General features: G+C 69.2%; 205 protein-coding genes and 2 pseudogenes (2 of these 207 cut by a window edge). 47 read left to right on the top strand and 160 right to left on the bottom strand.

Going from position 1 to position 230,686, the window contains the following annotated elements:
* From CEP50_RS02110 to CEP50_RS02095, 4 genes are all read right to left on the bottom strand, one after another.
* A protein-coding gene (locus tag CEP50_RS02110) for a polyprenol monophosphomannose synthase (RefSeq protein WP_106112187.1) crosses the window boundary here: on the bottom strand, positions 1 to 677 show its 5' portion. 115 nt of this gene lie to the left of the window's left edge; 677 of the gene's 792 nt are visible here — the first part of the coding sequence; the start codon lies at positions 675 to 677; the stop codon falls past the left edge of the window.
* A gap of 72 nt (positions 678 to 749) precedes the next feature.
* Positions 750 to 2,393, bottom strand: a complete 1,644-nt coding sequence (lnt, locus tag CEP50_RS02105) for an apolipoprotein N-acyltransferase (protein ID WP_258174679.1) — start codon at positions 2,391 to 2,393, stop codon at positions 750 to 752.
* A 128-nt stretch (positions 2,394 to 2,521) separates the two neighbouring features.
* Positions 2,522 to 4,135 carry an amidohydrolase gene (locus tag CEP50_RS02100; RefSeq protein WP_106112186.1) on the bottom strand — a complete coding sequence of 538 codons (1,614 nt, stop codon included), beginning with the start codon at positions 4,133 to 4,135 and terminating at the stop codon, positions 2,522 to 2,524.
* A 181-nt stretch (positions 4,136 to 4,316) separates the two neighbouring features.
* Positions 4,317 to 4,922 (bottom strand): FxsA family protein, encoded by a 606-nt coding sequence (locus tag CEP50_RS02095; protein WP_106112185.1) that lies wholly within the window; start codon positions 4,920 to 4,922, stop codon positions 4,317 to 4,319.
* Positions 4,923 to 5,092: 170 nt separating this feature from the next.
* On the opposite strand from CEP50_RS02095, the gene CEP50_RS02090 reads away from it, so the two are divergent.
* Complete coding sequence (locus CEP50_RS02090; protein WP_106112288.1) at positions 5,093 to 6,172, top strand: GDSL-type esterase/lipase family protein; 1,080 nt, start codon at positions 5,093 to 5,095, stop codon at positions 6,170 to 6,172.
* Positions 6,173 to 6,175: 3 nt separating this feature from the next.
* Here the strand turns inward: CEP50_RS02090 and CEP50_RS02085 are convergent, their stop codons facing one another.
* From CEP50_RS02085 to CEP50_RS02045, 9 genes are all read right to left on the bottom strand, one after another.
* Positions 6,176 to 6,886, bottom strand: a complete 711-nt coding sequence (locus CEP50_RS02085; protein ID WP_181188161.1) for a class I SAM-dependent DNA methyltransferase — start codon at positions 6,884 to 6,886, stop codon at positions 6,176 to 6,178.
* A gap of 140 nt (positions 6,887 to 7,026) precedes the next feature.
* Positions 7,027 to 7,500 carry an Lrp/AsnC family transcriptional regulator gene (locus tag CEP50_RS02080; protein ID WP_258174675.1) on the bottom strand — a complete coding sequence of 158 codons (474 nt, stop codon included), beginning with the start codon at positions 7,498 to 7,500 and terminating at the stop codon, positions 7,027 to 7,029.
* Positions 7,497 to 8,651: a M24 family metallopeptidase gene (locus CEP50_RS02075; RefSeq protein ID WP_106112183.1), complete on the bottom strand. Its 1,155-nt coding sequence runs from the start codon at positions 8,649 to 8,651 to the stop codon at positions 7,497 to 7,499. The genes CEP50_RS02080 and CEP50_RS02075 overlap by 4 nt, the downstream gene beginning before the upstream one ends.
* Positions 8,652 to 8,963: 312 nt before the next feature.
* On the bottom strand, positions 8,964 to 10,535 hold the full coding sequence (locus CEP50_RS02070) for a glycoside hydrolase family 32 protein (RefSeq protein WP_258174673.1): 1,572 nt from the start codon (positions 10,533 to 10,535) through the stop codon (positions 8,964 to 8,966).
* Between the two features lie 7 nt (positions 10,536 to 10,542).
* Positions 10,543 to 10,836, bottom strand: a complete 294-nt coding sequence (locus CEP50_RS02065) for an HPr family phosphocarrier protein (protein WP_106112181.1) — start codon at positions 10,834 to 10,836, stop codon at positions 10,543 to 10,545.
* Between the two features lie 35 nt (positions 10,837 to 10,871).
* Positions 10,872 to 12,344 (bottom strand): PTS fructose transporter subunit IIC, encoded by a 1,473-nt coding sequence (locus CEP50_RS02060; RefSeq protein ID WP_106112180.1) that lies wholly within the window; start codon positions 12,342 to 12,344, stop codon positions 10,872 to 10,874.
* Positions 12,341 to 12,793, bottom strand: coding sequence for a PTS sugar transporter subunit IIA (locus tag CEP50_RS02055; RefSeq protein ID WP_106112179.1), 453 nt, complete (start codon positions 12,791 to 12,793; stop codon positions 12,341 to 12,343). Before CEP50_RS02055 ends, CEP50_RS02060 begins: the two co-directional genes overlap by 4 nt.
* A gap of 4 nt (positions 12,794 to 12,797) precedes the next feature.
* A complete protein-coding gene (pfkB, locus tag CEP50_RS02050) occupies positions 12,798 to 13,733 on the bottom strand; it encodes a 1-phosphofructokinase (RefSeq protein ID WP_106112178.1) in 936 nt (311 codons plus the stop codon).
* Positions 13,730 to 14,491, bottom strand: a complete 762-nt coding sequence (locus CEP50_RS02045) for a DeoR/GlpR family DNA-binding transcription regulator (protein WP_106112177.1) — start codon at positions 14,489 to 14,491, stop codon at positions 13,730 to 13,732. Before CEP50_RS02045 ends, pfkB begins: the two co-directional genes overlap by 4 nt.
* 190 nt (positions 14,492 to 14,681) lie before the next feature.
* On the opposite strand from CEP50_RS02045, the gene CEP50_RS02040 reads away from it, so the two are divergent.
* The gene (locus CEP50_RS02040) at positions 14,682 to 15,599 is read left to right on the top strand and encodes a 5'-3' exonuclease (RefSeq protein WP_106112287.1); all 918 of its coding nucleotides are present in this window, start codon (positions 14,682 to 14,684) and stop codon (positions 15,597 to 15,599) included.
* A gap of 22 nt (positions 15,600 to 15,621) precedes the next feature.
* Here the strand turns inward: CEP50_RS02040 and CEP50_RS02035 are convergent, their stop codons facing one another.
* The 14 genes from CEP50_RS02035 to dop form a co-directional block, all read right to left on the bottom strand.
* Positions 15,622 to 16,839, bottom strand: coding sequence for a GNAT family N-acetyltransferase (locus tag CEP50_RS02035; protein ID WP_106112176.1), 1,218 nt, complete (start codon positions 16,837 to 16,839; stop codon positions 15,622 to 15,624).
* Positions 16,840 to 16,896: 57 nt separating this feature from the next.
* Entirely contained in the window at positions 16,897 to 17,181 is a 285-nt protein-coding gene (locus CEP50_RS19995; RefSeq protein ID WP_219905259.1) for a DUF4333 domain-containing protein, read from the bottom strand.
* Between the two features lie 409 nt (positions 17,182 to 17,590).
* Positions 17,591 to 20,389, bottom strand: coding sequence for a DEAD/DEAH box helicase (locus CEP50_RS02025; RefSeq protein ID WP_106112174.1), 2,799 nt, complete (start codon positions 20,387 to 20,389; stop codon positions 17,591 to 17,593).
* A 104-nt stretch (positions 20,390 to 20,493) separates the two neighbouring features.
* Positions 20,494 to 21,354, bottom strand: a complete 861-nt coding sequence (gene tatC / locus CEP50_RS02020) for a twin-arginine translocase subunit TatC (protein WP_106112173.1) — start codon at positions 21,352 to 21,354, stop codon at positions 20,494 to 20,496.
* Between the two features lie 99 nt (positions 21,355 to 21,453).
* Positions 21,454 to 21,759 (bottom strand): Sec-independent protein translocase subunit TatA, encoded by a 306-nt coding sequence (gene tatA / locus CEP50_RS02015; protein ID WP_106112172.1) that lies wholly within the window; start codon positions 21,757 to 21,759, stop codon positions 21,454 to 21,456.
* 40 nt (positions 21,760 to 21,799) lie between these two features.
* Complete coding sequence (locus tag CEP50_RS02010; protein WP_106112171.1) at positions 21,800 to 22,036, bottom strand: bacteriophage holin; 237 nt, start codon at positions 22,034 to 22,036, stop codon at positions 21,800 to 21,802.
* Positions 22,037 to 22,048: 12 nt separating this feature from the next.
* Positions 22,049 to 23,026, bottom strand: coding sequence for a helix-turn-helix transcriptional regulator (locus CEP50_RS02005; RefSeq protein WP_106112170.1), 978 nt, complete (start codon positions 23,024 to 23,026; stop codon positions 22,049 to 22,051).
* Entirely contained in the window at positions 23,013 to 24,014 is a 1,002-nt protein-coding gene (locus tag CEP50_RS02000) for a helix-turn-helix transcriptional regulator (RefSeq protein WP_106112286.1), read from the bottom strand. Before CEP50_RS02000 ends, CEP50_RS02005 begins: the two co-directional genes overlap by 14 nt.
* Positions 24,015 to 24,096: 82 nt before the next feature.
* On the bottom strand, positions 24,097 to 25,572 hold the full coding sequence (locus tag CEP50_RS01995) for an amidase (protein ID WP_106112169.1): 1,476 nt from the start codon (positions 25,570 to 25,572) through the stop codon (positions 24,097 to 24,099).
* Positions 25,573 to 25,636: 64 nt separating this feature from the next.
* Positions 25,637 to 26,995, bottom strand: a complete 1,359-nt coding sequence (gene pafA / locus CEP50_RS01990) for a Pup--protein ligase (RefSeq protein WP_106112285.1) — start codon at positions 26,993 to 26,995, stop codon at positions 25,637 to 25,639.
* Positions 26,996 to 27,173: 178 nt separating this feature from the next.
* Complete coding sequence (gene prcA / locus CEP50_RS01985) at positions 27,174 to 27,959, bottom strand: proteasome subunit alpha (protein ID WP_106112168.1); 786 nt, start codon at positions 27,957 to 27,959, stop codon at positions 27,174 to 27,176.
* A 128-nt stretch (positions 27,960 to 28,087) separates the two neighbouring features.
* Complete coding sequence (prcB, locus tag CEP50_RS01980; protein WP_106112167.1) at positions 28,088 to 28,936, bottom strand: proteasome subunit beta; 849 nt, start codon at positions 28,934 to 28,936, stop codon at positions 28,088 to 28,090.
* Positions 28,937 to 29,055: 119 nt separating this feature from the next.
* Positions 29,056 to 29,253 carry a ubiquitin-like protein Pup gene (locus CEP50_RS01975; protein WP_019853802.1) on the bottom strand — a complete coding sequence of 66 codons (198 nt, stop codon included), beginning with the start codon at positions 29,251 to 29,253 and terminating at the stop codon, positions 29,056 to 29,058.
* A 196-nt stretch (positions 29,254 to 29,449) separates the two neighbouring features.
* Positions 29,450 to 30,946, bottom strand: a complete 1,497-nt coding sequence (gene dop / locus CEP50_RS01970; protein WP_106112166.1) for a depupylase/deamidase Dop — start codon at positions 30,944 to 30,946, stop codon at positions 29,450 to 29,452.
* Positions 30,947 to 31,042: 96 nt separating this feature from the next.
* On the opposite strand from dop, the gene CEP50_RS01965 reads away from it, so the two are divergent.
* Positions 31,043 to 31,558, top strand: a complete 516-nt coding sequence (locus CEP50_RS01965; protein ID WP_106112165.1) for an NUDIX hydrolase — start codon at positions 31,043 to 31,045, stop codon at positions 31,556 to 31,558.
* Positions 31,559 to 31,653: 95 nt separating this feature from the next.
* On the opposite strand, the gene CEP50_RS01960 is transcribed toward CEP50_RS01965, so the two are convergent.
* Both CEP50_RS01960 and arc read right to left on the bottom strand, forming a co-directional pair.
* Entirely contained in the window at positions 31,654 to 32,607 is a 954-nt protein-coding gene (locus tag CEP50_RS01960) for an aldo/keto reductase (RefSeq protein ID WP_106112164.1), read from the bottom strand.
* A 116-nt stretch (positions 32,608 to 32,723) separates the two neighbouring features.
* Positions 32,724 to 34,517, bottom strand: a complete 1,794-nt coding sequence (gene arc / locus CEP50_RS01955) for a proteasome ATPase (protein ID WP_106112163.1) — start codon at positions 34,515 to 34,517, stop codon at positions 32,724 to 32,726.
* A 591-nt stretch (positions 34,518 to 35,108) separates the two neighbouring features.
* On the opposite strand from arc, the gene CEP50_RS01950 reads away from it, so the two are divergent.
* Positions 35,109 to 35,753, top strand: a complete 645-nt coding sequence (locus tag CEP50_RS01950) for a hypothetical protein (protein ID WP_146134717.1) — start codon at positions 35,109 to 35,111, stop codon at positions 35,751 to 35,753.
* A gap of 43 nt (positions 35,754 to 35,796) precedes the next feature.
* Positions 35,797 to 36,573 carry an Rv0361 family membrane protein gene (locus tag CEP50_RS20725; protein WP_106112161.1) on the top strand — a complete coding sequence of 259 codons (777 nt, stop codon included), beginning with the start codon at positions 35,797 to 35,799 and terminating at the stop codon, positions 36,571 to 36,573.
* Between the two features lie 141 nt (positions 36,574 to 36,714).
* Here the strand turns inward: CEP50_RS20725 and CEP50_RS01940 are convergent, their stop codons facing one another.
* Positions 36,715 to 37,545 (bottom strand): tRNA (adenine-N1)-methyltransferase, encoded by an 831-nt coding sequence (locus CEP50_RS01940; RefSeq protein ID WP_106112160.1) that lies wholly within the window; start codon positions 37,543 to 37,545, stop codon positions 36,715 to 36,717.
* A gap of 89 nt (positions 37,546 to 37,634) precedes the next feature.
* On the bottom strand, positions 37,635 to 38,765 hold the full coding sequence (locus tag CEP50_RS01935) for a site-2 protease family protein (protein ID WP_106112159.1): 1,131 nt from the start codon (positions 38,763 to 38,765) through the stop codon (positions 37,635 to 37,637).
* 158 nt (positions 38,766 to 38,923) lie between these two features.
* Between CEP50_RS01935 and CEP50_RS01930 the strand changes: the two genes are divergently transcribed.
* Both CEP50_RS01930 and CEP50_RS01925 read left to right on the top strand, forming a co-directional pair.
* Positions 38,924 to 39,844, top strand: coding sequence for a RecB family exonuclease (locus CEP50_RS01930; protein ID WP_181188159.1), 921 nt, complete (start codon positions 38,924 to 38,926; stop codon positions 39,842 to 39,844).
* Positions 39,845 to 39,890: 46 nt separating this feature from the next.
* Positions 39,891 to 40,682, top strand: a complete 792-nt coding sequence (locus CEP50_RS01925; protein WP_106112283.1) for a thioesterase family protein — start codon at positions 39,891 to 39,893, stop codon at positions 40,680 to 40,682.
* Positions 40,683 to 40,743: 61 nt separating this feature from the next.
* Here the strand turns inward: CEP50_RS01925 and CEP50_RS01920 are convergent, their stop codons facing one another.
* From CEP50_RS01920 to CEP50_RS01910, 3 genes are all read right to left on the bottom strand, one after another.
* Complete coding sequence (locus CEP50_RS01920) at positions 40,744 to 41,589, bottom strand: VOC family protein (RefSeq protein ID WP_106112158.1); 846 nt, start codon at positions 41,587 to 41,589, stop codon at positions 40,744 to 40,746.
* 198 nt (positions 41,590 to 41,787) lie between these two features.
* Positions 41,788 to 42,051, bottom strand: coding sequence for a phosphoribosyl-ATP diphosphatase (locus CEP50_RS01915; protein WP_106112157.1), 264 nt, complete (start codon positions 42,049 to 42,051; stop codon positions 41,788 to 41,790).
* A gap of 73 nt (positions 42,052 to 42,124) precedes the next feature.
* Positions 42,125 to 42,841, bottom strand: coding sequence for an HAD family hydrolase (locus CEP50_RS01910; protein WP_106112156.1), 717 nt, complete (start codon positions 42,839 to 42,841; stop codon positions 42,125 to 42,127).
* Positions 42,842 to 43,074: 233 nt separating this feature from the next.
* Here CEP50_RS01910 and CEP50_RS01905 point away from each other — a divergent pair, with 233 nt between their 5' ends.
* On the top strand, positions 43,075 to 43,965 hold the full coding sequence (locus CEP50_RS01905; protein WP_106112155.1) for a PAC2 family protein: 891 nt from the start codon (positions 43,075 to 43,077) through the stop codon (positions 43,963 to 43,965).
* Positions 43,966 to 44,073: 108 nt separating this feature from the next.
* Here the strand turns inward: CEP50_RS01905 and CEP50_RS01900 are convergent, their stop codons facing one another.
* The 9 genes from CEP50_RS01900 to CEP50_RS01860 all read right to left on the bottom strand — a co-directional run bounded on the left by CEP50_RS01900 (position 44,074) and on the right by CEP50_RS01860 (position 52,434).
* Positions 44,074 to 45,309 carry a styrene monooxygenase/indole monooxygenase family protein gene (locus CEP50_RS01900; RefSeq protein WP_106112282.1) on the bottom strand — a complete coding sequence of 412 codons (1,236 nt, stop codon included), beginning with the start codon at positions 45,307 to 45,309 and terminating at the stop codon, positions 44,074 to 44,076.
* A gap of 46 nt (positions 45,310 to 45,355) precedes the next feature.
* On the bottom strand, positions 45,356 to 45,952 hold the full coding sequence (locus CEP50_RS01895) for a GTP-binding protein (RefSeq protein ID WP_374957078.1): 597 nt from the start codon (positions 45,950 to 45,952) through the stop codon (positions 45,356 to 45,358).
* Positions 45,927 to 46,298, bottom strand: a complete 372-nt coding sequence (locus CEP50_RS01890; RefSeq protein WP_019853783.1) for a DUF742 domain-containing protein — start codon at positions 46,296 to 46,298, stop codon at positions 45,927 to 45,929. Before CEP50_RS01890 ends, CEP50_RS01895 begins: the two co-directional genes overlap by 26 nt.
* Positions 46,299 to 46,315: 17 nt before the next feature.
* Positions 46,316 to 46,759 carry a roadblock/LC7 domain-containing protein gene (locus CEP50_RS01885; protein WP_106112153.1) on the bottom strand — a complete coding sequence of 148 codons (444 nt, stop codon included), beginning with the start codon at positions 46,757 to 46,759 and terminating at the stop codon, positions 46,316 to 46,318.
* Positions 46,756 to 48,027, bottom strand: coding sequence for a sensor histidine kinase (locus CEP50_RS01880; RefSeq protein WP_106112152.1), 1,272 nt, complete (start codon positions 48,025 to 48,027; stop codon positions 46,756 to 46,758). Before CEP50_RS01880 ends, CEP50_RS01885 begins: the two co-directional genes overlap by 4 nt.
* Positions 48,028 to 48,629: 602 nt before the next feature.
* Positions 48,630 to 49,868, bottom strand: a complete 1,239-nt coding sequence (gene mshC, locus CEP50_RS01875) for a cysteine--1-D-myo-inosityl 2-amino-2-deoxy-alpha-D-glucopyranoside ligase (RefSeq protein ID WP_106112151.1) — start codon at positions 49,866 to 49,868, stop codon at positions 48,630 to 48,632.
* A gap of 107 nt (positions 49,869 to 49,975) precedes the next feature.
* Entirely contained in the window at positions 49,976 to 50,956 is a 981-nt protein-coding gene (locus CEP50_RS01870) for an MBL fold metallo-hydrolase (RefSeq protein WP_258174669.1), read from the bottom strand.
* A 110-nt stretch (positions 50,957 to 51,066) separates the two neighbouring features.
* On the bottom strand, positions 51,067 to 51,861 hold the full coding sequence (locus tag CEP50_RS01865; protein ID WP_106112150.1) for an SCO1664 family protein: 795 nt from the start codon (positions 51,859 to 51,861) through the stop codon (positions 51,067 to 51,069).
* Positions 51,862 to 51,867: 6 nt separating this feature from the next.
* Positions 51,868 to 52,434, bottom strand: coding sequence for a DUF3090 domain-containing protein (locus tag CEP50_RS01860; protein WP_019853777.1), 567 nt, complete (start codon positions 52,432 to 52,434; stop codon positions 51,868 to 51,870).
* Positions 52,435 to 52,689: 255 nt separating this feature from the next.
* Between CEP50_RS01860 and CEP50_RS01855 the strand changes: the two genes are divergently transcribed.
* Positions 52,690 to 53,628: a S66 peptidase family protein gene (locus CEP50_RS01855; protein WP_106112149.1), complete on the top strand. Its 939-nt coding sequence runs from the start codon at positions 52,690 to 52,692 to the stop codon at positions 53,626 to 53,628.
* A gap of 77 nt (positions 53,629 to 53,705) precedes the next feature.
* Positions 53,706 to 54,338, top strand: coding sequence for a uridine kinase (locus CEP50_RS01850; protein ID WP_106112148.1), 633 nt, complete (start codon positions 53,706 to 53,708; stop codon positions 54,336 to 54,338).
* 32 nt (positions 54,339 to 54,370) lie between these two features.
* On the opposite strand, the gene nikE is transcribed toward CEP50_RS01850, so the two are convergent.
* The 4 genes from nikE to CEP50_RS01830 are packed head-to-tail and all read right to left on the bottom strand — an operon-like array spanning position 54,371 to position 59,766.
* Positions 54,371 to 55,981 (bottom strand): nickel ABC transporter ATP-binding protein NikE, encoded by a 1,611-nt coding sequence (nikE, locus tag CEP50_RS01845; RefSeq protein WP_106112147.1) that lies wholly within the window; start codon positions 55,979 to 55,981, stop codon positions 54,371 to 54,373.
* A complete protein-coding gene (locus CEP50_RS01840; protein WP_181188158.1) occupies positions 55,978 to 56,880 on the bottom strand; it encodes an ABC transporter permease in 903 nt (300 codons plus the stop codon). The genes nikE and CEP50_RS01840 overlap by 4 nt, the downstream gene beginning before the upstream one ends.
* A complete protein-coding gene (locus CEP50_RS01835) occupies positions 56,880 to 57,908 on the bottom strand; it encodes an ABC transporter permease (RefSeq protein ID WP_106112146.1) in 1,029 nt (342 codons plus the stop codon). The genes CEP50_RS01840 and CEP50_RS01835 overlap by 1 nt, the downstream gene beginning before the upstream one ends.
* A gap of 4 nt (positions 57,909 to 57,912) precedes the next feature.
* Positions 57,913 to 59,766, bottom strand: a complete 1,854-nt coding sequence (locus tag CEP50_RS01830) for an ABC transporter substrate-binding protein (RefSeq protein WP_181188157.1) — start codon at positions 59,764 to 59,766, stop codon at positions 57,913 to 57,915.
* Between the two features lie 152 nt (positions 59,767 to 59,918).
* On the opposite strand from CEP50_RS01830, the gene CEP50_RS01825 reads away from it, so the two are divergent.
* A complete protein-coding gene (locus CEP50_RS01825; protein WP_181188156.1) occupies positions 59,919 to 60,746 on the top strand; it encodes a M55 family metallopeptidase in 828 nt (275 codons plus the stop codon).
* A gap of 49 nt (positions 60,747 to 60,795) precedes the next feature.
* Here CEP50_RS01825 and CEP50_RS01820 read toward each other — a convergent pair whose 3' ends face one another.
* Positions 60,796 to 61,512: an Imm1 family immunity protein gene (locus tag CEP50_RS01820; RefSeq protein WP_106112143.1), complete on the bottom strand. Its 717-nt coding sequence runs from the start codon at positions 61,510 to 61,512 to the stop codon at positions 60,796 to 60,798.
* Between the two features lie 310 nt (positions 61,513 to 61,822).
* Here CEP50_RS01820 and CEP50_RS01815 point away from each other — a divergent pair, with 310 nt between their 5' ends.
* Positions 61,823 to 62,566: a sugar isomerase domain-containing protein gene (locus tag CEP50_RS01815; protein WP_106112142.1), complete on the top strand. Its 744-nt coding sequence runs from the start codon at positions 61,823 to 61,825 to the stop codon at positions 62,564 to 62,566.
* 141 nt (positions 62,567 to 62,707) lie between these two features.
* On the opposite strand, the gene CEP50_RS01810 is transcribed toward CEP50_RS01815, so the two are convergent.
* The 5 genes from CEP50_RS01810 to CEP50_RS01790 form a co-directional block, all read right to left on the bottom strand.
* Positions 62,708 to 63,520, bottom strand: a complete 813-nt coding sequence (locus tag CEP50_RS01810; RefSeq protein WP_106112141.1) for an enoyl-CoA hydratase/isomerase family protein — start codon at positions 63,518 to 63,520, stop codon at positions 62,708 to 62,710.
* A gap of 263 nt (positions 63,521 to 63,783) precedes the next feature.
* A complete protein-coding gene (locus CEP50_RS20720) occupies positions 63,784 to 63,993 on the bottom strand; it encodes a helix-turn-helix domain-containing protein (RefSeq protein ID WP_017975887.1) in 210 nt (69 codons plus the stop codon).
* Positions 63,994 to 64,387: 394 nt separating this feature from the next.
* A complete protein-coding gene (locus CEP50_RS01800) occupies positions 64,388 to 66,016 on the bottom strand; it encodes an ABC-F family ATP-binding cassette domain-containing protein (protein WP_106112279.1) in 1,629 nt (542 codons plus the stop codon).
* 345 nt (positions 66,017 to 66,361) lie between these two features.
* Entirely contained in the window at positions 66,362 to 67,039 is a 678-nt protein-coding gene (locus CEP50_RS01795; RefSeq protein ID WP_106112140.1) for an acVLRF1 family peptidyl-tRNA hydrolase, read from the bottom strand.
* Positions 67,040 to 67,046: 7 nt separating this feature from the next.
* A complete protein-coding gene (locus CEP50_RS01790) occupies positions 67,047 to 68,645 on the bottom strand; it encodes a deoxyguanosinetriphosphate triphosphohydrolase family protein (protein ID WP_106112139.1) in 1,599 nt (532 codons plus the stop codon).
* Positions 68,646 to 68,710: 65 nt separating this feature from the next.
* On the opposite strand from CEP50_RS01790, the gene CEP50_RS01785 reads away from it, so the two are divergent.
* The gene (locus tag CEP50_RS01785; protein WP_106112138.1) at positions 68,711 to 69,979 is read left to right on the top strand and encodes a lycopene cyclase family protein; all 1,269 of its coding nucleotides are present in this window, start codon (positions 68,711 to 68,713) and stop codon (positions 69,977 to 69,979) included.
* Positions 69,980 to 70,121: 142 nt separating this feature from the next.
* Positions 70,122 to 71,906, top strand: coding sequence for a GGDEF domain-containing protein (locus tag CEP50_RS01780; protein ID WP_106112137.1), 1,785 nt, complete (start codon positions 70,122 to 70,124; stop codon positions 71,904 to 71,906).
* A 118-nt stretch (positions 71,907 to 72,024) separates the two neighbouring features.
* Here the strand turns inward: CEP50_RS01780 and CEP50_RS01775 are convergent, their stop codons facing one another.
* From CEP50_RS01775 to CEP50_RS01745, 7 genes are all read right to left on the bottom strand, one after another.
* A complete protein-coding gene (locus tag CEP50_RS01775; protein WP_211213043.1) occupies positions 72,025 to 72,378 on the bottom strand; it encodes a metal-sulfur cluster assembly factor in 354 nt (117 codons plus the stop codon).
* A 68-nt stretch (positions 72,379 to 72,446) separates the two neighbouring features.
* Positions 72,447 to 72,908 carry a Fe-S cluster assembly sulfur transfer protein SufU gene (sufU, locus tag CEP50_RS01770; protein ID WP_019853760.1) on the bottom strand — a complete coding sequence of 154 codons (462 nt, stop codon included), beginning with the start codon at positions 72,906 to 72,908 and terminating at the stop codon, positions 72,447 to 72,449.
* Between the two features lie 10 nt (positions 72,909 to 72,918).
* A complete protein-coding gene (locus CEP50_RS01765; RefSeq protein ID WP_106112135.1) occupies positions 72,919 to 74,259 on the bottom strand; it encodes a cysteine desulfurase in 1,341 nt (446 codons plus the stop codon).
* The gene (sufC, locus tag CEP50_RS01760) at positions 74,256 to 75,029 is read right to left on the bottom strand and encodes a Fe-S cluster assembly ATPase SufC (RefSeq protein WP_106112134.1); all 774 of its coding nucleotides are present in this window, start codon (positions 75,027 to 75,029) and stop codon (positions 74,256 to 74,258) included. Before sufC ends, CEP50_RS01765 begins: the two co-directional genes overlap by 4 nt.
* Positions 75,030 to 75,137: 108 nt before the next feature.
* Positions 75,138 to 76,331: a Fe-S cluster assembly protein SufD gene (sufD, locus tag CEP50_RS01755; protein ID WP_106112133.1), complete on the bottom strand. Its 1,194-nt coding sequence runs from the start codon at positions 76,329 to 76,331 to the stop codon at positions 75,138 to 75,140.
* Positions 76,331 to 77,791 (bottom strand): Fe-S cluster assembly protein SufB, encoded by a 1,461-nt coding sequence (sufB, locus tag CEP50_RS01750; RefSeq protein ID WP_019853756.1) that lies wholly within the window; start codon positions 77,789 to 77,791, stop codon positions 76,331 to 76,333. The genes sufD and sufB overlap by 1 nt, the downstream gene beginning before the upstream one ends.
* Positions 77,792 to 77,860: 69 nt before the next feature.
* Positions 77,861 to 78,628, bottom strand: a complete 768-nt coding sequence (locus tag CEP50_RS01745) for a helix-turn-helix transcriptional regulator (protein ID WP_106112132.1) — start codon at positions 78,626 to 78,628, stop codon at positions 77,861 to 77,863.
* 185 nt (positions 78,629 to 78,813) lie between these two features.
* On the opposite strand from CEP50_RS01745, the gene mptB reads away from it, so the two are divergent.
* The 5 genes from mptB (at position 78,814) to CEP50_RS01720 (ending at position 84,204) form a co-directional block, all read left to right on the top strand.
* Entirely contained in the window at positions 78,814 to 80,427 is a 1,614-nt protein-coding gene (gene mptB / locus CEP50_RS01740; RefSeq protein WP_258174665.1) for a polyprenol phosphomannose-dependent alpha 1,6 mannosyltransferase MptB, read from the top strand.
* A gap of 11 nt (positions 80,428 to 80,438) precedes the next feature.
* Entirely contained in the window at positions 80,439 to 81,377 is a 939-nt protein-coding gene (locus CEP50_RS01735; protein ID WP_219905257.1) for an ABC transporter ATP-binding protein, read from the top strand.
* A 116-nt stretch (positions 81,378 to 81,493) separates the two neighbouring features.
* On the top strand, positions 81,494 to 82,207 hold the full coding sequence (locus CEP50_RS01730) for an ABC transporter permease (protein WP_219905281.1): 714 nt from the start codon (positions 81,494 to 81,496) through the stop codon (positions 82,205 to 82,207).
* A gap of 42 nt (positions 82,208 to 82,249) precedes the next feature.
* On the top strand, positions 82,250 to 83,104 hold the full coding sequence (locus tag CEP50_RS01725) for an SCO6745 family protein (protein ID WP_106112276.1): 855 nt from the start codon (positions 82,250 to 82,252) through the stop codon (positions 83,102 to 83,104).
* 131 nt (positions 83,105 to 83,235) lie between these two features.
* Positions 83,236 to 84,204, top strand: coding sequence for a COX15/CtaA family protein (locus CEP50_RS01720; RefSeq protein ID WP_181188155.1), 969 nt, complete (start codon positions 83,236 to 83,238; stop codon positions 84,202 to 84,204).
* Positions 84,205 to 84,223: 19 nt separating this feature from the next.
* Here CEP50_RS01720 and CEP50_RS01715 read toward each other — a convergent pair whose 3' ends face one another.
* The 5 genes and pseudogenes from CEP50_RS01715 to CEP50_RS01700 all read right to left on the bottom strand — a co-directional run bounded on the left by CEP50_RS01715 (position 84,224) and on the right by CEP50_RS01700 (position 89,308).
* Entirely contained in the window at positions 84,224 to 84,712 is a 489-nt protein-coding gene (locus CEP50_RS01715) for a GbsR/MarR family transcriptional regulator (protein ID WP_019853749.1), read from the bottom strand.
* Between the two features lie 123 nt (positions 84,713 to 84,835).
* Positions 84,836 to 85,477, bottom strand: coding sequence for a hypothetical protein (locus CEP50_RS20970; RefSeq protein WP_445596574.1), 642 nt, complete (start codon positions 85,475 to 85,477; stop codon positions 84,836 to 84,838).
* Positions 85,478 to 86,071, bottom strand: a pseudogene (locus CEP50_RS20965) (iron-containing alcohol dehydrogenase); the annotation flags it as partial.
* Between the two features lie 1,982 nt (positions 86,072 to 88,053).
* Positions 88,054 to 88,986 (bottom strand): ATP-grasp domain-containing protein, encoded by a 933-nt coding sequence (locus CEP50_RS01705; protein WP_106112129.1) that lies wholly within the window; start codon positions 88,984 to 88,986, stop codon positions 88,054 to 88,056.
* 4 nt (positions 88,987 to 88,990) lie between these two features.
* The gene (locus tag CEP50_RS01700) at positions 88,991 to 89,308 is read right to left on the bottom strand and encodes a hypothetical protein (RefSeq protein ID WP_106112128.1); all 318 of its coding nucleotides are present in this window, start codon (positions 89,306 to 89,308) and stop codon (positions 88,991 to 88,993) included.
* Positions 89,309 to 89,482: 174 nt separating this feature from the next.
* Here CEP50_RS01700 and CEP50_RS01695 point away from each other — a divergent pair, with 174 nt between their 5' ends.
* Positions 89,483 to 90,451, top strand: coding sequence for a quinone oxidoreductase family protein (locus tag CEP50_RS01695; RefSeq protein ID WP_106112127.1), 969 nt, complete (start codon positions 89,483 to 89,485; stop codon positions 90,449 to 90,451).
* Between the two features lie 7 nt (positions 90,452 to 90,458).
* Here CEP50_RS01695 and CEP50_RS01690 read toward each other — a convergent pair whose 3' ends face one another.
* A complete protein-coding gene (locus tag CEP50_RS01690) occupies positions 90,459 to 90,827 on the bottom strand; it encodes a group I truncated hemoglobin (RefSeq protein ID WP_106112126.1) in 369 nt (122 codons plus the stop codon).
* Positions 90,828 to 91,243: 416 nt separating this feature from the next.
* Here CEP50_RS01690 and CEP50_RS01685 point away from each other — a divergent pair, with 416 nt between their 5' ends.
* Positions 91,244 to 91,939, top strand: coding sequence for a DedA family protein (locus tag CEP50_RS01685; RefSeq protein ID WP_106112125.1), 696 nt, complete (start codon positions 91,244 to 91,246; stop codon positions 91,937 to 91,939).
* A 55-nt stretch (positions 91,940 to 91,994) separates the two neighbouring features.
* Here CEP50_RS01685 and CEP50_RS01680 read toward each other — a convergent pair whose 3' ends face one another.
* Positions 91,995 to 92,984 carry a DUF2157 domain-containing protein gene (locus CEP50_RS01680; RefSeq protein WP_181188153.1) on the bottom strand — a complete coding sequence of 330 codons (990 nt, stop codon included), beginning with the start codon at positions 92,982 to 92,984 and terminating at the stop codon, positions 91,995 to 91,997.
* 371 nt (positions 92,985 to 93,355) lie between these two features.
* Between CEP50_RS01680 and tkt the strand changes: the two genes are divergently transcribed.
* The 6 genes from tkt to pgl all read left to right on the top strand — a co-directional run bounded on the left by tkt (position 93,356) and on the right by pgl (position 101,621).
* Positions 93,356 to 95,425 carry a transketolase gene (gene tkt / locus CEP50_RS01675; RefSeq protein ID WP_106112123.1) on the top strand — a complete coding sequence of 690 codons (2,070 nt, stop codon included), beginning with the start codon at positions 93,356 to 93,358 and terminating at the stop codon, positions 95,423 to 95,425.
* Between the two features lie 47 nt (positions 95,426 to 95,472).
* Entirely contained in the window at positions 95,473 to 96,579 is a 1,107-nt protein-coding gene (gene tal / locus CEP50_RS01670) for a transaldolase (protein WP_106112122.1), read from the top strand.
* Between the two features lie 147 nt (positions 96,580 to 96,726).
* Positions 96,727 to 98,352, top strand: coding sequence for a glucose-6-phosphate isomerase (locus tag CEP50_RS01665; protein WP_106112121.1), 1,626 nt, complete (start codon positions 96,727 to 96,729; stop codon positions 98,350 to 98,352).
* Positions 98,353 to 98,380: 28 nt separating this feature from the next.
* Complete coding sequence (gene zwf / locus CEP50_RS01660) at positions 98,381 to 99,910, top strand: glucose-6-phosphate dehydrogenase (RefSeq protein WP_106112120.1); 1,530 nt, start codon at positions 98,381 to 98,383, stop codon at positions 99,908 to 99,910.
* Entirely contained in the window at positions 99,907 to 100,878 is a 972-nt protein-coding gene (gene opcA / locus CEP50_RS01655; protein WP_106112119.1) for a glucose-6-phosphate dehydrogenase assembly protein OpcA, read from the top strand. Before zwf ends, opcA begins: the two co-directional genes overlap by 4 nt.
* Positions 100,875 to 101,621, top strand: coding sequence for a 6-phosphogluconolactonase (gene pgl, locus CEP50_RS01650; protein WP_106112118.1), 747 nt, complete (start codon positions 100,875 to 100,877; stop codon positions 101,619 to 101,621). Before opcA ends, pgl begins: the two co-directional genes overlap by 4 nt.
* 70 nt (positions 101,622 to 101,691) lie before the next feature.
* On the opposite strand, the gene rraA is transcribed toward pgl, so the two are convergent.
* From rraA to CEP50_RS01635, 3 genes are read right to left on the bottom strand one after another with little or no spacing between them, the layout of a single operon-like run.
* Positions 101,692 to 102,171 (bottom strand): ribonuclease E activity regulator RraA, encoded by a 480-nt coding sequence (gene rraA / locus CEP50_RS01645; RefSeq protein WP_106112117.1) that lies wholly within the window; start codon positions 102,169 to 102,171, stop codon positions 101,692 to 101,694.
* Positions 102,168 to 102,863: a 4'-phosphopantetheinyl transferase family protein gene (locus tag CEP50_RS01640; protein ID WP_106112116.1), complete on the bottom strand. Its 696-nt coding sequence runs from the start codon at positions 102,861 to 102,863 to the stop codon at positions 102,168 to 102,170. Before CEP50_RS01640 ends, rraA begins: the two co-directional genes overlap by 4 nt.
* Positions 102,860 to 103,729, bottom strand: a complete 870-nt coding sequence (locus CEP50_RS01635; RefSeq protein ID WP_106112115.1) for a metallophosphoesterase family protein — start codon at positions 103,727 to 103,729, stop codon at positions 102,860 to 102,862. The genes CEP50_RS01640 and CEP50_RS01635 overlap by 4 nt, the downstream gene beginning before the upstream one ends.
* Before the next feature lie 169 nt (positions 103,730 to 103,898).
* Between CEP50_RS01635 and CEP50_RS01630 the strand changes: the two genes are divergently transcribed.
* Positions 103,899 to 104,252: a hypothetical protein gene (locus tag CEP50_RS01630; protein WP_106112114.1), complete on the top strand. Its 354-nt coding sequence runs from the start codon at positions 103,899 to 103,901 to the stop codon at positions 104,250 to 104,252.
* A gap of 36 nt (positions 104,253 to 104,288) precedes the next feature.
* On the opposite strand, the gene CEP50_RS01625 is transcribed toward CEP50_RS01630, so the two are convergent.
* The 7 genes from CEP50_RS01625 to CEP50_RS01595 form a co-directional block, all read right to left on the bottom strand.
* Entirely contained in the window at positions 104,289 to 105,179 is an 891-nt protein-coding gene (locus tag CEP50_RS01625) for an ESX secretion-associated protein EspG (protein WP_258174661.1), read from the bottom strand.
* Positions 105,176 to 106,705 carry a PPE domain-containing protein gene (locus CEP50_RS20715; RefSeq protein ID WP_106112113.1) on the bottom strand — a complete coding sequence of 510 codons (1,530 nt, stop codon included), beginning with the start codon at positions 106,703 to 106,705 and terminating at the stop codon, positions 105,176 to 105,178. Before CEP50_RS20715 ends, CEP50_RS01625 begins: the two co-directional genes overlap by 4 nt.
* Before the next feature lie 9 nt (positions 106,706 to 106,714).
* The gene (locus tag CEP50_RS01615; protein ID WP_258174723.1) at positions 106,715 to 107,206 is read right to left on the bottom strand and encodes a DUF3558 domain-containing protein; all 492 of its coding nucleotides are present in this window, start codon (positions 107,204 to 107,206) and stop codon (positions 106,715 to 106,717) included.
* A 54-nt stretch (positions 107,207 to 107,260) separates the two neighbouring features.
* Positions 107,261 to 107,752, bottom strand: a complete 492-nt coding sequence (locus CEP50_RS01610; protein ID WP_258174721.1) for a DUF3558 domain-containing protein — start codon at positions 107,750 to 107,752, stop codon at positions 107,261 to 107,263.
* A gap of 47 nt (positions 107,753 to 107,799) precedes the next feature.
* Positions 107,800 to 108,222, bottom strand: a complete 423-nt coding sequence (locus CEP50_RS01605; RefSeq protein WP_146134716.1) for a hypothetical protein — start codon at positions 108,220 to 108,222, stop codon at positions 107,800 to 107,802.
* Between the two features lie 104 nt (positions 108,223 to 108,326).
* Positions 108,327 to 108,491, bottom strand: a complete 165-nt coding sequence (locus CEP50_RS01600) for a DUF397 domain-containing protein (RefSeq protein WP_258174719.1) — start codon at positions 108,489 to 108,491, stop codon at positions 108,327 to 108,329.
* Positions 108,492 to 108,518: 27 nt separating this feature from the next.
* The gene (locus CEP50_RS01595) at positions 108,519 to 109,376 is read right to left on the bottom strand and encodes a helix-turn-helix domain-containing protein (RefSeq protein ID WP_146134715.1); all 858 of its coding nucleotides are present in this window, start codon (positions 109,374 to 109,376) and stop codon (positions 108,519 to 108,521) included.
* A gap of 137 nt (positions 109,377 to 109,513) precedes the next feature.
* Between CEP50_RS01595 and CEP50_RS01590 the strand changes: the two genes are divergently transcribed.
* On the top strand, positions 109,514 to 109,816 hold the full coding sequence (locus CEP50_RS01590) for a hypothetical protein (RefSeq protein ID WP_106112108.1): 303 nt from the start codon (positions 109,514 to 109,516) through the stop codon (positions 109,814 to 109,816).
* Positions 109,817 to 109,892: 76 nt separating this feature from the next.
* On the opposite strand, the gene CEP50_RS20710 is transcribed toward CEP50_RS01590, so the two are convergent.
* From CEP50_RS20710 to CEP50_RS01560, 6 genes are all read right to left on the bottom strand, one after another.
* Positions 109,893 to 110,789: an NADP-dependent oxidoreductase gene (locus CEP50_RS20710; protein ID WP_106112107.1), complete on the bottom strand. Its 897-nt coding sequence runs from the start codon at positions 110,787 to 110,789 to the stop codon at positions 109,893 to 109,895.
* Positions 110,790 to 110,903: 114 nt separating this feature from the next.
* Complete coding sequence (gene hypB / locus CEP50_RS01580; protein WP_219905256.1) at positions 110,904 to 111,557, bottom strand: hydrogenase nickel incorporation protein HypB; 654 nt, start codon at positions 111,555 to 111,557, stop codon at positions 110,904 to 110,906.
* Positions 111,558 to 111,765: 208 nt separating this feature from the next.
* The gene (locus CEP50_RS01575) at positions 111,766 to 114,042 is read right to left on the bottom strand and encodes a GmrSD restriction endonuclease domain-containing protein (protein WP_106112105.1); all 2,277 of its coding nucleotides are present in this window, start codon (positions 114,040 to 114,042) and stop codon (positions 111,766 to 111,768) included.
* 66 nt (positions 114,043 to 114,108) lie between these two features.
* Positions 114,109 to 116,202, bottom strand: coding sequence for a UvrD-helicase domain-containing protein (locus CEP50_RS01570; protein WP_106112272.1), 2,094 nt, complete (start codon positions 116,200 to 116,202; stop codon positions 114,109 to 114,111).
* 130 nt (positions 116,203 to 116,332) lie between these two features.
* Positions 116,333 to 117,970: a serine/threonine-protein kinase gene (locus CEP50_RS01565; protein WP_106112271.1), complete on the bottom strand. Its 1,638-nt coding sequence runs from the start codon at positions 117,968 to 117,970 to the stop codon at positions 116,333 to 116,335.
* Between the two features lie 338 nt (positions 117,971 to 118,308).
* Entirely contained in the window at positions 118,309 to 120,546 is a 2,238-nt protein-coding gene (locus CEP50_RS01560; RefSeq protein ID WP_181188152.1) for a DEAD/DEAH box helicase, read from the bottom strand.
* Between the two features lie 299 nt (positions 120,547 to 120,845).
* Here CEP50_RS01560 and CEP50_RS01555 point away from each other — a divergent pair, with 299 nt between their 5' ends.
* Both CEP50_RS01555 and CEP50_RS01550 read left to right on the top strand, forming a co-directional pair.
* On the top strand, positions 120,846 to 124,886 hold the full coding sequence (locus tag CEP50_RS01555; protein WP_106112103.1) for an AAA domain-containing protein: 4,041 nt from the start codon (positions 120,846 to 120,848) through the stop codon (positions 124,884 to 124,886).
* Complete coding sequence (locus CEP50_RS01550) at positions 124,883 to 125,737, top strand: hypothetical protein (RefSeq protein WP_106112102.1); 855 nt, start codon at positions 124,883 to 124,885, stop codon at positions 125,735 to 125,737. Before CEP50_RS01555 ends, CEP50_RS01550 begins: the two co-directional genes overlap by 4 nt.
* Before the next feature lie 103 nt (positions 125,738 to 125,840).
* On the opposite strand, the gene drmC is transcribed toward CEP50_RS01550, so the two are convergent.
* From drmC to CEP50_RS01510, 8 genes are all read right to left on the bottom strand, one after another.
* Complete coding sequence (gene drmC, locus CEP50_RS01545) at positions 125,841 to 126,626, bottom strand: DISARM system phospholipase D-like protein DrmC (protein ID WP_106112101.1); 786 nt, start codon at positions 126,624 to 126,626, stop codon at positions 125,841 to 125,843.
* Positions 126,623 to 128,530, bottom strand: coding sequence for a DUF1998 domain-containing protein (gene drmB / locus CEP50_RS01540; RefSeq protein ID WP_106112100.1), 1,908 nt, complete (start codon positions 128,528 to 128,530; stop codon positions 126,623 to 126,625). Before drmB ends, drmC begins: the two co-directional genes overlap by 4 nt.
* Positions 128,531 to 128,664: 134 nt before the next feature.
* The gene (gene drmA, locus CEP50_RS01535; RefSeq protein ID WP_106112099.1) at positions 128,665 to 132,567 is read right to left on the bottom strand and encodes a DISARM system helicase DrmA; all 3,903 of its coding nucleotides are present in this window, start codon (positions 132,565 to 132,567) and stop codon (positions 128,665 to 128,667) included.
* Positions 132,568 to 132,912: 345 nt separating this feature from the next.
* Entirely contained in the window at positions 132,913 to 133,776 is an 864-nt protein-coding gene (locus tag CEP50_RS01530) for a hypothetical protein (protein ID WP_106112098.1), read from the bottom strand.
* Between the two features lie 54 nt (positions 133,777 to 133,830).
* Complete coding sequence (locus tag CEP50_RS01525; protein ID WP_106112097.1) at positions 133,831 to 134,964, bottom strand: WXG100 family type VII secretion target; 1,134 nt, start codon at positions 134,962 to 134,964, stop codon at positions 133,831 to 133,833.
* Between the two features lie 10 nt (positions 134,965 to 134,974).
* Positions 134,975 to 135,250, bottom strand: coding sequence for a hypothetical protein (locus CEP50_RS01520; RefSeq protein WP_106112096.1), 276 nt, complete (start codon positions 135,248 to 135,250; stop codon positions 134,975 to 134,977).
* Positions 135,251 to 135,260: 10 nt separating this feature from the next.
* Positions 135,261 to 135,665, bottom strand: coding sequence for an SAV_915 family protein (locus CEP50_RS20215; protein ID WP_219905255.1), 405 nt, complete (start codon positions 135,663 to 135,665; stop codon positions 135,261 to 135,263).
* Positions 135,666 to 135,992: 327 nt separating this feature from the next.
* A complete protein-coding gene (locus tag CEP50_RS01510) occupies positions 135,993 to 136,361 on the bottom strand; it encodes a hypothetical protein (RefSeq protein ID WP_258174658.1) in 369 nt (122 codons plus the stop codon).
* Positions 136,362 to 136,518: 157 nt separating this feature from the next.
* Here CEP50_RS01510 and CEP50_RS01505 point away from each other — a divergent pair, with 157 nt between their 5' ends.
* The gene (locus tag CEP50_RS01505; protein WP_258174656.1) at positions 136,519 to 137,370 is read left to right on the top strand and encodes a helix-turn-helix domain-containing protein; all 852 of its coding nucleotides are present in this window, start codon (positions 136,519 to 136,521) and stop codon (positions 137,368 to 137,370) included.
* Positions 137,367 to 137,558 carry a DUF397 domain-containing protein gene (locus CEP50_RS01500; RefSeq protein ID WP_106112094.1) on the top strand — a complete coding sequence of 64 codons (192 nt, stop codon included), beginning with the start codon at positions 137,367 to 137,369 and terminating at the stop codon, positions 137,556 to 137,558. Before CEP50_RS01505 ends, CEP50_RS01500 begins: the two co-directional genes overlap by 4 nt.
* Before the next feature lie 105 nt (positions 137,559 to 137,663).
* Here CEP50_RS01500 and CEP50_RS01495 read toward each other — a convergent pair whose 3' ends face one another.
* From CEP50_RS01495 to CEP50_RS01475, 5 genes are all read right to left on the bottom strand, one after another.
* The gene (locus tag CEP50_RS01495; protein ID WP_258174654.1) at positions 137,664 to 138,209 is read right to left on the bottom strand and encodes a DUF3558 family protein; all 546 of its coding nucleotides are present in this window, start codon (positions 138,207 to 138,209) and stop codon (positions 137,664 to 137,666) included.
* Positions 138,206 to 138,406, bottom strand: a complete 201-nt coding sequence (locus CEP50_RS01490) for a hypothetical protein (protein ID WP_106112267.1) — start codon at positions 138,404 to 138,406, stop codon at positions 138,206 to 138,208. Before CEP50_RS01490 ends, CEP50_RS01495 begins: the two co-directional genes overlap by 4 nt.
* A gap of 154 nt (positions 138,407 to 138,560) precedes the next feature.
* Positions 138,561 to 142,646 (bottom strand): Eco57I restriction-modification methylase domain-containing protein, encoded by a 4,086-nt coding sequence (locus CEP50_RS01485; RefSeq protein ID WP_106112093.1) that lies wholly within the window; start codon positions 142,644 to 142,646, stop codon positions 138,561 to 138,563.
* A complete protein-coding gene (gene drmD / locus CEP50_RS01480) occupies positions 142,643 to 145,768 on the bottom strand; it encodes a DISARM system SNF2-like helicase DrmD (RefSeq protein ID WP_106112092.1) in 3,126 nt (1,041 codons plus the stop codon). The genes CEP50_RS01485 and drmD overlap by 4 nt, the downstream gene beginning before the upstream one ends.
* Before the next feature lie 112 nt (positions 145,769 to 145,880).
* Entirely contained in the window at positions 145,881 to 148,040 is a 2,160-nt protein-coding gene (locus tag CEP50_RS01475; RefSeq protein WP_106112091.1) for an N-6 DNA methylase, read from the bottom strand.
* Between the two features lie 157 nt (positions 148,041 to 148,197).
* Between CEP50_RS01475 and CEP50_RS01470 the strand changes: the two genes are divergently transcribed.
* Both CEP50_RS01470 and CEP50_RS01465 read left to right on the top strand, forming a co-directional pair.
* Positions 148,198 to 149,424, top strand: a complete 1,227-nt coding sequence (locus CEP50_RS01470) for a DNA sulfur modification protein DndB (RefSeq protein WP_106112090.1) — start codon at positions 148,198 to 148,200, stop codon at positions 149,422 to 149,424.
* Between the two features lie 95 nt (positions 149,425 to 149,519).
* Positions 149,520 to 150,260, top strand: a complete 741-nt coding sequence (locus CEP50_RS01465) for a DUF4190 domain-containing protein (protein ID WP_106112089.1) — start codon at positions 149,520 to 149,522, stop codon at positions 150,258 to 150,260.
* Positions 150,261 to 150,571: 311 nt separating this feature from the next.
* Here CEP50_RS01465 and CEP50_RS01455 read toward each other — a convergent pair whose 3' ends face one another.
* The 16 genes from CEP50_RS01455 to rpe form a co-directional block, all read right to left on the bottom strand.
* On the bottom strand, positions 150,572 to 150,928 hold the full coding sequence (locus CEP50_RS01455) for an RNA polymerase-binding protein RbpA (RefSeq protein ID WP_106112087.1): 357 nt from the start codon (positions 150,926 to 150,928) through the stop codon (positions 150,572 to 150,574).
* A 101-nt stretch (positions 150,929 to 151,029) separates the two neighbouring features.
* Positions 151,030 to 151,266, bottom strand: coding sequence for a preprotein translocase subunit SecG (gene secG / locus CEP50_RS01450; protein WP_019853714.1), 237 nt, complete (start codon positions 151,264 to 151,266; stop codon positions 151,030 to 151,032).
* A gap of 166 nt (positions 151,267 to 151,432) precedes the next feature.
* Complete coding sequence (gene tpiA, locus CEP50_RS01445) at positions 151,433 to 152,218, bottom strand: triose-phosphate isomerase (protein ID WP_106112086.1); 786 nt, start codon at positions 152,216 to 152,218, stop codon at positions 151,433 to 151,435.
* A 2-nt stretch (positions 152,219 to 152,220) separates the two neighbouring features.
* The gene (locus CEP50_RS01440) at positions 152,221 to 153,423 is read right to left on the bottom strand and encodes a phosphoglycerate kinase (protein ID WP_106112085.1); all 1,203 of its coding nucleotides are present in this window, start codon (positions 153,421 to 153,423) and stop codon (positions 152,221 to 152,223) included.
* 162 nt (positions 153,424 to 153,585) lie between these two features.
* Positions 153,586 to 154,596 (bottom strand): type I glyceraldehyde-3-phosphate dehydrogenase, encoded by a 1,011-nt coding sequence (gene gap / locus CEP50_RS01435; RefSeq protein WP_106112084.1) that lies wholly within the window; start codon positions 154,594 to 154,596, stop codon positions 153,586 to 153,588.
* 354 nt (positions 154,597 to 154,950) lie between these two features.
* Positions 154,951 to 155,967 (bottom strand): DNA-binding protein WhiA, encoded by a 1,017-nt coding sequence (whiA, locus tag CEP50_RS01430; RefSeq protein WP_019853710.1) that lies wholly within the window; start codon positions 155,965 to 155,967, stop codon positions 154,951 to 154,953.
* Positions 155,958 to 156,965, bottom strand: coding sequence for a gluconeogenesis factor YvcK family protein (locus CEP50_RS01425; protein ID WP_106112083.1), 1,008 nt, complete (start codon positions 156,963 to 156,965; stop codon positions 155,958 to 155,960). Before CEP50_RS01425 ends, whiA begins: the two co-directional genes overlap by 10 nt.
* A complete protein-coding gene (rapZ, locus tag CEP50_RS01420; RefSeq protein ID WP_106112082.1) occupies positions 156,962 to 157,840 on the bottom strand; it encodes an RNase adapter RapZ in 879 nt (292 codons plus the stop codon). The genes CEP50_RS01425 and rapZ overlap by 4 nt, the downstream gene beginning before the upstream one ends.
* Positions 157,841 to 157,843: 3 nt before the next feature.
* Positions 157,844 to 159,994 carry an excinuclease ABC subunit UvrC gene (uvrC, locus tag CEP50_RS01415; RefSeq protein WP_106112081.1) on the bottom strand — a complete coding sequence of 717 codons (2,151 nt, stop codon included), beginning with the start codon at positions 159,992 to 159,994 and terminating at the stop codon, positions 157,844 to 157,846.
* Positions 159,995 to 160,077: 83 nt separating this feature from the next.
* Positions 160,078 to 161,103, bottom strand: coding sequence for a dihydroorotate dehydrogenase (locus CEP50_RS01410; RefSeq protein ID WP_106112266.1), 1,026 nt, complete (start codon positions 161,101 to 161,103; stop codon positions 160,078 to 160,080).
* 118 nt (positions 161,104 to 161,221) lie between these two features.
* Positions 161,222 to 161,680 carry a PH domain-containing protein gene (locus CEP50_RS01405; RefSeq protein WP_106112080.1) on the bottom strand — a complete coding sequence of 153 codons (459 nt, stop codon included), beginning with the start codon at positions 161,678 to 161,680 and terminating at the stop codon, positions 161,222 to 161,224.
* Positions 161,677 to 162,177 carry a 6,7-dimethyl-8-ribityllumazine synthase gene (ribH, locus tag CEP50_RS01400; protein WP_106112079.1) on the bottom strand — a complete coding sequence of 167 codons (501 nt, stop codon included), beginning with the start codon at positions 162,175 to 162,177 and terminating at the stop codon, positions 161,677 to 161,679. The genes CEP50_RS01405 and ribH overlap by 4 nt, the downstream gene beginning before the upstream one ends.
* Positions 162,174 to 163,442, bottom strand: a complete 1,269-nt coding sequence (locus CEP50_RS01395) for a bifunctional 3,4-dihydroxy-2-butanone-4-phosphate synthase/GTP cyclohydrolase II (protein ID WP_051099202.1) — start codon at positions 163,440 to 163,442, stop codon at positions 162,174 to 162,176. Before CEP50_RS01395 ends, ribH begins: the two co-directional genes overlap by 4 nt.
* Positions 163,443 to 163,492: 50 nt before the next feature.
* Positions 163,493 to 164,134, bottom strand: coding sequence for a riboflavin synthase (locus CEP50_RS01390; RefSeq protein ID WP_106112078.1), 642 nt, complete (start codon positions 164,132 to 164,134; stop codon positions 163,493 to 163,495).
* A gap of 76 nt (positions 164,135 to 164,210) precedes the next feature.
* Complete coding sequence (ribD, locus tag CEP50_RS01385) at positions 164,211 to 165,251, bottom strand: bifunctional diaminohydroxyphosphoribosylaminopyrimidine deaminase/5-amino-6-(5-phosphoribosylamino)uracil reductase RibD (RefSeq protein WP_106112077.1); 1,041 nt, start codon at positions 165,249 to 165,251, stop codon at positions 164,211 to 164,213.
* Positions 165,248 to 165,925: a ribulose-phosphate 3-epimerase gene (gene rpe / locus CEP50_RS01380; RefSeq protein WP_106112076.1), complete on the bottom strand. Its 678-nt coding sequence runs from the start codon at positions 165,923 to 165,925 to the stop codon at positions 165,248 to 165,250. Before rpe ends, ribD begins: the two co-directional genes overlap by 4 nt.
* Positions 165,926 to 166,087: 162 nt before the next feature.
* Between rpe and CEP50_RS01375 the strand changes: the two genes are divergently transcribed.
* Complete coding sequence (locus CEP50_RS01375) at positions 166,088 to 166,603, top strand: nitroreductase family deazaflavin-dependent oxidoreductase (RefSeq protein ID WP_181188151.1); 516 nt, start codon at positions 166,088 to 166,090, stop codon at positions 166,601 to 166,603.
* Between the two features lie 47 nt (positions 166,604 to 166,650).
* On the opposite strand, the gene CEP50_RS01370 is transcribed toward CEP50_RS01375, so the two are convergent.
* The 7 genes from CEP50_RS01370 to CEP50_RS01340 all read right to left on the bottom strand — a co-directional run bounded on the left by CEP50_RS01370 (position 166,651) and on the right by CEP50_RS01340 (position 173,934).
* Positions 166,651 to 167,973: an amino acid permease gene (locus CEP50_RS01370; protein ID WP_374957079.1), complete on the bottom strand. Its 1,323-nt coding sequence runs from the start codon at positions 167,971 to 167,973 to the stop codon at positions 166,651 to 166,653.
* 234 nt (positions 167,974 to 168,207) lie between these two features.
* Positions 168,208 to 168,669 (bottom strand): nucleoside deaminase, encoded by a 462-nt coding sequence (locus CEP50_RS01365; RefSeq protein WP_106112073.1) that lies wholly within the window; start codon positions 168,667 to 168,669, stop codon positions 168,208 to 168,210.
* A 74-nt stretch (positions 168,670 to 168,743) separates the two neighbouring features.
* Complete coding sequence (locus CEP50_RS01360) at positions 168,744 to 169,157, bottom strand: OsmC family protein (protein ID WP_258174648.1); 414 nt, start codon at positions 169,155 to 169,157, stop codon at positions 168,744 to 168,746.
* A 90-nt stretch (positions 169,158 to 169,247) separates the two neighbouring features.
* Complete coding sequence (locus tag CEP50_RS01355) at positions 169,248 to 170,666, bottom strand: RsmB/NOP family class I SAM-dependent RNA methyltransferase (RefSeq protein ID WP_106112071.1); 1,419 nt, start codon at positions 170,664 to 170,666, stop codon at positions 169,248 to 169,250.
* A complete protein-coding gene (gene fmt, locus CEP50_RS01350) occupies positions 170,663 to 171,601 on the bottom strand; it encodes a methionyl-tRNA formyltransferase (RefSeq protein ID WP_106112070.1) in 939 nt (312 codons plus the stop codon). The genes CEP50_RS01355 and fmt overlap by 4 nt, the downstream gene beginning before the upstream one ends.
* A gap of 12 nt (positions 171,602 to 171,613) precedes the next feature.
* Positions 171,614 to 172,150, bottom strand: coding sequence for a peptide deformylase (gene def / locus CEP50_RS01345; RefSeq protein ID WP_106112069.1), 537 nt, complete (start codon positions 172,148 to 172,150; stop codon positions 171,614 to 171,616).
* A 143-nt stretch (positions 172,151 to 172,293) separates the two neighbouring features.
* A complete protein-coding gene (locus CEP50_RS01340; protein ID WP_258174646.1) occupies positions 172,294 to 173,934 on the bottom strand; it encodes a putative glycoside hydrolase in 1,641 nt (546 codons plus the stop codon).
* Positions 173,935 to 174,092: 158 nt separating this feature from the next.
* Between CEP50_RS01340 and CEP50_RS01330 the strand changes: the two genes are divergently transcribed.
* Positions 174,093 to 175,175: a polysaccharide deacetylase family protein gene (locus CEP50_RS01330; RefSeq protein WP_258174644.1), complete on the top strand. Its 1,083-nt coding sequence runs from the start codon at positions 174,093 to 174,095 to the stop codon at positions 175,173 to 175,175.
* Positions 175,176 to 175,181: 6 nt separating this feature from the next.
* On the opposite strand, the gene CEP50_RS01325 is transcribed toward CEP50_RS01330, so the two are convergent.
* The gene (locus CEP50_RS01325) at positions 175,182 to 177,203 is read right to left on the bottom strand and encodes a primosomal protein N' (protein ID WP_258174642.1); all 2,022 of its coding nucleotides are present in this window, start codon (positions 177,201 to 177,203) and stop codon (positions 175,182 to 175,184) included.
* A 151-nt stretch (positions 177,204 to 177,354) separates the two neighbouring features.
* On the opposite strand from CEP50_RS01325, the gene CEP50_RS01320 reads away from it, so the two are divergent.
* Both CEP50_RS01320 and CEP50_RS01315 read left to right on the top strand, forming a co-directional pair.
* Complete coding sequence (locus CEP50_RS01320; RefSeq protein WP_106112064.1) at positions 177,355 to 177,816, top strand: tRNA (cytidine(34)-2'-O)-methyltransferase; 462 nt, start codon at positions 177,355 to 177,357, stop codon at positions 177,814 to 177,816.
* Positions 177,817 to 177,909: 93 nt separating this feature from the next.
* The gene (locus CEP50_RS01315; RefSeq protein ID WP_106112063.1) at positions 177,910 to 179,181 is read left to right on the top strand and encodes a serine hydrolase domain-containing protein; all 1,272 of its coding nucleotides are present in this window, start codon (positions 177,910 to 177,912) and stop codon (positions 179,179 to 179,181) included.
* Between the two features lie 67 nt (positions 179,182 to 179,248).
* On the opposite strand, the gene metK is transcribed toward CEP50_RS01315, so the two are convergent.
* The 12 genes from metK to pyrR form a co-directional block, all read right to left on the bottom strand.
* Positions 179,249 to 180,451 (bottom strand): methionine adenosyltransferase, encoded by a 1,203-nt coding sequence (gene metK, locus CEP50_RS01310; protein ID WP_106112062.1) that lies wholly within the window; start codon positions 180,449 to 180,451, stop codon positions 179,249 to 179,251.
* Positions 180,452 to 180,556: 105 nt separating this feature from the next.
* Positions 180,557 to 181,807, bottom strand: a complete 1,251-nt coding sequence (gene coaBC, locus CEP50_RS01305) for a bifunctional phosphopantothenoylcysteine decarboxylase/phosphopantothenate--cysteine ligase CoaBC (protein WP_106112061.1) — start codon at positions 181,805 to 181,807, stop codon at positions 180,557 to 180,559.
* Positions 181,804 to 182,118 carry a DNA-directed RNA polymerase subunit omega gene (gene rpoZ / locus CEP50_RS01300; RefSeq protein WP_019853685.1) on the bottom strand — a complete coding sequence of 105 codons (315 nt, stop codon included), beginning with the start codon at positions 182,116 to 182,118 and terminating at the stop codon, positions 181,804 to 181,806. Before rpoZ ends, coaBC begins: the two co-directional genes overlap by 4 nt.
* 180 nt (positions 182,119 to 182,298) lie before the next feature.
* Positions 182,299 to 182,904 (bottom strand): guanylate kinase, encoded by a 606-nt coding sequence (gene gmk, locus CEP50_RS01295; RefSeq protein WP_106112060.1) that lies wholly within the window; start codon positions 182,902 to 182,904, stop codon positions 182,299 to 182,301.
* A complete protein-coding gene (gene mihF, locus CEP50_RS01290) occupies positions 182,901 to 183,218 on the bottom strand; it encodes an integration host factor, actinobacterial type (RefSeq protein WP_026448910.1) in 318 nt (105 codons plus the stop codon). Before mihF ends, gmk begins: the two co-directional genes overlap by 4 nt.
* A 517-nt stretch (positions 183,219 to 183,735) precedes the next feature.
* The gene (gene pyrF, locus CEP50_RS01285) at positions 183,736 to 184,581 is read right to left on the bottom strand and encodes an orotidine-5'-phosphate decarboxylase (RefSeq protein WP_106112059.1); all 846 of its coding nucleotides are present in this window, start codon (positions 184,579 to 184,581) and stop codon (positions 183,736 to 183,738) included.
* Complete coding sequence (gene carB / locus CEP50_RS01280) at positions 184,578 to 187,940, bottom strand: carbamoyl-phosphate synthase large subunit (RefSeq protein ID WP_106112058.1); 3,363 nt, start codon at positions 187,938 to 187,940, stop codon at positions 184,578 to 184,580. The genes pyrF and carB overlap by 4 nt, the downstream gene beginning before the upstream one ends.
* Positions 187,940 to 189,061, bottom strand: coding sequence for a glutamine-hydrolyzing carbamoyl-phosphate synthase small subunit (gene carA / locus CEP50_RS01275; RefSeq protein WP_106112057.1), 1,122 nt, complete (start codon positions 189,059 to 189,061; stop codon positions 187,940 to 187,942). Before carA ends, carB begins: the two co-directional genes overlap by 1 nt.
* On the bottom strand, positions 189,058 to 189,621 hold the full coding sequence (locus CEP50_RS01270; RefSeq protein ID WP_106112056.1) for a PH-like domain-containing protein: 564 nt from the start codon (positions 189,619 to 189,621) through the stop codon (positions 189,058 to 189,060). The genes carA and CEP50_RS01270 overlap by 4 nt, the downstream gene beginning before the upstream one ends.
* Positions 189,618 to 190,961 (bottom strand): dihydroorotase, encoded by a 1,344-nt coding sequence (locus tag CEP50_RS01265; RefSeq protein WP_106112055.1) that lies wholly within the window; start codon positions 190,959 to 190,961, stop codon positions 189,618 to 189,620. The genes CEP50_RS01270 and CEP50_RS01265 overlap by 4 nt, the downstream gene beginning before the upstream one ends.
* A complete protein-coding gene (locus CEP50_RS01260) occupies positions 190,958 to 191,890 on the bottom strand; it encodes an aspartate carbamoyltransferase catalytic subunit (RefSeq protein WP_106112054.1) in 933 nt (310 codons plus the stop codon). The genes CEP50_RS01265 and CEP50_RS01260 overlap by 4 nt, the downstream gene beginning before the upstream one ends.
* The gene (pyrR, locus tag CEP50_RS01255) at positions 191,890 to 192,567 is read right to left on the bottom strand and encodes a bifunctional pyr operon transcriptional regulator/uracil phosphoribosyltransferase PyrR (protein ID WP_106112053.1); all 678 of its coding nucleotides are present in this window, start codon (positions 192,565 to 192,567) and stop codon (positions 191,890 to 191,892) included. Before pyrR ends, CEP50_RS01260 begins: the two co-directional genes overlap by 1 nt.
* Before the next feature lie 262 nt (positions 192,568 to 192,829).
* On the opposite strand from pyrR, the gene bldD reads away from it, so the two are divergent.
* The gene (gene bldD, locus CEP50_RS01250) at positions 192,830 to 193,318 is read left to right on the top strand and encodes a transcriptional regulator BldD (protein ID WP_017975994.1); all 489 of its coding nucleotides are present in this window, start codon (positions 192,830 to 192,832) and stop codon (positions 193,316 to 193,318) included.
* 375 nt (positions 193,319 to 193,693) lie between these two features.
* Here the strand turns inward: bldD and nusB are convergent.
* From nusB to CEP50_RS01225, 6 genes and pseudogenes are all read right to left on the bottom strand, one after another.
* Positions 193,694 to 194,131, bottom strand: a pseudogene (gene nusB / locus CEP50_RS01245) (transcription antitermination factor NusB); the annotation flags it as partial.
* A 75-nt stretch (positions 194,132 to 194,206) separates the two neighbouring features.
* Positions 194,207 to 194,767, bottom strand: coding sequence for an elongation factor P (gene efp, locus CEP50_RS01240; protein WP_106112051.1), 561 nt, complete (start codon positions 194,765 to 194,767; stop codon positions 194,207 to 194,209).
* 94 nt (positions 194,768 to 194,861) lie between these two features.
* Positions 194,862 to 195,971, bottom strand: a complete 1,110-nt coding sequence (locus CEP50_RS01235) for an aminopeptidase P family protein (RefSeq protein ID WP_106112050.1) — start codon at positions 195,969 to 195,971, stop codon at positions 194,862 to 194,864.
* A 565-nt stretch (positions 195,972 to 196,536) separates the two neighbouring features.
* On the bottom strand, positions 196,537 to 197,667 hold the full coding sequence (locus CEP50_RS01230) for a glycosyltransferase family 2 protein (protein ID WP_106112049.1): 1,131 nt from the start codon (positions 197,665 to 197,667) through the stop codon (positions 196,537 to 196,539).
* 50 nt (positions 197,668 to 197,717) lie between these two features.
* Complete coding sequence (locus CEP50_RS19740; RefSeq protein WP_146134714.1) at positions 197,718 to 198,209, bottom strand: hypothetical protein; 492 nt, start codon at positions 198,207 to 198,209, stop codon at positions 197,718 to 197,720.
* Between the two features lie 662 nt (positions 198,210 to 198,871).
* Positions 198,872 to 199,885, bottom strand: a complete 1,014-nt coding sequence (locus tag CEP50_RS01225; RefSeq protein ID WP_258174635.1) for an NAD(P)-dependent alcohol dehydrogenase — start codon at positions 199,883 to 199,885, stop codon at positions 198,872 to 198,874.
* A gap of 326 nt (positions 199,886 to 200,211) precedes the next feature.
* Here CEP50_RS01225 and CEP50_RS01220 point away from each other — a divergent pair, with 326 nt between their 5' ends.
* The gene (locus CEP50_RS01220) at positions 200,212 to 201,702 is read left to right on the top strand and encodes a phytoene desaturase family protein (RefSeq protein WP_106112047.1); all 1,491 of its coding nucleotides are present in this window, start codon (positions 200,212 to 200,214) and stop codon (positions 201,700 to 201,702) included.
* A gap of 24 nt (positions 201,703 to 201,726) precedes the next feature.
* Here CEP50_RS01220 and aroQ read toward each other — a convergent pair whose 3' ends face one another.
* The 7 genes from aroQ to CEP50_RS01185 all read right to left on the bottom strand — a co-directional run bounded on the left by aroQ (position 201,727) and on the right by CEP50_RS01185 (position 206,664).
* Positions 201,727 to 202,170, bottom strand: coding sequence for a type II 3-dehydroquinate dehydratase (gene aroQ / locus CEP50_RS01215; RefSeq protein ID WP_106112046.1), 444 nt, complete (start codon positions 202,168 to 202,170; stop codon positions 201,727 to 201,729).
* Entirely contained in the window at positions 202,167 to 203,276 is a 1,110-nt protein-coding gene (gene aroB / locus CEP50_RS01210; RefSeq protein ID WP_106112045.1) for a 3-dehydroquinate synthase, read from the bottom strand. The genes aroQ and aroB overlap by 4 nt, the downstream gene beginning before the upstream one ends.
* Positions 203,277 to 203,351: 75 nt before the next feature.
* On the bottom strand, positions 203,352 to 203,882 hold the full coding sequence (locus CEP50_RS01205; protein ID WP_106112044.1) for a shikimate kinase: 531 nt from the start codon (positions 203,880 to 203,882) through the stop codon (positions 203,352 to 203,354).
* A complete protein-coding gene (gene aroC, locus CEP50_RS01200) occupies positions 203,879 to 205,087 on the bottom strand; it encodes a chorismate synthase (protein ID WP_106112043.1) in 1,209 nt (402 codons plus the stop codon). The genes CEP50_RS01205 and aroC overlap by 4 nt, the downstream gene beginning before the upstream one ends.
* A 52-nt stretch (positions 205,088 to 205,139) precedes the next feature.
* Positions 205,140 to 205,787, bottom strand: coding sequence for a prepilin peptidase (locus CEP50_RS01195; protein ID WP_106112042.1), 648 nt, complete (start codon positions 205,785 to 205,787; stop codon positions 205,140 to 205,142).
* Positions 205,788 to 205,972: 185 nt separating this feature from the next.
* Positions 205,973 to 206,431 carry a PTS sugar transporter subunit IIA gene (locus CEP50_RS01190; RefSeq protein ID WP_106112041.1) on the bottom strand — a complete coding sequence of 153 codons (459 nt, stop codon included), beginning with the start codon at positions 206,429 to 206,431 and terminating at the stop codon, positions 205,973 to 205,975.
* A complete protein-coding gene (locus CEP50_RS01185) occupies positions 206,428 to 206,664 on the bottom strand; it encodes a glucose PTS transporter subunit EIIB (RefSeq protein ID WP_106112040.1) in 237 nt (78 codons plus the stop codon). Before CEP50_RS01185 ends, CEP50_RS01190 begins: the two co-directional genes overlap by 4 nt.
* A 308-nt stretch (positions 206,665 to 206,972) precedes the next feature.
* On the opposite strand from CEP50_RS01185, the gene CEP50_RS01180 reads away from it, so the two are divergent.
* Both CEP50_RS01180 and CEP50_RS01175 read left to right on the top strand, forming a co-directional pair.
* Positions 206,973 to 208,241: a PTS transporter subunit EIIC gene (locus CEP50_RS01180; protein WP_106112039.1), complete on the top strand. Its 1,269-nt coding sequence runs from the start codon at positions 206,973 to 206,975 to the stop codon at positions 208,239 to 208,241.
* A gap of 47 nt (positions 208,242 to 208,288) precedes the next feature.
* Positions 208,289 to 208,555, top strand: a complete 267-nt coding sequence (locus CEP50_RS01175; RefSeq protein WP_106112038.1) for an HPr family phosphocarrier protein — start codon at positions 208,289 to 208,291, stop codon at positions 208,553 to 208,555.
* A 91-nt stretch (positions 208,556 to 208,646) separates the two neighbouring features.
* Here the strand turns inward: CEP50_RS01175 and CEP50_RS01170 are convergent, their stop codons facing one another.
* The 6 genes from CEP50_RS01170 to CEP50_RS01145 form a co-directional block, all read right to left on the bottom strand.
* Entirely contained in the window at positions 208,647 to 209,513 is an 867-nt protein-coding gene (locus tag CEP50_RS01170; protein WP_106112037.1) for a shikimate dehydrogenase, read from the bottom strand.
* Between the two features lie 210 nt (positions 209,514 to 209,723).
* Positions 209,724 to 210,950 carry an endolytic transglycosylase MltG gene (locus CEP50_RS01165; RefSeq protein ID WP_106112036.1) on the bottom strand — a complete coding sequence of 409 codons (1,227 nt, stop codon included), beginning with the start codon at positions 210,948 to 210,950 and terminating at the stop codon, positions 209,724 to 209,726.
* Positions 210,951 to 211,144: 194 nt separating this feature from the next.
* Positions 211,145 to 211,636 (bottom strand): Holliday junction resolvase RuvX, encoded by a 492-nt coding sequence (gene ruvX, locus CEP50_RS01160; RefSeq protein WP_106112035.1) that lies wholly within the window; start codon positions 211,634 to 211,636, stop codon positions 211,145 to 211,147.
* Positions 211,633 to 214,311, bottom strand: a complete 2,679-nt coding sequence (gene alaS / locus CEP50_RS01155) for an alanine--tRNA ligase (RefSeq protein WP_106112034.1) — start codon at positions 214,309 to 214,311, stop codon at positions 211,633 to 211,635. Before alaS ends, ruvX begins: the two co-directional genes overlap by 4 nt.
* Positions 214,312 to 214,398: 87 nt before the next feature.
* The gene (locus CEP50_RS01150) at positions 214,399 to 214,749 is read right to left on the bottom strand and encodes a hypothetical protein (protein WP_106112033.1); all 351 of its coding nucleotides are present in this window, start codon (positions 214,747 to 214,749) and stop codon (positions 214,399 to 214,401) included.
* Positions 214,746 to 215,150: a DUF948 domain-containing protein gene (locus CEP50_RS01145; RefSeq protein WP_019853656.1), complete on the bottom strand. Its 405-nt coding sequence runs from the start codon at positions 215,148 to 215,150 to the stop codon at positions 214,746 to 214,748. Before CEP50_RS01145 ends, CEP50_RS01150 begins: the two co-directional genes overlap by 4 nt.
* Positions 215,151 to 215,409: 259 nt before the next feature.
* Here CEP50_RS01145 and CEP50_RS01140 point away from each other — a divergent pair, with 259 nt between their 5' ends.
* Entirely contained in the window at positions 215,410 to 216,648 is a 1,239-nt protein-coding gene (locus CEP50_RS01140) for a hypothetical protein (protein ID WP_106112032.1), read from the top strand.
* 70 nt (positions 216,649 to 216,718) lie between these two features.
* Here CEP50_RS01140 and CEP50_RS01135 read toward each other — a convergent pair whose 3' ends face one another.
* The 4 genes from CEP50_RS01135 to CEP50_RS01120 form a co-directional block, all read right to left on the bottom strand.
* Positions 216,719 to 217,684 (bottom strand): 2-hydroxyacid dehydrogenase, encoded by a 966-nt coding sequence (locus CEP50_RS01135; RefSeq protein WP_106112031.1) that lies wholly within the window; start codon positions 217,682 to 217,684, stop codon positions 216,719 to 216,721.
* Positions 217,685 to 219,091 (bottom strand): replication-associated recombination protein A, encoded by a 1,407-nt coding sequence (locus tag CEP50_RS01130; protein ID WP_106112030.1) that lies wholly within the window; start codon positions 219,089 to 219,091, stop codon positions 217,685 to 217,687. It lies immediately after the preceding gene.
* A gap of 81 nt (positions 219,092 to 219,172) precedes the next feature.
* Positions 219,173 to 220,687: a SulP family inorganic anion transporter gene (locus CEP50_RS01125; RefSeq protein WP_106112029.1), complete on the bottom strand. Its 1,515-nt coding sequence runs from the start codon at positions 220,685 to 220,687 to the stop codon at positions 219,173 to 219,175.
* A 381-nt stretch (positions 220,688 to 221,068) separates the two neighbouring features.
* The gene (locus tag CEP50_RS01120) at positions 221,069 to 221,440 is read right to left on the bottom strand and encodes a hypothetical protein (protein WP_146134713.1); all 372 of its coding nucleotides are present in this window, start codon (positions 221,438 to 221,440) and stop codon (positions 221,069 to 221,071) included.
* A gap of 10 nt (positions 221,441 to 221,450) precedes the next feature.
* Here CEP50_RS01120 and CEP50_RS19735 point away from each other — a divergent pair, with 10 nt between their 5' ends.
* A complete protein-coding gene (locus CEP50_RS19735) occupies positions 221,451 to 221,654 on the top strand; it encodes a hypothetical protein (protein WP_146134712.1) in 204 nt (67 codons plus the stop codon).
* A 90-nt stretch (positions 221,655 to 221,744) separates the two neighbouring features.
* On the opposite strand, the gene CEP50_RS01115 is transcribed toward CEP50_RS19735, so the two are convergent.
* Together CEP50_RS01115 and aspS are read right to left on the bottom strand one after the other, a co-directional pair.
* The gene (locus CEP50_RS01115; protein WP_106112027.1) at positions 221,745 to 222,950 is read right to left on the bottom strand and encodes a phosphotransferase family protein; all 1,206 of its coding nucleotides are present in this window, start codon (positions 222,948 to 222,950) and stop codon (positions 221,745 to 221,747) included.
* A 253-nt stretch (positions 222,951 to 223,203) separates the two neighbouring features.
* Complete coding sequence (gene aspS / locus CEP50_RS01110) at positions 223,204 to 225,030, bottom strand: aspartate--tRNA ligase (protein WP_106112026.1); 1,827 nt, start codon at positions 225,028 to 225,030, stop codon at positions 223,204 to 223,206.
* Positions 225,031 to 225,543: 513 nt separating this feature from the next.
* Between aspS and CEP50_RS01105 the strand changes: the two genes are divergently transcribed.
* Entirely contained in the window at positions 225,544 to 226,428 is an 885-nt protein-coding gene (locus tag CEP50_RS01105) for a hypothetical protein (RefSeq protein WP_258174629.1), read from the top strand.
* A 50-nt stretch (positions 226,429 to 226,478) separates the two neighbouring features.
* Here CEP50_RS01105 and CEP50_RS01100 read toward each other — a convergent pair whose 3' ends face one another.
* Positions 226,479 to 227,234, bottom strand: coding sequence for an AfsR/SARP family transcriptional regulator (locus tag CEP50_RS01100; RefSeq protein WP_258174628.1), 756 nt, complete (start codon positions 227,232 to 227,234; stop codon positions 226,479 to 226,481).
* Positions 227,235 to 227,734: 500 nt separating this feature from the next.
* Between CEP50_RS01100 and CEP50_RS01095 the strand changes: the two genes are divergently transcribed.
* Positions 227,735 to 229,126, top strand: coding sequence for a YibE/F family protein (locus CEP50_RS01095; RefSeq protein WP_258174627.1), 1,392 nt, complete (start codon positions 227,735 to 227,737; stop codon positions 229,124 to 229,126).
* Positions 229,127 to 229,487: 361 nt separating this feature from the next.
* Here CEP50_RS01095 and CEP50_RS01090 read toward each other — a convergent pair whose 3' ends face one another.
* Both CEP50_RS01090 and CEP50_RS01085 read right to left on the bottom strand, forming a co-directional pair.
* Complete coding sequence (locus tag CEP50_RS01090) at positions 229,488 to 230,123, bottom strand: hypothetical protein (RefSeq protein WP_106112023.1); 636 nt, start codon at positions 230,121 to 230,123, stop codon at positions 229,488 to 229,490.
* A 93-nt stretch (positions 230,124 to 230,216) separates the two neighbouring features.
* On the bottom strand, positions 230,217 to 230,686 hold the 3' portion of the coding sequence (locus tag CEP50_RS01085; protein WP_106112022.1) for an MBL fold metallo-hydrolase. The gene runs 214 nt beyond the window's last position; only the last 470 of its 684 coding nucleotides appear in the window; the start codon falls outside the window, past its right edge — the gene reads right to left on this strand; its stop codon occupies positions 230,217 to 230,219.

The following is a 230,686-nucleotide window of genomic DNA, read 5'->3' as shown; positions in this document are numbered from 1 at the left end:
TTGGACTGGCCGTTCTCCCGTTCCACGAACGTGATCGGAACCTCCACCACGGACCTGCCCGTGTCCAGCACACGCACGGCCAAGTCCACCTGGAAGCAGTACCCCTGGGAGGCCACCGTGTGCAGGTCCACCTCACGCAGCACCTCGCTGCGGTAGGCCCGGAAACCCCCGGTGAGGTCGTTGACGGCCACCCCCAGGGCCCACTTGGAGTAGACGTTGCCGCCACGGGACAGCAGCGAGCGGTACCACGGCCAGTTCACCACCCTGCCGCCGGGAACATAACGCGAGCCGAGAACAGCCCCCACGTCGCCGCGGAACAACGTCTCCAGCAGGGCGGGAAGCTGCTCAGGGGAGTGCGAACCGTCCGCGTCCATCTCCACGATCGCCTGATAGCCCCTGCGCAGGGCCCAGTCGAACCCGGCCACGTAGGCGGCCCCCAGACCGGCCTTGCCGGTGCGGTGCAGCACGTGGACCCGCGCGTCCTCGGCGAGCCGGTCGGCGAGCTCCCCCGTGCCGTCCGGGCTGTTGTCGTCGACGACCAACACGTGCGCCCGGGGAAGGGCGTCGTTGAGACGGCGCACTATCGGCCGCAGGTTGTCGCGCTCGTTGAACGTGGGGATCACCACCAGCGTGTGGGGATGGTCCCCGGAAACCTCCGAGCTCCGTGGCTCACTCATTCCTGTCTCCTCGCCTGCTCACCGCCGTCCGACACCTCCGCGCCCGAGGTGGTCTCCCACCACACGCGGCCGTCAGCACACCACGTCATCCCCGCGTCCGGGACGGCGAGTCCGCCACGCGCTCCAGGCCACCGCGAACAGTCCGAGCGCGACCACACCCCAGGTGACGTACGCGCCGAACCGGGTGGCCGGGGTGGTCGAGGAGCGCAGCGGAACCTCGTCGACGAGCGTCTCCGCGGTGAACAGGTCCGTCCGGTGGGCCACGCTCCCGTCCGGGCGGACGACGGCGCTGACCCCGCTGGTGGCCGCGACCAGCATCGAACGCCCGTGTTCCACGGCCCGCAACCGGGCCATCGCCAGTTGTTGGTAGCTCATCTCCGAAGGGCCGTACCAGGCGTTGTTGGTGGGCAGGGCGAACAGCTCGGCACCGGCTCCGGCCGCCTCGCGGAACACGTCGTCGTAGGCCACGTCGTAGCAGATCCCCACTCCGAGCCGTACCGGCCCGCTCGGAAGGACACCCGGCTCGTCGGCGGGGACCATGTCCCGGTCGAAACGGCGCACGAACGGGCTCACCGCCCCGGCCACCGAACGCAGCGGGATCTTCTCCGCGAAGGGGACGAGGTGCTGTTTGACGTACTCCTCGCCCGCCCCCTCGGCACGCCAGGTGATGACACGGTTGCTGAGCTCCCCACCCGGGCCGCGGGCGAGTCCACCGACGACCACGGGCGCACCGAGTCGTTCGGACACGCGGCGCAACGCGGGGTCCTGTCGCTCGGGTCCCCACGAACCGACCTGTTCCGGCAACACCACGACATCGGGGCGGGGCACCCGACCCGCCTCCACGTCCGCGGCGAGTTCCCGGGCGGCCCGGACGTGGTTGACGTACAGCTGCCGGTCACGGTGCAGCAGGTCCAGCCCCACGTCGGGGGCGTTGCCCTGCACGACGGCCACACGCGCGGTTCCCGTCTCGGCCCCCGTGTCCAGGGTGGGGGCCAGTGCCGCGCCGAGTACCACCGGCACCAGCGCGAGCAGTGCCGGAACCAGCAGCCGCGCGGAGCGCCACGCCGTCCGGGCTTCGGGGGAGCGTCCCCCGCGCCGTGGTCGCGGCAGCAGCGCCACGAGCCCGGCCAGTCCCGTCCCGCTCAGCGCCACGCCGAAACCGACCAGGCTCGCCCCACCGAGGGAGGCCAGCGGCAGCAGCGACCCCTCGGCCTGGGTGAAGGCCAACCTTCCCCAGGGGAATCCGCCGAAGGGAAACGCGGAACACAGCAACTCGGCCGTCAGGAACACCGCGGCCTGCCACAACGGAGCCACGGGCAGCCGGCTCACCCACGCCATGCCGACCCCGGCCAGCCCGAAGAACAGGGCCTCGACCAACCCCACTCCCAGCCAGGGCCACGGACCGAACTGCTCGCCCAGGAAGTCCAACAGCCAGCCCAGCAGCGGCAGCATGTAGGCCAGTCCGAAAACCACTCCGTACCCGAAGGCCGCGCGGAGTCCCCGCCGGTGGAGCACACCGGTGAACACGGCCAGCGCCAGCGGTGCCAGCCACCACAGCTGGCGGGGTGGGGTGCACCAGTAGAGCGCTCCGCCGGCCAGCACGGCGGCGGCGACACGCAGCAGCGCCCGGAGGATGCGGTGCCCGCCGGACGGGTCGGAAACGAGACCACCACCGCTCCGGCGGCGGTTCTCCGAGTTCACCTTGGGGGTAACCAACGATCAACCTTCGCAACGGAGGAACGGTCGGCCACCGTAGACGATGACGCACGCCGCGAATCTACTCCGCCCCCTCGCGAGGGACGTGCCCGGAAAACCTCCCGGCGGGTGCGAGAACGCCCGGCCGCTCAGTCCTCGTCCCCCTGGTCCCGACGGTGGATCGTCTCCCCGCGCAGCACGGTACGCAGACAGCGTGGTAACCGGGCCTCCGGTGAGACGTCCGGCAGGGCGGGCACTCCGGACCGGGGGTCGGTGGACCACCGACGTACCCGGGAGTCCTGACCGGCCGGGACGAGTTCGTCCACGCTCCACACCGCGTACGTGGCCGGGGCCCCCGGGACCAGGGTGCCGGTCAGCCCGTCGACCACCCCGGCGGCGCGCCAGCCGCCCCGGGTGTGCGCGTTGAACGCGGCCCGCGGGGAGATGCCGAACCCTTCTGTGCGGTGGTGCACCGCCGCCCGGATCGCCTCCCACGGGCCCACCCTGGTCACGGGAGCGTCCGAGCCGAAGGCGAGCACCACCCCCTGGGAGGCGAGTTCGGAGAAGGGGTTCAACCGGGCGCCGCGTTCCGGGCCGAGCCGGCTGGCGTACATGCGGGAGGTTCCGCCCCAGGCGGCGTCGAAACACGGCTGTACCGAGGCGGTCACTCCGTACCCGGCCAGTTCGGCGGCGAGTTCCCCGTCGATCATTTCGAGGTGTTCCAGTCGGTGACCGCCACCGGCCAGGGCGGGGGTTCCGAGTACCTCCGCAGCTCGACGGAACCCCTCTCCCACCTCGGCCACACCGGCGTCGCCGATCACGTGGAAACCGGCCTGGACTCCGTTCCTGGTGCAGTCGACGAGATGTTCGGCGATGGCGTCGGCGTCCAGGTAGAGCACCCCGGAGGTTCCCGGCGCGTCGGCGTAGGGCTCCCGCAGCGCGGCTGTCCGCGACCCCAGGGCCCCGTCCACGAACAGGTCCCCACCGAGGCCACGAACCCCCAGTTCCCGGGCGGTGTCCAGGGCCCCGAGCTCACCCCAGTAGCCGACCACCTCGGGAACCCCTCCCTGCGCGGAGAGGCCGAGCAGGTCGGCCAGATCGTCCGCGCCGGAGATGTCGGGGCCGGCGCACTCGTGCACGCTGGCTATCCCCTGTGCCGCCGCGTGCCGGAGGAAGGCCGCCTGGGCCTCCCGGCGCTGGGCCGGGCTCAGCGACTCGCGGGCGGCGCTGCGCGCGTGGTGGTGGGCGACCCGGGTCAACGGCCCCTCCTCGTCCCACCCCTCGGCCCCGCAGGCGAGGGGGGCGCGTTCCACCAGGGCGGTGGAGACCAGCGCCGAGTGCACGTCGACCCGGGACAGGTACACCGGCGCTCCCCGCGCGGCTTCGTCGATCTCGGCGCGTGTCGGCGGGCGCTGTTCGGGCCACCAGCTCTCGTCCCAGCCGTGTCCCCAGACCAGTCGTCCCGGGTTCTCCGCGACGTAGTCCCGCAGCGCGTGCAGGAACTCCGTCAGGGAGGCACACCCGGTGAGGTCGAGTCCGTTGAGCAGCAACCCGCTCGAGGTCGCGTGTACGTGGGAGTCGACGAACGCGGGAGCGACGAACGCGCCACGCAGATCGACGATCTCGGCTTCCGGATGCAACGCGCGACCGACCGGGTCTGTTCCGACCCAGGCGATCGTGCCGTCCTTGACGGCCATCGCGGTGGCATCCGGGTTACCCGGCGAATAGATGTGCCCGCCGAGCAAGAGCATGGTGTCGGACATGTATCGGACCCTGACCCCTGTCATTCACCATCGCGTGTGCAAACTGCGCAAACCGTCCGACCGTCGTCCGGCACGTCGTCACCACGCGCCGGGAACTTCCGACGCGGCCCGCCGTCGTCGGTCGCGATCGTCGTGAGTAGCTTAACCCGCCCCTGTCGGAGGCCTGACACAGCCGACCCGCTCAGCGGCGGCCCCGCTCTCCGTTGCCCTCGGAATACGGCGGTTCCTCCGTCTGACCGGGCAGCTCGGGGCCCGACGAGTCGGAGTGGTGTTCGTCATCCTCGGTGACCGACACCACCTCACCGTCGATCACGTCCTCACGTCCCCGCCGGTCACGTGTCTGCGCGGACTCCGCGTGGACGAACACGCCGGGATCGAAGCCGGCGGCTCCGAAAGCGCTCATCCGTTCCCGCATGTGCTGTTCCATGCGCTGCTGCCTGCGTTGCGCACCGCGTCGCAGCGGCCCACGCAGCAGGGCCCTCGTGGGCGGGAACAGCAGCAGCAGACCGAGCAGGTCACTGACCAGACCGGGCAGCAGGATCAGCAACGCCGCCACCCCGACGAACATCCCGTCGGAGATCTCCCGTTCCGGGGGACGACGCAGTCGAGCGGCCTCACTGAACTCGCGCAGGGTTCTGCGTCCCTCCCTGCGCAGCAGCCACGACCCGAACAGCGCGCCCGCGAGCAGCAGACCGAGGGTGGGCAGGGCCCCGATGGCCTGGCCCACGAGGACGAGCACGCCGACCTCGACGGCGACACCGACGAGCAGCAGAACGAATAGGGGCACGTCGCGCTGGCACCTCCGCTTACGGGCTGTTTCCCGGACAACGCTCGGGAGCACGAAAATACTCCCGCACGGGCGAATCGTGGGAGTACGGACACCGGAACCGCCCGTACCGATCTTCCCGCCGAACACCGTGCCGTTCTCCCCCGGCGGCACCATAGACTTCCCGGATGATGTGGACACGCCCGGCGAAACTCACGGCCCTGCTGCTGGCTGTCAGTGTGTTCGCACTGGTTCTGCTGGTCAGCGACCGACCCGTGCCCACACCCCCTCCTCGGCCCGACCCGCAGTTGCCCCGGGCCGTGGTCACCATGGGGGACAGCACTCTCTCCGGCGAAGGAGCGGGGGACTACCTCCCGGGGACGAACGGGCGCAACGGCAACTGGTGCCACCGCTCACCCGAGGCCGTGGTCCACCAGCTGAGGCTTCCCGAGGACGTGACCAGGATCAATCTGGCCTGCTCGGGCGCGGGGGCCGGCCAGGTGGGGCTGACCCCGCCGGGAGATCCGGTGGACGGGTCCCAGGCCGCCCGGCTGGCCGAGCTGACCGAGCGCTACCGGATCACCGACGTGGTGGTGGCCGTGGGGGCCAACGACGACCCTGACTTCGTCGGCGTGCTCGACGCCTGCGTCCGCGCCTGGGTGGAACGCGCGGAGGGCGGCTGCTCGCGGCGGCTGCGCGAGCGGTGGCCGGAGCGGGTCGAGAACATGCGCCCCAAGGTCTCGGAGGCGTTGTCCGACGTCCGGTCCGTGATGCACCGGGCCGGTTACGACAGGCGGGACTACTCCCTGGTGGTGCAGTCCTACGCCTCCCCCGTCGCCCCCGGCATCCGCCCCGACCTGCAGAACCTGTCCGGATGTCCGTTGCGCACCGAGGACGTCCGTTGGGTCCACCGCACCGCTGTACCCCAGCTCTCCGCCGCCCTGCGGAAGGTGGCCCGTGCCCAGGGGGCACGGTTTCTGGACCTCTCGCGGGCCGGCAACGGGCACGAGGCGTGCACGGCCGACTCCGCCGCCACCGCCGAGACCGAGTGGTTCCGCAGACTGTCGGTGGACTGGAACTCCCTGGAGCATGAGGAGCGCGCTCCCCACGCGATGCAGGAGTCGTTCCATCCGAACGCGCGGGGCTACGCACGCATCGCCGACTGCCTGAGCGAGTTCCTCACGGGGTCCCGGCGAAGCGCGGCCTGCGTCCCGGACGGGCAGGGCGGGCTGCGGCTGGCGGGTTCCGCCCGCGTCTCCGGACAGGGGTGAGCGCTACGGACGGGCCACCGCGAAGGCCTTGACGAACAGGAAGACCGGTTTGGTGCTCAACTCGGCGTAGGCGTCCGGGGACAACCGGGACAGCTCGGGCAGCGGTCGCGGCTCGTCCACGGTGTCCACGACGAACCCGGCCCGGTGGAGCTGTTCGAACACAGCGGAGAGGGGTCTGCGGTAGAAGGAGACCTCGACGTCCTGTCCGCCCACCGGCCAGGTCTCCGAGACCAGCTCGGTGCTCAGGTAGTCCGGCCTGCCCTGGCCCTGCCAGTCCGCGGCCGGGTGGTGCACGGAGAAGACCAGTTCCCCGCCCGGGACCAGGCAGCGGCCGAGCTCGGTGAGCAGACCGTGCCAGTCCGGCAGGTAGTGCAGCACCAACGAGGCCACCACCAGGTCCACACCGGCGGTGGGCACCATGTCCAACGGTTCGGACAACTCGGCCACCTCGAACCTGGCACGGTCCCCCAGACGGGCCCGGGCGAGTTCGACCATGCGCGGCTCGCGGTCCACCCCCGTCACCGTCGCTCCCCGGGCCACCAGCTGTTCGGAGAGCACGCCCGCCGCGCACCCGAGGTCGAGCACCCTCCTGCCGCTCACGTCCCCGGCCAGCGCCAGGATCGCCGGACGGTCGTAGTAGGCGTTCGCCGGGCTGTGCTCGGAGTGCCGCGCGTAGGCCTCCGCGAACTGCTCGTAGAGCGTGTTGTGCGCCACTCGACCACGGTAGACGAACACCTGCCGGTCCTCATCGCGAACGGCACCCGCCCGGTCGACTCCGGTCGCCGGAGTCGACCGGGCGGGTGTTCGCGGTCAACCGGCCGCGTCCGAACTCGGTCGAAGACGCTCCGGGGCTCCTAGAGCTCGGGAGCCCGGTTCTCGAACGGCGTGGACAGCACCACCGTGGTCCGGGTGGAGACCTTCGCCGCCTCCCGGATCTTGCGCAGCAGCTCCTCCAGCGCCACCGGGGAGGCCACACGCACCTGCAGGATGTAGGACTCGTCCCCGGCCACCGAGTAGCAGGACTCGATCTCCGGAAGGTGTTCCAGCCGCTGCGGGTAGTCGTCCGGCGCCGCCGGGTCGGTCGGGGTCAGTGAGATGAACGCCGTCAGCGGCAGCCCGATCTGCTCCCCGTCGACCCTGGCCGTGTATCCGCGCAGCGCGCCCCGCTGTTCCAGCCTGCGGACGCGCTGGTGCACGGCGGAGACGCTGAGTCCCACTTTCTCGCCCAGCTCGGTGAAGCTGCAACGGCCGTCCCGCAGCAGCTCCCGCAGTATCGCCCGGTCGGTGGCTTCCAGCTCGGGGCCCTGCGGGGCGTTTCGCTCCGTCACGTCGGTAGCACCACCAACTCGTGCGGCTGGTTGTTCAGGCTCTCCACACCCTGTTCGGTCACCACGACGATATCCTCGATCCGCGCTCCCCAGTGCCCCTGCTGGTAGATGCCCGGTTCGATGCTGAACGCCATTCCCGGTTCGAGCACGATGTCGTTACCACCCATGATGTAGGGCTCCTCGTGCACGTCCAACCCGATGCCGTGACCGGTGCGGTGGACGAAGTACTCCCCGAACCCGGCTTCGGTGATCGGCTGCCTGGCGGCCGCGTCCACCTGGGCGGCCGTGGCCCCCGGCCGGACGGTCTCGACCGCGGCACGCTGGGCGGAACGCAGCACCTCGTAGGTCTCGCGCACGTCGGAGTCCCTGGGCTCGCCGAGGGAGTAGGTCCGGGTGCAGTCCGAGTTGTAGCCGCCGGGCAGGGGGCCACCGATGTCCACGACCACCACATCACCCTCACGGATGACCCGGTCGGACAGCGCGTGGTGGGGACTGGCCCCGTTGGGGCCGGAACCGACGATCACGAACTCGGCCGCCGAGTGCCCCTCCTGCACGATCGCTTCGCTGATGTCGGCACCCACCTCGGCCTCGGTGCGGCCGACCCGCAGGAACTCGCCCATGCGGGCGTGCACCCGGTCGATGGCCGCGCCCGCCTCACGCAGCGCCCGGATCTCGGCGGCGTCCTTGCGCATCCGCAGCTCCCGCAGCACGGATCCGGCCAGCACCTGCTCGGCCTCGGGCAGGGCCGCGCGCAGCGGCAGGGTGTGCAGCGCGGGCATCGCGTCGGCCACGCCGACCCGCGTGGGTTCCGCACCGTCACGGCGCAGCAGATCGGCGACCATACCGTGGGGGTCCTGCCCGTCCACCCAGGTCGCGATCTCCACGCCCAACTGCTGGGCGGGCACCTCCGCGTAGCCCAGCTCCTCGAGCTTGGGAACCACCAACACGGGGGAGGCCTCACTTCCGGCGGCCGGAAGTACCAGGCAGCTGAGCCGTTCGAAGGACTCGCCGTCGACCCCGACGAGGTATCCGAGGTCGGAGCCGGGAGAGATCAGCAGCGCGTCGATGTTCGCGCCGGCAGCGGTCTCGGCGGCGCGCTGTAGCCGCGCCGAGAGAACGGTTGGGTCCTGCTTCGTTGCACCGGTGGACATGGCTCAACCCTAAAGAGTCCGCGCGGAACTGCCTGGCGGGGTGGTCGGGTTGCCGCACGTGCGGGGTACCCGCCCCTTCGCCCGGGGTCGGAGCCGTCCACGGCGGTGCGGGGCCGCGGCGCCCACGGGAGGAGAAAGGCGCTCGGCGGCCCCGGCCCACTCATCGTCCCGGTCGGCGGGCCTCGGTACCCACAACGCGGAGATGACGGGTCACCCAACTTCGTCCGGCCACACGGTTTTCACCCGTGGAAACCATGTCGGCGAAGGCGGGCCTTCCCCTCACGGTCCGGCCCGGCCGAGGCCTCCGGTGGCTCAGGGCCTCAGTTCACGCACCTCCAGTTCGGCCAGCACCCTGCCTCCGGAGCAGAAGCCACGGCCCCCGTCGTCCTCCTCGGAGGGAAAGACCAGGTCGGTCAGCACCACCGAACCGTCGTCGCCGAACACCTCGACCCCGCAGTGGTCCAGCAGGATCCGCAGCCGCACCCTCGCCCCGGACACGGACAGCGAGGTCTCGTGCCGCGCGGGGAAGTCCTCGGAGATCCCGACCTCCCCGGAGTCGGTGCGGTCCACGAAGAGGGTCTGCGCGCGGGCGTCGTAGCCGACACGGGTGCGGTGCCGTGGCCCGAGGAAGACGTCGAACCCGAACTCCGGCAGACCGTCGAGGACCTCGAAATCCGCGCTGATGTCCAGTGCCTTGCCCCGGAAGCGGGGGACCTTCGCCTCCCCGGCGAGCACACCTCTCCAGCGGCGTCGTCGGCCGTGGGCGAGCTCCACCTCCCGCGCGGGGCGCTGCACCAGCCGCGGCCCGGACTCGGTTCCGGTGAGCCCCACCTCCCGGGGAACGGTCATCGTGCCGCGCCACGGACGGGTGGGGGTGTTCGGCGCGTAGTTCCAGTTGCTCATCCAGCCGAGCCACAGTCTGCGCCCGGGTGTTCCGTACCAGGACTGGCAGGCGTAGAAGTCCGCGCCGTGGTCCGCCCACAGCACCCGGTCCGGGGTGTTGTCGTTGACGAAGACCCTCCCGTCGAAGTCTCCCACGAAGTACTGGGTCGCCGAACCACCGGCGGGGCCGCCCGGGTTGATGCTGACCACCAGTACCCACCGGCGCCGTCGCTCGTCGCTGTCCACGGGCAGTTCGAACAGGTCCGGGCACTCCCACACACCGCCGTGCGCCCCCTGGTCGGCGCCGAACTCGCCGACCCGTGTCCAGGTCAGCAGGTCGGTGGAGGAGTAGAACAACACGCGGTCGCCTGCGGCGAGCAGCAGCACCCACGTGCCCGTGGGCTCGTGACGGATCACCTTGGGATCGCGGAAGTCGGCGAAGCCCGGGTTGTCGACCACCGGGTTGCCCGGGTACTTCGTCCAGGTCCGACCGTTGTCCGCGCTGTAGGCCAGACTCTGGGTCTGTGTGGCCCCCGCGCTCGTGTAGTAGGCCACGATCCCGGAGCCGCCGTCGAACAGGCCGCTGGTGTCGTGTTCGTCCACCACGGCGCTGCCCGAGAAGATCTCTCCGAGCTCGTCGGGGCGCAGGGCCACCGGCAGGTGCCGCCAGTGGACCAGGTCGGTGCTGACGGCGTGTCCCCAGCTCATGTTGGCGTGGTCGATGCCGTGGGGGTTGTGCTGGAAGAAGAGGTGATACTCACCCCGGTAGTGGACCAGGCCGTTCGGGTCGTTCATCCAGTTGCTCTCGGGTGTGAACCGGACCAGGGGGCGCCAGTGCCCGGTGCTCTCGGGACGCCGCCGTGCGGCGGCGTCCGTGGGAACCAGCCCGGTTCCGAGCAACGCCGCAGTCCCGGCGAGGAAGCTCCGCCGCGCGGCGGGACGGTTCCACACGCCTCCGGTGTTCGCGTGTTCCACGGGTACCTCCAGGGTTGGTTTCGGCACGACGGGCTCATCCTGCGGGTTCGGCGTCCAGGTCCCGTCCCAGCAGCTCCACCAGTTCGTCCAGCACGGACTCGCCGGTCCCGACGTCGGGGGTGTGCAGTTCGACCTCGTCGCCGTGCTCGGCTCCCAGCCCCATCAGCCCGAGAACGCTGGCCGCCTCCACCGGTTCCCCGGCGACCCCGTCGGTGACCTTGCTGATCCGCACCGGCACGGAGTGGGCGGCCACCGCCTTGGCGAACAGGGCCGCCGGGCGGGCGTGCAGCCCGACACGGGAGGCGATGGTGACCCGACGTTGTGGCATGGTTGCGCTCCTTCCGTGGTCGTCGCGGTCCGCTCTCACGCGGCCGCCGTGGTGGACTCGGCGTTCTCGCCCCCGGCGAGGGCCCGCTCCCTCCCGGGGGCGAGGGACTTGGCCGCCGTCACCGTTACCGCGGCCACCAGCACTCCGAGTGCGACCGCCAAGGCGTACAGTCCCGGCCCGCCCACCAGCGGGAACACGAACAGCCCGCCGTGCGGGGCGCGCAGCGTCACTCCGAACAACATGGACAGTGCTCCCGTCCCCGCCGATCCGAGGACCATGCTCGGGATGACCCGCAGCGGGTCGGCGGCGGCGAAGGGGATCGCCCCCTCGGTGATGAAGGAGGCGCCGAGCAGCCAGGCCGGGCGGGCGCTGTCCCGTTCGGCGGCGGTGAACAGTCCCGCGCGCACCGTCGCCGCCGTGGCCAGCGCCAGGGGCGGCACCATTCCCGCCCCCATGACCGCGGCCATGATCTGTAGCGCCGTGTCGCTTCCGGTGGTCAGACCACCCACCGCGAAGGTGTAGGCCACCTTGTTGACCGGACCACCCAGGTCGGAGGCGATCATGCCGCCGAGCAACGCGCCGAGCAGCACCGCGTTGGCCCCACCGAGGCCGTTGAGCCAGTCGGTCAGCGCGGTCATGAGCGCCGAGAGCGGGGCGCCCAGCACCACGAACATCAGTACGCCGACGACCAGGGTTCCCACCAGAGGCAGCACCACCACGGGCATGATCCCCGCCATGGCCCGCGGAACCGGCACCCGACGCAGTCCCCCCACCACGGCTCCCGCGAGCAGCCCGGCCACCAGACCACCGAGGAAACCGGCCCCCACGGAGACGGCCGCCGCACCACCGACGAAACCGGGGGCCAGGGCGGGCCGGTCGGCCATCGCGTAGGCGACGAAACCCGCCAGAACGGGAACGAGGAAGTCGAAGGCGGTGGTGCCGATCTGGTTCGCCAGGGCGGCCCAACTGGTCAAGGTGGCCGGATCGAAGTGCTCGGTGACGTCGGGAGCCTCGGTGATCCGGTAGCCGCCGAGCGCGAAGCTCAACGCGATCAGCAGCCCCCCTGCGGCGACGAACGGGATCATGTAGCTCACGCCCGTCATCAACCACTGACGCAGCCGGGTGGCCGCTCCGGTGTGTCCGGCGTCCGGTTCCGCCGTCCCCTCGTGCCGTGCCTGTTGCGCGGTGCCGACCGTCGTGTCGGCCTCGGCCGCTTCGGCGGCGCGCCGCAGCAGCTCGGCCGCGTTCTCCACGGCCTGTTTGACCGTGCCCTCCACGAGTGGTTTGCCCACGAACCGTTCCCGGCCGTTCACTCCCACGTCGGCGGCCAGGACCACCACGTCGGCCTCGTGGACCTCCCGCGTCGACAGTGGTTCGGAGCCGGCGGAACCCTGGGTCTCCACCGAGATCTCGTCCCCCCGTTCGACGGCGGCCTGTTCCAGCGCCTCGGCGGCCATGTAGGTGTGCGCGATTCCCGTGGGGCAGGCTGTGACCGCGACGACTCTCATGGTCTGACCTCCTGGTGCACGTACTCGGCGACCTCGGACGGGTCGGTGGCCTCCAGCAGGGTCCGGGTGAACTCCGCGCGCACGAGCCTGCGGGCCAGCGCGGCCAGCACCGACATGTGCTCGGAGTCCCCTCCCTCGGGGGCAGCGATGAGAAAGACCAGTCGGGCCGGGCCGTCCTCGGCTCCGAAGTCCACCCCCTCCGGGCACCGCCCGAAGGCCAGGGTGGGTGCGGTCACGGCGGCGGAGCGGCAGTGCGGGATCCCGATGCCGCCGCGCATCCCCGTGGCCATCTGCTTCTCCCGCTCGGCGACGTCGGCCACGAACCGCTCCAGGTCCGTGACACGTCCGGCGGCGACCAGTCGTTCGGCCAGGTCGCGTACCGCCGCGTGACGGTCGGGGACACGTAGGTCGAGGTCGACGAGATCGGCGGTGATGAGCTCGTTGTTCACGGTGTCACTCCAGCGAGACGGCGAATTCGTCCACTTCGGTCACTCGGACCGTTTCGGGCCGCAGATCCCTCGGTGTGGGCATACGGGTTCCGGGCAGTTCCACTCCGGCTGTGCCGTAGGCCACGGCGTGCCGCAGTGCCTCCGGTCCCCGCGCACCGGCGAGCAGGAACCCGGCCAACGTGGCGTCCCCGGCGCCGACGGTGCTGCGTACCCGGCGTGCCGGGCTGGTGGCGTGCCAACATCCGCGGGAGTCCACCAGCACCGCCCCGGACTCCCCGAGGGTCACCAGCACGGTGGCCGCTCCCAGCTCGCGCACCTCGCGCGCGGCGGCCACCGTCTGCTCCGGACCGGACAACTCCCGTCCGACCAGCCCGGACAGTTCCGACAGGTTCGGAGCCAGCAGGTCCGGCCTCTGCCGGCAGGCCTCCCGCAAGGGGGTTCCGGAGGTGTCCACCGCCACCCTGGCTCCGGCGTTGCGCGCGGTGCGCACCAGCGGCGCGTAGGTCTCCTCCGGGCACCCGGCCGGCAGGCTGCCGCAGGCAACCACCCACTCCGCCCGGCCGGCCAGCTCCTCCAGACGCTCGCGCAGCTCCTCCAGCTCGACGGCGCTGAGTGCGCTTCCGGGTTCGTTGACCTTGGTGGTGGTGCCGTCCGGCTCCAGCAGGGTCAGGTTGGTGCGGGTGGCCGCCTCCACGGGCACCGCCACCACGGACACGGCCTCCGGTGTCAACAGCTCGGCGAGCCGCTCCCCCTCGGATCCCCCCACGGGGAGCAGCGCCACCGCCTCGTGGTCGGCGGCGGCGAGCGCACGGGCCACGTTGACCCCCTTGCCTCCCGGTTCGAGCAGGGCGCGCTCCGCGCGGTGCACCGCGCCGCGTTCCAACCGGTCGAGGGGGACGCTGCGGTCCAGACTCGGATTCGGTGTGACCGTGACGATCATGTCGACACCACGTCCGTGCCCGCCGCGCGGAGTTCCTCGACGGCCTCGGAGTCCAGTCCGCTGTCGGTGATCAGCACGTCCAGTTCGGAGATCGCGGCGAACCCGCTGAAGCAGTCGTGGCCGTACTTGGTGTGGTCGGCCAACAGCACGCGTTTCCTGCTGGCGCCGACCATGGCCGCCTTGATCGCCCCTTCGGCGCTGTCGGGGGTGGTGCAGCCCCGTTCGGCCGAGAATCCGTTGGTCCCCAGGAAACCGAGATCCACGGTCAGTCGGGCCAGCACGTCTCCGGCCCAGGACTCGACCGTGGCCAGGGTGGTTCCCCGCACCCTGCCCCCGAGCAGGTGCAGATCGCAGTTTCGGCGGTGGGCCAGTTGGTGGGCCACCGGCAGCGAGTTCGTCACCACCGTGTACTCGCCCTCGGCGGGCAGCATGCCGGCCAGCCTGGCGGTGGTGGTGCCCGCGTCCAGCAGCAGGGTCCCCCGTTCCGGAACCAGGTCCGAGGCGGCCCGGGCGATGCGGTCCTTCTCGGCCGCGCACGTGGCATCCCGCTGGGCCACCCCCGGTTCGAAGTCCAACCGTTCCAGCGGGATGGCTCCCCCGTAGACCCGGCGTACGAGTCCCTGACGTTCGAGCGCTCCGAGATCGCGCCGGATGGTCTCCGGTGCGACGTCGAGTTCCTCGGAGGCCGCGGCGACGTCGATTCGCCCGTCCCGGCGCACCCGGTGCATCAGCAGTTGTCGACGTTCCGCCCCATACATGCCCGTTTTCCTCCGATTGAAGTTTGTTGTTGCCTGATTCTGCCCGCTAATGTGGTGTTGTCAAGGCCACATTCGAAACCGAACCGATACGGCGGGCACGCGCACCGTCCCGCCACCGCTTCTCCTGTGTCGGGGTCCCCTCGGCGGGAGCCACGGACCCGGACATGCCACGCTGAACACCGTGCGCCTGATGCTCGTCGACGCCGCCGGACTGTGGTTCCGCTCGTACTACGCGCTGCCCGAGTCGCTCACCGCCCCGGACGGGACCCCCGTGAACGCCGTCCGCGGGTTCTGCGACATGCTCGCCAGACTGCTCACCGAACGGTCCCCGGGCAGAGTCGTCGTCTGCCTGGACAACGACTGGCGACCGGAGTTCCGGGTGCGGGCGCTGCCCTCGTACAAGACCCACCGGGTCGCCGAGCAGGACCCGGAGGCCGAGGACGTCCCGGACACGCTCTCCCCGCAGATCCCGGTGATCCTCGACCTGCTGGGGGCACTGGGGGTGGACACGGCGGAGGCAGCCGGCTACGAGGCCGACGACGTCATGGCCACCCTCTCCAGCACGGAACGGAACGACCCCGTCGAGGTGATCACCGGGGATCGGGACCTCTTCCAACTCGTCCGGCAGGAGCCCACACCGGTGCGGGTGGTCTACATCGGAGGAGGGTTGAACCGGGTCCAGGACTACGGACCGCAGGAACTGGCCGAACGCTACGGACTTCCCGACCAGGCCCCAGGAACGGCCTATGCGGACATGGCCGTCCTGCGCGGCGACCCCTCGGACGGGCTGCCCGGTGTCCCCGGCATCGGGGAGAAGACGGCGGCGAAACTCGTCTCGCGCTTCGGATCCCTGGACTCCCTGTTGGAAGCCGCGCGGAACGGGGACGAGGGGCTGACCACACGCACCAGGAGACTGCTGCTGGAGGCGGAGGAGTACCTGGCCGCCGCACCCACCGTGGTGCGCACCGTCACCGACGCACCGGTGGTGCACACCCTGTCCTCCGACGGCCGCGGGGAGATCCCCGTCGACACCTCCGCCGTGGCCGAACTGCGACGAAGCTGGGGGCTGGGCAGCCCGGTGGACCGGCTCGTGGCCGCCCTGGGGTGACCGGCACGGCCCCGCCCTCCACTCAGAAGTGCGTGCCGCACCAAGAACGACGGCGCGTCGCGAACAACCTGTCCGCCCGGGACACCGCGTCCGGGTCGGACACCTCGATCAGGTTCGCCTCGGCCAACGTGGAGGCACGGACCTCCCCGAACAGCAACGGGGCCAACCGGGAGACGTCCATCTCCAACTGCGGGGGCAGTTGGCTGCGTTCGGCCCCGTCCGGGGTGATCCGGTAGCAGCCGGTGTTCTCCGGAAGCATCCGGTCGCGGACCCCGAGGACCACCGGTTCGGCCGGATCGTAGCGACACCGCCGCAGCAGCTCGGCCACGTCGACCGGACGCACCCACAGCTCGTCGTAGACGTCACGGATCCGGCACTGACGGCTGTCGGCCAGCCACCACTCCAGCGGCTCGTCCGGCGGACGCTCGACGGCCACCACCTCGTCGGCCAGGTCCACCCCGAGCAGGAACCACCACAGCGCCGCGGTGGCCGCGGCGTCGGCGCCGTGCAGGTCCAACACCCGCAGAGTGGTGCGCCCGTCCCCGAACCGGTAGTCGTTCGCGCCGGGAACCCACACCGCGAAACCATCATCGGTCCCGTGCTCGTCGCTGTGCACCGCGACCCGGACCCGATGGCCGTGGGTGTGCTCACGGTTCAGGTGCAGCGTCCACCAGCCCTCCGGACGGGAGATCATCCCGGCTCCGGGGGAGTCGACGGTGCGGTAGATCGCGGGAAGCAGCTTGCCGGCCTCCTCCGGGCCGAGGAGTCTGACCCGCCCGCCGCCGGGAGCGTCCTCGCGGGGCCTGGCGCGCGCCGTCTCCAGGGCGACCGTCCTGGAGGTGGTGGCCACCCCGTAGCCGAAACGACCGTAGATTCCCGTCTCCGAGGCGTGCAGCATCGCGGCCGTCTCTCCCCGGTCCCGCACCCGCGTCAACTGGGCACGCATCAGCGCGGTCAGCACACCGCGCCGCGTCCTGTCCGCCCTGACCCCCACGGCGGTCACGGCGGCGGCGGGCAACTCCGCTCCCCCGGGCACCGTCAGGGAGCTGGCCAACGACATGGCGGTACCGGCCAGTTCCCCGTCGAGGTAGTCGCCCCACACCCTGCCCGGTTCGTAGCGGGAGGAGATGACCCTCCAGGCCTCCTCCGTGGCCACGGGTGCGTGCACCGCTTCGCGGAAGAGATCGTTCGAAGCGCGGAACTCGGATTCGGGAAGACAGCGGACGTCGTGCTCGGTCACCCCACCAGCATGCCCGTTCCCCACGGATGTTCTCGAACCGTTTTCGTCACTCGGGGCTCAGTCCGGGCGCTGCACGGCGTAGGTGCCGCGTTCGTCGCGCACGACCACCCGCACGTACTGGTTCTCGTCGCCGACCATCACTCGACAGGTGAAGCTGTGCCCGGGGCGAACCGGCTGACTCGGGGGGCAGGACACCGAGTCGACGCCCTCCACCCCGTAGGAGTCACGCAGGACCTGGCGCACACCGGTGCCCACCGAGTCCGCGTCGAACACGTCGCGGTAGAACCAACCGGGACTGACGAACCCCAGGAACAGCACCGCCAGCACTCCCACCAGTGTCACCGCCAGGCCGAGCCCCCACGGCCACAGTCTCCGCCCCCTGCCTCCGGCAGCTCCTGCGGCAGGAGGGTGTGCGGAGGTCGAATACGGTGCGCCGTCGCCCGGGGGCGGGCCGGTCGGGGCCGGGGCGGGCACCCACGTGTTCCGCGTCGGCCGGACTCCCGCACCGCTGCGGTACGGGTCCGTCTCCCACGATCCTCCCGAGTCGCCCGGCGGAAAGGCCTGTCGTCCCCCGTTCGGGGACGGACCCTGCGGGACGCTCATCCACCCCTCCGGTACACACCCCGTGTTGGCTCGCTCGACATCGCCATGATCCAACCACAGTCCGAGCACACTCCGACAGGCGGGCATCACCCGAAGGTTTTTCACGCTTCATGTCGTCCCACCCCGGCGGTGAAGGCCCTGCCGGAAGTCAGACAGATCCGGCCGCGACCACGCCCCGGCGGATCCCCTGGATCGCCCGATGGGCGGCGGCACCGACCGGGTCCTCGTGGCCGACCACGTCCCGGATCTGGTCGAGCAGATCCACCACCTGACGGGACCACCGCACGAAGTCCCCCGCCGAGAGCTCGTGCCCCGCCGAGGCGGAAGCGGTCAGCACCTTCTCCAGCGAGTCCCCCCTGGCCCAGCGGTAGACCGGCCAGGCGAAGCCCGGATCGGGCTCACGGGTGCGTTCCAGTTTGTGCCTGCGCTCGTCGTCCTCCAACTCGGCCCACAACTCCCAGGTGGCCGACAGGGCGTCGGCCACCGGTCCCGGCGGAACCTCCGGGGCCATGGGAGCGTCCCCCCTGGACTCGTACACCAGCGAGGACACCACGGCGGCCAGCTGGGCCGGTTCCAGCGCACGCCACTTGCCCACCCGCAGGCACTCGGCGACCAGCAGGTCGGACTCGCCGTAGAGCCGGGACAGTCTTCGGCCGAACTCCGTGACCGGATCGTCCGGGTTGTGGGGGTCGAGATAGTGCCGCTCACCGAGCAGGGCGGTGATCCTGTCGAAGGAACGCACCAGGGAGTTGGTGGTGGCCGCGACCTTGTTCCGGAGCTGTTCGGTCTCCCGGCGCAACCGCTCGTGACGTTCCGCCCACCTGGCGTGGGTCTCCCGCTCGGCACAGCCGTGGCAGGGATGCGAACGCATGGCCCGCCGCAGACTCGCCAGCTCCTCGTCCTCCCCGGCGGGACCTCCCTTGTTCCCCCGCCGCTTCCCACCGCGCCGCACACCGCTCTCCCGGAGCGTGTTCGCGAGGTGGCGCCGGGACTTCGGGGAACGGACGTCGACGTACTTGGGAAGCTTGATCCGCTCCTGCGGCTCCACGGGGCTGGTGAAGTCGGCCACGGAGACCCGACCCGCCCACCGGTCCTCGGTGACCACCAGCGGACGCGGCTCCGTCATCGAGTCCACCCCGGGGTCGATCACCACGGCCAGTCCCGAACGCCTCCCCGCGGGGATCACGATCACGTCCCCCTTGCGGAGCTTCTCCAGGGAGCGCGCCGCCTCCGCCCGGCGGGCTGCCTTGTTCTGCCGCGCCAGCTCCTTCTCCCGTTCGGAGATACGGCGCCGCAGATCGAAGTACTCGGCGAAGTCCCCCTCGTCACACCGCATCGCCTCGGCGTAGCCGTCGAGCGCCTCGACGTTGCGCTCCACACGTCTCGACTGGCCCACCACGGAACGGTCCGCCTGGAACTGGGCGAAGGACTGTTCCAGCAGCTCCCTGGCTGCCTCCACACCGACGCGGCCGACCAGGTTCACCGCCATGTTGTAGCCGGGACGGAACGAGGAACGCAGCGGGTAGGTACGGGTGGAGGCCAGACCGGCGACCTGCTTGGGGTCCATGCCGGGCTGCCAGACCACCACGGCGTGCCCCTCGACGTCGATGCCCCGCCGCCCGGCCCTGCCGGTCAGCTGGGTGTACTCGCCGGGAGTCAGATCGACGTGCGACTCCCCGTTGAACTTGACCAGGCGTTCCAGCACCACCGTGCGCGCGGGCATGTTGATCCCGAGCGCGAGGGTCTCGGTGGCGAACACCGCCTTGACCAGCCCCCGGACGAACAGCTCCTCGACGGTCTCCTTGAAGGCGGGCAGCAGCCCCGCGTGGTGCGCGGCCACACCCCGTTCCAGCGCCTCCCGCCACTCCCAGAAGCCGAGCACGTCCAGATCGCTCTCCGGCAGCGTGCTTGTGTACTCCTCGATCACCTCGCGGATCTCGGTCGTCTCCTCCTCGGTGGTCAGGCGCAGCCCCGCCCGGACGCACTGGGAGACGGCCGCGTCGCACCCCGCGCGGCTGAAGATGAACACGATGGCGGGCAGCAGCTCCGCCTCCTCCAGATGACCGAGCACATCCACCCGGGAGGGCTGCATGAACCTGTTGCCGCCGCGCTGGACCTTGCGCTTGCCGTTCGGGCCGCGCCGCACCCGTCCCGGGGGCTCCCCGGCGCGCCCGAGCTCCCTGGTGTGACGCAGCAGGCCCGGATTGATCCTGAGTTCGCGGTTCTGGTCCTCGCCGCCGAACAGGTCGAACATGCGGCTGCCCACCAGCATGTGCTGCCAGAGCGGCACCGGGCGGTGCTCGTCCACCACCACGGTGGTGTCCCCCCGCACCTCGACCAACCACTCACCGAACTCCTCGGCGTTGCTCACCGTCGCCGACAGGCTCGCCACCTGCACGTGCTGGGGAAGGTGCAGAATCACCTCCTCCCAGACGGCGCCGCGGAAACGGTCCGCCAGGTAGTGCACCTCGTCCATCACCACGTAGCCGAGGGCGTCGAGGGTGCTCGAGCCCGCGTAGAGCATATTCCGCAGTACCTCGGTGGTCATCACGACCACCTGGGCGTTGCCGTTGACGGAGGTGTCACCGGTCAGCAGACCGACGTTGCCGGAACCGTAACGCGCGCAGAAGTCGGTGTACTTCTGGTTGGAAAGCGCCTTGATCGGTGTGGTGTAGAAACACTTGCGTCCGCCGGCCAGGGCCAGGTTCACGGCGAACTCACCGACCACGGTCTTGCCCGCGCCGGTGGGGGCGCAGACCAGCACACCGTGCCCGTCCTCCAGCGCCTGGCAGGCCGTCCGCTGGAAGGGATCCAGCTCGAAGGACATGTCCTTCGTGAACGCGGTCAGACGCGGGTGCGCCCTGCGGGCGCGGTGCTCGGCGTGGGCCTCCGCCGGGGTCGTCGCGGCGGAGCCCGTCTCCGTGGTTTCCGTACGGCTGTCAGCCACCCCTCCAGACTTTCATACCTCACCCGGAGATGTGCCAACCGCGGTGATGTTCACCGCACGGTCAGCGGGGCGCGCCCCGGAGCGCGCCCCGCCACCGTCGGGAGTCAGGTGGCCTCGTCATCTCCGCCGGCGGAACCACCCGTGGTGTGCAACGCCGAGGGCCGGGTATCCACCTCGGAGGGCTGGTCGGGGTCCTCGGTCTGCTCGGCGGCACGCCTGCGTTCCTTGGAGCGGTCCTGGGCACGGCATATCAGCAGGGCGATGCCGTACAGCACGCACAGCGAGAGCCCCAGCACCAGCATGGAGATCGGATCCTGGGGAGTGACCACGGCCGCGAAGATGAACAGGGCGAACACGCTCCCCCGCCACCAGCTGCGGAGCTTGGCGTAGCTGACCACGTCCGCCCTGTTGAGCATCACCATGACCAGGGGAAGCTCGAAGCTGATACCGAAGAACAACAGCATCAGCAGCACGAAGTTGATGTACTCGCCCCCGGTGAGGGCCGTGAAGAACTGGTCACCTCCGAAGCCGGCCATGAAGGTCAGCCCCTTCGGCACCACGAAGTAGGCCAGCACGGCCCCGACCGCGAACAGCACGCTGCCGATGCCGACGAACACCCGGGCGAAGACGCGTTCGCCCTTGTGCAGCCCCGGCGCGATGAACGCCCAGAACTGGTACAGCCACACCGGGCTCAGCAGCACGGCACCCAGCGAGAAACCCACCTTGAGCTGGAGCAGGAAAACCTCGAACGGGCGGGTCTGCATGAGTTGGCACTCACCGTTCGGCTCCAGACGCATGGTGTCCGGCAACGCGCAGTAGGGGCCGGTCATGAGGTCACCGAGGCTCGGCAGGCCGAACAGCCGGTGGGAGAACCACCAGAAGCCGAATATGCCGCCGATCACCACGGCCAGCAGCGCCACCCCGAGCCGATAGCGCAGCTCGTACAGGTGCTCCACGAGACTCATGGTCCCGTCGGGATTGTGTCTGCGGCTGAACGTGCTCCGATCACGACCGAAACGACCACGGCGGCGACGCGAACTGCCTTCCACCGTCCAGCCCCCGGCTCAGTTGGCGGAGTCGTTGCGGTACGTGCTCTCGGCCGGACGTTCCCCGTTGACCTGGTCCGCCCGCTGAGCGGTGAAACCGCTGCCGTGCTGCTCACCGCTGGTGAGCTGCTGCGGCGGCTCCTGCTCGCTCCTGCCGGACTGCGAGGCGGCCTCCTCGTCCTGCTTCATCCCGCGGGTCTCGGCCTTGAAGACCCGGGCGGACTGGCCCAGCGACCTGGCCAGCTGCGGCAGCTTGGTGGCTCCGAACAGGAGCACCAGCACACCGACGATCAGAACAAGTTCCCACCCACCGGGAAAACCCATGTTCGCACACCTCTCTGAAGAGCCTGCTACCGCGGAAATACTACGCCGTGCGTGCCCGTTCTCGACAGGTCCGACGGGGCCACCGTCGCCGCAGCGCCACTCCGACGCCGGCGGCTCTGGCACGCAACAACCCCGCCCTGTCCGCGACCTCGGCGGCGGCTCGGGAGCGCTCCGCACGCAGCGCGCGCACCGAACGCAGCGTCGTCAGCAACGACACTCCCAACAGCACCAGGGCCAGGATCACCAGTCCGACCATCAGCACATACGGCACGTCCATACCGTAACTCCCTCAGGTTGACGGCAGGTGACGAGCGAGTTCCAGAGCCTCCTCCGCCCGGCTGCGCACTTCCCCGGCCAGATCCTCGGGGGACACGATCCGCCCCCGGCCCCCCAGACCGAGCACGAGACGAACGACCCACGCCCGGTCGGAGTAACGCAGCACCACTCTGGTGCGGCCGTTGGGCAGCTCGGTCAGTTCGTCAACGGGATAGTACTCGGCGACCCAACGGGCCCGGGGACCCAGTTCGAGCTCCACGCGCGGCTGCTCCGGTGACGGGCGGAACGGACCCCCGGAGAGGTCGGTGGTGCGGGCCTCGGCCGGTGGGCACGCGTGTTCCTCCAGCGGTTCGGCCTCGTCAACCCGGTCCATACGGAACAACCGCATCCCCTCGGCCCGACGACACCACGCCTCCAGATACCGCCGTCCCTCCAGCAGCACCAACCTCAGGGGGTCCACGGTGCGTTCGGTGATCGCGTCCCGCGAGGCGGTGTAGTAGCGGATGCGCAACGCGGCGCGCTGGCGCACCGCCCGTTCCACCGTCTCCTCCACCTCGGCCGGTACCCGGTCGGGCCTCTCGTCGAGGTCGACCACCATTCCGGCGGGGTGTGCCCGCCCCGCGGCGTTCTCGATCTTGGTGAGCGCCCGGCGCACCGCGTCGGTGTCGACGATCCCGGGGGTCTCCGACAGAGCCCGCAACGCCACCTGCAGGGAGGTCGCCTCCTGGCCGGTGAGCCGCAGGGGCTTGCGCATGCCCGCGTCGTAGACGACGGTCACGGTGTCCCCGCTGAACGAGAGGTCGATCAGATCGCCCGGCCCGTATCCGGGCAGTCCGCACATCCAGAGCAGTTCCAGGTCACGGCGCACCTGCTGTTCGGTGACCCCGAAATCGGCCGCGACCTCCGCGACCGCCACCCCCGGCCTGCTCACCAGGTAGGGAACCAGCGCCAACAGGCGCGGCAACCGCTCGGCCGTGCTACTGCCCGTCATGTTCCCCTCCGAAGGCCGCCAGCGTCGCCAGGTGTGCCTCGTGCACGGCCTTGCTCAGCGTTTCCGGTTCCAGCACCACGAGGTCGGGTCCGTACCCGGCCAGCCACCCCGCCGCCGTCTCCGGATGCTCCAGTTCCAGCACGACCTCCTGACCGGGTTTTCCGGCCAGCTCCCGGTCACCGAGCACCTCGGCGTGCCGCCGCACCCCCTGGGCGCGCCCTCGAGCCAGCCACAGGCGAACGGAGGTCGGTTCCACGGCGTTCGGCTCGGCACCGGTCACCAGCTCCAACAGCTCGACCCCGGCGGGAGGCCGCACGAAGGCAGCCTCGTCACCGGGCTCGACGGTGTTCACGGAGCCGAGGATTCGGGACAGCCGGAAACAGCGCGCCGCCCGCCTGTCCCGGTCGTGGCCGACCACGTACCACCGACCGTGCCAGGCGACCACCCCCCACGGATCCACCGTCCGGACGAACGACGCCGTCTCCCCCGGTTTGCGGTAGTCGAACCGCACCGTGCGTTCCGCTCGCACCGCGGCCAACAACGAGGGGAAGGCGGGTTCTGCCGCACGGACCCTGGGCTCGACCGGAGCGGGCGCACCGTCGTCGACCCGAACCCCAGCGGCGCGTAGTTTGCGCAGCGCACCCCGTGCCGCCGCTCCCAGCTCGGGGGACTCCCACAGTCGGGAGGCCACCGCGACGGCCGCCGCCTCGTCGGAGGCCAGTTCGATGTCGGCCAGCTCGTAGTCCCGGCGCGCTATCCGGTAGCCCTCCACCCCGTCGAACACGGAGTTCCGCCCGGTCTCCAGCGGGATCCCCAGGTCGCGCAACTCCGCCTTGTCCCGTTCGAACTTGCGGTAGAAAGCCTCCTCGCTGCCCGTGTCCGCATACCCCGGAACGATGTTGCGGATACGCTCGGCCGTCAGGTACTGACGGGTCGACAACAGGCACAACACCAGGTTGACCAGGCGTTCGGCGCGCGGGATGCCCACTGTGCCCAGTCTAGTGGGAGCGGACGGGGCGAACACCCGGGGGCCGACTTCCTCCGTCTCCTCGCCCGGAAACCGGCGGGACTCACAACGGCGGTTCGTGATGGGCCCACGGACGGGCCCGTTCCAACTGGGCGGCCAGGCGGAACAACATCCCCTCCCCGGCCAGCGGCCCGACGAACTGCACTCCCAGCGGAAGCCCCTGCCGGTTCCAGTACAGCGGAACGGACATCGCCGGTCTCCCGGTGATGTTGGCCAGCTGGGTGTAGGGCACGTGCCGCAGGTTCTCCCGTGCCACCCGGTCCACCGCCCCCGTGGAGCGCAGCAGACCACGCGCTCCCGTCCGCAGCGCCAGCTCACCCGCGAACCGCAGCGGGGCGGGGGTGTCCAACTGCCCGATCCGCACCGGAGGCCCCGCGAGAGCGGGAGTGAGCAGCAGGTCGTGGTGTCGGTGGAACTCGGCCAGCCTGCGGGTGTAGCCGTGCCACCTGTCCAGCAGCGCGCTGTACTCGGCGGCCCCGACGGCACGTCCCGCCGCCGCCAACAGCCTGCTGTCCTGTTCGAAGTCCCGGTCGGTGGCGCCGGTGAGCCGCTTGGTCTCGTCCACGGAGGCCGCCAGCTTGACCGACCAGGCACGCAGGAAGTCCACGGCCAGGGCCTCCAGGTCGACCGGGGACTCGACCGGCTCGACACGGTGGCCCAACGACTCCAACAGCCTCGCCGCGTCGCTCAGCGCCGCCGTGGCGTCGGGATGTGGCCGCCCCAGGGCGGACTGTCCGGTGAACCCGACGCGCAGCATCCCCGGCTCCCGGGTGCTCTCCACGGCGAAGGAACGCTCGGGAACGGCGGGCGCATAGGGGCTCGTCCCGTGACCGCCCACCACGCTGTCCAGCGCGACCGCGCTGTCACGCACCGTGCGGGAGACCACTCCGTCCACGGCGGCGCCGTGGAAGTTCTCCGCGCGCATCGGCCCCGCCGGAACCAGTCCCCTGCCGGGCTTGAGCCCGAACACCCCGCAGCACGCGGCGGGAATCCGGATCGAGCCTCCCCCGTCGCTGGCCGCGGCCAGGGGGACCACCCCCGCCGCCACCGCCGCGGCGGCGCCACCGGAGGAACCGCCCGGAGTGCGCTCCGGATCCCAGGGGTTGCGGCTCGGGCCGCAGGTCTCGGGTTCGGTGACCGGCTTGGCCCCGAACTCGGGGGTGTTGGTCCTGCCGAACACCACCAGACCGGCTTCCAACCAGCGGCGCACCACCTCGGCGGTCTCCGCCGCCGGGACCAGCGCCAAGGCGCGGTTGCCGCCGCCGGAGGGGTGTCCCGCCAGCTCCTGCTGAAGATCCTTCAGCAGGAAGGGCACGCCGGCCAGCGCCCCGGAGCCGGGTTCGGCCGCCGTACGGCGCGCCCACTCCTCGGTCCGGCGCACCACGGCGTTGATACGGCCGTTGACCTGGGCGCTGCGGGCGAGAGCGGCCTCCAGTGGTTCGGAGGCCGCGAGCTCACCCCGCCGGACCAGTTCGGCCAGTCCCACACCGTCCTGGGCACGGTACTCCGCGTACTCCACGCCGTCCTCCCGCTCGCACCGTCCGCGCCGGCGACACGTCCGGAGGAGCCGGACACGGCGCGGGTCACAACGAGTTGATCAGACGTTCCACCCGTTCGTCCACAGCCCGGAAGGGATCCTTGCACAGTACGGTGCGCTGAGCCTGGTCGTTGAGCTTGAGATGCACCCAGTCCACCGTGAAGTCCCTGCCCGCCGTCTGTGCCGCGGAGATGAAGTCACCCCGCAGCTTGGCCCTGGTGCTCTGCGGAGGTGTGTCCTTGGCCGCCTCGATGTCGGCGTCGTTGGTGGCGCGGTCCACCAGGTCCTTGCGTTGCAGCATCTCGAACAGGCCACGGCTGCGCCGCAGGTCGTGGTAGGCGAGGTCGAGCTGGGCGATCCGCGGGCTGGACAGCTCCAGGCCGTGCTTGCTGCGGTAGCGCTCCAACAGCCGGTGTTTGATCGCCCAGTCCACCTCGCGGTCGATCAGCGAGTAGTCCTGGTACTCCACCGCGTCCAACGCACGCCCCCACAGGTCCACGATCCGGTCGGTCATGGGGTCGGAGCCGCGTTTGGCCACGTAGTCCACCGCGCGGCCGTAGTACTCCCGCTGGATGTCCAGTGCCGAGGCCTCCCGCCCCCCGGCCAGTCGCACGGGTCTGCGCCCGGTGAGGTCGTGGCTGATCTCCCGGATCGCCCGGATCGGGTTGTCCAGGCTGAAGTCGTGGAACTGCACGCCCTGCTCGACCATCTCGAGCACCAGGTTCACCGTGCCCACCTTCAGCAGGGTGGTGACCTCGGACATGTTCGAGTCCCCGACGATGACGTGCAGTCTGCGGTAGCGTTCGGCGTCGGCGTGCGGCTCGTCCCTGGTGTTGATGATCGGGCGGGAACGCGTCGTGGCGCTGGAGACCCCCTCCCAGATGTGTTCGGCACGCTGCGACAGGCAGTAGACCGCCCCGCGCGGGGTCTGCAGCACCTTGCCCGCCCCGCAGATCAGCTGACGGGTCACCAGGAAGGGAAGCAGCACGTCGGCGATACGCGAGAACTCACCCGAACGGCCGACGAGATAGTTCTCGTGGCAACCGTAGGAGTTGCCCGCCGAGTCGGTGTTGTTCTTGAACAGGAAGATGTCACCACCGATGCCTTCCTCGGCGAGTCTGCGCTCGGCATCGGTCAACAGATCCTCCAGTATCCGCTCACCGGCCTTGTCGTGGGTGACGAGCTGCACCAGGTCGTCGCACTCCGCCGTCGCGTACTCGGGGTGCGACCCCACGTCGAGATAGAGCCTGGCACCGTTGCGCAGGAAGACGTTCGACGAACGCCCCCACGACACGACCTTGCGGAACAGGTATCTGGCCACCTCGTCCGGGGAGAGCCTGCGCTGTCCGTGGAAGGTACAGGTCACCCCGAACTCGGTCTCGATACCGAAGATCCTCCGTTGCATGCCTCCACGGTAGGCGTCTTCGGCGAACTCGGCGGTCCGCCGTTCGGGGACGGAAGTCACGAATTTCCCGAAAACCCCTCACGCAGGGTGTTCGCGAACGACTCGACGACCGGGTCCCGTCCCCGACACGACCTCCCGCCGGCACCCCGCCTCCGCCGACGAGGCCACCGGGGGCGAGTCAGCCCGCTGTGCTGCCGTTCTCCGTCTCCGAGGAGTTCCCGTCGCCTTCGGATCCGGCCGACTCGTCGGAGGCGGAGGCGGAACTGTCCGCGTTGCCACCCGGCAACAGCTCCCGCAGGGCGGCCCCCGTGATGCGACGGAACGTACGGTGCGGCCTGGACCGTTCCAGCACCGCCACCTCGAGCTGGGAGACTCCCAGTTCCCGGGAACTCTCCCCTCCGGCGACCAGCGCGCTCACGGCCTCACGCACGGCCGGCCCCAGCTCCATCCTGTCGGTGAAGGACTCCTTCAACGCGGAGGTCACGGTCTCGGCCTGCCCACCCATGGCCACGTACTGCGGCTCGTCCACGATGGAACCGTCATAGGTCAGCCGGTAGAGCTGGTCCCCCTCCGGGGTCGAGCCCACCTCGGCCACGCAGATCTCCACCTCGAAGGGTTTGACCTGTTCGGTGAAGATCGCTCCGAGCGTCTGCGCGTAGGTGTTCGCCAGGGCGCGTCCGGTGACGTCTCGGCGGTCGTAGGAGTAGCCCCGCACGTCGGCCATCCGGATACCCGCCATGCGCAGGTTCTCGAACTCGCTGTAGCGGCCCACTGCCGCGAAACCGATCCGGTCGTATATCTCGGAGATCTTGTGCAGGGTGGTGGAGGGGTTCTCGGCGACGAACAGCACCCCGCCCGCGTACTTGAGCACCACCACGCTGCGGCCCCGAGCTATCCCCTTGCGGGCGAGCTCGGAACGTTCGCGCATCAGCTGCTCTGGCGAGGTGTAGAAGGGCATCGACACGGCTGTGCACTCCTGGCTCGAATCGTGCTGTGCCGACGGTCCGGCACATGGCGCTTGGTCCGCACACGCTGCGGTGGGGAACGTGTGACACCCCCGGCGGGGCCACACGCGTCCGGAGTCCGAGCGACTCAGCCCCCGGGATTCTGCTGACGTCCGGCCACGACCTCCTCGGCGACGGCCGCCGTCCGGTCCTCGGACATGCGCACGGCTCCCTCCGCACCGGTGATCGTCACCACGGTGGGATAGATCCGACGAGCCACGTCGGGGCCTCCCGTGGCGCTGTCGTCGTCGGCCGCGTCGTAGAGCGCCTCCAGCGCGTTCCGCACGGCGGAGTCGAGATCGGCCTCAGGATCGTGCCGCTTCTTCAGCGCGGACTTGGCGAACAGCGACCCCGACCCCACCGCGTGGTAGCCGGCGCTCTCGTCGTAGCGCCCGCCGGTGATGTCGTAGGTGACGATCCGCCCGGCCCTCTCCGGGTCCTCGGCCGAGGTGTCGTAACCGGCGAACAACGGCATGACGGCCAGCCCGGACATCGCCCCCTGCAGATTGCCCCGCAGCATGGTCGCGAGCTTGTTCGCCTTGCCGTCCAGGGACAGCGGAACGCCCTCGATCTTCTCGTAGTGCTCCAGCTCGATCGCGTACAGCCGCACCATTTCGAGGGCGATCCCCGCGGTCCCCGCGATTCCCACCGCGGAGTAGCCGTCGGTCACGTAGAGCTTGTCCATGTCCCGTTGCGCGATGATGTTGCCCATGGTGGAACGACGGTCTCCGGCGAGGAGCACACCGCCGCGGAAGGTGAGCGCGACGATGGTCGTGCCGTGGGGCGCCTCCACCGAAACATCGGTGTTCTCGTTGATCTGCGGCAGCAACTCCGGGGAGGCCGCTCGCAGGAACTCCGTGAACGACGAGGATCCGGGGGTGAAGTACTCGGGGGGCAGGGCCTGACCCGGATGGTTCCGAGCCGAGCTGGATTCCATGGGCGACATCGTCTCCTGCTCGAAATAGCTGGCGTCACATGTTCCGGTTCGCACACGTCACAGGCGGTGCGTACACGTGTCGGTCGGCCCGTCGGGCCGACCGACACGTGTCTGGGGATCTATTGTCCACCCTTCTGCACGTAGGCGCGGACGAAGTCCTCGGCGTTCTCCTCCAGAACGTCGTCGATCTCGTCCAGGATGGTGTCCACGTCCTCGTCGAGTTTCTCGCGGCGTTCCTGTCCGGCGGCTCCGGCGCCGGTTTCCTCGTTCTCCTCGTTGTCCCCGCCGCCGTGCCGCTCAACCTTTTCCTGGGACATCTCGCCTCCCGGTGGTCTTGTCGAGGATGTCCGTCGGCCCGGCGTCCGCCGGGCCGTACCGGTGCGGCCCGGAAGCCACCGCCTCCGACCCGCACACCGGGAACATCCTGGTGTGAACACTACCTAGTCAACCGGCCACACGCCCAGGTCCGAAAGGTGACTTTTCGATCTCCCCCGCTCGGGGAAGCCCGGCTCACTACCGTCCGGTGAGCGAGTCCACCAGTTCCTCGGCGCTGGCGGCGGACTCCAGTAACTCGCCCACGTGGGCCTTGGTTCCCCGCAGCGGTTCTAGGGTGGGGATGCGTACCAGGGAGTCCCGGCCCAGGTCGAAGATCACCGAGTCCCAGGAGGCCGCGGCCACCTCGTCGGGGTAGTGCTCCAGGCACCTCCCCCGGAAGTAGGCCCGGGTGTCCTCCGGCGGATCCGTCACGGCCCGCCGCACCTCCTCCTCGGTGAGCAGACGCCGCATCGAACCACGGTTGACCAGCCGGTTGTACAGCCCCTTGTCCATACGCACGTCGGCGTACTGCAGGTCGATCATGTGCAGCCGGGGGGAGCTCCACCCGAGGTTGTCCCTGGCCCGGTAGCTCTCCAGCAGCTGGAGCTTGGCGGGCCAGTCGAGCCGGTCGGCGCAGTTCATCGGGTCCTGCCCCAACAGGTCGAGCGTCTCCCCCCACATCTCCACCACCTCACGGGCCGACTGCCCACCCCGGGAGTCGACGTGGGCGGCGGCGCGTTCGTGGTAGGCGCGCTGCAGGTCCAGGCCGGTGAACCGCCTGCCGTCGGCCAGTTCGACCTTCTGACTGAGCTGCGGGTCGTAGCTGATCAGGTGGACGGCCTTGACCGGGTCGGCGAGCCTGAGATCGTCGAAACGGTGCCCGGCCTCGATCATGTCGAGGACCAGGGCGGTGGTCCCCATCTTCAGGTAGGTGGCGGTCTCGGCCAGGTTGGCGTCACCCAGGATCACGTGCAGCCTGCGGTACCTGTCCGCGTCGGCGTGCGGCTCGTCCCTGGTGTTGATGATGCCGCGTTTGAGGGTGGTCTCCAGCCCCACCTCGACCTCGATGTAGTCGGCGCGCTGGGAGAGCTGGAAACCCGGTTTCTCCCCCACCTGACCGAGGCCCACCCGCCCGGAGCCGCAGACGATCTGCCTGGAGACGAAGAACGGGGTCAGCCCGGTGATCACGGCCGTGAACGGGGTGTCCCGGGAGCACAGGTAGTTCTCGTGGGTGCCGTAGCTGGCCCCCTTGCCGTCGATGTTGTTCTTGTAGAGCTGGATCGGTGAGGTTCCCGGCACGCTGGCCGCGCGTCGCGCCGCCTCCTCCATCACCCGTTCACCGGCCTTGTCCCACAGCACAGCGTCCCGGGGGTTGGTCACCTCCGGTGAGGAGTACTCCGGGTGGGCATGGTCGACGTAGAGGCGGGCCCCGTTGGTCAGGATGACGTTGGCCGCACCCAGATCGTCTCCTTCCGAGCCGTTGCTCTGTGCCGTGGACGCCCCCATGTCGAAGCCACGGGCGTCCCGCAGCGGTGACTCGACCTCGTAGTCCCAGCGTGCGCGTCGCGCACGTGGGACGTCGGCCGCCGCGGCGTAGGCCAGCACGATGTGCGTGGAGCTCAACACCGGGTTCGCCGTGGCATCCCCCGGCACGGTGATCCCGTACTCCACCTCGGTTCCCATGATCCGGCGCATAGTACTCAGCCTACGGGTTCCACACGACGAACGAATCCCTAACGCGAGGCCGTGGCCGGAACAAGCCCCCCACCGGAGCACTGTCATCCTCGAGGGGTGACCGACGGTGACGAATCGGTGGCGATCTACGACCGGGAAGGCGCAGTGACTGGTTCGGCCCCTCGGGGCAGAATGCGCTCCGAGGGGCTGTGGCACGCGGCCTCCTCGGTGCTGGTCCGCTCCCCCGACCTGCGCTCGGTCTACGTGCACCGCAGAACGTGGGACAAGGACGTCTATCCGGGCGCGTACGACTGCTGGGCCGGTGGTGTCGTCGCGGCCGGCGAGTCCCCGGACCACGCCGCGACCCGGGAGCTGGCCGAGGAGCTCGGGGTCCACGCCACGCCCCGGTTCCTGTTCCGCACCCGCCACGAGCGGGGGACGGTGCGCTTTCACGCGTTCGTGTACGAAACCTGCTGGGACGGGCCGGTGGTGCACCAGCCCACGGAGATCGCCGAGGGCTGGTGGATGCAGCTGTCCGAGTTACGGGAGCGCCTGCGGGATCCGCACTGGCCGTTCGTGCCGGACGGCAGGCAGTTCGTCGAGGAGTGGTTGGCCTTCCACGGCCTGGGGTGAGCGCGACCGGCCCGCGTCCACCGCCTGGGACCGCGGGGAGGGCATCCGGCCAGGGCATCCGTTCCCGGCTCGGCAACCCCTTCCACCGGGACCGTCTAGTGCCAGGGCAGCGCCGAACGCTCCCCCCAGTAGGTCGCCGGGTCGCCGGCCGCGGCCGCCAGCTCGTCCAAGTCACGTTCCTCCAGCCTCAACGAGCACGCGAGCAGGTTGCTGCGGAGCTGCCCCACACTGGCCGCCCCGAGCAGCACCGTGTCCGCCCACGGCTGGGCCAGCACGTGCGCCAACGCCACCGCGTCGGCCCCCACACCGTGCCGTCCCGCCACGGAGGCGACCGGAGCAGGAGGCCGCACCGCCAGTCTGCCGTTGGCCAGCGTCTCCTTGACCAGCACCCTCCACCCGCCTTCGTGAGCGTGACGCAGCGCCTTGCCCGCGGAGGGTTCCAGGGAGTTCCAGGTGGACTGCACCGCTCCGAACAGCTGCTCACCACCGACCCGCAGGTCCCATGCCGCCTCGATCGCGTCGGCCTGCGCCGCACCGGTGGTGGAGATTCCCAGCAGCATCCCGCTGTCGCGGACCCTGGCCAGCTCCCGCTGCAACTCGGTGTCCCCGAACAGGGGACTGTCCCTGGTCAGGGAATGAACCTGGTAGAGGCCCAGGTGCTCACCGAGCACCTCCCTGGTGGCCGGCCACTGCTGGCGGAACCGTTCCAGCGAGTGCTCCTTGACCTCGTGAACCTCGGTCTCGATCCGCCACTCGGCGACGTAGGCGTAGCCCCACTTGCTGGAGACCACCACGTCGGCGTGACCCCGCTCCCGCAACCACTCGGACAGGAAGAGCTCGGCGCTGCCGTAGGAACGCGCGGTGTCCACGTGGCGGATCCCCGCAGCGTAGGCGGCGTCCAGCACCTGCCTGGTGCGCTCGCGCATGGCCTGCACCGTGCGCGGGCCCGGCAGCACCTCGGCCCGCCCCACGTTGATGTAGGCGGGCCGTCCCAGGGCGGCCAACCCGACACCGAGACGTTCCGTGGGAGCGTTCGCCACACCCGTCATGGGGCGTAACGTACCCCTCCGGGACCCACCACGACAGCGCGAGACGCACGCGGGGCGCCGCCCGACGGACGGCGCCCCGCGGTGTCCCACCGGGAACGAGCCCGGCGGGGACGGTGTCACAGGTACTGACCGGTGTTGGTGGCGGTGTCTATGGCCCGCCCCGACTCCTGGTTCTTACCGCTGACCAGGGTGCGGATGTAGACGATCCGCTCGCCCTTCTTCCCGGAGATCCGTGCCCAGTCGTCCGGGTTGGTCGTGTTGGGCAGGTCCTCGTTCTCGGCGAACTCGTCGACGATGGCGTCCTGCAGGTTCTGGATCCGCAGGCCCGGCTGGCCGGTTTCTATCGCCGACTTGATCGCGGCCTTCTTCGCCCGGTCCACGATGTTCTGGATCATCGCGCCGGAGTTGAAGTCCTTGAAGTAGAGGACCTCCTTGTCCCCGTTGGCGTAGGTGACCTCCAGGAAACGGTTCTCGTCGGTCTCGGCGTACATCCGCTCCACGGTGGTCTGGATCATCGCGTCGACACAGGTGGGCTGGTCACCGCCGAACTCCCGCAGGTCGTCCTCGTGGATGGGGAGATCGCTGGTCAGGTACTTGGCGAAGATGTCCTTGGCCGACTCCGCGTCGGGCCGCTCGATCTTGATCTTCACGTCCAGTCGCCCCGGACGCAGGATCGCGGGATCGATCATGTCCTCGCGGTTGGAGGCGCCGATCACGATGACGTTCTCCAGCCCCTCGACACCGTCGATCTCACTGAGCAGCTGGGGAACGATCGTCGTCTCCACATCCGAGGAGACACCGCTGCCCCTGGTACGGAAGATCGAGTCCATCTCGTCGAAGAACACGATCACCGGTGTGCCCTCCGAGGCCTTCTCCCGGGCACGCTGGAAGATCAGCCGGATGTGGCGCTCGGTCTCGCCCACGAACTTGTTCAGCAGTTCGGGGCCCTTGACGTTGAGGAAGTACGACTTCGCCTGGCCGTCGGCGTCCCCCCGCTGTTCGGCGACCTTCTTCGCCAGCGAGTTGGCCACGGCCTTGGCGATGAGGGTCTTCCCGCACCCGGGCGGGCCGTACAGCAGGACACCCTTCGGGGGAGCCAGCTTGTACTGGAGGTACAGCTCCGAGTGCAGGAACGGCAGCTCGACGGCGTCCCTGATCTCCTCGATCTGGTTGCCGAGCCCGCCGATGTCCTCGTAGCGGACGTCGGGCACCTCCTCGAGGGTGAGGTCCTCGACGTCGGCTTTCGGCACCGTGTCGTAGGCGTAACCGACCTTGCTGTCCACCAGCACCGAGTCCCCGGACTTGAGCCCGGCCTCCACCAGGGGCGGAATCACCCACACCACGCGTTCCTCGTCGGTGTGGCCGGTGACCAGCGCGCGCCGCGGCTGGTCGGTCTCGGCGCTGGGAAGCAGTTCGCGGAACGTACACACTTCGCCGGTACGTTCGAAGGTCCCGGCCTCGACCACGGTCAGGGCCTCGTTGAGCCGGACCGACTGGCCGAGTTGCAACTCCTCCACGTTCACGTTCGGCGATACGGCAACGCGCATCTTCCTGCCCGAGGTGAACACGTCGACCGTTCCGTCCTCGTACCCGCAGAGGAAAACCCCGTATCCGCTCGGGGGTTGGGCGAGTCGGTCGACCTCTTCCCGCAGGGCGGTCAGCTGGCTGCGCGCTTCTTTGAGGGTCTCGGTGAGTTTTGCGTTCCGTTCGGTGAGCTGGCTCACTCTCTCGGATGCCTCGGCCAGCCGCTGCTCCAACAACCGAACCTGCTGGGGAGACTCGTTGAGCCTGCTGCGCAGCGAGGCTATCTCGTCCTGCAGGGCGCGGATCTGTTCGTTCTGGTCCGCGCTGCCGCGGGCACCCTGCCCAACGGCCTCCTCGGGCCGGTTGTCGGGACGGTCGTGCTGCATATCGGCACCCTCCTCCCGTGCTCGTACCACCACGGTACCGGCGATCAACGACAACGCGAGGTCATCGCATCCCGCCAGGCGCCCCAGAGTGCCACAGAAAACGGCCGTGCCACATGAACCACACCACGTCGGTAACCTCCGAGTCACGAGACTTCGCCGTAGCGACGATCACGGTGCGTTTCGTCCCGTTAGTCCGTTCGGGAGAACGGAGTGGAACCCAGGACGGTCGTACCGCTCCCGCACACACCTGCTGTCGCCACATCCCGGGTTTGTGGAGAGGCGGCGGACATCTGTGTGGTATCCGATTCGTAATACGACTCCTTCGGCTCTCCTCCCTACTGAGTCCGCCCATCGGGAAGAAGTTCCCCGATTTCTCCCACATTATGGGAACACGCCGAGGTTCGACGAACCAGGGAACCCACTGCGTCCCGACCGACCGGACACGAAAGACGTCCTCCGAGACGAAGGCCGTGACACAGCGTCCGGATTTCGGAGGGAATCCCCCGACTCCCCCTGTCCACCGAAAGTACTTCTGATCTACTTGAGCGGCCGATCGTGTCGACCAGTACGTCCTCGTTCGGGGAGGATCCGATGTCCCACCCGCCACCGTCACCCGTCCCCTGGGACCCCTTCCGGCAGACCGGATCCGCGACGTCCCCGGGCCCCCGCGGCCCCGCCGGTGGGGTGGGAACTCCCAGCCCCTGGGGACGGTTCCCGGGGGAGAACCCGACACCCCGACCGCAGGAGTCCCCTCCCGAAGACCGGGACACCTGCTGGCAGAACCCGGCACTCGGCCCGCACAGGCGCTTCGACCACGAACACCTTCCCCCCGAGCTGGACCCACCGCCACGCAGACCACGACGGAGGGGCCTGTACGCGGCTTCGGCCACGCTGCTGGCCGCGGCACTGCTGGGGGGTTACTTCCTGGTGCCCACCGGGCCGGTGGACCCCGGAAACACCGCCGCACGGCTGGTGGACAAAATCAACTCCGGACGTTTCGCCGCGCTGGACGAGGAGCTGTGCGCGGCGAACGCGGCACGACTACGGCGGCAGATCGAACAGCTCAGCGCTGGTCGGTTCCAACTGAGCCTGGGGGAAGTCACCGCCCACGACGCCACCGCCACGGTGGAGTTGACCGGAACCTACTTCCTGGGGGGGACGTCCCAGCGGGTCGATCAGACCCTGGGACTTCGCCTGGAGAACGGTGAATGGAAACTCTGCGATCTGGCCCGTTGACGAACCAACGAGACGCGGCACGACCGTCGAGAGAAGGAAAAGGATGACATACCCGCAACAACCGGGGCAGCACGACCCCTGGGGACAGCAGAACCCGTACGCCCCCTCGGGAGGCCAGTTCCCCGCCGGTGCCGAACAACAGTGGGGACAGCAGTACGGCTCGAACCCCTACGCACAGCCCGGTGGGCAGTACCCGGTCAGTGGGCAGCAACCGGCCTGGGGCGGTCAACCCGGCGGCCAGTACCCGCCCTCCGGGCCCCACCAAGCCTGGCCCCAGCAGGGTTGGGGTCAGCCGGGATACCAGCAGTACCCGGGCCAGCAGTTCCCCTACGGTCAGCCCACCGGCCCGACCGGAGGTGGGAGATCCAAGCTCCCCTGGATCCTCGGCGGTATCGGCGGCGGCGTCGTTCTCATCGGCGCCGTCGTCCTCCTGATCATCGCGTTCACCGGCGGAGGGAGGAGTCCGCAGGAGCTCGCCGAGCGTTACACGGAACTGGCCCAGCAGCAGTTCGCCGCCCCCGAGCAGCCCCTCAGCGACGAGTTCAGCAGCCTCGTCTGCAGCGAGAAGCAGTCCGAGTTCGTCAAATCCCTGGAGGACATGCGGGAGGAGACGGAGAACATGACCAGCCAGCAGCTCGAACAGCTGAAGAAGGTGAGGGTGGAACTCGTCGACGTCACCCACCAGGACGACACCGGTGAGTTCACGATGAAACTCTCCCTCGACGGGCAGAACCAGGACCCCTTCAGGAACACGATCCGCATGAAGAAGGAGAGCGGGGAGTGGAAGGCGTGCGGCAACGCGGGCGACAGCATGGGGTGACCGGGGATACCGGCTCGTCCCGCTGCGGAGGTGCTGCGCCCGCGGGGGCACCGGAACGCGGAACCCGGTGACCGAAACCCCGGCCGGCCTCCGGCGGGTCGAGCGAGTACCCCGGTTCGACCCGCCGGAGAATTCACCCCGTCACCCCTTGCTCGGCCTGCGGTGCACGCGCAAGGGAGTCACACCATCGGCCAGCCTGCGGGCGACCAGCAGGAACGCCGTGTGCGCCACCATCCTGTGCTCCGGCCGCACCGCCATGCCCACCGCGTGCCACGGGCGAATCAGGGTCTCCCAGGACTGTGGTTCGGTCCAGCCCTGCTGTTCCCGCAGGGCCTCGGTGACCGTGGACAGCTGGGTCGTCGTCGCCACGTAGACGACCAGCACCCCGCCGGGAACGAGCGCCCGGTGCACGGCCTCCAGCGCCTCCCAAGGGGAGACCATGTCCAGCACCACACGGTCCACCTCGCCGCCGGAGTACTCGGTGACGTCCCCGACGTGCAGGGTCCAGTTGGCGGGGTGTTCGCCGAAGAACCGCACCACGTTGCGTTCCGCGTGGTCGGCGTGGTCGGAACGCACCTCCCAGGACTCCACCGTCCCGTGCTCACCGACGGCACGCAGCAGCGAGCAGGTCAGCGCTCCCGAACCGGCACCGGCCTCCAGTACCCGCGCCCCGGGACGGACGTCCCCCCACATCAGGATCTGGGCGGCGTCCTTGGGGTAGATGACCTGCGCGCCCCGCGGCATGGACAGCACGTAGTCGGACAACAACGGTCGCACGGCCAGATAGGACATCCCGCCGCTCGAGGAGACCACGGACCCTTCGGGCTGGCCGATCAGCGCGTCGTGGGAGAGCACACCGTACTGGGTGTGATACTCGCCTCCCGACTGGAGCACGATTGTCTTGCGTCGTCCCTTCGGATCGGTCAGTTGAACCCGATCCCCCGGCCCGAACGGCCCGTTGACGCTGCTCACCTGTGTCGAACCTCCCACGTGTACGCACGGTCCCCGATGCGGAGACGGCAGGCCATCCTGCCAGACACCGTGCCGAGCCCCGGCACGACTCAGGCGGTGCCGTGCCGGCGCGCCGCCGCCCGGAGTTCGGAGCGCCGCAGAACCCCACAGGGTTTGCCGTCACCATCCACCACCAGGAACTGCTTGGCCGCCGCCCCGTGCACCCGCTGCAACACGAGTTCCGGGGACTCGCTGTCCAGCAGCACCGTCTCCGGCCTGACCTCCTCGGCTGCCCGTTCGGCCGGCTCGGCGGGCGAGGACTCGGCCAGCCTGACCGCCTTGTCCCCGTCCAACAGTCCGACCGCGACCCCGTCGGCCCGCACCAGCACCACACCGCGCCCGGCGGCGGCCAGCAGGGCGTCCCCCACGGGGCTTTCCGCGGGCAACTGCAGCACCGGCCGCAGCAGGTCACGCAGTTCCGCCCCGACGGGCCAGTGCTCACGCCGCCCCGAGGTGTACTCCGAGACCGCTCCGGCGATCACGAACCAGGCCATCAGCACGCACACGGCCAGACGCAGCCACCGCCCCTGCGCCTCGGTGAGGATCCCGGCGAGCGCCCAGCCGAGCAGCCCCACGGACACCACGACGGCCCCGATCACGGCCGCAACGGTGCCGTGATGGCGGTCCTCGGTCAGTCTCCAGACCAACGCCCGCAACATGCGTCCCCCGTCGAGCGGCAACCCGGGAAGCAGGTTGAACACCCCGACGGCGAGATTGGCCACGCAGGTCTGGGCCACCAACAGCCACACGGCCCCGTGCGGCTGCAGGGCGAACCACCCGACTCCGGTGCACGCGGCCAGCGCCAGGGAGACCGCGGGCCCGGCCGCCGCGATCAGCCCCTCCCGGAAGGGGGTGGGAGGGCTGCGGGAGATCTCCGAGATACCCCCGAGCAGGAACAACCTGATCCTGCGGACGGGCAGACCGAGCCGCAGGGCCACCAGGCAGTGCCCCAGTTCGTGCAGCAGCACCGAGACGGCCAGGAACACGGTGAACGTGGTGGCCACCAGCGCGCTGGCCCACACGCCCGCCCCGGGCAGCAGTTCTCCGACCAGCGGGGTGTACAGCAACACCACGACCGCGGCCCCCAGCCACCAGGACGGAGACAGCAACACGGGAACACCGGAGACCCGGCAGAGGTGCAGTCCCCCCGTACCGTTTCCGGCTCGGTCGCCTGTGGCCATGACGAAAGCCTAGAACGCCCCCGCGACCCGGTTTCGTACCCGTGGCGTCCTCCCCGGTGTGTCGTACGGAAAGCAGGGGTCCGGCCTCACCGGCGCGATGCCGCCCCGACGGGATTGGTCGCACGATCTCCGCCCGGAATCGACTAGGGTGCTCGTCCATGGCGCAATCGGTCCGCAACGCCCACCAGAACGGAAATCCCACCTCCCGGCCCAGGCCGGACCGGGAACCACAGCGCCGCCCCGCCCTGTCCCCCTCCCGGGCGAGCGACTTCAAGCAGTGCCCCTTGTTGTACCGCTTCCGCGCGGTGGACCGACTGCCGGAAACCCCCACCCGGGCACAGGCTCGGGGGACGGTCGTGCACAGCGTGTTGGAACGACTTTTCGAACTGCCCGCCGCGCAGCGCAACCGGGCCACGGCCACCGACCTGCTCGCCCCCGCATGGAAGGAACTCAGCTCCGAGCAACCGGAGTTGACCGAGCTGTTCACCGACGAGACCGACCTGGACGAGTGGTTGGAGTCGGCCGGACGACTGCTGGAGTCCTATTTCGAGTTGGAGGACCCGCGGCGGATCGAACCGGAGGCCTGCGAGAAACGTGTGGAGACCGAACTGGACAGCGGGGTCCTGCTGCGCGGGTTCATCGACCGCATCGACGTGGCCCCGACCGGGGAGATCCGCCTGGTGGACTACAAGACCGGAGCGGCTCCCCGACAGCTCGGCGAGGCCAGGGCCATGTTCCAGATGAAGTTCTACGCCCTGGTGCTGTGGCGCCTCCGGGGAGAGTTGCCCAGCCAACTGCTGCTGATGTACCTGTCCGACCGGCAGGCCCTGACCTACACTCCGGACGAGGCCGAGCTGACCGGATTCGAACGGACCCTGGAGGCGATCTGGCAGGCCATCCTGCGCGCGGGCCGCAGCGGCGACTTCCGTCCCAAACCCTCACGGCTGTGCGGGTTCTGCGACTTCAAACCGCTCTGTCCCGCGCACGGGGGAACGGCCCCGGAGTATCCCGGATGGCCGGAGCCCGAACCCGCCTCCGACGAGCTGCCCGCGGAACGCGGCGGTGAGGACCTACCGTGACAGCATCGGCGTCTTGGAGGACACCCCGCTTCGGAAGGAAGACCTGGTGGACACATCCGCTGCCGAAGAGGCGTTCTACGAGCCGTTGGGCCGGGGACGCTACCGAGCCACCGAACACACCGTGGGCCCCTGGTCCGACAAGGCCCAGCACCTGGGTCCCGTGGCCGCGCTGCTGGTCCGGGGGGTCGAACAGCACACCGCGGAAAGCGGGCGCGGGATCAGACGGGTCACCGTCGACGTGCTCGGCCCCGTCCCCGTGGACGAGGTCGAGATCCGCTGCGAGGTCTCGCGTCCCGGCCGCTCCGTCGAACTCGTGACGACGGAGATCTCGGCCGGTGGCCGGGTGGCGGCTCTGGCACGGGCGTGGCTGATGCGGCGCGCCGACACCACCGAGGTCGCCTCCGACGAGGCCCGCCGTCTGCCCGCGCCGGAGTCGTGTGGGCCCATGCCGCTGCCCGCGGGATGGTCGGGAGGCTACGCACGGGCACTCGACTGGCGGAACGCGAACACCTCGGAGCCCGGTCCCGGAGGCGCCGCCGTCTGGGGACGGCCACGGCTGCCGCTGGTCGCCGGGGAACGACCGAGTCCACTGCAACGGCTGTTCGCCGTCGCGGACTGCTCCAGCGGCGTGTCCAGCCCCCTGCCGTTCGAGCAGTGGGCCTTCGCCAACACGGACCTGACGGTCCACCTGAGCCGGGATCCCATGGGCGAGTGGGTCGGGCTCGACGCGCAAACAGCCATCGGTCCGGACGGGGCGGGCCTGACCCACAGCACCCTGCACGACGCCACGGGCCCGGTGGGACGCAGCGCCCAGGCGCTGATGCCGAGCAGGGTCTGAGGGCTCCTCCCGGGTCGGCCCGCCAGCAGCGGTCCGGCCACCGGAACGCGGGTCGGCGAGGTCAGTCCTCGTAGGGATCGTAGTTCGCGGCGTCCCCCACGGGAGCCCGGCTCGGATCGACCAGGGCGAACCGGGCACCCGTGGGGTCACGCAGCACGGCGGCCCTGCCCAGCGCCGAGTCGTAGGGATCCACCCGTACCCGCCCGTGGGCCCCCACGGCACGTCGTACCGCCTCGTCGGTGCCGACCTCCTCCGAAACACCGAGGTAGAGCAGCCAGTGCGGACGTGTTTCCGCGTCGATGTGCTCGCGCAGCATGCTCACCCTGGCCAGCACCGACTCCTCGCCCAGGTACCACACCGAGTAGTCGAGGTGGTTCTCCGTGCCGAACTGGGCGTCGGTGTAACCGAACAGGTCCTGGAAGAACAGGTCCGCCGTCTGCGCCTTGATCGTCACCAGCTCGGCCCACATGAGCGTTCCCGGCAGTCCGACGTCGAACTGCCAGGAGGCCTCGGGTTCCAGCAGACCGAACTCGGCGTCCGAGGGGCCCTCCAGCACGACCTTCGTTCCGATACCGTCGAGCCGGCTGGGTGCGACCGTGACGCAGGCACCGCGCTCCACCGCCTGTTCGCAGGCAGCCCGGCAGTCCCCCGTGGCCAGGAACAACCGCCACTTGGCGTCCTCGCCGGAGGCGGTGGTGCGCAGACTCGCCACGGGGAAACCCTCGTGCAGGGCCAGCAGGTGATGACCGCCCTCCGAGTCGGTGCGCTGTTCGTAACTCCACCCGAACAAGGCGGCGTAGAACTCGCGGGCGCTGTCGACGTCGGGAGTCACCAACTCGATCCAACAGGGCATGCCCGCGTACAGCTGCCACCTGGGCGGTGCCGCGCCCACAGGGACCACACCCATGAGAACCTCCCGAACGGTTTCGCGATCCTCTGCTACGGCATTATCCCCCAGCCGGAACACGCTGTGGGGTTTTTCGATCACGATCCGATCAAACCGTGCCGGTCGCGCACCTCCCCGAAGGCGCCCGGGAACCGTGTCCACCGGGAGGCCCGGAGACGGGACGTGTGAGTTCCGGAGGAGCTCAGCGCGCCCGAGTCCTCAGAGGTAGCGGTAGACGTCCCCGAGGGTGAGCCCCCGGGCCAGCAGGATCACCTGCAGGCGGTAGAGCAGCTGGGAGGCCTCCTCGGCGAGGTTCTCGTCCGACTCGTGCTCGGCGGCCAGCCACACCTCACCGGCCTCCTCCAGCACCTTCTTCCCCTGGGCGTGCACCCCGGCGTCGAGGGCGGCGACGGTGGAGGACCCCTCGGGACGGGTGCGGGCGCGTTGTTCGAGTTCGCTGAACAGCTCGTCGAAGGTCTTCACGAACTCGATCCTTGCATCCCCGGTCGCCCTCCCCCACACCGGCCGCGAGAACCACGGCACGGAGCGGGAGAACTCAACGCTCGTCGAACAGGGCGGTCAGCTCGGCGCTGTCGAGCCCTTCGAGGGAGTCCCGGAGCACGCACCCGGAAGCCGGTTCGAGAGGAACCTCGCAGGCCACACCGAGGACGGTGCACCCGGCCGCCACGGCCGAAGCGACCCCCGTGGGGGAGTCCTCCACCGCCACACAGTCCGCGGGGTCCACACCCAACGCGCGGCAGGCACGCAGGTAGGGCTCCGGCTCGGGCTTGTTCAGCCCGTCGACCTCGTCACCGCAGACGGTCACGTCGAAGGTGTCCGGTCCGATGGTGCGCAGGGCGATGTCGGTCAACGAACGAATGGTGGAGGTCACCAGGGCGGTGGGAACGCCCTTGGAGGTGATCTCACGCAGCGCCCTCTCGGCCCCCGGCCGCCACTCCAGATCGGAAGCCAACATCTCGGACATCCGCGCCACGACCCACCGTCCGGCGGACTCGATCTCGGCCTCTCCCGTGGGCATCCCCAGGTCGGCCAGCAACAGCCGCATGCTGCGGTTCATGTTGGAACCCACCATGCTGGCCCTGGCGGCCTCGCTGATCTCGGCTCCGTGACCGGCGGCGAAATCGTCCATCGCCACCGTCCAGAGCTTCTCGGAGTCGACGAGGGTGCCGTCCATGTCGAACAGCACCGCCGCGGGCGGAGTGACGGCCGGTCTCCGGGGTTCACACCTGGAACGAGGACCCGTCTCGGACATCGGCACCCGGCCTACCGCTCGGTGCTTTCCCCGGCGCGGATGACCGGGCACGACACGCCTCGCTCGTAGGTCATGGTCCCAGCCTAGTGGCTCACGCACGGTACGCGGCGTTCCGTGTGATCACGAACACTCCGTCCCCGGTACCCGAGCCGGTCGCCCCACCCCTTGACGTACTGCCGCGTCCGGATCCGTCGTCTCCTGAACAACCGACTACGGCGAGTACCCTGTTCCCCGTGACACCTCCACTGCCTGACTGGTTCGACCCCGAAGACGCCGTCCTCATCTGCGCCTTCGAGGGCTGGAACGACGGTGGCGACGCCGCCAGCACCGCCATCGAGCACCTTCAGCTCGTCTGGGACGCGACCAGCTGGACCGAGATCGACCCGGATCCGTACTACGACTTCCAGGTGTCCCGTCCCACGGTGAAACTCGTGGGGGGAGTGAGCAGGGAGATCGTGTGGCCGACCACCAGGCTCTCGGTGTGCCGGCCGCCCGGACTCGACCGGGACGTGGTGCTCGTACACGGTGTGGAACCGAACATGCGCTGGCGCGCGTTCTGCGCAGAACTGCTCGAACACGTCGAGCTGGCCGGAGCCGGGACCGTGATCAGTCTGGGGGCACTGCTGGCCGACGCTCCGCACACCCGCCCCATCCCGGTGACCGGAACCGCCTACGACAACGCCTCGGCCAGCCGTTTCGGTCTGGAGCACTCCCGTTACGAGGGGCCCACCGGAATCGTGGGGGTCTTCCAAGACACCTGTGTTCAGGCGGGAGTACCCGCCATCTCCTTCTGGGCGGCGGTTCCGCACTACGTCTCCCAGCCTCCCTCCCCCAAGGCGACTCTGGCGTTGCTGCACCGCGTGGAGGAGGTGCTCGACCTGGAGGTGCCGCTGCACAACCTGCCCGAACAGGCCGAGGAGTGGGAGAACACCGTCAGCGAGATGGCCGAGGAGGACGAGGACGTCCGCAACTACGTCCGGGCCCTGGAGGAACGGGGCGACGCCGAGAGCTCGTTGACCGAGACCAGCGGTGAGGACATCGCCGCCGAGTTCGAACGCTACCTGCGCCGGCGGGGCCCCGAGGATCCCGGAGGGAAGGGACCTCCCGGTCCCGCCTCGGCGTGAGTCCGGTCGGCGGAGGTGGCCGGTGCCGTCGGAGCGACGCCGCACCGGCCACCTCCGTCGGACGAAGCCCCGCCCTGTCTCGACAGCGACCGGGCTCACGGGCTCCGGTCAGTTCGCCGCCACCTCGGCCAGGTACCGCCGGCCCAGTTCCTCGTCGAGGAACCAGTCACCGAAGTCGGCGGGATCGTTGAAACCGTTGACGAACCGCTGCCGAACCGTCCTGTTCTGCTCCGCCCTCCTGAGGACGTCCATCATGTGTTCGGACGGCGGTTGCAGCATCGTGTTCGTCCAGGTGGTCACCGGTTCCACCACGGACCAGTAGCGTTCGAAGGTCCGCTGCATCCACTCCCGGTCGAACGGTCGGTCCCCGTGTTCGAGGATGCTGTCCAGGTACGACCTCGCGCACTTGCTGGCGTTGTTGGAGCCCTGACCGGTGATGGGGTCGTTGGCCACGACGACGTCGGCCATGCCGAGCACCAGTCCTCCCGAGGGGAGTTCCCCCACGGGGTGCCGGACCACAGGCGGGTACCCGCCGGCCAGTGTCCCCTGGGAGTCGGTCACCTCCGCGTTCCGGAAACGCTCGTACTCCCAGGGGAAGTACCAGCGCATGAGCTCCAGCATCCGCTGCCAGTGCTCCCCGGCGGGCGGCCGGTCGGACCAGCAGTCCAGGGGACCTCCCGGTATCCCCTCGAAGAAGGGGATCTCACAGGGCCCACTCAGCGTCAGCCCGGGAATGACGAACAGTTCGCCCACACCGGGGACGGCGTTGAAACGCACCGCGTCCATTCCGGGGTGTTCGGGCCTGCGTTCGGCGCCGTGCACGTAGCTCACCGACAGCACCCGCTGGGGAGTGCTGTAGGGGGACCGGCTCGGGTCCCTCCCGAAGAGCTGCACCAGTTCGCCTTTGCCCGCCGCCACGAGGACGAGTTCGTAGTGCCTGGTCAACGAGTCCAGGTCCGAGGTGGTCACACCGTGGAAGACGACCTTGCCTCCGCGATCCTCGAACAGTTCCAACCAGCCGGCCATCTTGATGCGTTGGTCCACAGACTGTCCGTAGTGGTCCAGCTCGCCGACCCAGTCGATGGTGCGTCGCCCGTCGGGGTCAGCCACCGACACGCCGAGCCCCTCGATCCGGGGTGCCTGGTCCTCCCAGAGGTTGAGTTCGTAGTCCCGTTCGTGTTGCAGCGCGGTGTGGAACATGGCCTGTGTGGACATGACGCGGCCACCGCGGATCTCCTCCGGGGTCCGTGCGGACATGATGGTCACGTCGTAGTCGTGCGCGAGCAGGCTGAGCCCGATCTGCAAACCCGCCTGCCCCGCACCCACGATGAGGATCTTGCGCACCGCGTCCTCCTTCTCACCCGACGACATTTCCCCGCCACGACCGCGATCACGCGGCGCCGTGGGTCACGTTCAACCTCATGGTGTGCGTGACCAAGGCACGCAGCGTATCCACAGTGGACACTGAATCACGTGCGTCACAGGTAATCAAGGGAACGTCCGGGGCCAGCGCCAACGCCTCACGCACCTCTTCCAGGTCGTGGGTCAGCCTGCCGTCGAACAGGTTCACCGCCACCACGAACGGGATCTCCGAGTCGTGTTCGAAGTAGTTGATCGCCGCGAAGGACTCCGAGAGACGTCGGGTGTCGACCAGTACGACGGCACCGAGCGCACCCCTGGTCAGGTCGTCCCAGAGGAACCAGAAACGCGACTGGCCCGGCGTTCCGAACAGGTACAGCATGAGATCCGGGTGCAGCTGGAGGCGCCCGAAGTCCATCGCGACCGTGGTGGTTGTCTTGTCCCCGTCGGGGTCGAGATCGTCGACGCCCTCACTGGCCTCGGTCATCCAGGCCTCCGTGTTCAGGGGTGCGATCTCGGACACCGACGAGACGAACGTGGTCTTACCGACTCCGAAGCCACCCGCGATCACGATCTTTGCCGAGAGCATCAGTTCGGCGTGGTCACGCGGAGAGCTTGTTGAGGCCATCGAGAATCCTCTCGAGGATGTTGTGGTCGTAACTGTAGGCCTGCCCGGTCGGGTGAATGAAAATCACCCCGTCCGCCGCCAGATCACTGACCAGCACTCGGATCACACCGAGCGGGATGTCCAGTGTGGCCGAGAGCTCGGCGAGCGAGACCGGACTGCGAGCGTGCTCGTACACCGCACGGGACTCGGGCAGCAGCCTCTCGGCGACCTCGGGGTCGTACTCGGTGACCGAGATCATCGTCTCGACCAGGAGCTGGTGGCGTGTCCGAGTACGCCCCCCGGTCAGGGCGTAGGGGCGCACCCGGCTGCTGCGCGTTTCCCGCTGGGTCTGTGCGTGTGTGGCCATGGGGGTTCCTTAACCGATCAGTCACTCGGTCGCCTGGCGGTGACCACCCGCCGCAGGTCGGCCCGAACCTCGGGGGTCAACGCGTGTCCGGTGTTCTCGACGAACTGGGTCATCTCGTAGGCGACCACCCGCATCTGTGCCTCCGAGGAAGTGAGCACGGCCAACCCGGCACCGCTTCCTATCCCCATGAACAGGAAGTAGCCGTGGTTGAGCCTGATGATGATCTGCTCACAGGCCCCCTTGTCGAACAGCGCCGACCCGTTCTGGGCCAGGCTGAGCAGACCACTGGAGATCGCCGCCAACTGCTCGGCCTCGTCATTGGTGACCGAGGAGGACCCCGCCAGCGGAAGACCGTCCGCCGACAGGATCAACGCGTGGGTGACACCGTGCACTCTGTGCACGAAGTCGTCGACTAACCAGTCGAAGTTCGGGGGCTGGGCACTGTCTTCTGCAGCCGTCACTGCTGTGACCTCTCGGCGTCGTCGTTGTCGTCCTGACCGGCCTGTTTGGCTTCCCACTCGCCTTCGGCGAAAGCACCCAGATCGGCCAACAGTTGCTCGTGGCTACGGCGCATGTCCACCCCCGTGCCCCGGTCCGCGGGGGTGGGGGCGTCCTGGCGGGCCGCCGAGGACCCCTTCAGACTCTGCGAAACCCTGCGCGGCAGTCCGTTCGCGGTGGTCGAGGACTCCGTCTCCCGTTGTCGCGGAGTCTGCTGGTCCTCGGAAGGCCAGGCCGGTTCCTCCGTCGTGGGCGGCGCGGAGGTCCGCTCCCGTGGTGCGGTCGGCCCGCTTCGCTCCTCCGTACCGGAGGGGTTCTCCGTCCGGGCTCTCCCCACCGGAGCGGTCGGAGTGGGGCGTGTCCCGGGGACTCCGGAGGTGCCCTTGGAAGGGTCCTTCCCACCGCCGCGGGAATCCGGCCGGTGACGTTCGTGCACCAGGGTGGACGGAAGCAGCACCGAGGCGGTGGTTCCGTGCGGAGCACGGCGGGACAACCACACCCGGATCCCGTGCCGGGCCGACAGCCTGCGCACCACTGCCAGTCCCATGTGTCGCACCGCCTCGCGGTCGAGCACGGGGGCACTGGCCAACCGCTCGTTCAGCGCGGAGAGCCGCGCCGCGGGCAGACCGATCCCCGAGTCCTCGACCCGCACCATGACACTTCCCTGCTCGGTCAGGTGCGCGCTGACGGTCACCGCCGAGTCCGGTGGGGAATGGACCGTGGCGTTGTCCAGCAGTTCGGCCAACAACCGACTGACGTCGTCGGCGGCCGGGCCGACCACGCCCAGATCGGTCACCTTCCCGAACTCCACCCTGCCGTACTGCTCGATGGAGGACATCCCCGCGCGGACGACGTCGACCAGCGCGGCCGACTCCGGACGCGTTCCGCCCGCGTCCCTGCCGGCCAACACACGCAGGTTCTCCCCGTTGCGCCGCAGCCGTGTGGCGAGATGGTCGAGCCGGTAGAGCCGGTCCAGGGCTTCCGGATCGTCCTCCTCGGCCTCCATCCGCTCGAGCTGTTCGAGTAACGAGTCCACCAGGTTCAGGTCGCGCAGGGCCACGCTGGAACACACCCCGGCCAGCACGTCCTGGGTGCCGGACTCACGCGGGGAGGTCGGTCCGATGATCTGGGCCACGGTCTCGCGGGAACGCTGCAACAGCTGTCTGGTGGAACCCTCCAACCGTTGTCTGGCCGTTCCCTCCCGCAACGTTCTGCGCGAACGTTCGAGCATCTCCCATACCCGACTCACCGTCCCACCTCGCAACCAAAGCGCGTAGCACCGATCCGGGCTCCGTGCGGACTCATGTCACAAGATCCAATCAGACCGGCGCGTCAGAGTGTACGACGCCCCTGGTTGGAGCAGAATGACGAGTGCCGACGACGTGATTCGTTTCAGTGGAGTTCACCACAACGGAGCAGCCGGACACATATCGACCACGATTCGCAGAGGGAACGGAAACGCAGCTCACCGCATCACGAATGAGGACGGGAGCGCTTCGCACCGAAAAGCGAGACACCGTGCGTGTCCGATTTTCCCGGAGAATCGGGACCGCTTCCGGAGGAAGAACACCGAGAGTGACCACTCGACGGGTCAGACCCGGAACCCTTCCGGAAAAAGGTCCGAACACACCGGACGACTATCCCCGACCGTATTTCGTTCGGCCGGGAAAACAACACACGGACCCGGTAAGCACCGTTCCACGGGGATTTCCCGCTTTTCGGGAAAGCCGAATACCGGCAGCGACGACAATTGTCACGCTGAGCGGTTCCCGCTGAGCCCCTCGGGAAACTCCGAACGAACTCGGAGTTTCCCGAAGGTCCACGGAGGAAGGGTCACAACGCCACACCCAGCAGAGCGTCCACGGCGTCCCTGACCAAGGACGGACTCCGCGGATCACTGCCCTGCCCGCAGAGGGCCTGCTCGACCCATTCGTCGACGGCACGCAACGCCGACTCGGTGTCCAGATCGTCGCCGAGCCGTTCCCGCATCCGATCCAGTGTGGTCTCGGCCTCCGGACCCCGGTCCAGTGTCACGGCCTGTCGCCACCGCGCCAACCTCGCGGCCCCGGCCGTGAGCAGGTCGGCGGTCCAGGAACGGTCACTGCGGTAGTGCTGGCCCAGCAGAGCCAGCCTGATCGCCATGGGGTCCACTCGGTCTCCCCGCAGCCGGGAGACGAACACGAGGTTGCCCTTGGACTTGGACATCTTCTGCCCGTCCAGCCCCACCATGCCGGTGTGGGAGTAGTGTCGGGCGAAGGGGTGCCGCTCGGTCAACGCCTCGGCGTGGGCCGCGCTGAACTCGTGGTGGGGGAACGCCAGGTCCGACCCTCCCCCCTGCAGATCGAAGGCCATCCCCAACCGGTTGAGCGCGATGACCGAGCACTCCAGGTGCCAACCGGGCCGGCCCGCTCCGAGCTCCTCCGAGTCCCAGGAGGGCTCACCGGGGCGGGCCATCCGCCACAGCAGGGCGTCGAGGGGGTCCTTCTTGCCAGGACGCTGCGGGTCACCGCCCCGCTCGGGGAAGACCTCGTTCATCTCGGCGAGGCTGTAGCCCGACTCGTACCCGAGCCGGCCGGTGGCGTCCTTGTGGAAGTAGACGTCCGGGTACTCGTCGTCGACCCGGTAGGCCGCTCCCGAGGCGAGGAGTTCGGCCACGGCGCGCTCGATCTCGGGGATCGCCTCGACCGCACCGACGAAGTCGTGCGGGGGCAGCACGCGCAACGCGGCCATGTCCTCCCGGAACAACGCGGTCTCCCGCATCCCCAGCACGACCCAGTCCTCGTTGTCGTGCTCGGCCCTTTCCAGCAGGGGATCGTCGATGTCGGTGACGTTTTGCACGTAGTGCACGTCGTAGCCGTTGTCCAGCCACAACCGGTGCACCAGGTCATACGCCAGGTAGGTGGCGGCGTGCCCCAGATGCGTGGCGTCGTAGGGAGTGATTCCGCACACGTACATTCGTGCCTGCGGGCCGGTCCCGACGGGTCTCACCTCGCCGGTCGCGGTGTCGAACAGGTGTAACGGCCGAGCCCTGCCGGGCAGGCCGGGAACAGAAACCGACGACCAGGGTTGCATGTGTTCGACCCTAGTCCCCCGCGTCGGCACCACGGTTGCGGGCCGCGCACCCCGCCCGGGGCGTCACGGTCGCCGTCGCCCCTCCCGAGGGCGGCCGTGCGGGTGCCTCACTCCGGGGCCGATCGCGCGGACAACACCCACGTCTGCCCCACAGCGACCTCCCGGAGTCGCTGTCCCCGCCCGCCTGCCGCGGACCACTCCCGACGCAACCGCTCCATCGGCTGGGCAACGGGTTCGCCGGTCAGCGCGAAGGTGCCCCAGTGCATCCCCACGAGCTCGCGAGCACCGAGGTCACGGGCCGCCCGCACCGCGTCCTCGGGAGTGAGGTGCACGGTCCGCATCACCTCGACGGGGTGGTAGGCCCCGATCGGCAGCAGAGCCGTGTCGATCTCCGGGAACCTCCGCCCGATCTCCGCGAAGAACGGTCCGTACCCGGTGTCCCCCGCGTGGTAGAGCCTCCGCCCGTGGGCGGTGGTCACCACCCAGCCACCCCACAGACTGCGGCAGAAGTCCCACACCCCGCGTCTGCTCCAGTGCCGTGCCGGAACGAAGTCGCACCGGGTCGTGCCGAGCAGGGTGACGTCCCACCAGTCCGCCTCCCGAACATCCGTGAAACCTCTTCGGGTGAACCAGTGGCCCAGTCCCAGCGGCACGAGCACCGTGATGTCGCGCGGAAGACGACGTACCGTGGCCGCGTCCAGGTGATCGTAGTGGTCGTGGCTGATCAGCACCGCGTCCACCGGCGGCAACGCGTCGAAAGCCATCCCGGGAGGGCTCAGACGGGGACGGACGAAAGGGATCCGCGCCGACCACACCGGATCGATCAGCAGACACAGCTCCGGAGTGCGGAGCAGGAAGGTGGCATGCCCGATCCAGGTGAGTGACACCTCACCCGGCCCGAGTTCGGGAAGCCGTCCGTCACACCGGGGGACGAGCCTGCGGTCCAGCTCCGTACGACCGGGGCTGGTTCCACCGCGGTACCGCAGCACCTCCCACGGGCGCGGCGGTGAACTCTCCAGCCGCTCGACGAAACGTCCCCGGTACGGAACACCCCACATCATCTCGACCGCCTCCGCGCTGGAACCCACCGGTGAACACGCGACTCCGCGGAGCTCCCGAGCCTGCCATCCTCACGAGAGGGTTCGTAACACCCCACCGGGTGAACCGCGCACCGGCACGCGGGCAGGCGCAGGACAGCTCAGAACGGCGGCCAGGGAATCGCGGGCCACTCCCCGGAGGGAGCCGGTAACACTCCCTGCTGCAACAGCCGGTCGATCCGGTCGGCGGTGGCCCGGATCTCCTTCGGGGAGACGTACTCGGCCAACAGGGCCGCGAACGAGTCGTCCAGGCGGGCCCGTAACCGCCGTAGGTGTTCCACGGCGGAGTCTCCCAGCGGCTGCCCCAACCAGCCCCACAACACCGTGCGCAGCTTGTCGTCGACGTTGAGGCTCACTCCGTGGTCGATTCCCAGCACCCGCCCGTCACCGGGAACGAGGACGTGGCCGCCCTTGCGGTCGGCGTTGTTGAGCACCACGTCGAGAATCGCCAGCCTGCGCAGGCCGGGATGGTCGGCGTGGGCCAGTACCAGCGGGTTGCCCTCCTCGTCCCGGGCGTGCAGCACACTCAGCCAGTCGGAGGGCACGTTGTCTGGGGGCAGCACGTCGACGAGCTGGGTGTCCTGCTCGGTGTCCACCCACAACTGGAGCATTCCCGGCCCGTACGGGGCCTCGTCCCGCCACCGGGTGGGTGGGACCAACCGCCACCCGATCTCCTCGGAGAGCAGGTACGAAGCGACCTCACGCCCGGCCAGCGTCCCGTCCGGGAAATCCCACAGCGGCCTTTCCCCGCGCACGGGCTTGTACACGCAGTCGGCACGTACCCCTTCGTGTTCCACGGAACAGAGCAGGGTCGCGTTGGATGCCTCGACCAGTCGCCCCCGAACCTCGATCCGCCCGTTGGCCAACAACTCGGCGGCGACATCGTCGGAGAGCACGATCCGCTACTCCTCCTCCGAACGCCGGTATCCGTTCTGGCGTGGGCAGATGTGGCCGTTCGGGTCCAGCGGCTCCGAACACAACGGACACGGTTTGCGTCCGGCCTCGATCACTCGCTGGGCTCGCTCCGCGAAGGCGCGGGCGTAGGCGGCGCTGAGGAAGACACGGACCGCGTCGGGGCCCTCCTCTGTGTCGTCGAGCACCACCGACTCGTCCACCTCTTCCTCGGTGGCGGCGAGCAGTTCCACGACCACCGCCTCGGTCTCGGCGTCCCAGCCGAGCCCCATGGTGCCCACCCGGAACTCCTCCTCGACGGGGACTTCGAGGGGACCGGAGTCGACGAGTTCGGCGGGGGGTTCGGCGGGCAGCTCGGTGTCGAACCGGCGCTGCACCTCCTCCAGCAGCGCGTCGATGCGTTCGGTCAACACCGACACCTGCTGCTTCTCCAGCTGAACGCTCACCGTCCGCAAGTCCTCGGTGGCCTGCAGATAGAAGGTACGCTCGCCGGGCTCTCCGACCGTTCCCACGATGAAGCGGTCGGGCTGACGGAATACGTGGATGACACGAGCCATGACACCCTCGACACTAAGTCACCGTCGCGCGGATCGTGCAGCCCCGCCCCTGTCACGGCCGGGGATCCGTTGCTGGTAACGCGTTCGCTGCCACACCCATTCCGGCCTCACCGGGGCTTTCTCCGAAAACCGTGGGATTGTTCGCCTTCCGCGAACATCATGATTCTCCAGCCGGCGGGGTTACTCTCGGTGGGCGGAGACCGTCGAAGACGTCACGTTCCGGCCGGACAACGACGGCCGTCCCGAGAGGAAAACATGACCAACAGTGCCGCCCCACTCGCTCCCCTGCGTCCCGGAGACACCGTGGCCGTGGTGGCTCCGGCCGGACCGGTCCCCGAACAGCAGCTGCGTGCCGGAGTCGCCGAACTCGAGTCCTGGGGTCTGCGGGTGCTGCTCGGCAAACACGTGCTGGACCGTCACCCGTTGGTGGACTACCTTGCGGGCTCGGACGCCGCCCGCGCCGCCGACCTGCTGTGGGCGTGGTGCTCACCGGAGGTCTCGGCCGTGTTGTGCGCACGCGGCGGATACGGAACCCTGCGGACACTCGACGAGCTGGACTGGACGAGCATGGCCGCCGCCCCCGGGAAAACCCTCGTCGGTTCCAGTGACGTCACCGCCCTGCACGAAGCCCTGTACCGCCGGCTCGGCGTCCCCACCCTGTTCGGACCGATGCCGGCCACCTCGGCCTTCACCGAGGACCCCGTGGCCCGACGACACCTGCACGAGGCACTGTTCCACCCGGTGGAGGGGCGCGTCCTCGCCGGAAGCACAGCGGAACCGTTGGTGGGAGGCCACGCCCGGGGAGTCCTCCACGGAGGGAACCTCAGCGTACTGGCCGGAACGCTGGGCACCAGCCCACCGCCCCGCCCTCCGGAACGGACCCTGGTGCTGCTGGAGGACGTCACCGAGGAGCCCTACCAGCTCGACCGCTATCTCACCCAGCTCCGGCGGTCCGGATGGTTCGACCACGCCACCGGGGTGGCCCTCGGCTCGTGGGAGCGCTGCGGGGAGCCCGAGCGAGTCCGGCAGACCATGTCCGAGATCCTCGGTGACCTCGGCCTCCCCGTGGCCTGGGAGATGGGATTCGGGCACTGCGCCGGGCAGCTCACCGTCCCACTGGGGCTGCCCGCGGAGCTCGACGCCGACGCCGGGAGGCTGGTGATCCACACCGGCCCCTTCCCCGCTCGGGAATAGTCTCCTCACTCGGAGCCCGCACGCACGGACCCGGCTTGCCGACGTGGAACCGACCCTGGAGCGGAGTCGCCGACCCCATGCGAGTACGCCCCACCACCTCCGAGAACCTGGTGGCCGAACTGGCCGAGACCGTCACGCGGCGGGCACGCCCGCCGGGAACGCGGATCGCGCTCGACGGCCATCCGGTCTCCGGAACGCGCGAGCTGGCCGACTCCCTGGTCCGTACCCTGCGTGTGGCGGGTGTCCGGGCCGTGCGCGTCGGGATGTGGGACTACCTGCGACCGGCCTCGCTGCGGTTCGAGAGGGGACGCCACAACCCCGAGAGCCTGCGCGACGACTGGTTCGACCTCGCGGGACTGAACCGTGAGGTACTCGCCCCGCTGGCCCCCGGTGGCAGCGGCCGCGTGCTCCCGGCCCTGTGGGACCCGGACAGGGACCGCTCCCCCCGTCTGGAGCGCACGGACCTGGGTGAACGGGGAGTGGCCCTGGTCGAGGGTCCCCTGTTGCTGGGACACGACCTGGACTTCGACCTCACGGTGCACCTGTGGGTCTCGGAGAAGGTACTGCACCGCAAGACCCCCGTCGAGGACCGCTGGCAGCTTCCCGCATTCGCCGAGTACGCGAGGCGGACCCGTCCGGAACGCACCGCCGACCGGGTAATCAGGATGGACCACCCGGAGCGCCCGGCCGTGGTGGACGCCCTCGACTGAGCACACCTCGCGACGGCGGACACACGATCCGGTCAGTCGACCACGCGAGGCAGCGAGGGCACGGCCGCCAGCAGGGCTCTGGTGTACTCGTGCTCCGGCTCGGTCAGCACCCGTTCCACCGGCCCCTGCTCCACCAGCTCCCCGGCACGCATGACAGCCACCCGGTCCGCGATGCTCCAGGCCAGCCCCAGGTCGTGCGTGATCACCAGCACGGACAGTCCGCGTCGACGACGCAGCCCCAGCAACAGTTCCAGGATCTCACCGCGCACGGTCGCGTCCAGCGAGGCGACGGGTTCGTCGGCGACCAGCACGGCGGGTTCGAGCACCAGCGCCCCGGCGATGACCACCCGTTGGCGTTGTCCTCCGGAGAGCTCGTGGGGGAAACGCCCGACGAAGTCGGCGGCGGGACGCAGTTCGGCCGCTTCGAGAGCGGCCCGGACCCGTTCCGCCTCCCCGACCACGTCCCGGTGGATCCGCAGCCCCTCGGCGACCGCCTCGTAGACGGTGTGGCGCGGGTTGAGCGCCCCGGTCGGATCCTGGGCGACCAGCTGCACCTGCCTGCGGAACTCACGCAGGCTCCCGGAGGAGGAGCCCGGTTCGACCCCGCGGTAGCGGACCCGCCCCGTGTCGGGACGGCACAGCCCCAGCAGGGTCCGCGCCAGCGTCGTCTTGCCCGACCCCGACTGCCCCACCAGGGCGACTGTCTCGTCCGCGCACACCTCCAGATCGACGTTCCGCACCGCCCTCGTCCGCGTCCGCGAGCGGTCCACGAAGGTCACCCCGACCCCACGGGCGGAGAGCAGCGCGTTCCCGCGCCCCTCCGATCCGGCGGAACCGTCGACGTGGCGCGATCCCGCGTCCCCCACGGTCGGAAAAGCCGCGGCCAGCTCACGGGTGTGCCGGTGTTCGGGGGCCGTGACCAGCCGCGCGGTCTCCCCCTGCTCCACCACGGCGCCCCGGTACATCACCGCCAGGCGATGGCAGGTTCCGGCCAGCACCGACAGATCGTGGCTGATCATCAGCAACGCGGCTCCCCGTTCCCGCACTGCACGCCGCAGCACGTCCATGACCTGGGCCTGGACCACCACGTCCAGCGCGGTGGTGGGCTCGTCCGCGATGACCAGGCTCGGTTCACAGGCCAACGCCATCGCGATCATCACACGCTGCCGCTGCCCTCCGGAGAGCTCGTGCGGATAGGCCCTCGCCCGTTCCGGAGGCAGCTCCACCCGCTCGAGCAGCTCGCGCACGCGCTCCCGCAGCGCCGAGACCGCAGGACGTTCGACGGAGTGCACCCGCACGGGCTCGGCGATCTGGTCGAACACCGTGCGCACCGGGTTGAGGGCGTGCATCGCCCCCTGGAACACCACCGAGGCACCGGCCCAACGCACGGCCCGCAACCCGCCCCAGGTCAGTTGACTCACGTCCTGCTCGTTCAACAGCACCCGCCCCCGCACCCGGGCCGTGCGGGGCAGCAGCCGCAGTACCGCGAGCGCGAGCGTGGTCTTGCCGCACCCCGACTCCCCCGCCAGCCCCAGCGTTCCGCCGGGGTCCAGCCCCAGGTTCACCCGGTCCACCACACGGCGCGGTCCCGCCGGTGTGGCGTAGTCCACCGAGACATCGCACAGTCGCAGGACAGACGTCATCGCCCCTCCCCCCGCAGCCTCGGGTTCAGCACGGTCTCCAGCGCACGCCCGCACAGGGTGAAGGCGAGCACGACCACCGCGATACCGAGCCCGGGGGGAAGCAGGTACCACCAGGCTCCCGCCGTGACCGCCCCGGTGTCCATGGCCGACTTCAGCATCGCTCCCCAGGAGGTCCGACTCGGATCGCCGAGTCCCAAGAAGGACAGTGTGGACTCGGCGATGATGGCGCTGGCCACCGTCAGCGTCGTGGTGGCGAACACCAGCGGCAGCACCGCCGGCAGCACGTGCCTGCCGAGCACGTGTCGGTGACCGCCACCGAGGGCCCTGGCCCGTTCCACATAGGGCCGGGTCTGCACCGTGAGGGTCTGCGCCCGCACCAGCCTGGCCGTCTGCGGCCAGGAAGTGACCCCAATGGCCAGTACGATGGTGAACACGCCCCGGGACAGCACCGTCGACAGGGCGATGGCCAGCACCAGGGCCGGAAGCACCAGGAAGAAGTCGGTGAGTCGCAGCAGCACGGTGTCCGTCCAGCCCCCGAAGTGGGCCGCGGTCACCCCCACCAGGGTTCCGATCACCATCGACAGCGCCGCCGCGCAGGAACCCACCAGCAGCGAGACCCGTGCCCCCCACCAGGTCAACAGCAGCACCGAACGCCCGGACTCGTCCGTGCCCAGCCAGTGGCCGGCCCCCGGCGGTTGCAGCGGCGCGTCCTCCACCCGGGTGACGTCCAACCCGGCCGGATCAGTCAGCAGCGGAGCCGACAGGGCCAACAACACGACGAGCACGAGCACCGCGAGTCCGAACACACCTCCCCGCTCGTTGCGGTAGGCCCGCCACCCCTCCGCCAGGGTGGACGGTCGACGGGCACGGACGTCGGCGGAAGGGCCTCCGGTGGTCATCAGGCACGCACCCGTGGATCGAGAACCCGGTACAACAGTTCGGCCAGCGTGTTCATGACGATCACGCTGCTCGCGAGGACGACGAAGGTCCCCTGCAGGAGGGGGAGATCGGGCACCCGCAGTGCCTCGTAGGTCAGCAGTCCGAGCCCGGGCCAGGAGAAGACGGTCTCCACCGTGATGGCCCCGGCCACCACCGTCCCGAGGTGAAGGAAGACCAACGTCACCGTGGGCAGCAACGCGTTGGGAACCGCGTGCCCCCGGCGCACCGCGTCGTCGCGCAGCCCCTTCGCCCGGGCCGTGGTCAGGTACTCGGCACCCATCTCCTCCAGCAGGGAACTACGCATCACCATCATGAACTGCGCGTGGATCACCGCGACCAGCGTCACGCACGGCAGCACCATGTGGTGGCCCACGTCGAGCACCCGGGGCAGCACACCGGGCGGCACGTCGGGCGAGGACATCCCGGCCACGGGGAACAGTCCCGGAAGCGGCCCCACCCCCACCCCGAACGCCATGAGCAGCAACAGTCCCAGCCAGAAGGTCGGTACCGACCACAGTGTCAACCCGACCGAGGTGAACCAGCGATCGGTGGCCGTACCGTGCCGCCACGCTGCCCGCGTCCCCAGCCACAGCCCCAGCAGCACGGCGAGCACCGTCGCGGTACCCACCAGCAGGACGGTCGGACCGAGCCGTTCTCCGATCAGCTCGGTCACCGGTCTGTTGTAGGTGTAGGAGGTGCCCAGGTCCCCCCGTGCCAGGTTCACGAGGAAGTCCCGGAACTGCACGTACAACGGCTGGTCCAGCCCGAAACGATGACGCAGCTGCGCCAACTGCTCGGCACTGACCGGGGCGGACCTGGTCATGGTCCGGGCCGGGTCGCCGGGCAGCACCCGGAAGAGGAAGAAGCCCAACACCGCCACCAGGGCCAGGCTCACCGCGGCACCGCCCAGTTTCCGTGCCACGAAGCCGAGCGTCCGCGGAACGGTTCCGGAACGGTGTGGCCTCCCGTGTTCGAGCGTGTCGGTCATGGGCTCATTCCCGGTGTTCGGCGGTGCGACGACGGTGGACGGTCACGGCGGCCACCACGAGGCCCCCGAGCAGCAGTGCCCCTCCGAGCGCGAGGGCCGCCGAACGGTAGCCACCGCCGCCTCCGGCCGTGCGTGCCTGCTCGGTGGGCTCGGCACGGTAGTAACCCCAGTAGCCCTGCTGGGCCGTGATCACTCCCCGCTCGGCGGGCTGACGAAGGAAGCCGGAGAAGCGGTCCGCCCGGTAGGCTTCCAACGCGTTCGGGTAGAACAGGATCAGTCCCGTGGCCATCTCGTGGAACCGCTGTTGGGCCCGTTTCACCGTCTCCACGCGTTCGGACTCGTCGAACTCGGTGAGCTGACGCCGGTACAGCTCGTCGTAACGCCGGTCGCAGAGGAAACTGTCCGGCAGCCCACCCCCACCGGGGTCGGGACGGGCTCCGCAGGTCTGCAACCGCAGCACGTAGTCCGGGTCGGGGTTGACCGACCAGCCGCTGACGACCATGTCGAAGTCACCGGCGGTGGTGCGCTGGTTGACCTGGTTGTCCGAGACCGGCAGCAGTCGCACCCGGATTCCCACCCGGGCCAGCCACTCCTGGACGAACTCGCCCACCAGCGCGTCGGTGGCGGAGTCGCCGTGCAGCACGAACTCGAAGTCCAGCGGTTTCCCGGAGGGACCACGACGGATCCCGTCCGCCCCCCGGGGGTAGCCGGCCTCGTCCAGGGCGCGGTTGGCGGTCTCGATCGAGAAGGAACGTCGTTGTTCCTCGGCAGGGGTCCAGTAGTACTTCCGGAAGATGGGGGGCAGGTAGCCCGCCCCGACCGTGCCGTAGCCACCGAGCACCCGGTCGACGAGTTCGGCACGGTTGACGGCGTGGTCGATCGCCCGGCGCACCCGCACGTCCCGCAGGGCGGGGTGACCGGTCCCTATGGGGGCACCCGCGCTGTTGGCCGCACCCGGATTCAGCACGATCTCGTAGAACCTGCGGCCCTTGCCGCGTACCCGCTCGATGTCGTGCGCTCCGTCCAACGCGTCGAACTGCGCCGGGGTCAGCTCCCTGGCCACGTCGATGTCGCCCTTGCGCAGCGCCTGCACCGCGGCGTCGCTGTTCTCGAAGTTCACGAACCGCAGTCGGTCCACGGTGGGCGGACCGCGCCAGAAGTCCTCGTTGGCCTCCAGGGTGAGGTACTGCTGGGGGCGGTACTCGGTGGCCACGAAGGGGCCGCTGCCGACCACGGGCATGCGCTGGTTGGCGAAGCCGGCCACGTCGTCGACCCCGGACCAGACGTGTTCGGGCACGATCGGAACGGCGAGGGAACGCATCGTGGCCTGGGGAGTCTCCGTCCTGATCACCACCGTCCGCGCGTCGGGAGCGTGGACCTCGGCGACGTTGTCCACGTAGTTCCCGTTGGCCGTGGCCGCGGCCGGGTCGTTCATCATGCGCTCGAACGTGTAGACGACGTCGGCGGCGGTGACCGGTTCCCCGTCCGACCAGCTGACCCCCTTCCTGATGCGGAAGGTCCAGGTGAGTTTGTCGGGTGAGGACGTCCACTCGGTGGCCAGCTCCGGCATCACCGAGAAGTCCTCCGGGGCGTAGGTGGTCAGGGTGGGATAGATCAGGCGGAAGACGTCGGTGGCGGCCAGGCTGAACCCGAGGAAGGGGTTGAGCGAGTCGAACTCCTGCTGGATCCCGACGCGCAGCGTGACCTCACCGTCCGCGGCCGCCCGGTCGTGCCGCGTCTGGGCGGTTCCGGTGTGGGCGAAGGGCGCGGACGGGACCAACAGGGCGGCGACGAGGAGGGGGATCAGCACCACTGCGCGGGGTCGTGCCGTGCGGACTCCGACAGCACTCACACGCATGGTGATCACTCCCTCGCGGTACGTGTCCACAAAGAACCACCCCGCGAGGTTCCGCGTCAATGGTTCACCGCCTCGGCGTGGCGCGGGCGAGAACGGCGTCGGGACCGTTTCGGGGAATGCCCGGGCGCGGAGACGGACCTATCGTGGTCGGCGTGCGGATTCTGATCTCTGCCGACATGGAGGGGGCCACCGGCGTGACCGGCCCCCAGGACGTGATCGCGGGAACCGAACCCTGGCAACGGTTCCGCGAGCTGTTCACCGGGGACGTCAACGCCTGCGTGGCCGGCCTGTTCGCGGGAGGGGCCACCGAGACCCTGGTCAACGAGGCCCACTCGATCCAGCGGCATCTGCTGCTCGAACGGCTCGACTCCCGGGCCGGGATGCTCACCGGACGACACAAGCCGCTGTCGATGATGGAGGGGATCGACTCCGGAGTGGACGGCGTGGTCCTGCTCGGCTACCACACCGGCGCGGGCGCGGAGGGGGTGCTGTCACACACCTACCTGGAGAGCGGTCTGACCGGGGTGTGGTTGGACGGGGTGCACGCCAGCGAGGGAAGGCTGAACGCGGCCCTGGCCGCCGAACACGGGGTTCCGGTGCTGTTGGTGACCGGCGACGACCTGACCTGTGAGGAGGCCGGATCCTACGCCCCCCGGTGCCGGACCGTCCCGGTGAAGGAGTGCGTGAGCAGGTACGCGGCGGTGTGTGCCACCCCCGAACGCACGGCCGCCTCCATCCGGGCCGCCGCGGAGGAGGCCATGAGTTTGGCCGGCGGCGAGGAGCCCTCCGTCGGCGCACACCGCATCGAGGTGGAGTTCGCCGCTGCCCACCTCGCGGCGGCGGCCGCTCTCGTGCCCACTGTGGAACAGCTCTCGCTCCGGCGGATCGGTTTCGACGCCACGGACATGACCACGGCGATGCGGACCTTCAAAGTGGTCACCACCGTGGCCTCCAGGGCGGCCCAGGAGACCTACGGATGAGTCCGGCGGGGGCGAGGCGGCGGCCACGGGACCGCACCGCCGGAAGCGCTCACTCCCCCCACCGGGCCTGGCGCCACTCCACGCTGCGCGGGCACTCGCCGGTGCGCACGAACTCGTCGAGCGCGGTGCGCAGCTCGGAGAACCCGACCACGGAACTGCGCGGAAAGGTCAACGCGCTGCCCAGGTCGAAACGCAGTGTCGGCACCCCCTCGGGCTGGTCCCGGTTGTGGGTCTGCCAGGAGTACAGCTGGCCGTCCTCCTGCTCCTCGGTGAAGGTCAGCGCCCCCATCTCCTCCTCGGGGGAGGTGACCACGCGAATGTGCTGGTAGGGGCCGGGAACCTGGTCGTCCTCGTGCGGTCGGTCCCAGACGTAGAGGTGGCAGGCCAGCCCCTGTCGTGGGGGACGGAGCAGCCTTTCGACCAGGGCCCGTTTGCTCTCCTCGTCCTCGGCGTACTCCCGCCTGCCGTCGATGACCCCGGTGGCCACCATGATCCCGAGTTCCGTGTTGCGCGCCCCGGTGGCCTCGGCCCGGAAGGCGTCCAGCTCAGCGCGGGCCTCGCGCAGGGCGCGCAGTGTGGATCCCTGGTGGAAGACCAGGTCCGCCCAGTAGGGGTGTTCCATCACCCTGTTCAGGTCCGCGTAGGCGGACTCGACCGTCTCGACCAGTTTGTCCACTTGTTCCAGCGGGACGTCCGTGAGCCGGGCGAACACTTCCGAAAGGTTCTCCGGGGCAGCGGACTCGTCGTGCGACGGCGGATTCGACATGCTTTCCCCGCGTTTCCATCCGTGTACCCGATTGCCTGGTGGCACCGTTCGAACCCTCTCCGCCACCGGGCTGCCGTGATCATGTTGCCAGCCCGCCCTCGGAAGAGGGCGCGGCGGTGACCGAGCACGATCCCGCGGGGAAGCCTACCGAGGCCCCGGCCGGTCACCACCCCCGGGAGGGAGTCGGGCACGGAGCGTCGTGCCGCACCGGTCCCGGGGACACGGAGCGATCCGCCACACCGGCGTCCCGAGGAGGCCGTGTTGCTGCGAGGATCGGATCCCACCGCACAGTATCGATCGAGAGGACGGTATGTCGGACGGTTCCCACGCGCGCAAACACGCCGAACAGAGCCTGCGGGAGCTGGATCGGGTGGCCGAACACAACGAGGAAGCGCTGGCCGAGGCGGCGGGACTGCTGATCGAGTGCGTCACCTCGGGCGGGCTGATCCACACCGCCGGGGCGGGACACTCCCTGGCCGGTGTGATGGAGAGCTTCTACCGGGCGGGCGGGCTCGCCGCCGTACACCCGCTGTACCAACCCGAACTGCTCCCGCTGCACGGGGCGGCGACCAGCACGGCCACCGAACGCGAGGAGGGTCTCGCCGAGAGGACACTGCGGGAGGCCGGGGTGGACGGCACCACCGACATACTGGTGGTCTTCTCCAACTCCGGGATCAATCCCTACCCCGTCGAGCTGGCGGCCACCGCCCGGCAGCAGGGGTGCGCGGTGGTGGCGGTCACCTCCCGGGCGGCCTCCGCCGGGGCGCCGCGCCGCACGGCGGCGGGCACCCTCGCCGAACAGGCGACCCTGGTGCTGGACACGTTGGTTCCGCCGGGGGACACCACGTATCCGGAGTCCCGCCCCGCCACCGCCCCGGCCTCCTCGCTGGCCAACATGTTCCTGTGGAACCTGCTGATGGTGGAGACCTACGAACGGGCCGGTGCCCACGGAGTGGTCCTGCCGTGGTGGCGCAGCTCGAACGTCCCCGGTGGGGACGAGGCCAACGCCGCCCAACTGGAGCAGTACGGTCGACGGATCCCCCCGCTGCGCTGATCCACCATGGGCACGGGCCTGTTCGGATCGGGCACCCGAACGACCCAACTGGTCTAGACCGAACTGGAGCACCGCCGGGAGTCGGCACCGGCGCGCCCGGTCCCGGCGGGGATCCGCTCCCCGCCGGGACCGCGCCGTCGTTCACTCCTCCGAGGTAGTGGCACCGCTCAGCTCGCCGAGCCTGCGAAGCTGGGCCGCCCGCTCCGCGGCGAGCTGCTGCTCCGGGTCCTCGGCCTCGCTCGCCTGGGACAACAACGCCAGGGTCTCCCGTACGGCTCCCCGCGGTGCCCGCACCACGGCGTCGGCCAGCCGGTCGGTGGCCGCCTCCAGTTCCTCGGAGGCCACCACCGAGTTGGCCAGTCCGACACGCAGCGCCTCCTCGGCGGAGACCTCCCGCCCGGTCAGGCACATCTCCACGGCCCTGGAGTAACCGACGGTCTGCACCAGCGGAAGCGTGCCGCCCAGGTCGGGGACCAGGCCGAGACCGGTCTCCGCCATGCGGAAGCCAGCGTCCTCGGCCACCACCCGCAGGTCACAGGCAAGCGCCAGTTGGAAACCCGCCCCGATGGCGTGGCCACGCACGGCTGCGATCGTCACTCTTTCCGGGTCACGCAGCCAGCTGAACCCCTGTTGGAACGCGGCGATCTCCGCGTCCGCCTGCTCCACCGGACGGGAGGCCAACGAGAGCAGACCGGGCGAGCCGTCCACCTCCTCGGCCTCGAACAGGCGGCGGTCCAGCCCCGCGGAGAACGCCCGTCCCGTGGCACGCACGTCGACGACGCGCACCTCGTCGGCGAGGTTCTGTCCGATCTCGCGTAACGCCTTCCACGTGTCCGGCGTCTGCGCGTTCAGTCGATCCGGGCGGTCGAGCACGATCGTGGCACGGGCTCCACTGACCGTCAGCCGAACGTGTCCGCGTTCGAGCAGGCCGGGGTCAATTGCCGATTCCGTCAAGCGGTCCTCCGTCGCGATGCACCACAGTGGTCGAAGACGGGCACCACTCTAGGCCCGCTCCCACGGCGGTGCGGAGGCGGTCACCGAGCCGAGCCTTCGGACACGAGGCGGGTTACCGCCGGTCTCCCGCACGACGCTCCGGCCGGAGTCCTTCGACACACCGCGCGCGTCGTGGCCTCGGATGCCACCGCCGAACTCGGCGCTGCGGGCACGGCGTGCCCGGCACCACCAGCGTGCCGGGCACGCCGCACGACGGTGAAAGGTTATTTCTTCTTGGATCGGGTCGCTCCTCCGCGCCCGCGCAATTGCACTCCCGACTCGACCAACACGCGGTGGACGAAGCCGTAGGAACGGCCGGTCGCCTCCGCGAGTGACCGAATGCTCGCTCCCTTCTCGTACTTTTTCTTCAGATCACTGGCCAACTTGTCTCGTGCGCTTCCGGTGATTCGCGCACCCTTCTTCAGATCAACCACAGTCTCCCCGCCTTCCCCGTAGAACAGGTAGGGCCGTTCACGACCCCTGTCAAGCCAATGATCGAACAGGAAAGCCGGAAACGCCAGACGACCTCGGCAACAGATCCCCCACTGCCGGCAAATATATTCCTATTGATCTTGAAAATGCGATATGGGGAACCGAAAACCAAGATCAACAATTCGTTTCGGACACGGCCGAGGTCGCTGCGTCAGGATTGCCCGGGAAAAACACGCCCTCCACGGGAGAGATCCCGACCACACGGGGTTCCCCTCCCCGAGCGGGAAGCCCCCCCGCCCGAGCTCCTGTCGACCACGCACGACCGACAGGACGAACACTTTCCGAGAAAACGAACGCGTTCCGAGCGGCACGACCGGAACGGCCCGGGTCCGGAGATCAGGTCAGCTGGACCAGATCCATGTACTCCTCGGACCAGTGGTCCTCGCTGCCGTCGGGCAGCAGGATCACCCGTTCCGGTTCGAGCGCCTCGACCGCACCCGGATCATGGGTGACCAGCACCACCGCTCCGGTGAAACTGCGCAGCGCGTCCAACACCTGCTCCCGGCTGGCCGGGTCGAGGTTGTTGGTCGGCTCGTCCAGCAGCAGCACGTTCGCGGCGCTGGAGACCAGCCCGGCCAACGCCAACCGGGTCTTCTCCCCACCGGACAGGGTCCCCGCCGGCTGCTGGAGCTGTTCCCCGCTGAACAGGAAGGCCCCCAGCAGGGTGCGCAGCTCCTGCTCCGGGGTTCCCGGGGCCACCCCGCGGATGTTCTCCCACACCGTGGCGTCGGTGTCCAGGGTCTCGTGCTCCTGGGCGTAGTAGCCGATCCGCAGGCCGTACCCCGGCTGCACCTGCCCCGCGTCGGGCGACTCCATCCCGGCCAGCAGACGCAACAGCGTGGTCTTGCCCGCGCCGTTGAACCCGAGCACCACCACCTTGGAACCGCGGTCCACCGCCAGATCGACCCCGCTGAAGATCTCCAGCGACCCGTAGGACTTCGACAGTCCCCGGGCCGTCAACGGCGTGCTGCCGCAGTTCGCCGGAGCGGGGAAACGGATCCTGGCCGTCTTCTCCACGGCCTGTTCCTCGTCGAGGTCGGCCAGCATCTCCTCGGCACGCCGGGCCATGTTCTTGGCGGCCACGGCCTTGGTCGCCTTCGCCCCCAGCTTCTCGGCCTGGGCCTTGAGCGCGGAGGCCTTCTTCTCCGCGTTCGCCCGCTCCCGGCGCCTGCGCTTCTCGTCGTCGGCGCGGGCCTCCTGGTAACGCTGCCAGTTCATGTTGTACACGTCGGCCTCGCCGCGCACCGCGTCGAGGTACCAGACCTTGTTGACCACCGCGTCGATGAGTTCCACGTCGTGGCTGATCACCACGAGACCACCGTCGTGGGCCTTGAGGAAGTCCCGCAGCCAGGTGATCGAGTCGGCGTCCAGGTGGTTGGTGGGCTCGTCCAACAGCAGGGTCGTGTTGGAACGCCCACCGGGACCGGCCTCGGAGGCGGCGAACAGGATGCGGGCGAGCTCCACCCTCCTGCGCTGGCCTCCCGACAGGGTCCCCAGCGGCTGGTTCAGCACCCCGTCCGGCAGTCCGAGATTGCCACAGATCCGCCCCGCCTCGCCCTCGGCGGCGTAACCACCACGCGCGGCGAAACGCTCCTCCAACTTGCCGTACCTGCGAATGACGCGATCGCGCTCCCGCTCGTCGACGAGTTCGGCCATCTCGGTCTGGGCCTTGTCCATGTCGCGCAGGATCCGGTCCAGTCCGCGCGCGGACAGCACCCGGTCGCGGGCGGTGACCGAGAGGTCCCCCTCCCTCGGGTCCTGCGGCAGGTAACCGATCTCGCCGTGCCGGGTGATCTCGCCTCCGTAGGGCTCCCCCTCACCGGCCAGCACCCGCAGGGTCGTGGTCTTGCCGGCACCGTTGCGTCCGACCAGACCCACCCGGTCACCGGGCTGGACGCGCAGGGTCGCGTCCGAGAGCAGGATGCGGGAACCGGCCCTGAGTTCCAGGCCATTCGCAGAGATCAACGACAACTCCGGATCGAGACGTATCGGGCACACGAACTTACAGGGGCACAGCCACCCCCGGGACTCGGCGGGAACAGCGGACGCGTCGGGCGGGCGGACTCCCGCGTCCCGCTGCGGGACGCGACCCCACGAACCGAGGCGGCAGCCCGCGGAACAGCCATGCGAAACGGCCGGACGTCCGAGCCCGACGAGGTCACGAGCCACGGAAAGCGGCCGGTCACGAGCCGCACCGAGTATACCCGCCCCGCAGAGCGGCACGACAAGGATTTCTCCTCTCCGCCCACACTCCGCCGGCGTGCGGCGGACGGAGCACGGAGCACCACGTCGGAGCCGGCAGCGGGCCGCTCACCCGGTGGGTTCCCGGACCTCCACTTCCACGGCACGGGCACGGCGGGCGGCCTGCTCCAGCACCGAGCGCCGGGGTTCGGCCACGTCCAGCACACGGGGCTCAGCCCACCGCCACAGCTCGGCCAGCCGGGTGTCGGAGCCCAGCTCGGACAGCACCCCACGGTCCCCACCGAGCACCAGCCCCTCCAGCCGTTCCCGTTCCGGCAGGAGCACCTCGGCCACCGTGTCGGCCGCCGCGCCCACCGCCCTGCGCGCCTGGCCCTGCCTTCTGCGCGCGTAGCGCTTCTGGGACCAGCCACCGGCCTTGCTCCTGCCCTGCAGGTGATGCCGGTCCGTGGAGGAGAACAGCACCTCCTCCCCCTGGGCCACCCCGACACTGTGCGCCCCGTGCCGTGCCAGCACCAGCCCCGTCCGACGTCTCCTGCCGACGTGCTCGACCAGCCCGTCCACCTCCAGGCCGGGACGGGTTCCGTGGGGCGGGGAGAGTGCCTCGAAGGGAACGCGCACGGTGGCGCTCGCCCCATCGGAGGTGAGCACCCGGACGTGGCGGGGTTCCACCGTGGTGGACTCCGTCCCCCCGTGGTTCGCCGCGAAACGCTCGAACCAGCCGAGCAGCCTCTCCGGTTCCACCTCGACCGCTCTGCCGCCTCCCGGCAACTGTCGCACTCTGCTCACGACACGCTCACAGCACGAAGGTGTCCGACCACAGCTGGGTGGTACGTCCGGACAACGACTCCAACAGCGCCGCCGCCTGCTCGTCGGTCAACGAGGCGACGAAGTCGATGACCGCCCGACCACGGGCCATACGTTCCAGCGCCTCCCGGTCGGGCGGACCGTGCGAACCACCCGAGGGGGCCAACAACTCAGGGTCCCGGCGACGCATCCGCTCGAACTGGGCCACGGCGTGCTCGAACAGGTCGCGCAGCCGGTGCGGCAGGCGTGCGGACTCGCTGCGGTCGATCAACCACTCGTCCAGGGCCTGCACGAGCTTGCTCACCAGCCGGTCCTGTCCCCGCTGGTGCAGGGCCAGGTCGGGGCGTTGCAGCACGAACCGCCGGTGCACGAACTTCAGGATCTGGACCTCGTGCCACTGCTCGGTCTCCAGCAGCACGTGCCCGGAGCGGACCGTGGGTTCCTCCTCCACCCGGACACCACGCACCAACCGTCTGGTCCACGTTCCGGAGAAGGCGGCCACGGCCTGCTCGGCCTGCTTGGAACGGTCGAAGGGCTGTTCCAGCAGCTTGGTCACCAGGTCGGCCTGGACCTTCTTGACCGCGTTGACGAAGGCCTCGTCGTCGGCGATCCAGGAGTCCTTGGCGTGCAGCCTCCGGCGCAGGCTCTCCAGTGAGTAGCCCGGACGCTCGATCCCACGCTCCACCGCCCCGTCGTCCAGCGCGGCCAGCTCCGCGGAACGGCCCAGCCACTCGGTCAGCTCCGTGGAGACCGTGGCGTGCTGCAGGATCCCCACGCGGTGGAAGTCCTCCAGGTCGTGGATCGCGTAGGCGATGTCGTCGGCCGTGTCCATGATCGAGGCTTCCACGGTCTGCTGCCACTGCCGCAGACGTCCGGCGAACGGTGCCCGGCAGTCCAGCATGTCGTCGAGTTCCGTGCCGTAGCACGAGAACTTGGAGGCACCGGTTCCCGGCGCGTCCTCCGGTTCGGAGGCCCCGCGCGGAGGCACGGACCATCCGCTCGGATGGGGTTCGGGGCGGGACAGACGCGTCCACGGGTACTTCAGCAACGCCGCCCGCGTCGCGGCGGTCAGATCCAGTCCGTCCCCGCCGCCACCGCGCACGTCCACACTGCTGACGATCCGGAAGGTCTGGGCGTTGCCCTCGAAACCGTCCGCGATCCCGAAACGCTGCCGCGCCACGCGGTCCAAGACCCGTTCTCCCAGGTGGCCGAACGGGGGGTGTCCGAGGTCGTGGGCGAGTCCGGCTCCCTCGACCACGTCGAGATCACATCCGCCCAACCGCTCCAGGACGGCGCGGCTGTCGGCGTCCTCGAGCAGGCTCTCCGCGATCGCCCTGGCCACCTGGGCCACCTTGAGGCTGTGGGTGAGCCTGTTGTGCAGCAGCAGCCCCGAACCACTGGGACTGACGACCTGGGTGACCCCGCCGAGGCGGGCGAAGAAGGCCGAACTGGAGATCCGGTCCCGGTCGGCGCGGAACGGGCTGGAAGCCAGATCGGCGGGCTGGGCGGCCTCGCCGGGGGCCGCTGCCCCGGCGGAACCGGAAGCGCCACGCCGCGCGGTTCGCTCGATTGGCGGCTCGCTGTCCATGACGTCACGCTACCGCCTCACCGGCCCGCCCCACGGAGGCACCGTCCTCGTGGTCTGATGGCCCCGTGACGGACGTGCTGGTTGTGGGTGCGGGTCCCGCCGGGCGGTCCCTGGGGGCGGCCTGCGCGGACCTCGGACTGCGGGTGACCCTGGTCGACCCCGCCCCGGAGCGGGAATGGCCCCACACCTACGCGCTGTGGCGCGAGGAACTCCCGCCTCCCTTCGACGACACGGTCGTGGCCGCCGGCACCGACCGCATGACCGCGGTCGGCACCCGCGCCCACCCCCTGGAGGGCGAGTACTGCGTGGTGGACAACACAGCGCTGCGCGGGAGCCTGCACCGGAGATCGGTCCGCGAGGTGGCGGGAACCGTGCGCGCGGTGGAGGACGCCGGGACTCGCCCGACGGTGCTGCTGCGGGACGGCAGGAAACTCTCGGCGACGGTGCTGGTCGACGCCTCCGGCGGTAACCGGGTGCTCTGCGGGGGACGCCCCGCCCGCACGGCCAGCGAGCAAACCGCCGTGGGAGTGGTGCTCGACGCCGAGAACGCGGCTCCGCTGCTCGGCCGGGCGGGCGGGATCTTCATGGACTGGACCCGCCCCCCGCACGTGCGGCAGGGGTGGCCGACGTTCCTCTACGCGGTTCCGCTTCCGGGTCGACGGGTCCTGGTGGAGGAGACGGCGCTGGCCCGACGGCCGGGACTGCCCCTGGGCGTGCTGCGTGAGCGGCTGCGGAACCGACTGGCCGGTCGGGGGCTGGAACACTGCCCCCGGCTGGCCGAGGAGAGGGTGCGGTTCGTCCTGGACGATCCCGTGCCCGAGTTCTCCCGAACGGTTCCCTTCGGAATCGTCCCCTTCGGAGCCGCCGCCGGGTTGATCCACCCGGCCACCGGGTTCAGCGTGGGTGCCGTTCTCCGGCTGGCACCGCTGGTCGCCGGCGCCGTGTCCGCGGCCCTGGGGCGGGGTCCGGTGGCGGCGGCCGACAACGCCCGGCGGGTGCTGTGGCCGCCCCGGGCCCGACTCGCCCGTCATCTGCGGCTGCGTGCCGCCGAGGGGCTGCTCACGATGCCCTCCGAGGCCGTCCCCCACTTCTTCGACGTGTTCTTCACGATGCGCCGTCGGTGGCGGCACGCCTTCCTCTCGCCCACAGGAACCCCCGGCGAGTGCCACCGGGCGATGACGGAGCTGTTCCGCCACTCCCCCTGGTGGCTGCGTCGACACCTGGTTCTCGGCGGGCTCGGGTCCGGGCTGCTCGGTGGCCCACGACCGGATGAGAGGACCGAGGGGACGGGGCCACTTCCCCACGGAAAGGACGCGGAGCGTGGTGCTTCGTGAGCGCTGCGCTGTGGGAGTCACCACACCGCCCGCCCGCGATCGCTGTCACGGCAGGAACGAACGCGCTATGTTGTCGAAAGACTCTCGGACAGGAGCGTTGATATGTCGGTGAACACCTGGTGAACGGACTCGCTGAGCAAGCATGAATCCGGGCAGTATCGATCACGTGCTTGGACCGGCCGACGATGTGCGATTCGCGTTCCAGCCGTTGATCAACATCCGCACCGGAGCCGTGATCTCCGTGGAGGCACTGGCCCGTCCCGCCGACGGGCACGTCACCGAACTCTTCCGGAACGCCGCACGCGACAGGCGGGTCGGCACGCTGGACGTCGAACTGGCGGTCGCCGCCGTGGCACGGACCGCCGAACAGCAGTCCCTGCTGCCCCTGCACCTCAACGTCTTCGGCGGAACGGTCGCCTACGAAACCGACTCGCTGGACAGGCTGCACGACAAACTCACCGAGGTCGGACGTCGCGCTCCCGAGATCACCCTCGAACTGACCCCTCCGTTCGCCCGGCTGGAACGGGACAGGCTGTACGCCGGGGTCGACCGGTTGCGCTCCCACGGCTACCGGATCGCGGTGGACGGCGTGGGTGAGGGCGACGTCCCGCTGCGCACCATCACCGACCTCGCTCCGGACGCGGTCAAACTCGACCCGGGTGTGGTGCGGGGCCTGCCCGACGACCCCGGCTGTGTCGCCCTGCTGGACACGCTGCTCGGACTGTGCGAGACGATCGGTGCGGTGCTCATCGCCGAAGGGGTGGAACAGGAGCACCAGCTGGAAACGCTCCGCGGTCGCGGAGTCCGCACGGTGCAGGGGAACCTGTTGGCCGCCCCGGCACGCCGCCCGCCGAGTTCACTGCAGATCACGGAACCGGCCACCGAGATCAGCGGGTTCTCCGCCCGCCCTGATCCCACTCCCTCCGGCCCCCGGGTGACCGACTTCCTCTCCCCGGCGACCATGCTGCCCGACGACGTCACGGCGGACACGGTGCGCGGTGTGCTGGCCGATCACCCGGAGGTCAGCGGTGTCGTGCTCGTCGACGAGCACAACAGACCCGAGTACTCCATCGACCGCAACCGCTTCCTGCTCGCGGTCACCGGTCCCTACGGACACGCGCTGCACGCCCAGCGCCCCGCCTCCCGCCTCGCGGACGAACCCCGTGTGGTGAGCACGGCGACCACCGCGATGGAGGCCCTCAACCTGATCAGCGGCTCCGACCAGACCCGGGTCTACGACGACGCCGTGGTCGTGGACGAACAGGGCAGGTGCCTGGGCACCGTACGCGCGGTGCACCTGATCAGGGGGATGGCCGAGTTCCGCGCCGAACAGGCCGCCGCGCTGAACCCGCTGACCAGGCTGCCGGGCAGCGAGGCGATCGAACGCGACGTGAACACCCGCATCGCCGCAGGTGAGGTCTTCGCGCTGAGCTGGCTGGACATCGACAGCTTCAAAACGATCAACGACACCGCCGGCTTCTCGGCGGGGGACGAGCTGATCCGCTCGGTCGGCAGAAGCCTCACCGACGCCGCCACGACGTTGCGGTCGGTGCGGATCGGTCACGTCGGCGGGGACGACTTCCTGGTGGTCACCGACCTGGACGACCTGCTCTCCCTGGGAGAGGCGGTGCTCGACCCGCCCAGGCGGGTGGGGGAACTGAACGTGACCCTGTCGTTGTCGACCCTCGTGTGCGCCGGCAACGAGACGAACTCCTACCGTGAGGCCTCCCGGATGCTGGTTCCGTTGAAGGAACGGGCCAAGTCGCTGGCGGGATCCAGCTGGGTGATGTCGCGCATCGCTTCGGACCGCGTCGACGTGCTGCGGGGTTCGCCCCCCGACATCCCCTCCCAGGCCGATCCCGGCTTCCCCGGTCGGGACCCCGATCCTCCGGGACGTGGAGCCGAACACCGCGGCGACGGTCCCTGATCCCCCGGTCCGCGCGGCGTCGGCACCGGCCCTTCCACGAGAACGGACCCCGTGGGAGGGCGTTTCCCACGGGGTCCGTCCGGGACTCACGGCCCGCGAACACGCGGCCCGTGGTGGTTCAGAGGGTGAATCCGAGCGCTCGGAGCTGCTCACGTCCCTCTTCGGTGATCTTCTCCGGACCCCACGGCGGGATCCACACCCACTCGATGTGGAAGTCGTTGACCAGACCACCACCCGGTCCGCCGGTCAGCGCGGAACGTGCCTGCTCCTCGATGACGTCGGTCAACGGACAGGCCGGCGAGGTCAACGTCATCTCGATGGTCGCCGTGTTGTCCTGTTCGACCCGGACTCCGTAGACCAGGCCGAGGTCGACCACGTTGATCCCCAACTCGGGGTCGACCACGTCACGCATGGCCTCCTCGACGTCCTCGACCGCGGCCAGCTCCGCCGTGGCCGTCGAGGTCTCGGGCATCCCCTCGGCCCCGCGCACCACCTCGGTGTTGTCCCCGGCGTTCTGCCGGTGTTCGTTCTCGGTACTGGTCATGACGCTCCTACCTCGTCGACAACGCGCGATACGGCGTCCCGGAACGCCATCCACCCCAGCAGGGCGCACTTGACCCGCATGGGGTACTTGGCGACTCCCGCGAAGGCGACACCGTCCTCCAGAACGTCCTCGTCGGGTTCGACCTGGCCGCGCCCCTCCATGAGTTCGGTGAAGGCGGCCTGCTTGTCCAGTGCCTCCCGCAACGGACGTCCGACCACCAGATCGGTCAACACCGAGGTGGCCGCCTGACTGATCGAACAACCCTGTCCGGAGTAGGAGACATCCTCGACGGTGGCTTCCGTACCGGAACCGGTCAAGCGCACCCGCAACGTCACTTCGTCGCCACAGGTCGGATTCACCTGGAACGACTCGGCGTCGAACGGCTCCCGCAGCCCGTGTCGGTGCGGATTGCGGTAGTGGTCCAGGATGATCTCCTGGTACATCTGTTCGAGTTGCATCACCACGTCCTCAGCCTGCCGTCGGTGTCACCGCGAAGAAACGTTGTGCCTCCCGAACAGCATCCGCCAACGCCGTGACCTCGTCGAGCTCGTTGTAGAGGTAGAAGCTCGCCCGGATGGTCGCCGGCACTCCCATCCTGCGATGCAACGGCCACGCACAGTGGTGACCCACTCGGACCTCGACGCCCCGGTCGTCCATCACCTGGCTCGCGTCGTGCGGGTGGATCCCGTCGATCACGAAGGAGACCGCACCCCCGCGCTGCTCGGTGTCGGTGGGGCCGACGACGCGGACCCCCTCGATCGCCGAGAGCTCCCGCAGGGCGCGTTCGACCAGCTGGTGCTCGTGCCGGGCGATCCGCTCCATACCGACCACCGACAGGTAGTCCACGGCGGCGCCGAGACCGACCACCTGGGAGGTCATCGGAACCCCGGCCTCGAACCGCTGCGGCGGCTCGGCGAAGGTCGAGTGCTCCATGTGCACCAGCTCGATCATCGAACCGCCCGTCAGGAAGGGCGGCATCGCCCGGAGCAGCTCGTGCCTGCCGTAGAGCACCCCGATGCCGGAGGGGCCGAGCATCTTGTGCCCGGAGAACACGGCGAAGTCGACGCCCAGGCCGGCGAAGTCGACCGGCCCGTGCGGCACGGACTGACACGCGTCGAGCACCACGAGAGCCCCGACCTCGTGGGCACGCCGCACGACCGACTCCAGCGGGTTGACGGTGCCCAGCACGTTCGACTGGTGCGTCACCGCCACCACCCTGGTCCGCTCGTGCACCAGCGTGTCCAGCTCGGACAGGTCCAGACGCCCCTCGTCGGTCACCCCGAACCAGCGCAGGGTGGCACCGGTGCGCTGGCACAACTGCTGCCACGGCACGAGATTGGCGTGGTGCTCCATCTCGCTGACCACCACCTCGTCCCCCGGCCCGAGACGGAAGCGTTCCGCCTCGGGCCCGGACGTGGCCGCGTTGCTCATCGCGTACGCGACGAGGTTGACCCCCTCGGTGGCGTTCTTGGTGAACACGATCTCGTTGGTGTTCACCCCGACGAACCGGGCGATCCTGGCACGCGCACCCTCGTAGGCGTCCGTCGCCTCCTCCGCGAGCTGATGCGCACCACGATGCACCGCCGCGTTGGAGGTCTCCAGGAAGGATCGCTCCGCGTCGAGCACCTGACGGGGCCGCTGGGAGGTCGCCCCGGAATCCAGGTAGACCAGCCGGCGCCCGTCGCGCACCGTCCGCTGGAGAATCGGAAAGTCGGCACGGATGGCGGCGACGTCCAACGGCGCCGTCGTGGTGCTCGCACCCGTCTGCGCGGTGTCCTGCCCCCGGACACCGGGAGGCTCAACGGTCATGACTGCGCGGCCGCCTCCTTCTTGTTCGTGAAGCGGACGTAGCCGGACTCCTCCAGCTCGTCGGCCAGCTCCGGACCACCGGACTCCACGACCTGCCCGCCGACGAAGACGTGCACGTAGTCGGGCCGGACGTGCTTGAGGATCCGGGTGTAGTGGGTGATCAGCAGAACGCCCCTGTCCCCGTTCTGCCGGTAGCGGTTGATCCCGTCGGAGACCACCCGCAGCGCGTCGACGTCCAGCCCGGAGTCGGTCTCGTCGAGGATCGCGAACTTCGGGTTGAGCAGGTCCAGCTGCAGGATCTCGTGGCGCTTCTTCTCACCACCGGAGAAGCCCTCGTTGACGCTGCGCTCGGAGAACGACTCGTCGATCTCCAGGTTGCTCATCGCCTGCTTGACTTCCTTGACCCAGTGGCGGATCTGCGGCGCCTCACCCCGCGTGGCGGTGGCCGCGCTGCGCAGGAAGTTCGACATGGAGACGCCCGGGACCTCCACCGGGTACTGCATGGCGAGGAACAGCCCGGCGCGGGCGCGCTCGTCCACGCTCATCTCCAGCACGTCCTCACCGTCGAGCAGCACCGAGCCCGAGGTGACGGTGTACTTGGGGTGCCCGGCGACCGCGTAGGCCAGGGTCGACTTGCCCGAGCCGTTGGGGCCCATGAAGGCGTGGGTCTCGCCCGAACGCACGGTGAGGTTCACGCCGGTGAGGATCTCCTTGGACTCCTCCTCGGTCACCACGTCGGCGTGCAGGTCCTTGATTTCCAGGGTGGCCATCGTGTTCGTTCTTCTCCCGGTGTTGTCGCGAAAAGCCTTGTCCGACGCCGCGGGCGGCGGCGGTGGGCGGTGCGGTCGGAACGCCGCGGCGTTCCGACCGTGGCCGGGTCACTCCCCGACCGCCGCCAGTTCCTTGTCGATCGCGGCCTCCAGCCGCTCGCGCACCTCGTCGACGGTGATCTTCTGCAGGATCTCGCCGAAGAAACCCCGCACCACCAGACGACGGGCCTGGTCGTAGGGAATGCCCCTGGCCTGGAGGTAGAACAGCTGCTCGTCGTCGAAGCGTCCGATGGCACTGGCGTGGCCCGCTCCGGCGATCTCGCCGGTCTCGATCTCCAGGTTGGGCACCGAGTCGGCCCGGGCCCCCTCGGTGAGCACGAGGTTGCGGTTGAGCTCGAAGGTGTCCGTTCCCTCGGCGGCGGCCTGGATCAGCACGTCACCGATCCAGACCGAACGTGCCGAATCGCCCTGCAACGCCCCCTTGTAGGTGACGTTGCTGCGGCAGTTCGGCTGGGCGTGGTCCATCAGCAGCCGGTGCTCCTGGTGCTGGCCGCTGTCGGTGAAGTACACACCGAGGACCTCGGCGTCGCCGCCCCGGTCGGTGAAGCTGACCTTGGTGTTGACCCGCACGAGGTCCCCGCCGAGGGTGGCGGCGAAGTGCCGGAACACCGCGTCCTTGCCGAGACTGGCGTGCTCGGAGGACACCTGGGTGGCGTCGTCGGCGAAGTCGTGGATGGTGACCACCGAGAGGCGGGCGGAGTCCTCGACGATCAGCTCGACGTTATCACCGATCACCCCGGAGCCCCGGTAGTCCAGCACCACGGTGGCCTCCGAGAGGGGCTCTGCCCGCACCTGAAGGTGCCCGTAGGCGGTGGCCCCCTCTCCGGGACCGTGCACGGTGACGGTGATCGGCTCACTCGCCCTGGTGTCCTTCGGGACGGTCACCACGGTGGCCTCGGAGAAGGAGCACCACGACTGGGCGGCCACCCGGTCGGCGGGCGCACCGGCCCTGCCGAGCCGCTCGTCCTCGCGACCGACGGTCTCCACCCGGGCGGAGCTGTCCCCGGTGACCTCGACGCTCAGCGAACCGGTCGCCGCGGCGGAACCGTCGTGCAGTCCCCGCAGCCGCTTCATCGGAGTGAAGCGCCAATCCTCTTCACGACCCCCGGGAACCTCGAAGGCCTCCACGTCGTAGGAGGTGAAACGGTGTCCCCGGGAACTCCGCGGCGGAACCGCGGAGTTGGTCGTGCCCTGCTCGTCGAGGCCATCGCGGCCGGACGTTTCGAGAGTCGACTCCGTCATCAGCCGACGGCCCCTTCCATCTGCAGCTCGATCAAACGGTTGAGTTCCAGTGCGTATTCCATGGGCAGCTCGCGCGCGATGGGCTCGACGAAGCCACGCACCACCATCGCCATGGCCTCGTCCTCGGTCAGCCCACGCTGCATGAGGTAGAACAGCTGGTCGTCGCTGACCTTGGAGACGGTGGCCTCGTGACCCATCGTCACGTCGTCGACCCGCACGTCCACGTAGGGATAGGTGTCCGACTGGCTGATGTTGTCCACCAGCAGCGCGTCACACTTCACGTTGGAGGCCGAGTGGTTGGCGCGCTTGGCGACCTTGACCAGCCCCCTGTAGGAGGTGCGTCCCCCGCTGCGGGCGATCGACTTGGACACGATGGAGGACGAGGTGTGCGGGGCCATGTGCTCCATCTTGGCGCCCGCGTCCTGGTGCTGGTTCTCACCGGCGAAGGCGACCGAGAGCACCTCGCCCTTGGCGTGCTCGCCCATCAGGAAGACCGAGGGGTACTTCATGGTCACCTTGGAACCGAGGTTGCCGTCGACCCACTCCATGGTGGCGCCCTCCTCGGCCTTGGCCCGCTTGGTGACCAGGTTGTACACGTTGTTCGACCAGTTCTGGATGGTCGTGTAGCGGCAGCGCGCGTTGCGCTTGACCACGATCTCGACCACGGCGGAGTGCAGCGAGTCGGTCGAGTAGATCGGGGCGGTGCAGCCCTCGACGTAGTGCACGTAGGCACCCTCGTCGACCACGATCAGCGTCCGCTCGAACTGGCCCATGTTCTCGGTGTTGATCCGGAAGTAGGCCTGCAACGGGATGTCCACGTGGACGCCCTTGGGCACGTAGATGAACGAACCACCGGACCACACCGCGGTGTTCAGCGCGGAGAACTTGTTGTCCCCCGCCGGGATCACCGAGCCGAAGTACTCCTCGAAGATCTCGGGGTGCTCCTGCAGCGCCGTGTCGGTGTCCAGGAACTTGACGCCCTTTTCCTCGAGGTCCTCACGGATCTTGTGGTAGACCACCTCGGACTCGTACTGCGCGGCGACACCGGCCACCAGACGCTGCTTCTCCGCCTCGGGGATCCCCAGCCTGTCGTAGGTGTTCCTGATGTCCTCGGGCAGGTCCTCCCAGCTCTGGGCCTGCTCCTCGGTGGAACGGACGAAGTACTTGATGTTGTCGAAGTCGATCTCCGAGAGATCGGCACCCCAGGTCGGGGTCGGCTTGCGCTCGAACAGGTTGAGCGCCTTCAGCCGGGTCTGCAGCATCCACTCGGGCTCGCCCTTCTGCTGCGAGATCTCCCGGACCACGTCCTCGTTGAGACCACGCTGCGCGTTCGCGCCCGCGAAGTCGGGATCGGCCCAGCCGTACTCGTAGTTGCCGAGCGTGGCGAGGGTCTCCTCCTGGGACATCGGTTCGGAACTGGGCACCGTGGTGGGTGTGCGCTGCTCCGCAGCGGCAGTCATACGGGCTCCCCTCCATGAGGAATCGGGGCGGTCTCCTGCTGTTTCGGTTTCCGCTCGGCGGTCCCCTGCTCAACAGTCTCGCGGTCGGGTCCCGGGCGAGCTCTCCGCTCGGGTGTCCGACCTGTGGGGGACGTGCGTGGTGCAGGCCGCGTCGCCGTTGGCGATCGTGGCCAGCCGTTGCACGTGGGTGCCGAGGACTTCGGCGAAGGCCTCCGTCTCGGCTTCACACAACTGCGGAAAGTCCGCAGCGACATGCGCCACCGGGCAGTGGTGCTGGCACAGCTGCTCGCCCGAGCCGACGGTGCGGGTGGAGGCGGCGTAGCCCTCCCGCGTCAACGCGTCGGCCAGCACCCGGGCACGTTCGGCGACGGTCCCGCCGGCCGCCAACGCCTCCCGGTGGTGCTCCACGAGAGCGGCCATCCTCCGCTCGGCGAACGAACGGATCGCCTCCTCGCCGGACTGCTCGGCCAGAAAACGCAGCGCCGAGACGGCGAGGTCGTCGTAGGCGTGACCGAACCGGGCCCGACCCGCTTCGGTCAGCAGGAACAGCTTAGCCGGACGTCCCCTTCCCCGCCGACCACGGCGCGAGGACTCCCTCGTGCAGGCCTCGCCGTCGGCGACGAGCGCGTCGAGGTGTCTGCGCACCGCCGTGGCGCTGATGCCGAGGCGTTCGGCCACCGCAGCCGCGGTCACCGGCCCCTGCTCCAGCACCGTCCGGGCGACCAGGTGTCTGGTACGCCCGTCCCCGGCGTTCGGCGCCGGGGGCCGTGCGGCGTCCGGCGCCGCGGCGGCCGAGGGGCTCGCCGCGTCCGCGGGGGAGGTTCCGACGTTTTTCACAACACTGATGTTACCTAATTAGTCGACCCGCAGCAGCGGGCAGGGTCGACCACATGATTCGGATCACACCGCGGCCGGGAGGACCGCCTCGACGGCGGACTCCCCACCGCCCCTCTCCGGGAGGTGCCACGACGAAGTCGCCCTTGACACCCGAAGCCACGAGCGAGTAGCTAGGCTCGGTCGACATGGCAGCCGCAGCGACCGAGACGGAAGATCCCGGTGGGGACGTGTCCGAGCGGGACCCCCTCGGAGCGAGCACGCACCCCGGACCGGGCGAGCAGCGGAACCCCGCGCCGCTCGACGAGCGGGAGCGTCGCCAGCTCGCGCTCACCCGCCGCTTCGGGACAACCGGCTCCCTGCTGCTCGCCGTGGGGGCCATCGGAGCGGGAGCGGCCCCGGTGGACAACCCGGTCTCCGGGATGCGTCTGATCGGGCTGCCCGCCCGAATGCCCACCGTGGCCATGGCCTGCGCCTGGCTGGGCATGTTGATGATCGTCACCGCCTGGCTGTGGTTGGGCCGGTTCGCCGCCCCCGGACGGCCGCGCAGACTGTCCCGCCCCCAGCTCGGGCGCACCGTGGTGATGTGGGCCCTGCCGCTGGCGGTGGCCCCACCACTGTTCAGCCGCGACATGTACGCCTACCTCGCCCAGAGCGCCGTGGCGGCCAGCGGGGCCGATCCCTACCAGGTGGGACCCGACGCGGCGCTCGGCGTGGACCACCCGCTCACCGCGAACGTCCCCAACATCTGGCGCGACACCCCAGCGCCGTACGGCCCCCTGTTCCTCATGCTCGGCCGGGTGGTCGCCCTCGTCGTCGGCAACGACGTGGTCTTCGGCGTGCTGGCCTGGCGCACCATCATGATCGCCTCCCTCGTGCTGGCGATCTGGGCCATCCCCCGCCTGGCCGCCCGCTGCGGCGTGCACCCCTCCGGAGCGCTGTGGCTCACCGCGGCCAACCCGCTGGTGCTGTTCCACGTGGTCAGCGGGATGCACAACGAGGCGCTGCTGCTGGGAATGATGCTGGCCGGACTCGAACTCGGACTCCGTCTGCGCGGAACGCTCGGACTCACCGTGGGGGGCGTGATCATCGTGATCGCCGGGGCGGTCAAACCGCCCGCCTTCATCGCACTGGGGTTCTTCGGTATCCAGCTCGTCCGGCGCCGCGGCGGCGGCATGCTGGACCTGGTACGCACCGCCGCCCTGCTCACCGTGATCCTCCTCGCCACCATGGCCGTGATCACCCAGGTCAGCACCTGGGGACTCGGCTGGATGGAGACCTTCGACGTGCCGAACCGCATCAAGACGTGGCTGGCACCGATGACCGCCCTGGGCATGTTCGGCGGAGGCGGGGTCAGCATGCTGCTCGGGCTCGGCAACCACACCGACGCGATGCTGAGCATCACCAAGGTCGTCGGTTACGCGGGAAGCGCCCTGGTGTGCCTGTGGCTGCTGTGGCTGTCCTTTCGTGACCGGATCCGTCCCCTCACGGGCCTGGGCATCACCCTGGGCGCGGTCGCGCTGCTCGGGCCGGTGCTGCACCCCTGGTACCTGTTGTGGGCGCTCGCCCCGCTGGCCGTGTCGACCACCGACTCCCGGATCCGCGGCTCCATCATCGGCATCAGCGCCGTGGTCGCCCTGCTGGTCCCCCCCACCGGCATGGCCTACGTCCTGCGTGCCTACATGATCCCCTTCGCCGTGATCGCCGCCCTCGTCGCGTTCGGCCTGATTCTGCTGCTCCTACGGGGCAGATCCCCCGGGCTACCGTGGACCCGCGGTGAACGTGTTCCGACGGGGTCCTAGGCTGGCGGAGCGTGGAACCAGACGCCGACCGCGCTGCCGTGCGGGCGCGGGGACTGAGCAAACGACTCGGCGGCAACCTCGCCGTGGCCGATGTCGACCTGTCCCTGGACCGTGGGGAGGTCCTCGCCCTGCTCGGGCCCAACGGAGCGGGCAAAACCACCACCGTGGAGATCTGCGAGGGCTTCCTGCGTCCGGACGACGGGCGGGTGCGCGTGCTCGGCACGGACCCCTTCACCCAGGGGAACCGGTTGCGTCCCCGCATCGGCGTGATGCCCCAGGGGGGCGGGGCCTATCCCGGGGTGCGCGCCGGGGAAATGCTGCGGTTGCTGGCCTCCTGCTGCGCCACGCCCCTGGACCCGGAGTGGTTGCTGGCGACGCTGGGCCTGAGCGAGGTGCGCTCCACCCCGTACAAACGCCTCTCCGGGGGTCAGCAACAGCGCCTCTCCCTGGCCTGCGCCCTGGTGGGACGTCCCGAGCTCGTCTTCCTCGACGAACCCACCGCCGGAATGGACGCGCACGCCCGCAACCTGGTGTGGGAACTGATCACGGCCCTGCGCTCCGACGGTGTCGGCGTGCTGCTGACCACCCACCTGATGGAGGAGGCCGAGACCCTCGCCGACCGCGTGGTGATCGTGGACCACGGGCGGGTGCTGGCGGCGGGCAGCCCCACGGAGCTGACCTCCGGCGAGGAACGCGGACGTGAGTTGCGTTTCACCTCCCGTCCCGGCCTCGACCTCGAACTGCTGCTGGCCGCACTGCCCGAGGGGTGCTCGGCGTGGGAGAGCCGGCCCGGCCACTACCTGCTGCGCGGCGACATCGACCCGCAGACGATCTCCACCGTGACGGCCTGGTGTGCCCGGCACGGAGTGCTCGCCGACGAGCTGCGGCTCGGGCGACGCACCCTGGAGGACGTCTTCCTCGACCTCACCGGACGGGAGTTGCGCTCGTGACACGCGACGGCCTCGACAACCTGCGACCGGAAACGGGCACCGGCGTGGGGACGGACTCCACCACCTTCCCGCCGGGAACGTTCCGTCCGGCTCCCGGCAGGGCGAAAGCGGCACGGATGCTGCTCGCTCAGACCAGGACGGAGATATCGCTCACCCTGCGCCACCCCGAACAGACCCTGCTCACCCTGCTGATCCCGCTGGTGCTGCTCGTGGGACTGAGCACCCTGGAGTTGGGAATGCTCGCCCCGCCCCGCGTGGACTCCGTGGCTCCGCGCATCCTGGCGCTGGCCGTGATGTCCACGGCTTTCACCGGTCAGGCGATCGCCCTCGGCTTCGACCGCAGGTACGGGGTCATCAAACGGCTCACCGCCACAGCCCTGCCCCGATGGGTGCTGATCGCCGGGCGGGTGCTGGCCGCGTTGTCCGTGGTGGCGCTGCAAACGGTGGTGCTGTCCGCGACCGCGTTCGCACTCGGATGGCACCCCTCACCGTCGGGAGCACTGCCCGGCGTGCTGGTCCTCGTGCTGGGAACCCTGGCCTTCGGGGCAGGGGGTGTGCTGGTCGGGGGAGCGCTGCGGGCCGAGATCGTGCTCGCGGTCGCCAACACGGTCTGGTTCCTGCTGCTGATGGGCGGGGGGCTGGCCGTTCCCGCCCGACACCTTCCCGGGCCGATGAGCGCGGTCGCCGACTACCTTCCCTCCGGCGCGTTGGCCCGGGCACTGACCGCCTGCGCGGCCGGGGACGCCGCCCCGGTCTCCTCACTGTTCGTGCTGCTGGGCTGGGGGGTGCTGGCAGGGGGCCTCGCGATACGCACCACGAGGGTGAGCTGACGCACAACCCGGTGAAGAAGAACACCCGTTAGGGTGCGGATCATGCAGTCACGGATCGCGAGGAACGCCAAGAAGGCCCTCGAAGCCCCCCACGCGATGATCTACTTCGCTCCCGAGTTGGAACGGGAGACGACCGCCCTGGGCCTGGAGCCCGGATCCATGTCGTACTTCGCCGGACGAGCCGCCCCGATGGGACCGGTCGGACCGGGGGTGGTGGCGGCGACCTTCTACAACTTCAACCCGGAGCTGGTCGCGACGTGCGTCCCCAAGGCCTGGGAGATCGCCTCCCCCGAGGAGGTCGTCGCCGCCAGGTTCCGGGCCGCCTCGGCGGCCCTCGAACGACTGCTCGGCTCGGAAACGGTGCGCTCGGAGACCGTGCTGGAGGCGGCTCGGCTGGCCGAGGAGGCCGCCGAGGCGTGTCCGCCGGCGGGCAAACCGCTGTTCGCCGCCCACGCGGACCTGCCCCGACCGGAGGAGCCCCACACGCGGCTCTGGCACGCCCTGACCCTGCTACGTGAGTTCCGCGGCGACGCGCACATCGCCGCGTTGCAGCACGCCCTGATCGGCCCGCTGGAGGCGCTGGTGTTGCAGAGCGCCACGGGCAAGGGCATGAACGCGGCAACCCTGCGCCGCACCCGCCACTGGTCCGAGCAGCAGTGGTCGGAGACCGCAGAACAGCTGACCGAGCGGGGCCTGCTGGACGGCTCCGGTGGGCTCTCCGAACAGGGCAGGGAGTTGCTGGAGGAGGTCGAGCAGGCCACCGACGCGGCCTCGCTCGCGCCGTGGCGCCACCTCGGCGAGGACAAGGCCAACCTGCTCTTCGAGCACGGCTCGGCGTTGAGCGCACGGGTCGTCGAGAGCGGAGCCTTTCCCCGGGAGGCCTTCTCCCACCAGTAGGAACACCGTCGGGCCGCCCACGGAAACGGCTCGTCCGCGAGACCTCGACGAGCCCCCTCCCCGGGGTGACCCACGGCACCGATCCCGATCCCGGCGCCTCCCCCGGGGCGGCCCGCGCCTACCATCGACCCGTGCCGACGCTCTCGTTGCCCGCGCGGATATCCCGACCGTCCGCCCGCCTGGTCCGTGGTTCGGCCGTCGCGGTGCTGCTGACCCAGTGCCTGATCGCGGTCACCGGCGCCACCGTCCGGGTCACCGGATCCGGACTGGGGTGCCCCACCTGGCCGCAGTGCTTCCCCGGGAGCATGGTCCCGGTCTCCCACGCCGACATCGCGCCGCTGCACCAGGCGGTCGAGTTCGGCAACCGGCTGCTCACCTGGGTGGTGGCGGCGGCCGCGTTGGTCTGTCTGCTGCTGGCCTGGCGTGTGCGCCCGGCCCGCCCCCGGTTGAGGTTGCTGGCGGGTGCGGTGTTGATCGGCGTGCCGGTGCAGGCGGTGATCGGCGGCATGACGGTGCTGCTGGACCTGCTCTGGTGGAGCGTCTCGCTGCACTTCACGGCCTCGGCGGTGTTGATCTGGCTGGCCGGCCAGCTGGTGAAGGCCACCCGCGAGGGGGACCACCCTCCCCGGCCGGTGGTCACCACGGGCATGCGCCGGGTGCTGGTCGCCGCCTGTGTGGCGGCGGCGGGCATGGTGCTGGCGGGGACGCTGGTCACCGCCGCGGGCCCGCACGCGGGAGATCCCGCCACCCCCCGGCTCCCGGTGGCGATCACCCTGCTCACCCAGGTCCACGGCCTGTTCGTGATGGCCTATCTGTGCCTGCTGGCGGTGTTCGGGGTCTGGCTGCGCAACGCCGCGCCGACCAGGGGACTGTTGCGGGCCTACGCCGCGGCATGTCTGGTGGTGCTGGCGCAGGGAGTCCTCGGTTCCGTCCAGTACGCGATCGGGGTGCCGGAGGCCCTGGTCGTACTGCACGTGGCCGGGGCGACACTGGTGATCACCACGCTGTCGCTGCTGTGGGGCGAGTCCCGGTACCGGGGTCCCGCCCCAACCACCGAACCCCGGGAGTCGGCGGAAACGGGCGAACGAGCCCCCGCCTGACAGGGGAACGCGGAGTCCGTCAGCGCCTGCGTCGGGAGTCCCGTTCCCAGCGGCGCCACAGTTCCGGGATCTCCTCGGACAACCACTGGTAGAACTCGTGCACCGTCCGCAGCCTGCGGGCCCGTTCACCCTGACCGCTGAACATGCGCAGCCCGGACTCGAGCAGGCTCTCCAGCTCGACCATGCGATGCATACGCGCGCTGACCAGCTCGGGCCAGCGCTCCTCCTCCACGCGGTACAGCGCCGCCTCGCGGCCCTGCCGCGTGGTCTTGGAGATGATCCCCATGCGCAGCAGGAAGCGCACGTTGGTGCTCACCGACCCGGTGCTGGCGTTGAGCGCGTGGGACAGCTCGGCCGCCGTGCGTTCCGGGGGGTCGCAGATCAGCAGGAACGCCAGGATCCGTCCCGCGATCAGCGGCATTCCCTCGGTGGCCTCGAAGTGCGCCGCCATCTGCTCGATCCACTCCGACATCGCGGGGCGGTCGGTGCGCTGTGTGTACTCCGCCACTGCCCTGCTCGCTTCCCGTGTCGGACCACGGCAGCACCGTGATCGGTTTCGCTCAACACTGAAACAATAGGCTTCACCGACACGGGTGAGCAAGCCGACCGGGTCGCTCAATGCGCGGGAGCTTCAGAATCCCACTTCGTGGAGCAGCTCCTGGATCCCCTCGACTCCAAGTGCACGGATTCCGGGCACGAGATCGGCCCAGAGTCCGTAGGCGTCGTGCGCCCACCTACGCACAGTCGCTTCGGAAGTCGGCTCGATCGGTGGCTGCACACTGTCGTCAACCGCGGCGAAGAACGCGCACAGTCGCCGTTGACCACCACTCCCGTTGCCCATGTGCCATCGCAGAGCACGCAGACGTCGCTTGGTTCCGAGGCGTTCGTCCCGCGCCTCGACTCTTGCCAGGATGTTTGGCACACTCCGCGCGGTGAGCGCCCCCTTCGTACTGTTCACCTCGGTAAGAACCGAGTTCTGGATGCACCACCACGGGTGCGAAGCGGGCATCCAATCCTCACGGTGTCCACCGCGCATAGTCGCACTGCTGAGCCTGTCCAACTCGACTCGTTGCCGCTCGTCGAGTTCGCCGGTAGCGAGCAGCGTCTCACCGAGCCGAAGCAGTCCGGCCACGTGCCCGGCTCCGATTCGATCCTGACGTCGGGTACTGCGCCGGGTTACCAGATAGGGACCGAGTTCGCGATACAGCGCTTCGCAGATCGAGGTCAGCAGCACCGAGGAGTCAAGGGTGTCGAAGAAATCCGTGTCGACCACTGTGTCATCGGGTAGCAAAGCTCTGCCGTGCACGAGTTTGCGAGTCTGCCCGGGTTCGGCCGCCAGACACACTCTGTCCGAAGCATGCGCCGCACTGCCCGGCATCGTCGGAACAGCTACGAGCGCGGGAGTAGCCTGCGATCTTCTCGCGACCTCCACCGGAAGCATCCCCGGCCCGTTGCGCCACAACGATCCGTCCAGCAACCAGGGATTCCCCTGTGCCGCGACCGCCAACTTGGCAGCGTCCAGCACCGATCCCCCTCCTACAGCTACGCAGGCATCAGGGGGCTCATCGACCAATCGATCACTCAGAGCAACCGCTGACTCCAAACAACCCCTCCGCCTCTCGGAGATACCATGCACTTCTACCGCCCTACCTCGACGATTCAAAAAATCACGAACACGACCTGGACTGCTTGCCCCAAAAATTAACCCCCTCTCGCAAAACAAAACAATTTTTTTTAAATTTAATTTTTCAAATTTCCCGTTAACAGCCTCGAAGGAATCTCCCGAAAAGGACAAGAAACACACCCCAGGAAGACGCGTAAATCGATTGCTTCTCCACGGAAACGATACCGTATCAAAAATAAGCATGTTTCAACCATCGCAGACAGGCTGGCCTGCCACATACAAAACCCCGAGCTGGAAGTATCCACTACAGGGACATGCGGCAAGACCAGCCAGCCACGCACACTACTATCAAACCAAGAAAAACATACTAATATCGATCGTTTTCTTCTTTTCTCATCGCAAGAGATATCACATTGGCGACCCCAAAACCAGTCATGAGCAAACCTCCCACGAGAGCGATGGAGACCTCCCAGGAAACATGACCTGAAAGGAATTCTCCTCCTCTGCTAATCACAAGCAAAACACCTGGGACAACAGCCGCAGATTTAATATATCTGACTTTATTCGCATTCAAATTTTTACTCCGAATCAAGTATGGCAAGGACGGCAACGTTTACACAATTCGGTGTAGGAATCACAGCATGACCTCATAATCCAAGCACAGGACGAGGCCAGACAGAAAGCGCACCAAAACCACCCTCCAGCACATTGAGCAGTACACGAAGCGCAGATGCCGACATCGCGTGCACAGCTGATGGTCCATTTCCAGTTGCAGTCCTCAGTAAGGACCTCGCCTTGGGTACCACACCAGCACACCGAACTATTGCAACCACCACAACGGTCTGCGCAGTCCGCAGTCTCCAATGATTCTTCCGGAGCCGGCCTGGGGACAGCCCCGTTGATGCTTCGTGATACAGTACGTAATTCAGGTCCATCCGGTGCTTCGTGATCGACATGGATACGATGGACACGACTGATGTCTCCGCCCACGTTCTCGTCGTATTCGGTGGAGATCAACAGTAATCGCTCCTCGTGCTGGTAGAAGAAGAGCGTCGTCTCCTGTACCCCCTCGGGGTGCTGGATCTCCCGACCCGCCACTTCGAGAACGCCCCCGGCAGAGACATCGCCCGTGTTCTCCGTGGCCTCCCCGAGTGCTGTACGCGGAACGGTGTCCACGCTTGAGCTCGTGCTCGCCAAAACACCCAGTGAACGCGGTTCCACGACGTTACGTACGTCATTTCCTCGAAGATGCCGTAGCGCGGTGTCGAGGAGCTCATCACCGTTGATCTCGTTGATCGCTTCCTCCGGCAGATCGGCATGGGGCGTACTCCCGTTCACGGCAGCACTCACCGGTTTTTTAGCCCCTGCCAACAAGCCGACTCCGACAATCGCCCCCAGCGAAGCGCGCAGAAAAGCACGACGAGGTTTCCCCTTGCCTCGTGGCATTCCACCGAGCGAGTTTCCGAGAATCCCCAAAACTTGCGCCGTCCCCCGCGGACCGAGATGCTTCGTCAACACCGGGCCCATACGCCATCCGGGCCACGCTTCGACAGAATTGCCGCGCACACGTACCAAAGTGGGCGCCCACGGCGCATCATCGCCCAAAGCCTCTTGGCGCCACCGCCGCATATCCGGCGAGCTCAGCGGAATGACACTGAGACGATCCCCCACCACGTGTTCGATATTGTGCGCGACATTGTTGCACCGCACACACGCAGCGTCGAAACCCAGTACATAACGTTCATTACGTATTTCGCTGTCTCTTAACACGTTTTCCCCTCAGTCGAAGATCAATCAACAACGAGGAGATCTTAGTGACAACCACGCCGTAGAGGCCATACCCCCGCAGCGGGTATCACTCGACCAGAGCAGTAGCTTCTACGGAACGGCTCGCGGATTTTCTCATCGCCAGCAAAACGTACCTATTGCTCATATTCGACTTTGTTCCGCCACTGCCCTGCTCGCTTCCCGTGTCGGACCACGGCAGCACCGTGATCGGTTTCGCTCAACACTGAAACAATAGGCTTCACCGACACGGGTGAGCAAGCCGACCGGGTCGATACGCGATGCCGGGAACGACCGGGCTCCGGTTACGTCGTGGAACGAACCAGCCACCGTACGGAACTGCACGTGGTGGGGCGCCGAGGTGCCGCACCCCACGTCGACGGCCGCGGTCGGCCGGATCACCGCCGTCGACCCGTGGTGAGCAGCACCGTCGCGCGGACTCACTCCCCGCGACGCGCGAGCTCGGCCCGCACCGCCGAGGCGAGACGCGACGGCGCGTCCCGGTCGGCGAGGTCGAAGCCGAGCCTCGGCTCGGTGAGCTCCAGTTCCAGCAGCATGGGCGCACCGTCCTCGCCACGCACCAGGTCCACCCGGGCGTAGAGCAGTTCCCGGCGACCGAGCCCCAGCAACGCGGTGGCGGCGTCCAGCACGTCCTCGGCCGTGGCCCGCAGGGCGGGGTCGGGATCGACGGCGAACGATCCCCGCTCCAGCTCCGGAACGACACCGTCGCCCGCGGGGTCCAGCAACGGACCCTTCACGAAGCCGTGCGAGTAGATCCCGCCGAAGAAGACCACGGCCGTCTCGCCCTCCCGATCCACCACGGGCTGGTAGGGCTGCACGAGCGCGGCCGTGCCCTGACGGTGCAGAGTGCGCAGGTGTTCGACGGCCCGTTCCCGCTGCTCCGGCAGGAAACGTCGCGCTCCGCTGGAACCCGCCCCGACCGTGGGCTTGACCACGAACTCGCGGTCGGGAAAGTCCGTCCCCCCGGTGGCTCCGGCTCCCGGTACCGCCTCCTCCGGCTCCACGAGCCGGGTGGGGGTGACCGGAACACCGGCTTCGGTCAGCTCCACCAGATAGCGCTTGTCGGTGTTCCACCGCACCACCCGGGCCGGATTCGCCAGCGCGGGCACCGAGTCGCACCAGCGCAGGAAATCCGCCAACCGACTGGTGTAGTCCCAGGTGGTGCGCAGTACCACCAGGTCGGCCTCCTCCACGGCCGAGCCGGCCTCGTCCCAGACCACCCAGTCGGCCACCAGACCGAGTTCCTCCAGCGCCTTCGGCAGCACCCCCTCGTCCGAAGAGACCTCGGGCCGGGAGGAGCAGGTGGCCAGCAGCACTCGCCGGGGCGCGGAGGGCGATGTCGAGATGCTCATCGCCTCACCGGGCGCGCGGTCCGGCCATACGCCGGCGGTGGTCGGGGCCGATGGTCAGCGCGGCGGCGGTCTCGGAGTCCCACTCACCGCTTTCCAGACCGTCCACGGCCTCCACCACGGCCTCGCCCGTGGCCGGGTCGGCGACCATGACGTCACCGAGCGAGCCGTCCTCGCCGATCAGCACGATCCGGGCGCCACCCCGCCCCAGGTTCTCCACCACGGCCCGGGCGGAGCCGCCGTGGCGGGACACGAAACGCCGTGCCGCCTCCACGGACCTGCGCGGGGGTTCCTGCTGGGTCTCGCTGTTCCGCTGCGTCGTCACGGGGCGATCCTAGGACGCCCCGCCGACGCGTGGGGCGGGGACGTGGTCCGCGCCTCCCGGTGTATCGATACCGCGCGGACACCGACCGCCGACGTCCCGCGCCACGGACGTGGCATGATCGGGTCCCGCGCACGTCCGCGCGCCCGAGCAGGCAGTCGAACCAGGAGGTTTCGGATGCGCGCCGTCCGGATGGTGGAACACGGTGGCCCCGAGGTGCTGCGTTACGAGGAGGTCGCCGATCCGGCCGTCGGCCCGCACGACCTGCTGGTCGACGTCACCGCCTGCGGGGTGAACTTCATCGACACCTACCAGCGCAGCGGACAGTACCCGGTGTCGCTGCCCTGCGTGCCCGGCTCCGAGGGAGCGGGCACCGTCACCGAGGTGGGCTCCGCCGTGACGGGCTTCGAGGTGGGGGACCGGGTGGCCTGGCCCCAGGTTCCGGGAAGCTACGCCGAACGGGTCGCGCTTCCGGCGGAGCGGGCCGTGAGACTTCCGGCGGAGCTGGACAGCACCACGGCGGCGGCCGCGATGTTGCAGGGGCTGACCGCCCACTACCTGGTCACCTCCACCCATCCGGTGGGTCCGGGCACGGTGGCGCTGGTGCACGCCGCCGCGGGCGGGATGGGGCTGTTGTTGACCCAGTGGATCACCGCCCGGGGCGGCACCGTGGTCGGCACGGTCTCCACCCCGGAGAAGGAGCGGCTGGCCCGGCAGGCCGGTGCCGCCGAGATCATCCGCTACACAGAGCGGGACATCGTGGAGGGGGTGCGTGCGGCCACCGAGGGCTCGGGAGTGCACGTGGTCTACGACGGGGTGGGCAGGGACACCTTCGAGGCGAGTCTGTCCTGTCTGCGCCCGCGCGGAACCCTGGCGCTGTTCGGGGCCGCCAGCGGGCCGGTGCCGCCTTTCGACCCCCAACGGCTGAACTCGGCTGGTTCGCTGTTCCTGACCAGGCCCACTCTGGCGCATCACCTGGCGGACCGGGCCGAGCTGGAATGGCGCACCGGCGAGTTGTTCGAGGCGATCACGCGGCAGCGGCTGCGGATCCGGATCGGAGAAAGCTACCGGCTCTCCGAGGCGGCCCGGGCCCACGAGGACCTGGAGGGAAGGCGCACCACGGGCAAGCTGCTGCTGCACCCCTGAGCGCCGCTCAGCCGGGAACGGCGGGAACGGTGGTCACGTCCCTGGCCAGCGGAGCGAGCACGAACAGCACCCCGGACAACAGGTCCTCCTCCACCGAGCTCTCCCGCAGCGCGTCGGCCAGGTAACCGATCACCAGGTCGTACTCGTCGTGGTGAATGCCCGGAAGGGAGTTGTCCGACTCCGCCGGTTCCCGCCTCGACGCGTCCCCCGTGAGCGCGGCCACGAACAGTTCGGTCTGGTGGCGTCGCAGCAGTTCGATGTTCGTGCCGTGGAAGTACCCGGCCAGGCGCGGATCGGCCAAGGCCTTGGCGTAGAAGCGGGTCACCACGGCGCTCACGGTGCGTTCCCCGCCCAGCCGTTCGAGAGTGGTGCTCATCGGTTCCCCTTCCCGGTTCGGTGTCGACGACACCTCCAGTCAACCGCACTGGTTTTGCGTACGCGTAATTCCGATGTGAACAACCGGCGTAGCCGGGGTGCGAGAAGGATCACTCGGGAGCTCGCGGCGGGAGCCGGCGGGGACTGGTACCGCACGGTCACGGCCCCCGCTCCGGGGACCGGAAGAACAGAGGAAGAATTCACCGCGCCCGAAAAATCACGATCATTTACGCAGTCACGCCACGATTTCCGACGAACTCGGACGGTACCGATTTCCGAGTGACACGGCACCGTTTCGCCCTCTCCCTTTCCGGGTTCGGCGATCACGAACGATCACGTGAACCACACGCGCGACTGTGTATGATCGCGGGGAACGTTTTCGCGCCCACGACGATCGCCGTTTCAGGAGCAGACCGCATGTCGTTGTTCTCCGACGCGTTGGACACGCTCTCGGCCCTCCCCGCCGGGCTGCTCCTCGTCGTGGCCGGAGCCATGGCGTTCGCCGAGTCCGGGCTCGGGGTCGGCATGGTCCTTCCCGGCGAGACCGTGGTGCTGTTTTCCAGCGCCGCCGCGGACAGTCGCGCCCTGCTCGCCGGTCTGCTGCTGGTGGTGACGCTCACCGGCTCGGCGGGCGACCACATCGGTTACCTGCTGGGACGGAGGTACGGGCCGGCGCTGCGCTTCACCTCGATGGTGCGGCGCATGGGAGTACAGCGCTGGGACCAGGCCATGGCGGCCCTGGACCGGCACGGGGCGAGGGCCATCTTCGTCACCAGACTGGTTCCCGTGGTACGCACCTTCGCCCCCGCCGCCGCCGGGGTCTCCGGGGTGCGCTACAACCGGTTCCTGCCCGCCTCCCTGTGCGCGGCGGCACTGTGGTCGACCGTCTACGTCGGTACCGGAGCAGTGGCACGGGTCTCCCTGGAACGCGTCGAGAACATCCTCGGCAGGGCGAGCTGGGCGGCCCTGGGAGTGCTCGTGCTCGTCGGGGGCGCGGTGTACGTGATACGTCGGAGAAAAACGAGAAATCGCGGAAAAACCACCACGGATCGGGAATCCTCGACCGCCGGGGAGGAAACGGCCGACATTCCGGCCGAAAAGGATGCGTCATGATCACCGGTTCGCCGGGGAAACGGAATCCCGTGCCGAGCACCTCCCGGGAAACGCCTCAGTCGATCTTCCCGTCGGCCGAGGCGTAGCGCAGCCCGAGCGCCCCGGAGATCAACAGCACCATCCCGCTCATCAGGACGACCAACCCCACGGTGATCGCGTTGTCGAACAGCCGTGGGACGATCCGGCCCACGGCGAGCACCACACCGACCAACCCCCCGGTGAGCAGCACCACGTCCCTGCGCAGCAGGAATCCGAGCAGCAACAGAGCCGCCACCGCGAAGGCCACCAGATCCACCCACCAACGCCCGCTCCAGAAGGGCCAGTGCGCTCCGACCAGGGACAGGCCCACCCCGAGCACCAGCGCGAGCCGGGGAACGACGAACCCGCCGTTCAGGGCCAGCAGTGACCAGGTTCCCCCCAGCACCAGCAGACCCGCTGAGGTGATCTCGGCCGATCCGAGCGGGAACGTGGGTGGCGCGCCGAGCAGGTGCGGTAGCTCGGAGAGCGCTCCCACCGTGTACACCGCGGCCACGGTCACGGCCAGCAGCCCCGGAACGGTGGGCAGCACCAGGTAGCCGCCCAGGGCGAGCACGAGCCCCGTGAGCACCGCCGGCAGCACGGTCGGGCTCTCCGGAAGGGCGACCCCGACCGCGCACGCGCCGGTGATCGCGGTCAGCACGAAGAGCACCGCGGTGACCCTGCCCCGCACACCGGGGTGTTCGCGCAGCTGCCGGGATCCCCCACCCAGATAGATCCCCACCACGCACAGCAGCACGGTCGTCGCCACCAGAATCCCGACGCGCAGCTGCCGGGCGAGGGCCCCGAAGGTTTCCGCCACGAGGATCCAGCCGCCGGTGAACACCAGCACGGCCCCGAGGTAGCCCGCCAGCTCCACCAGCACCCCCCGCGACCGGGGAGTGGACCGGTGCCGTGCCGATCCCTCGACGGCCTCCAGCGCGGCGTGCGCCTGTTCCTCGGTGAGTGTTCCGGACTCGACCAGCCGGTGGAGCGCGGCGCGCTGTTCACGACTGAGCACTCCGGTCACGTTGATCCCCCTGTCGTCCTGGTCCCGCTTCCTCCTCCGAAGGGACCATCTCCCCCATGTCCGGTGTTACCGGATCATCCTTTCCCGCTCGGTGGCAAACCCCCCGGCACAGCGGCCCCCGCCCCGAGCCGTCGAACACGAAGGGTTTCGTGGAGAACACCGAGAGCACTCACACGGAAGTGTCATCCCTCACACCGGACCCCCACCGAGCCCTCCGAGACGGACGGGTCGCGACAGCGGCCCTCCACCAGGACTACGCTGCACGTTGGACGAGGGATAACAGCGGAACGAATCGGTCAAGTTCGACCGGATTCACCGCACGAGGGAAACTGGAGCCGCGAGGAGTGTCCGTCACAGACGACCTTGCCCGTTTGACCACCAAACGAGTTCCCGAGGACTGGACCGAGCTGGACCAGCGCGCCGTGGACACGATCCGCGTCCTGGCCGCCGACGCGGTCGAGAAATGCGGAAGTGGCCACCCCGGCACCGCCATGAGTCTGGCCCCCGTCGCGTACACGCTGTTCCAGCGCGTGATGCGACACGACCCCAACGACGCCGGCTGGATCGGCCGGGACCGCTTCGTGCTGTCCGCCGGCCATTCGAGCCTGACACTGTACCTACAGCTCTACCTGTGCGGCTACGGGCTGGAGCTGGACGACATCAAGGCGCTGCGCACCTGGGACTCGCTCACCCCCGGCCACCCGGAGTACGGCCACACCACGGGGGTGGAGACCACCACCGGCCCGCTCGGCCAGGGACTGGCCAACGCGGTCGGCATGGCCATGGCGGCCCGGCGTGAGCGCGGACTGTTCGACCCGGACGCCGAACCGGGCCAGAGCGTCTTCGACCACCAGATCTACGTGCTCGCCTCCGACGGGGACATCGAGGAGGGGGTCACCGCCGAGGCGTCCTCGTTGGCCGGCACACAGCAGCTGGGCAACCTCACGGTGATCTACGACTCCAACGAGATCTCCATCGAGGACGACACCCACATCGCACTGTCCGAGGACACCGCGAAGCGGTACGAGGCCTACGGCTGGCACGTGGTCACCGTCCACGGCGGTGAGGACGTACAGGGCTTCCTCGACGCCCTGGAGGCCGCCCGTGCCGAGACGGACCGGCCGAGCCTGATCGTGCTGCGCACGGTCATCGGCTACCCGGCGCCCACCAAGATGAACACCGGCAAGGCGCACGGGGCCGCCCTCGGTGCGGAGGAGGTCGCCGAGGTCAAGAAGGCCCTCGGCTTCGACCCGGAGAAGAGCTTCGAGGTCTCCCCGGACGTGCTGGCCCACACCCGCGCGGTCGCCGAACGCGGGCGTGCCGACCACGAGAAGTGGCAGATCGCCTTCGACTCGTGGGCGGCGGAGAACCCGGAGCGCAAGACGCTGCTCGACCGGATGAACGCGCGTCAGTTGCCCGCCGGGTGGGACGAGGTGCTGCCGAGCTGGGAACCCGACGCCAAGGGGATCGCCACCCGCAAGGCCTCCGCGGAGGTCCTCGCGGCCGTCCGGGACGTGCTGCCCGAACTCTGGGGAGGCTCCTCGGACCTCGCCGAGAGCAACAACACCACGATGAAGGGGGCCGACTCCTTCGGTCCCGAAAGCATCTCCACGAACATGTTCCCCGCCCACCCCTACGGGCGGACGCTGCACTTCGGTGTGCGGGAACACGCCATGGGCTCGGTGCTCAACGGCATCGCGCTGCACGGCGGCACCCGCCCCTACGGTGGTACCTTCCTGATCTTCTCCGACTACATGCGGCCCGCCGTGCGGCTGGCGGCGCTGATGCGCGTGCCCACCATCTACGTGTGGACCCACGACTCGATCGGGCTGGGTGAGGACGGTCCGACCCACCAGCCCGTCGAGCAGCTGGCCAGCCTGCGCGGCATCCCGGGCCTGTCGGTGGTGCGTCCGGCCGACGCCAACGAGACGGCGGCCGCGTGGAAGGCGGTGCTGGAGCGGCCCGAGGGCCCGGCCGGTCTGGCCCTCACGCGCCAGGGAGTTCCCACCCTGGAGGGAACCGACCGTGCCGGGGTCGCCCGGGGCGGTTACGTGTTGGCCGAGGCCTCCTCGGGTACCCCGGAAGTGGTCCTCACCGCCACCGGCTCCGAGGTGCAGTTGGCCGTGGAAGCCAGGAAGATTCTGGAAGACGAGGGCGTTGCCACCCGTGTGGTGTCGATGCCGTGCGTGGAGTGGTTCGACGCGCAGGACGAGGAGTACCGCCGGAAGGTGCTGCCGTCCTCGGTGCGCGCCCGGGTCTTCGTCGAGGCGGGCATCGCCCAGCCCTGGCACCGCTTCGCCGGTGACCACGGTGAGATCGTCTCGCTGGAGCACTTCGGCGCCTCGGCCGACTACAAGACGTTGTTCGACAAGTTCGGCATCACGACCGAAGCCGTGGTCGCGGCCGCGCGGCGGAGCCTGAACAGCGTGCGTTCCGGTTGAGGCCGCGCACGCCACGACACGACCGCTGCGAACGACGGAGGTAATCAGTGAGCGGTAACAGCAACCTACAGGCTCTCACCGACGCCGGGGTGGCCATCTGGTTGGACGACCTGTCCAGGCAGCGGATCAACTCCGGCAACCTCGCCGAGCTGATCGCGAACCACAACCTCGTCGGGGTGACCAGCAACCCCACGATCTTCGCCGGGGCCATGTCCGACGCGCGGGACTACCAGGAGCAGATCTCCGAGCTCGCCGCGCGGGGAGCGAGCGTGGACCAGGCGGTCCGCGAGCTCACGACCAAGGACATCCGGGACGCCGCCGACGTCTTCCGCGAGGTCCACCGGGCCACCGACGGTGAGGACGGCCGGATCTCGATCGAGGTGGACCCCCGGCTGGCGCACGACACCGAGGGCACGGTCTCCGAGGCGCTGGAGCTGGCCAAGGCCGTGGACCGGCCGAACATGTTCGTGAAGATCCCGGCCACGGTGGAGGGACTTCCCGCCATCACGCGCACCCTCGCCGAGGGGGTGAGCGTCAACGTGACACTGATCTTCTCGGTGCAGCGGTACCGGGAGGTCATGGAGGCGTTCATCTCCGGCCTGGAACAGGCCCGGGACAACGGCCACGACATCAGCCAGATCTTCTCGGTGGCCTCGTTCTTCGTCTCCCGCGTGGACTCGGAGATCGACAAGCGGCTGAAGGCGATCGACGCCCCCGAACACCTGTACGGCAAGGCCGCCATCGCCAACGCCCGGCTGGCCTACGCCGCCTACGAGGAAGTGTTCGCCGGGGAACGCTGGCAGCCCCTGGAACGGGCCGGTGCGCGTCGGCAGCGCCCACTGTGGGCCTCCACCGGGGTGAAGAACCCCGAGTACTCCGACACGCGCTACGTCGACGAGCTGGTGGCCCCGCACACGGTCAACACCATGCCCGAGTCCACGTTGTACGCCGTGGCCGACCACGGCAACATCGTGGGTGACACGGTTCGTGGCACGGCCGCCGCCTCCCAGGAGGTCTTCGACTCCCTGTCGGCGGCGGGCATCGACCTGGACGACGTCTACGCCGTCCTCGAACGCGAGGGCGTGGAGAAGTTCGAGAAGTCCTGGAACGAGCTGCTCCAGACGGTCTCGCAGCAGCTCGAACAGGCTCGGTGACCGGCGACACCCGTGTGTGGGAGGCGGTCCTCCGACACACGGGTGTCCCCCGGACGCAGGCGGCCGCCCGGTCGGAGGTGCCGGCGGCCGCCTGTCAACGTGTGCACCTTTTCGTCACGTGGTGACGATCGAGCGCGAAGGAACCCTATGACGACTGACACCTCAGCCGAGATCACCGATCCTTCGCTGGCACGGGAGGCCGAGCCCCTGGTCCAGCGGCTGGTCGAGGACCGGGCCGCGAGCAAGCTCGCCGCCTCCGACCCCACCCTCTGGGGACCGGAGGCGGAGTCGGAGGCCTCGGTGCGCCTGGCGTGGACGACGCTGCACGAGACGTCCCGCGGCTTGCTCGCCGAGATCGACGCGCTGCGCGCGGAGTTGCACGACGAGGGCCTCAGCCGCGTGGTGCTCGCGGGCATGGGCGGTTCCTCGCTGGCCCCCGAGGTCATCACCGCCACGGCGGGAACCCAGCTGGTCGTGCTCGACACCACCGACCCGGGGCAGGTCGCCGACGCCCTGGAGGGCGAGCTGGACCGCACCGTGGTGGTGGTCTCCTCCAAGTCGGGGACCACGGTGGAGACCGACAGTCACCGCAGGATCTTCGAACAGGCCTTCACCGAGAAGGGCATCGACCCGGCGCGACGCATGATCGTGGTGACCGACCCGGGGTCCCCCCTGCAGGAACTGGGTGAGCAGGCCGGTTACCGCAGGGTGTTCACCGCCGACCCCAACGTGGGCGGCCGTTACTCCGCGCTGAGCGCGTTCGGGCTGGTTCCGGCCGGGCTCGCCGGCGCGGACATCGCCGCGCTGCTCGACGACGCGGCCGCCGCCTTCCCCGATCTGCGGTCCGACGACCCCGCCAACCCCGCCGTGCGGCTGGCGGCGGCGCTGGCGGCGGCCCACGACAACGGGGCGGAGAAGGTCGTCCTCGCCGACAGCGGCTCGGGCATCGTCGGGTTCGGTGACTGGGTGGAGCAGCTGATCGCCGAGTCCACCGGCAAGTCGGGTCTCGGCCTGCTGCCGGTTCCGGTGGAGAACGTGGAGGCGCCCGGCTTCGCCACGGCGGGGCAGGACGCGACTCCCGTGGCCATCGGCCCGGCCGACGGCACCGCCTCGGTCAGCACTCACGGCCCGCTCGGCGGTCTGATGCTGCTCTGGGAGTTCGCCACGGCCCTGGCGGGCAGGCTGATCGGCATCAACCCCTTCGACCAGCCGGACGTGGAGGCCGCCAAGCGGGCCGCACGGGGTCTGCTGGACGGTCCCGCCGGCGGCCCGGCGGCCACTCCCCTCACGGTCGACGGGGCCGTCGAGATCCACCCGAACGGCGAGTGGCTCTCCGCCGGGGTCGGAACGGTGGCCGAGGCGCTGCGCGCACTGGTCAACGCCGCGCCGCGGAACGGTTACCTGGCCGTGCAGGCCTATCTGGACCGGCTGGACGACGCCTCGATCAGTGTGCTGCGTCCGGAACTGGCGCGGCGCAGCGGGCTGCAGACCACCTTCGGCTGGGGACCGCGTTTCCTGCACTCCACCGGGCAGTACCACAAGGGTGGCCACCAGAACGGTGTCTTCCTGCAGATCACCGGGGACCCCGGCTCGGACATGGAGGTCCCGGGACAGCCGTACACCCTCGGTGCGTTGCAGCGTGCCCAGGCCCTCGGGGACGGCCAGGTCCTCGCACAGCAGCACCGTCCGGTGCTGCGCCTGCACCTGACCGACCGCGCCGCCGGACTGGTGGAGCTGGTCAAGGCGGTGCAGGATCTGCGTGCGGCCGGCTGAGGCGCGACCTATCGGGAAAGGACGAGACGTGAGCTCCCCTGCGCACAACCCACTGCGTGACCCTCGGGACAAGCGGTTGCCCCGCATCGCCGGGCCCTCCGGACTGACGATCTTCGGGGTGACCGGCGACCTGTCGCGCAAGAAACTGATGCCGGCCATCTACGACCTGTCCAACCGGGGCCTGCTGCCTCCCGGTTTCGCCCTCACCGGCGTGGCCCGGCGGGAGTGGGAGAACCAGGACTTCGGCGAGGTCGTCTACGAGGCGGTCAAGGAGAACGCGCGCACCCCCTTCCACCAGGCCGTGTGGGACCGGCTGGCCGAAGGGATCCGGTTCGTGCCCGGCAGTTTCGACGACCCGGCCACGTTCGACCGGCTCAGTCAGACGATCAAGGAACTCGACGAGGAACGGGGCACCGGAGGCAACCACGCCTTCTACCTGTCGGTCCCGCCGTCGATGTTCCCCACCGTGCTGACCCACCTGTCCCGCTCGGGGCTGGCCGAGCAGTCGGCGGACACGTGGCGGCGCGTGGTCATCGAGAAACCCTTCGGGCACGACCTGGAGAGCGCCCAGGAACTCAACCGCATCGTCAACGAGGTCTTCCCCGAGGACTCGGTGTTCCGCATCGACCACTACCTCGGCAAGGAGACGGTGCAGAACATCCTGGCGCTGCGCTTCGCCAACCAGCTGTTCGAACCGCTGTGGAACGCCCACTACGTGGACCACGTGCAGATCACCATGGCCGAGGACATCGGACTCGGCGGACGCGCGGGCTACTACGACGGGATCGGCGCGGCCCGTGACGTGATCCAGAACCACCTGCTCCAGCTGTTGGCGCTGACCGCCATGGAGGAGCCGCTGTCGTTCTCCCCGGACGACCTGCGCGCGGAGAAGAGCAAGGTGCTGTCGGCGACCAAACCGGTGGGTCCCTTCGCCGAGACCACGGCACGGGGGCAGTACACCGGTGGCTGGCAGGGCGGGCAGCAGGTTCCCGGCCTGCACGAGGAGGGAGGTTTCGCCTCCGACTCCCGCACGGAGACCTTCGCCGCGATCACCCTGGAGATCGAGAACCGCCGCTGGGCCGGGGTGCCGTTCTACCTGCGCACCGGCAAGCGCCTCGGCAGGCGGGTCACCGAGATCGCCGTGGTGTTCAAACGCGCCCCCCATCTGCCGTTCGACGACACCATGACCGAGGAGCTCGGCCAGAACGCGCTGGTGATCCGGATCCAGCCGGACGAGGGGGTCACCATGCGGTTCGGGGCCAAGGTCCCGGGCACCTCGATGGAGGTGCGGGACGTGACCATGGACTTCGGCTACGGCCACGCCTTCACCGAGTCCTCCCCGGAGGCCTACGAGCGCCTGCTGCTGGACGTGCTGCTCGGCGAGCCCTCCCTGTTCCCGGTCAACGAGGAGGTCGAACTGTCCTGGCAGATCCTCGACCCGGTGCTGGACTACTGGGCCGAGCACGGATACCCGGAGAAGTACAAGGCAGGAACCTGGGGGCCACCCTCGGCGGAGGCGATGCTGGCCCGCAGTGGACGCGTCTGGAGGCGGCCGTGATTGTCGATCTGCCCTCCACCACCACCTCGCAGGTCAACAAGAAGTTGGTCGAGCTGCGTGAGTCCGGTGGTGCCGTAGCGCTCGGCAGAGTGCTCACCCTGGTCATCGTCACCGACGACAGCTCGGAGACCGAGCAGGCCATCCAGGCGGCCAACGAGGCCAGTCGGGAACACCCGGCGCGGGTGATCGTGGTCGCCAAGGGGGCGCGGCAGGCCGCTCCCCGGATCGACGCGCAGATCCGCATCGGCGGCGACGCCGGAGCCTCCGAGGTCGTGGTGCTGCGGCTGTACGGCCAGCTGGCCGAGGAGGGGGCCGGCTCGGTGGTTCCGATGCTGCTGCCGGACGCCCCGGTGGTGGCCTGGTGGCCCAACGACGCCCCCGACCACCCGGCCAAGGACCCGATCGGGGAGCTGGCACACCGCAGGATCACCGACGCGGCCGCCGAGCCCGACCCGATCGAGGCCCTCGGTTCCAGGGCCCGTTCCTATGTGGACGGGGACACCGACCTGGCCTGGACACGGCTGACCTCCTGGCGGGCGCTGCTGGCCGCAGCCCTGGACCAGCCCCCGTTGGAGCCGGTCCGGGCGGCCACCGTCTCCGGGGAGGCAGACTCCCCCTCCACCGACCTGCTCGCCGGGTGGCTGGCCGCCAGCCTCGGCATCCCGGTGCGGCGGGAGATCCACAAGGGGCCCGGCATCGTCTCGGCCGTGCTGGAGCGCCCCAGCGGCAACGTCGAGGTGGTCCGCCCGGACGGCAAGATCGGCTACCTCACCCAACCGGGGCAGCCCGACCGCAGGGTGACGCTGCAACGCCGCGCCGTGCGGGACTGCCTGACCGAGGAGCTGCGCAGGTTGGGGCCGGACGAGATCTACGAAAGCACACTGCGCGGGCTGTCCAACGTGGTTCGCCGGAACCCGGAGGAGAGCTCCGAGCAGTCCGAACCGGTATCGGCGGGACAACAGTCATGAACGAAGTCGTCGTGCATCCGGACGCGGAGACGCTGGCGGAGGCGGCCGCCGCGCGGCTCGTCACCCGGATCGTGGACGCCCAACAGGCACGGGGCGTGGCCTCGGTGGTGCTCACCGGGGGACGCACCGGCATCGACGTGCTGGCCCGGTTGCGGAAGTCCCCCGCCCACCGGGCGGTGGACTGGTCGGCGGTGGACGTCTTCTGGGGGGACGAGCGTTTCCTGCCCGACGGGGACGGGGAACGCAACGAGACCCAGGCCCGGCAGGCCCTGCTGGACCACGTGGAGCTCGACCCGGACAGGGTGCACCCCATGCCCTCCTCGGACGGGCGTTTCGGCGGGGACCCGGACGTGGCCGCGGCGCACTACGCCGAGGTGCTGGGCGCGCTCGCCGGGGCCAACGAGGACACGCCGGTGCCACGCTTCGACGTGGTGATGCTGGGTGTCGGGGAGGAGGGCCACACGGCTTCCCTGTTTCCCGACACGCCGTACGTGCGGGAGACCGCGCACCCGGTGGTGGGGGTGCGGCAGTGCCCGAAACCGCCGCCGGAGCGGATCTCGCTGACCCTGCCCGCCGTGCGGGCCGCCTCCGAGGTGTGGCTGATGACCACGGGCGCGGGCAAGACCGAGGCGGTGGCTCGGGCACTGTCCGGGGCCGATCCGGTGGAGATCCCCGCCGCCGGAGCCCGGGGCAGGGACCGCACCCTGTGGCTGCTGGACCGGGAGGCCGCCGCCGGACTGTGACCACCGGTGGCGGCCCGGGAGGCGCAGCATGCCTCCCGGGCCGCCACCCCGGCCGGTCGCTCCATCTGGATCACTCGATCGGGGTTCGGCTCACCACCACACCGTCGTGGTCGCTGAGCAGGTACTCGCCAGGGACGAAGCGGACCCCTCCGAACTCCACGGGCACGTCGGCCTCGCCCGCTCCGGTCTTGGAGCTCTTGCGGGGGTTGGTGCCCAGCGCCTTGATGCCGAACTCCATGCCGTCGATGACGGCGGAGTCGCGGATCGCGCCGTTGACGACGATCCCGCTCCATCCGTGGGACCTGCCGAGTTCGGCGATCAGGTCCCCCACCAGCGCGGTGTGCACCGATCCGGCGCCGTCCACGACGAGCACACCGCCCTCGCCCGGTTCGGAGAGCAGCTTCTTCAGCAGCGCGTTGTCCTGGAAGCACCGCACCGTCCGGATCGGACCGAAAAACACCCGGCGGGTTCCGAAACTCCGCAGTTGCAGGTCGCAGCTGCGCACGTCGTCGCCGTCGCGGTCGGCGAGATCGGCGGTCGTGGTGGTCATGGTCTCGTGGGTTCCTTTCCGTTCGGTCGGTTCCGCCCTCGGAGGTCGCCGGGACGTACGACCACCGAGGTGGCCATCAGCCCGGCCGAGGTCACGAAGTGCCCGGTGAATCCGGTGAGTGTCCCCGCCGGCAGTTCCACGGGGGGCACGGTCAGTTCGGCCCGGAAGCGCCCGCCCCGCTCGAAACGCACGAAGGCGTCGGTGAAGCCCAGCCACCGCCCGGTCAACGGGAACCAGGCCTTGTACACGCTCTCCTTGGCGCTGAACAGCAGCCGGTCCCAGTTGTCGCCGTCGGGCAGCTGCTCCAGCAGCCTCCGCTCCTCCTCCGTACTCACCTGGTCGAGCACTCCGGTGGGCAGCGGCGCGTCGGACTCGGCGTCGATGCCCACGGTCAGCACGTCGGCGGAGGAGGTGACGGCGGCGGCGCAGTAACCGGTGCAGTGGGTGATGCTGCCGACCACCCCAGCGGGCCAGACCGGCTGCCGGGACTCCCCCTGGGGGACGGGAACCTCGTCGTAACCCAACCGGGCGAGGGCACGTCGGGCGCAGTGCCGGGCGACGGTGAACTCCCGTCGTCTGCTGTGCACCGCTCTGGCGACGAACCGCTCCTCCTGCGGCAGCAGCCTGGCGCGCGGATCGTCGCCGAAGGTCTCGGAGGAGACCACCTCCTCCGGCAGGATCCGTTCGATCATCGGTGCGCCCTCACCAGCTCCTCGAAGGTGCGTTCGGGCGCGGGAGGCAGGATGCTGTGCACCGGTGTCCCCGGCCCTCCGCGCCTGCGCCACTCCCGCGGGTAGCCGAGCGAGACCTCCTCGAAGGGGACTCCGTCAATCACGTCGGTGACGGGAATGTGCAGGTGGCCGTGGACCTCGGCCACGGCCCGGAAACGCAGGTGCCAGTCGGCGGTGAGTTCGGTTCCGCACCAGATGCCGAACTGGGGGTGGTACAGCCGCCGGGTCGGGGCGCGGTGCAGCGGCCAGTGCGAGACCAGCACCGTCGGCAGTTCCTCCGGCACCTCTTCGAGACGGGCGCGGGTGTAGCGCACCCGCTCGTGACACCAGGCGGTCCGAGTCGGGTGCGGGTCGGGGTGCAGCAGCACCTCGTCGGTGCACACCACCCTGGTCTCGTAGGCGTGTTCCAGCGCCTGCTCGGCGGTGCTGCCCTCCGCGCGGAAGCTGTAGTCGTAGAGCAGGAACAGCGGTGCGACCACGACCTCGCGGTGCCCGTCGTTCCACACGGGATAGGGGTCCTCGGGGGTGGTCACGTCCAGCTCGCGGCACATCCGCACCAGGTGCTCGTAACGCTCCACACCACGGGCCCGCACCGGGTCGTCGGCCGGGCTCCACAGCTCGTGGTTGCCGGGTACCCAGATGAGCCGGGCGAAGCGCTCGCGCAGCACCCCGAGCGCCCACCGGATCGTCTCCGTGTTCTCGGCGACGTCGCCGGCCACGATCAGCCAGTCCCCGTCGGTGCGGGGGCGGATCGTGTCCAGCACCGGCACGTTGTCCCGGTGCGAGACGTGCAGATCGCTGGTCGCGAGCAACGACGGCGCCGCCATGCGCCAGACCCTACCGGCCGGTCACCCCGATACGGGAGGAGACGTGTCGCACACCGCACCCCGAGCGGCCCGCACTCCCCTCCCCTCCTGCGGACCCAAGGGGTCGCGCCAAGGGGGAGTGTTCCGAACACCGGCACACGGGCGGGGAGGGCGGTGGCAGGATACGGGTATGGACGACTCCGAGGGCTACGACGGGGACGGTTCCGCGCCGGACGAGGCGGAGGACCCCGGGTTCTCCGAGGTGCTGCGCCGCCAGTCCGCGGGGTGGCGGCTGCTGGCCGAGCGGATGCACCCGCAGCAGCAGCCCGCACTGGACGAACTGGACAAGCTGGGGTTGGACAGCGAGTCGCTGCGGGCGACCTTCGACCAGTTCCGTCAGCAGGCACTGCTGCTGCACAACGCCATGTCCGCGCAGGCCCGCGCCTACGACGAGATGATGGAGGCGGGCGGGCCGGACGACCCCGAGGCCTACGAGAACTACCGGCTGGCCACCGAGTTCATCACCGACCTGATGCCCTGGTAGAGCCTCGGGGCGAAACGGTTCGCCGGTGGGCGCGGCTCACCGCACGGTGGCCACGAGCTCCTCGACGCGGCGGCCGAGGGTGGCGGCGTCGGCCGGCAGGAGGGCGTAGACGGTCTCGCCGGTGCTGCCGCGTTCGGTGTGGTCGAGGTAGCGTCCGTCGTCGACGTTGTCGAACCAGCGCACCACCTGGGAGCGGTGCACCCGCCCGGTGCGGTCCCGGCAGTTGGCGGCGAGCTGCCCGGCCCGGGGGTGTCGGGCGGCGCCGATGGCGCGGTACAGCTCCAGCTGGCGGTCGCCGCTGGTGCCGCTCCGGGTGACGGAGACCTGTTGCAGCACCCCTTGTTCGGCGGGCTCCCGTTCGCGCTCCGAGGTCGGGAAGGAGCTCTCCGGGACCTTCGCCGCTCCCTGCCTTCCCGGCGGAGCGGGAGGCAGGGTGGGCAGCAGCGCCTGGGACAGCGTCACCCGCTCGTGCAGTTCGACGGTGAGCATTCCGCCGTGGCTGTCGTCCTCACCCGGTGGTTGGACGCCGAGCACGATGCGGTTGCCGTCGGTGACGGCGGCGACCGCGCGGCACAGGGCCTGTTTTCCCGCCTCGGGCACCCACAGCGAGTCCACCCACAGGTAGGGCTTGGACAGCACGGTCAGGGCCCGGGCCAGACCGGGTTCGACCTCGTCGTCGACGATCAGCCCGGCCGAGCACATGGTGTCGTACTCGCGTTTGCCGACTTCGGCGAACTCCTGACGGGTCCGGGTGTAGGGGGTGATCTCCAACGGCAGGGTGAGATCGTCCAGCCCGAGGTAGGAGTGCACGAAGTACAGGTGCAGCGGATGCAGCTGCCAACGGCCCGAGACGGCCACACTCGTCCCCTTCTGTTCCGAGGCGGGTCCGGCGATCGGACTGATCCGTGCCCGCGGTGGTCGTGTCATTCGATGACCGGCGGGGCGGTCCGGGGCATGTCGTTGAACCACACGTCGTCCCACTCCTCCAGCCAGTTGGGACGCTCGTGTTCCTCGTCCTCACCGCCCTGGCCGCGCTGTCCGGCCGGTCCCATGCCCATGGGACCCCGGCCCCCGGCGGCTCGTCCCGCTCCCGCGGCGACCCCGGACCCCGAGGTGGGACCGGCGGTTCCGCCCTTGACGGGGGCCGTTCCGGAGCGTCCGCCCGGGCCGAGGCCCGAGCCCGTCCCGGCACCACCGCCGAGGCCTCCTCCGACGTAACCGCCCGCGCCACCTCCGGCGCCGACGCCTCCGGCGCCTCCGGCGCCTCCGGAGACACCTCCCGCACCGGGGCCGCCCACGCCGAGACCGGGTCCTCCGGTGGAGGGGTCGGGAGCCCAGGCCGACTCGCTGCCCGAGGGGGGCGTGGGGCTTCCCGTGCCGGGCAGGGTCTCCGGGTTGTGCCCGCCGAACTCCGGCGGCTGCACGCCTCCGCCCGCACCGGAGCCGGGTCCTCCCGTGCCCGGGTAACCACCGCCACCCGGATACCCGCCTCCGCTGGAGCCGACCGAACCGATCCCGGCGGCGGAAGCACCACCCGCACCGGCGCCTCCGGCACCTCCCGCCGGCAGCCCCGCTCCCACCGCCATCGCACCGCCCCGGCCCGCGTCCGGCGGGTGGGCGGGGTTGCCGTCGAGCTGGCGGTAGGCGGGCACCGTGGTGTCCACGTTGCGGTAAGTGCTGCCCAGCACCCGCTCCATGGTCTCCTGGGCCTGCCGTTCGGCCTGCTGCCGTTCGTACTGCTGACGGACTGCGTCGGTCGTGCCCATGGTGGGGCCGCCGGCGACATTGGCGATGATCGCCCGACTGAGGTCGTGGTCCTGCGGCTCCGGGACCATGGCCTTGACCTGGCCGGCCGCCGAACCGGCCTCCTCGATCTTGTTGCCGGTCAGCCGGAAGCACTCGCCACTGTTCTGCGACCACCGGGCCAGGGGCTGGGCGGACTGCTTGGCCGCCTCGGCGGCCCGGCCGGACCAGCCACCGTCGATGGCCTTGGCGGAGTCGCTCGCCAGCTGCTCGCCGATTTTACCCAGTTCCTGGCCGATGCTGCGCCAGGCCTCAGCAATGGCGGCCGCGTCGGACTGACTCAGGGTCTGCTGGTTGGTGTCGTAGATCCGCCGGTGGCTGAAGGAGCGCCAGTTCTCCTGCTCCCGGATGGAGGGCGGGTCGTAGCCCGCCGGGGCGTCCAGCCTGCGGTTGCGCTCGGCCAGTTCCTGACGCAGCCGCTCGCCCTCCTCTGCCGCCTCCGCCGCCCGCTCCTGGTGCGCGTTCTCCGCCCGGGTGTCGAACCCGAGTATGCTGCCGACGTCGTCGCGTACCGTCCCGGCCACATAGCCGACGGCGTCCACGGTGGCGCCAGCGGCCTCGGACACCGCGTTGCCCGCGCTGTTCAGCGCGCCGCCGACGGCGTCACCGACCGCGCCGGCCTGTTCTTCCAACCACTTTCCGAACCCCATGACGCCCCCTCAGGCAGGCTCCGGAACCTTCGGCTCCACCATCTCCGCGAACTCCAACGCCTTGGCACACTCGTCCACAGTATCCGGAGGACGAACTTCGGTGGCCTGGATCTGAATCATCCCCCGCCCGGCATCGAACAACGCACTGCACATCCGTGCCTGCGTCGCTCCCTTCACGATCGCCGTGGCGGCGGCACGACCGTTCACCTCGGTACGCTCGAACTTGGCCCACACGTCCTTCTGCTCCGCGGAAGCCACCGTGTCCCGGGTCTCCTTGCGAACAGACACAGTCACAGAATCCCCTCTGTAATGACACCCAGGGGCCCACGGCGGCCTGTTCGTAGGTTCACCTGTCGTCGACACTCCGAAGGACTCCAGTTCGGCATCCGGCAGGATGTCACACGGATCCACCCCGGCCAGGACCTCCTCCGACGGCTTGGCAGCCGAGGTCCGACCAGCCTCGTCAGCACCCCCACTCGGCGAACACGCCGTGACCCCCACCAACGCCACACCGGCCAACACGGCGCCTCTCAACCCACTTCGCACACATGCCTCTCAAGCCGGCTCCGGAACCTTCGGCTCCACTGTTTCCGCGATCTTCAAAGCCTCGGCGCACTCGTCGAGATCGTCAGGAAGATGAACTTCGCGTGTACGAACGAGCATCGTTCCCTGGCCGGCATCGAACATCACGTTGCAAGTCCGTGCCTGCGTGGCCCCTTTGGTGATCGCACGGGCACCAGCGCGACCATTGACCTCGACCCGCTCAAACTCCGCCCACGTGTCCTGCTGCTCCGCAGAAGCTACCGTCCGACGCGGATTCTTCTCCAAGCTCATATTAACCGGATCACCCTCGTAGTAACACCGTGGCGACCACGGCAACTCATCCTTGAGTTCACCCGCCCCTTTCAGGCCGAAAGACTTCAACTCAGCATCCGACAACACCGCGCACGGATCCACGCTCGCCAAGGTTCTCTGAGAAGACGAGGGCACTGTTGTCTCCGTCGAGTCCTCGACTCCTCCACTCGGCGAACACGCCGTGGCACCCACCAGTGCGGCACTGGCCAGCACGGCCGCAGCCGAGTTCCTCCACCTGCTCACTGCTGGATCCCCCTACCCAGATCACCGCTGATCTGCTCGTCGGTGGCCTGATACTTCTTCTTGGCCTCCTGAAACAACCCAGCCTTGCGCCGCAGCTCGTCAGCGAACTGCCCCAACAGATCCGCCGCGCCGGTAGAACCGTTCTTTGCCTTCTGCCCGAACTTCTCCGCCAACTGCCGACCCGACGGGTAATCCCCCAAACCGGGGACCTGTTGTAACCTCTCAGCAGCGTCGATAAGGGCATCCACTTTTCGGGCCTTTTCCTCGTACACCTTGGCCGCCTGATCGGCGGCGTCGGGCTTCATGCTCAGCCCGCCCGCGTCGATCTGCTGCCGGATCCAGGTGTTCTCCTCCCGGATGGCTCCCAAGGCCGCACTCGCCTCGGAGAATCCGGAATCCTGGCCACCCACCGTCGTCATCACGCTCACCTCTCGCACACGCGGATGTGCCTCCCCGTCGCACTCTAGCGAGCCCGGCAGTGATCCGTCCGGAGAAACCGGAACAACCACCCTGTCGCCGGGGTTCATCCACGCACTCGCCGCAGGAACGCCGTCCACTCGCGTGCGCCCACACGCACCACCGAGCCCGTCGGATCCTTGGAGTCCCGCACCAACACCCCGTCGTCGGCGAAGGCCACCTCGACACAGGCGCCCTGGTTCATGCTGTGAGAGGACTTCCGCCATACCACATCGGACGTGACTCGCACCGAACACCTCTATCCCAACTCGGCGATCACACTCTCCATGAGCTCGATCGACCGTTGCTGATCAAGCGCCTCTTCCCGAAGAGCTTTCGCGATAGAAGTGTAGGTCTCCGTCAAAGTCGGGTCCTCAACCTCGAAACGAGCGCCGATCACGGGGTGTCCTTCCAGGAACACCCCCGGGCCGAAGTCCTGGAACTCCAGCAGAACGAACTTGCCGTCCAGCCCTGAGTGAGCACCGACACCGGTAGGCATGACCTGTATCTCCACATGAGACAAATCTGCCATCTCCACCAGATGCCGAAGCTGGTTGCGTAACACAGCCAAACCGCCGATCGGACGTCGGAGCGCGGACTCCTCGATCACCGCGTGCAGCACGAGCGGATCCTCATCGGTGAGACGGCGTTGTCGTTCCAATCTGAGCTCGGCCACCTTGCCCCTGTCCTCCTCCGCGACGCTGCGGCTGGCAGCCGTCAACGCGGCGGCATACTCCGCGGTCTGCAGCAGGCCGGGAACGACCAGTTGTTCGTAGTTGAACTCCCGCACCGCCTCACCCTCCGAACCGAGGAAGAAGGCGAACCAGTCCTCGACCACCTCCGCGTAAGGAGCCCACCAGCTCGGCTCGGAAGAGCGTTTGGCCCATTCCACGAGAGGCTCCGCGCTGGACTGCGCGACACCGTAGAACCTGAGCAGATCACGCACGTCCCGATGTTGAAGGCGGTACATACCCGCCTCCATCTGGCTGATCTTCCCGCGTGAACATCCCAACTCGGCCGCCGCTTCGCTGGTCGTTCTCCCCGCGTCAGCACGTGCCTGGCGCAGCCGCGCACCGATTCGTCTCCGCAAGGACACCGGATCCATTCGCTCAGTCACAAGCACCTCCCGCACGGAGTCTCCAGTCTCCCCCAAGGGCGAACTCTCACCATGATCACCTGATCGTGGAATCCACAAAGCTAACTGTTAATGGCTAACGTGTTAGCGACCCTGTTTTCCGACCTTAGGAGACGTTCATGATCGGGTTCCCCGACTTCTCCGACACCGACCGGTCCGGCCCGCCCGCGCCGGGCAGCCGCGCGGAGTTCCTGGCCGCGCTCCAGGACATGGTCACCGACCGCGCCCCACGGGTGTTCGCCCTCTGCGAGGAGATCGGCCAGTGCCAGCAGGCAGTGCTGCACTACTGGGGCCTGGCCCACCCCGACCGGGCCGACCTGCTCGGCACCGGCGGCAGCATCCACCTCGGCTTCCGCGACGCCGCCACCGCCCACCACCGCCTCAGCACCCGAACACACCCCCTCCACCTCGTCTGGGCCTGAGACCGCCACCTCCGAAAAAAACCTCCCGGTGCGCTCATCGGCACACCGGGAGGTCACTCGGAGGTCTCGCGCTCGCTCACCCGACGTCGAGGGTGATCTTGCCGCCGCTGTGTCCGGTCTCGCTGTCGTCCTGCGCCCGGGCCGCCTCGCTCAACGGATAGGACCCCGCGTGGGCGATGTCCAACTCGCCCGCCACGACACGCCCGGCGAGCTCGTCGAGCACACCGGTACCGCGTTCCGTAGAACCACCGCTGGAAAACACCACCCCCAGCGCGGAGGCCCGCGTGTCCGCGATGGTGACGATCCGCTCGGTGCCCCCGCGCAACTCCACCGAGGCCGGCAGCACCCCCTTGCCCGCCGCGTCGAACACCGCGTCCACCCGGGAGGTCACCTCCCGCACCCGATCCACCAGCCCCTCTCCGTGGGCCACGGGCACCGCCCCCAGCGAACGCAGGTCCTCGAAACGCTCCGGGGAGGCCGTGCCCACCACGGTGGCCCCCATGCCGACCGCGAGCTGCGTCGCCAGCCTGCCCACGGCCCCACTGGCCCCGTGCAGCAACAGCACCTCTCCGCTGGTCACCTCCAGTTGGCGCAACACCCGGGAGGCCGTCGCCCCCGCCACCGGCAGGGCCGCCGCGTCCCGCCAGGACAGTTCCGGAGGTTTACGCGCCACCAGCGAGGCCAACGCGTACTCGGCGTACGAACCGGTGTCGGCCCAGCCGAACACCTCCTCCCCCGCGTCGAAGGGGGCCTCCTCCCCGGCGGCGTCCACCACGCCCGCCAGCTCCAGCCCGGGGCGGCGCGGCAGCGCGAGCTCGGGCATCACCCCGCTGCGCAGCTTCCAGTCCAGCGGGTTGACTCCGGCCACCCGGACAGCGACCCGAACCTGCCCCCGGCCGGGTTCCGGCGCGCCCGCCTCCACCAGCCGCAACACGTCCGAGGGACCGTACTCGGAGAACTGAACGGCGCGCATACCCCCGCCTCCCGGAACGACGCTTCCTGTCGCCTCCCCGAAACTCCCACGAAAAGACCGGGCCCGCCACGACGGACGGACCCGGCCCGGAATCCACACCTTCCGGATCCCGGATCACACGCCCTCTCCCACGGGCGTGTGCACACGCTCGGACAGCCAGTCGTACCACACCGCCAGTCCCAACGTCTCCGTCACCGAGATCGGGAGGATCTCCGCCTCCGGGCTCACCCCGCGCAGCCGCTCGGTGAACACCGCCGGGTCGAAGGACAGGTACGGCAGCAGGTCCATCTTGTTCACCAGCACCAGGTCCGCACCGCGGAACAGGTGCGGATACTTCACCGGCCCGTCGTCACCCTCGGTGGCCGCGGTCAGCACCACCCGGGCGTGCTCGCCCAGGTCGGGCGGGGCGGGACGGCCCGGATCGCACACGCTGTCCACCAACACCACCGACCCCCGCGTCGGATCCAGCGCACGCAGACCCCGACCCAGCGTCTCCGCGTCCGGAGGAGTGCCCTCCTCCGTGTCGATCCGCGCCACCTCACCCCCGGCGGCGGTCAGCCGCTCCGCGTCCCACTCGGGCACCGGGTTTCCCACCAGCACCGCCACCGGGGCCCGTGCCCCGTTCTCCGCCAGCGTGCGTTCCACCAGGGTGGTCCGACCCGCACCCGGAAAACCCACCAGGTTCAGCGCCAACACGCCCCGCTCGGTCAACCAGCCACGGTTGGCCTCCGCCGGGGCGCGCCCGTCCCCGTCGACGAGCCCGTGCACGGTCCCGCTCCGCGTTTCGCCCTCACCACACCCGCACGTGGCGCACATCCGCACTCCCCTCGGACAAGGAACTCGGCACCGTCACCTCGGAAGACCTCCGGACGGCACCCGGCCGTACACCACCCCAGGATCCTCCGGAACGGGCCCGGAACCGCGACCGCGACACACCCCTTCCCCCGGAGAGATGACATCGTCGCAACGCGGGGGCTCAGGCGGCGTAACCGAACTGTTCGAGCCGACGTTCGGCGGTGCGCAGCTCCTCCGCGGAGAACAGCTCGGCGAACCGGGGCTGGACGACCAGGGCCTCGACGGTGAGATCGAGCCTGCCACGCTCCCAGAGCGTGGCGAATCCGTCCGAGACGGCCGCCCCGGCCAGCAGCTTGCGCGCGGTGTCCAGACCACCGTGCTCGGCGAGCATGCTCAAAAAGTACGTCGCGGTGTAGTGTGCCTCCTTCCGGGCGCGTTCGTACAACGAGCGCATCCGCTGTTCGAACTCGGCCACCAACGGCTCCCGCGCGGGATCGGGGCGGCGCTGGGCGCTGCCGTCGGCGTTCTCCGCGGAGGTTTCGACCTCACCCTGGTTACGACGGCGCACGTAACCACGGAGCGCGTCCACCGAGGTGAACACCTCGTAGCCGAGTTCCTCCAGTCGGGCGAGGTCGGCGTCGGCGGTGTCGAGTTCGAGCACCACCGGGCTGCCCTGACCGGTCTGCAACCCGTCGGGCCAGAACGCCTCGGCCACGGCCAGCGGCCGTCCCGTGCGCGGGTCGGCGATCTCGGTGTCGGTGGCCGGATACGCGCACCCCATCTCGGCGAGCTCGGAGATCAACCCGCTGACCTGGGCGGCCCGGGCGTCGGACTCCTCCTCGGAGGCCATCGACAGCGGTTGCAGCTCCACCCGGTCCGCCGAGGTCTCGCCCGTGCGCAACTCGGTGAGGAACGACTGCGCCGCCTCGGCCAACAGTTCGCGCCGCGCCTGCAGGAACTCGGGGTAGCGTTCGATCTTCCACAGTTCGGGATCGGTGGGGACCCACTGTGAGGCCAGCACCCCCGGGTGCTTCTCCTCCACCTCGGCGAAGTACTCCTCAGGGGGCCGGTTGCCCACCACCAGGTTGGTGTCCTGGGTCAGGAAACAGAAGTTGGCGATGGCGTTGACCTGCGAACGCTCGTAGCCGGCCTGGTACAGCAGCGACTTGGGGAACAGGTGGTGCACCTGTAGTGAGGAGTTCCTGCCCAACAGATCGGCGCGCAACGGTATCCCGCTGCCGAAGTCCCGGGCCTGTTTGACCCTGGTCAGCATGTACAGCAGCGGGTAGAAGCGCGATCCCTTGGTCGATCCCTCGAAGTCGTGGGCGTGTACGTCGAGGTTGCCGCCACGCCACCGCTCCAGTGCGGTGATCAGTCCGTCGACGCCGGACCGTTCGACGGTTTCGTAGTCCCGCTGGAGGAAGGACTCGGTCGAACCGGCGAACCGTCCCCACAACGCGGCGTGGACGTACCAGTACAGCACCTTGTCCTGGTGCGAACCGTCGTCGAAACGGCCGCCGTTGAGTTCCAACAGCCGGGAGACCACCGGAAAGGCGTAACGGGCCATCAGGACCCGGTCGTGGTCCAGCCCGAGCCGACCGGAGACCAGGTCGAGGAAGCGGCCGATGTAGCCGGTGGAGCGGTGCAACGCGTCCCGGAACTCCTCGGCCGAGACATGGTCCAAGGCGGTGAACTGGGCGCGTCCGGTGGCCACCGCGTTGACGTTGCGCAGCAGCCAGTCCAGGGTGAAGTCGAACCCGGCCTCCTGCCACGTCCGCAGTGTCCGGCGCATCTCACCGCGAGCCTCGCTCCACTGCGCGCAGATCTTGGCCAGCGCCAGGTCCCCCTTGGACAGTTTCGTCCCGCCCGAGTTGACCCGGTTGAAGATGTCGACGACCGTGTCGACGTTCTTGTCGTCGCCGGTGATCTTCTCCGCGTAGAACTCCCGCTCCAGCAGATTGTGCAGCCTGTTCAGCCGCTCCACGTAGGTACCGAGGTTGTCCGGATCGTGCTGTTGGAAACTCGTGATGTACTCACCGAGGTTCTCCCGGAAGAGTTTGGTCACGTTCACCCAGCGGTAGTCCTCGGCCATCCTGGACGGCGCGTAGAACTCGAACTTCTCCTCGGCGACGTTGAAGTACAGCCCGGTGAAGGCGGTCTGGTCCCCCTCGAAGAAGGCCGGGGGTTGGCCACGTATCACCCCGTAGAGCGAGGTGATGCGCTGTTGGCCGTCCAACAGCAGCAGATGGGGGCCGTGGTTACCGCCGGTCTCGCCCCGGACGGAGATTCCTTCGGCGTCGGTCTCCCACATGAGCAGCCCACCGACCGGATGACCCCGGTACAGCGACTGCATCAGCTCCCGCACCTGGTCGCGGTTCCACACGTAACCGCGTTGGAACTCGGGAAGCAGCACCGACCCGGAGTCGATCTGGTACAGCAGGGTGGAAAGCGTGGGCATGGTCTCCCTTTCCTCTTGTCATGACTGTCCCGCGCGTGTCCGGAAGACTCCCGACCACGACCGGTGTCACTCCTCGGCGGGCAGAAACGGACTCCTGGCTCCGTGCCAGGACACGACGAGCTGTTCCCGGGCACGAGTGCAGGCGACGAACAACAGACAGCGTTCGCGCTGTGTGTCCCGCCGATGCGCCGCAGGATCCTCCTCCTCCGGTGTGATCGCGCTGGCCGGGGGAACGTGGTGCTCGGTCACTCCGACCACGGCCAGGCAACGGAACTCCAGGCCCTTCATCCGGTGCATGGTGCCCACGGCCACGGCCTGCTCGGTGCCGTCGGTGGCACCGAGCAGTTTCTCGTGGGGAACTCCGGCGGCGGAGAGGGCGGCCATGACCGTGTCAACGAGTCGGTGGGACCGTACCGCCACCCCGATCTCACCGGGTTGCACTCCGGCATCCATCCACTCCCGCACCGTGGTCACCAGGTGCTCGGTCTCGGCGTTTTTGGTCGGGAATCCGAGCAGGCGGGGATGTCGGCCCCGCACCTCCGAACGGCATCCCGCTATGGAGGCGAGCCCCTCCTCCATGTCGTCGATGCGTTCTCCACGCAGCAGGCCGAGGCTCCAGGCGAGGATCTCGGCGGTGGTGCGGTAGTTGACGGTCAGCCGGCTCGACCGTCCGACCACCCGGATGCCGACGTCGCGCAGGCTCACCCGGTTGTTGTAGATGCGCTGGTGCGTGTCCCCGGCCAGGAAGATGTCGTTCGGCTGCTCGGGCACGGCCGCGCGCAGCAACCGCCACTGCACCGGGCTGAGGTCCTGGGCCTCGTCGACCACCACGTGTCGGTACGGTTTCTCGGTGCGCTGTTCGAGCAGCCTGGTCGCCTCGACGCAGACGGTCTCGTAGGTCCACACTCCCCGTCGCCGCAGAGTGTTCTCGAACTCCCAGATCGCCTGCCAGACCCGAGCCTTCTGGCGGGAACCGAGGGCGCGTCCCCGCCCGTCGCGTTTGGCGTTCAGGTACTCCTCGGCGCTGCCGATCCGCCGGGCGAGCACGACCTGACGCCATTCCTCGCCCAGGAAGGCGGCCGTGAAGGGCACCTCCAGCTCCGCGACGACGGAGTCCCACAGTTGGCGTTCCTTCTCCGGGGGCAGGATCGTGGGAGGCCCGTGGTGTTCACGGAAGATCCGGTTGGCGAGCTGGTCCACGTGACGCACGTCGATGCGTTCGCGCACACCGGGGTCCTCGACGAGCAGCTGGACTCCGGTGCGCAGGGACTCGGACAGGGTCGCGGTGAAGGTGGTCATCAGCACGGTCCCCTCCCCCTCCGTGGCCAGCTGGTGGGCACGGTGCATCGTCACCACCGTCTTGCCGGTGCCCGGACCTCCCGTGACACGGGCCGGACCTCCGTAGGAGGCCTCGACCACGGAGCGCTGCCTGGGATGGAGGTACACCCGCCACGTCGCCAGTGGGTGCCGGAATATCGCCATCAGCTCCTCGGGCCCGTCGACGAGGACGACGCGATCGGAACTGCGCTCCACGGCCGCGTCCAGGTCCTCGGTGTCGAATTCCTCCTCGGTCACCTCGGCGGCCAGTTCGGCCCACACCTGTTCGGGGGTGTAACCCGCCGCCAGCCCGAAGAGCACGTCCCACTGGTTGGACGGCAGGAAGGACTTGGCCGCGTCGAGCTGCGTCGAGTCCGTCAGCACCCGCGCGAACCTCAGGGTCTGCTCGTCGATCCCCAACCGCCGCAGCTGCGAGTCCTTGACGTGGTCGAACAGCCGAGTGGGTGCGGTTTCGGCCATCCGGGACAGCGCGGGCATGCTGTCCTCCACGGCGGCGACGTCACGGATCTCGACGCGTCCGGTGGCGGCGTTGACCGAGGCCCTGTGCCGTCTCGCCCAGGCGTAGGCGTCGTCGTGTGGGCGTACGGTGAGCAGGGTGTAGCTGTCCCCCGAGTCCGGGGCCAGCACGATCCCCCGCCAGAAGTCGCTGATCCTGATGGAACGGAATCGGGGATCGCGCGCGTCGGCGATCTTCTCCAGATGCGCACCGGCGTGGCTGACGTGTCCGAACTTCGTCAGCGCCCGGGTCACTCGCTCCTGAACCGGTTTTTCGAGTTTGGTGAACTCGTGGAGGAAGTCCTTGTCGATACCGAGTCGGGCCACCTGTGTCTCCCTGCCGCTGTCCCGTGTCGCCCAGTCGTCCGCTTCGTCCCGCCGTCGAACCGCGAGGGCGCTTTCCGCCGACGTCCGGCCGGTCCCCGCCGGGGGGAGCACCGGCCCGCTCCGATGATCATCACCCGCGAGTGGGCAGGCCGTCGAGCAGTTCGCGCACTTTGACGACGGTGGGGTGCTCCGGGTCGTGGGTCCGGAGCAGATCGTCGAGCAACCGGCTCAGCGTCGTCTCGGCCTCCTCCGTCCTGCCCGCACCGAACTGGATCATCCCGATCTGACGCCGCAGGTCCAGTGTGCGGGGATGGTCGTCACCGAACACCCGTTGTTCGTCGGCCAGCAGACCGTTCATGATCAACAGAGCGTGACCGGGGTTACCGCCGAGGGCGTGGCAGGTCGCGTTGCGCAGCCGACAGTGGAGGACGAGTTCGGTGTCGAGGCCGTCCCGCTGTGCCAGGTCGGTGGCCAACGCGTGGTACACGGGACCGGCCCGCTGGTACTGGCCACCGTCGAACAGTACTCTGGCCCATTCCAGCCGCAGGCCTATGACGTCGCTGTCGGTGCTGCCGAACGTTCTGCTTCCCGTGTCGACGGTGTCCCGCAACAGTTCGGCCGCCTCCTCGTGGCGGGAACTCTCCGCGTGGGTGATGGCTCGGTTCTTGACGGATTCCAGCTCCTCGCGGGTGATCGTGGACCGCCCTCTTGCGGAACCGTCGATCTCCGAGGGGGTGGGCGTCGCCGTCGCCTCGGAGGGACTCTCCTCCGACACGGGGGACCGAGCCGCACCGAGCGTCGATCCGGAGGAGCCGCGCGACACGACCGTCCCGGTTGCGTCGAGAGACGGGAAACCCCGGCTCAACACCGAGGCATACATTCTGGTGGGGTTGGGAGTGTCGGGGTTGGTGAGCACTCCGGGCAGTGTTTCGAGGTCGTGGGTGAACGGCAGCAACCTGTGGTAGACGGTGGGGGCGCTGTCGGGGCGGTCGTCCACCTCCTTGGCGAGCAGGTCGGAGACGAGCTCGTCCAGTTCGGCCGGAATGTCCGAACGGTGTCCACGCAGCGGTGTCGGTCGCTGATAGACCTGTTTGTGCATCACGGCGTAGGCGGTGGAACCGGTGAACAGCTGCACCCCGGTGAGCATCTCGTAGAGCACGCAGCCCAGGGAGTAGAGGTCACTGCGGGCGGAGCTGGTGGCGTTCTGGATCTGTTCCGGTGCCATGTAGGCCGGTGTGCCGATGGGCTGGCCGGTGCGGGTCAACCGGGAGAGGTCGGCCACGTCGAGCGCCACGGCCAGTCCGAAGTCGAGCACTTTGACGGTGCCGTCCGGTTGCAGCATGAGGTTGGCCGGTTTGAGGTCACGATGCACCAGCCGGGCCTGATGGGCGGCGGTGAGTACCGAACAGGTCTGTGCGGCGATCGCCGCCGCCCACCCCAGGGGAAGCGTGTCGTGTTCGGCAATCAGGTCGGAGACGCTGATGCCACGGACGAGTTCCATGACCAGATAGGGGCGGCCGTCGTGGGTTCCCACATCGAAGATCGCCGGTACACCGGGATGCTGCAGTCGCGCGGTGATCCGGGACTCGCGGCGGAACCGGCTCACCAGTTCCTCGTCGGTCTCCGGGTCGGGGAAACGGACGAACTTGACGGCGACCTCGCGGTCCAGTGTGGTGTCCCGCCCGGCCCACACCTCTCCCATACCCCCCTTGGCCAGGGGAACGGCCTGTAGCTCGTAGCGATCGTTGATCAGTGCTGGTTTCGCCACGCTTCCTCCCCGAAGTCCCGTGCGCGTGTTTCGGTCCCGCTGCTCGTCCGTGTTCACCGGGGGGCGTAGGCGGTTCCCGCCCGTGTCGGCCGCTGTCGGAAACCCGTCCGGTTCGGAGAACGCCGCCCCGCCGGAGTGCGGGACACTTCCCCCCAGCGGCACTCTCTTCCCCGTCGGGAGCGACCGACCGTTCCCTTCCGCCGGGGAAAGCGAACCGTCGTCGGCGAGTTCGAGCACACCGAGCCTTACCATGGTTTCCTGCTGGTTCGTAGGGTGGTGTGGTCGTTTCGCGGAACCACTCCCACCGTTCGTACGTCCTTCTCCGGGTTGGCGACGCCTCAGCCGAGGCCCAGTCGTTCACGTTCGACGCGGACGATCCGCTGGTCCATCGGAACCGCCTCGTCGTGCAGCAGCCGCTGGTCCACCGGTTCGGTGTCCACGGCGGAGGCGTCGCTCTCCTTGGCGGCACTGTCCCGGGCGTAGGCGTCGAACAGCCGGGCTTTGCCTTCCAGCACTTCGGCCAACCGCTGGTCGACGGTCTCCTTGGCCATCAGGCGGTGCACGTGCACCTTGCGGGTCTGGCCCATGCGGTGACAGCGGGCGACGGCCTGCTCCTCGGTGCTGGGTTTGAGCTGTGGTTCGGCGAGGATCACCACCGAGGCGGACTGGATGTTCAGTCCCACCCCGCCGGCGGTGATCTGGGCGGGCAGCACCGCGTGCTCGGGGTGGTTGTTGAACTCGTCGACCAGTTCCTGTTTGGCGCCGGCGCCGAGTCCGCCGTCGAGCTTGCGCATCGCGCCTGGCAGCCGCTCCACCTTGGTGAGCACGTCGAGGAAGTAGGAGAACACGACGACCTTCCAGCCGTTGTGCGCCGACTCCTCGATGATCTCGCTCATACGGTCGAGCTTGGCGGAGCGCACCGACCTGTCGGGGACGTAGGCCGCGCGCCGCATGGCGGCGAACTTTCCCGCCGCGACGGCCTCGCGATAGGCGGCTCCGTCCGCCTCGCCGAGCTGGACCCAGTCCTCCAGTTCGAGCTTTTCGGGGAGTTCGGTCAGCACGTCCTCCTGGTTGCGACGCAGGTACACCGGTGCCACGGCACTGCGGAACGCCCTGGCTTCCATCAACACGTCACCCGCGCGGATCCTCCGACCGAGCCGAGGGTTCAGGTAGGACACCAGCGTCTTGAACTCCTGGAGGCGGTTCTCCATCGGCGTGCCGGTGAGGAACAGGGTGTGTTCGGCGCGCCCGACGAGCTTCCCGACGGCCCGGGAGCGTTTGGCTTCGGGGTTCTTGACCAGGTGTGCCTCGTCGACGACCAGCATGGCGGGGGTGACCTCCTCCAGACCGGTGAGCCTGCGCAGGGTGTCGTAGGTGGTCACCGCCACTCCCCCGGCGTGCTTCCAGCTCCGGGTCTCGGCGTCGCGGTGCGGGCCGTGCAGGCTGCGTGCGCTCAGCCGAGTGTGTCTGCGTGTCTCCTCCAGCCAGTTGACCAGCACTCCGGCCGGAGCGACGACGAGGAAGTGGGTACTGCCGCCCGCCGCGAGGTGGGCCATCGCGGCGAGGGCTTCGATGGTTTTGCCCAGGCCCATCTCGTCACCGAGGATGCAGTGCCTGCGTGCCAGTGCGTACCGGGCGCCGAAGGCCTGGTAGCCGCGTGGGACGACGTCGAGCAGGCTGGTGTCCAGCTGGACGGCGGAGGTTTCGCGTTCGACCTCGCGGGGGACGAAGCCCCGTGCCGAGGTCTCCGGGACGGACTCGACACCGACGACCCCGCTCAACAGCGTGTTGTAGACGGCGGCACGCCGCTGGTAGTCGCGCCACAGCTCGTCGGAGTCCTGTTCCTCGGCCGCCTCCTCGACCCGCTGGGCCGTGTCGGTGATCCGTTCGACCCAGGGTTGTCCGAGCAGGTCCTCCAGCTGGGCCAGCGCACGCAACGCGGCCTGCTTCCGGCCCCGGCCGGAGAACAGCATCCGCAGCCTGCTGCCGACGCGCCCGGCGGCGGGACGAACGGTGTCGAGTTCGGCGTCCAGGTCGTCGAGGCTGGTTCCGAGTTCGTCGACGGCCTCGTCGGCGTCCTCCAGGGCACGCAGGGTGCCCAGCAGCTCCGTCTGTTCGGGGCCTCCGCCGTCCGGATCGAACCGGAAGGTGGTCTCGCGGGCGACCGCCTCGGAGAGCTTCGTCGCGGCACGCAGCGCCTCGACGGCGGTCTTCTCGCCGACACCGGGGTGGCGACGCAGCTGTTCCGGACGAGCCGACAGCACCTGCCGGACGTTGCGGTAGCCGGCCCGTTCCAACGCGTCGAGCCGGAGTGTGCCCTCGGCGGCCTCGCGCAACCTCTCCGAGGGTGTCTGCTCCAGCCGAGCGGAGACGGCGGCTCGGTGGAGTTCGGCGTGCTGGTCGCGAACGCGCTCACGCAGCCGTTTGGGTGCGGAGCGCAGCCGGGCGGCGGCCCCCCGTGTGTTGTCGGCCCGGGCCAGTATGCCCCGCGCGGGCGCACCGACCAGCGAGCGATCGGCGACCTCGGGTTCGGCGTCCGGTCCGTCGTCCTCGGTGGTCGGCTCGTGCACTGCCATCCCCTCGGTGTCCTCCTGCGGTCCACCGATCGCGCGAGCGCGATCGGAAAGCCCATCATCTTCTCGCGACATCCTGGACGGAACAACCGCCGAACGAGTACTCGCCATGAGTTCTGAGTCACATGGCGAACGGCCTCGTGCACGAATCGTCACGACCCACCACACGGATCCGAGCGATCACGCCCGTTCGGGCTATGGCCGTTCCTTGCCTCGTGGGGCATCCTGGTGGGCTGATCACACGCCGATCAGCCCGAAACGTCACACACGGCCCAGGGCACTCTGATGGGAACTGCGGGGTAATGGCGACCGAGAACGACCAAGAGTTACAGGAACTGGTACACGCCAAAGCCGAGGAATGGGCGAACAAACTCATTGACCTGAGCACGCGGAACAAACTGCTGCACTTCAGGAGCACGAGGAAAACGACCCTGGATCTGACCTCCGCGGACTCCGAGGCGTTGCGTGAGCTGCTCTCCGGTTCGGAGACGCGGTTGAGTTCCCTGTTCCGGGATCCCGCCGCGTACAAGGAGGCGGGCACGCGACTGCGCGAGATCCGACGCCGTGTCAACGCCTTCGAGGAGGAGCAGGGCGTCGAGGTCGGCAAGGTCGCCCACGGGCTGGTGCGAACCGAACAACAGACCAGGGGCAACGAACCGGTCCCCGCGACCAGGGCTCCGTTGCTGCTGCGCACCCTGCGGATCGAGGCACGAACGGTCTCGGAGAACGACTTCGTGTTGCGACTCGACGAGGTCGAGCTCAATCCGGTGCTGTTGTACGCCCTGGACCGCAAGTACGGCCTGGACATCGACCGCGAGCGGTTCACCGCCGAGGCCGAGGACAGGCTGGCACGCAGCGAGGATCCGTGGGAACAGCTCGAAAGCGTCCACCAGGCGCTGGTCGAGCTGGCGGAACGGCAGAACATGGAGATCAGGATCGAACGTTCGGTGGTCATCGGCCTGTTCGACTACGAGAAACTGCCGATGGTCAACGATCTCCACGGCTCGACCGAGCTGCTGGCCCAACACGAGCTCGTTGCCGCCCTGGCCGGCCACCGAGCCAGCACGGAGAAGGTGCTGAACGAAAGCAGCGGTTTCGCTCCCACACCACCGGACGAGATCGCACCGAGCTCCGAGTATCCGGTCCAGGACGCGGACTCCTCCCAACAACGGGTGATCAACAGTGCCCTGGCGGACCAGCACGTGCTGGTCGAGGGGCCACCCGGTACCGGCAAGAGCCAGACGATCGCCAACATCATCGCGGGAGCCGCCGCACGGGGAAAGCGGGTGCTGTTCGTCTCCGAGAAACGTGCCGCCATCGAAGCGGTGACGAACCGGCTCGCTGAGGTGAACCTGGACGATCTGGTTTTCGACCTGCACCAGCAGAAACTCAACAAGAAACAGCTCGCCCAACAGTTGCAGGAGAGTCTGCACGCCACCAGCAGGCAACAACCGGCGGAAACCGGGGATCTGCATCACCGGCTGGAGGAACGGCGCACCTCCCTGCGAACAGCCTCCGACGAACTGCACACTCGTCGTGATCCCTGGGAGAAGAGCGCCTACGAGGTGCAGAGCGAGCTGCTGAAACTGGGGGAACAGCACCGGACACCCCACTTTTTTCGTGGTCAGACCCTGCAGGGGCTGGACGCGCGGACGGTGCGCGAGCTGGAGCAGCAACTGCGCGAGTTCGTCGATGTCGGCGGGCTCCGGATCCTGCGCAGGGAGTCACCGTGGTGGCAGGCCGAGATCCGGGACGAGGCCGACCTCCGGCAGGTGATGGCCGAACTCGACGAGCTGACCGGCCAGACGATGCAGCACGGTCAACAGGGCATGCGCACACTGCTCCGGCAGACCGGTCTCCCCCAGCCCACCGACCTCGCCGGATGGCAGCGCGTGCTGGACCTGCTCGACGAGGTGCACGGCAGTGTCGAAGCGTTCGGCTCGGACGTCTTCGGCACCCAACTGGACGACTGGTGGCTGGCCACGGCGACTCGTCAACAACGTGTCCGACACGGACGCACACTCACGTGGCGACAGCGCCGGGCGCTGCTGAAGGAGATCCGGAAGGCTTCCACGGACGGCATCACCAAGAAGAGCGCGCTGCACGCGAAGCTGACCGAGATCGTGCGACAGCGTGACCACTGGCACGAACTGGGCGGCGGTCAGGTGCGGCCCGCCGAGGTCGTGGACCTGCGACAGACCATGGAGACCTTCCGGACCCTGCGTAACCAGCTCACCTCGGTGGCGATGTGCGCTCAGCTCACGGACTACGAGACACGCCCCACCGAGCAGGTCAACGAGCAACTGCACGAACTGGCCGCCGACAGGAACACGATGTGGCAGCTTCCGAGAATCAACGAGCTGCTGGACAGGTTCAACCGGCTGGGGCTGAGGGAGCTGCTCGACGAGGCCGCCCGCCGGAACGCCACCGCAGAAGAGACCTGGGGGCTGTTCCGACACTGCTGGTTGCGGTCCCTGCTGGACGAGTTCAAGATGCGGGTTCCGCAGCTGCGGGATTTCCAGAGCGAGCAGCGCACCAGGACGGTCAGCGAGTTCCAGGAAGCCGACCGGGAACACCGCAGGACCTCGGCTCAACGGGTGCGCTGGCGCGTGGCCGACGGGCTGCGCCGGGTCCGGGACGACTTTCCGGAGGAAACCCGGTTGCTGCGGGACCAGGCGAACAAGAAGTCCCGGCACCTGCCCATCCGGCGGCTGGTCGAGCGGGCCTCCCACGTGCTGCTGGCGCTGCGTCCGTGCTGGGCCATGTCTCCCCTGGTGGTCAGCAGCACGCTGCCCTCGGAACAGCTGTTCGACCTGGTCGTGTTCGACGAGGCGAGTCAGATCGAACCACACGACGCGGTCACCTCGCTGGCCCGTGGACGCAGGCTCGTGGTCGCCGGCGACGACAAGCAGCTGCCACCGACGAACTTCTTCGGCCGGATGCTCGACGACACCTCCGAGAACGACGACGAGGAGGAGGGCAGCGACCTGCGGGACTACGAGTCCATTCTGACGACGATGCGTTCGCTGCTTCCCAACCAGGAGACGCTGCGGTGGCACTACCGGAGCCGGGACGAACGGCTCATCGCCTTCTCCAACAGGGAGATCTACGACGACAAACTGGTCACCTTCCCCGGTTCCCACCGGGACACCCCGGTCACTCTCGAGGTGGTGGACGGCGTCGCCTCTCCCGGTCAGGACGGCTCCGCTCCGGAGGAGGTCCATCGTGTCGTCGAGCGGGTGCTGGAGCACGCCGAGTTCCGTCCCCACGAGAGCCTCGGTGTGATCACCCTGGGACAGAAGCACATGCTCCGTGTCGACGAGGCCGTTCGTAGGGCACTGCGGGAACGGCCGGACCTGCAGGAGTTCTTCGACGAGAACACCGAGCCCAGCAGACGTTTCTTCGTCAAGAACCTCGAACGCGTCCAGGGCGACGAACGGGACGCGATCATCCTGACACCGGGAGTGGCCAAACGGGCCAACGGAACCGTGTCCCGAACCGGGTTCGGTCCGCTCAACAGCGAGGGAGGACGTCGTCGCCTGAACGTGGCGGTCAGCCGTGCCAAGATTCGAATGACGGTGATCAGTTCCTTCGGGCCGCATGACCTGGCCCCCAGTAAGGAACCGACCGGAACCGAGCTGCTCCGGCAGTACCTCGAGTTCGCCCAGAACCAGGCGCGGATCAACCACGTCGGACGGCAACAGCAGGTCGAGTTGAACGGGCTCGAACGGGACATCCACGACACCCTGAGCGAACGGGGAATCGAGGTGTACCCACAGTGGGGATACTCCCACTACCGAATCGACTTCGCGTTGGCCCACCGGGACGAGCCCGGCAGGATGGTGCTGGCCGTCGAAGCCGACGGTGAGACCTACCACAAGTCCTACAGCGTGCGGGACCGGGACCGGTTGCGGCAGGCCCATCTGGAAAACCTCGGTTGGCGGTTTCACCGCGTATGGTCCTCGGCCTGGTTCGCCGACCGGGAAGGCGAAACCGAACGCATCGTCAAGGCCTGGGAACAGGCCATGCTCGACGCCGACCACACGCCCTCCCCTCCGCCCGTGCGCGAGGAGCCCCGGGAACCCGACCCGCCCGAGGAGACCGTCCCCCGTGGACCGCGTCCCGCGATCGCCCCCAGACGGTCGATCAAGGAGTACAGCGAGGAGGAACTCGTCGAGCTCTGCCGCTGGCTGATGACCGACCGCCTGCCCCTCGACCGTGAGGAACGGATCGGCCAGGCGATGCGTGAACTCGGTTTCCAGCGCAGGGGGCCACGCATCGTGGAGCGACTGAGCCGCGCCGTCGATCTCGCGCGGGAACAAGCCGACAAGGAGCAGAGTTGACGTTACCGCTGGACGACCGGACCGCCGAACGAGTCGCCGAGGTGATCGCCGACCTCGGCGGCCCCTACGAACGCAAGGGCTACCAGCTGGAGAAGCTGCTCAGGCACGCAGGCTGGTCGAACCCGCCCGAGTACGACGGATCCCCCCGGATCGACTGGCTCACCGAACAGCTGATCGACCGCAAGGAGAACCGTGCCGAGATCGAGCGGCTGCTGTGCCGGGTCTGCGACCCGTTGGAGTACGAGGACGGGCAGAGCTCGGCCGAGGAGTTCCGCGCGGCGCTCAACGCCAGGTTGGCACCCGAGCAGCTGGTGGTCTCCCACGTGGGGGGCCGGCCGGTTCTCGGCACGCTGGACTCCGGTGGGGAGAAGACGGTCTACTCCGTGCCCGAGGACCTGGACCGACGGCTGCGGAGACTGATCAGGAACGAGGAGGCGGTCGACCTGCTGATGAACCGTGTGCACGAGACACGGTTGTGTCAGGACAGTGGTGCCCACACCATGGCGATCATCGGCATCGGGAGTTTCGTCGAGGGACTGCTGTACTCGCTTTTCAACGAACGGGACGAGAAGATTCAGCAGCACGGTTTCCAAGGGAATAAAGGTAAGAACACCCAGCTCGGCCGCGCTGGATTGGATCTCATGCTCAATACCGCATACGAGAAGGAGTGGATCCAACTCGACGCGAAGGACTTCATGCACAACGTCCGCCACTACCGCAACTTCGTCCACCCGCGTGCCGAACTCGAGAAACAACCGAGGTTCGACGGGGACAGCGTGACGTTGTGCTGGGGACCCGTCCAGGCGATCCTCAACGACCTCGAGGAACACCTCGAACCGGTCGGTCGGTAGCACTTCGTCCCTGCCTGGCGGGAACACGCGAGGAAGCCCGCAGCGCCCCGGCGCGGGTCGGCGGCGGCAGGGGGACCGGGTTCCGTCCCGGGCCCCTGCCGGTTCATCCGTCTTCGCGGGCCCGCGGGTGTAGCCGTTCGAGGATGCCCCGGGTCCTGAGTTCGGTGAGGTGTTCGGCGGCGCGTGCCGGTGCCGTTCCGCCGCGCACCCGCAGCCCCGCCTCGATGTTGCGGTCCACCCCGGACTGGGTGAGGTTGGCGCTGGAGACCAGCAGTTCACGCCGGTCGGCGACCGCGATCTTGGCGTGGGTCCGGGAGTCGCGCTCGGTGCGCTGTTCCGGCGGCCAGTGCCACAGCTCGATGCCGCCGATACCGGTGAAGGCCTCGGCCGGTTCGGGGCCGCCGAGCGCGCCCCGCGCCCCGCGCAGGGTTTCCACGACGACCGTGACGACCACTCCCCGGTCGACCGCCGCGCGCAGCGCCCGCCGCAGCTGCCGGTGGGGCCGCGCCGAGTAGGTCATCAGCATCAGCTCGTGGTTCGACCGCTCGATGAGCTCGACCAGCACCCGCGCGGTGGCACGCACCGGAACCGGATGGGTGCCGGGACCGCTCCAGACCGGTTCGACCGCGACCTCGGCGGCACGGCGGCCGTAACCGGCGGCCAGCCCGCGCAGGAATCCCGCGGTCTCCTCGGCCGAGCGCCCCTCCGCGAACTGCGCGTCGAGGACGGCCCGCGCGGTCTCGGTGTACTCCGCGCCGACCCCGGACAGGACCGCCTGCTCCGGCCAGCCCTCCTGGATGCGGTCGGCCAGCGTGCGCAGGGCGGTCGCGCCGAGGCGCGGTAAGGCCGCTGCGGCGACGCTCTCCAGATCGGACGGTCCTCCACTCATGGCAGCTCGCGGTACAGGGCCAGGTTCTCGTGCTCGTCCACGGGCACCACGAACCTGCGGTCCAGGAACCGGTTGCCGCGTTCACAGGTGGTCTCGGAGACGAACAGGCAGACGTGGCAGGCCGCGCCGTGCAGGAAGTCGTCCGGAGACTCCGGCAGTCGTTCGGCGCACAGCGGGTCGGAGGAACAACGTCGTGCCTCGGCCAGGGCGCGGCGGGTCAGTCGCACCAGTCGGTCGGGTTCGGCCTGCGAGACCAGTCCGCCGAGGGTTCCCTCGGCGTCGGGCACGGCGGTGTAGAGCAGGATCCCGCTGCGCGGCTCCTCCTCGGTTCCGGCGTAGATGCGTTCGGACAGGTTGGCCGAGCTGTATCCGCACTCCAGGGCGATGGTGCGGATCAACAGATGCGACAGGGTGTGCAGCGCGAGGTAACGTGGGCCGGGCCAGTTGCGCATCTCGTCGAACTCCCCGGGGATACGGCCGGAGTAGCGGTTTCTGCGGAACCTCGCGTAAGCACACCGGTGGTGGTGCATCGCGTGCGACTCCGCAGCACGCTCCTCCCAGTCACGCAGCAGTTCCTCGGGCACCCGCAGGAACACGCCCTCGCCGCGCACCTCGCTGGCGGGCACCCACTGCGGGGGCGTGGACCGGGCCAACGGGGCGCGGACGACCAGGTCGGGGTCCTCGGGGTCGGGCGCGTCGAGCCTGGTGAACCCGATCAGCGCCCGGACCTCGCGCAGGCGTTCGGCCTGTACCACGTCGGCGTAGTGGCCCGTCAGTTCGGGGGGCACGTCGACGCGGCGCAGCGCGAAGTCGTCGGTGGGCTCGGGCGGCTCGGGCGCGGAGAACACCTCCCACTCGGGGGTGCGCAGGTCCGGGTGCTCGACCTCGCTCTCCTCCTTGCTCTCGTTGTCCTTCCTGGCCCGCACCCGTTCCACGGCCTCGGCGATCTCGGTGTCGCTCCAGTCGGCGAGTTCGTGGAAGGCGGGCACGTGCTCCCGGGCGTACTGATACATCGTCGGGGACAGGACGGACACCGCGTTCCAGCGCTGTTCGATCTTGGTCTCCAGTTCGCCGGCCTCGGTGCGGGGGACGGCCAGCACCGACAGGTTCTGCGGGAACCACTGGTTGGAGGCCCCGACCGTGAGCACCGTGGGCTCGCGGTCACAGCCCTGCGGGTCGAACCGGTTCAGGTGGGGGTGCCTGCCTCGGCAGCGCGGCAGGTTCCGCACACCGCGCTGGCCCATGGCCTGGCCCATGTTGCGGTGCGCGCCGCATCTGACGCACCTGATCTCGACGTTGACGCCGCGGTTGCCGCCGCGGTCGTCCATGCGCAGCCGGGGCTGTTCCGCCTTGGAACACGCTGCTCCGTGGTGGACGAACTCGGGATAGGGGAAGTCGTCCAGATGCCCGGCGGAGCAGGAGATCATGAAGCGTGCGGCGATGGCCAGCGGCGGTGTGCCGCTCTTCTTGACCCCGCACCCCGAATGGAAGAACCGGGCGTCCTGCGGCCTGCGGGGTTTGTCGTTCTCGAAGCCGAACGCCCGCGAGTCCACGGGGGCGAGCTCGTTGCAGGCAGTGCAGCGCAGCCAGGAGGGAAACGGCACGGTCGGCACGCCCACCCGGGAGGCGGGCCCGCGCGGGTCCTGCTCCATACCGTCCAGCCAGGGGGCGGGCAGCAGCTCCTTGACGTTCTTGCCGAAGACGCCCTGCACGGCGGCCAGCAGCCGGGGTTCGGCGATCGGTTTCCAGTCCTCGCGGCCCCGGACCTCGCTGTAGTTCCAGTCGTCGAGTCCGCGCACCAGCACGGAGAAGTTGGGCATGTCGACCAGTGCCCCGACCCCGCTGGTGAACATGAGGTGGCTCGGCCGCACCGAACCCACGCGGCGACGGTGGTTGGTGGTCATCGGAGTTCCTTTCCGGAAGCAGTGTTTCGTTCGGCCTTGGGGACTGCTCGCCCGGCGGCCCCTCTCACACGGTTCTCGCCGGGGAAGGGCCCGGCTTCGGAAGGCGGCTGCCACCGGGCGAGTACGGGGGGCTGTCACTGTTTCCGCTTGGAGGTGGGCAGTGCGGTCTCGCCGAGTTCGTCCCCCTCCGGGATCTCCTCGTCCTCGGTCTCGGCCTCGCCGTCCGAGGCGGGCGCGAAGGTCCAGGCCGGGGCGTCGTAGAGGGTCTGGAACAGCTCCTCCCCACCGGGAACGAGCAGGTTGATCTCGTTCTCGGTCTCGCGCATCGACTGCGCCACGGTGTTGTCCCGCCAGGTGTGGTCCCCGGGTTTGGCCAGCAGGGCACGGCGCGACTGCTCGCCGGGTCCGGCGGAGCGGCCGGTGTAGTTGAGCGGGAGCTGGCCGCTCTGCTCCGTGCTCCAGAGGTCCCTGGTACGGCTGAGACGCTCCTCCAGGTACTTACGTGCCCGCGGGCCGTTGACGGCTTCGGCGCGGTCGAGCATCCGCTCGGCGATGCGCCGCACGAGCGGGGAGTCCAGCTCCACGTGCTGGGCGTCGTTCTCCCTGGAGTGGGACTCGGCGGCGTTGCGCACCGCCGCCACGAAGGCACCCGTGACCCCCCGGTCCAGGGCCCGCCGGGTGTAGGGGGTGACCGACAGTGCCTCGACCTGCCGGTAGAAGGTGGCGTGGTAGTACTCGAAGTCCTCGTAGTGGGCCAGGTCGCGGGGCCTGGTCCAGTTGTAGAGGGTGACCACCAGCCCGGGTCCGGTGTCGGTACGGCCCACCCGCGAGGACGCCTGGATGTACTCGGCGGTGTTCTTGGGCTGGCCGGTGATCATCATCAGCCCGAACCGGGAGACGTCCACACCGACCTGCAACATCGAGGTGGCCAGCACCACGTCGACCGGGTCACGGCCCTGCCTGCGGCGTTGTTCCCACCGCGCGGCCAGCGGGTGCGGCTCGGGGGTTTCCTTGCCGCGGGAGGACCCGCGTCGTCGGCCGTAGGTCTCGCGCAGGTTCGCTCGGACGGCGTGGCGGCGCGGGGTGGTGTCGATCTCGGGTTCGAAACCGTTCTCCAGGTGGGTGAGCACCTCGCTGATGTCGGCCGAGGAGATCCGGGAGGTCAGCTCCTGGATGTTCAGCATCGCCGAGCGGGTGAGCAGCCGGTCGGAGATGCCGCGTCTGCGGCCGTGCGTGCGCACGCGGGTGGCCACGTCGTCGTCGAGATGGCGTCGCATCCCGGCGAGCTCCCGGGTGGCGTTGAAGTAGCCGACCAGGGTCATGTACGGGTCGGCGGCCGCACCGTGGTTGTCGAACAGGGTCTGTCCGGCCAGCAGCAGGATCTCGGCGACGCGGATCTCGGCGGACTTCAGTCGCACCCCGTGGGCGCAGATCCCGAGATAGCGCCTGCCGGGTTTCTCCTCGGTGGGAACCTGGTGGGAGAAGAACGTGTCGGAGACCTCGGTGACCTGCGGCGGGAACACGGCGAGATCGCGGTTGAACACGGCACGCACCTGTTCGGCGGAGCGTTTGGTGGTGGCCGTGGAGGCGATGATCTTCGGTCCCGCCTCGTTGCCCTCGGGAGTGACCCAGGTGCACAGCTCGTCCACCGCGGACTCGAACAGACCGACGGTGGTGCCCAGCGCACCGGAGATGAGATGCAGCTCGTCCTGGATGATCAGGTCGGGAGCCCGCAGTCTCGCGACGGGTTTGCTGTTCACCGCCGGGGAGTGCCCCTTCTTGTTGTGCCTGTCCGCGCAGCCGGTTTCGGCGTCGAGGTCGTCGTGGCGGTAACCGTGCCGGGGGCACCAGCGGCGCACACGGCCGAACAGCATCCCGGCGTAGCCCTTCCAGGGCAGCTGGGCGAGCTTGTCCACGGTGGCGATGACGAGGCTGGGCAGCAGGCGGTAGATCTCCTCGTCGACGGTGAGGATGGGCAGCCCTTCGGGCGAGTGCGGTTTGGAGAACGGGCAGGCGTCGGGACCTTCGGCGTTGGGGCAGTGCAGCAGCACCCGCCTGCTCTCGGCGTCGACCTCGGCGTCGCGGTGGGCCAGCAGTGCGGATCCGCACCAGGGGCAGGCCAGGGTCTGCAACACGTTGGCGCGTTTGCCGTCGCCCGCCTCGCGGGCTTCGGTGATCTGCTGTTCGGCCTGGCTGAACCAGTTGGGCGAGACACTGCCCCCGACCCACAGCCCGATGCGGAAGGGTTCACCGCCCCAGGTGGCCTCGTCCTCGCGTCGGAGCATCTCGGCGGCGCAGACCAGCGCGGCGGCCCGTTGGAACTGCTGTGCGGTCAGCAGCCGCAGGGTGTAGCGCATCAGCACCGCGACGCCGGCGGCGCCGTCGCGGGCGTCCTCCCCGCTTCCGAAGGTGCCCTGCAACCTGCGGATGGCGAAGGTGAACGCGGTCAACCCGAGGTAGGCCTCGGTCTTGCCGCCGCCGGTGGGGAAGAACAGCAGGTCGAGCACGGCGGCGGAGTCGGCGGCACGGTCGGGGTGGTTCGGGTCGGCCAGGGAGGGCAGGTTCACCAGCACGAAGGCGAGCTGGAAGGGTCGCCACGAGGCCCCGGAGGTGCCCTTGTCCTCGACGCGCCGTCTGGCTTCGGCGTAGTCGAGGCCGGTGCTCTCGCGCAGCCGGGCGAGGTCGGTGTGGCGGCGTTGGGCGGCCATGGCCCGGTTGGCGAACCGGAACGCCTCCAACGCCTCGGCGTGTTTGGGGTGTGCGGGGTCGGTGAGCAGGTCGATGCCCGCCCGGATCCGGTCGGCGGCCCGGCGTGCCCGGAAGATCGCCGACTCGGCGGTGTCGCGCAGCGGGCCGGGCAGTTCGTCCGTCTCGACGGCGCGCTGGTCGAGCCAACGGCGGTAGCCCTCGCACAGCGGCGCGAGTCCGGCGCGCAGCTCGGCGGGTTCGGCGGTGGCCAGCGTGTCCATGGACAGCTCGGTGCCCGCCAGCAGACTGCCCTGGTTGCCCGGTGCGACGGTGGCGGGTACCTCGTAGGTGGGCAGCCAGGTGGTTTCGAGCGCGTGGGCACGGCGGGTGCCCGGGGTCACGTGCGGGTGCACGGCCACGTTGTGCCCGGAGGCGTAGCGCAGCTGGCTGCGGTAGAGCAGCCGCAGGTGCTGTTCCTCGGGGTCGTGTTCGGAGCTGTCGTCGTGCAGGGGGTCGTCGGCGGGCAGGAACACCGGAGCCGCCCCGTCGAGGGCGGTGACCCGCAGGCTGGTCTGGAACATCCAGGACTCCTCCTGCGGTGAGCCCTCCGGTTGGGCGTTGAGCAGGGTGAGTTCCACGACGCGTTTGCCGTCGCGGTCGCGCACGTCCACGGCCAGCAGCACGCCGGGTTCCTCGGCGGTGTCGGCGGTCAGCGGCACCCGGTACGAGCTCGCCCCGTCGAGCCGCACCTCGCGTCGCACCGTGACGGGATGGCGGGTCCAGAGCCTGCGTTTGGCACCCTCCGGGGTCTCGGTCTCCTCCTTGGCGTAACGGCCCCATTCGGCGGTGACGTGCACCGCGTCGGTGTCCTGGGACACGGTGCAGCTCAGACCCATCGAGGAGATCCAGAGGCGGCCGAGGGCCTGCGAGGTGAGCACTTCGGCAGGGGCTCCGCCGTTCTCCCCCTGGCTCTCCCCTCCGGTTTCGGCTCCGACGTCCAGTGCCAGTTCCGTCCTGGCTGTGCGGGCGTCCTGCTTGGGGCCGAGCATCCCCACGAGGTAGCGCTCGCGGGGGCCGCGGGAACCGTCGGGCAGCTGTTCGGTCTCGCCGTCCCACGGCCCGAGCAGGTCGCGCACGATGAGCTCCTGCAACCCGTCGCGCACCCGCGCCCCGGTCGTGTCGGGGAAGTGCTGTTCGGTGTCGAGCTGCCGTGCCGGGTCCGGATCGTTCCCCTCGCCACCTCCGGCGGTGGTCCCCGTCCCTTCTGCCGTGGTCGTGGGCAGGTGGAGGCTGCCCTGTTCACCGTTGGGGTTCATGAACAGTCCGTCCGAGCGGTCCGGAGTGGTCATTTACGGGTGTGCTCCCTCTCGATGGCTCGTGTCAGTCGGTTGCGGGGCGGCTCCACGGGTCGGGGAAGCCGGACACGTTCCGCGGCGCCGGAACGGACACGTGCCGCAAGCCGTTCGGTGGTCATGTCGCTTTCTCTCACACGGGACCGACACCGGATTCCGCACCGGCCGGCCCATCCGCCGGGGCACGAAGACGGTGTCCCACCGGAGAGAGAGGATAGTCCTGTCGGCCGTCGTGTTGGCCCGGAACGGGGACGTGCTTGGGAGCTGTCCCGGTGTCGGTGGGCACGTCCCGCACGGAACGGTGTCACCGGGGAGGCACCCGCGGCAACGTCCCGTGCCGTTTCAGTGTTCGAGCAGCTCCGCACGTCGGATGCGCTCCGCTCCCGCCTGGCTGCCCAGCTCGGCTCGTGCGTCCGGATACCGGTGGTAGTAGCGCAGCGCGTGGTAGGCCAGAGCGGGGTCGACGGACAGGTTCACCCCCTGGACGCCCATGTGCGGCGCCAGGGACAGTTCCGGTTGTCGCCACAACCGGGAGCGCCGGTGAAAACACGGGGTGCCGTTGTCGTAGACGGCGGTCGTGATCAGCTGCCCGCCCGAGGTGCCCGCCGTCACCGAGATGATGCTGTCCCAGGGGAAGAAACTCGTGAACGTCCAGGAACGGTGGTAGACCCCCGTGGGGGCGAGTGCCAGAACACCGCGGCCGAGACCTCCCCGCAGCGCTTCGACCACCAGCAGGAGCAGGTAGAGCGTGGCAGCACCGCTGGCGACCAACAGCAGGACCACCCCAGTACCGCCCGGTTCCCCGTCGGTGATCACGAGCAGGGAGACCGCTGCGAAGAATCCGAACAGCGCGAGCATGGACACGGTCATGACCACGTAGGTGGAGGTCAGACCCCGGGAGTAGGGGATCACGACCGCCTCGGAACCCACGGTCTCGACGTGTTCGAGGCGGACCGAGGCGATGCCGCGGTTTCGAACCCGCAGCCTGGTGAGCACCGCGACAGCGGCGAAGCCGAGGAACAGGGGAGCACACATCGCCATGATCACCCCCCGCGCGTCCGGCGGGCTCGCGGACAACGCGGTCACGGCCGCCAGCGCGGACCCCGCTCCCAACAGCGCGAACACCGTGGCCGTGGCCCGCTGCCTCCATCCGCCCGGGTAGGGCCACTCCTCCGGCCAGGGCAGCCGTTCGTCGGACTCGGACATCACCGCTCAGCTCCCACCGTCGACAGTGCGCCACTCCGCAGGCGGGGGCCCACCTCAGAACACCGCGTTCCAAGCGCCCGAGACCGCGTCACCGACCGCCCCCGCCGCATCCGACACGGCGTCACCGACCGCCCTGGCTCCCTCGTCGATCTTGTCCCGTACGTTCTGGGGAAGGGCGTCGTAGACGAAGTCAGCGGCCACCCCGACCCCGATCCCCACTCCGACAGCGGCCAACGCACCCCAACCGACCGGTGTGGAGGCCACCAGCGCCGCGGCACCGGCTCCGGCGACGCCGGAGAACACGGCTTTGCCCGGTGGTTTCCCGGTGTGTATGTCGTAGCCGACTCCGACCGCCGTGATCCCGAGACCGATCACGGGCAGCTTCCCTCCGACACGTTGCGCGAACCTGCCCGCGCGAACACGTAAGTCCGCGGCGTGGCTCGCCTTGGCCATCTGCTGCTGGGTCTGGAATCTCGCCTCGGGGCTGCCGCCGGGTGCTTTGAGATAGCGTGACTCGGCGGTTCTGGCTTCGGCGTCGAGTCGACTCGCCTCCGCACGCATGATGCTGGTGTGCCTGGCGACCAGACCACCCACCACGCCGTTGGTGAAGTCCGTGGCGTGGACGTAGCGCTTGCCCCAGAGGTCACTCCAGTACCTGCGCACGTAGTCCTTCGCGTGCTCCAGCAGGGAGCGGGATCTGTCCGCTTCCTGTTTGGCCTCGGCGTAGGCGGCGGCTTTCTGCGCGTGGGCCTGGTGGGCCGAGACGGCGGCCTCGTGTGCCCGCATCATCCGCGGTGTGGCGTCGGCGGGCGGTTCTCCCGGAGCCGCCGGTGCGGCTCCCGGGTCGAAGATCGTGGTGTCGGTCATGCGCAGCCCCGCCCGGAGAGCTATGTCCCTCGCCCGTCGCATACCCTGCTGGGCGGTGTACAGATCGTCCGCGTAACGCTCGAACGAGCGGCCGACCCCCTCGATGTCCCTGGACAGTTCGTCGGCTTCGGGAGTGGCGCGTGCCAGGGTGTCCCGGAACGCGCTCCCGGCGGTTCCGGTCCAGGCTCGTTCCGAGCGCGCCCGGACCCGGTGGGTCTGGGAGGCACAGTCATGCACGGCCCCGGCGAGGTCCGAGCGCAGCCATCGGGCGACTGCCCGGATGCTCTCCGGGTTCCCCTCGATTCTGGTGTCGATGGCCACCGTGGTCTCCTCAGTCCGTCACACGGGGCAGGTTCCGTTCGGCGCTCTGGTCGGTGTCGACGTAGACGCGACCGCCTTCGGCGACAGCGGCGGCCGCGGCGGCCACACCGGTCGACAGTTCACCGGCCGCAGCCGTGAACAAACTCATCAGTTTTCCCATCTCGGCGCTGAGCGGACCGGCGTCGGGAACACCGGGAGCGCTTCCCAGGTCTTCGACGGATTCGCTTCCGCTACGCAGTGAGCCCGCGAGGGTGTCGAGTTCCGCGGGTTCGACCTCGTATCCCATCGAGTTACCCCTAACGTCGAAACTCCTGGGGTATCTCCACATCGAGCAGGATCATGTCGAAGTGGATTCTGCGGTCGAGTTCGTCGAGTTTCTCGGTGTGGACGGCCACCCAGGGCTGGCGTTCGCCGCAGCACCGCACCAGACGCTCGTTGCTGGAATAGACCAGCAACGCGGTGCGTCCGTCACGGGTGCGCCGCAGGTCGACCGACAGCTCACCGTCGATCGGTGACGCCGCCTCACACGGCACGTACACCACCGGCGGGAACGGGGGCTGTCCCCGCGAGCGCTCCCCCTCGTGCTCGTCAGTCAGTTGTGAACTCTCGTGGCTCTCCTCCGGGGCCAGGTAGTCAACCCCCAGAACAGCCGGTGCGACGGTCTCGTCCCGATCACCGCCGTCCGCCGTGCTTGGCGGCATAGACCCCTCCACACTCGTCCCCAAAGCGCCCTGCCAGCGAGTGTCAGAGCGACAGCATAGGTTTTCCGCTCGACGACCGGGAAGCGCTCGAATCAAATTCACCCGTATGGCACCGGATTGCACGCACCAGCGGCAGAAGCATTACTCCTTATCACGGACAATGCTTTCCGCGAAAACACGGACCGGTGATTTCAAGAGGTCGTTCGAGGGAATTCCGAACGCGCTCGACGTGGTATCGCCGGTCCGTGCTCTCCACGCGGGGTCTCCCCGGGCGGGGGTCTCGGGAGGTTCCGCGACATGGTCCGCCGGGAAAGCGACCGGTCGTCCTCAGGCCTGCGGTGCGGGGACGAGTTCGGAGCATCCGGACCAGCACAGGTAGTCCTCGACCACGTCGACGTCGGCGGCGAGCAGGTCGTGGAAGGCGTTCTCGTCGGGCTCGCCGCGCTGGTCCAGCGGCACGATCGCGATCTGGTACATCCCGAACCGTTCCTCGGTGCGCTTCAGCACGGCCAGCGCCCAGGCACGCAGCCGGGACCACACCGCGGCGTCGTCCACCCGGGCCGAGGTCGGCTCGTGGTGCAGCAGCTCGGTGTAGGAGCCGAGCGAGTCCGGGTTGACCACCCGGTACAGGGTCATGGCGTTGCCGGTGCCCATGTTCCGGCCCGTGTCGTTCGGAGTGGCGGTAAGGGTGTTCACGTGGTGTCCTCCTCTGTTTCGTCGCTGCCGCACAACCACGGAGAGCGGTCGCACGACGGACTTCATTTCCGGATCCAGAGTCTGACACCGGATCCAAGGAAGCAATAGCTCGTTCGTGTGCACTTGTGCTAAGCGATGATCCCCTAGGATCTGACTCATGGTCGGAGCCAGAGACGGACACACTCCCAAGGCGAGACTTCTTGGCGCTGAACTACGTGAGCTGCGTGAGCAAGCCCGTATGACTGTTCGTGACCTCGCGAAACTGCTTGAGGTGTCGCAGGGGACCGTGTCCCGTTACGAACGGGGTGAGCGCACCCCGAAGCCCGAATACGTGGCCCGTGTTGCCGGAACTCTCGGAGTCACTGGATCCAGATATGACGAACTCGTAGAGTTCGCGACCACAGCCACAGCACCGAACATGATCGTGGATGGCTCCAAAGGGCTGCACCGGCATCTGATCGAGCTGTCGGAATTCGACAGGACCGCCGAACGAGTCCTGCACGTGGCTCCGATACTGATTCCCGGTCCGATGCAGACACGGAGCTACGCCCGAGAGATGATGATCAGCCTTCCACCGGACGAGCAGGATGTCCGTGTCGAACTACGTATGGCACGAGCAGCCGCGTTGAACACGCCACGTCAGGTTGACGTGATACTGGCTGAACGAGCGCTACGTGAGCCGTTCGGGAGTGACGCCTCCATGGCAGAGCAGGTACGGCATGTGCTCGCGCTGTCGCAGCAGGAAAACATCACAGTACGTGTCCTGCCGAGCAGAATACGGCGGTGGACCCTGGCTCACGATGGGGCGTTCGTGTTCTACGAGTTCACCAAAGCTCATCCGATCGTACACTTGGAGCACTTTCGCGGACCGGCCTTCCTGTATGACGTGCAGGACGTGAAGGCGTATCGCGAGGAGACGGATACGCTCATGGAAGCGGCCATGAGCCAGGAGAGCTCGAAAGAACTCATGGCCTCGATAGCTGACCAGTTCGAAGGGAGCTCCCAGTGAGGGTCATACCAAGCGGATGGCGGAAGTCCAGCCGATCCGGACCGAACAGCAGTTGCGTCGAGGTCGGTCGGGTCGGCGACGGCGCGGCGGTGCGTGACACCAAGAACCGCTCGTTGGGCTACCTCACCGCCACCCGGCCCCAGTGGCAGGCGTTCCTGGAGGCGGTGAAAACCGACCGCTTCGGCTGAGACCGACACGGCCACAGCGCCTCCACCCCCGGAGGCGCTCTCCCGTGCCCCACCTGCTTCCGAGACCGGAGCCCGTCTGTCAACGCAGAGTGTCACGACACCCGCTCACGCGAGCTCGGGAACGTTCGGCTCGATCCTCTTCGCGATCTCCAAGGCCTTCCGACACTCGTCCACGTCGTCAGACTGTTGATTTTCGCGAGCCTGAACCTGGATCAATCCTTCCCCCGCCTCGAACATCACATTGCACAGTCGAGCCTTCGTAGTCCCCTGGGTAATAGCCCGAGCCCCAGTACGACCGTTTACCCCAAGCCGCTCGAACTCGACCCAAACAGATTTCTGCTCGTTCGAGGAAACCGTATTCCGCTCGTCCTTGAGCAAGGTAACCGAAACAGGGTCACCCCCGAAATTGCATCCCGCCTTCCGCGGCAGAGTATCCGCTGGTTCTCCAGGCGCCTCCAGGCCGAAGAAATCCAGGGTATCCGGCGACAGCATGTCGCACGGCTTCACGCTCTTCAGCTCCTTCTCCGAAGAAGAAGCACTCGTTGTCTCCGAGGAACCGCCATCAGTGTCCCCCGCTGGCGAGCAGGCGCAGCCACCAACCAGCGTCACTCCGGCAACAACAGTCACCAATGATCGTTTCCATACGCTCACTGCGTACTCCTTCCCAGATCATCGGCAATCTGCTCATCGGTAGCCCGGTAGTTCTTCTTGGCCTGCTGAAACAGATCCGCTTTGCGCCGTAACTCGTCGGCGAACTGTCCCAGCAAATCAGCAGCGCCGTTCGATCCGTCGCGCGCTTTCTTCCCGAACTTGTCGGCTAGCTGCTTCCCGGATGGATAGTCACCCAATCCAGGCACTTGCTGTAAACCGACCCGGCTCGGCCCCGATCACCCTAGCCGAACGCGCCCCCACGGTGGCCCGCGATCAGCGATCCACACCTGTGGCAGCGATCTCGTGCGCCCGGCCGAACGCAGCCCTGTTCCCGCTCGGCCGGGCACACGATCAGAACAGGGCCTCGGTGTCGTCCTGGTGGTCGGACTTCCGGCTCGTGCTCTTCTGGGACGCACCCTTCTTGGCTGTGCCCTTCTTCTTGTCGTGCAGGCCCTGGGCGACCTCCTGCTGGTAGCGCTCGTGGTTGAGTTCGAGCAGGCTGTCCAGGATCTCGCGCTGGGCCGCCGGGCCGATGGTGTAGCGGGTCTCGCGGCCGACCGGGTGGAAACCGTGGTCCAGCCCGCCGACCGCGTCGATGCGGTCCTGCCAGCCGTAGGCGCGCACCGTGGCCTCGTCGATCTCACGATGAATCCGCCGCAGCTCCACGATGTCCGAGTCAGTGCACTCCGGATCGAAGACCAGGTTGTAGGTCTTGGTCAGCCCCGCACCGCGGGAGAGCATCACCTCCCGACGGTAGCGATCCAGCTCGTCGCCCAGATCCCGGAGTTCCTGAGTGAGTTCCGGCAGCGGGAAAGTCTCGAAGACGTCGGAGGGGGTGTAGCGGAGATCCGTCTTCATCGAGGATGAACGCGTCTTCGCCCACCAGAAGTGCTGGGCACTCGACAGCAAGGCCAGCATCGCCGTGTCCTCGGTGGCGAAGACACCGAGCATGTGCGAGAAGACCTGCCCGGTCGGCACCATCACCGGCATCGCGGTCTTGCTCACCAGCGTGAGCACCACCACCCGATCCAGACCGGCGATGGACTGGTACAGCTCTGGACGCCCCCGCTCATATCGCCACCAACGCTCACGGGCGTGCTTGCTGTGAGTTACCTTATCCCGCTCGGGTTTGACATCGCGAAGAACCTTCTCGTAGCACGCAGGATACTTCTTGGCTTCCTCCTCGGACCAGTCGAAGAAGTTGATGACCCACCTGCTTGCGCCACAGTCAGGGCGCGAATTGAGATCCTGCCCGTTGAGGTACGGAAACAGCACGTTCTCATTTCGGGAATCTTCCTCGATCAACCCAGCGGCCTCGGCAGGATCCATTGTGAATCCGGTTCCCAGGATATTGGATCCCTGAAACGAGATCCCCGTGTTCCGCATGAGCTGTCCAGGCTGGCCGCTCACCCTCGACTTGTGGTCCAACGAGGACGAGATCCCCGAAACCACGACACCGTCAGCGACGCGCTGGGCGTTCGCTTGAAGGGCAGCCCTACTCGTCCACACCGCGCAGTACTCCAGCGCCGCGCTCTTCGACGGCCAGGGAGCGCTCTTGACCGCACGACGGATCGTCACTCCGCCATCGACGAGCTGGTCCAGCCCGACATCGCGGGTGTCGCCCTGTGCCAGGGTGTTCGTGGCGATCAGTCCGGTCTGGCCACTGCTATTCAGCACAGCATGTGCCCGCAGCTCGCAGTAGGCCACCAAGTCCGCGCTACCACGTGCGCCACTGCCCACGGCGTGCACCAGGTATTCGCGATACGCGGTCCCGAGCGCGCTGGTGAGTTTCTGTCCCCCCAGAAACGGCGGGTTTCCGACCACCGCGTCGAAACCGCCGTGCTCGAAGACCTCGGGGAAGACCAGCGGCCAGTGCAATGTCTCGCGGCCGAAGGTGCCCGCGGGCAGGTCGGTGTTCAGCCACTCCCGGGCCTGCTGCCGGGCCGCCATCTCCTCGGTGTCCAGTTTGCGCGCATGGTCGGCCGCGGCGATGGAACCGTCCCGCAGCCCCTTCTCACCACGCCCGGCGTAAACCAGCGCCGCGCCCACGGCCAGGTCGGCGGCCAGCTCGGCCTGCCTGCCCTTGAGGTTGGCCTCGGCCAGCAGCGCCCGCTTGCGGTCCAGGCCCTCTATGGTGGTGCCGTCGATCTCGCGCAGCTCACGACGCTGCTCGGCCACCTCGGCAACCAGCGAACGGACGTTGGCCGTGAAGTCCACGGGGGAACGCTCGTGGATGGCCCGCCCCTTCCTGGCGTCCATGTGCATGTACTCCAGCTGCTCCAGCGAGGTGATGCCCAGCAGCGAGTCCCCGGCCACCAGCCGGTCGTCCAGGAAGGTGAACGGCCGCTCGGAGTCCATGGACACCAGCCACAGCGAGAGCTTGGCCATCTCCACCGCCATCGGATTGATGTCCGCGCCGTACAGGCAGTGCTCGATCACCTGCCTGCGCGCCTCCACCACCACCGGGTCCTCCTCGCTGTCCCCGGCGTGTTCCCGCGGTCGGTAGTCCCGCACCCGCTCGTCGTCCTCGGCGATCCAGGCCTCCAGCAGCTTGCCGCCCAGATACCGCGCGGCGGCCACCAGGAACGCCGCCGAGCCCATCGCGATGTCGGCGACCTTCAACCTCAGGATCTCGCCACTGGACTTGAGCTTCCACTGCCGCTGCTCGGCCGTCTGTAACGGCCCCGGCTCGTAGACCAGCGGCTCCAGCGCGTGGCGCACCACGTCCTCGGCCAAAAACCGCGGGGTGTAGTGCGTGCCGGTGTTGGACCGCAGCGGCGACTCGGTGACGAACAGCTCGCCGGGCAGCACCACCACCGGCAGCTCACGCAGGTCGGTGCGGATCACGCCCTGGAACGGCAACAGCCGCTCGGTCAGCGCGGCGTCCCCCCGGGTGACGCCGAGCAGCTTCTTGCGCCGTTCCTCCCGCTCCACCGCCTCCGGCGGGGCGAGCCGCTTGGCCAGCTGCCTGGCCGAACCGATGCCGGAGTCCCTGAACTCGGCGGCCAGCGCCGCAGCCAGCTCGGTCGTGTCGGCGCTGTCGGCGGCCAGCTCCTCCAGCCGCCGCAGCGGAACCTCGGCCTCCCGACCCTGCTTGCCGACCAGCCCCACGGTGGTCTCCTCGGCGCGGAAACCGTCGTAGGACAGCAGACCCTCGTAGACGTAGCCGATCTGCTCCACGTCCAACGAACGGAACGACAGGGTGCGCCGCTCCCGCGACCTGCCGCTGCCCACCTCCACGTGCTGCACCGCGCGCAGCATGTGCAGCACGGTGCGGTCGTCGATGTTCAACGGCAGCCACGGGAAGGCGTCCGGGTCGAACAGCGACCCGTCGTGCGGGTGCATCGTCAGCCTCGGGTGGGACACCCCCCGGTAGACGGCCTCGAACAGCGCCAGCAGCCGGTGCCAGCCCACCCGGGTGTGTTCCAGGTCCTCCTCGCTGGACTCCAGCTCGCGCTGTTCCAGCTCGGCGTAGAGCCGCCCGGCCGAGTAGGTGGTGGCGTAGAGCTCGTTGTCCGAGGGCAGCAGTCTGCGTTCCTCGGCGAACAGCAGGAACACCAGCCGCATCATCACCGACACCGCGCCGCGGTAGACCTCGTGGGCGGGCACGGAGTCCAGTTCGGACTCCCCGCGGTCGCGCTGCTCGGTGCTGGCCCGGCCGAAGGCCGCCACCAGCAGTTCCACGGCCTCGCGCACCTGGACACCCAGGGCCTCGGTGATCTCCTCCTGCGAGTCCTCACTGGCCCTGAGCAGCTCGGGCAGCCGCTCGCCCTCCGGAACGGCGAAGAACCTCCTGCGCCCCAGCAGCGAGACGAAGGCCCGCACCACCTCACGCTCGGCGGCCTCCGGCCAGGGGACCGCGTCGAACACGGCCGTGGTGGTCACCCCGGACAGGGGGGCACGCACCAGCGCCCACCAACGGCCGTCGGTGACCAGCCCCAGCTCCACCCCGTGGTGGCGGCACAGCTGGGCCATCCGGTCGGCGGGGGTGGCCGCCCAGCTCGAACCGGCAAGCCGTGCGGTGGGCTGCTGACCCGGCTCGCAGACCATCCCCAGCAGCCGCACCGTGTCCGGCCTGACCTCCGCACCGGGCTCGACCAGCGCGAAGGAGGGTTCCAGCCGGACGTCGTGCTCGGCCACCTCCAGGGCCAGCTCCTCCAGCCCCGTGCGGCACAGCTGCTCGCCCCAGCCGAGCAGCTCGCCGAGCACGTAGTCGATCCAGGCCCGTTGCCCGGCGACGACGTCGTCCTGCCAGGCCGAGTGGGCGCGGCGCAGCCGCTGCCTGGTGGGTTTGTCCAACGCGTCCGGCCCGTTCGGCCAGGCCCGCTTGAGCACCGGCAACGACAGGAACGGGCCGCTGACCTCGATCAGCTCCAGCCACTGGCGGTGCTGCTCGGCGGCGTCGGGAGTCTTGGAATGGAAAGTTCGGGGGCTCATCGGGTTGCCTCTCGCTTCGGCACGACAACGACCACGGCGACGGGGAAACGGTGCGGTTCCTGCTCGCGGTACCGCTCGGCGACCACGCTCAGCTCACGGTCCCGCTCGGTGGCGAGCTGGTCCAAACGCTGCTGCCACTTCTGCCGGTCCCGGCGGTACTGGGCGCGTTCCTCCCGGCTCCTGGTGATGTCGGCACGGCTGAACAGCGCCTCCTCGGCCTCCTCCTCGTCCTCGGCGAGTTTGGCGCGCAACGTGTTCGCGAACTGGTCGATGGTGGTGGTGATGCGGTTCCGCTCGGCCTCCTCGCGCTGGGCAAGCAGGCGCCGCAGCGAGTCCCGCCGGGTGCGGGTGCGCCAGTCGATGGCCGCGAGCAGCCCGTCACGGATCCGCGGCCACCGGCCCGCGATCCGGTTCCACACCGGCGGCGGCGCCGGGGTTCCCGTGCTCAACGCGTGGTCCAGGATGCCGCCGAGGGTGGTGAGGTTCTCCAACCTGCGGAACCGACCGTTGGCCGGGGCCCAACCACCGGCGTGGATCACCTCCTCGTGCAGCCGCACCCCGTCCGCGCCGACCAGCACGAAGCGCGAGTAGGCACCGACCAGCACGTCCTCCAGCTCGGGATGGTCGCTGACCACCGCGGTGACCCGGTGCAGCCCGGTGTTCTCGTTGGACACGGCCGAACGCAGCAGACCGGTGGACATCGACACCAGCGGGTGGTTCAGGTGCGCCAGCACCACGTCGTCGCGTCCCTCGGCCACCCGGGGATCGAAGGTGACGGGAAGCTGACGCGGCTGCCGGCCGCTCTCCACCGGCCGCTCGGTCAGCCCCTCGGTGGCCCGGGTCCAGGAGCCGGTCAGCGCGGGCACGTCGTAGCAGTCCTCGAGACCCCGCCCCTCGTCGACGTGGGCGGTCAACGGCTGCTGCCGGGCCAGCTCCAACGCGGTGTCCACCACCCGTTTGACGCGCTGCGGGGTGATGCCGAGTTTGTCCACGGTCTGGTCGACGTTGTCCCGCAGCCTGCGGACCTGCTCACGCACGTTCGACTCGACCGCGAGCCGCTCGGTGGTCGCACCGGCGCTGTCCACCTCGTCCTCCCGGACGGTCTGGCCGAGCATACGACGCTGCACCCGTTCCGAGAGCACCGCGTTGACCGCACCCAGGTCCTCGGACATGCGGGCCACCTTGTCCGCCACCCGCGAGAGGAACTCCAGGTCGGCCTCGTAGGAGTCCACCGGATGGTCCCAGCCGGCGCCGACGAAGTGCCTGATCTCGGGGGTCTCGGTCTGCCCGTAGCGGTCGATGCGACCGATGCGCTGTTCCAGCTTGTTGGGGTTGAACGGGATGTCGTAGTTGACCAGCCGGTGGCAGTGCCGTTGCAGGTCGATGCCCTCGCTGGCCGCGTCGGTGGCCAGCAGGATCCGCAGCGGGTGCTCGACGGGGTGCTTCTGGAAGGCCGTCCGCAGCCGCTCGCGCTCCTCGGAGCTCATGCCGCCGTGCAGCTCGGCCAGCCTCTCCCCGCCGAGCCCCTCCTGACGCAGCAGGTTGGCCAGCCACAGCTGGGTGTCGCGGTACTCGGTGAACACCACGACGCGCTCGTTGGTCCAGTCCCGGTCCGGTTTGCACACCGCGCGCAGATGGTTGATCAGTTCGCGGGCCTTGGCGTCGGGCTGGGCCTCGTGCGAGACCGCCCACTCCCTCATCCGCTCCAGCAGCCCGATCTCGTCGTCGGCCGGGTCCGGCTGCATCGGGCGGGTGCGGTCCAGCACGTCGTCCTCGGCCTCGGCCAGCCGCTCGTCGTCGTAGGTGGCGAGCTCGTCGAAGAACTCGTCCATCCACTCCGGAACCTCGTCGTCCGTGCTCTCCGGGCCGGAGCGCGAGCGCAGGGTGTCCAGATACACCCCCACGGTGTGCTCGAACGCGGCCGGGCTGGAGAACAGACGCTTCTTCAGCAGCAACGTCACCAGGTCGGTGGCCTTGCGCCCCCGCCGGGAGGCGAGCCTGCTCCGCCGTGCCGTGGCGAACCGGGTCAGCAGGCCGTGGATCTCGCGCTCACTGTCCGGATACTCCACCGGGATGGCCAGCGCCCGACGTTCGGCGAAACGCGGGGTGCCGTCGGCGTCGGTGATCTCGGTTTTCAGCCGCCGCACCACGGTCTCGTCCACCGCGGCCCTGTCCGGCTCCACACCCCGGGCGAACCGCTGGTCGTCGAGGATCTCCAGCAGCGCGGTGAACGAGGCCTGGTAGCCGTTGTGCGGGGTGGCCGACAGGAACAGCCGGTGCGTGAAGTGCGGGGCCAGCATGCGGACCAGCCTGGTCTGCTGCGAGTCCACGGCGTAGACCTGCTTCGGCGCGGCCGGAGCCACGTGGTGGGCCTCGTCCAGGATGAGCAGGTCGAAGGTGCGCGGGTAGGTGGGACCGCCGGCCGGCAGCACCTCGTTGAGCAGCCGCTGCGCCTTGGGGCCGCGCAGCCAGGGCAGGCTGACGATGGCCTTGGGGAAGATGTTGAACGGGTTGGCCGCGCTGCCGTACTCGCGGCGTACCCGCGCGCAGCACTCGGAGTCGATGACCGTGAAGTCCAGACCGAACTTCTCGGCCATCTCGTCACGCCACTTGGTGGTCAACCCGGCGGGACAGACGATCATGATCCGTTTGCCGCGCTGGCGCAGCAACAGCTCCTGGGCCACCAGCCCGGCCTCGACGGTCTTGCCCAACCCCACGTCGTCGGCCAACAGCAGGTTCACACGCGGGGAGTCCATGGCGCGGGCGACCGGTTCGAGCTGGTAGTCCTCGATGGCCACCCCGGAACGGAACGGTGCCTGCAGGGTCTTCACGTCGGCCGAGGTCACCGCCGACCAGCGCACCGCGTCCAGGAAAGCAGCCAGCCGCTCCGGCGGGTCGAACTCCCGTTCGGGCAGCTCGGGCAGGGATCCGGCGGGCAGCACCTGCCTGCCCGGTTCGAGTTCCCAGAGCACCTCCAACGTCTCGCCGTAACGGCCGTCCTCGACGCTCTGCAACCCCACCAGCGTGCTGGTCTCACCGGGATCGATCTCGCTGACGACCCACTTCTGCCCACGAACCGAGACCAGCGCACCGGTCTCCAGTCCCTCACTCGTTGCTGTCATCGACTTCCCTCGACCGGGTCGGACTCCCCGCAGTCGTCGCACCGAGGCGACCTGTCGGGACAGTACTGGACCAAGATTCTCCACTCACCACGTTCGTGCCCCGCGCTCACCATCAGGTCTCCTCCCCGGAGTCCTGCTCGCGCGGCAACAGCGCCCCGCCGGTGAGACCGGCGGCCACCTCCGCGGCCGTTTCGCGGGCGATCCGGTGCACCGCGCGGGCGGCCGTGCGCATCTCGTGCAGCTTCCGGAAGGCGCCGCCGTAGTCGCGTTGCCGCTCCGGCGGCACCAGCGGAACCCGCAGTCGTCGGACGTGCAGCCGCAGGATCGAACTGCCGGTGGTGGCCCCGTGCGCGTTCTCCTCCGTCCCCAGGAAACCGGCCAGAAACCACGGGTCGAGCCGCAGCGGATCCGGCCGCAGCAGGTAGAGCCCCCTGCCCAGCAGCGCACCGGCGTCCTCCGGCCCCGCCACACGCACCGGCACCTGGTGACCGCCCTTCAGCGTGTCGGGCAGGACCACGTCCCCCTCGGCGAGTTCGACCTCCTCGGACAGCGGCGTGTCGGCGGCCGGGTCGGGTTCCCGACCGCGCCAGAGGTCGGCGGAGGTGAGCACCCGCCTCCCCTCGGGGGCCTCGCCGTGGAGGGGTTCGTCCCGCCCCCCGGAGGAGACCCGGTACAGCTCCAGGGCCCCGCCCCGCAGCAGGTCGGCGACCGTCACCGAGCGCCAGGAGAGCGGCTCCGCCCCGGCCTGGGACCACTCCTGCCCGTCGAGCGACTCGAGCAGCCGCTCGCTCACGTGGCGCAGCCCGTCCCGCCACCGCCGCACCCGCTCGTACTGCCGCGCGGGATCGAGGCCCCCACCGCCGGTGTGCACCTGCCGTCGGGGGGTGAGGTCGACGTTCTCGTCGAGCACGTCCACGGCCGGGCGAGCACACGCGACTCCCGCGACGGTGTCGAACCCCTCCGGGTCCGCCACGAACTCGCGCCATGTCGTCAGCATCCGCTGCCGCAGCGTCCCCCAGTCCGGCTCCCCCCTGGTCGAGCCGGAACTCCTCCGTCCGCCAAAAGAGTCCTGCGGATCCGCGGACGGCCTCGCCTCGTCCTCCGGGGTGTGCACGAACAGCACGGGCGCGACCTCCCGGTGCTCGGGCTCGGGCGCGGCCAGCACCCACAGGTGCAACCCGAGGTGCGCCGGCACCGCCGCCCCCGGCGGCAACGCCAGCACCGCCCGCAGCGCCCCGGAACGCACCAGCTGGGACCGGATCCGGCGGCCGGAGGAACGCTCGGCGACCCCCGGCGGCAGCAGCAGCACCGCCCGACCACCCGGTTCGAGGTGGGCCAGGCAGTGCTGCACCCAGGCCAGTTCGGACTCTGACTTCGGCGGCAGCCCGTACACCCAGCGCGGATCGTAGGCGACCTCCTCGTGGCCCCAGTCCCGCTGCCCGTACGGCGGGCCGCAGACCACCCCCTGAGCACGCAGCTCCGGGAAACCGTCCGCACGGAGACTGTCGCCCCGACGCACCACGGCCTCGGCCGAGCTCGCCACCTCCAGCCGCACCGAGCTCAACGCCACCTGGGGACCGAGCACGTCCTGACCGAACACCTCGGCGGCACCGGCTTCGGCCGCGGCCAGCAGCAGCTGCCCCCCTCCACACGCCGGATCGAACACGGAGTTCGGCATCCGCCCCTCGTTCGAGGCCAGCAGGGACACCATCAACTCGGCCAGCGGGCGCGGGGTGCGGGGGGTGCCGGTCTCGGGGTCCTCACCGACCACCTCGGCCAGCACGTCCAGTGTGGCGGGTGCTCCCTCGGTGGCCACGCACTCCAGCAGACAACGCAGCACCTCAGCCGGGACTTCCTCCTGCCGTGGTCGCCCCTCCTCGGCGACCTCCGTGAGCCGCTCGTCCGTCATCCGCTCCAGCGACTCCCGCTGGCGCTGTTCGTCGGCGTGGGCGAGCCGGACACGTTCGTCCTCGTCCAGTTCCGCGAGAGCGGAGACCAGCGGCAGCGTCCGCACGGCCAGCCTCCCACCGCCCTCGTCGACGGTGCGCAGGGCGTCCCGCAGCTCCTCCCGGGGTGTTCGCCGCGGAAGCTGTCCCCGCCGCGCCAGCCAGGCCCGCACCTCCTCGGCGTCGTAGGCGGGACTCGTCTCCGTCCCGCCGACCGGTGCCGGAAAGTCCGCGTGGCGACGACGCCAGTTGCTGACCGTCGCCCGGGTCACTCCCGCGAGGCGGGAGATGTCGGCTGCGGTCACCTGGGCGGCTGACTGAGGCATGACGAGGTCCTGTCCTGTTCCGGCGGTCGAACCGCAAACAGCGTACAACAGAGTTCAAACTTGTAAACATGTTTGACAGTGCTTTCATGGCATGTTTTTATGATCGCGCTTTCACGACGACTCTGACACCTGATCCACTCGGCAGGAAAGGAACACCATGTCCATCCCCGTCCCCACCGGCGAGCCGGAAGGGATCCGCCTGCACGTCATCCCGTTCCGGTCGGACGCGGTGATCGGCACACTCGGGCTGCCCACCCTGCTCCAGTTGGTGCCCTCCCCGAGATCCCAGGAGAACCAGCAGGCGCTCAAACACGCCTCCGGCACGCTGCGCAGGCACGCAGAGGTGCGCGGACTGGTGCAGCGGATGCTGCGGTCCACCAACAAGGGCCGCAACGTCACCTCCTACGCGGACTACATCGCCGAGGGGGTGAAGGGAAACCTCGGTGCGTCGTGGTCGACACCCCCGATCACGCTCTGGCTCGGCGCCCCGCTGGCCTCCATCGGCGAGGAGCTCGTCGCCGGCACCGGTATCCGCACCGTCTCCGTCGCCCCGGGCTCACCCGTGGTCGCCATCGACGGCGAAACCCAGGTCGCCGCCTGGCACGAGCTCTACGACTCCCCCGAGCGGTACGGGCTCACCGTCGACACCCTCTCGCGGGTGCGGGTTCCCTTCGAACTGTTCTGGGGACTGGAGGTCGAACAGGCACGGCAGATCTTCTACGACCGCAACGTCGAAGGCGTTCCGGTGGCCAAGAACCTGGCCATGTCGATGGACCAGCGCGACTTCGGCACCCAACTGGCCCACCGGGTGGTCAACGCCGTCCAGGTCGAAGGCGACGGCGAGCCCGTCCCCTTCGGCAGGTTCGTGGAAACCCGCGGCAGACAGCTCAGGGCCTCCGCCCGCGAGGTGGTCACGCTCTCCGCGCTGCGCGTGTTGGTCGTCTGCACACTCTTCGGCCGCGCCGGGCTGGCGCGCTCCGGAACGACCCTGCGGGAGAACGACCTCCCCGACGGTGTCAGCGCCGAACAGGCGACCCGACGCGTCGTTCCGCTGCTGTCGACGATCATCTCCCACCTGCGGGAGCGGTTCCTCGAACGTTCGGCGGTCACCGCCCCGGCGGTACTGGCCGGTATCGGTATCGCGGCCCACCAGGCGACCGGATGGGCCACGACCGGAAAGCCCCTCACCGACGAGGAACTGCTCGACCTGCTGGACACGGTGCGCTGGGAACGCAGGGCCCGCTACTGGGACGGCGTGGCCGCCAGCGCCAACTCCCGGGGAACGCTGAACTTCGGTGGCGGCGCCAAGGACGCCGGAGGCCGCGTGGCCGACGCCATCGTGCACCCCGAGACCGAGTACGGACGCAGGATCCGCGGCCGGTGACCACGGCCCCGAGAACCGGTGTTCCGTCCCGAGAACAGTGACCGACCAGGGCCGTCGTCGCAAAGACGGCCCGCATCCACCGAAAGGAAACTACAGTGACGCAGACACCCGAACCGGCGCAGCAGCGCGGCACCAGGTTCTCCGGCCTGGCCCTGAGCAGTCTGGTGCTGGGAATCATCGGCGTGTGCGGCTCGATCGTTCCCATCCTGAACAACCTGACGGCGATCGCCGCGTTAGTGGGGGTGGTCCTGGGGATCATCGCCCTGTTCGGCACCAGGAAGGTCATGGCCGGTATCGGAACCGGCCTGGGAGTACTGGCGCTCGTGGCCACCGTGGCGGTCCAGGGAATGCTCGTCAACGCGATCAACGAGGCGGGCTCGCCGGGAGGTGAGTCCTCGTCCTCCGAACGGCCCACTCCCGAGTCGAGCGCCGACTCCTCCTCCGGATCGTCCACCGAACTCGACTTCGGTGAGAAGCACACCTGGCCGGGCGGGGAGACGATCTCGATCTCGGAACCGGGCCCCTACACCGCGAACAACCAGTTCCTCCAGCCACAACAGGGAAAACGCTACGTCCAGTTCGACGTGCACGTCGTCAACGACGGCAACGACGAGTACAACGTGGGATCCGTCACGATCACCGCCCAGCACGGCGGAAAAGTCGCCCAACAGAGCTACGCCGCCGGCGACCAGTTCCCGAACAGCGAGCTGCCTCCCGGTGACGAGGTCTCCTACACCATGGTCTTCGAGATCCCCGAGGAACCGGGCGAACTACAGGTCAGCGTGCAACCGAACGCGTTCGCCGCCGACACCGTGTACTTCACCGGCAAGGTGTGACCGGACGAGAGTCATCACGATCCCGTCGACACGGCCCACAGGGGTCCGGCGGTGAACTAAGCTCCGGAGCGCAGTTCACCGCCGGTTGATCGCCTTCCTCCTCGTGGTTCGGGCTCCGGCCTTCCGAGTCCGGACCACGAGGAACTTCGTCGTTTCCCGCTCGGGTTCGCGTCGGCCGAAGCACGCGAACGACTGGGCGAGCGGGAAGCACCCGACCGAAGAGAACCCCGCGGAAACGGCCGAGCCGGCCCGGGGCTTCCGAGCCACCGAGCCGACGACTTCCGGTGCGCGGGGCGCGGACCGGCTCCGCCTTACTGCTCCCCGGAACGCCCCCGCCGCTCACGCAGCTTGCGCAGCGCCTCGTCCAGCAGCTCCATGCCGTCGGCGTCGCTGCGCCGTTCCTTCACGTAGGCGAAATGACTCTTGTACGGCTCGGTGCGCTTCGGGGCGGGAGGATTGTCCCGGTCCCGGCCGGCCGGAAGACCGCACCGCGTGCACTCCCAGGTGTCCGGAACGTGGGCGTCCACGGCGAACGCGGGACGAACCCGGTGACCGTTGTCGCACCAGTACTCCACCTGCTGGCGCGGGGCGGACTCACCGCGCTCCACGTCCCCGCTGATCGTTCCGGAACCGAGCCGCATGCCCCGTATCGCATTCCCGTCGGTCAACAGCTTTCACCCACCGTCCCACCATCGAACGAAACGGACACCGGGTGGACCGGGCCGCAGATCACCGTGGCCGGGCACCCGCGATGCCCGGCCACGTGCCGTCAGGCTCCCATTTTGATCAGCAGGCCGGTTCCCACGATCGAGATCACCCACAGGGCGATGACGAACAGCGTCATCCTGTCCAGGTTCTTCTCCGCGACGCTGGACCCGGCCAGGTTGGACTGCATCCCGCCGCCGAACAGCGAGGACAGCCCACCGCCCTTCGCCCGGTGCAGCAGTACGAGCAGCACCAGCATGACGCTGGTCACCAGGACCATGATCTGCAGCAAAAGTGTCATAACGTCCTCGTTCACACCACGGTTCGCGGCAAGCCTACCGAACGGACGGGCGGCTGTGGGCCACCGTTCGTATCAGCACCCTCACAACGGGCCCACGGCGGGTGCCCCGCGCGAACCGGAGAAGTCGTGTCCGTGGTGGGCGGGCGACCACCCACCACGGAGCCCGTCACGGCAGCGGTCCGCCCGCCGCCAAGGCGCTCATCTTGGCGAACTCGTCACCGTTGAGGCTGGCACCACCGACCAGCGCGCCGTCGATGTCGTTCTGGTCGAGCAGCTCGGAGACATTGCTGGACTTGACCGAGCCCCCGTAGAGCACCCGCACCTGTTCGGCGACCTCGGAACCGTACTTGTCGGTCAGCGCCGTGCGCAGCGCCCCGCAGACCTCCTGGGCGTCCTCGGCGGTGGCCACCTTCCCGGTGCCGATGGCCCACACAGGCTCGTAGGCGATCACGCTGCGGGCCACCTGCTCCTGGCGGAGCCCCTTCAGCCCTTCGAGGAGCTGGTTGGTGCAGTGCTGCACGTGCGCACCGGACTCCCGCACCTGCAGGGACTCGCCCACGCACAGGATCGGGGCCATCTCGTGCTTGAGCACGGCCCGCACCTTCCTGTTGACGAGCTCGTCGGTCTCGGCGTGGTACTCCCTGCGCTCGGAGTGGCCCACCACCACGTAGGCGCAGCCGAGCTTGGCCAGCATGGGCGCCGAGACGTCGCCGGTGTAGGCCCCCGAGTCGTGCGGGGAGACGTCCTGGGCCCCGTGCCGGAGCAGCAGCTTGTCCCCGTCGATCAGGGTCTGCACGCTGCGCAGGTCGGTGAACGGGGGAAGCACCGCCACCTCGACCCGGTCGAAGTACTTCTCCGGCAGGGCGAAGGCGATCTTCTGCACCAGCGCGATCGCCTCGAGGTGGTTGAGGTTCATCTTCCAGTTGCCCGCGAGCAACGGTTGTCGGGCCATGATCAGACCTCACCTTCCAGGACGGACACGCCGGGGAGCCGCTTGCCCTCCAGGAACTCGAGCGAAGCTCCTCCCCCGGTGGAGATGTGCGAGAACCGCTGCTCGTCCAGCCCGAGCGTGCGCACCGCGGCGGCCGAGTCCCCACCGCCGACGACGCTGAACGCCTCGGACTCGGCGATCGCCCGGGCCACCCCGCGGGTGCCCTCCGCGAAGGTGGGGAACTCGAACACGCCCATGGGGCCGTTCCAGAACACGGTGCGGGCCGAGCCGAGGATCTCGGCGTAGCGCTCCACACTGCGCGGGCCGACGTCCAGGCCCTGCCAGCCCGCCGGCACGGCGTCGGCCGGAACCACCTGGGTGTTCGCGTCGTCGGCGAACCGGTCGGCCACCACCACGTCCACCGGCAGCACCAGCTTGTCGCCGTGCTCGTCCAGCAGCCGCTTGGTGGTGGAGATCTGGTCCTGCTGCAACAGCGAGTCCCCGACCTGGTTGCCCTGGGCGGCCAGGAAGGTGTAGGCCATACCGCCACCGATGACCAGGCTGTCCACCTTCGGCAGCAGCGCGTTGATGACCCCGAGCTTGTCCGAGACCTTGGATCCGCCGAGCACCACCACGTAGGGACGGTGCGGGTCGCCGGTCAACGTGCGCAGCACCTCGACCTCGTCGAGCACCAGCCCGCCCGCGTAGGAGGGCAGCCTGGTGGCCACGTCGTAGACCGAGGCCTGCTTGCGGTGCACCACACCGAACCCGTCCGAGACGAACGCGGCCGAGTCCCCGACGAGCTCGACGAGACGGTCGGCCAGCTCGCCGCGCTCGGCGTCGTCCTTGCTCGTCTCCCTGGGGTCGAAACGCACGTTCTGCAGCAGCGCCACCCGCCCCTCGGCCAGACCTCCGACCACCTCGTGCGCCGAGGGACCGACCACGTCCTCGGCCAGGGCGACCTCGGAGCCCAGCAGCTGTCCGAGCCTGCGGGCCACCGGGGCCAGCGAGTACCGGGAGTCCGGAGCGCCCTCGGGCCTGCCGAGATGGGCGGTGACGACCACGCGCGCCCCGGCCGAGGTCAACTTCTCGATCGTCGGGAGCGCGGCACGCACCCTGCCGTCGTCGGTGATGGTTTCGCCGTCCAGCGGGACGTTCAGATCGGTACGCACCAGCACGTACCTGCCCCGAACCCCCTCGCCCAGCACGTCGTCGAGATTCTTCACGCTGTGGCTCCTCGCCAAGGGGATACACCGTCGATGGATTGCAGTGCTTGCACGGACGTCCCCGTGGCCGGAACGCCCGTGGTCGGACTCACGCGGCCCCGGGCGCCGCCCGGGGCCGGGGTCCACCCGTCGGGATCGTCTCCGCGACCCCGACACGGGCGCTCAGGAGAGCCTGGAACCGACGAGGTTGACCACGTCCACCAGTCGGTTGGAGTAGCCCCACTCGTTGTCGTACCAGCCGACGATCTTCACCTGGTTGCCGATCACCTTGGTCAGCGGCGCGTCGAAGATGGTCGAGGCCGGGTCACCCTCGATGTCGCTGGACACGATCGGGTCCTCGCTGTAGCGGAGCACGCCCTTGAGCGGGCCCTGCTCGGCGGCGGCCCGGAACGCCTCGTTGACCTGCTCCTCGGTGACGCTGGAGTTCAGCGTCGCGGTCAGGTCGGTGACCGAGCCGGTCGGGACCGGCACGCGCATGGCGTAGCCGTCCAGCTTGCCGTTGAGCTCGGGCAGCACCAGTCCGATCGCCTTGGCCGCGCCGGTGCTGGTGGGGATCACGTTGACGGCGGCGGCCCGCGCCCTGCGCAGGTCCTTGTGCGGAGCGTCCTGCAGGTTCTGGTCGGCGGTGTAGGCGTGCACCGTGGTCATCTGGCCGTACTCGATGCCGAAGTTGTCGTGCAGCACCTTGGCCATCGGGGCCAGGCAGTTGGTGGTGCACGAGGCGTTGGACAGCACGGTCTGCGAGCCGTCGTAGGCCTCGTCGTTGACGCCGAGCACCAGGGTCAGGTCCTCGCCCTTGGCCGGGGCGGAGACCAGGACCTTCTTCGCGCCTCCCTGGTCCACGTGCTTGCGGGCGTCCTCGGCCTTGGTGAACAGGCCGGTGGACTCGACGACGACGTCGACCCCCAGGTCCGACCAGGGCAGCTTGCCGGGATCTTTCTCGGCGAGGATCCTGATGGTCTTGTCGCCGACCCTGATCCCGTCGTCGACCACGGTGACCTCTTCGGAAAGCTGGCCGAGCACGCTGTCGTACTTGAGCAGGTGCGCCATGGTCGCCACGTCGCCCAGGTCATTCGCGGCCACGACCTCGATGTCGTGCTTGCTGGCGAGTGCCGCGCGCCAGAAGTTGCGTCCGATCCGGCCGAAGCCGTTGATACCTACGCGAACGGTCACGCCGATCTCTCCTCGCGACTTACCGTGCCGAATCATCGGCAGGTGGCGGTTGTATGGACTCGCCACAGACCCTATCTCCCACGGACGGCCGTGCGCGCATAGGGAGAGCACCACAACATCGGGAAGCCGCCCTCCCCACGGAGGGGAAACCGCCGGGCACGGACGTTGTCGGACGCGGAGTCCCCCGCGTTCCGTGCGGATGGTGGCCGGTTCCCACCCCGCGGGATCCCGCTGCGGGCGATTTCTCACCCGGAGAGGCGAGCCGTGGCCACCTCCCGACCATCGGTCGCGACGGGCGAACGCGAAAAAGCCGCCGGAAAAGCGGACTTTCCCGGCGGCCTCGGCAGCGTGGTTTCAGCCCGCCTGCTCCTCACCGAGCATTCCGTCGACCCCGGACTCCAGCAGTTCCGCGGTGACGGCGGACTCGGTGTCCGGCAGGTTCAGCTCGCGGGCCCGCTTGTCCGCCATGGCCAACAGCCGCCGGATCCGCCCGGCCACGGCGTCCTTGGTCATCGGTGGATCCGCCAGCTGGCCCAGCTCCTCCAGGGAGGCCTGCCGGTGGGCGAGCCTGAGTTTGCCCGCCACCAGCAGGTGCTCGGGCACCGAGCTGCCGAGCAGCTCCAGCCCGCGTTCCACGCGGGCCGCCGAGGCCACGGCCGCCCGGGCCGAGCGGCGCAGGTTGGCGTCGTCGAAGTTGGCCAGCCTGTTGGCCGTGGCGCGCACCTCGCGCCGCACCCGGCGCTCCTCCCAGGTCATCACGCTGTTGTGGGCCCCGAGCCGCGTCAACAGGGCGCCGATGGCGTCCCCGTCGCGCACCACCACCCGGTCGGTGCCCCGCACCTCCCGGGAGCGGGCCTGGACGTCGAGCCTGCGTGCGGCACCGACCAGGGCCAGCGCCGCCTCCGGCCCCGGGCAGGTGACCTCCAGCGCCGAGGAGCGCCCCGGTTCGGTCAGCGAGCCGTGGGCGAGGAAGGCCCCGCGCCACGCCGCCTCGGCATCGCAGACACCTCCCGAGACCACCTGGGAGGGGAGCCCGCGCACCGGCCGCCCCCTGGGGTCGAGCAGCCCGGTCTGTCTGGCCAGCCCGTCCCCCTCGCGTACCACACGCACCACGTAGCGGGTTCCCTTGCGCAACCCGCCCGAGGTGATCACGTGCACGTCGGAGTGATACCCGTACAGCTCGTGCAGCTCCCGACGCAGTCTGCGCGCGGTGGAGCCCGAGTCGAGCTCGGCCTCCACCACGATCCGTCCCCCGACGAGATGCAGCCCGCCCGCGAAACGCAACAGCGAGGACACCTCGGCTCTGCGGCAGCAGGCCTTGGTGGTGGGCAGCCTGCTCAGTTCGTCCTTGACCGCCGCGGTCATCGCCACCGGTCCGTCCTCCTCTCCAGTGCGGCTGTCAGGCTCGCCGCGAGAGCATCCGGTTCGTGTCGTCCCGAAGCCGTCGTGGCGGCGACCCGATCAAGCAAAGTCTGCGCACCAAGTTCGGCCGCCGCAGCACGAAGTCGATCGGGAGTGGGAACGGCGTCGGTGTCGGCCAGTACCGCGTCCACCCGCAGTTTCGGGGCGTGTTCGGCGATCACGTCGAGATGCTGCTCGGGGGAGAAATCCGCAGTTTCACCCGGTTGCGGGACAAGATTGAGTACCACGATCCGCTGAGCGGTGGTGGTCACCAAGGCCTCGCGCAGCTCCGGGACGAGCAGGTGCGGCAGCACACTGGTGAACCACGAACCGGGCCCCAACAGCACCACGTCGGCGTCGAGCACAGCCCGCACCGCCTCCGGCGCCGCGCGCGGTGGGTGTGCCTGCCCGTTGACGGCGGTCAGCCGCACCCGCTTGACCCGCCCGGGAGTGCTGGCGATGGCCACCTGCCCCCGGATGGTGCGTACCGCGTCCCGGTCCTCGTCCAGTCCGACGACCTCGGCCTCCATGTCCAGCGGTTCGAGCGACATGGGCAGCACCCGTCCCTGCACGCCGAGCAGTTCGCACGCCCGGTCCAGCACGGCTATCGGATCGCCGAGCACCTCCAGCAGACCGGCGAACACCAGGTTTCCCACGGCGTGTCCCGCCAGCGCCCCGTTGCCGCCGAAGCGGTGTTCGAACAACCGGGCCCAGACCCGCTCGGAGTCCCGTTCGGAAGCCAGCGCCGACAGGGCCTTGCGCAGGTCACCGGGTGGCAGCATCCCCAGCTCCCGACGCAGTCGGCCGGAGGAGCCCCCGTCGTCGGCCACGGTCACCACGGCGGTGATGTCGGTGGTGACGCGTCGCAGCGCCGCGAGACTCATCTGGAGACCGTGCCCCCCGCCGAGGGCCACCGCGCGCAACGGGCGGGGAGTCCCCGCGGACTCCCCCGACACCGGGGCACTCATTCGCGCCCCAGATCACGGTGAACGGTCTTGACCGTCAACCCCTCCTCCTCGGAAAGTCGTCTCGCCAGTTCCTCGGCCAGCACCACGCTGCGGTGCTTGCCGCCGGTGCACCCCATGGCCAGGGTCAGGTAGCGCTTGCCCTCACGCTGGTAGCCGGTGCCGACCAGGCGCAGCAGACGCTGGTAGTTGCCGAGGAACTCCTCGGCCCCCTCCTGGCCGAGCACGTAGTTGCGCACCTCCTCGGCCGTGCCGTTGAAGTCCCGCAGCTCCGGGATCCAGAACGGGTTCGGCAGGAAGCGGCAGTCCATCACCAGATCCGCGTCCATCGGCAGGCCGTACTTGTACCCGAAGGAGAGCACGGTGACCCTCGTCCGGGTGGAGGCCTCGGTACCGAAGGCGTCCTCGATCTTGGCGCGCAACTGGTGCACCGACAGTCCGGTGGTGTCCAGCACCAGGTCCGCCTCCGCGCGGAGCTTGGCGAGCAGGGAGCGCTCGGCCGCGATGCCGTCGGCGAGCCTGCCCTCCCCCTGCAACGGATGGCCGCGCCGGACCTGCTCGAAGCGCCGCACCAACACCTCGTCGGTGGCTTCGAGGAACAGCACCCTCGGCTTGTAGCCACGCGCGTCCAGGTCCTTGATCACCGCGCCGAGGTCCTCGGTGAAGGCCCGGCTGCGCACGTCCATCACCACCGCGACCCTGGTGATCGCGTCGCTGGAACGCGCCCCCAGCTCCACCATCGTCGAGATCAGCTCCGGAGGCAGGTTGTCCACCACGAACCACCCGAGATCCTCCAGGCACTTCGCGGCGGTGCTCCGTCCGGCCCCGGACAGCCCGCTGACGACCGCGACCTCCATGCCCGTCTTCTCCTCGGTCACTGCTCAACCCCCTGAATACCGTTCTCCCCCGTCGTGTTCCGGCCCCGCTGCCGGAACCGTCCCGTCGGGATCCTCCGACGGAACCGTGTCCTGTCGAAAGCCGCTCCCGTCCCCGGAATCGGCCTCGTCGCGGTCACCGCCCAACGCCCGGTGCACCGTCTCCGCGGTGCGCCGACCGAAACCGGGCACGGCCGCTATCTCCTCCACCGTGGCACGCCGGATCGCGCGCACCGACCCGAAGTGGGTGAGCAGGGCCTTCTTGCGGGTCTGACCGAGCCCCGGGATCCCGTCGAGCTCGGAGGCGCTCACCCGTTCGGAGCGTTTCCTGCGGTGGTAGCTGACCGCGAAGCGGTGCGCCTCGTCACGCACCCGTTGCAGCAGGTACAGCCCCTCGCTGGTGCGAGGCAGGATCACCGGATCCGGCTCGGCCGGCAGCCACACCTCTTCCAGCCGTTTGGCCAGCCCCACCACGGCGACGTCGGTGATGCCGAGCTCGGCCAGTTCGTCGGCCGCCGCGTTGGCCTGCGGAGCCCCGCCGTCGACCACGAGCAGGTTCGGCGGGTAGGCGAACTTGCGCGGTTTGCCGGTCTCCGGGTCCACCCCGGCGTTGCCCGGATCCTGCGCGGCCTCGGCGGAGCCCTCCCCGGACGCTCCGCTCGTGGGGACCGCGTTCGTGGTCGCGTCCGGCCGCACCTGCCGGGGTGTCGGCCCCTCCAGGGAGTCGGCGCTCTCCCGGAGGTAGCGCTCGAACCTGCGACGCACCACCTCGGCCACGGCGGCGGTGTCCCCGCCCTCGGAACCCCCGCGCACCGCGAAGCGGCGGTACTCGGACTTGCGGGCCACCCCGTCCTCGAAGACGACCAGCGAGCCCACCACGTCGCTGCCCTGAACATGGCTGATGTCGACGCACTCGATGCGCAGCGGGGCGCTGTCCAGTCCGAGCGCCTCCTGCAACTCCTGCAGGGCGGCCGAACGCGCGCTGATGTCCCCGGCGCGCCGCAGCTTGTACTGGCGGAAAGCCTCCTCGGCGTTGCGGCGCACGGTCTCCAACAGGCTGCGCTTGTCCCCCCGCTGCGGGACCCGCAGCCGCACCCTGCTCCCCCGGAGCTCGCCGAGCCACTGCCCCACGGTCTCCGCGTCCTCGGGCAGTTCCGGAACCAGCACCTCACGCGGCACCGGCGATCCGCCGCCCGCGTCGGCCTGGTCGGCCAGGGCCGCCTGCTCGCCGTAGAACTGGGTGAGGAACTGTTCGACCAGCTCGGCCGTGTCGGTGCGCTCGACCTTGTCGATGACCCAGCCGCGCTGGCCGCGCACCCGTCCGCCCCGCACGTGGAAGACCTGCACGGCCGCGGCCAGCTCGTCCTCGGCGAAGGCCGCCACGTCCGCGTCGGTGCCGTCGCCGAGCACCACGGCCTGCTTCTCCATCGCGTGCCGGAGCGCCTCCAGGTCGTCCCGCAGCCGGGCGGCGCGCTCGAACTCGAGCTCGGCGGAGGCCTCCTCCATCCGCTGTCGCAGTCTGCGCATCATCGCGTCGGTGCGCCCGGACAGGAAGTCGCAGAACTCGTCGACGATGCGGCGGTGCTCCTCGGCGTCGACCCGTCCCACGCAGGGCGCGGAGCACTTGTCGATGTAGCCCAGCAGGCACGGACGCCCGATCTGGGCGTGGCGCTTGAACACCCCGTTGGAGCAGGTCCGCGCGGGAAAGACCCGCAACAGCATGTCCAGGGTCTCCCGGATCGCCCAGGCGTGGGCGTAGGGGCCGAAGTAACGCACTCCCTTGCGCCGGGGGCCGCGGTAGACGTGCAGCCGGGGGAACTGCTCGTGCAGGGTCACGGCCAGCACCGGATAGGACTTGTCGTCGCGGTAGCGGACGTTGAAGCGGGGGTCGTACTCCTTGATCCAGGAGTACTCCAGCTGCAACGCCTCCACCTCGGTGTTGACCACGGTCCACCGCACGCCGGTGGCCGTGGTCACCATCTGTCGGGTGCGCGGGTGCAGCGCGGACAGGTCGGCGAAGTAGGAGGCGAGCCTGCTGCGCAGGTTCTTCGCCTTCCCGACGTAGATGACCCGCCCGTCGCCGTCGTGGAAGCGGTACACGCCGGGCGAGGTCGGGATGGTTCCCGGAGCTGGTCGGTAGGTGGACGGATCGGCCACGCCCCCAGCCTACGTGCGCCACCGACGGGGTTGACCAAGACGGTGCTCGGCGCGGTCGGGGCCGGGCACCGCCGTCGAACGGCTCACCGCCTCGGCGGCCGGTAGTTCTCGATCCGCCGCAGCAGGGACCGGATGCGCAGGGCGTACAACGGGGACAGCGCGTAGCCGGGGTAGCTGGCGAACCAGCTGGCGCTGCCCAGGCTGACCGCGTCGGCCCCCGCCCAGAAGTACTCGCGGCAGTCGTCGAAGTCACGGACGCCGCCTGTGGCGATGACGGGCAGGGTCACCCCCGCGTTGCGTAGCTCGGAGACCACCCGCAGCCCCACCGGTTTGATCGCCCTGCCGGAGAGACCGCCGAACCCGTTGGCCAGCAGGGGGTCCCCGGTCTCCGGATCCAGCCGCAGCCCCTTGACGGTGTTGATCGCGGTCAGCGCGGACACCCCGTGCCGCGCGGCCAGCCGCGCGTGCTGGAGGTAGTCGTAGTCCGGCGAGAGCTTGAGGATGACCGGGTGGTCGCTGCGGGGCACGGCCTCGGCCAGCACCGACTCGATGATCGCGTTGAAGTCGAAGTTGACGTTGTGGCAGGAGACGTTGAACTCCACCGCCGCGATCTCCCCGGAGGGGACGGCGGCGTTGATCCGGTCCACCAGCGTGACGAACTCCTCGGCGGAGAAACCGCCGACCGAGATGATCGTGTTCTGTCCCCGGGTTCGGGGGTAGTAGTCCCGCAGGTAGGTGTCGATCCCCACGTTGCACCAGCCGAAGGCGTTCAACCACCCCCCGTCGACCCGTCGCAGCGCGCGGCCGTAGCGACGCAGCAGACCGGGAAGCTCCCGCAGCGACCACACGTCCTTGTTCGTGAAGTGCCCCTCCCGGGGTTCGACCGTCAGGGTCCGCGTGGTCACGGCCCCGAAACGCTCCAGGGGGACGAACTGCGAGATGGGGCTCATGCCGTAGGGAATGAACCGGGAGTTGGCCACGCCGTAGCCCAGCAGGCTGGAGGAGGTCACCAGACGGTTCCGCAGCTGTATGTCCCCCAACCGCACGTGCGGTCCCGCCGTCTCGTCGGCACGAACCAACCGCAGGTTGCGCTCCCGGGCCAAACTCACGATCTCTCCCCTCACCGCCTGCACGGCGACCGACTCGGTGTCGCGCTCATTCTCCCGCACCGCCGGGCCGCGGTCGGCACCACGGGTGACCGTCCGGCGGGAACCGCCGGGGACGGGGTCATTCGAGCTGCCCGATCTCCCGTCGCAGTTTCCGCAGTTCGCGCATGGCCAGCACGGCGCGCTCCCCGTCGAAGGCCTGGATCGCCGTGATCGGCTCGTACTCGTCGTCCGGCAGTTCCAGCCGGGCGCAGCTGGCCCCCTCGGGGAAACTGACCCCGCGCACCTCGGACCAGGGGTAGTACCGGGTGAGGATCGCGTTGCGCACCTCCACGCCGTGCTCGTCGGCGCGCAGCCTCGGGCGCAGGGTCAACAGGATGAGCCCGGCCAGTATCGCTCCGATCCCCGCCATCGCGACCTGGTCCGAGACGGTGAGCAGCACACCGTTGGCGGTGCGGCGCAGCATCAACGCGGCGATGCCGCAGACCACGAACACCACGCTCGCGGCCGGGATCGCCACCTTGCGCACCCGCACGGGGCGCGCCAGCACCACGTTGTCCGTCCCCGTGGAAGCCGTCACAGGAAACCCCGTTCGCTGCTGTAGTCGCCGCGAAGCTCCCGCAGCACCAACGCCGTCTCCAGCGCCGCGCTCATGGCCTCGAATCCCTTGTCCTCGACCGAGTCCTCGAACCCGGCACGCTGCACGGCCTGTTCCCTGGTGTCCACCGTCAGCACCCCGTTGCCCACGGCCGTGGCCTCGTCCAGGGAGACCCGGCCCAGCCCCGAGGTGACCGACTCACAGACGTACTCGAAGTGCGGAGTTCCCCCGCGGATCACCACTCCCAGTGCCACGACCGCGTCGTGGTCGTGCGCCAGCTGCTGGCAGACCACGGGCAGTTCCATGGACCCGGGAACCCGCACCACCCGGGGTTCCGCCGTCCCGGCCTGCTCGGCCGCGTCCAGGGCCCGCCGCAGCATCCGGTCCACGAGCTCGGCGTGCCAGCGGATCGCCGCGACCGCGGGTCGAACGCCCGGGGCGTGCGGAACCCGCACACGCGGACTGCCCTCGCCGCTCATGCCGTCACCTCCGAGCCGTCCCCGAGCGAGGAGTCCTCACCGTCGTCCAGGTACTGGAGTTCGTGCCCCATCCGGTCGCGCTTGGTCCGCAGGTAGCGCAGGTTCTCCGCGTTCGGCCGGATCGGAAGGGGTTCCCTGCCCACGATACGCAGCCCGTGGCTTTCCAGCCCCACCCGCTTGTCCGGGTTGTTGGTCAACAGCCTCATGGAGCGGACCCCGAGGTCGGAGAGGATCTGTGCGCCCTGCCCGTAGTCCCGGCCGTCCACCGCCAGCCCCAGCTTGAGATTGGCGTCCACGGTGTCGGCACCGGCGTCCTGCAACTGGTAGGCCTGGAGTTTGTGCATCAGTCCGATGCCGCGGCCCTCGTGGCCGCGCATGTACAGCACCACGCCCCGGCCCGCCTCGGCCACCCTGGCCAGGGCTGCGTCCAGCTGGGGGCCGCAGTCGCAGCGCAACGAGCCGAGCACGTCCCCGGTCAGGCACTCCGAATGCACCCGCACCAGGATGTCCTCCCCGTCGCCGATCTCGCCGTAGACCAGCGCGAGGTGTTCGATGCCGTCCAGCAGGCTGTCGTAGCCGAAGGTGCGGAAGGTTCCGTGCTCGGTGGGGATGCGGGCCTCGGCGACCAGCTGGACCTGCTTCTCGAAGCGTCTGCGGTAGGCGATCAGGTCGGCGATGGTGATCAGCGCGAGATCGTGCTCGGAGGCGAACACCTCGAGTTCGTCGCGCTTGGCCATCTCGCCTTCGCTCTTCTCGCTGACGATCTCGCAGAGCACTCCCGCCGGGCGCAGCCCGGCGAGACGGGCCAGGTCCACCGCCGCCTCGGTGTGGCCGGAGCGCCGCAGCACTCCCCCCTCCCTGGCGCGCAGCGGGACCACGTGCCCCGGGCGGTTGAGGTCCTCGGCCGTGGAGTTCTCCGCGGCGAGCACGGTGATGGTGCGCGCCCGGTCGGCGGCGGATATCCCGGTTCCCACGCCTTCGGCGGCGTCGACGGTGACCGTGTAGGCGGTGCCGTGCAGGTCCTGGTTGGCGTGGTACATGGGAGGCAGGTTGAGCCGGTCGCAGTCCTGCCCGGTCAGCGCGGTGCACACGTATCCCGAGGTGTAGCGCACCATGAACGCGAGCAGCTCGGGGGTGGCCTTCTCCGCGGCGAAGATCAGGTCGCCCTCGTTCTCGCGGTCCTCGTCGTCGACGACGACCACCGGCCTGCCCGCCGCGATGTCGGCCAGCGCGCGGTCGATCTCGGCGAAACCCGCGTTGTTCACCTGCTGTGCACCCCCACCGCCGGGGTTCGACTCGTTCGAGCTCACCGCGATTACTCCCTGCCTTCCCCATTGTCCACCGCACCTGCCGTTCCGGTGCGGGCGAGCCGGTCGAGTTGGGGTCTCAGTAGTCGTTCCACGTGCTTGGCCAGCGCGTCGACCTCGATGTTGACCCGATCCCCTCGGGCGCGCAGGCCCAGCGTGGTCAGCTCGCGGGTGGTGGGGATCAGCGCCACGCTGAACTCGTCGTCACCGGCCTCGACCACGGTCAGCGACACGCCGTCGACGGTGACCGACCCCTTCTCCACCAGATAGACGCTCAGTCGTTCGGGCAGCGAGATCCTGGTGAGCCCCTCGTCGTCGGAGTCGACGACCGTGCCGGTGGCGTCCACGTGTCCCTGCACGAGGTGGCCGCCCAGCCGGTCCCCGAGCGCCATCGCGCGTTCCAGGTTCACCCGGTCGCCGACGTCCAGCCCTCCCAGCGTGGAGCGGCGCAGTGTCTCGTCGACCACGTCCACCGTGAACCGTTCCCGCGTGGTCTCGACGGCGGTCAGGCACACTCCGTTGACCGAGACCGAGTCCCCGTGGGCGAGGTCGGAGGTGACCGTCAAGGCACGCACGGCGAGCCGCGCGCCCCCGGGGACCGGATCGACAGCGGCGATCTCCCCGAGTTCCTCCACGATTCCGGTGAACACGTGACACCCTCCTTCGGGCGTTCCGTCGGCCTGGAGCGCTCACCTGAACGAGTGAACCGAGGCCACTGATTCCACTCTATCCTTCCACGGGAACAGCACTGATCCACACGTCCGGTCCACACATGGTGACCCGTTCGAAGTAAAAGCGCCATGCCTGGGAGAGGCTCACCACGCCCGCCTCGCCGAGCGCGGACCTGCCCGAACCGAGCAGTGCGGGAGCCACGAAGGCCTGCACCCGGTCGATCAGCCCGGCTCGCAGAAAAGCCCCGGCCAACGTGGGGCCACCCTCCAGGAAGACCTCGACCACGCCCCGTTCGGCCAGCACGCGCAGCGCCTCCCCGGGGTCCCGCCCGCGCAGCCGGAGGGTCTCCGCGGAGTCGTCGAACACCCTGGCCCCTGCCGGAAGCTCCCGGTCACCGAGCACCACCCGCAGCGGTTGGCGCCGGAGTGGGGCACCGGACTCGTCGCGCACCGTCAACCGCGGATCGTCGGCCTGCACCGTCCCCGTGCCCGCCAGCACCGCGTCGCAGCCTGCCCGAAGCCGGTGCACCTCGGCGCGGGACTCGGGGGAGCTGATCCACTGGCTGGTGCCGTCGACAGCGGCCGAACGCCCGTCGAGGCTGGCGGCGTACTTCCAGGTGACGTGCGGACGCCCGTTCCGGACGAAATGCAACCAACCACGCAACGCACCGGCCGAGACCTCCTCGGCGAGCACCCCGTCGGCCACGGCCACACCGGAGTTCGCCAGCTCCTCGGCTCCTCCCGCCGCGGACGGGTTGGGGTCCTCGACCGCGTACACCACCCGGGCCACCCCGGCCTCCCGCAGGGCCACGGCGCAGGAACCGGTCCTGCCCACGTGCGCGCAGGGTTCGAGAGTGACCACGGCGGTACCGCCCCGGGCCGACGAGCCCGCCTCGCGCAGCGCGACGACCTCGGCGTGCGGGCCGCCCGGCGGACGGGTGGCACCGCTTCCCACCACGGACCCAGCCTCGTCGAGGATCACGCATCCCACGGGAGGGTTCGGGCTCGTGCTTCCGCGCACCCGGTCGGCGAGCTCGGCGGCCCGGCGCATGGCCTCGACGATCCGGGGGGAGTGCGCCCACCGCGAGTCCGTCATCGGTGACCGTGGGCGAAGGCGTCCGCCGCCCGGGAACGCAGCTGTTCCACCGCGCGTTCGGGCTCGTCGGCGCCGTAGACGGCGGACCCGGCCACGAAGCAGTCCACACCGGCCTCGGCGGCCTGCTCGATCGTGTCGGCGTTGATCCCGCCGTCGATCTCGACGAGCAGGTTCAGGTGCCCGGTGTCCACCATCCGGCGCGCCGCGCGCACCTTGTCCAGCACCTCGGGCATGAACTTCTGCCCGCCGAAACCGGGCTCCACGGACATGACCAGCAGGGTGTCGTAGTGCCGGAGCAGGTCGGTGTACGGATCCAGCGGCGTGTTCGGCTTGATCGACAGCCCCGCGTTGGCTCCGGCCGCGTGCAGGTTCTTGGCCAGCGCGACCGGTTCGGCGGCTGCCTCGACGTGCACCGTGACGTTGTGCGCGCCCGCCTCGGCGTATCCCGGCGCCCACCGGTCGGGGTCCTCGATCATCAGATGGCAGTCGAGTGGTGTACCGGTGTTGCGCAGCAACGACTCCACCACCGGCAACCCCAGGGTGAGGTTGGGAACGAAATGCGCGTCCATGACGTCGACGTGCAGCCAGTCGGCACCCCGACCCGGTCCTCCGACGGCGGCCATCTCCTCGGCCAGCCGCGCGAAGTCCGCGGACAGGATGGACGGCGCGATCATGGGCTGATTCGACACAATGGGATGATAGCTCCCCCGATGCGGTCATCCCGCACTGTCCCGCAGCGTTGCGGCGGGAGGGCCGTCCACACCAACGGCCCCGGCGGAAGGAACACCCCGCCGGGGGCCGGAAACCCGCACCCCTCCCGGGAAAGGAGCAACGCCTTGCCCCTCCGCACACTCCCGAGCGGACTCACCCGAAGGCTCTTCCGACTGCCGGTGCACCTGTACCGCCGCAACCTGGGGCGGCTGCTCGGGAACCGCTTCGTCTACCTCGTGCACCGGGGCCGCAGGAGCGGCCTCCCCCGCGAGACGGTGCTGGAGGTCGTACGTCACCGCGAGCGAACCGACGAGGTGACGGTGGTGTCCGGCTGGGGACGGTCGTCGAACTGGTACCGCAACATCACCGCCGAGCCGGCCCTGGAGATCCGCATCGGCGGGCGACGGCACGTCCGGCCGCACCAGCGGGTGCTGGAGGAGTCCGAGACCGCCGAGCTGCTGGAGGAGTACGTGGCACGGCACCCGTACGCGGCGAGAGTCCTGGCCCGTCTCACCGACTGGCCGCTGCTGACCCCGCAAGGGCGGGCGGAGCTGTCCCGACAGCTGCCCGCCGTGTCCTTCCTGCCGCGTGCCGACGAGGCGCCGTCCCCACGCGAACCGGACTCCCGAGGAGACGGGTGAACGGCCCCGACACGCCGGCCGCCGTGCCCGTCTCCCCGGACGGGCCGCTACCTCCCGCCGCGGGCGCGACGCCGGATCAGCAGGTACGCCAGCACCAGCACCCCCACGAACGGCAGTCCCGCCTTCCAGGCCATCGCGAACTGCGGGGTGAACGGGGTGGTCAGCAGCACCGCCAGCACGAAGGCCATGGCCAACACGGTGGTCACCGGCGCCCCCGGCAACCGGACCGGAGAGGCGGGCAACCCCGCCGCCGCCCTGCGACGTCGGAAGGCGAGCTGGCTGGCGAAGATGATCAGCCAGGTCAGCAGTGCCCCGAACAGGGCCATCCCCAGCAGCACCGGGAACGCGGTGGCGGGGGCCAACGCGGACACCGCGGCGGCCAGCGCGAGACCGGCCGCGGACAGCACCAGCGACCGACGCGGCGTGCCCTGGCGACTCAACCCGGCGAACCAACGCGGGGCGTAGCCGTCCCTGGCCAACGAGTACGTCATCCGCGAGGTGACGTAGAGGTTCGTGTTCATCGCGGACAGGGCGGCCGTGAGCACGACGAAGTTCATCACCCCCGCCGCAGCGGGCACTCCGGCGGCGTCGAACAACCGCACGAACGGACTCTGTGTCAGCTCCTCGCCGGTGGAGACACTGTTCCACGGCAGGATGGACACGATCACGAACATGCCCAGCAGGTAGAACAGCGCCAGCCGCAGCACCATGCCACGGGCCGCCCGGGGCACGTCCCTGGTGGGGTTGCGCGACTCGGAGGCGGTCACCGACACCGCCTCGGTGCCCAGGTAGGAGAAGGTGACCACGGTCAGCGCCAGCCACACCGCCCCGATGCCGTTCGGCAGGAAACCGCCGTGCTCGGTCAGGGCTCCGGTTCCCGTGGCGGGTTCACCGGGAAGGCCGAAGAAGATGGCGACCAGCCCCAAGCCCACGAACACCACGATGGTCACGACCTTGATCATGGCGAACCAGTACTCGAACTCGCCGAAGTAGCGCACGGCCGAGGCGTTGACCGCGAGCATGATCGCCGAGAAGGCGACCACCGGCGCCCACAGCGGGATCTCGGGATACCAGAAGCGGAAGTAGATTCCCGCCGCGACGACCTCACTGCCGATGTTGACCACCTGGGCGGCCCAGTAGATCCACCGCTGCACGAACCCGGCCATGCCGCCGAGATAGCGGTGCGCGATGGCCCCGAAGCCGCCGGCCTCGGGATGGACCACCATCATCTCGGCCAGCGCGTACGCCAGCGCCAGCGCCACCAGCGCCGCGACGGCGTAGGCGAGGAGTACGGCGGGACCCGCGATCGATATCGCCAACCCGGACCCGAGGAAGAGCCCGGTGCCGATCGCCCCGCCCACGGCGATCATGCCGACCTGTCTGCTGCTGAGATCCCTGCGTAAGCCGCTTTCGCGTTCCCGCACCCGCTCGTGTTCCACCCCGGGGCCCTCTCTCGGTCACTCCACTGTCCGAAAAACGCCAGTCAACCCTAGGCATGTCCTCCCAAAGGGTGACAACGTGGTGGAGTCGGGGTTTCCGGTGGTCAGACGGGGCGCACCCCCACGCGGGGCGGCAAGCCCGGTCCCGCTGCCCGGGTCGGGACACTACGCCCCGATGTCCTCGTTCCACAGTCCGGGAGAGGCGGCGATGAACTCGCCCATCATGCGCATGCACTCGGCGTCGTCGAGCAGGACCACCTCCACACCGTTCTCGGCCAGCCAGTCGTGACCGCCGCAGAAGTTCCTGGCCTCGCCGATCACGACCCGTCCGATGCCGAACTGGCGCACCAGCCCGCTGCAGAACCAGCACGGGGACAGGGTGGTGACCATCGTCGTGTCACCGTAGTCCCGCAGTCTGCCCGCGGCGCGGAAAGCACTCGTCTCCGCGTGCGCGGTGGGATCACCGTCCTGCACCCGTCGGTTGCGTCCCCGCCCGAGGATCTCCCCCCGGGAGTCGACGAGGGCGGCCCCGACGGGAACACCGCCCTCGCGCGCCCCGAGGGCGGCCTGCTCCGCCGCCACCGCCAACCAGCGCCGGTACTCGCGCAGCCTGCTCCGGTGATCCATCGGCTCCACCCTCCACGTTCGACATGCCCCGCCCGGCCACGCCGTCACGGCAGTCCGCCGAACGCGACGACGAATCAGCCCGGCAGGGAGATCTCCACCGGTGTGCCGTGTTCCACGCTGCGGCTGACGGTGCACTTCCGGGCGATGGCGCGTTCGACGGCCTCGACCAGTTTCGCACGCTCCGTCACGTCGCCCACCCCGGAAAGGTCCACGTCGAAGGACAGCCGCACGGAGCCGAACCGGTCGGGATCCCGCTCGTCGAGCTCCCGGTCGGCGTGCACCGTGACCGGGGCCCGCTGCCCCAGTCTCCTGGTCAGCAGGTTCTCGCTCGTCAGCTGGGCACAGCCGGCGATCGCGGCCAGCAGCAGTTCTCCCGGGGTGAAACCGTCCTCCGCGTCCTCGTGGGCGATCGTCACCCGACCACCACGGTCGTTGGACGCGGTGAACGTGGAGCTTCCTGTCCTGGTCACCGTCACGGGAGTGGACACCGTACGCACCTCCGAATCCGCCAGCGGGTACTTCTCGACAACGTCTTCCGGACGCCGTGGGCACCGGGTCGACAACGACCTGGGTCGGGCTCAGACCCGCAGCAGGGCGCAGAACATCGCGTCCGTTCCGTGCCGGTGCGGCCACAACTGCACGAAGGGCCCCTCCCCGAGGTCGGGAACACCGGGGAAGCAGGCACGGGCGTCCAACTCCCGCGCGTCCGTCTGTCGGAGGACGTCGTTCACCACACCGGTGGTCTCCTCCGGATGCGGAGAGCAGACCACATAGGCCACCACCCCTCCCGGACGGGTCACCGTGAGCGCGGCACGCAGCAGCTCCCGCTGCAACCGTACGAGCTCCTCGACGTCCTCGGGCCCCCTGCGCCACCGGGACTCCGGTCTGCGCCGCAGCGCGCCCAGGCCGGTGCAGGGAGCGTCCACCAGCACGCGGTCGTAGGAGTCGGGGGCGCCGAAGTCGCGCCCGTCGGCGACCCGCACGGTGACCGAGAGCCCCTGGGTGGCCGAGGTGACCAGTTCGGCACGGTGCTCGGCCTGCTCCACCGCGTCCAGCGTGCCGCCGTCCAGGGTCACCAGCGCGCCGAGCAGATTGGCCTTGCCTCCCGGCCCCGCGCACAGGTCCAACCAGCGGGTGTCCGAACCCTCGATCTCCGGGTGGGTCAGCGCCAACGCGGCCAGCTGGCTTCCCTCGTCCTGGACGGCGGCGAAGCCCTCCCGCACCGCCTCCAACTGTCCGGGGTCCCCGGAACCGGCTTCGAGGTGCACCCCGTAGGGGGAGTAGGGAGCGGGATCGCCGCCGGTGACGGCGGCCAGCTCGTCCGCGCTGATCTCACCGGGACGTGCGGCCAGGTGCACGGCGGGGCGTTCGTCGTCGGCGGCCAGCGCCGCGTCCAGCTCCGCTGTGCCGCCGAGCGCGTCGGCGAAGGCACGGGCGATCCACCGAGGATGGGCGTGCCGGAAAGCCGCGTGTCCCACCGGGTCCTCGTCCGGGTCCGGGGCGAGTCTGCTGACCCACTCCGCCTCGGTCCGCTCCCCGACTCTCCGCAACACCGCGTTGGCGAAACCGGCCAGTCTGGAGCCACTGTTGGTTCGTACCAGCTCCACAGTCGCCCCCACCGCCGCGTGTCCCGGTATCCGGGTGCGCAGCAACTGGTAGGTCCCCAGCCGCAGCGCGTCGAGCAGCAGCGGGTCGATGCGTTCCAGCGGCCGGTCGCTACAGTCGGCGATCACCGCGTCCAGCAGTCCCCGGGCCCGACAGGCCCCGTAGGCCAGTTCCGTGGCCAGGGCGGTGTCCCTGCCGGAGACGCGGTGCCGACGCAGCATCCCGGGCAACACCAGGTTGGCGTAGGCGTCCCGTTCCCGCACCGCGCGCAGTGTCTCCAGCGCGGCGGTGCGGGCGGGGTCCTCGACCGGGGGTTTGGCCCGTTCGGCACGCCTGCGGGGGGGACGGGAGTTCTTCGGCCGGGAGTTGTCCCGGCCACGTTCACGACTCACTTCAGCACGGTTCCTTGTTCGATGTTCACGCCACGTGCCCAGTCCGTGGCCGGCATACGTTTCTTGCCGTGCGCCTGCACCTCGCCGAGTCGCACGGGTCGCGTGGCGGTCCCGACCAGGACACGACGGCGCTGCACGACGATCTCACCCGGCCGCGGGTCCCCCACCGTCGAGGCGTCCTCGGCGAGAACCTCCACCGGGCCCAGTTTGAGGCGAGTGTCCCCCAGCCATGCCCAGGCCCCCGGATCCGGGGTGACGGAACGGATGGTCCGGTCGACGACGTGCGCCGGCAGGCCGAAGTCGACCTTGGCGTCGTCCACCGTCACTTTCGGGGCATAGCTCACTCCCTCGGTGGGCTGTGGCTCGGCACGGACGGTACCGTCCTCGATGGCATCCATCGTGGACACCAGCAGCCGGGCTCCCGACACCGACAGCTTCTCCAGCAGCGAGCCGCTGGTGTCGGTCGGCTCGACCCGTTCGGTGACCATGCCGAAGGTCGGTCCCGCGTCGAGTTCGGGAACGATGCGGAACGTCGTCGCCCCCGTGATGTCGTCACCGTGACGGATCGCTGCCTGTACCGGAGCCGCTCCCCGCCAGGCGGGCAACAACGAAAAGTGCAGATTGACCCATCCGTGCCGAGGGATCGACAGTGCCTGTTCCCGCAGCAAGGCCCCGTAGGCCACCACGGGACAGCAGTCCGGGGCCAGGGCGGCGAGCCGGTCCAGGAACTCCGGATCCGAGGCCCGTTCCGGAGTCAGCACCTCGACCCCGTACTCCTCGGCGCACTCGCGAACAGGAGAGGGAACCGTCCTGCGCCCCCGGCCCGCAGGAGCGTCCGGGCGGGTGACCACACCGACCACCTCGTGCCGGGATGCCAGCAGCTCGCGCAGGGCGGGAACGGCCGGAGCCGGTGTCCCCGCGAATACCAGACGCATGATCCAGTCCCTTCAGAACGACGAGTGCGGATCCTGTCCGACCACCACTCCGGAACCGTCGAACCAGGAAGCCGCGCGAATCGCACGAAACGCGCTGCCACGCTCCCGCTCGTCCAGCCGGTCCAGGAACAGTATCCCGTCGAGGTGGTCGACCTCGTGCTGCAGACACCGCGCCAACAGCTCGGAGCCACTCACCTCCACCGGTTCCCCGTACATGTTCCAGCCACGGGCGACCACGAACCGACGACGACGGCATCTGCGGAACAGCCCGGGCACGGACAGGCACCCCTCCGGCCCGTCCCGCGTTTCCTCCCCGGACCACCACAACGAGGGATTGACCAGATGACCCGCGTAACCGTCGCAATGGTACGTGAACACCCGCAGCGCCACGCCCAGCTGGGGAGCGGCGAGTCCGGCGCCGCCCCGTTCCTCCATGGTCTCCCACAGATCACGCACCAACGCCCGCAACCGCCGGTCGACATCGACGACCTCGACACTCGCCCGTCGCAGGGCCGGATCCCCGAACCTGCCGATCCGCCGGACAGTCACACGCTCCCCCGCCGTCAGAACGTTGTCGGCCAGTGTAGTACCCCCTCACGGAAGGAACGGGTCACCACACTCCCGGCGCGGGGAGTGTGGTGACCCGTTCCCGACAGGCCCCACAGCACGAGCGGAACCTCCCGCGAGGTCTCTCAGGGAGTGGCCGTCAGCGCCTCGGCCGTGTACCGGCAGGAGGGTGACCACAACAGGAACGAGTCGATCCCGTTCGCCCTGGTCGCCTCGATCTGCGCCCGAACCTTGTCCGGTCCGTAGTGCACCCCGAGACTGAAGTCCTGCAACCAGGGAATCACCTCGGCTCCCGTGCCCTCGACGGCGCGTTGCCAGTCCCGCAGGGAACGATTCACGATCTTGTACGGTTCGTTGTTCGGATCGGCCACGTCGTACTCACCGGCACCCCAGTGGGAGGGATAGATCATCGGGGCCACGTAGTCCACGTAGGAGGCGATTCTGGGAATGTTCTGCCCCACCGACTCGGGCCGGTTGACCGTGATTCCGAACACCGAAGCTCCGAGAAGAGTGTCGTGACCGCGAAGTCGGTCACGGGTCTGCTGCAGGAAACCCGCGATGCTCTCCGAGGGGGTCGAGTCCAAGCCGGTGAAACGCATACTGTCGATGTCACCGTCCGGCCTGCGGACGTAGTCGTAGAGGATGTCGTCGAAGCCGAGCCGGGCCGCCTCCTCTGCTATGTCGACGTTGTAGTCCCGAACCACCGGGTTGGCGAAGTTGGTGAACGAGTAGTCCCCGTAGCCACCGTTGTAGGGACCCCCGCCCGGGGTCTGCACCACGCGCTCCCGGTGGCCGGACTTCCAGGACGCCTCGGCCAGCACCGGGTCCTTGAAGGCGACCAGCCTGCCCACCACACGGACGCCGAGATCGTGCAGCTGCTCGACCGTCTTCCTCGCGTCGAAGTAGCCCTTGTCCGCGCCGATCCGCTCGGCCAGGGGCACCCCGGAGTCGTACTGGACCTCACCGCTCTCGTCCTTGAGGTCCAGTTCCACGGTGTCGATGCGCCCCTCGCGGGCCATCCGCAGCACCGGTTCGCGCAGCTGGTCGCTGGCCCAGGCCATGCCGCTCATGTGCACCGCGCGCATACCGGGGTGGTCCATCTCGACCCGCACCTCGGCGGAGGAGCTGTTGCCCGCCCGGTCCCCGGCCGTCACGGTGACCGTGGCCGGCGGGTCGTCGAGCTCCCTGCTGAACCGCCCGGATTCGTCGGGGCTGACCCGCTGGCCGGCGACCTCGATCCAGTCCGCCCCCCGGGCACGTCCCTCCACGGTCACCGGCGCGGAGAAGGACTCGCCGGTGACGCTGTCAGGGGTTTCCAGCTCCGGCGCGGTGGCGTCCACCGTGAAATCCCGTTGCAGGGTCCGGTTCCAGGGCAGCGAACCGGATCTCAGCTCGACCCGGAGCCGGTGCTCACCCTCGGAGAGCTCTCCGGGACGTAACACGGCCCCCTCGTCGTTCACGCTGACGGGGACGGGGTTTCCGTCGACCGTGGCGGTGATGTCCGTCGGGGACTCCGCCCGGACCTCGATCCCCTGCTCCGCCACGTCCGCCGGACGCACCGGGTGGTCGGGAAGACCGGACACTGTGGGCCGTTGCTCGTTCGTCAGATAAGCCACCCAGATTCCCCCGACCACGACGAGCAGCCCCGCCGCGCTCAGCAGAATCCTGAACCAGGAAGAACGGGAACGCCTGCGAGGGGGCCTCTCCGACTCCGTTCCGCCGGAAATGTTGATGTTGTCTTTTTCTTCTGGCGTCGGTTCAACCATCGTGTCACCTCACCTGAATCACCACGGTAAGCCGACGCCGTGCCGCTCGCAGATCGCGACAAAACGTCGTATTCCACGGTGACAGTGACCAACAATTCGGACAATGCCCGGCATGGAGTAACCAAAACCGGGCCAATGTTGTCTACAGTTCGGAATTCATGAGGGGTTCCCACCGAGCAAGACAGTCCACTCGTCACAGCATCCCGCGCCCGCGTGCGCTGCTCGCGCTGTCCGTCTCCGTCGGACTCCTGTTCGCCGGGGGCTGCGCCTCGCCCGGGAGTTCGGAGGCCGACCGCGCGGAGAGCTCCCGGCCGTCGACACCGGACTCCACACCCGCACCGTCCCCCACCACTCCGGCACCGTCCGAGGTGGGGGCCAACGAACTCGGGGAGATCCCCGTCCTGATGTACCACCGGATCACCCCCGAACCCACGAGCGTCTACGACCGCACCCCGCGACAGTTCCGCGCCGAACTGCGCAGACTGGCCGAGGAGGACTACGTCCCGGTGACCACCGCCGAGTACGCCACCGGGCGGATGGACGTTCCCGCGGGCAAACACCCGGTCGTGCTGACCTTCGACGACGCCGCGGAGAGCCAGTTCCGGCTGAACGAGGAGGGGGAACCGGCGGAGGACACGGCCGTGGCGATCCTTCGCGATGTGGCCGCCTCCCACGAGGACTTCCGCCCCGTGGCCTCCTTCTACATCACCAACCCACCGTTCGGTGGCGAACACGCCGAGCGGAAGCTGCGGTGGCTGCACGAACACGGGTTCGAACTCGGCAACCACACCCTGGACCACCCTACCCTGTCCACCGTCTCCGCCTCCGAGGTGACGCACCAGATCGCGGGGATGCGCCGCGAGATCCTCGACGCCGTCCCCGACGCCGAGGTGAGCACGTTCGCCCTGCCGCGCGGTGTCCATCCGGACAGCGAACAACTGGCCCGCAGCGGGGAGTCGCGGGGAACGCGCTACCACCACGACGCGGTGCTGCTGGTCGGAGCGCGTCCGGCACCCTCTCCCCACGCGGCCGGGTTCGACCCGCTGAACGTGCCCCGGATCCGTTCCCAGGGCGACTCCGGTTCCGGGGCGGAACTCGGCTCGACCGCCTGGCTGGACAAACTCGCCGCGGAGCCCTCCCGCAGGTACACATCGGACGGGGACCCCTCGGTGGTCTCCTACCCGGCCGACAGCTCGGTCACCCCGGCCACGGAGTCCGAGCGGGAGTTCAACGCCTACTGACCCGGCTCAGATCAGCTCCAGCGGATCCAGCCGGACCCGAACCGGGTCACCGCCGCTCCGGGCGTGCGCGGCCTGCGCCGTCCACAAGGCGTCCGCCAGGGCGCGCCCCTGTTGCCGGGGGGCGCGGACCAGGGCACGTTCGCGTGGCCCGGAGTCGGTGTCCTCCTCCAGTGGGACCGGCCCCAGCACCTCCGCCTCCTCGGGGAGTCGGATGCGCTCCAGCAGGGCGCTCACGGCCGAGGGGGAACCGTCCACCGAGGCGACCCGTTTCACGGGAGGGAACCCCAGCTCGTTCCGGGCGGCCAGCTCCACCGAGGCGTACCAGCGCGGATCCCACCGCACCAGGGCCTGCACCTGGGTGAACGAGGAGTCCGCCAGTACCACCACACGGCCACCCCGGTCGGCGGGGCGCACCAGGCTCGCCGCCGCCAGCCACAGCCGCAGTGCCTGCTCACCCGCCCGCAGCTCGGGGCGGGACAACAGGGCACGGGCGTCCAGCAACAACGCCGCCCCGTAGCCCCCCGCGACGGGAGGCTCGGCACCGGGAGTGGAGACCACCAGTGACGGACCGGACGGCACCCTGTCCAGGATCCGTCCCCCTCCCGAGGTGCGCACGACGACCCCGCTGAAGGCCCTTCCCAGTTCCTCGGCCGTGCGGCTGGCTCCCACCACGATCGCGCGCAGCCTGTCGGAGCCGCAGTTGTCGCAGCGGAAACCGGCCTCCCCGTGTCCGCACCAGCGGCAGGAGACCGGGGTGGCCCCCGTTCCGGGGCGTTCCGGCACGGCCAGCGGCCCACCGCAGTGCCGACACCGGGCGCGTTCCCGGCACCCCGCGCAGGCCAGGGCGGGCACATACCCCTTGCGGGGGACCTGCACGAGCACCGGCCGTTCCTCCCGCAGGGCGTTCCTGGCGGCTTCGAAGGCCACGGCCGGCAGACGCGCCGCCCGGGTGTCCGGATCCCGTTCCAGCTGGCGGTCGTCCTCGCCGACGGCGGTGACCCGGGGAGCCCGCGCGCGCACCGTGGGGCGCGGGGCCACGATCTCGCGGGCCCAGCCCGACTCCACCAGCAGACCGGCCTCGGCGGTCCGGGCGAACCCTCCGACGAGCAGCGCCGCGCCCGCCGCGTGGGAACGGTGGGTCAGCACGTCGCGGACGTGGGGATAGGGAGCCCGGGGGTAGGCGTGCAGCTCGTCCCCGTCGTCCCAGACGACCAGCAGACCGGGCTCGACCACCGGGGCGAACACGGCCGCCCGGGTTCCCACCACCGTGCGTACCTTCCCCCGGTGCACCGCCAGCCAGCGGCGGTACCGCTCGGCCGGATCCAACTCCCCGGACAGCGCCACGAAACGGCCCGCCCCCAGCAGCTCGGTGCAGGCTTCGCTCAGCCTGTCCAGATCGCGCTGGTCGGGAACCACCACCACCGTGCCCCGCCCCGCCGAGGCGGCCGTGGCGGCCAGCTCGGCCAGCCTCCTCGCCCAGTCCTCGCCGGGCAGCGCCTGCCAGACCGCGCGGGCGGGCCTGCCCGCGCGGACGGCCTCCAGGAAGGTCCGTCCGTTCTCGTACCCGCCCCATCCCGTGTGGGAGGGCGCGACGGGGGTGGAGGCGGCTTGACCGGCGGGCTCGTTCTCGGCCCCGGCGTGCCTGGGAGGAACGGCCAGGCTCACCACGTCGCTCATCGTCCCCGCGTAGCGGCGGGCCACAGCCCGAACCAGCTCCAGGGTCCGTCCGGACAGCACGGGCTCGGTGGAGACGACCCGCTGCAACCAGGACAGCCGGCCGGCGTACTCCGAGTCGGCCACCCGTTCGAGCAGGAAGCCGTCCAGCAGTCTGCCGTTGAACCGCACTCGGACACGACATCCCGGCACGGCCTCCGCGTCCCACCGCGCGGGGATCAGGTAGTCGAAGGGCCGGTCCAGGTGGTGCGGTGACACGTCGACGAGCACCCTCGCCACCGGCAGCTCGGCGGCGGGCACCCGGCTACCGCTCCGGGATCCCCCCCTGCCCCCCGCGGCTTTCGACCTCGACACGCGACCTCCCCCTCACCGGTACGGACCGGCGGGAACCCTACCGACTCCCCGCCCGTCCGCCGTCACGGCACACCACCCGGGCGGAGCGGCCCACGGGAACTCCTTAGGATGACCCGACGGTGGCGGTTGTCGGCCCCTGGAAAGGATCCGCGTGTTCCACGTCGTGTTCTACCACCCCGAGATCCCCGGAAACACCGGTAACGCCATCCGCATGGTGGCCGGGGCGGGCAGCACGCTGCATCTGATCGCCCCGCTGGGCTTCCGGGTCGACGACGCGGACCTGAGACGCGCCGGACTGGACTACCACGACAAGGCCGCCCTGCGGGTGCACGACACTCTGGAGGACGCCTGGGACGTGCTGGCTCCCCGGCGGGTGCTGGCCTTCACCACCCAGGCGCGGTGTTCCTACGAGACCGTCGGATACCAGCCGGGGGACGTGCTGCTCTTCGGCCCCGAGTCGGTGGGTCTGCCGGAGGAGGCACTGGACTCCGGGCCGGAGACCGTGCGGGTGCGCATTCCGATGCTTCCGGGGATCCGTTCGATGAACCTGGCCAACTCGGCCGCCGTCGCCGTCTACGAGGCCTGGCGGCAGCAGGGGTTCGCCATGCCCTGACTCCTCCCTTCGAGTGAGATCGGAGGCAACCACCTCCCGCGTCGCCGTGATCGGGTTGAATCGGCAGCGATCACGACGGATGAGGAGGACATCGTGCGCGGATTCCACCGAACGTGGCGCGGGCTGGTCGCGTTGGCCGTGGTCACGCTGCTCGGCCTGACGGGACCTTTCGGGGCGGCCGGAGCCACCCCGCCGGGAGAGCGGGAGACGGACCACTCCCCGAACCTCGGTGAACAGCTGCGGCGGCGGCTCGACGCCGTCCACGAGGCGGGGATGCCGGGCGTACAGGCGGCGGTACGCCACGGGAGTCGGAGCGCGGCCGAGGCCGCCGGGGTCGCCGACACCCGCACGGGACGGCCACTGCGGGCCGGTTTCCACCACAGGGTCGCCAGTGTCACCAAGACGTTCGTCGCCACCGCCGTGCTCCGTCAGGTCGAGCGGGGAAACGTGGAACTGGACGCGCCGGTGGGACGGTACCTGCCCGAGCTGGTACCCGGTGAGCGCGGACAGCGCGTCACCGTCCGCATGCTGCTGAACCACACCAGCGGCATCGCCGACTACGTCCGAGTGATCTTCGGCTCCTTCTACGAGAACTCCCCACGGGACCTGGACCGCAACAGGTTCCACTACCGCACCCCCGGGGAGCTGATCAGGATGGGTCTCGACCAACCCCCGACGAACGAACCGGGAGCGCGCTGGTCCTACTCCAACACCAACTACGTCCTCGCCGGCGAACTGCTCCGGAAGGTCACCGGGCAGTCGCCACAGCGCTACGTCACACGGGAGATCATCCGCCCGCTGGGCCTGCACGACACCTACTTCCCCGGTGCCAACCCGGTCATCGCCGGACCGCACAGCAAGGCCTACGAGGCCCTGCACCACGTACCGGAGCGGCGCGGCGAGTACAGCGTGTACAACATGACCTGGGCGGGTACCGCCGGAGCGCTGATCTCCACCCCGGAGGAGCTGAACCGGTTCTACCGGGCCCTGCTCGGAGGGAGGCTACTGAAGGAGGACACCCTCGCCGAGATGCGGCGCACCGTGGCGGTCCCGGACGTTCCCACGCTGCGCTACGGGCTGGGACTGATGCGCGTCGAGGCGGGCGACTGCGGTCCACTGTGGGGCCACGACGGCCAGACCTGGGGCATGGTCACCCTGTCCCTGCACAGCGCGGACGGAACCGACCAGCTGAGCTACGGGGTGAACCTGACCGACTACCAGCGGCTCGACGAGGACGGACAGCCACTGCCGCACCCGATCGACCGGGAGCTGGGCGCACTGCAGAACGAGGCGCTGTGCGGCGGCGACTCCACCAAGGTCACCACTCCGGAACCACTCGCCCCGACCCCGGCACGGGTCCGCTGATCCGGCACGCCGGGGCACGGCACCACACCCCGGCCCGCCCCGGCGTCCCACCGGACCGGCGGGAGCCTCAGAGCTCCGCCAGGGAGCGCAACGCCTCGGCCCGGTCGGTGCGTTCCCAGGGCAGGTCCACGTCCGTACGCCCGAAGTGCCCGTAGGCCGCCGTCGGCGCGTAGATCGGCCGCAACAGGTCCAGATCCCGCGTGATCGCCGCCGGACGCAGATCGAACACCTCGTTGATCGCCGCCTGGATCTTGACCGGATCCACGTTCTCCGTACCGAAGGTCTCCACGAACAGACCCACCGGCGCGGCCTTCCCGATCGCATAGGCCGTCTGCACCTCGATCCGGCTGGCCAACCCCGCGGCCACCGCGTTCTTGGCCACCCACCGGGTCGCATACGCCGCCGAACGGTCCACCTTCGACGGGTCCTTACCCGAGAACGCGCCACCACCGTGCCGGGCCATACCCCCGTAGGTGTCCACGATGATCTTACGACCCGTCAGACCACAGTCCCCCATCGGACCACCCGTGACGAACCGACCCGTCGGATTCACCAACAGGCGGGTGTCGGAGGCCTCCAGGGAGAGATCGGACAGTTCCGGAGCGACCACGTGCCGGTGCACGTCGGAGGCGACCTGCTCGTCCGGGTCCACCTCCTCGGAGTGCTGGGTGGAGACCACCACGGTGTCCAGCTTGACCGGCTGGTCCCCCGCGTACTCGACCGTGACCTGGGTCTTGCCGTCCGGGCGGAGATAGGGCAACGTGCCGGACTGCCGCGCACGGGTCAACCCCCGGGAGAGCCGGTGGGCCAGGGCGATCGGCAGCGGCATCAGCTCGGGGGTGTCGTCACACGCGTAACCGAACATCAGCCCCTGGTCACCGGCGCCCTGCCGGGCGATCTCGTCGATGGCACCCTCGACGCGGGACTCGTACCCCGTGTCGACCCCCTGGGCGATGTCCGGGGACTGCGCGTCGATGGAGACGTTGACGCCGCAGGAGTTGCCGTCGAAACCCTTGGCCGAACTGTCGTAGCCGATTCCCAGAACCCTCTCCCGCACGATGCCGGGAATGTCGACGTAGGACTCGGTGGTGACCTCGCCGGCGAGGTGCACCTGGCCGGTGGTGACCATGGTCTCCATCGCCACGCGGGAGCGGGGGTCCTGGGCCAGCATCGCGTCCAGGACGGCGTCGCTGATCGAGTCGGCCATCTTGTCCGGGTGGCCCTCGGTCACGGACTCACTGGTGAACAACCTGCGCTGGTCAGGTCCCATCGGACACCTCGCCACACGAAGAACGGTCTGGTGGGCCACCTGTCCGCGTGGCACGCGGCGAGTCACGGCCCCGTGTGATTACGCTGTTCAGCCTACGGGCAGAACTCAGTTCCCGACGAACCGCCCGCCCACAGCGTCCCACACTCTGGACGCGAGCAGGGACTTCGCTCCGTGCGGGAGCGGACGTCGTTCGCCCGAGGAGGCCAACAGCCACCCCGCGTTGTCCTCGACCTCGAAGGCCCTGCCGTCGCCGACCGCGTTGACCACGAGCAGGTCGCAGCCCTTGCGGGCCAGTTTGTCCGCACCGTGCTCCAGCACACCCGTGTCGGGATCCCCGGTCTCGGCGGCGAAGCCGACCACCAGGCCGGTGCTCAGAGCCCCCGTACGACGGGCCTCGACGAGCTCGCTCAGCACGTCCGGGTTCCGGACCAGTTCCACCGGGGCGGGATCCGAACCGGTCTTCTTGATCTTGTGGGCCGCGTGCTCGGCCGGTCGGAAGTCGGCCACCGCCGCCGACATCACCACGGCATCGGCCCCGGATGCGGCGGCGAAGACCTCGCCGCGCAGCTGTTCGGCCGTTTCCACCCGGCGCAGCTCCACGCCGGCGGGAACCGGAAGATCGGCGGTGTTCGCGGCGACCAGGGTGACCTCGGCACCACGCTGGGCCGCGACCCGGGCGAGCGCGAACCCCTGTCTGCCGGAGGAACGGTTACCGAGGTAACGCACGGGGTCCAACGGCTCCCGGGTACCTCCAGCGGAGACCACCACGCTGCGCCCTTCGAGGTCCCGGGGCAGAGCCGCGGGGTCGGCCAGCAGCAGCCGCGCCAGATCCACGATCTCGTCCGGATCGGGCAGTCGCCCCTTGCCGGAGTCGACTCCGGTCAACCGCCCGCTGGCCGGTTCGGCGACCACCACACCCCGGGCACGCAGGGTCGCCACGTTGTGACGGGTGGCGGGGTGCTCCCACATCTCGGTGTGCATCGCCGGCACGAGCAGCACCGGGCACCGCGCGGTGAGCAGCGTGGAGGTGAGCAGGTCGTCGGCGAGACCGTGGGCCGCCCGGGCGATCAGGTCCGCGGTGGCCGGAGCCACCACCACCAGGTCGGCCCGCTGCCCCAGCCGCACGTGGGCCACCTCGGGAACGTCCTCGAACACGTCGGTCCGCACCGGGTTCCCGGACAACGCCTCGAAGGTGGCCGAGCCGACGAACCTCAGGGCCGCTCGAGTGGGGGCCACCCGGACCTCGTGGCCGCTCTCGGTCAGTCCGCGCAGCACCTCACACGCCTTGTAGGCGGCGATGCCGCCACTCACGCCGAGGACGACCCGTGCGCCGTCGGAGGCGCCGTCCTCGCTCACGCGCCCTCGGAGTGCTGCAGCACGCCCGCGTGGATCTCCCGCAGGGCGATGGACAACGGCTTCTCCCTCGGCCCGGGCTCGACCAGCGGACCGACGTACTCCAGCAGTCCCTCACCGAGCTGGGCGTAGTAGTCCTGGATCTGCCTGGCCCGCTTGGCCGCGTAGATGGCCAGCGCGTACTTGGAGCTGACGTTGTCCAGCAGATCGTCGATCGGCGGATCGGTGATGCCCTCGGCCACCGTGTTCGTACGGGACTCGGGCTTGGGGTACTGGCCGCCGGAAAAGGCGGCCAGCGAGTTGGGAATGCTCACGTGCGTGGCTCCTGTGCTCTCCGACGGCGATCGGGTTCGTCGATCAGGGACGTCGACTCGGCGAACCCACCGGACGACTCCGGCCCATCGGCCGACCGGTCCGCGGCGGAGGAGTCCGCGCACGGCGTCTCCACGACCCACTCGGTCGGCCGCCCGGGGCGGCCGACCGGGAGTCCGCCGCTAACCGGAAGCTGGACCGGTTATCAATCGTACCAACTCGTCCACCGCTTCCCGCACGTCGGCGTTGACCACGGTGGCGTCGAACTCGGAACTCGCCGCGAGCTCGGCCTGGGCCGTGTCCAGCCGCTGTCGAAGGACCTCCGGGTCCTCCGTACGACGTCCGGTCAGCCGGCCCACGAGATCGTCCCAGGAGGGCGGCAGGAGCATCACCAGCCGCGCCTCGGGCATGCTGCGCCGCACCTGACGCGCCCCCTGGAGCTCGATCTCCAGCACCGCGGGCCGCCCGGAGGCCAGCGCCCGCTCCACGGGCGCACGCGGCGTGCCGTAGTAGTTGCCCGCGTACTGGGCGTACTCCAGCATCTCACCGTCCGCGACCATGCGCTCGAACTCGGCTCGGTCGACGAAGTGGTAGTCCACCCCGTCGACCTCTCCCGCCCGGGGAGGTCGCGTGGTCACGGACACGCTGAAGTAGACCTCCGGTGCCCGTTCGCGCAACTCGGCGAGCACGCTCGACTTGCCGACACCGGAGGGACCGGACACGACGGTGAGCCGGGGGGTGCCGGCAGCGGCACGCCCCGGTCGCACACCGTCATCCGCGTGGATCACGCCGCGTCGAACTCGGCGAGCAGCGCCTTGCGCTGACGCTCACCGAGACCACGCAGCCTGCGGCTGTTGGCGATCTCCAGCCGCTCCATGATCTGTTGAGCGCGGACCTTGCCCACGCCGGGAAGGGCCTCCAGCAGCGCGGAAACCTTCATCTTGCCGAGAGTCTCGTCGTTGTCAGCACTGTCCAAGACCTCGGCCAGGCTGGTCCCACCGCGCTTGAGGCGCTCTTTGAGCTCAGCGCGGGCGCGACGGGCGGCAGCCGCCTTTTCGAGTGCCGCAGCCCGCTGCTCCTCGGTCAGCTGGGGAAGGGCCACCATGTCCTCCGTGATGTGGGTTTTCTTGATCGGTGCGGCGACGGTACCGACCCAGGTCAGATCGCTACGAGGCGGGGTCCACCTTTGTCGGGTCGGCCGCGTGGCGCTCTCCCGTCGCCCGGCCTTGTCAGGTGACTCGCCCAAGGCTCTGACGAGCACCGGCCGTTGCAAGTACTACCAACAACCGCGCTGAAGTGCACTAACCCGGGGCAAAACTGTTCCGAACTGTCCGATTTCCGGGCACCAGGAGGTCGCTCAGCGGGTCACCGGGGTGGCCACACCCGATCACGGGCACGACCGCGCGGCGAAACCGCACGACAACACAGCGACCGCCCCTCACGCGGGGAGCGGGGGAACCGCCCGCGGCGGAGCCCCCTCCGGCCGCGTGAGGGGCCCGGAGCCCCCGGGAAACCGGGTAGCCGGAAGTGCGCGAGAACACTCGGGTGGCCACGCACGTGTTCGATATCACCGCGAAACGTGCCCCTGTGGTCGGAATCGGAGCGCACACCGGGACTGCTCAGCCCCCGACGGCCGCGGCGAGGTCCTCGCTCATCCTCCTGGTCGCGGTGCGCAGTTCCCGCACGTCCGGGCCGTGCCGCAGCAGGTCCCTGGCGACGGCGGGCACCACGTGGGGCAGGGCCGAACCGAACATGGACCGCAGTCCGTGCACGGTGCCCCCCTGGGCTCCCAGACCGGGAGCGAGGATCGGCCCGTTCAGGCCCGAGAAGTCGAGCTCGCCGGGGCGGATGGTGGCCCCGGCCACCACCCCCACGTGCCCCATCGGCTCGGCCCCCGCGTTGCTCTCCGCCGCCGCGTCCACGACGGACTGCGCGACCGTTCTTCCCTCGGAGGTCGCCGAGCGTTGCAGCCCGACGGCCTCGGGGTTGGAGGTGCGGGCGAGCACGAACACCCCGCGCCCGGTCTGGGAGGCGATACCCACCGCCGGAGCCAGCGATCCGTAGCCGAGGTAGGGCGAGACCGTCATCGCGTCCCCCGCCAACGGGGAACCGTCCCCGAGGTAGGCGTTGGCGTAGGCGGTCATGGTCGAACCGATGTCACCGCGCTTGACGTCGTGGACCACCAACGCCCCGGCCTGCCTGGCCTCGGCGACCACACGCTCCAACACGGCGACACCGCGCGAACCGTAGGTCTCGAAGAAGGCCGACTGCGGTTTGAGCACCGCGACCTCGGCGGCGACGGCCTCCAGCACCGTCATGGCGAAGCGTTCCAGGGCGGCCGGAGTCTCCTCCAGCCCCCACGCGTGCAGCAGCGCCGGATGCGGGTCTATCCCCACGCAGAGCGGTCCCCGCGCCGCGATGGCCTCACCGAGTCGCTGTCCGAAAGCAGCCTGTACCGCCGTCATCGCCCCTCACCAGTCCGCTGGCTCCGCAGCGCCGCCTGCAACCGTTGCAACGGCCGCACACCGATGTTGCCGCGGATCGCGGCCTCGACGCCCTGTACGGCCGCGGCAGCACCCTGCACCGTGGTGATGCACGGGATGTCGCGCGACACGGCCGCGGTGCGGATCTCGTAACCGTCCACCCGGGGCCCGGGGTTCCCGTAGGGGGTGTTGACCACCATGTCGATCTCACCGGCCCTGATGAGATCGATCACGTCACGGTCGGCGGAACCGTCCCACTCCCCGGCACCATCCGCGTGCGGGTCCTCGTTGTGCTTGCGGACCACGGCGCAGGTGATGTCGTTGCGCCGCAGCACCTCGGCCGTTCCCGTGGTGGCACAGATCTCGAACCCGAGGTCGGCCAGGCGCTTGACCGGGAAGACCATGGACCGTTTGTCCTTGTTGGCCACCGAGACGAACACCCTGCCCGAGGTCGGCAACGAACCGTAGGCACCGCTCTGCGACTTGGCGAAGGCGTGGCCGAAGGCGGTGTCGATGCCCATGACCTCGCCGGTGGACTTCATCTCCGGCCCCAGCAGCGAGTCGACACCGTGCCCCTCCGGGGTGCGGAAGCGGTGGAAGGGCAGCACCGCCTCCTTGACCGCCACCGGCGCGTCCGGCGGCAGGTCCGCACCGTCCCCGTGCGCGGGAAGCATTCCCTCGGCCCGCAGTTCGGCGATCTCGGCGCCGAACATGATCCTGGCCGCGGCCTTGGCCAACGGCGCTCCCGCCGCCTTGGACACGAACGGCACCGTCCGGGAGGCACGCGGATTGGCCTCGAGCACGTAGAGCACGTCGTCCTTGAGGGCGTACTGCACGTTGAGCAGGCCGCGCACCCCGATGCCCTCGGCCAGTGCCTCGGTGCACCGGCGGACCTTCTCGACGTCCTGGCGGCCGAGGGTGATCGGGGGCAGCGCACAGGCCGAGTCGCCGGAGTGGACACCGGCCTCCTCGATGTGCTCCATCACTCCGCCGATGTAGACCTCGGTGCCGTCGGCCAGCGCGTCCACGTCGATCTCGATGGCGTCGTCGAGGAAGTTGTCCACCAGCACCGGATGCTCGGGGCTGACCTCGGTGGCCCTGGCGATGTAGTTCTCCAGCGAGCTCTCGTCGTAGACGATCTCCATCCCACGACCGCCGAGCACGTAGGAGGGGCGCACCAGCACCGGGTAACCGATGTCGTCGGCGATCCGCTTGGCTCCCTCGAAGGAGGTGGCCGTGCCGTAGCTCGGTGCGGGCAGTCCCGCCCTGGACAGCACCTCGCCGAAGGACCCGCGGTCCTCGGCCCGGTGAATGGCCTCCGGCGGGGTGCCGACGATGGGCACACCCGCGTCGGAGAGCTTCTGGGCCAGTCCCAACGGGGTCTGGCCGCCCAGCTGCACCACCACCCCGGCCACGGTTCCCGAGGCCTGTTCGGAGTGCACCACCTCCAGGACGTCCTCGAAGGTCAGCGGTTCGAAGTACAGCCGGTCCGAGGTGTCGTAGTCGGTGGAGACGGTCTCGGGGTTGCAGTTGACCATCACCGTCTCGTAGCCGGCGCCGGCGCTACCCAGCCCCATGGCCGCGTGCACGCAGGAGTAGTCGAACTCGATGCCCTGGCCGATCCTGTTGGGCCCGGAGCCCAGGATGATCACCTTGGGGCGTTCCTGCTGGCGTTCCACCTCGGACTCGGCCCCGGGGTCCGACTCGTAGGCGGAGTAGTGGTAGGGCGTGGAGGCGGCGAACTCGGCCGCGCAGGTGTCGACGGTCTTGTAGACCGGGCGCACCCCGAGCCGGTGGCGCAGCGAACGCACCCCGTACTCCCCGGCCAGCTCGGGCCGCAGCGCGGCGATCTGGCGGTCGGACAGGCCGGCGCGCTTGGCGCGGCGCAGCAGGTCCGCGTCCAGCACCGAGGCGGCCAGCATCTCCTCCCTGAGCTCGACCAGCCCGGCTATCTGGTCGATGAACCAGGGGTCGATGCCCGAGGCCTCGTGCACCTGGGCCACGGTGGCCCCCATCCGCAGCGCCCGCTCCACGGTGTAGAGCCTGCCCTCGTGGCCGGTGGCGAGCTCGTCCAGCGTGGAGTCCAGCGTGGCTCCGGCCGGGTCCGGTACCGTCCAGAACCCCGCGCGGGAGGACTCCAGCGAACGCATCGCCTTGCCCAGGGCCTCGGTGAAGTTCCGGCCCAGGGCCATGGCCTCGCCGACGCTCTTCATCGTGGTGGTCAGTCCGGTGTCGGCCCCGGGGAACTTCTCGAAGGCGAAACGCGGGGCCTTGACCACCACGTAGTCCAGCGTGGGCTCGAAACTGGCCGGGGTCTTCTCCGTGATGTCGTTGGGGATCTCGTCGAGGCTGTAGCCGATGGCCAGCTTCGCCGCGATCTTGGCGATCGGGAAGCCCGTGGCCTTCGAGGCCAGCGCCGAGGAGCGCGACACCCGCGGGTTCATCTCGATGACCACCATGCGGCCCGTGCTCGGGTGCACGGCGAACTGGATGTTGCACCCTCCGGTGTCCACACCGACCTCGCGCAGCACGTCGATACCGACGTCGCGCATGTGCTGGTACTCGCGGTCGGTCAGGGTCATCGACGGGGCGACGGTGACCGAGTCGCCGGTGTGCACCCCCATGGGGTCCACGTTCTCGATGGAGCAGATGACCACCACGTTGTCCGCGTGGTCCCGCATCAGCTCCAGCTCGTACTCCTTCCAGCCGAGCACGCTCTCCTCGATGAGCACCTCGTGCACCGGGGACTCGGTCAGCCCCAGCGAGGCCATCCGCTCCAGTTCCTCGTGGGTGTGGGCCATGCCGGAGCCGAGCCCGCCCATGGTGAAGCTGGGGCGGATCACCACGGGAAGACCGCGTTCGGCGACGAAGTCCCGGACCTGCTCCATCGTGGTGCACACCCGGCTCTCCGGGACGCTGCCCCCCACCGAGCGCACGATGTCCTTGAACCGCTGCCGGTCCTCCCCGCGCTGGATGGCCTCGACGTCGGCCCCGATCAGCTCCACCCCGTACTTGGCGAGCACCCCCCGCTCGTAGAGCGCCACGGCGGTGTTCAGGGCGGTCTGCCCACCGAGGGTCGCCAGCAGCGCGTCGGGGCGCTCGGCGTCGATGACCTTCTCGACGAACTCCGGGGTGATCGGTTCGATGTAGGTGGAGTCGGCGAACTCCGGATCGGTCATGATCGTCGCCGGGTTGGAGTTGACCAGACTCACCCGGATGCCCTCGGAGCGCAGCACCCGACAGGCCTGGGTACCAGAATAGTCGAACTCACACGCCTGGCCGATCACGATCGGGCCGGAACCGATGACCAGAACGTGGTTGATGTCGGTCCTCTTGGGCATCAGCGTGCCTCGCTCATCATTCGTACGAAGGAATCGAACAGGGGTGCCGCGTCGTGCGGGCCCGCGGCGGCCTCGGGGTGGTACTGCACGCTGAACGCCGGTGTGTCCAGCAGCCGCAGTCCTTCGACGGCTCCGTCGTTGGCGCAGTGGTGGCTGACCATGGCCCGGCCGAACTCGGTGTCGAAACGCTCGCCGGGCTCACCGCGCACGGCGAAACCGTGGTTCTGCGCGGTGATCGCCACCCGTCCGGTCTCGGCGTCGATGACCGGTATGTTGACGCCGCGGTGGCCGTAGGGGAGCTTGTAGGTCTCGCGGCCGAGGGCCCGGCCCAGGATCTGGTTGCCGAAGCAGATCCCGAACAGCGGCATCCGGTGCCGCAGCACCTGCCTGGTCAGTTCGGTCGCGTGCTCGGCCGTGGCCGGGTCCCCCGGCCCGTTGGACAGGAAGACGCCGTCGGGGGCCAGCTCCCGGATCCGCTCGAACGGGGTGGACAGCGGCAGCACGTGGGTCTCGATCCCCCGTTCGGCCATCAGCCGCGGGGTGTTGGACTTGATCCCCAGGTCCAGCGCGGCGACGGTGAGACGACGCTCCCCGACGGCGGGCACCACATAGGGCTCGTCCGTGCTCACGTCACCGGCCAGATCGGCGCCGAGCATCCCCTGTTCGGCGTTGACACGGTCGATCATCTCCCGGTCGGTGCCCAGGGCGGCCCCGGAGAAGATCCCGGCCCGCATGGCGCCCCGCTCGCGGATGTGGCGGGTGAGCGCGCGGGTGTCCACGCCGGACACTCCCACCACGCCCTGCCTGCGCAGTTCCTCGGGCAGGGACCTGCTCGCCCTCCAGGAGGAGGGGTTGCGCGCGGGGTCGCGCACCACGTAGCCGGCGACCCAGATGCGCTGCGACTCGTCGTCCTCGTCGTTCCACCCGGTGTTGCCGATCTGCGGGGCCGTGGAGACCACGATCTGGCGGTGGTAGGACGGGTCGGTCAGGGTTTCCTGGTAACCCGTCATGCCGGTGCTGAATACGACCTCACCGAGGCAAGAGCCCTCGCTGCCGAAAGCCTCGCCGCGAAAGATCCGCCCGTCCTCAAGCACCAGGGCGGCGGGGGTCTGCGCGGTCATGTCTCCTCCTGCCGCGACATCGCGGCCTCGTCGTCGTGCTCGGATGGGGAATCGGGGGTCTCGGCGGGCACCAGCGCGTGCAGGGCGCGCACCCACTGGTGCGGGTCCTGCGCCCCTTCGGGGCGGAACCCGCTGTCCAGCAGGTGGTCCCCGAGCTTCCAGGTGACCACCAGCATTCCGACGCCGGGAACCACCTTGTTCGCCAACTTGTGGTCCACCCGCGCGTCGCGCAGGGCCGAGGTCGGTATCCAGAGCGGCTCGGATCCGGCCCGTTCCACGAGCAGCCCCGTGCGGTGGAGCCGGAGTCGCGCTCCGGCGCGGTGGCCGAGCGTGCCCGCGCTGACCCGGTCCTGCCAGTCACCCGCCACCGTGGTGCCCACGTAGAGTCCGGCCACGGAGGGCAGCAGTTCGTCCTCCTCGGACAACCCCTCGGGCACCCCGGGCAGCAGGGCGGGCAGGTCCGCGTGGCGGGCGGCGCGGTTGGTCCAGCCGCGTCGCATCGCGTACAGCACCACCAGGGCGGCCAGGGCCAGTGCCAGCACCCACAGCGTCCGTGTCATCGGAGCACCCCCCCGTACGGTTGCGTCCTGCCGTCCCGCGCGGTCACACGGCCGCGCGAGATCGTCGCCGTCACCCTCGCGGGCAGGGTCATCCCCTCGAAGGGGGTGTTGAGCGCGGTTCCGGCCAGTTCCTCGCCGCGCACGGTCCACTCCGCCTGCGGGTCCACCAGGGCGATGTTGGCCGGCTCGCCGACCTCCAGTGGGCGTCCCTGGTCGTCCAGCCCCGCGATGCGGGCGGGAGCCTCGCTGAGCACCCGGGCGAGGTCGCGCCAGTCCAACAGCCCCGGGCGGAGCATGGTGTGCACCAGCACCGACAGGGCCGTCTGGAGTCCGAGCATCCCCGGGCGCGCCGCGGACCACTCACAGTCCTTGTCCTGCTCGGCGTGCGGGGCGTGGTCGGTGGCCACGCAGTCGACGACCCCCTCGGCGAGCGCCTCGCGGAGAGCCCGCACGTCCTCGTCGGTGCGCAACGGCGGGTTGACCTTGTAGCGCGGGTCGTAGCCCTCCAGCAGCTCGTCGGTGAGCAGCAGGTGGTGCGGGGTGACCTCGGCGGACACGGAGCCGCCGCCGGGGCGGGAGCGCCACCAGCGCAGGAACTCCGCCGTCCCTGCGCTGGAGACGTGGCAGACGTGCAGCGAGCCTCCCGTGTGCCCGGCCAGCATGCAGTCCCTGGCCACCACGGACTCCTCGGCGGGAGCGGGCCAGCCCGCCAGCCCGAGGCGGGCCGCGTTGGCCCCCTCATGGGCCTGGGCCCCCGGGGTGAGTCCGGGGTCCTGGGCGTGCTGGGCCACCACGCCGCCGAAGGCGCTGGTGTACTCCAGAGCCCGCCGCATCAGCAGCGGGTCGTCCACGCAGTTGCCGTCGTCGGAGAACAACCGCACCCGGGCGGCGGAGCGGGCCATCGAGCCGATCTCGGCCAGCCGCTGTCCGCCCAGCCCCGCGGTCACCGCTCCGACGGGGTGGACGTCGACCAGCCCGACCTCTTCGCCGCGGCGGCGCACGTGCTCGACGACCACCGCGTTGTCGGCGACCGGGTCGGTGTTGGCCATGGCGAACACGGCGGTGTAGCCGCCGAGGGCCGCCGCGACCGAGCCGCTCTCGATCGTCTCGGCGTCCTCCCGCCCCGGCTCGCGCAGGTGAGTGTGCAGATCCACGAAACCGGGCAACGCCACCGCCCCGTCCGCGTGGAGGACCTCGGCGGCGTCCGTCTCCTCCAGCTCGCCGATGTCGGCGATCCTTCCGTCCTCGCCGACCAGCAGGTCCACCGGTTCCTCCGCCCCGTAGGGACGCACCGAACGCAGCAGCAACCGTGCCCGGCCGGTCCGTTCGACACCGTTCACGCCGTGTTCTCCTCTCCGGCCAGCAGGTGGTACAGCACCGCCATCCGCACGTGCACACCGTTGCGCACCTGCTGTTCGACGGCGGCCCGCGCGGAGTCCGCCACCCTCGGCGCGATCTCCGTTCCGCGCATCATCGGTCCCGGGTGCAGCACCACGGCGTGCTCGGGCAGTTTCGCCGTGCGGGCCGCGTTGAGTCCGTAGCCGACCGAGTACTCCCGTTCGGTGGGGAAGAACCCTCCGTGCATCCGCTCGGCCTGCACCCGCAGCGCCATCACGGCGTCCAGACCGGGCAGCTGGGAGTCGAGATCGTGGGTGACCTCCACTCCCCAGTTCCGCGCCCCCTCCGGGACCAGGGTCGGCGGCGCGATCAGCACCACCTCCGCCCCGAGCGTGCGCAGCAGGTGCGTGTTGGAGCGGGCCACTCTGCTGTGCAGCAGGTCCCCCACGATGCCGATCCTGCGGCCCGCGAGGCCGCCGAGCCGTTCACGCAGGGTCGCCGCGTCCAGCAGTGCCTGGGTGGGATGTTCGTGCATCCCGTCACCGGCGTTGACGACCCTGGTGCCGGTGGGGTCCAGCCACTCGGCGATCCGTTGGGGAGCCCCGGAGGCCTGGTGCCGCAGGATCACGCAGTCGGCACCGGCTGCGGAGAGCGTCCGCGCGGTGTCCCGCAACGACTCCCCCTTGCCGGTGGAGGATCCGGAGGCGGAGACGTTGACCACGTCCGCGCTCATCCACTTGCCGGCCACCTCGAAGGACACCCGGGTACGCGTGGAGTTCTCGTAGAACATCGTGATCACGGTGCGCCCGCGCAGTGTCGGCAGCTTGCGGACCTCCCTGCCGAGCAGGGTGCTCTTGAGCATGTCGGCGGTGTCGAGTACGGCGCTCGCGGTCTCCGGGTCCAACTCCTCGGCCGTGAGCAGGTGCCGCATCACTGTTCCTTTCCGGCCGGACCGGCCTCACCGGGGTCCGGTTCGTTCGTGGCCTCGCCCGTTCCGTTCTCCGCAGCGGACTCGTCACTCCGTCCGGAGGCGGGGCGACGCAGCAGCACGGAGTCGGCACCGTCCACCTCGGTGAGCCGCACCGCCACGTCCTCACTGCGCGCGGTGGGCACGTTCTTGCCGACGTAGTCGGCCCGGATGGGCAGTTCGCGGTGTCCGCGGTCCACCAGCACGGCCAGCTGGACGGCGCGGGGACGTCCCTGGTCGCGCAACGCGTCCAGCGCGGAGCGAACCGTGCGTCCGGAGAACAGCACGTCGTCTACCAGCACCACCAGCGCGTCGTCCACTCCCTCCACGGGGACGCTGCTGGCCTCGATGGGGCGATTGGGCTGCTTGCGCAGGTCGTCCCGGTACAGCGTGATGTCCAGCGCGCCCACGGGCGGGCGCACTCCGGTGAAGGCGGAAACGCGTTCGGCGATGCGTCGGGCGAGCGGGGCGCCTCTGGTGGGGACACCGAGCAGGACGACGTGGCTGCCGCCACTGTCCAACGCGGTTTTCTCGATGATCTGATGGGCTATTCGGGCGACAGTGCGCGCGACGTCTTCAGCCGAAAGCAACTCACGTTCTTCGGCCGGAACCGCCGCGCCCGCCGATGGGCGTGACGCCACGGAGGACCTCCTTCCCCGCCTCACTGGACGGGCCGTTAAAGGACGCCAGGACCCCGGCAACCGCCGGGCTTGCCCTGTACGCTATCAGCGTCGGGGGGTCAATCGCCGGGGTGGTGTAGCGGGATTCGTGCCACACTCACACCGAGAGCAACTTGACCTGATGACGCTCGCGAGCGATTATTACTCTCCGTATCAACACAGAGCGTTCCTCCCCGGCAACTGGAACTAGGCTGACGGGGCGAATGAAACGGAGAAACGCCACATGGGCGACTACGCCAAGGCGCTGGGCAGCAAGCTCCGCGCTATCCGCCAGCAGCAGGGTCTTTCGCTGCACGGCGTCGAGCAGAAGTCAGGCGGGCGGTGGAAGGCCGTGGTCGTCGGGTCCTATGAACGAGGTGACCGCGCCGTCACCGTGCAGAAACTCGCCGAACTGGCCGATTTCTACGGCGTTCCGGTAGCCGAACTCCTCCCGGAGGGCCGTGTTCCTTCCACCGCGGAACCCGCGACCAAGGTCGTCATCAATCTGGAGCGGCTGCAACAGCTCCCCGCCGAGAAGGTCGGACCGCTGGCCCGCTACGCGGCCACGATCCAGAGCCAGCGGGGGGACTACAACGGCAAGGTCCTGTCCATCCGGACCGAGGACCTGCGTTCCCTGGCCATCATCTACGACATGTCGCCCGGGGAACTCACCGAGCAGCTCATCGACTGGGGAGTGCTTCCTCCCGAGGCACGCCCGTCGCACGAGGAGTGACGACCCCACACCCGCATCCGGCCCCGGATGCGGGTCCGGGCGGGCGGAGACCGCCACGAACGGGCCCCCGTGTGTCCGACGTCGGTTCCGCCCCGAGGCGGGCACGTCGGTTCCGCTGAATCCGACGCCCGCACGAACGAGTCGAGCCCGCCTCCGTCGGTCGCGGAGGCGGGCTCGGTGTGTCGCGTCCACGCTCGTGCCGGAAGGCCGGTACGCGGCTCCGCCGCGGGGAGAACGCGCGAAGGATCCGGACGGCCGCGCGCCGGCGGCTCAGTCACCCTCCCGAAGACCACCGGTGGTCCCGACGTCGGTCGAGGACTCCGCCGGGGAGTAGTTCTCCCCGGCCGTGGCGGCCTCCCCCTCCTCGGCGGCCGGGGCCTCGGTGTCCCGCCCCCGCAGGGCGACACGCTCCCGCTCGTCGATACCGGCCAGTCTGCCGAGCACACCGTTGATGAACCGGGGCGAGTCGTCGGTGGACAACGCCTTGCCGAGCTGAACGGCCTCGTCGATGACCACCGCGGGTGGGATCCCGTCCCCCCAGAGCATCTCGAAGAAACCGAGTCGCAGCACGGACCGGTCGACCACCGGCATCCGGGACAGCGCCCAGCCCTCGGAGTACTCGACGATCAGTTCGTCGATACGGTCACGGTGCTCGGAAACCCCGGAGACCAGGGTCACGGCGTAGTCCCCGACAGCGGGGGCCTCGGTCGACCCGACACGTTCCCGGAGCAGTTCCCGCGGATCCATCTCCCGCAAGTCGGCTTCGTACAGTACCTCCACCGCGCGTTTGCGGGCCTTGCTACGTTCGCCCAACTCATACCCTCTTTCTGGCGCGCGGCTCGCTGCTGCACGACCGAACCGGTCGGCCGTTCGAACTGCGAAGGGCGGTCACTTGACCCGCCCCAGGTAGCGGCCGTCCCTCGGATCCACCTTGACCTTCTCCCCGGTCTCGATGAACAGCGGGACCTGGACGGTCGCACCCGTTTCCAGCTCGGCGGGCTTGCTGCCGCCCGTGGAACGGTCTCCCTGCACACCGGGGTCGGTGTGGGCGACCGTCAGTTCGACCGAGGCGGGCAGCTCCACGTAGAGCGGCTCCCCCTCGTGCCGGGCCAGGGTCACGGTGCTGTTCTCCAGCATGTAACCGGCCGCGTCGCCCACCGTCTCCGGCGAGACGCTGATCTGGTCGTAGGTCTCGGGGTCCATGAACACGTAGTCGGTACCGTCGTTGTAGAGATAGGTCATCTCGCTGCGGTCGACGTTGGCGGTCTCCACCTTGACCCCGGCGTTGAAGGTCTTGTCCACGACCTTGCCGGAGAGCACGTTCTTCAGGGTGGTGCGCACGAAGGCGCCGCCCTTGCCCGGCTTGACGTGTTGGAAGCTGGTGACGGTCCAGAGCTGGCCGTCGATGTTGAGCACGAGTCCGTTCTTCAGGTCGTTCGTAGTGGCCACGGTCGGAGTCTCTCCTGTGGTGCAGGGTGCAGATACTTCGCCGATTCGAGCTGTCGCGCGATCGATGAGCGGCTTCGAGCGCGCGTTGCCGCACCTAGATGACGAGCAACTCCTTCGTCGTCAAGGTGAGCAACTCCGGCGTGTCCGCACGCGCGACCAGCGTGTCCTCGATGCGGACGCCGCCCCTCCCCGGCAGGTACACACCGGGCTCGGCGGTGACCGCCATCCCGGCCTCGATGGTACCTTCCCCGCGTTGGGACAACGCCGGTGCCTCGTGGATCTCCAGTCCGACCCCGTGTCCCAGACCGTGCAGGAACTGCTCCCCGTATCCCGCACCGGTGATCACCTCACGCGCGGCCGAGTCGACCTCGCGCACGTCGGCCCCGGGCCGAACGGCCGCGCGCCCGGCCGCCTGGGCCTCGGCCACGAGATCGTAGATCTCGCGCTGCCAGTCCGCGGGCTCGCCGAGTACCAGCGTACGCGTCATGTCCGAATGGTATCCCTCCACCAGGGCCCCGAAGTCCATCTTCACGAAGTCCCCGGCGGCCAGTCGGGTGTCGGTCGGCCGGTGGTGCGGGATCGCGGAGTTGGCCCCGGTGGCCACGATCGTCTCGAAGGAGGGCCCCTCCGCGCCGTTGTCCAGCATGCGGCTTTCGAGCTCGCGGGCCACTTCGAGTTCGGTACGCCCCTGACGCAGCCCACCGTGCTCGATCAGTTCCGCCAGTGCCCGGTCCGCGGCGGCACAGGCCTTCCGCAGCGCCTCGATCTCGGTTTCGTCCTTGACCAGTCTTAACCGCTCGATCAATCCCGGTGTACGCACCATTTCGGCCGAGGGGGCCGCGCCGGCCAGCGCGTCCAGCCCGTCCACGGTCACGTGGTGGCTTTCGAAACCAACCCGCCGATAGTCGTCGATACGCGACTCGATACGTCCGGCGAGCTCGCGCGCGCTCGCTCGATCGATGACCCGCTCCAGCTCAGGCACCTGGGAAGCGGCCTGGGTCTCGTAGCGGCCGTCGGTACAGAACACCGTACGGCCTTCGGAATCGGCCGTATCGGTGGCGTGCACCAGCAGTGCGGCGTTGGAACCGGTGAATCCGGTGAGATACCTGATGTTGAGCAGGTCGGTCACCAGTATGGCGTCCACCTCGCTGTCGCGCAGACGGCCGCGCAGGGCGTCCCTGCGGTATACATGTGTTTCGGGCATGCTTGGCAGCTTAGTGGCCGCGTGCCGGCTCGCGTGCGTGGTTGGCACCGAAACGCGGGCAGGAGGGAGCCACCGCGCTCACACGAAGCGTTCCTCGGGGCGCGGATCGTCCGAGGGAGGACGGGCGAGGCTGGCAATATAGCCGAATATGATAGAATTGGTAGATTCACTGCGGCAATACTGAGTGCGATTGGATACTGATACAACTAGTGGAATGTTCCGGAGTATTGGAAATCTTGTCTATGCGCAGCTTGCCTGGGTGACATCGTCAGGAGCGCAGCGACTCGGGTGTTCGGACAGAGCTAGCACCAGAAGAATAAATCCGAGCCTATCAGGGGCATTGAACACCAAGAGGCCTCTTGCCAGAGACAGTCCGCTTGATCAACGACTACGTAAATCTGTGAACGGTGTTCAACTAATCAATCGGCCGAAGGGACGACGACCTTTTTCATCCACACGCTGCCTGCCTCCACGCTCACTCGGATCCAATCCAACTCCCCAGAATAATCGACTCAAAAATATCTGACCAAAAATGAGTGAATAACCTCCAATATTTATTAAAATTTCAAGCGGTACGCAACCTTGTATCCTCAAAGAACGCATCATTCCAAATTTCACACAAACCAAGGTATTTTTCTGCTGTTTCCTTGTCATAACTACGCTCCAGAAGAATCGCTAATACAGCATCTAAATGCCTCCCTTTATCGCTAATTGTACTCATAGAAACACTATGATCAGAATTACGTATCTTGATAGCTTTTTGTAGATCACTATCGCTTTCTGTGTGATTTAGTATCTTTACTATCGTACGAAAATAACAAGAGTCAGGATTCAACATTCCATCCAATGAATCCATTTCGCTACAAAGGTATTCTACTGTGTTCCAGCTCTGGTGACTGACAAGTGCATAACAGGCAAGTCGTAGCGCACGTCTATAATACGTAAGCGCTCCAATACGATCACCGCCAGTAACTAATTCTGTATTTTCAGCAAGAAAAGATAGCCTCTTGCACAACTCTAAAATCTGTACTTCCGTTAGTATAGGAAGGGTATCCCGAAGCATAAAGTAAAGCCAACGCGGATTATCAGGCTCTTCAGCCAAAGCCTCTTCGAGCAAAGACCGATTTCTTTCCATCTTCGCACGATGCTCCATCACCCCAGGACTATAACCATCGTGAAAGAAAGTGACGGGTATAGAAAAAACGTCAACCGGCGAATATTTAATCCCACTTACTACCAAATACTCGTGAACCTGCCCATGATAACGAATTCCGCTATCGGTTCGAAATATTCGCGGAATGTCGTCGACATAACTAGTCCGATCAATATCTTTAATAGTAGGCGCAAAAGCTGTTTGGGTTATATCATCAAGTTTATCGACTTCGTCCAGATGCTGATGAATGGCTGATTCCGGACTCAGCCATTCATCAGCATCAATAAACACTAACCACCCTGGTGCAACCATATCGATGGCGAAGTTCCTGGCTTGCGCGAACGACCCCGTCCAGCGAATATTGACCAATCGGACACCGGTTGAAAAATAACCTTCCACAATATCCACTGTGGCATCCGTTGATCCTGTATCTACAACGAGAACATCATCGAAACCAATACCAACTATACTATCAAGGCATCGTCCGATACAGCGTTCTTCGTTTTTCGCTATAATAGCTATACTACGTGACGGAGAGGTCATTTCGGCATCCAGATTATATTGCCTACCAGGGAATCACTACTTCTCGATTACTACTTACAGATAGTCTTCTCTCCCAAGTCTTGATAGGATCCACATCCAACCAGAAAAGCCTCCAACTGGAAAATATAGCATTCACGGCCATTTATCGTGACAGGTCCGCGTTTGAAATCATACACATACTGGGCTGTGCCGCAGTAAAATGTCTGAGTTTTAGGTATAGGTCTCGGATTCAAACAGTCTCGTGCGCTTGTTTCAGTAACGGTTTCAGCTTGAGCAACCGCAGTTTGGGTCATAAACGAAGCAGCAGCCGCCAAAGTCAAGGCCACCAAAGACCCAACGCGCCTGCGTAGTGGATTTGCATTTTTCTTTTGCAGGAAACCTGTATTGCATGCAAATTTTCCTACGCCTGAATTTGATTTTGACAAGTCATTGTCGATGGCCTCCAGGAAAGCCCGACGGTCAGTTGCCACTTTATCAGCTTCACTGACTTTACGAGAGCTTTCGATACCCGACTCTCCAGCAGTGCGTAGCCCAGATATCATATTAACCTTTCTTACCAGTATAGCCTCGAATCCAACATGGATCAACGCGCTAACAAGTTCATCGCTAACTTAACCAAAGTAAGGAATCCCAGAAGCCCCCAATAGTATCAACGAGACTTTGTAACCACAACCAATTGATCAACTGGATAACAATAGCTTAGAGGTACAGACCACTAGTGTCAAGGGCATGCCACTAGACTTTTCCTCGACTTACTCCCCAGCTCAACGACGTTTCCGCGCAAACGCCACAAGCAAGTTGCATATGCTGAAACCAAGCTAGTCGAAAAGAAAAACTTAGTGGGATAAGCACGATCGTTAAGTTTCATTTACTAACCCTAAAGCATGAATGTGAAATCTGTGGATGACACGAGCACCGTATAGCTATAGGGATATCTCAGTACACAGCCGGCACCGGAGCGCCCAGTGTCCCGCATACACAGCTGGCCGCGTGACGCTCCGAGCCGGCTGGCTAAGCCGACTATGGCTACCGTACTTGGCCTATCGACTCTTCTGAGTCGTACTACATCCGGCACGCATGACGAGATATGACGATCCCCTAAGTGCGGGCGATCGGGATAATCAGTGAACATGACATCCGGTCACTTCACCGAAAGGCGAAGCTGGGCTTGTTGCCCAGCGTACGAATTAGCCAATCACGCCCGTCACCGCTGCGGATAGACCACGGGTTTGACCACCGTGTCGTCCCGCGCGGCTGCGGTGAGTGCCTCGGGAACCCGCTCCAGCTCGAAACGATGGGTGACCAGGCTGTCGAGTTCGACCGCGCCAGAGGCGGCGAGCGCGATGGCTGTCGGCCAGGTGTTGGCGTAGCGGAAAGTTCCCGTCACCTCGATCTCCCTGGTCTGCACATGGGACAGCGGCAACAGGAGCTCGTCCCCGCCCAGTCCGACGAAGACCACACGACCGGCACGCCCGACGCTGCGGACCGCCTCGGTGGCCGCGGTGGGATTGCCCGAGCACTCCAGCAGCACGTCGGCTTCGTAGTCCACTTCGGGCAGGGGGCGGTGCCGGACGTTGACCGTCTCGGTCACCCCCAGCTCGGCGGCCGTGCGCAGCCGGTGGTCGGTCACGTCGGTGATCACGACCTCGGTCGCTCCGAAGACACGGGCCGTCTGCGCGGCCAGCAGTCCGACCGGACCCGCGCCGGTCACCAGCACCCGTGCGCCGGGTGAGATCCGCGCCTTGCGGCAGGCCCAGACGGCCACCGAGAGCGGCTCGATCATCGCGGCGGCCTCGTCGGAAAGCTCGTCGGGCACCGGGTAGACGAACTGCTCGTGCAGGGTGACGTATTCGCAGAACGCGCCGTCGATCGGCGGGGTGGCGAAAAACCGCACGTCCGGACACAGGTTGTAACGGCCCGAGCGGCATTCGTGGCAGCTCAGGCAGGGCACACCCGGTTCGAGGGAGACCCGGCTGCCCACCTCGTGGTCCCGCACCTCGGAACCGAGCGCCACGATCGTCCCCGAAGCCTCGTGGCCGAGGATCAGCGGCTCGCGGACGACGAAGTCACCGATGCGACCGCGTTCGTAGTAGTGGGTGTCCGAACCACAGGTTCCGACCGCTGAGACACGCACCAGCACTTCGTGCGGTCCCGGTTCCGGAACGGGACGCTGTTCGACGGCGATGTCTTCGATCTTCTGCAGCACCGAAGCGCGCATTGACGTGGGAACTCGTGTCATCCTTCGACCACCGTTTCGAAAGACGGGTCCTGCCTTCACCCTGCCACTGTTCGCTTGCCCGCGTGGCTGGGAACATCCTTACCACAGCGAGATTTTTTATCACCCTTTTCGCGAGAGATCCTCGCAAAACTCCGGGTTCCCCCGATGAAACCCGGAGTTGTCCCCACCCATTCGGTGCATACCGGACAGTTTCGCGGAAACTGTCAACCTGGGAGCGCTCCTAGCCGGTGCACGCGAGAACCGCGATATCGAGTTACCGTCTCGGGTGAAGCCACCAGTCAGCACGGGCTGACCGAGGGGAGGCGATGTCCACACACTCTCAACACTCTCAGCCGAGGGACTTTCGGCCCAAGGAAACCGACGAGGCCGAGGCTGCCGTCGTCGGTACCGGACCGAACGGACTCGCCGCCGGGGTGGTGCTCGCCCGCAGTGGACTGCGGGTACACCTCTACGAGGCGGCGGAAACCCCGGGAGGAGGGTTGCGCTCGGCGGCGTTGTTCGACGAGTCGGTGCTCCACGACGTCTGCTCGGCGGTGCACCCGCTGACCGCCTCCCCGTTCTTCCGAGGATTCGGCCTTCTCCGCCGGGGGCTGCGTCTGCACACCCCGGAGATCAGCTACGCCCACCCCCTGGACGGGACGGACTCGGCCCTGGCCTGGCGCGATCTCGACCGCACCCGCGCGCACCTGGGCCAGGACGGTCCCGCCTGGTACCGCCTGATGGAACCCCTGGTGCGCCGCAGCGAACGGGTCACCGAACTCCTGCTCTCCGATCAGCGCAGGCCACCGCCGTTTCCCGAAGCCGCACTGGTCGCCGAGCGCCTCCTCCGGCACGGAACACCGCTCTCCCCGGGGTTCCGGGGCACCAGGGCCGCCGCCCTGTTCGCGGGTGTGGCCGCCCACGCGGGCGGGACACCTCCCGATCCGGCCGCCACCGCCGTCGGACTGCTGCTGGGCCACCTGGCTCACGCGAACGGGTGGCCCATCCCGGAAGGGGGAAGCCGGCGCATCGCCGACCTCCTGATCGACGACCTGCTCGCCCACGGGGCTCGGCTGCACACCCGGCACCCGGTCGACGACCTGAGGCAGCTGCGCTCGGCCCGGGTGGTCCTGCTCGACGTGGTACCGCGCGGGCTGCTGGCCATGGCCGGATCGCTGCTGCCCGACGACTACCGGAGGCGGTTGGAGCGGTACCGCCACGGAACCGCCGCCGCCAAGGCCGACTTCCTGGTCTCCGAGCCGATACCGTGGAGCGATCCCGCGCTCGGCGAAGCGGGCACCGTGCACCTCGGAGACGGTCCCGCCGCGCTGCGCGCGGCCGAGCGGGCCACCGGGCGCGGTGAACGGGTCCGGGCCCCCTTCGTGCTGGTCTCCGAACCGGGCCGGATCGACCCGACTCGCGCGCACCGGGGCAGGTACCCGGTCTGGGCCTACTGCCACGTGCCCAACGGGGACACCCGCGACCCGGTGGAGCTCGTCCGCCGCCGGATCGAGCACCACGCTCCCGGATTCTCCGACACGGTGCTCGACAGCACCGGCACCTCGGCGGCCCGGCTCGCCGAGTACGACCCGAACTACCCGGGAGGCGACATCAGCTCCGGCGCGGTCGATCCGGTACAGGCGTTGTTGCGACCGACCGCGCGGCTGAACCCGTACGCCACTCCGTTGTCGGGGGTCTACCTGTGCTCGGCGGCGACACCGCCCGGGCCGGGGGTGCACGGCATGTGCGGGTACTGGGCGGCCAGGGCCGCGCTGCGCGGCGAGTTCGGTGTCCGGACCCCGCCACCGCTGGACTGAGCCCACTGCCGGGGGAACCTGGGGTCAGCCCGGCTCGGACCGCCGGTTCTCGGCCACCCAGCGCAGCGCCATCGCGTATCCGAACACCCCGAAACCGGTGAGCACTCCGGTGGCGACGTCGGAGAGGTAGCTGTGCTGGCGGAAACGCTCGCGCCTGTGGACGTTGGTCAGGTGCACCTCGACCAGCTCCGCCCGCAACTGGGCGCAGGCGTCCCGCACAGCCACCGAGTAGTGCGTCCAGGCGGCGGCGTTGAGCACCACCGGGGCCCCCTCGTCGGCGGCCTCGTGCAGCCAACCGAGCATCTCGCCCTCGTGGTCGGTCTGGCGCACCTCCACCTCCATGCCGAGTTCCTCGGCGGTGCGCTCGCACAGGCTCACCAGATCCGCGTGGGTCCGGTGCCCGTACTTGTCCGGCTCACGTCTGCCCAGCCTGCCGAGGTTCGGCCCGTTGAGCACGAACACCCTCACAGCAGGACCTCCCGGGCCGAACCCGACCCACCCTCGGCCAGCGCGGAGTAGGCCGCGGCGAGCAGGGAGGGGTCCGGGCCCTCCAGCCGGCCCGGTTTGGCCAGCCCGTCGAGCACGACGAACCTCAGGGTGCCCGACCGGGTCTTCTTGTCCACCTTCATGAGTTCGAGCAGCTCGTTGAGCGCGTCCGGGTCGTAGGAGGTCGGCAGGCCCAGCGCGTCGAGCACCCCGCGGTGCCTGTCCGCCGTCTCGTCGTCCAGCCTTCCCGCCAGCCTCGCGAGTTCGGCGGCGAACACCAGCCCGATGCTGACCGCGGCCCCGTGCCTCCAGCGGTAGCGCTCCCGGCGTTCGATCGCGTGCGCGAGGGTGTGCCCGTAGTTGAGCACCTCCCGGTGGTGGGATTCACGCAGGTCGGCGCCGACCACCTCGGCCTTGACCCGCACGGAGCGGGCGACGAGCTCGGGCAGCACCGATCCCGTCGGGTCCACGGCCGCCGTGGGGTCGGCCTCGACGAGACGCAGGATCTCCGGGTCGCCCACGAAACCGCACTTGACCACCTCGGCCATGCCGGCCAGCAGCTCGTTGTGGTTGAGTTCCTCCAGGGTGGCCAGGTCGACCAGCACCCTGCTCGGCTCGTGGAACAGACCCACCAGGTTCTTGCCCGCCTCGGTGTTGATCCCCGTCTTCCCACCGATCGCGGCGTCGACCATGCCGAGCAGCGTGGTCGGCACGTGGACCACGCGCACCCCGCGCATCCAGGTGGCCGCGACGAAACCGGCCAGGTCGGTGACGGCCCCGCCTCCGAAGGAGACCACGACGCCGTCGCGGTCCATGCCGATCTTGCCGAGCACCTCCCAGCAGAACCCGGCGACGGCGAGGCTCTTGCCCTCCTCGGCGTCGGGCAGTTCCACGCGGTGGGCGTCCACCCCCGCGCCGGTCAGCTCCTCGCGCACCGCCTCGACGGTCTGGGTGATCGTGGGCTGGTGCAGCAGAGCCACCACCGAGGCGTCCCGGAGGGTCTCGACGAGTTCACCGAGCAGCCCGTGCCCGACCAACACCTCGTAGGGCTTCTCCGCCCGCACGGAAATCCGCTCCGGCTCGCTCATCGTGTCCTCTCCAGTCAGGGGTTGTCTGTGGTGTTCGACCCGTTCGGGCGGTCGCGAAGGGCGCGGACGACGGCCTCACTCGGGTTCCGCGCCCGGCGGACCGGTGTGCGTCATCCGGATCACCCGCTCGACCACGGCCGTGGGCTCGAGCCGGTCGGTGTCGACCTCCCAGTCCGCGACCTCGCGGTACAGCGGAAGCCGCTCACGCAGCAGCGCCTGGAAGTTCGCGCGCGGGTTCACCCCGGCCAGCACCGGCCGGGGGGTGGACAGCCCCGTCCGGCGCACTCCTTCGCTCAGCCCGACCGACAGGAAGAGCACGGGGTGTTCCGCCAGCCGCTGCCTGGTGGCGGCCGAGACCACCGCACCACCGCCGAGAGCGAGCACACCGGTGTGCTCGGCGAGTGCCGCGGCCACCGCCTCCTCCTCCAGCGCGCGGAAGGCCGCCTCGCCCTGTTCGGTGAAGATCTCCGGGATCGGTCGGCCCGCACGGTGTTCGACGTCGACGTCGGTGTCGCGGAACTGCCCGCCGAGGCGTTCCGCCAACAGCCTCCCGGTCACGGTCTTGCCCGCCCCCGGAGGTCCGACGATCACCAGACGGGGGCTCATGCGTCCTCCCCCCAGGTGTCGACGCGGCGGTTCAGTGCCGCGAGATACGCCTCGACGTTGCGTCGGGTCTCGCCCAGGGAGTCGCCGCCGAACTTCTCCAGCGCCGCCTGGGCCAGCACCAACGCCACCATGGTCTCGGCGACCACGGCGGCGCGGGGCACGGCGGTGACGTCCGAGCGCTGGTGCATGGCCTGGGCCTGCTCCCCGGTGCGTACGTCGACGGTGGACAGCGCTCGGGGAAGGCTGGAGATCGGTTTCTTCGCCGCGCGCACGATCAGCGGCTCGCCGTTGGTGATGCCTCCTTCCAACCCCCCGGCACGGTTGCTGGAGCGGGTGACCCACTTCGGCCCGTGGGCGGCGAAAAGTTCGTCGTGGGCGGCGCTGCCCCGTCGCCGGGCGTTGGCGAAGGCCTCGCCGATCTCCACTCCCTTGACCGCCTGGATGCTCATCAAAGCCTGGGCCAGCCGGGCGTCCAGCTTGCGGTCCCAGTGCACGTGCGAACCCAGCCCCGGGGGGAGACCGTGGGCGATCACCTCGACCACACCTCCGAGCGTGTCCCCGGAGGACTTGGCCTCATCCACTTCGGCCATCATCCGTTCGGTGGCCTCATCGCCGAAGGCGCGCACCGGGTTCTCGTCGATGGCGGCGAGATCCTCGGCCGTGGGCAGCTGGTCCCCCTCCACGTTCACGTCGCCGAGCGAGACCACATGGCTGACCAGTTCCACCCCGAGCAGCTGCCGCAGGAAGCACCGGGCCACCGTTCCCACGGCCACCCTGGCCGCCGTCTCCCGGGCGCTGGCGCGTTCCAGCACCGGTCGTGCCTCGTCGAAGTCGTACTTCTGCATCCCCGCCAGGTCGGCGTGGCCGGGGCGGGGGCGGGTCAGCGGCTCGTTGCGCGCCAGGGAGGCCAACACCTCCGGGTCCACCGGGTCGGCGGCCATCACCTGTTCCCACTTGGGCCACTCCGTGTTGCCGATCCGCACGGCCACCGGCCCCCCCTGGGTGAGGCCGTGACGAATCCCTCCGATGACCTCCAGCTCGTCGGACTCGAAGTTCATCCGGGGACTACGGCCGAACCCCAGTTTCCGACGCTCCAACTGAGCGTGGATCTCGGAGGTGGTGACCTCGACTCCGGCCACCATTCCCTCCAGCACTCCCACGAGAGCCGGACCGTGCGATTCCCCGGCGGTCATCCAGCGCAACACGTCCGTGATCCTGCCATGAGATCCCTTCTCGCGAGTACCTCGGGGGCGGAACTCACGCCGAGAAACCACCGGAGTCCGTCAACACGGGCGCGCTGACCGACAGCCAGGCCGGCAGCGCCAGCGCGGGCCCGTGGGGAACCACCCGACTGCGGGTGAGCGCGGCGAGGAGCAGACTCACCGCCGCCGCCGTGGTCGCGACCCACGGCACCACGAGGGGCCCGACCGCTCCGACCGCGGCCCCGACCGGCACGGCGACCTTGACGTCTCCCCCTCCGAGGGCGTGGGGAGCCACCAGGCGAACAGCTCCGTAGCCGACGCCGAGGAGAACCGCTCCCAGCAGCGCACCGGACTGAAGCCCCCAACCGCCCCCCAGGTGGGCGGCCAGCGCCACGGCCCCGAACACGAGGCCGCCACCACCCAGGGTCACCACGTCGGGCAGGCGACGCACCCCGATGTCGGAGACGGACAGCACCACCAGCACCCATCCGGTGACCAGCGGGACAGCCGTCCACCAGAGCGGGAGGGCACCGAGGCGCACCAACGGAACCAACGAGGCCCAGACCACGGCCACACCGGGACGGCACCACCAGAGACGGGTCCGCACCCCGCAGCGGGCGAGCACCGCCCCGCCCACCCGGCCACAGCACCAGCCGAGGACGAACACCACCATGGCCACGCACACGAGCAACACGGTCGACATGTCCGCAGTGTCGGGGCCGGGTGCGCCCGCCACGGGCTCCGTTCGGGCTCGAAGCACGGCGTGTCGGACCCAGCGGGTCCCCACCCGGACGTTCCCCCGCTCGGGAGTCGGGAGGCGACCGCTGGAGCGCCCGGCTCAGGTGGTCGGGACCCGAGCGCCCCGGCGGGCCGCCCCGGAAGGGCCTCCTAGGAGTCCACCGTGAACAGCGGGTCCCCGGCGGAGACCCCGGCGTCGTCGGTCACGTCCGACAGCGCCTGCCGGCCCACCTCGAGAGCCACGACCGGGCACACCGAGGAGTAGCCCTGCTGCTCGACCTCGCTCGGGTTCCAGGTGACGATCTCCTGACCGGCCCGCACCCGGTCCCCCTTGGCCACGTGCAGCGTGAAGCCGGCACCCTCCAGCTTGACGGTGTCGATCCCGAGGTGGACCAGTACCGCCCTACCACCGTCGTCGGTGGTGACCACGAAGGCGTGCGGGTGCAGGGTGGACAGCGTTCCCGCCACCGGGGCCACGGCCCGCGCTGCCCCGCCTTCCGGCTTGACCGCCACTCCCGGTCCCACCATCGCCTGCGAGAACACCGGATCGGGAACCTCACTGATCGGCGCGGCGAGACCGGTTACCGGACTGAGTACTTGAACGCTCACAACAATTCCTCGATGTCTTCCGCGATGGTGTCGGCCTCGGGGCCCACCACGACCTGCACAACGGTGCCCTGTCGCATCACACCATGCGCTCCCGCCGTCTTCAGCGCGGCCTCGTCCACCTTGGCACCGTCCTGAAGCTCGCAGCGCAGCCGTGTGATGCACGGTTCGATCTCCACGATATTGTCCTGACCGCCGAGAGCGGCCAGAATCGCCGCGGCCTTGTCCTCAGCCACCGCAGTCCTCCATTCGTGACTCACCCACGCTTCGAGCGCGTCTTACGTTCAGCTAACCATGCCGTTGCCGTTACACCCGATGTCGAACCGGCAACGAATCGGCCACCCGCTTGACACTCCTTCGACCGGAGGCGCAAGGTTCCCTCCAACTGGTTTAGACCTTACCGTATCAACTTCGAGGTAACGGTACGAGCGTTTCGGCGGGCAGCCAACCATCGGATGTGACCGTCCCCCGAGCGGGCAACCAAAAGCGCCTGCCTTCCTCGAACCGTTGCCGACGCACCGGTGTGTATCCAGGAGGTAACTCGATGAGCACCAGCGCCAGCCCGCCCTCGGGCGGCGGCAGCAAGGTCTTTGCCCAGCTCCAGCGCCTGGGCAAAAGCCTCATGCTGCCGATCGCCGTGCTCCCGGCCGCGGCAATTCCGCTCCGTCTCGGACAGGACGATCTGATCGGGGCCATCCCCGGCATGTCCGAAGTCGGCAAGGTGATCAGCTCCGCCGGCGGAGCGCTGTTCGACAACCTGCCGCTGCTGTTCGCCATCGGCGTCGCCATCGGCTTCGCCAAGAAGGCCGATGGCTCCACGGCGCTGGCGGGGGCCGTCGGTTATCTGGTGCTGTCCGGTGTGCTCTACGAGATGACGGGCACCTCGGCCGACACCGTGTACAACAAGGGCCCTTACGGGGTGCTCGGCGGTATCATCGCCGGTCTGGTCGCGGCGGGGCTGTGGCAGCGCTTCCACCGGTTCAAGCTCCCCTCCTATCTGGCCTTCTTCGGCGGCAGGCGCTTCGTCCCCATCATCACCTCGGTGGTAATGCTGCTCATCGGAGTGCTGCTCGGGCTGATCTTCCCCTATTTCGACCAGGCGCTCACCGGCTTCGGCAAGGCGGTCACCGGCAGCGCGGTGATCGGCGGGGGCATCTACGGGGTGGTCAACCGCCTGCTGCTTCCCCTCGGGCTGCACCACATTCCCAACTCCGTGGTCTGGTTCCTCACCGGCGATTACCACGGTGAGCGAGGAGATCTGAACCGGTTTTTCGCTGGTGATCCGAGCGCGGGTATCTTCATGGCCGGTTTCTTCCCGATCTTCATGTTCGCGCTGCCCGCCGCCGCCCTGGCGATCTATCACTGCGCCAAACCCTCGCAGCGCAAACTGGCCGGGGGTATCATGTTCTCGACCGCGTTGACCAGCTTTCTGACCGGCGTGACCGAGCCACTGGAGTTCTCCTTCATCTTCGTGGCCTGGCCGCTGCTGATCGTGCACGCGATCCTGACCGGAACTTCGTTGGCACTGGTCAACTGGCTCGACATCCACCATGGTTTTGTTTTCTCGGCTGGGGCCATCGACTATCTGCTCAACTTCGGAATCGCCCAGAAGGCGCTGTTGTTGATTCCCATCGGGATCGGTTACGCGATCATCTACTACTTCCTGTTCCGCTTCATCATCACGAAGCTGAACCTGCCCACACCGGGTAGGGAGGAAGACGAGGAGAGCGAGCAGGCGGAGCCGGCGGCCAGCGCCACAGCCTCCTCCGAGAGCGGGTCCTCCGCGGGCGGAACAGGAACGAGCGGAAGCTGAGTCCTTTCGTCCCGGACGAACACGGCAACGAGAGAAAGAAAACGCAGATGCCAGAACGACACGTCACCGTCGCGAGCAAAGTCGGTCTGCACGCCCGGCCCGCCGCCATGCTGGCCAAGGCGGCCGCCGAGCAATCCGTGAAGATCACCATCCGCAAGCAGGAAACCGAACCCGTGGAGGCGGCCAGCGTCCTCGGCCTGATGACGCTCGGGGCCGAACACGGTGACCAGGTCGTGCTGGCGGCCGAGGGGGAGGGCGCCGAGGAGGCGCTGGACCGCATCGCGGAGCTGGTGGGCAGCGAACTCGACGGCTGACCCCTCCGGGAGCCCGTGGACCGGACACGCGTTCGACGTCCACGGGCTCCCGCCGACGCGGACGGACCGGCCCCTCCGGGTCCCGCCGCACTCAGCCCTCCAGAGGCAGGGGCAGTTCCCCGCCCGTGGCCTCGTACAGGGCGTCGCGCATCGCCTCGCGGGGGGCGGGAAGTCCGGTGAACTGCTCCACCTGTCCGAAGGACTGGTGCAGCAACATGTCCAGCCCCGTGGCCAACCGCCCTCCCGCCGAGGTGACCGCCCGCGCCGGCGCAGTGGGCCACGGGTGGTAGACGACGTCGAGCAAACAGCCAGCACCGGTCAGCTCCCCGGCACGTTCGTCCAGCGCACCGGCGGGCAGGGTGGAGACCACCACATCGGCGGCACCGGCCACGGAGGTCAGCTCCGTTTCGTGCAGGCGCAGGGTCCTGATCCGCAGCCCGAGACGTTCGGCGGTGGCCACCGCGCTCCCGGCACGGGTGGGCTCACGGACGGCCAGCGTCACCTCGGAGATCCCCAGTTCGGCGAAGGCGGCCAGGGCGGCCAGGGCGGTTCCCCCGGCCCCCAGCAGCAGGGCACTGTCTCCCCCGGCGAACCCACCGGCCGCCCGGAGCGCACCCACGACACCGTCCACATCGGTGCAGTCGGCCGCCCACCCCTGCCCGGAGCGGACCAGTGTGTTGGCCGCGCCGACGGTGCGCGCACGCTCCGTGGCCGTGGTGGCCAGTTCCAGGGCGGCCTGTTTGCCCGGCATCGTCACCGAGAGACCGACCCAGTCGGAGTCCAGTTCCCCGACCAGCCGGTGCAGCCCCTCGGCGTCCCGTTCGAGGCGTTCGTAGGACCACTCGTGCAATCCGAGAGCACGGTAAGCGGCCCGGTGCAGTACGGGGGAGAGGGAATGCTGGATCGGTGATCCCACCACTCCCGCGACGCGGGCTCGTGGTCCCTGCTGGGCTGCCATCGGACACCTCGACTTTCCTCTGCTCGCCCCGTGGGGGTGCTCCGAAGATCCACGGTAGTCGCCCCGGTGCGGCCCTCCGGGCAGGCCCAAGCAGCGCAGCCCTCCTTCCTCGACGCGGCGGCACCGAAACACCCCACCGTGTCAAGCCGAACACACGCGGGTTCTCCGGTCCCGCGTCCTCGGTCGTCCGGAGCGCACGGCCGCCTTCGGTCAGTAGGCGCCGTTGCGTTCGGCCTTGTCCTTGGCCCTCTCGTGTCCCTCGATCGTCTCCGAGAAGCACGAGGTCCCGTCCTTCTGGCACTTGACGAAGTACTTCCAGTCGCCCTCGGGAGGATCGGCCGCCGCCTCGATGGCCTCGGTACTCGGAGCGGAGATCGGTGTCGGCGGCAGCCCGGTGACCCGGTAGGTGTTGTACGGCCCCTCCTTGGCCCGGTGTTCGTCCTCGGTCAGCAGCGAGGGCTCCTCGAGCAGGTAGTTGATCGTCGAGTCGAGCTGCAACCGCATGTCGATGTCCAGGCGGTTCTCGATGACCCGGGCGACCCGCCCGAAGTCCTTCCGGATCGCCTCGCTCTGCACCAGCGAGGCGATCTTGACCAGCTCGTAGGGGCTGTGACCCGTGCCCTCGGCGATGTCGGGCAGACCGGCGGCACGCATCTTCTCGAAGGAACTGTTCAGCACCGAACGCAGGATCTCGGGGGCGCCGGCGGTCGGTTTGACGTGATAGATCCCGGGCAGGACCAGCCCCTCCAGTCGCCGCTGCGGGTCGGGGGCCCGTTTCGCCTCCGCGAGCGCCCAGTCCGGCACTCCCAGCTCTCCCAGGGGGGTCTCGGCGGCGGCCCCGGCCAGCTCCTCCTTGCCGACGCAGTCGCCACTTCCCTCGTTCTCCCCAGCCCCGCAGGAGGCCCGCGCGAGCAGCGAGAGCACGCCCGGCACCACCTCACCGTCCGGTCCGACGTGGTCCGCGAACCGCATACCGCCACGGATCTCGACGCGTCCCGCTCGGGCCTCGTCGGAGACGATACGTCGCACGGCCGCCGCACCGGACATCCTCTCGCGCATCGAGTAGAAGCCAGGCTGGATGGCGGTGATCTTCTCGTTGCCCTCGGCCGCCTTCACGAAGGCCGCCGGGGAGGCCACCACGTCCTCCTCCGCCAGGGTGCGCGCGATCGCGCTGGTGGTGTCGCCCTGCTGGACCTCGACGACCACCCGTCCCGTACCGCTTCCCTCGTAGTCCGGATAACTGCCGAGAGTCACCAACTGCAACACGCCGTAGACGGCGCCACCCGCCACGACCAGCAGTACCAGCACCCCGGCGAGGGCGGTGACGAGTCTCCGTCGTCGCCGGCGGCGGAACCGTTCCCGCTCGACGTCCTCCCGCTCGCGCGGGTCCGGTTCCTGCCCGGCGTCGTCGGCGAACAGGCCGAGATCGTCGTTCACGCCCGCGTCCTCCCAGACAGCCCTACGAAGCTCAGGTCATGCAGCACGGAACCGCCTCACGAGGTCGCCCGGATCCGTGAGGGGCCGGAAACCCCGGGTCCCGAGCGAGCGGCTCACCGCTCGCGAGGTCGCCCTCAGGGGAACGCACCGCGCCTCACCCGGACGACTCCGAGGCCAACCATGCCGAACACCTCTCAACCGTCCCCGCCCCGCGCGTCCAACCAGGACTGCAGGATCTCCACCGCGGCGGCCTGGTCCACCACGTCACGTTGACGCTTACCACGAACACCGCGATCGGACAGCGTCTTCGTGGCCGTCACCGTCGTGAGACGCTCGTCACTCAACCGCACGGGCACGCCGGGAACCCGCGAACGCACCGCGTCGGCGTAGGAACTCGCCACGTCGGCCGCCCGGCCCCGTCTGCCCGCCAGGGTCACCGGCAGTCCCACCACGATCTCGACGACCTCGTACTCGGCGACGAGTTCGGCGATCCGGGCCAGATCCGTCTTGTTCGCCCTGTCCCGCCTGAGGGTGACCAGCGGGGTGGCCAGCACGGGAGCGGGGTCGCTGACCGCGATCCCGACTCTGGCCTCCCCCACGTCGACACCCAGTCGTCGTCCCCTCCCGAGTCCGGTTCTCCCACCGTCGGGCTGCCCCGGTGCGGACTCGGACCGTTCGGCGTTCACGCCCCTGACACCACCCGTTCGAGCTCCTTGCGCAGGGCGAGCACGGCCTGCTCGATCCCGGAGGGGTCGGAGCCACCGCCCTGGGCCATCTCGGCCTTGCCTCCGCCGCGGCCACCGATGTGCGCGGCGAAGGAGGGCACCAGATCGCCGGCGGCGACACCCTTGTCCTGGGCACCCGGGTTGGCGGCCACCACGAAGCCCACCTTGGAGGTCTCCGGGTCACCGGAGAACAGCGCCACCACGGCGGGACGCGAACCGAGCTTGCCGCGCACCTCACCGGCCAGCGCGCGCAGCGAGTTGCCGTCCACCCCGTCGGCGACCCGTTCGGCGACGAGATCGACTCCGTCGACCTCGGTGGCCCTGCCCGCGATGTCGCCCGCGGACTGCAACACCTTCGCCACCCGCAGCTGTTTGAGTTCCTTCTCGGCGTCGCGCAGCCGGGTGAGCACGCTGTCGATACGTTCGGGAAGGTCCTCGGTGCGGACCTTGAACTTGTCCGCCAACTCGTTGACCAGCATGTGCTCCTTGTTGATGTAGCGCATCGCGTCCATGCCCACCAGGGCCTCGACGCGGTGCACCCCGGAGCCCACCGAGGAGTCGTCGACGAGTTTGACGACACCGAGCTGTCCCACGGAGTCCACGTGGGTACCCCCGCACAGTTCCCGCGAGTAGTCGCCCATGTCGATCACGCGGACCCGGTCGCCGTACTTCTCCCCGAACAGCGCGATGGCGCCCAGCTCCATGGCCCGGTCCATCGAGGTGGTGTAGGACTGGACCTCGGCGTCACTCTGCAGGTACTCGTTGACCTCCTCCTCGACGCCACCGAGCACGGAGGAGGACACCGCCGAGGGGGCGGTGAAGTCGAAACGCATCCGCCCCGGGGAGTTCAGCGAACCGGCCTGGGCGGCACGCTTCCCGTAGGCGTTGCGCACGGCCGCGTGCACCAGGTGGGTGGCCGAGTGCGACCGGGCGATCGCGTGCCTGCGTTCGGCGTCGACCTTGGCCTCCAGACGGGTGTCCAGTCCGACCTCACCGCCGAGGACCTTGGCCCGGTGCACGAACAGGCCGGGCACGGCCTGCTGCACGTCGGTGATCTCCAGCTCCACACCGGGGCCCACCAGGCGTCCGGTGTCGGCTATCTGCCCACCGCCCTCGGCGTAGAAGGGGGTGCGGTCGAGCACGAGCTCGACCTGACTGCCCTCGGAGGCGGCCGAAGCGGGCACCCCGTTCTGCAGCAGGCCGAGCACCCGGCTGGTTCCCTGCAGGTCCGTGTACCCGATGAACTCGGTGGAGCCGTGCTGGTCCAGCAGGGTGCGGTAGGTGGACAGGTCCCCGTGCGCGGTCTTGCGCGAACGCGCGTCCTCCTTGGCCCGCTGGCGCTGCTGCTCCATCAGCTCCCGGAAGCCCTGTTCGTCGACGGACAGGCCCTTCTCCGCCGCCATCTCCAGGGTGAGGTCGATGGGGAAGCCGTAGGTGTCGTGCAGCTGGAAGGCCTTGGAGCCGGGAAGCTGGAGGGAGCCGGCCTTGCGGGTCTCGGCGACCGCCGTGTCGAAGATCTTCGACCCGGCGGACAACGTGGACAGGAAGGCCTCCTCCTCGTTGCGGATCACCGAGTCGATCCGGTCGAAGTCACTGGCCAACTCCGGGTATCCCGGCGACATCGCGTCCCGGACGACCCTGGTGAACTCCCCGAGGACGGGCTCGTGCACCCCGAGGAGCCGTGTGGAGCGCACCACCCGGCGCAGTAGTCGACGCAGCACGTAGCCCCGGGTTTCGTTGCTGGGGGTGACCCCGTCGGAGACCAGCATCATCCCGGAACGCATGTGGTCGGCGATCACCCGGAACCGGACGTCGTCGGCGTGGTTGTCGCCGTAGCGCTTTCCGGAGAACTCCTCGGCCTTGGCGATCACCGGGCGGACCAGGTCGGTCTCGTAGACGTTGTCCACTCCCTGCAGCAGGCAGGCGACCCGCTCCACACCCATGCCGGTGTCGATGTTCTTCGTCGGCAGCTCCCCCAGCACGGGGTGTCCGTCCTTCGGGCTGCCCTCCCCCCTGATGTCCTGCATGAACACCAGGTTCCAGATCTCTATGTAGCGGTCCTCGTCCACCACGGGACCGCCCTCGCGCCCGTACTCCGGTCCCCGGTCGTAGTAGATCTCCGAGCAGGGACCGCCCGGTCCGGGAACCCCCATGTCCCAGTAGTTGTCGTCGGCTCCCCTGCGCTGGATGCGCTCCGGGGGCAGACCACTCACCCGCTGCCACAGCCGCTCGGCCTCGGGGTCGTGCTCGTAGACGGTGACCCAGATCCGGTCCGGGTCGAAACCGAAGCCCCCGGAGTCCTGCGAGTTGGTGACCAGACTCCACGCGTGCTCGATGGCGCCCTCCTTGAAGTAGTCCCCGAAGGAGAAGTTGCCCGCCATCTGGAAGAACGTGTTGTGCCTCGTGGTCTTGCCCACCTCGTCGATGTCACCGGTGCGCACGCACTTCTGGATGCTCGTCGCCCTCGGGTAGGGCGCGGGGGCGTCCCCCAGGAAGTACGGCTTGAACTGCACCATTCCCGCGTTGACGAACAGCAGGTTCGGGTCGTCGAGGATCAGGGAGGCACTGGGGACCACGGTGTGTCCCCGTCCCCGGAAATGCTCGGTGAAACGTTTGTTGATCTCGTGGGTCTGCACGGTGGAGTCCTTCTACACGGATGTGGCTGCGGGCACGGAAACAGGCGGAAACGCCGGTCGGTGTGGGCTTGCGCACCACACCGGGACTCAGCGTCCCGCCCTACGAGCTCGACGCGACTCGGTCCCGTCGATCGTTCCGGTCATCCTGGTCACGGGCCCGCTCCCATTGTCCGGACCATCGATGCTCCGCTGGCCCCGGCCACCGGTGACGATTCCGGTGCGTTCGGTCACGCTCTCGTGGAGCTCCCTTTCGCGCTCGCTCATCCCCGCACGCACGTCCGCTCCGAACGAGCCGAGCGACTCAGCCAGTTCCCGCACCGCATCACCCAGCTGGTCGGCCATCCCGACCGGCGTGGCCCGGCGTGCGGTTCTGCCGAGCTTGCGGCTCAACGCCACGCCCGCGGCGACTCCGGCGCCGAACAACAACAGACGGCTCACTGGCGACCCCCTTTGCGCCTGCGGGAATGCCTGCCCACGGGTTCCTTCCTGCGTTCACGGCGGGCGCGCAGGGCCTTGCTCACGCCGTAGGTGAAAGCGGCCGACTTCACCAGCGGGCTTCCCAGTGTAGCGGTGAACAGCGAGGACAGTGCGGACACGTTGCTGGAGACCGACTGGGCGTTGGCCGTGATGCCGTCGACCCGCTCCAACTGGGTGTTCACATGGTCCAGGGTCGTGTTCGCGCCGGTGAACAGCGGGTCGGAATTCTCCTGCGCCTTGCGGATCGCGTTGGTCGCCTCGTCCAGAGTACGGCCGAGTTTGACCAACGGGATCGCCAGCAGCACGACCAGCAGCACGAAAGCGCCTGCTGCGATCAGCGCGGCGATCTCGGTGGGCGTCACGTGTCCTCCCGGTTTCCAGCCGACTCGTGCGACCGCCCTGCCGGTGGGCCGGCACGGCGGTGGTGATCGCGGTCAGGCTATCGCGCCCGCCGGGGGAAACCGCGTACGGCATTCCGCACGCCTCCGCCCCGCCCGGCCGAAGATCCCCGATGGCCCTCCGATCGCCCGTGGCGGACGCGGTCGCGACACCGCGACACGATAGATTGCTCTCTCACCCACCTTTCCAGCGGCGACGGCATGTCAAGGGGGACGCTTCCGAATGGGCGGAGGGGACGGCAGGTCCACACCACCGACGGGATTCGCCGATCCGGGGACACTCGCGGTGTTGGTGGTGTTCACGCTGCTGCTGAGCACCATCGCCGGGGTCGGTTCGGCGATGCGGGCGGCCACGGCACGGGACATCCTGCGTGCCGACGGCGCGGAGCGGATCGAGATCTCACCACTGCCGAGCACGGGGACCAGGGGCAACCTGAACGCGGAGAAACTGACCCTGGTCGAGTCCGTCGACGGGGTCCGCCAGGTCGTGCCCGACTACACCTCCTCGCTGCGTAGCCCGAGGGGCGGAGAGCTGCCCAGGGTCTCGTTGCAGACCCGCTCCTGGGGCAGCACGGTTCGGCCGCCGCTCACCGCCGGGACCGTGCCGAATCCGCTGCCTCCGGACCAGATCGTGGTCCCCGCCCACGTCCAGGGGGTGGACTTCCGGGCTCACCTCGGTGAGCGCGTCCGGATGAGTTACACGGTGCCCCCTCCCCCGGAGCCCGCTGCCTCCGAGGAGGAGTCCACCGGCGAGCGGGAGCGGCCCCGGTCCGCTCCCGGTGAGGAGGCCGAGGACGAACAGCGGGCGCAGGCGGCCACCGTGGCGCACTCGGCCTCGGAGATCAGCGAAACCATCGAGCTACGCATCGCCGCCACCTACGACCCCCGCTGGCACGCGGACGGGCCGGACACCGCCTACGTGGCCCCGCGCACCGCGGCCGTGCTCGCCGCCGCGGCGCAGGGGACGACGGCGGAGCGGGTGCACGCCGTCAACGGGGCCGACCGGGTGGGGGTGGTCGTGGAGAAGGACGCCGACCCCGCCGAGGTCGCCGCCCGGCTCCGGGATATGGGACTCGGAGCTTTCCCGCTGGTCGACCGGGAGCGGAACCTGATCAGGACGGTCGAGGTGTGGTACTACATCGCCCTGCTCGGGGTGCTGGTGAGCGCCGTGCTGCTCGGGTTCCGGGGGGTGGGCCGTTTCACCGCCGCGGGCGGGCCCGGTGAGGGGGCGCTCGTGCGCGGCGCCGCCCTCGGACTGGGCGTGGGTGTGCTCGCCACCGGGCTGGGGGTGCTGGGGGCGCTGGTGCTGCGAGCCCCCATGGAGGAGTTCCTGGGGCTGCGGATCCAGTGGTTCACCCTGGTTCCCGATCCGCGACGGGCACTGATCGCGGCCGTGCTGCCGGCACTGGCCACCTTCGCGGGAGCCGCCGTCGGCTACGGCCGCTCCCGCGGTCTCGGGTGATCCCGCCGGGGCCGGTCGTGCGCCCCACCACGCACCCGGCCCCGGAGGTCCCTCCGGAGTGGTGAACTCCTCAACCGTTCACCGGAGTGACGGCCCCGCTGCCGTCCAGCACACCGACCACGTTGCGGGCGGCCAACATCGCCATCGCGGTTCGGGTCTCCGTGGTCGCCGACCCCAGGTGGGGAACGAGCACCACGTTGTCCAGGTCGAGCAGCTCCGGCTCCACCTTCGGTTCGTTCTCGAAGACGTCCAGACCGGCACCACCGAGAGCGCCGTCCCGCAGCGCGCGGGCGAGCGCACGCTCGTCCACCACGGGACCACGACTGGTGTTGACCAGTACGGCGGAGGACTTCATCCGCGCCAGCGCGGCCCCGTCGATCAGATGACGGGTTTCCTCCGTCAGCGGGCAGTGCAGCGAGACCACGTCGGAACTCTCCAGCAGCTCGGGCAGCGAGAGGTACTGCGCGCCGATCTCGTGCTCGACCTGCCGTTCGACGCGGTTCCGGGCGGTGTAGACGACCTCCATGCCGAAGGCACGCGCCCTGCGGGCCACGGCACGCCCTATCTGGCCGAGCCCGACGATCCCCAGTCGCCTGCCCTGCACCCCGGAACCGAGCATGAACGAGAAGTGCCAGGACCACGGGGTCCCGGCACGAATGAGCCGCTCCCCCTCGGCGAGTCTGCGTGTGCACATCAACAGCAATCCGATGGTCAGATCGGCGGTCGCGTCGGTGAGCACGCCCGGGGTGTTGGTCACCAGCACTCCCCGGGAGTCCAGTGCGGGCACGTCCACGTTGTCGTAGCCCACGGCGACGTTGGCCACCACTTTCAGCGACGGTCCGGCCGCGTCGGCCAGCGCGCCGTCGACGCGGTCGTGCAGCATGGACACGACCGCGTCCGCACCCCGAACCTCCTCCGCGAGCTCCTCGTCCGTCATCGCCCGGTTCTGTGAGCACAGCCGCACCTCACCGACCGACTCCAGCAGCCGCACCGCCGGATCCGGAATCCACCGGGTCACCACCGTTCGGGGGGTCACTCACTCATCCCTTCGCGTTCGCTCGTCGCGCTGCCCGCGCACTATGCCGCGCAGCTTCGGAAGCCGTTCGGCCAAGGTGCGCTCCGCGCCCCGACCGCTCGGCTCGTAGTAGTCCCTTCCGACCAACTGGTCCGGCGGATACTGCTGCTCCAACACCCCTTCGGACCGGTCGTGGGGGTAGCGGTACCCGACGGCGTTCCCCTGCCGGGTGGCCCCCGCGTAGTGCCCGTCCCGCAGGTGTGCGGGAACGGTGCCCACCTTGCCCGCCCGAACGTCGGCCAGGGCGGCGTCCACGGCCGTGATGATCGCATTCGACTTCGGGGCCGTGGCCAGGTGCACGGTCGCCTGAGCCAGGGACAGGCGCCCTTCGGGCATCCCCACGAACTCGACGGCCCGGCTGGCGGCCACCGCGCTCTGCAGGGCGGTGGGATCGGCCATGCCGACGTCCTCACTGGCGTGCACGACGAGACGGCGGGCGATGAAACGCGGGTCCTCCCCGGCCTCGATCATGCGTGCCAGGTAGTGCAACGCGGCGTCCACGTCCGAACCGCGGATCGACTTGATGAACGCGCTGATCACGTCGTAGTGCTGGTCGCCGTCCCGGTCGTACCGCACCGCGGCCCTGTCCACCGCGGTCTCCACGGTGGACAGGTCGATCACCGTCCGGTCGTTGCTGCGCGCGGCCTCCGCCGCCGCCTCCAGGGCGGTCAGCGCCCGGCGGGCGTCCCCGGCGGCCAGGGCCACCAGGTGTTCCTCGGCCTCCTCCGAGAGTTCGCAGGCCCCGGCGAGGCCCCGCTGTTCGGTCAGTGCCCGGCGCACCAACTCCCGGACGGCCTCGTCGTCGAGTGGTTGCAGCCGCAGCACCAGCGAACGGGAGAGCAACGGCGAGACCACCGAGAACGAGGGGTTCTCGGTGGTCGCCGCCACAAGCAGCACGGTGCGGTCCTCCACCGCCGACAGCAGCGCGTCCTGCTGCGTCTTGGAGAAACGGTGCACCTCGTCGATGAACAGGACGGTGGCCTCACCCGAGTGGCCGAGCCTGCGGCGCGCCTCCTCGATGACCGCCCGAACCTCCTTCACCCCGGCGGAGAGGGCGGACAGTGCGACGAAGCGACGCCCGATCGCCCGGGAGACCAGCCCGGCCAGGGTGGTCTTCCCCGTCCCCGGCGGGCCGTGCAGCAGTACCGAGGCCGGAGCGGCCCCCTCCACGAGCCGGCGCAGCGGAGCACCGGGACCGAGCAGGTGGTCCTGCCCGATCACCTCGTCCAGCGTCCGGGGGCGCATCCGCACGGCCAGCGGGGCGTTCTCGGCCAGCTGTCGCTGCGCGCGTTGCCGGGTGTCGGCTTCGAACAGCCCCTCGTCGTGCAGTCGACCGTCGGAACCGGTGTCGAACAGGCCCTCACTCACGGTTCCGACGCTACCCGGACGGCCCGGCCCGGTGCCGTGGGACGGTCGTCCCCACGAGTGGGCCGGGCCGACCTCACGTGCTCACCGCCCGTCGGGCAGGGCCAGCTCGACCGCGCAGGCCTCCTTGCGGCGCTGCTCGGCCCAGTGCTCCACCGCCTGGTGACAGGCCCTGTCGAGATGACGCAGCGAGGTCAGGTCGACGTGGGTACTCCTGGTCGGCGGAAGTCGGTCCAACCTGTCCTGCAGCTGGGGTAGCCGCAGGAACGTGGCGTTGCCGTGCAACCGTACCCGGGCGTGCTCCTCGTCGTGCTCGACCTCGACCGACAGCCGGGAGACCTCCCACGCCGTCTTGATCACCGCGGCCACCAGGCCGGTCAGCGTTCCGACCAACAGGTCGGTCGCCACGATCATCCCCGCCGTCAGCACGAGCACGAACGCCTCGGAACGCTGCTGGCGGAACAACGTGGCCACCTGGCGCACACCGAGCAGTTTCCAACCTGCGTGGATCAGCAACGCCGCCAGCGTGGCCAGGGGGATGTAGGACAGCACGCCGGGCAGCAGCACCACGAACAACAGCAGCCAGATCCCGTGCAGCACCCGGGAGAGCTTGGTCCTGGCTCCGGCGTTCACGTTCGCCGTGCTGCGCACGATGACCGCCGTCATGGGCAGCGCCCCCAGCAACCCACAGACGGTGTTGCCGGTTCCCTGGGCGACCAGCTCGGCGTTGAAGCGGGTCTTGGGACCGTCGTGCATCCGGTCGACGGCGACCGCGCTGAACAGGGTCTCCGCCGAGGCGATCAGCGCGAAGGTCACCATGGAGCCGATCACCGCGAGACTGGCCGCCGCGCCGAAGGCGTCCGGCGTCGGCATGTTGAGCGCCTCCGTCAGCGACCCCACCCGGATGGTCTCCAGGGGAAGTCCGGTCACCGAGGTGAGTACGGCGGCGACACCGACACCGACCAGTGGGCCGGGAACGAGTCGCAGTTTGTGCGGAATCCTGGTCCACAGCACCATGGTCAACAGGGTGACCACGGCGATGACCACGCCGGAGCGCCCGGCCGGTGTGGTGAACGCCGAGGTCAGCAACTCGGGGATGCGGGCGAACTTGGCGAACGTCTCGGAGGGCTGCTGCATCCCCCCGATGGGATAGATCTGCCCGAGGATCAGCACGAGGCCGATACCGGCGAGCATCCCCTGCACCACCGACGGGGAGATCGCCCGGAACCAGGTACCGATGCCGGCCAGCCCCAGGGCGATCTGCAACACCCCGGCTCCCAGCACGATCACGCCGAGCATGCCCAGTCCGTGCTCGGCCAGCGTGGAGGCCACCAACACGGTGAGCCCGGCGGCCGGGCCGCTCACCTGCATGGTGCTGCCCGGCATGCACCCGACCACGATGCCGCCCACGACACCGGTGACGATGCCCAGTTCGGCGGGAACTCCCGAGGCCACGGCGATTCCCACGCACAGTGGCAGCGCCACCAGGAACACGACGAGGGAGGCACCCAGGTCGAAACCGAAGTTCTGCTTGTTCCGTCGCAGGATTCCCGGGGCGTTTCCCGCTCCGGGAGGGGACGATTCGAGCTGTGTGGTCACTGTTCACTCCGTCAGGGTCGAAGAGCCGCACGTGTCGACAGGACACGTACGCACTCGTGGGGTCGTAGAAACTGGTCGCTGGTACGAGCGACAATCCGTCCGGAGGAAGGGGAATCACCCCGGCCGGAATGTCGTGGGACTCGCGTCTTTGCGAGCGAGAGAATCGACGGACCGCAGTGGAGAACGACAGGACAATCCTCGGAAAAACAACCCGAACGAGGGATGGACGCCGAGAGGGGAGACGGTATATTCCCCCGGCTCCGTCATCCCGCGCGGTCTTTCCGTGAAAGTCCTTTCATTCGTCCGCGGGTCCGCACACTCCGCGCGGCCCGTGGCAGGGACCGCACGGAAACAACCCGTCCTGGCGGGCCGGCAGATCCATCACCGGCGATAGACCTGGAGTCTGGACTGGGAGTGGGCGGCTTCGCACAGACCACCCGCGCTCCCCACGGCGCGGGGATCTCCCGCGCGCACAGCCGAATCAACGTCTTCGGCGGTCACCCGTTTCCGTCCGGTTCGGCCCTCCGGCACCCGGACACTCCGCCGCTGTGTCTCTCGAAGGAGGACCCCGGCACGTTTACGGAGTTTCTCCTTCTCACCGGGAACACCGTGTTCGGTCTTGTGTTCGGTGGAAACCGACCTGCCCGGATGGCCGGACACCCCGGCCGCGTGCACGGGGGAGAACACGACCAGAAACACCACGAACGACAGGAACAGCACTGTCCGCAGCACCGCGCCGGCCCTGGTGCTCACTGTCACCCCCGTGAACGAACAGGTGATCGTCGTCGACTTCGGATACGTCGACACTCCACATACTACCGGAGAAATGTTTCACGCGGGTGAACTCGCGGTAGCCCAAAAAGGTATGAAACGCGGCGCGGACTCTTCTGATCGGGCGAACCGAAAATTCTTCCACCGCAGCGGAAAACTCCTCGCGAAAACCGTGTTTCATATCACGTTCCGATAACCGGAACCTCTTCCGCCGACAGCGTTCGAACCGCTGCTCGCGGTTCGCGCCGAACAGCGGTTCGTGATGCGCCGCGCCGTGGCCGACGGATCAGCGGAAAGCGGGGTAGGGACGCAGTTCCAGCACTCCGGAACCGAAACGTTCGAGCAACGCGGCCACCATGCGCTCGGACAGCTCCGCCACCTCGGACATTCCGCCCGAGGACGCGTGCTCCCCGAGGCGGCGCCACCGATCCGCCAGCGCGGTACTGCGCCGCGGAGAGGGCATGTGGGCGTCTATGGGCGCGTCCAACTGTCCGCTGCGCGGCAGGAACCACCAGGTGGAGACCCAGACCCAGAGCAGCTGCGCCTCCAGCAACCTGGGCAGCAACACGGCGTCGTCGTCCAGTTCCGGCCAGACCTCCACGACCTCGGCCCGCCAGGTGGCCAACATGTTCTCCACCAGCTCGTCCGGCATGGCGTAGGAGCACCACGAGGACGGGAAGGGAAACCGCAGATAGGCCGCGTCCAGGGCCACGTCACGGACGCAGGCCCACTCGAAGTCGAGGAAACGCACCCCGTTTCCGGTGACCAGACTGTTGTCCGGGCAGATGTCCGAAGGGCTGAACGAACGGTACCGGGTGGCGCCCAGCAGCCCGGAGGCCGTGCCCAGTGCCCGCCGCACCGGCTCCGGCGTGGAAACTCCCAGTGTCTGCTCCAGCAGCTCGGGCAGCTCCGTCAGTGAACGCCGGATGTCCGCGGCGACGGGATCGGTCCACGACTCCGCTCCCAACCTGCGCATCAGGGCGTCGAAGTCGGCCTCCCGCCCGGCCATGGAGGTGTGCAGCCTTCCAAGGGCCCGGGCCCAGGCGAGCATGGACCGCTCCGCGGCCTTCTGGTCGTCCGCGAAGAGCACGTCGGCCAGGGTGGCCCCTCTGCCCAGGTCCTCGAGCACGAGCAGTCGCCGTCCGGCGTCCTGGGCGATCAGTTCCGGCCCCACGCGCAGTTCCCGGGGCAGGGCGGTGGCCAGCTGGCAGCTGGCCGCCTCGTGGGCGAAGGGGTCGGAGTACCCCTCAGCCGGAGGCGCCCCGTAGTGTTTGAGCACGAGGGTGCGCGGCAGTTCGAAGGGTGTTTCCGCGACCCGTACCCGCATGACGACCGAGCGGCCACTTCCCCCCAGATCCTCCGGATCGGCGAGCCGGACGGATGCTCCCGTTCTCCGGGTGAGCACGGCCTCGGCAGTACCGATCGTGTCGGTGACCTCCGCGCTAGCGGGCACGCGAACCTCCGGCGGACCGGTGGTGATTTCCACGCTCATCGTCTCCAGACCCTACCGCCACCGCCCGTTTTTCCACGGGCCTGACCGGTCAAGTTGTCCCCCGGTTAGGGGAGTCGGTCTCGTACCGTCCGACACCGTGCCGAGAACACGACCACCCTCCACCGTTACGCGGGTGGCGGCGGATCGGCAACCCGTTCCACCGTGGGGTGGTACGGGGGCGACGACGCACCACGGCCGCCGGGATGCATGGCGTTACGGAACCGTTACCGAAGCCGATCCCCCGCCGGAGTGGTCACTGCGTGGCGGCCTCCCGGTCGGCACCACCGTTGCTCGCGCCCTCGCCCCCTCGCGCGGAGCGCTTGGCGGGGGTGGCGTCCACACCGGCCTCCCGCCGCTGCTCGGCGGTGATCGGCGCGGGAGCTCCGGTGAGCGGGTCGAAACCACCACCGCTCTTCGGGAACGCGATGACGTCGCGCAACGACTCGGCCCCGGTCAGCAACATGCAGATCCGATCCCATCCGAACGCGACACCGCCGTGCGGGGGCGGGCCGTAACGGAAGGCCTCCAGCAGGAAGCCGAACTTCTCCTGTGCCTGCTCCCGGGAGATGCCCAGCACCTCGAAGACGCGCTGCTGCATCTCCCAACGGTGGATACGGATCGATCCCCCGCCGATCTCGTTGCCGTTGCACACGAGGTCGTAGGCACTGGCCAGCGCCTCACCGGGACGCTGGTCGAAACTGTCGGCCCACTGGGGTTCCGGAGCGGTGAAGGGGTGGTGCACGGCGGTGTACCCGCCGGTTCCCACCGCCACGTCGTCGCTGTCCTCGACCGGCTCGAACATGGGGGCGTCGACGATCCAGACGAACGACCACGCACGCCGGTCGATCAGGTCGCACATCTCGGCGATCTCCAGGCGCACCGCCCCGAGCAGTGCCCGGGAGGCCGCGGGGCTGCCCGCGGCGAAGAACACACAGTCCCCGGCGGCGGCACCCACCGCCTTGGCCAGTCCCTCACGCTCCTCCTCCGAGAGGTTCTTGGCCACCGGACCGGAGAGCGTGCCGTCCGACCCCACGAGGACGTAGGCCAGTCCCTTCGCCCCGCGCTGCTTCGCCCAGTCCTGCCAGGCGTCCAACTGACGACGCGGCTGGTCGGCCCCACCGGGCATCACCACGGCCCCGACGTAGGGGGCCTGGAACACCCGGAAGGGAGTGTTGGCGAAGTACTCGGTGAGATCGGTCAGTTCCACCCCGAAACGCAGGTCGGGCTTGTCCGTGCCGTACCGGGACATCGCCTCGTGGTAACTCAGCCGGGGGATGGGGGTGGGGATCTCGTAACCGGCCAGCTCGCTCCACAACGCCGCCACGACGCGCTCGCTGATCTCGATCACGTCCTCGGCGTCGACGAAGCTCATCTCGATGTCGAGCTGGGTGAACTCGGGCTGGCGATCGGCCCGGAAGTCCTCGTCACGATAGCAACGGGCGATCTGGAAGTAGCGCTCCAGCCCACCGACCATCAGCAGCTGCTTGAACAGCTGGGGGGACTGCGGCAGCGCGTACCAGCTCCCCGGCTGCAATCGGGCCGGGATCAGAAAGTCCCGCGCCCCCTCCGGGGTGGAGCGGGTCATCGTGGGGGTCTCCACCTCGACGAAGTTCCGCCGGTGCAGCACCTCACGAGCGATCCGGTTGGCCTCGCTGCGCATCCGGATCGCGCGCGCGGGCTCCGCGCGCCGCAGGTCCAGGTACCGGTGCCGCAGCCGCACCTCCTCGCCGACCTCCAGATGCTCGTCCAGCGGGAAGGGCAGCGGAGCGGACTCCGAGAGCACCTCCAGGTCGGTCGCGGTCACCTCGATCGCGCCCGTGGGGATCTCCGGGTTCTCGTTGCCCTCGGGACGGAGCACCACCTCACCCGTGAGTCGTACGCAGAACTCGGCACGCAACCGGTGGGCCCGCTCGGCCATCTCCCCCTCGCGGAACACCACCTGTGCGACGCCGGAGGCATCACGCAGATCGATGAAGATCACACCTCCGTGATCCCGGCGACGCGCCACCCATCCCGCCAGGGTGACGGACTGCCCTGCGTGGTCGGCGCGAAGCGAGCCGGCCTCGTGCGTGCGCATCACGGGTGTTGATCTCCTCTTCGGTAGGACTGCTGGCCGTCGTGCGGCGAGGACCTTCCCAGGTTAGCCAACGGGGAGCAGCCACTCTGCAGCAGGTTTCGCACACCGTTCGTTCCCCCGGCACCGAGCGGGCGCACACCGACCGGGGGGCACCGCACGGAGAAGATGGCTGCCCGAAAACCACCGTGACGCCCCAGAGGGAGTCCCGGCGGAATCCGGGAAGACCCCATTCTTCGAGGACGTCTATTTCCCGCAATCTCGTTGCACGTACGTGATCGGGACAATTAGCGTCACGCACAAGGTTGGTCAGCACGAGGAGTGGTCATGGTCGTTCCCCGCACACGAACACCTTCCACGCCATCTCCGGCGATCGGACAGGAACATCGCCACCTCTCTTTCGAACTGGCGAAACTCCTGCGCACAGGACCTTTCGATGTCGCCCTCCGGGCCGCCATCCGCTCGAGCAGACTCAGCCTGGAACGCATTCAGCACAGACTGCGCTCCCGGGGAACCCCGGTGAGCATCACCGCGTTGAGTTACTGGCAGTCCGGACGACGTCGCCCGGAACGCCCCGACTCCCTGGCCGCGCTGCGGGAGCTGGAGGACGTGCTGGGAGTGCCGGACGGAGCGCTCTCCGCCCTGCTCGGGCCGCCGAAACCGCGCGGCAGGAGCAGGGGCGAGTCCACCGCCCCGCCCCTGACGAGCCTGTGGTCCGACAACGCCTCGGCGGCCGGTATGCTCAGCCGGCTCGACACCAGCGCCGACGGACACCTGACACGTCTGAGTCAACACGACGTGCTCGACATAGACGGAGCCGGCAAACAGCGCGGCCTGCGGGTGCGCCAGCTCGTCCGCGCCGAACGCAACGGGGTCGACCGCTGGGTGACGGTGTTCGACAACTCGGGCACCGACATCTCGCCGCCGAGCATCCGCGCGATGAAGGGCTGCACGCTGGGGCAGGCGCTGTCCGACCACCGGAGTGGGGTGATCGTGGCAGAACTGCTGTTCGACCGCGCGCTGGAGAAGGGCGAGACCGCGCTGCTGGAGTACGAGATCAGCCACGGCCCGAACGGGCTGGTCGGCACCGACCAGGACCACACCTACTCGCGCAGGTTCCGGCTCCCGGTACGGGAGTACCTCGTCGAACTCCGGTTCGATCCGGACAATCCGCCGCTCTACTGCGAGAGTTTCTCCACCCGTTCGGACGGGTCCGAACTGGACCCTCCCAAACCCCTGTCGCTGGACTCGCGGGGACACACCCACACCGTGGCTCTCGACTTCGGATCGGGGGCGTTCTGTGTCCGTTGGGAACCGGCCCGCAGCGGAATGTCCGTTCCGGCCATGCTCCTTCCGCAACAGGCGCACCGCTCCGGTTCGGAACTCGGTTCCGGCCTGTTCTGACAGGCCCCACGGCCTCGGAGTTCTCCCGACGTCCCGGCTCGTGGACGGACTCAGGAGCCACCGTGATCCCCACCGAGGACCTCCTGAACGGTGCGGTTCAGGGCGGAGGAGGGCTCGATTCCGAATTCCGCCACCATCTCCTTACGGATTCGGCGGAAGACGTCGGCGGCCTCCACCCTCCGCCCCGTCCTGCCGAGCGCCAGGATCAACTGTTCGAACAGCCGTTCCCGGTGGGGATACCGCGTGGTCAGCGCCTTCAGCCGACCGATGACCTCCTCGTGGTTGCCCAGCCTGATGTTGAGCGCGATGAAGTCCTCCATCGCCAGGGTGTGGTACTCCTCGGCCTGCACCGCGGCGGCGTACAGCCGTGGGCTCCGTTCCCGCACGTCGGCCAGTGCAGGCCCGCGCCAGAGATCGAGTCCCCGGCGCAGCATGTCGCTGGCCGTCGCCGGATCGGAATCGGCGATCTCGCGTGACTTTCCCCGCAGGGACTCGAAGACGAGCAGGTCGAGCTCCTCCGGTTCGAGGTCCAGCGAATACCCCAACCGGCTGGTCGTGATGCGGCGTCCGCCCCGTTCCGGGCCGAGAATCCGGTCCAGGTCGCGACGCAGACGAGCCACGTGCGCCTGCAGGGCGTTGGCTCCCCGTTGGGGCAGCCCTTCCGGCCAGAGTTCCTCCTCGAGCTGCTCACGGGGGACGACCTTGCCCGCGTTGAGCAGCAGCAGTGCCAGCAGGGTTCGTCGGATGTCCCCGGATATCTCCGCCTGTTCTCCCGCGGAGTCGCAGACGCACACAACCCCAAGCACCCGGAAACGGATCACGGAAACCTCCCGCAGGAAAACAGCACTATGGTATTTTCCCGGGACTCCGGGAAACGAAGAGGCCCGGTACACACCACCGAAAAGCACACCGGCTCAGCACTTCGGAATTTTCCCGAATTCCGCCCGTACCGACGTCGGATAAAATCATCGGACCACTTCGGGTCTGCACGTCGGATATTAAGGGCATATCGCAATGAACCCTATAGCCCGAAAGAGTGAAAAAGAGGGGAATATTCCAGAATACATTTAGGACGGTTTTCCTCGCGCCGGAGCACGACAGGAAACCCTTATTCGTCGAAAGGTTTCTCGCGGCGAGCCCCGACGGACGGCCCCGAAACCGCACCAGTGCGCGGAACAATTCGCCATCGGGGCGAGAACCTCCGGGGCACTGGTCGGACCATCCGCCCGGTGGGGATTCCGGTCCGGGGATGTTCCGACGGCCCTACCGAACCCCACCCGGGGGAAACCACCCCTACCATGATTCGGTGCCCGACGATCACAGTGCCGCAGCGACACCACACCAGCACGGACACGGACACGGACACGACACGGCACCGGCCTCACCCCGCACCAGAAAACTGCTGGGCGCGGTACTGAGTCCCTTCGTGCTCGCCGCGGTGATCGGGGCGGTGCTCCTGCACCCCTTCGGCGAACCACCGGAGAACGCCGCACCGAGCGGTTTCGCCCGCACCCCCGTGGACGGAACGATCCTGCGTGCGGAAACGGGGCCGTGCGCTACCACGGACGGGACCGGGAACCCGCCCGGCGGCGCCGGGCAGTGTCTGCGGCTGCGGGTGGAACTGGACAACGGCCCCGCCGCGGGCAGCATCGTCGAACAGACCGTCCCCCGGGAACCCACCACCCCCGAGTTCGACGCGGGGGACGAGGTCGTACTGGCCTACTCGGGCACCGCACCCCGACGGGGAAGCTCCTACCAGATCGTGGACTACCAACGCGGCCCCTGGATGCTGCTGCTCTGCGCACTGTTCGTCGGTGCCGTGCTCGCCCTGGGTCGGTGGAAGGGACTGGCCTCGCTCGCGGCGCTGGGCGTGGCTTTCGCGATCCTCGCCGGATTCGTGCTCCCGAGCATCCTGGCGGGGCGAAACCCCCTGTCCGTGGCCGTCGTGGGCGCCGGGCTGATCATGTTCTGCACGCTGTACCTCACGCACGGTTTCTCGGCCCGGACCTCCACGGCGGTGCTGGGAACCCTCACCAGTCTCACCCTGATCGGAACCCTCAGCGCCGTGTTCGCGGGACTGACCCGCCTGACCGGCCTGGACGACTCCACCTCCGCACTGATCGGGGCGCTGGGTCACGGCATCGACGCACGGGGACTACTGCTGGCCGGAGTGGTCATCGGTGCCCTGGGGGTGCTCGACGACGTCACGGTCACCCAGGCCAGTGCGGTGTGGGAGCTGCACCGGGCCAACCCCTCCCTGCGGTGGAAGGAGCTGTACTCCTCGGCGCTCCGGATCGGGCGGGACCATGTCGCCTCCTCGGTGAACACCCTGGTGCTCGCCTACGCCGGTACGGCCCTGCCCCTGCTGCTGACCTACAGCCTGTCCGGCAACCCGTTCACCGACATCGTCACCACCCAGGACGTGGCCCAGGAGGTGGTCCGCACCCTGGTCGGAAGCCTGGGGCTCATCGCCGCCGTCCCGTTGACGACGGCGATCGCCGCGCTGATCGTGCGCGGGGAGACGCGGACCGGCACCCCTGCCGAAGACCCCTCGGGAACACGTGTGGTCACGCTGGTCAGACACGGGGCACGGCGCGGCGCGACACGCGCCACCGGCCCCGGAGGGGCACGATCCGCCTCCCCCTTCCGTGCCGATCCGGAGGGAAACAGCCTTCCCCTCCGCACAGGGGGACGGTGACCCGCCCGACCGGAAGAGTCACTCCGGACACGGCAACGGCCCGGGCCGGAAGCGGCCCGGGCCGAAACCGATTTCACGACACGATCGGAAGAAACCCGGAAGAGTTACCACCTCCCCGCCGGAGGCAACGGAGAAAAAATCCGTTCGACAAAGGAGCGACACTGTCGAGAAAACCGAGAATGCTCTTTCGCGAACCTCCCAACGCCGAGAAGAGAGCCACCCGGGATCGAAAGAATACGAAAAGAGCCGGGCAGTGACAATTACTCGTTGAGGTGAAAGGGTGCTTCTCGGGGGTGACGTCCCCGCCTCGGGGCACCGCCCGGGAAACCATCCTTCCCGCCCCGCGCCGGAACCGCTCCCCTCAGTCGAGGGTCGCCACGAACCTGGCCACGTCCTCGTTCGGCAGACGACGGGCCAACCTTCCCGAGGGAGCCAGTGCGGCGAGCCGGTGGAGCGGACGGTCGGCTGCGCCGTCCCCCCGAGCCTCGGACTTGAGCTGGGCCACCAGTAACTCGGACAACACCAGCGCCCGCGTGTCCCCGGTTCCGGCCAGGGTGTCGGCCAGCCGGCGCAGCTCGTAGACACCGAGTTCCCTGCCTCCGGTTCCGGCGTACATCGCCAGGGCCACGTTCAACGCCTTGTTCTTCGGCGCTCCGGCGACGAGCAGACTGATCGTGCGCGCTCCACGGACGTCGGTGACGAGCACGTCCAGCCGAGTGGCCCGCGCCAGGTCCACCCTGCGGGTCCCGAAAGCCCGCGCGGCCACCTGGGTGCCGTCCAGCCAGTAGGTCTTGCGGGCCTCCCCGAACGCCATGAGAGACAGCGGCACCGCCAGCACGGCGAAGGCGACCAGGAACCCCGGAGGTCCCGCGAACAACCCGACGATTCCGCCCACAGCGGCACCGACCACCACAGCGACGACCACGACACTGATCGCGCGCCTGCGCACGACAGCACGGTCGAGCAGATCCAGCGAAACCACCCGCTGCTCACTCATCACGCCAGCACCGCCCGCACCCGGTCGACAACCTCCTCCGGGGCCACGTCCGTCGCTGCTCCGTGGCCCTCATCGCTCCCCTGGTCAGCTGTATCAGCCCGCCGTCCCGCCGGGAACGCCCAGATCCCGCAGGAACGGGTTGGCGGCACGCTCACGTCCGACGGTCGTGGTGGGCCCGTGCCCGGGCAGCACCGCGGTCTCGTCGTCCAAGGACAGCACACGCGAACTCAGCGTCCGCAGTATCTTCTCGTGGTCCCCTCCGGGCAGGTCGGTGCGGCCGATCGCCCCGGCGAACAACGTGTCCCCGGTGAGCAGCAGCCGCCCGCCCTCCTCCGTGGCGGTCTCGAAGAGCACCGAGCCCTCCGTGTGCCCGGGAGCGTGATGCACGGTGAAACGGATCCCCGCGATCTCGAGAGTCGTCGCGCCCCGCAGGTCACGCAGTTCGTGGGGCACCGTCACGGACACCCCCTCGAAGAGCTGCCGTCCCTCGGGGCCCAGCGCGGCCCCGGGGTCACCGATCATGTACGCGTCCTCGGGATGGATCCAGGCCGGGATCCCGTAGG

The organism is Actinopolyspora mortivallis (genome assembly GCF_003001495.1).
In the GTDB taxonomy this organism is placed as follows: Bacteria; Actinomycetota; Actinomycetes; order Mycobacteriales; family Pseudonocardiaceae; genus Actinopolyspora; species Actinopolyspora mortivallis_A.
This window is presented reverse-complemented; position numbering and strand designations above follow the sequence as displayed.

What these genes read in the sequence shown, in the direction of transcription:
- CEP50_RS02100 (WP_106112186.1), bottom strand. Translation starts at nt 4,135, where the DNA reads ATGTCCGACACCATGCTCTTGCTCGGCGGGCACATCTATTCGCCGGGT.
- CEP50_RS02090 (WP_106112288.1), top strand. Translation starts at nt 5,093, where the DNA reads ATGTGGACACGCCCGGCGAAACTCACGGCCCTGCTGCTGGCTGTCAGT.
- CEP50_RS02075 (WP_106112183.1), bottom strand. Translation starts at nt 8,651, where the DNA reads ATGTCCACCGGTGCAACGAAGCAGGACCCAACCGTTCTCTCGGCGCGG.
- CEP50_RS02065 (WP_106112181.1), bottom strand. Translation starts at nt 10,836, where the DNA reads ATGCCACAACGTCGGGTCACCATCGCCTCCCGTGTCGGGCTGCACGCC.
- CEP50_RS02060 (WP_106112180.1), bottom strand. Translation starts at nt 12,344, where the DNA reads ATGAGAGTCGTCGCGGTCACAGCCTGCCCCACGGGAATCGCGCACACC.
- pfkB (WP_106112178.1), bottom strand. Translation starts at nt 13,733, where the DNA reads ATGATCGTCACGGTCACACCGAATCCGAGTCTGGACCGCAGCGTCCCC.
- CEP50_RS02045 (WP_106112177.1), bottom strand. Translation starts at nt 14,491, where the DNA reads ATGTATGGGGCGGAACGTCGACAACTGCTGATGCACCGGGTGCGCCGG.
- CEP50_RS02040 (WP_106112287.1), top strand. Translation starts at nt 14,682, where the DNA reads ATGCTCGTCGACGCCGCCGGACTGTGGTTCCGCTCGTACTACGCGCTG.
- tatC (WP_106112173.1), bottom strand. Translation starts at nt 21,354, where the DNA reads ATGAGTCTCGTGGAGCACCTGTACGAGCTGCGCTATCGGCTCGGGGTG.
- tatA (WP_106112172.1), bottom strand. Translation starts at nt 21,759, where the DNA reads ATGGGTTTTCCCGGTGGGTGGGAACTTGTTCTGATCGTCGGTGTGCTG.
- CEP50_RS02010 (WP_106112171.1), bottom strand. Translation starts at nt 22,036, where the DNA reads ATGGACGTGCCGTATGTGCTGATGGTCGGACTGGTGATCCTGGCCCTG.
- CEP50_RS02005 (WP_106112170.1), bottom strand. Translation starts at nt 23,026, where the DNA reads ATGACGGGCAGTAGCACGGCCGAGCGGTTGCCGCGCCTGTTGGCGCTG.
- pafA (WP_106112285.1), bottom strand. Translation starts at nt 26,995, where the DNA reads ATGCAACGGAGGATCTTCGGTATCGAGACCGAGTTCGGGGTGACCTGT.
- prcB (WP_106112167.1), bottom strand. Translation starts at nt 28,936, where the DNA reads ATGGAATCCAGCTCGGCTCGGAACCATCCGGGTCAGGCCCTGCCCCCC.
- CEP50_RS01975 (WP_019853802.1), bottom strand. Translation starts at nt 29,253, where the DNA reads ATGTCCCAGGAAAAGGTTGAGCGGCACGGCGGCGGGGACAACGAGGAG.
- dop (WP_106112166.1), bottom strand. Translation starts at nt 30,946, where the DNA reads ATGCGCCGGATCATGGGAACCGAGGTGGAGTACGGGATCACCGTGCCG.
- CEP50_RS01960 (WP_106112164.1), bottom strand. Translation starts at nt 32,607, where the DNA reads ATGACGGGTGTGGCGAACGCTCCCACGGAACGTCTCGGTGTCGGGTTG.
- arc (WP_106112163.1), bottom strand. Translation starts at nt 34,517, where the DNA reads ATGCAGCACGACCGTCCCGACAACCGGCCCGAGGAGGCCGTTGGGCAG.
- CEP50_RS01950 (WP_146134717.1), top strand. Translation starts at nt 35,109, where the DNA reads ATGTCCCACCCGCCACCGTCACCCGTCCCCTGGGACCCCTTCCGGCAG.
- CEP50_RS20725 (WP_106112161.1), top strand. Translation starts at nt 35,797, where the DNA reads ATGACATACCCGCAACAACCGGGGCAGCACGACCCCTGGGGACAGCAG.
- CEP50_RS01935 (WP_106112159.1), bottom strand. Translation starts at nt 38,765, where the DNA reads ATGGCCACAGGCGACCGAGCCGGAAACGGTACGGGGGGACTGCACCTC.
- CEP50_RS01930 (WP_181188159.1), top strand. Translation starts at nt 38,924, where the DNA reads ATGGCGCAATCGGTCCGCAACGCCCACCAGAACGGAAATCCCACCTCC.
- CEP50_RS01920 (WP_106112158.1), bottom strand. Translation starts at nt 41,589, where the DNA reads ATGGGTGTGGTCCCTGTGGGCGCGGCACCGCCCAGGTGGCAGCTGTAC.
- CEP50_RS01910 (WP_106112156.1), bottom strand. Translation starts at nt 42,841, where the DNA reads ATGTCCGAGACGGGTCCTCGTTCCAGGTGTGAACCCCGGAGACCGGCC.
- CEP50_RS01895 (WP_374957078.1), bottom strand. Translation starts at nt 45,952, where the DNA reads ATGGCCTCAACAAGCTCTCCGCGTGACCACGCCGAACTGATGCTCTCG.
- CEP50_RS01890 (WP_019853783.1), bottom strand. Translation starts at nt 46,298, where the DNA reads ATGGCCACACACGCACAGACCCAGCGGGAAACGCGCAGCAGCCGGGTG.
- CEP50_RS01880 (WP_106112152.1), bottom strand. Translation starts at nt 48,027, where the DNA reads ATGCTCGAACGTTCGCGCAGAACGTTGCGGGAGGGAACGGCCAGACAA.
- mshC (WP_106112151.1), bottom strand. Translation starts at nt 49,868, where the DNA reads ATGCAACCCTGGTCGTCGGTTTCTGTTCCCGGCCTGCCCGGCAGGGCT.
- CEP50_RS01860 (WP_019853777.1), bottom strand. Translation starts at nt 52,434, where the DNA reads ATGGCTCGTGTCATCCACGTATTCCGTCAGCCCGACCGCTTCATCGTG.
- CEP50_RS01855 (WP_106112149.1), top strand. Translation starts at nt 52,690, where the DNA reads ATGACCAACAGTGCCGCCCCACTCGCTCCCCTGCGTCCCGGAGACACC.
- CEP50_RS01850 (WP_106112148.1), top strand. Translation starts at nt 53,706, where the DNA reads ATGCGAGTACGCCCCACCACCTCCGAGAACCTGGTGGCCGAACTGGCC.
- nikE (WP_106112147.1), bottom strand. Translation starts at nt 55,981, where the DNA reads ATGACGTCTGTCCTGCGACTGTGCGATGTCTCGGTGGACTACGCCACA.
- CEP50_RS01840 (WP_181188158.1), bottom strand. Translation starts at nt 56,880, where the DNA reads ATGACCACCGGAGGCCCTTCCGCCGACGTCCGTGCCCGTCGACCGTCC.
- CEP50_RS01835 (WP_106112146.1), bottom strand. Translation starts at nt 57,908, where the DNA reads ATGACCGACACGCTCGAACACGGGAGGCCACACCGTTCCGGAACCGTT.
- CEP50_RS01830 (WP_181188157.1), bottom strand. Translation starts at nt 59,766, where the DNA reads ATGCGTGTGAGTGCTGTCGGAGTCCGCACGGCACGACCCCGCGCAGTG.
- CEP50_RS01820 (WP_106112143.1), bottom strand. Translation starts at nt 61,512, where the DNA reads ATGTCGAATCCGCCGTCGCACGACGAGTCCGCTGCCCCGGAGAACCTT.
- CEP50_RS01815 (WP_106112142.1), top strand. Translation starts at nt 61,823, where the DNA reads ATGTCGGACGGTTCCCACGCGCGCAAACACGCCGAACAGAGCCTGCGG.
- CEP50_RS01790 (WP_106112139.1), bottom strand. Translation starts at nt 68,645, where the DNA reads ATGGACAGCGAGCCGCCAATCGAGCGAACCGCGCGGCGTGGCGCTTCC.
- CEP50_RS01780 (WP_106112137.1), top strand. Translation starts at nt 70,122, where the DNA reads ATGAATCCGGGCAGTATCGATCACGTGCTTGGACCGGCCGACGATGTG.
- CEP50_RS01775 (WP_211213043.1), bottom strand. Translation starts at nt 72,378, where the DNA reads ATGCCCGAGACCTCGACGGCCACGGCGGAGCTGGCCGCGGTCGAGGAC.
- sufU (WP_019853760.1), bottom strand. Translation starts at nt 72,908, where the DNA reads ATGCAACTCGAACAGATGTACCAGGAGATCATCCTGGACCACTACCGC.
- CEP50_RS01765 (WP_106112135.1), bottom strand. Translation starts at nt 74,259, where the DNA reads ATGACCGTTGAGCCTCCCGGTGTCCGGGGGCAGGACACCGCGCAGACG.
- sufC (WP_106112134.1), bottom strand. Translation starts at nt 75,029, where the DNA reads ATGGCCACCCTGGAAATCAAGGACCTGCACGCCGACGTGGTGACCGAG.
- sufD (WP_106112133.1), bottom strand. Translation starts at nt 76,331, where the DNA reads ATGACGGAGTCGACTCTCGAAACGTCCGGCCGCGATGGCCTCGACGAG.
- sufB (WP_019853756.1), bottom strand. Translation starts at nt 77,791, where the DNA reads ATGACTGCCGCTGCGGAGCAGCGCACACCCACCACGGTGCCCAGTTCC.
- mptB (WP_258174665.1), top strand. Translation starts at nt 78,814, where the DNA reads ATGGCAGCCGCAGCGACCGAGACGGAAGATCCCGGTGGGGACGTGTCC.
- CEP50_RS01730 (WP_219905281.1), top strand. Translation starts at nt 81,494, where the DNA reads ATGCTGCTCGCTCAGACCAGGACGGAGATATCGCTCACCCTGCGCCAC.
- CEP50_RS01725 (WP_106112276.1), top strand. Translation starts at nt 82,250, where the DNA reads ATGCAGTCACGGATCGCGAGGAACGCCAAGAAGGCCCTCGAAGCCCCC.
- CEP50_RS01705 (WP_106112129.1), bottom strand. Translation starts at nt 88,986, where the DNA reads ATGAGCATCTCGACATCGCCCTCCGCGCCCCGGCGAGTGCTGCTGGCC.
- CEP50_RS01695 (WP_106112127.1), top strand. Translation starts at nt 89,483, where the DNA reads ATGCGCGCCGTCCGGATGGTGGAACACGGTGGCCCCGAGGTGCTGCGT.
- CEP50_RS01690 (WP_106112126.1), bottom strand. Translation starts at nt 90,827, where the DNA reads ATGAGCACCACTCTCGAACGGCTGGGCGGGGAACGCACCGTGAGCGCC.
- CEP50_RS01685 (WP_106112125.1), top strand. Translation starts at nt 91,244, where the DNA reads ATGTCGTTGTTCTCCGACGCGTTGGACACGCTCTCGGCCCTCCCCGCC.
- CEP50_RS01665 (WP_106112121.1), top strand. Translation starts at nt 96,727, where the DNA reads ATGACGACTGACACCTCAGCCGAGATCACCGATCCTTCGCTGGCACGG.
- pgl (WP_106112118.1), top strand. Translation starts at nt 100,875, where the DNA reads ATGAACGAAGTCGTCGTGCATCCGGACGCGGAGACGCTGGCGGAGGCG.
- rraA (WP_106112117.1), bottom strand. Translation starts at nt 102,171, where the DNA reads ATGACCACCACGACCGCCGATCTCGCCGACCGCGACGGCGACGACGTG.
- CEP50_RS01640 (WP_106112116.1), bottom strand. Translation starts at nt 102,863, where the DNA reads ATGATCGAACGGATCCTGCCGGAGGAGGTGGTCTCCTCCGAGACCTTC.
- CEP50_RS01635 (WP_106112115.1), bottom strand. Translation starts at nt 103,729, where the DNA reads ATGGCGGCGCCGTCGTTGCTCGCGACCAGCGATCTGCACGTCTCGCAC.
- CEP50_RS01630 (WP_106112114.1), top strand. Translation starts at nt 103,899, where the DNA reads ATGGACGACTCCGAGGGCTACGACGGGGACGGTTCCGCGCCGGACGAG.
- CEP50_RS01625 (WP_258174661.1), bottom strand. Translation starts at nt 105,179, where the DNA reads ATGACACGACCACCGCGGGCACGGATCAGTCCGATCGCCGGACCCGCC.
- CEP50_RS20715 (WP_106112113.1), bottom strand. Translation starts at nt 106,705, where the DNA reads ATGGGGTTCGGAAAGTGGTTGGAAGAACAGGCCGGCGCGGTCGGTGAC.
- CEP50_RS01605 (WP_146134716.1), bottom strand. Translation starts at nt 108,222, where the DNA reads ATGACGACGGTGGGTGGCCAGGATTCCGGATTCTCCGAGGCGAGTGCG.
- CEP50_RS01590 (WP_106112108.1), top strand. Translation starts at nt 109,514, where the DNA reads ATGATCGGGTTCCCCGACTTCTCCGACACCGACCGGTCCGGCCCGCCC.
- CEP50_RS20710 (WP_106112107.1), bottom strand. Translation starts at nt 110,789, where the DNA reads ATGCGCGCCGTTCAGTTCTCCGAGTACGGTCCCTCGGACGTGTTGCGG.
- CEP50_RS01575 (WP_106112105.1), bottom strand. Translation starts at nt 114,042, where the DNA reads ATGCCCACGCTTTCCACCCTGCTGTACCAGATCGACTCCGGGTCGGTG.
- CEP50_RS01560 (WP_181188152.1), bottom strand. Translation starts at nt 120,546, where the DNA reads ATGGCAGTGCACGAGCCGACCACCGAGGACGACGGACCGGACGCCGAA.
- CEP50_RS01555 (WP_106112103.1), top strand. Translation starts at nt 120,846, where the DNA reads ATGGCGACCGAGAACGACCAAGAGTTACAGGAACTGGTACACGCCAAA.
- drmC (WP_106112101.1), bottom strand. Translation starts at nt 126,626, where the DNA reads ATGAGTGGAGGACCGTCCGATCTGGAGAGCGTCGCCGCAGCGGCCTTA.
- drmB (WP_106112100.1), bottom strand. Translation starts at nt 128,530, where the DNA reads ATGACCACCAACCACCGTCGCCGCGTGGGTTCGGTGCGGCCGAGCCAC.
- drmA (WP_106112099.1), bottom strand. Translation starts at nt 132,567, where the DNA reads ATGACCACTCCGGACCGCTCGGACGGACTGTTCATGAACCCCAACGGT.
- CEP50_RS01530 (WP_106112098.1), bottom strand. Translation starts at nt 133,776, where the DNA reads ATGTCCGAGTCCGACGAACGGCTGCCCTGGCCGGAGGAGTGGCCCTAC.
- CEP50_RS01520 (WP_106112096.1), bottom strand. Translation starts at nt 135,250, where the DNA reads ATGGGATACGAGGTCGAACCCGCGGAACTCGACACCCTCGCGGGCTCA.
- CEP50_RS20215 (WP_219905255.1), bottom strand. Translation starts at nt 135,665, where the DNA reads ATGCCGCCAAGCACGGCGGACGGCGGTGATCGGGACGAGACCGTCGCA.
- CEP50_RS01505 (WP_258174656.1), top strand. Translation starts at nt 136,519, where the DNA reads ATGGTCGGAGCCAGAGACGGACACACTCCCAAGGCGAGACTTCTTGGC.
- CEP50_RS01485 (WP_106112093.1), bottom strand. Translation starts at nt 142,646, where the DNA reads ATGAGCCCCCGAACTTTCCATTCCAAGACTCCCGACGCCGCCGAGCAG.
- drmD (WP_106112092.1), bottom strand. Translation starts at nt 145,768, where the DNA reads ATGACAGCAACGAGTGAGGGACTGGAGACCGGTGCGCTGGTCTCGGTT.
- CEP50_RS01475 (WP_106112091.1), bottom strand. Translation starts at nt 148,040, where the DNA reads ATGCCTCAGTCAGCCGCCCAGGTGACCGCAGCCGACATCTCCCGCCTC.
- CEP50_RS01470 (WP_106112090.1), top strand. Translation starts at nt 148,198, where the DNA reads ATGTCCATCCCCGTCCCCACCGGCGAGCCGGAAGGGATCCGCCTGCAC.
- secG (WP_019853714.1), bottom strand. Translation starts at nt 151,266, where the DNA reads ATGACACTTTTGCTGCAGATCATGGTCCTGGTGACCAGCGTCATGCTG.
- tpiA (WP_106112086.1), bottom strand. Translation starts at nt 152,218, where the DNA reads ATGGCCCGACAACCGTTGCTCGCGGGCAACTGGAAGATGAACCTCAAC.
- CEP50_RS01425 (WP_106112083.1), bottom strand. Translation starts at nt 156,965, where the DNA reads ATGAGTGCCCCGGTGTCGGGGGAGTCCGCGGGGACTCCCCGCCCGTTG.
- ribH (WP_106112079.1), bottom strand. Translation starts at nt 162,177, where the DNA reads ATGAGCGGCGAGGGCAGTCCGCGTGTGCGGGTTCCGCACGCCCCGGGC.
- ribD (WP_106112077.1), bottom strand. Translation starts at nt 165,251, where the DNA reads ATGACGGACTCGCGGTGGGCGCACTCCCCCCGGATCGTCGAGGCCATG.
- rpe (WP_106112076.1), bottom strand. Translation starts at nt 165,925, where the DNA reads ATGATCGCGCCGTCCATCCTGTCCGCGGACTTCGCGCGGCTGGCCGAG.
- CEP50_RS01370 (WP_374957079.1), bottom strand. Translation starts at nt 167,973, where the DNA reads ATGATCGCCGTGGGCGGGGCGATCGGCACCGGGCTCTTCCTCGGGTCC.
- CEP50_RS01365 (WP_106112073.1), bottom strand. Translation starts at nt 168,669, where the DNA reads ATGGATCACCGGAGCAGGCTGCGCGAGTACCGGCGCTGGTTGGCGGTG.
- fmt (WP_106112070.1), bottom strand. Translation starts at nt 171,601, where the DNA reads ATGCGTCTGGTATTCGCGGGGACACCGGCTCCGGCCGTTCCCGCCCTG.
- CEP50_RS01340 (WP_258174646.1), bottom strand. Translation starts at nt 173,934, where the DNA reads ATGGTTGAACCGACGCCAGAAGAAAAAGACAACATCAACATTTCCGGC.
- CEP50_RS01330 (WP_258174644.1), top strand. Translation starts at nt 174,093, where the DNA reads ATGAGGGGTTCCCACCGAGCAAGACAGTCCACTCGTCACAGCATCCCG.
- metK (WP_106112062.1), bottom strand. Translation starts at nt 180,451, where the DNA reads ATGGGACCTGACCAGCGCAGGTTGTTCACCAGTGAGTCCGTGACCGAG.
- pyrF (WP_106112059.1), bottom strand. Translation starts at nt 184,581, where the DNA reads ATGACGGCGGTACAGGCTGCTTTCGGACAGCGACTCGGTGAGGCCATC.
- carB (WP_106112058.1), bottom strand. Translation starts at nt 187,940, where the DNA reads ATGCCCAAGAGGACCGACATCAACCACGTTCTGGTCATCGGTTCCGGC.
- carA (WP_106112057.1), bottom strand. Translation starts at nt 189,061, where the DNA reads ATGACCGCGCAGACCCCCGCCGCCCTGGTGCTTGAGGACGGGCGGATC.
- CEP50_RS01270 (WP_106112056.1), bottom strand. Translation starts at nt 189,621, where the DNA reads ATGACACGGACGCTGTGGGTGCTGGCACTGGCCCTGGCCGCCCTGGTG.
- CEP50_RS01260 (WP_106112054.1), bottom strand. Translation starts at nt 191,890, where the DNA reads ATGCGGCACCTGCTCACGGCCGAGGAGTTGGACCCGGAGACCGCGAGC.
- bldD (WP_017975994.1), top strand. Translation starts at nt 192,830, where the DNA reads ATGGGCGACTACGCCAAGGCGCTGGGCAGCAAGCTCCGCGCTATCCGC.
- CEP50_RS01235 (WP_106112050.1), bottom strand. Translation starts at nt 195,971, where the DNA reads ATGCCCGAAACACATGTATACCGCAGGGACGCCCTGCGCGGCCGTCTG.
- CEP50_RS01230 (WP_106112049.1), bottom strand. Translation starts at nt 197,667, where the DNA reads ATGACCTCTCCGTCACGTAGTATAGCTATTATAGCGAAAAACGAAGAA.
- CEP50_RS19740 (WP_146134714.1), bottom strand. Translation starts at nt 198,209, where the DNA reads ATGATATCTGGGCTACGCACTGCTGGAGAGTCGGGTATCGAAAGCTCT.
- CEP50_RS01225 (WP_258174635.1), bottom strand. Translation starts at nt 199,885, where the DNA reads ATGCGCGCTTCGGTGCTGCAGAAGATCGAAGACATCGCCGTCGAACAG.
- CEP50_RS01220 (WP_106112047.1), top strand. Translation starts at nt 200,212, where the DNA reads ATGTCCACACACTCTCAACACTCTCAGCCGAGGGACTTTCGGCCCAAG.
- aroB (WP_106112045.1), bottom strand. Translation starts at nt 203,276, where the DNA reads ATGAGCGAGCCGGAGCGGATTTCCGTGCGGGCGGAGAAGCCCTACGAG.
- CEP50_RS01205 (WP_106112044.1), bottom strand. Translation starts at nt 203,882, where the DNA reads ATGAGCCCCCGTCTGGTGATCGTCGGACCTCCGGGGGCGGGCAAGACC.
- CEP50_RS01195 (WP_106112042.1), bottom strand. Translation starts at nt 205,787, where the DNA reads ATGTCGACCGTGTTGCTCGTGTGCGTGGCCATGGTGGTGTTCGTCCTC.
- CEP50_RS01180 (WP_106112039.1), top strand. Translation starts at nt 206,973, where the DNA reads ATGAGCACCAGCGCCAGCCCGCCCTCGGGCGGCGGCAGCAAGGTCTTT.
- CEP50_RS01175 (WP_106112038.1), top strand. Translation starts at nt 208,289, where the DNA reads ATGCCAGAACGACACGTCACCGTCGCGAGCAAAGTCGGTCTGCACGCC.
- CEP50_RS01170 (WP_106112037.1), bottom strand. Translation starts at nt 209,513, where the DNA reads ATGGCAGCCCAGCAGGGACCACGAGCCCGCGTCGCGGGAGTGGTGGGA.
- CEP50_RS01140 (WP_106112032.1), top strand. Translation starts at nt 215,410, where the DNA reads ATGGGCGGAGGGGACGGCAGGTCCACACCACCGACGGGATTCGCCGAT.
- CEP50_RS01115 (WP_106112027.1), bottom strand. Translation starts at nt 222,950, where the DNA reads ATGAGCGTGGAAATCACCACCGGTCCGCCGGAGGTTCGCGTGCCCGCT.
- CEP50_RS01090 (WP_106112023.1), bottom strand. Translation starts at nt 230,123, where the DNA reads ATGAGTGAGCAGCGGGTGGTTTCGCTGGATCTGCTCGACCGTGCTGTC.